General features: G+C 71.2%; 154 protein-coding genes and 3 pseudogenes (1 of these 157 only partly in view). 74 read left to right on the top strand and 83 right to left on the bottom strand.

The window, feature by feature from the left end; all coding sequences use genetic code 11:
* The coding region (locus tag ABZ928_RS38215; protein ID WP_361529111.1) for a transposase family protein at positions 1-329 on the bottom strand (329 nt) is incomplete at its 3' end.
* A gap of 141 nt (positions 330-470) precedes the next feature.
* Here ABZ928_RS38215 and ABZ928_RS38210 point away from each other — a divergent pair.
* Entirely contained in the window at positions 471-1664 is a 1194-nt protein-coding gene (locus tag ABZ928_RS38210) for a cytochrome P450 (RefSeq protein WP_361529108.1), read from the top strand.
* Positions 1665-1824: 160 nt separating this feature from the next.
* Positions 1825-2415 carry a class I SAM-dependent methyltransferase gene (locus tag ABZ928_RS38205; protein WP_361529105.1) on the top strand — a complete coding sequence of 197 codons (591 nt, stop codon included), beginning with the start codon at positions 1825-1827 and terminating at the stop codon, positions 2413-2415.
* Between the two features lie 144 nt (positions 2416-2559).
* Here ABZ928_RS38205 and ABZ928_RS38200 read toward each other — a convergent pair whose 3' ends face one another.
* From ABZ928_RS38200 to ABZ928_RS38185, 4 genes are all read right to left on the bottom strand, one after another.
* The gene (locus ABZ928_RS38200; RefSeq protein WP_361529123.1) at positions 2560-3318 is read right to left on the bottom strand and encodes a hypothetical protein; all 759 of its coding nucleotides are present in this window, start codon (positions 3316-3318) and stop codon (positions 2560-2562) included.
* Between the two features lie 269 nt (positions 3319-3587).
* Entirely contained in the window at positions 3588-4163 is a 576-nt protein-coding gene (locus ABZ928_RS38195) for a hypothetical protein (RefSeq protein ID WP_361529102.1), read from the bottom strand.
* Between the two features lie 105 nt (positions 4164-4268).
* Entirely contained in the window at positions 4269-4652 is a 384-nt protein-coding gene (locus ABZ928_RS38190) for a nuclear transport factor 2 family protein (protein WP_361529099.1), read from the bottom strand.
* Between the two features lie 39 nt (positions 4653-4691).
* The gene (locus ABZ928_RS38185) at positions 4692-6830 is read right to left on the bottom strand and encodes a hypothetical protein (RefSeq protein ID WP_361529096.1); all 2139 of its coding nucleotides are present in this window, start codon (positions 6828-6830) and stop codon (positions 4692-4694) included.
* Positions 6831-7053: 223 nt separating this feature from the next.
* Between ABZ928_RS38185 and ABZ928_RS38180 the strand changes: the two genes are divergently transcribed.
* Complete coding sequence (locus ABZ928_RS38180; RefSeq protein WP_361529093.1) at positions 7054-7536, top strand: hypothetical protein; 483 nt, start codon at positions 7054-7056, stop codon at positions 7534-7536.
* Between the two features lie 246 nt (positions 7537-7782).
* On the opposite strand, the gene ABZ928_RS38175 is transcribed toward ABZ928_RS38180, so the two are convergent.
* From ABZ928_RS38175 to ABZ928_RS38160, 4 genes are all read right to left on the bottom strand, one after another.
* On the bottom strand, positions 7783-8400 hold the full coding sequence (locus tag ABZ928_RS38175; protein ID WP_361529090.1) for a signal protein: 618 nt from the start codon (positions 8398-8400) through the stop codon (positions 7783-7785).
* Between the two features lie 248 nt (positions 8401-8648).
* The gene (locus tag ABZ928_RS38170) at positions 8649-9986 is read right to left on the bottom strand and encodes a DUF3500 domain-containing protein (RefSeq protein ID WP_361529087.1); all 1338 of its coding nucleotides are present in this window, start codon (positions 9984-9986) and stop codon (positions 8649-8651) included.
* A gap of 193 nt (positions 9987-10179) precedes the next feature.
* Positions 10180-10899, bottom strand: a complete 720-nt coding sequence (locus tag ABZ928_RS38165) for a response regulator transcription factor (RefSeq protein ID WP_361529084.1) — start codon at positions 10897-10899, stop codon at positions 10180-10182.
* A 283-nt stretch (positions 10900-11182) separates the two neighbouring features.
* Positions 11183-11497, bottom strand: a complete 315-nt coding sequence (locus ABZ928_RS38160) for a hypothetical protein (protein ID WP_361529126.1) — start codon at positions 11495-11497, stop codon at positions 11183-11185.
* Between ABZ928_RS38160 and ABZ928_RS38155 the strand changes: the two are divergent.
* Positions 11397-12288: pseudogene (locus ABZ928_RS38155) on the top strand (DUF3500 domain-containing protein). The gene ABZ928_RS38160 and the pseudogene ABZ928_RS38155 overlap by 101 nt on opposite strands.
* Positions 12288-13664, top strand: a complete 1377-nt coding sequence (locus ABZ928_RS38150) for a HupE/UreJ family protein (protein ID WP_361529081.1) — start codon at positions 12288-12290, stop codon at positions 13662-13664. Before ABZ928_RS38155 ends, ABZ928_RS38150 begins: the two are co-directional and overlap by 1 nt.
* Here the strand turns inward: ABZ928_RS38150 and ABZ928_RS38145 are convergent.
* Positions 13627-14223, bottom strand: coding sequence for an NAD(P)H-dependent oxidoreductase (locus tag ABZ928_RS38145; protein ID WP_361529078.1), 597 nt, complete (start codon positions 14221-14223; stop codon positions 13627-13629). The two genes, ABZ928_RS38150 and ABZ928_RS38145, sit on opposite strands and share 38 nt — an antisense overlap.
* Positions 14224-14336: 113 nt before the next feature.
* Here ABZ928_RS38145 and ABZ928_RS38140 point away from each other — a divergent pair, with 113 nt between their 5' ends.
* Entirely contained in the window at positions 14337-15167 is an 831-nt protein-coding gene (locus tag ABZ928_RS38140) for a helix-turn-helix transcriptional regulator (RefSeq protein WP_361529075.1), read from the top strand.
* Here ABZ928_RS38140 and ABZ928_RS38135 read toward each other — a convergent pair.
* The 3 genes from ABZ928_RS38135 to ABZ928_RS38125 all read right to left on the bottom strand — a co-directional run bounded on the left by ABZ928_RS38135 (position 15125) and on the right by ABZ928_RS38125 (position 19038).
* The gene (locus tag ABZ928_RS38135) at positions 15125-15829 is read right to left on the bottom strand and encodes a CoA transferase subunit B (RefSeq protein ID WP_361529072.1); all 705 of its coding nucleotides are present in this window, start codon (positions 15827-15829) and stop codon (positions 15125-15127) included. The genes ABZ928_RS38140 and ABZ928_RS38135 overlap by 43 nt on opposite strands.
* A 268-nt stretch (positions 15830-16097) precedes the next feature.
* Entirely contained in the window at positions 16098-17363 is a 1266-nt protein-coding gene (locus tag ABZ928_RS38130; protein WP_361529069.1) for an MFS transporter, read from the bottom strand.
* A gap of 304 nt (positions 17364-17667) precedes the next feature.
* Complete coding sequence (locus ABZ928_RS38125) at positions 17668-19038, bottom strand: Gfo/Idh/MocA family oxidoreductase (RefSeq protein WP_361529066.1); 1371 nt, start codon at positions 19036-19038, stop codon at positions 17668-17670.
* 236 nt (positions 19039-19274) lie between these two features.
* Between ABZ928_RS38125 and ABZ928_RS38120 the strand changes: the two genes are divergently transcribed.
* The 11 genes from ABZ928_RS38120 (at position 19275) to ABZ928_RS38070 (ending at position 30018) form a co-directional block, all read left to right on the top strand.
* Entirely contained in the window at positions 19275-21371 is a 2097-nt protein-coding gene (locus ABZ928_RS38120) for a hypothetical protein (RefSeq protein WP_361529063.1), read from the top strand.
* A gap of 113 nt (positions 21372-21484) precedes the next feature.
* Positions 21485-23371 carry an ABC transporter ATP-binding protein gene (locus ABZ928_RS38115; protein WP_361529060.1) on the top strand — a complete coding sequence of 629 codons (1887 nt, stop codon included), beginning with the start codon at positions 21485-21487 and terminating at the stop codon, positions 23369-23371.
* Between the two features lie 163 nt (positions 23372-23534).
* Complete coding sequence (locus ABZ928_RS38110; protein ID WP_361529057.1) at positions 23535-24485, top strand: hypothetical protein; 951 nt, start codon at positions 23535-23537, stop codon at positions 24483-24485.
* 120 nt (positions 24486-24605) lie between these two features.
* Complete coding sequence (locus ABZ928_RS38105) at positions 24606-25082, top strand: hypothetical protein (RefSeq protein ID WP_361529054.1); 477 nt, start codon at positions 24606-24608, stop codon at positions 25080-25082.
* 154 nt (positions 25083-25236) lie between these two features.
* Positions 25237-25611, top strand: a complete 375-nt coding sequence (locus ABZ928_RS38100; protein WP_361529051.1) for a PadR family transcriptional regulator — start codon at positions 25237-25239, stop codon at positions 25609-25611.
* Complete coding sequence (locus ABZ928_RS38095; RefSeq protein WP_361529048.1) at positions 25608-26987, top strand: permease prefix domain 1-containing protein; 1380 nt, start codon at positions 25608-25610, stop codon at positions 26985-26987. Before ABZ928_RS38100 ends, ABZ928_RS38095 begins: the two co-directional genes overlap by 4 nt.
* Positions 26988-27114: 127 nt before the next feature.
* Positions 27115-27930, top strand: coding sequence for an SAM-dependent methyltransferase (locus ABZ928_RS38090; RefSeq protein ID WP_361529045.1), 816 nt, complete (start codon positions 27115-27117; stop codon positions 27928-27930).
* A 319-nt stretch (positions 27931-28249) separates the two neighbouring features.
* Positions 28250-28603 (top strand): hypothetical protein, encoded by a 354-nt coding sequence (locus ABZ928_RS38085; protein ID WP_361529042.1) that lies wholly within the window; start codon positions 28250-28252, stop codon positions 28601-28603.
* A gap of 16 nt (positions 28604-28619) precedes the next feature.
* The gene (locus ABZ928_RS38080; protein ID WP_361529039.1) at positions 28620-28856 is read left to right on the top strand and encodes a hypothetical protein; all 237 of its coding nucleotides are present in this window, start codon (positions 28620-28622) and stop codon (positions 28854-28856) included.
* 360 nt (positions 28857-29216) lie between these two features.
* Positions 29217-29681 (top strand): SRPBCC family protein, encoded by a 465-nt coding sequence (locus ABZ928_RS38075; protein WP_361529036.1) that lies wholly within the window; start codon positions 29217-29219, stop codon positions 29679-29681.
* 7 nt (positions 29682-29688) lie between these two features.
* The gene (locus tag ABZ928_RS38070) at positions 29689-30018 is read left to right on the top strand and encodes a TfoX/Sxy family protein (RefSeq protein WP_361529033.1); all 330 of its coding nucleotides are present in this window, start codon (positions 29689-29691) and stop codon (positions 30016-30018) included.
* 88 nt (positions 30019-30106) lie between these two features.
* On the opposite strand, the gene ABZ928_RS38065 is transcribed toward ABZ928_RS38070, so the two are convergent.
* A complete protein-coding gene (locus tag ABZ928_RS38065; RefSeq protein ID WP_361529030.1) occupies positions 30107-30538 on the bottom strand; it encodes an ankyrin repeat domain-containing protein in 432 nt (143 codons plus the stop codon).
* A gap of 148 nt (positions 30539-30686) precedes the next feature.
* Here ABZ928_RS38065 and ABZ928_RS38060 point away from each other — a divergent pair, with 148 nt between their 5' ends.
* Complete coding sequence (locus ABZ928_RS38060) at positions 30687-31265, top strand: dihydrofolate reductase family protein (RefSeq protein WP_361529027.1); 579 nt, start codon at positions 30687-30689, stop codon at positions 31263-31265.
* Between the two features lie 20 nt (positions 31266-31285).
* On the opposite strand, the gene ABZ928_RS38055 is transcribed toward ABZ928_RS38060, so the two are convergent.
* Positions 31286-32086 (bottom strand): AraC family transcriptional regulator, encoded by an 801-nt coding sequence (locus ABZ928_RS38055; RefSeq protein ID WP_361529024.1) that lies wholly within the window; start codon positions 32084-32086, stop codon positions 31286-31288.
* Between the two features lie 70 nt (positions 32087-32156).
* Between ABZ928_RS38055 and ABZ928_RS38050 the strand changes: the two genes are divergently transcribed.
* Positions 32157-32975 carry a phytanoyl-CoA dioxygenase family protein gene (locus ABZ928_RS38050; RefSeq protein WP_361529021.1) on the top strand — a complete coding sequence of 273 codons (819 nt, stop codon included), beginning with the start codon at positions 32157-32159 and terminating at the stop codon, positions 32973-32975.
* Positions 32972-33280: a hypothetical protein gene (locus ABZ928_RS38045; RefSeq protein ID WP_361529018.1), complete on the top strand. Its 309-nt coding sequence runs from the start codon at positions 32972-32974 to the stop codon at positions 33278-33280. Before ABZ928_RS38050 ends, ABZ928_RS38045 begins: the two co-directional genes overlap by 4 nt.
* 15 nt (positions 33281-33295) lie before the next feature.
* Here the strand turns inward: ABZ928_RS38045 and ABZ928_RS38040 are convergent, their stop codons facing one another.
* On the bottom strand, positions 33296-36106 hold the full coding sequence (locus ABZ928_RS38040; protein ID WP_361529015.1) for an AAA family ATPase: 2811 nt from the start codon (positions 36104-36106) through the stop codon (positions 33296-33298).
* 143 nt (positions 36107-36249) lie between these two features.
* Between ABZ928_RS38040 and ABZ928_RS38035 the strand changes: the two genes are divergently transcribed.
* From ABZ928_RS38035 to ABZ928_RS38020, 4 genes are all read left to right on the top strand, one after another.
* A complete protein-coding gene (locus tag ABZ928_RS38035) occupies positions 36250-37239 on the top strand; it encodes a helix-turn-helix domain-containing protein (protein ID WP_361529012.1) in 990 nt (329 codons plus the stop codon).
* Entirely contained in the window at positions 37236-38183 is a 948-nt protein-coding gene (locus ABZ928_RS38030; RefSeq protein WP_361529009.1) for a helix-turn-helix domain-containing protein, read from the top strand. The genes ABZ928_RS38035 and ABZ928_RS38030 overlap by 4 nt, the downstream gene beginning before the upstream one ends.
* A 167-nt stretch (positions 38184-38350) precedes the next feature.
* Positions 38351-39319 (top strand): alpha/beta hydrolase, encoded by a 969-nt coding sequence (locus ABZ928_RS38025; protein WP_361529006.1) that lies wholly within the window; start codon positions 38351-38353, stop codon positions 39317-39319.
* A 20-nt stretch (positions 39320-39339) separates the two neighbouring features.
* A complete protein-coding gene (locus ABZ928_RS38020; RefSeq protein ID WP_361529003.1) occupies positions 39340-40056 on the top strand; it encodes an alpha/beta hydrolase in 717 nt (238 codons plus the stop codon).
* A gap of 103 nt (positions 40057-40159) precedes the next feature.
* On the opposite strand, the gene ABZ928_RS38015 is transcribed toward ABZ928_RS38020, so the two are convergent.
* Positions 40160-40720, bottom strand: coding sequence for a dihydrofolate reductase family protein (locus tag ABZ928_RS38015; protein WP_361529000.1), 561 nt, complete (start codon positions 40718-40720; stop codon positions 40160-40162).
* Positions 40721-40829: 109 nt separating this feature from the next.
* Positions 40830-41876: an LLM class flavin-dependent oxidoreductase gene (locus ABZ928_RS38010; protein WP_361528997.1), complete on the bottom strand. Its 1047-nt coding sequence runs from the start codon at positions 41874-41876 to the stop codon at positions 40830-40832.
* A gap of 241 nt (positions 41877-42117) precedes the next feature.
* On the opposite strand from ABZ928_RS38010, the gene ABZ928_RS38005 reads away from it, so the two are divergent.
* The 7 genes from ABZ928_RS38005 to ABZ928_RS37975 all read left to right on the top strand — a co-directional run bounded on the left by ABZ928_RS38005 (position 42118) and on the right by ABZ928_RS37975 (position 61676).
* Positions 42118-42801, top strand: coding sequence for a HemK2/MTQ2 family protein methyltransferase (locus ABZ928_RS38005; protein WP_361528994.1), 684 nt, complete (start codon positions 42118-42120; stop codon positions 42799-42801).
* Positions 42785-43048 (top strand): CDGSH iron-sulfur domain-containing protein, encoded by a 264-nt coding sequence (locus ABZ928_RS38000; RefSeq protein WP_361528991.1) that lies wholly within the window; start codon positions 42785-42787, stop codon positions 43046-43048. Before ABZ928_RS38005 ends, ABZ928_RS38000 begins: the two co-directional genes overlap by 17 nt.
* Positions 43045-44058 (top strand): iron-containing redox enzyme family protein, encoded by a 1014-nt coding sequence (locus tag ABZ928_RS37995; RefSeq protein ID WP_361528988.1) that lies wholly within the window; start codon positions 43045-43047, stop codon positions 44056-44058. The genes ABZ928_RS38000 and ABZ928_RS37995 overlap by 4 nt, the downstream gene beginning before the upstream one ends.
* A gap of 39 nt (positions 44059-44097) precedes the next feature.
* Positions 44098-45624, top strand: a complete 1527-nt coding sequence (locus ABZ928_RS37990) for an FAD-dependent oxidoreductase (RefSeq protein ID WP_361528985.1) — start codon at positions 44098-44100, stop codon at positions 45622-45624.
* Positions 45625-45806: 182 nt separating this feature from the next.
* Positions 45807-46199: a VOC family protein gene (locus ABZ928_RS37985; protein WP_361528982.1), complete on the top strand. Its 393-nt coding sequence runs from the start codon at positions 45807-45809 to the stop codon at positions 46197-46199.
* A 403-nt stretch (positions 46200-46602) separates the two neighbouring features.
* Complete coding sequence (locus tag ABZ928_RS37980; RefSeq protein ID WP_361528979.1) at positions 46603-60465, top strand: amino acid adenylation domain-containing protein; 13863 nt, start codon at positions 46603-46605, stop codon at positions 60463-60465.
* An 11-nt stretch (positions 60466-60476) separates the two neighbouring features.
* On the top strand, positions 60477-61676 hold the full coding sequence (locus ABZ928_RS37975; RefSeq protein ID WP_361528976.1) for a cytochrome P450: 1200 nt from the start codon (positions 60477-60479) through the stop codon (positions 61674-61676).
* Between the two features lie 23 nt (positions 61677-61699).
* Here ABZ928_RS37975 and ABZ928_RS37970 read toward each other — a convergent pair whose 3' ends face one another.
* From ABZ928_RS37970 to ABZ928_RS37955, 4 genes are all read right to left on the bottom strand, one after another.
* Positions 61700-64477 (bottom strand): choice-of-anchor Q domain-containing protein, encoded by a 2778-nt coding sequence (locus tag ABZ928_RS37970; protein WP_361528973.1) that lies wholly within the window; start codon positions 64475-64477, stop codon positions 61700-61702.
* A 157-nt stretch (positions 64478-64634) separates the two neighbouring features.
* A complete protein-coding gene (locus ABZ928_RS37965; protein ID WP_037622929.1) occupies positions 64635-64838 on the bottom strand; it encodes a cold-shock protein in 204 nt (67 codons plus the stop codon).
* A 208-nt stretch (positions 64839-65046) separates the two neighbouring features.
* Positions 65047-66051, bottom strand: coding sequence for a D-erythronate dehydrogenase (gene denD / locus ABZ928_RS37960; RefSeq protein ID WP_361528970.1), 1005 nt, complete (start codon positions 66049-66051; stop codon positions 65047-65049).
* 4 nt (positions 66052-66055) lie between these two features.
* Complete coding sequence (locus tag ABZ928_RS37955) at positions 66056-66544, bottom strand: hypothetical protein (protein ID WP_361528967.1); 489 nt, start codon at positions 66542-66544, stop codon at positions 66056-66058.
* A gap of 64 nt (positions 66545-66608) precedes the next feature.
* On the opposite strand from ABZ928_RS37955, the gene ABZ928_RS37950 reads away from it, so the two are divergent.
* Entirely contained in the window at positions 66609-67991 is a 1383-nt protein-coding gene (locus ABZ928_RS37950; RefSeq protein ID WP_361528964.1) for a diacylglycerol kinase family protein, read from the top strand.
* A 51-nt stretch (positions 67992-68042) separates the two neighbouring features.
* On the opposite strand, the gene ABZ928_RS37945 is transcribed toward ABZ928_RS37950, so the two are convergent.
* Positions 68043-69554 carry an FG-GAP and VCBS repeat-containing protein gene (locus tag ABZ928_RS37945; protein ID WP_361528961.1) on the bottom strand — a complete coding sequence of 504 codons (1512 nt, stop codon included), beginning with the start codon at positions 69552-69554 and terminating at the stop codon, positions 68043-68045.
* 234 nt (positions 69555-69788) lie between these two features.
* Here ABZ928_RS37945 and ABZ928_RS37940 point away from each other — a divergent pair, with 234 nt between their 5' ends.
* Both ABZ928_RS37940 and ABZ928_RS37935 read left to right on the top strand, forming a co-directional pair.
* Positions 69789-70145 carry a hypothetical protein gene (locus ABZ928_RS37940; protein ID WP_361528958.1) on the top strand — a complete coding sequence of 119 codons (357 nt, stop codon included), beginning with the start codon at positions 69789-69791 and terminating at the stop codon, positions 70143-70145.
* A gap of 194 nt (positions 70146-70339) precedes the next feature.
* On the top strand, positions 70340-72076 hold the full coding sequence (locus tag ABZ928_RS37935; protein WP_361528955.1) for a hypothetical protein: 1737 nt from the start codon (positions 70340-70342) through the stop codon (positions 72074-72076).
* An 81-nt stretch (positions 72077-72157) separates the two neighbouring features.
* Here ABZ928_RS37935 and ABZ928_RS37930 read toward each other — a convergent pair whose 3' ends face one another.
* The 7 genes from ABZ928_RS37930 to ABZ928_RS37900 form a co-directional block, all read right to left on the bottom strand.
* Positions 72158-72799, bottom strand: a complete 642-nt coding sequence (locus ABZ928_RS37930; RefSeq protein ID WP_361528952.1) for a cutinase family protein — start codon at positions 72797-72799, stop codon at positions 72158-72160.
* 150 nt (positions 72800-72949) lie between these two features.
* A complete protein-coding gene (locus tag ABZ928_RS37925; RefSeq protein ID WP_361528949.1) occupies positions 72950-74185 on the bottom strand; it encodes a helix-turn-helix domain-containing protein in 1236 nt (411 codons plus the stop codon).
* Between the two features lie 122 nt (positions 74186-74307).
* Positions 74308-75384, bottom strand: coding sequence for an alpha/beta hydrolase family protein (locus ABZ928_RS37920; protein ID WP_361528946.1), 1077 nt, complete (start codon positions 75382-75384; stop codon positions 74308-74310).
* A gap of 22 nt (positions 75385-75406) precedes the next feature.
* Positions 75407-79516: a beta-ketoacyl synthase N-terminal-like domain-containing protein gene (locus ABZ928_RS37915; RefSeq protein WP_361528943.1), complete on the bottom strand. Its 4110-nt coding sequence runs from the start codon at positions 79514-79516 to the stop codon at positions 75407-75409.
* Entirely contained in the window at positions 79513-81297 is a 1785-nt protein-coding gene (locus ABZ928_RS37910; RefSeq protein WP_361528940.1) for a fatty acyl-AMP ligase, read from the bottom strand. The genes ABZ928_RS37915 and ABZ928_RS37910 overlap by 4 nt, the downstream gene beginning before the upstream one ends.
* A gap of 47 nt (positions 81298-81344) precedes the next feature.
* Positions 81345-82823, bottom strand: coding sequence for an acyl-CoA carboxylase subunit beta (locus ABZ928_RS37905; RefSeq protein ID WP_361529120.1), 1479 nt, complete (start codon positions 82821-82823; stop codon positions 81345-81347).
* A 305-nt stretch (positions 82824-83128) separates the two neighbouring features.
* Positions 83129-83857, bottom strand: coding sequence for a flavodoxin family protein (locus tag ABZ928_RS37900; RefSeq protein WP_361528937.1), 729 nt, complete (start codon positions 83855-83857; stop codon positions 83129-83131).
* Between the two features lie 124 nt (positions 83858-83981).
* On the opposite strand from ABZ928_RS37900, the gene ABZ928_RS37895 reads away from it, so the two are divergent.
* The gene (locus ABZ928_RS37895) at positions 83982-84983 is read left to right on the top strand and encodes an NAD-dependent epimerase/dehydratase family protein (protein ID WP_361528934.1); all 1002 of its coding nucleotides are present in this window, start codon (positions 83982-83984) and stop codon (positions 84981-84983) included.
* A gap of 39 nt (positions 84984-85022) precedes the next feature.
* On the opposite strand, the gene ABZ928_RS37890 is transcribed toward ABZ928_RS37895, so the two are convergent.
* Together ABZ928_RS37890 and ABZ928_RS37885 are read right to left on the bottom strand one after the other, a co-directional pair.
* On the bottom strand, positions 85023-86135 hold the full coding sequence (locus tag ABZ928_RS37890) for a HAMP domain-containing sensor histidine kinase (RefSeq protein WP_361528931.1): 1113 nt from the start codon (positions 86133-86135) through the stop codon (positions 85023-85025).
* A 6-nt stretch (positions 86136-86141) separates the two neighbouring features.
* Complete coding sequence (locus ABZ928_RS37885) at positions 86142-86852, bottom strand: response regulator transcription factor (protein WP_361528928.1); 711 nt, start codon at positions 86850-86852, stop codon at positions 86142-86144.
* 103 nt (positions 86853-86955) lie between these two features.
* Here ABZ928_RS37885 and ABZ928_RS37880 point away from each other — a divergent pair, with 103 nt between their 5' ends.
* The 3 genes from ABZ928_RS37880 (at position 86956) to ABZ928_RS37870 (ending at position 89094) form a co-directional block, all read left to right on the top strand.
* On the top strand, positions 86956-87642 hold the full coding sequence (locus ABZ928_RS37880; protein WP_361528925.1) for a glycosyltransferase family 2 protein: 687 nt from the start codon (positions 86956-86958) through the stop codon (positions 87640-87642).
* Positions 87639-88259 carry a DUF2064 domain-containing protein gene (locus ABZ928_RS37875; RefSeq protein ID WP_361528922.1) on the top strand — a complete coding sequence of 207 codons (621 nt, stop codon included), beginning with the start codon at positions 87639-87641 and terminating at the stop codon, positions 88257-88259. The genes ABZ928_RS37880 and ABZ928_RS37875 overlap by 4 nt, the downstream gene beginning before the upstream one ends.
* A 94-nt stretch (positions 88260-88353) precedes the next feature.
* Positions 88354-89094, top strand: coding sequence for a class I SAM-dependent methyltransferase (locus ABZ928_RS37870; RefSeq protein ID WP_361528919.1), 741 nt, complete (start codon positions 88354-88356; stop codon positions 89092-89094).
* Positions 89095-89439: 345 nt separating this feature from the next.
* Here the strand turns inward: ABZ928_RS37870 and ABZ928_RS37865 are convergent, their stop codons facing one another.
* Complete coding sequence (locus tag ABZ928_RS37865; RefSeq protein ID WP_361528916.1) at positions 89440-90684, bottom strand: molybdopterin-dependent oxidoreductase; 1245 nt, start codon at positions 90682-90684, stop codon at positions 89440-89442.
* A gap of 113 nt (positions 90685-90797) precedes the next feature.
* Here ABZ928_RS37865 and ABZ928_RS37860 point away from each other — a divergent pair, with 113 nt between their 5' ends.
* Positions 90798-92114, top strand: a complete 1317-nt coding sequence (locus ABZ928_RS37860) for a hypothetical protein (RefSeq protein ID WP_361528913.1) — start codon at positions 90798-90800, stop codon at positions 92112-92114.
* Here ABZ928_RS37860 and ABZ928_RS37855 read toward each other — a convergent pair.
* Positions 92086-93366 carry an MFS transporter gene (locus ABZ928_RS37855; protein ID WP_361528910.1) on the bottom strand — a complete coding sequence of 427 codons (1281 nt, stop codon included), beginning with the start codon at positions 93364-93366 and terminating at the stop codon, positions 92086-92088. The two genes, ABZ928_RS37860 and ABZ928_RS37855, sit on opposite strands and share 29 nt — an antisense overlap.
* A 128-nt stretch (positions 93367-93494) precedes the next feature.
* On the bottom strand, positions 93495-94292 hold the full coding sequence (locus tag ABZ928_RS37850; protein WP_361528908.1) for an alpha/beta hydrolase: 798 nt from the start codon (positions 94290-94292) through the stop codon (positions 93495-93497).
* 249 nt (positions 94293-94541) lie between these two features.
* On the opposite strand from ABZ928_RS37850, the gene ABZ928_RS37845 reads away from it, so the two are divergent.
* Positions 94542-95630 carry a twin-arginine translocation signal domain-containing protein gene (locus ABZ928_RS37845; protein WP_361528906.1) on the top strand — a complete coding sequence of 363 codons (1089 nt, stop codon included), beginning with the start codon at positions 94542-94544 and terminating at the stop codon, positions 95628-95630.
* A 3-nt stretch (positions 95631-95633) separates the two neighbouring features.
* On the opposite strand, the gene ABZ928_RS37840 is transcribed toward ABZ928_RS37845, so the two are convergent.
* The 3 genes from ABZ928_RS37840 to ABZ928_RS37830 are packed head-to-tail and all read right to left on the bottom strand — an operon-like array spanning position 95634 to position 101480.
* Positions 95634-96989, bottom strand: coding sequence for an MFS transporter (locus ABZ928_RS37840; protein ID WP_361528904.1), 1356 nt, complete (start codon positions 96987-96989; stop codon positions 95634-95636).
* A 49-nt stretch (positions 96990-97038) separates the two neighbouring features.
* Positions 97039-98298 carry a PLP-dependent aminotransferase family protein gene (locus ABZ928_RS37835; RefSeq protein ID WP_361528902.1) on the bottom strand — a complete coding sequence of 420 codons (1260 nt, stop codon included), beginning with the start codon at positions 98296-98298 and terminating at the stop codon, positions 97039-97041.
* The gene (locus ABZ928_RS37830; RefSeq protein WP_361528900.1) at positions 98295-101480 is read right to left on the bottom strand and encodes a BTAD domain-containing putative transcriptional regulator; all 3186 of its coding nucleotides are present in this window, start codon (positions 101478-101480) and stop codon (positions 98295-98297) included. The genes ABZ928_RS37835 and ABZ928_RS37830 overlap by 4 nt, the downstream gene beginning before the upstream one ends.
* Before the next feature lie 311 nt (positions 101481-101791).
* On the opposite strand from ABZ928_RS37830, the gene ABZ928_RS37825 reads away from it, so the two are divergent.
* From ABZ928_RS37825 to ABZ928_RS37810, 4 genes are all read left to right on the top strand, one after another.
* Positions 101792-102511: an alpha/beta hydrolase gene (locus ABZ928_RS37825; protein WP_361528898.1), complete on the top strand. Its 720-nt coding sequence runs from the start codon at positions 101792-101794 to the stop codon at positions 102509-102511.
* A complete protein-coding gene (locus ABZ928_RS37820; protein ID WP_361528896.1) occupies positions 102511-102720 on the top strand; it encodes a 2TM domain-containing protein in 210 nt (69 codons plus the stop codon). The genes ABZ928_RS37825 and ABZ928_RS37820 overlap by 1 nt, the downstream gene beginning before the upstream one ends.
* Positions 102721-102734: 14 nt before the next feature.
* Complete coding sequence (locus ABZ928_RS37815; protein ID WP_361528894.1) at positions 102735-103226, top strand: DUF4188 domain-containing protein; 492 nt, start codon at positions 102735-102737, stop codon at positions 103224-103226.
* A 141-nt stretch (positions 103227-103367) separates the two neighbouring features.
* Complete coding sequence (locus ABZ928_RS37810) at positions 103368-103757, top strand: hypothetical protein (RefSeq protein ID WP_361528892.1); 390 nt, start codon at positions 103368-103370, stop codon at positions 103755-103757.
* Between the two features lie 53 nt (positions 103758-103810).
* On the opposite strand, the gene ABZ928_RS37805 is transcribed toward ABZ928_RS37810, so the two are convergent.
* Positions 103811-104689, bottom strand: a complete 879-nt coding sequence (locus tag ABZ928_RS37805; RefSeq protein ID WP_361528890.1) for an alpha/beta hydrolase — start codon at positions 104687-104689, stop codon at positions 103811-103813.
* A gap of 243 nt (positions 104690-104932) precedes the next feature.
* Between ABZ928_RS37805 and ABZ928_RS37800 the strand changes: the two genes are divergently transcribed.
* From ABZ928_RS37800 to ABZ928_RS37785, 4 genes and pseudogenes are all read left to right on the top strand, one after another.
* On the top strand, positions 104933-106435 hold the full coding sequence (locus ABZ928_RS37800) for an MFS transporter (protein WP_361528888.1): 1503 nt from the start codon (positions 104933-104935) through the stop codon (positions 106433-106435).
* Between the two features lie 183 nt (positions 106436-106618).
* On the top strand, positions 106619-107188 hold the full coding sequence (locus ABZ928_RS37795) for a TetR/AcrR family transcriptional regulator (RefSeq protein ID WP_361528886.1): 570 nt from the start codon (positions 106619-106621) through the stop codon (positions 107186-107188).
* A gap of 145 nt (positions 107189-107333) precedes the next feature.
* Entirely contained in the window at positions 107334-108464 is a 1131-nt protein-coding gene (locus ABZ928_RS37790) for a 4Fe-4S binding protein (RefSeq protein WP_361528884.1), read from the top strand.
* A gap of 81 nt (positions 108465-108545) precedes the next feature.
* Positions 108546-109045 (top strand): annotated as a pseudogene (locus ABZ928_RS37785) (TetR/AcrR family transcriptional regulator); the annotation flags it as partial.
* A gap of 386 nt (positions 109046-109431) precedes the next feature.
* Here the strand turns inward: ABZ928_RS37785 and ABZ928_RS37780 are convergent.
* Positions 109432-110133 (bottom strand): SDR family oxidoreductase, encoded by a 702-nt coding sequence (locus ABZ928_RS37780; RefSeq protein ID WP_361528882.1) that lies wholly within the window; start codon positions 110131-110133, stop codon positions 109432-109434.
* Between the two features lie 83 nt (positions 110134-110216).
* On the bottom strand, positions 110217-111068 hold the full coding sequence (locus tag ABZ928_RS37775; protein ID WP_361528880.1) for a class I SAM-dependent methyltransferase: 852 nt from the start codon (positions 111066-111068) through the stop codon (positions 110217-110219).
* Between the two features lie 95 nt (positions 111069-111163).
* On the opposite strand from ABZ928_RS37775, the gene ABZ928_RS37770 reads away from it, so the two are divergent.
* Positions 111164-111736, top strand: a complete 573-nt coding sequence (locus tag ABZ928_RS37770; protein WP_361528878.1) for a GNAT family N-acetyltransferase — start codon at positions 111164-111166, stop codon at positions 111734-111736.
* Positions 111737-111907: 171 nt separating this feature from the next.
* Positions 111908-115297 (top strand): S8 family serine peptidase, encoded by a 3390-nt coding sequence (locus ABZ928_RS37765; RefSeq protein ID WP_361528876.1) that lies wholly within the window; start codon positions 111908-111910, stop codon positions 115295-115297.
* Here the strand turns inward: ABZ928_RS37765 and ABZ928_RS37760 are convergent.
* Complete coding sequence (locus tag ABZ928_RS37760) at positions 115284-115862, bottom strand: hypothetical protein (RefSeq protein WP_361528874.1); 579 nt, start codon at positions 115860-115862, stop codon at positions 115284-115286. The genes ABZ928_RS37765 and ABZ928_RS37760 overlap by 14 nt on opposite strands.
* A 105-nt stretch (positions 115863-115967) precedes the next feature.
* Complete coding sequence (locus ABZ928_RS37755) at positions 115968-118235, bottom strand: M4 family metallopeptidase (protein WP_361528872.1); 2268 nt, start codon at positions 118233-118235, stop codon at positions 115968-115970.
* Between the two features lie 501 nt (positions 118236-118736).
* Between ABZ928_RS37755 and ABZ928_RS37750 the strand changes: the two genes are divergently transcribed.
* Both ABZ928_RS37750 and ABZ928_RS37745 read left to right on the top strand, forming a co-directional pair.
* On the top strand, positions 118737-119543 hold the full coding sequence (locus ABZ928_RS37750) for an SDR family NAD(P)-dependent oxidoreductase (protein ID WP_361528870.1): 807 nt from the start codon (positions 118737-118739) through the stop codon (positions 119541-119543).
* 33 nt (positions 119544-119576) lie between these two features.
* Entirely contained in the window at positions 119577-120326 is a 750-nt protein-coding gene (locus ABZ928_RS37745) for a glucose 1-dehydrogenase (protein WP_361528868.1), read from the top strand.
* A 16-nt stretch (positions 120327-120342) separates the two neighbouring features.
* On the opposite strand, the gene ABZ928_RS37740 is transcribed toward ABZ928_RS37745, so the two are convergent.
* The 17 genes from ABZ928_RS37740 to ABZ928_RS37660 all read right to left on the bottom strand — a co-directional run bounded on the left by ABZ928_RS37740 (position 120343) and on the right by ABZ928_RS37660 (position 135088).
* The gene (locus ABZ928_RS37740) at positions 120343-121395 is read right to left on the bottom strand and encodes an MBL fold metallo-hydrolase (RefSeq protein WP_361528866.1); all 1053 of its coding nucleotides are present in this window, start codon (positions 121393-121395) and stop codon (positions 120343-120345) included.
* Positions 121392-122966, bottom strand: coding sequence for a class I adenylate-forming enzyme family protein (locus tag ABZ928_RS37735; RefSeq protein WP_361528864.1), 1575 nt, complete (start codon positions 122964-122966; stop codon positions 121392-121394). The genes ABZ928_RS37740 and ABZ928_RS37735 overlap by 4 nt, the downstream gene beginning before the upstream one ends.
* A gap of 46 nt (positions 122967-123012) precedes the next feature.
* Positions 123013-123333, bottom strand: coding sequence for an EthD family reductase (locus ABZ928_RS37730; RefSeq protein WP_361528862.1), 321 nt, complete (start codon positions 123331-123333; stop codon positions 123013-123015).
* Between the two features lie 30 nt (positions 123334-123363).
* Complete coding sequence (locus tag ABZ928_RS37725; RefSeq protein WP_361528860.1) at positions 123364-123744, bottom strand: hypothetical protein; 381 nt, start codon at positions 123742-123744, stop codon at positions 123364-123366.
* Positions 123741-124091, bottom strand: coding sequence for a nuclear transport factor 2 family protein (locus ABZ928_RS37720; RefSeq protein ID WP_361528858.1), 351 nt, complete (start codon positions 124089-124091; stop codon positions 123741-123743). The genes ABZ928_RS37725 and ABZ928_RS37720 overlap by 4 nt, the downstream gene beginning before the upstream one ends.
* A 102-nt stretch (positions 124092-124193) precedes the next feature.
* Positions 124194-124820: a TetR/AcrR family transcriptional regulator gene (locus tag ABZ928_RS37715; RefSeq protein WP_361528856.1), complete on the bottom strand. Its 627-nt coding sequence runs from the start codon at positions 124818-124820 to the stop codon at positions 124194-124196.
* A 147-nt stretch (positions 124821-124967) separates the two neighbouring features.
* Positions 124968-125801, bottom strand: a complete 834-nt coding sequence (locus ABZ928_RS37710; RefSeq protein WP_361528854.1) for an enoyl-CoA hydratase-related protein — start codon at positions 125799-125801, stop codon at positions 124968-124970.
* Positions 125798-126568: an SDR family oxidoreductase gene (locus tag ABZ928_RS37705; RefSeq protein WP_361528852.1), complete on the bottom strand. Its 771-nt coding sequence runs from the start codon at positions 126566-126568 to the stop codon at positions 125798-125800. The genes ABZ928_RS37710 and ABZ928_RS37705 overlap by 4 nt, the downstream gene beginning before the upstream one ends.
* Positions 126565-127341, bottom strand: coding sequence for an SDR family oxidoreductase (locus tag ABZ928_RS37700; protein WP_361528850.1), 777 nt, complete (start codon positions 127339-127341; stop codon positions 126565-126567). The genes ABZ928_RS37705 and ABZ928_RS37700 overlap by 4 nt, the downstream gene beginning before the upstream one ends.
* A complete protein-coding gene (locus tag ABZ928_RS37695) occupies positions 127338-128552 on the bottom strand; it encodes an acyl-CoA dehydrogenase family protein (protein ID WP_361528848.1) in 1215 nt (404 codons plus the stop codon). The genes ABZ928_RS37700 and ABZ928_RS37695 overlap by 4 nt, the downstream gene beginning before the upstream one ends.
* A 12-nt stretch (positions 128553-128564) precedes the next feature.
* Positions 128565-129524 carry a phosphotransferase family protein gene (locus tag ABZ928_RS37690; RefSeq protein WP_361528846.1) on the bottom strand — a complete coding sequence of 320 codons (960 nt, stop codon included), beginning with the start codon at positions 129522-129524 and terminating at the stop codon, positions 128565-128567.
* Positions 129521-130732 (bottom strand): acyl-CoA dehydrogenase family protein, encoded by a 1212-nt coding sequence (locus ABZ928_RS37685; protein WP_361528844.1) that lies wholly within the window; start codon positions 130730-130732, stop codon positions 129521-129523. Before ABZ928_RS37685 ends, ABZ928_RS37690 begins: the two co-directional genes overlap by 4 nt.
* A gap of 10 nt (positions 130733-130742) precedes the next feature.
* Entirely contained in the window at positions 130743-131891 is a 1149-nt protein-coding gene (locus ABZ928_RS37680) for a thiolase family protein (protein WP_361528842.1), read from the bottom strand.
* On the bottom strand, positions 131888-132259 hold the full coding sequence (locus ABZ928_RS37675) for an OB-fold domain-containing protein (protein ID WP_361528840.1): 372 nt from the start codon (positions 132257-132259) through the stop codon (positions 131888-131890). Before ABZ928_RS37675 ends, ABZ928_RS37680 begins: the two co-directional genes overlap by 4 nt.
* The gene (locus tag ABZ928_RS37670) at positions 132244-133032 is read right to left on the bottom strand and encodes an enoyl-CoA hydratase/isomerase family protein (protein WP_361528838.1); all 789 of its coding nucleotides are present in this window, start codon (positions 133030-133032) and stop codon (positions 132244-132246) included. Before ABZ928_RS37670 ends, ABZ928_RS37675 begins: the two co-directional genes overlap by 16 nt.
* 103 nt (positions 133033-133135) lie before the next feature.
* Positions 133136-134269 carry an acyl-CoA dehydrogenase family protein gene (locus ABZ928_RS37665; protein ID WP_361528836.1) on the bottom strand — a complete coding sequence of 378 codons (1134 nt, stop codon included), beginning with the start codon at positions 134267-134269 and terminating at the stop codon, positions 133136-133138.
* Positions 134270-134293: 24 nt separating this feature from the next.
* Positions 134294-135088 carry an SDR family NAD(P)-dependent oxidoreductase gene (locus tag ABZ928_RS37660; protein WP_361528834.1) on the bottom strand — a complete coding sequence of 265 codons (795 nt, stop codon included), beginning with the start codon at positions 135086-135088 and terminating at the stop codon, positions 134294-134296.
* Between the two features lie 62 nt (positions 135089-135150).
* On the opposite strand from ABZ928_RS37660, the gene ABZ928_RS37655 reads away from it, so the two are divergent.
* From ABZ928_RS37655 to ABZ928_RS37630, 6 genes are all read left to right on the top strand, one after another.
* Positions 135151-136221, top strand: a complete 1071-nt coding sequence (locus ABZ928_RS37655; protein ID WP_361528832.1) for an NAD(P)-dependent alcohol dehydrogenase — start codon at positions 135151-135153, stop codon at positions 136219-136221.
* A 134-nt stretch (positions 136222-136355) separates the two neighbouring features.
* Complete coding sequence (locus ABZ928_RS37650; RefSeq protein WP_361528830.1) at positions 136356-137714, top strand: FAD-dependent oxidoreductase; 1359 nt, start codon at positions 136356-136358, stop codon at positions 137712-137714.
* A gap of 219 nt (positions 137715-137933) precedes the next feature.
* On the top strand, positions 137934-138803 hold the full coding sequence (locus tag ABZ928_RS37645; RefSeq protein ID WP_361528828.1) for a branched-chain amino acid ABC transporter permease: 870 nt from the start codon (positions 137934-137936) through the stop codon (positions 138801-138803).
* A 12-nt stretch (positions 138804-138815) separates the two neighbouring features.
* A complete protein-coding gene (locus ABZ928_RS37640) occupies positions 138816-141341 on the top strand; it encodes an ATP-binding cassette domain-containing protein (RefSeq protein ID WP_361528826.1) in 2526 nt (841 codons plus the stop codon).
* A 38-nt stretch (positions 141342-141379) separates the two neighbouring features.
* A complete protein-coding gene (locus tag ABZ928_RS37635; protein ID WP_361528824.1) occupies positions 141380-142576 on the top strand; it encodes an ABC transporter substrate-binding protein in 1197 nt (398 codons plus the stop codon).
* Positions 142577-142755: 179 nt separating this feature from the next.
* Positions 142756-143250 (top strand): carboxymuconolactone decarboxylase family protein, encoded by a 495-nt coding sequence (locus ABZ928_RS37630; RefSeq protein WP_361528822.1) that lies wholly within the window; start codon positions 142756-142758, stop codon positions 143248-143250.
* Between the two features lie 22 nt (positions 143251-143272).
* Here the strand turns inward: ABZ928_RS37630 and ABZ928_RS37625 are convergent, their stop codons facing one another.
* Complete coding sequence (locus ABZ928_RS37625; RefSeq protein WP_361528820.1) at positions 143273-143641, bottom strand: VOC family protein; 369 nt, start codon at positions 143639-143641, stop codon at positions 143273-143275.
* Between the two features lie 63 nt (positions 143642-143704).
* Between ABZ928_RS37625 and ABZ928_RS37620 the strand changes: the two genes are divergently transcribed.
* From ABZ928_RS37620 to ABZ928_RS37610, 3 genes are all read left to right on the top strand, one after another.
* The gene (locus tag ABZ928_RS37620; protein ID WP_361528818.1) at positions 143705-144172 is read left to right on the top strand and encodes a MarR family transcriptional regulator; all 468 of its coding nucleotides are present in this window, start codon (positions 143705-143707) and stop codon (positions 144170-144172) included.
* A 289-nt stretch (positions 144173-144461) separates the two neighbouring features.
* Positions 144462-145568 (top strand): LLM class flavin-dependent oxidoreductase, encoded by a 1107-nt coding sequence (locus tag ABZ928_RS37615; protein ID WP_361528816.1) that lies wholly within the window; start codon positions 144462-144464, stop codon positions 145566-145568.
* Positions 145565-146965: an NtaA/DmoA family FMN-dependent monooxygenase gene (locus tag ABZ928_RS37610; RefSeq protein WP_361528814.1), complete on the top strand. Its 1401-nt coding sequence runs from the start codon at positions 145565-145567 to the stop codon at positions 146963-146965. The genes ABZ928_RS37615 and ABZ928_RS37610 overlap by 4 nt, the downstream gene beginning before the upstream one ends.
* 31 nt (positions 146966-146996) lie before the next feature.
* On the opposite strand, the gene ABZ928_RS37605 is transcribed toward ABZ928_RS37610, so the two are convergent.
* Together ABZ928_RS37605 and ABZ928_RS37600 are read right to left on the bottom strand one after the other, a co-directional pair.
* Positions 146997-148211 carry an NlpC/P60 family protein gene (locus ABZ928_RS37605; protein ID WP_361528812.1) on the bottom strand — a complete coding sequence of 405 codons (1215 nt, stop codon included), beginning with the start codon at positions 148209-148211 and terminating at the stop codon, positions 146997-146999.
* A 193-nt stretch (positions 148212-148404) separates the two neighbouring features.
* Positions 148405-149652 carry a serine hydrolase domain-containing protein gene (locus ABZ928_RS37600; protein ID WP_361528810.1) on the bottom strand — a complete coding sequence of 416 codons (1248 nt, stop codon included), beginning with the start codon at positions 149650-149652 and terminating at the stop codon, positions 148405-148407.
* Positions 149653-149956: 304 nt separating this feature from the next.
* On the opposite strand from ABZ928_RS37600, the gene ABZ928_RS37595 reads away from it, so the two are divergent.
* The 3 genes from ABZ928_RS37595 to ABZ928_RS37585 all read left to right on the top strand — a co-directional run bounded on the left by ABZ928_RS37595 (position 149957) and on the right by ABZ928_RS37585 (position 152339).
* Positions 149957-150943 carry a winged helix-turn-helix domain-containing protein gene (locus tag ABZ928_RS37595; RefSeq protein ID WP_361528808.1) on the top strand — a complete coding sequence of 329 codons (987 nt, stop codon included), beginning with the start codon at positions 149957-149959 and terminating at the stop codon, positions 150941-150943.
* A 106-nt stretch (positions 150944-151049) separates the two neighbouring features.
* A complete protein-coding gene (locus ABZ928_RS37590) occupies positions 151050-151178 on the top strand; it encodes a hypothetical protein (RefSeq protein WP_361528806.1) in 129 nt (42 codons plus the stop codon).
* A gap of 3 nt (positions 151179-151181) precedes the next feature.
* A complete protein-coding gene (locus tag ABZ928_RS37585; RefSeq protein WP_361528804.1) occupies positions 151182-152339 on the top strand; it encodes a hypothetical protein in 1158 nt (385 codons plus the stop codon).
* 27 nt (positions 152340-152366) lie between these two features.
* Here ABZ928_RS37585 and ABZ928_RS37580 read toward each other — a convergent pair whose 3' ends face one another.
* The 7 genes from ABZ928_RS37580 to ABZ928_RS37550 all read right to left on the bottom strand — a co-directional run bounded on the left by ABZ928_RS37580 (position 152367) and on the right by ABZ928_RS37550 (position 158652).
* Positions 152367-153917 (bottom strand): serine/threonine-protein kinase, encoded by a 1551-nt coding sequence (locus ABZ928_RS37580; RefSeq protein ID WP_361528802.1) that lies wholly within the window; start codon positions 153915-153917, stop codon positions 152367-152369.
* A complete protein-coding gene (locus ABZ928_RS37575) occupies positions 153914-154708 on the bottom strand; it encodes a serine/threonine protein kinase (protein WP_361528800.1) in 795 nt (264 codons plus the stop codon). The genes ABZ928_RS37580 and ABZ928_RS37575 overlap by 4 nt, the downstream gene beginning before the upstream one ends.
* 355 nt (positions 154709-155063) lie before the next feature.
* The gene (locus ABZ928_RS37570) at positions 155064-155333 is read right to left on the bottom strand and encodes a DUF6355 family natural product biosynthesis protein (RefSeq protein ID WP_361528798.1); all 270 of its coding nucleotides are present in this window, start codon (positions 155331-155333) and stop codon (positions 155064-155066) included.
* 214 nt (positions 155334-155547) lie between these two features.
* Complete coding sequence (infA, locus tag ABZ928_RS37565; protein ID WP_361528796.1) at positions 155548-155772, bottom strand: translation initiation factor IF-1; 225 nt, start codon at positions 155770-155772, stop codon at positions 155548-155550.
* The gene (locus tag ABZ928_RS37560) at positions 155769-156560 is read right to left on the bottom strand and encodes a GNAT family N-acetyltransferase (RefSeq protein WP_361528794.1); all 792 of its coding nucleotides are present in this window, start codon (positions 156558-156560) and stop codon (positions 155769-155771) included. The genes infA and ABZ928_RS37560 overlap by 4 nt, the downstream gene beginning before the upstream one ends.
* A gap of 252 nt (positions 156561-156812) precedes the next feature.
* Entirely contained in the window at positions 156813-157484 is a 672-nt protein-coding gene (locus tag ABZ928_RS37555) for a response regulator transcription factor (RefSeq protein ID WP_361528792.1), read from the bottom strand.
* The gene (locus tag ABZ928_RS37550) at positions 157459-158652 is read right to left on the bottom strand and encodes a sensor histidine kinase (protein ID WP_361528790.1); all 1194 of its coding nucleotides are present in this window, start codon (positions 158650-158652) and stop codon (positions 157459-157461) included. The genes ABZ928_RS37555 and ABZ928_RS37550 overlap by 26 nt, the downstream gene beginning before the upstream one ends.
* A gap of 363 nt (positions 158653-159015) precedes the next feature.
* Here ABZ928_RS37550 and ABZ928_RS37545 point away from each other — a divergent pair, with 363 nt between their 5' ends.
* The gene (locus ABZ928_RS37545; protein ID WP_361529117.1) at positions 159016-161106 is read left to right on the top strand and encodes an MMPL family transporter; all 2091 of its coding nucleotides are present in this window, start codon (positions 159016-159018) and stop codon (positions 161104-161106) included.
* A gap of 16 nt (positions 161107-161122) precedes the next feature.
* On the opposite strand, the gene ABZ928_RS37540 is transcribed toward ABZ928_RS37545, so the two are convergent.
* A complete protein-coding gene (locus ABZ928_RS37540; protein ID WP_361528788.1) occupies positions 161123-161449 on the bottom strand; it encodes a hypothetical protein in 327 nt (108 codons plus the stop codon).
* 367 nt (positions 161450-161816) lie between these two features.
* Between ABZ928_RS37540 and ABZ928_RS37535 the strand changes: the two genes are divergently transcribed.
* Positions 161817-162590 (top strand): polysaccharide deacetylase family protein, encoded by a 774-nt coding sequence (locus tag ABZ928_RS37535; RefSeq protein WP_361528786.1) that lies wholly within the window; start codon positions 161817-161819, stop codon positions 162588-162590.
* An 83-nt stretch (positions 162591-162673) separates the two neighbouring features.
* Here the strand turns inward: ABZ928_RS37535 and ABZ928_RS37530 are convergent, their stop codons facing one another.
* Positions 162674-163828, bottom strand: a complete 1155-nt coding sequence (locus tag ABZ928_RS37530; RefSeq protein ID WP_361529114.1) for a pentapeptide repeat-containing protein — start codon at positions 163826-163828, stop codon at positions 162674-162676.
* Between the two features lie 337 nt (positions 163829-164165).
* On the opposite strand from ABZ928_RS37530, the gene ABZ928_RS37525 reads away from it, so the two are divergent.
* The gene (locus ABZ928_RS37525) at positions 164166-165377 is read left to right on the top strand and encodes a hypothetical protein (protein ID WP_361528784.1); all 1212 of its coding nucleotides are present in this window, start codon (positions 164166-164168) and stop codon (positions 165375-165377) included.
* Positions 165378-165593: 216 nt separating this feature from the next.
* Entirely contained in the window at positions 165594-166286 is a 693-nt protein-coding gene (locus ABZ928_RS37520) for a haloacid dehalogenase type II (protein WP_361528782.1), read from the top strand.
* A gap of 46 nt (positions 166287-166332) precedes the next feature.
* Here the strand turns inward: ABZ928_RS37520 and ABZ928_RS37515 are convergent, their stop codons facing one another.
* The 3 genes from ABZ928_RS37515 to ABZ928_RS37505 form a co-directional block, all read right to left on the bottom strand.
* Complete coding sequence (locus ABZ928_RS37515; protein WP_361528780.1) at positions 166333-167586, bottom strand: sulfite oxidase; 1254 nt, start codon at positions 167584-167586, stop codon at positions 166333-166335.
* 313 nt (positions 167587-167899) lie between these two features.
* Entirely contained in the window at positions 167900-169045 is a 1146-nt protein-coding gene (locus tag ABZ928_RS37510) for a DUF6596 domain-containing protein (RefSeq protein ID WP_361528778.1), read from the bottom strand.
* Positions 169038-169463 carry a YciI family protein gene (locus ABZ928_RS37505; protein WP_361528776.1) on the bottom strand — a complete coding sequence of 142 codons (426 nt, stop codon included), beginning with the start codon at positions 169461-169463 and terminating at the stop codon, positions 169038-169040. The genes ABZ928_RS37510 and ABZ928_RS37505 overlap by 8 nt, the downstream gene beginning before the upstream one ends.
* 256 nt (positions 169464-169719) lie before the next feature.
* Here ABZ928_RS37505 and ABZ928_RS37500 point away from each other — a divergent pair, with 256 nt between their 5' ends.
* On the top strand, positions 169720-170949 hold the full coding sequence (locus ABZ928_RS37500; protein ID WP_361528774.1) for a SpoIIE family protein phosphatase: 1230 nt from the start codon (positions 169720-169722) through the stop codon (positions 170947-170949).
* A gap of 34 nt (positions 170950-170983) precedes the next feature.
* Here ABZ928_RS37500 and ABZ928_RS37495 read toward each other — a convergent pair whose 3' ends face one another.
* Positions 170984-171673, bottom strand: a complete 690-nt coding sequence (locus ABZ928_RS37495; RefSeq protein WP_361528772.1) for an alpha/beta hydrolase family protein — start codon at positions 171671-171673, stop codon at positions 170984-170986.
* Between the two features lie 241 nt (positions 171674-171914).
* Here ABZ928_RS37495 and ABZ928_RS37490 point away from each other — a divergent pair, with 241 nt between their 5' ends.
* On the top strand, positions 171915-172583 hold the full coding sequence (locus ABZ928_RS37490) for a helix-turn-helix transcriptional regulator (protein WP_361528770.1): 669 nt from the start codon (positions 171915-171917) through the stop codon (positions 172581-172583).
* A gap of 44 nt (positions 172584-172627) precedes the next feature.
* On the opposite strand, the gene ABZ928_RS37485 is transcribed toward ABZ928_RS37490, so the two are convergent.
* From ABZ928_RS37485 to ABZ928_RS37475, 3 genes are all read right to left on the bottom strand, one after another.
* Positions 172628-173494, bottom strand: coding sequence for a GNAT family N-acetyltransferase (locus ABZ928_RS37485; protein ID WP_361528768.1), 867 nt, complete (start codon positions 173492-173494; stop codon positions 172628-172630).
* Between the two features lie 85 nt (positions 173495-173579).
* Complete coding sequence (locus tag ABZ928_RS37480) at positions 173580-174008, bottom strand: OsmC family protein (protein WP_361528766.1); 429 nt, start codon at positions 174006-174008, stop codon at positions 173580-173582.
* A 77-nt stretch (positions 174009-174085) separates the two neighbouring features.
* A complete protein-coding gene (locus ABZ928_RS37475) occupies positions 174086-176236 on the bottom strand; it encodes a hypothetical protein (RefSeq protein WP_361528764.1) in 2151 nt (716 codons plus the stop codon).
* Between the two features lie 137 nt (positions 176237-176373).
* Here ABZ928_RS37475 and ABZ928_RS37470 point away from each other — a divergent pair, with 137 nt between their 5' ends.
* Positions 176374-180417 (top strand): TIR domain-containing protein, encoded by a 4044-nt coding sequence (locus ABZ928_RS37470; RefSeq protein ID WP_361528762.1) that lies wholly within the window; start codon positions 176374-176376, stop codon positions 180415-180417.
* A 9-nt stretch (positions 180418-180426) separates the two neighbouring features.
* Here the strand turns inward: ABZ928_RS37470 and ABZ928_RS37465 are convergent, their stop codons facing one another.
* The 3 genes from ABZ928_RS37465 to ABZ928_RS37455 all read right to left on the bottom strand — a co-directional run bounded on the left by ABZ928_RS37465 (position 180427) and on the right by ABZ928_RS37455 (position 183363).
* Positions 180427-181701: an MFS transporter gene (locus ABZ928_RS37465; RefSeq protein ID WP_361528760.1), complete on the bottom strand. Its 1275-nt coding sequence runs from the start codon at positions 181699-181701 to the stop codon at positions 180427-180429.
* Positions 181702-181764: 63 nt separating this feature from the next.
* Positions 181765-182628 carry an LLM class flavin-dependent oxidoreductase gene (locus ABZ928_RS37460; RefSeq protein WP_361528758.1) on the bottom strand — a complete coding sequence of 288 codons (864 nt, stop codon included), beginning with the start codon at positions 182626-182628 and terminating at the stop codon, positions 181765-181767.
* Positions 182629-182685: 57 nt separating this feature from the next.
* Positions 182686-183363 (bottom strand): HAD-IA family hydrolase, encoded by a 678-nt coding sequence (locus ABZ928_RS37455; protein WP_361528756.1) that lies wholly within the window; start codon positions 183361-183363, stop codon positions 182686-182688.
* A gap of 71 nt (positions 183364-183434) precedes the next feature.
* On the opposite strand from ABZ928_RS37455, the gene ABZ928_RS37450 reads away from it, so the two are divergent.
* Together ABZ928_RS37450 and ABZ928_RS37445 are read left to right on the top strand one after the other, a co-directional pair.
* A complete protein-coding gene (locus ABZ928_RS37450; RefSeq protein WP_361528754.1) occupies positions 183435-184175 on the top strand; it encodes an SDR family oxidoreductase in 741 nt (246 codons plus the stop codon).
* 85 nt (positions 184176-184260) lie between these two features.
* A pseudogene (locus ABZ928_RS37445) lies at positions 184261-184416 on the top strand (VOC family protein); the annotation flags it as partial.
* A gap of 52 nt (positions 184417-184468) precedes the next feature.
* Here ABZ928_RS37445 and ABZ928_RS37440 read toward each other — a convergent pair.
* Positions 184469-184672, bottom strand: a complete 204-nt coding sequence (locus tag ABZ928_RS37440) for a hypothetical protein (protein ID WP_361528752.1) — start codon at positions 184670-184672, stop codon at positions 184469-184471.
* A 261-nt stretch (positions 184673-184933) separates the two neighbouring features.
* Between ABZ928_RS37440 and ABZ928_RS37435 the strand changes: the two genes are divergently transcribed.
* Positions 184934-189778, top strand: the 5' portion of a protein-coding gene (locus ABZ928_RS37435; protein ID WP_361528750.1) for a family 43 glycosylhydrolase. It continues 351 nt past the right edge of the window; 4845 of the gene's 5196 nt are visible here — the first part of the coding sequence; the start codon lies at positions 184934-184936; the stop codon falls past the right edge of the window.

The following is a 189778-nucleotide window of genomic DNA, read 5'->3' as shown; positions in this document are numbered from 1 at the left end:
AGCGCCGGGGTTCTGCGCTGGTAGCGCTCGGTCAGTCCGGCGACCTGCTCGACGAAGGTGGTCTTCGCGCAGTCGGATTTCTCGCAGTACAGGCGTCGCACCGACACGTCGATCACCACGGGCTTCCCGCCGATCGCCTCGTCGGCGACGTGCCGGACGTAGCGGCTGTGGACCCAGTTCGAGGGCTGCCCGCAGCCGGGGCAGTCCATCGGCCTTGAGTCCGGGGTCCGCACCGTGATCCTGACCAAGGAGCGGCCCAACTCCACCGTCTCCACCAGCACCGACGACAAGTGCGGCAGCAGTTCCGTCAGTTCGACCTCACACGTCACAAGCCTGCCGGACCACAACGCGCGACCGGGCCGAAACCGAGCAGCCGATCAACACCTACGAAAATCTTGGAAGACCCCATGCCTGCACATGCCCGCCAGGGACTCCTCCCGGATTCCGAGGCCAGCCGGAGGCAACAGTCGATGGACCGAGCCGATCACGACGACGTACGGAAGATCCGCAGGGATCCCAGCGGTCCCCGCTGCCCGATCGACCACGGCCACGACGGCACGTGGCAGGTGCGCGGCTATCAGGCGGCACGCGCCGTGCTGCGCAGCACCGACACCGTTCAGGCAGGCCTGGGCATCGAGACCGTGGAGAAGCTGCCCACCCGCGTCCGGCGGCCCGTGCTGTACCGCGACGGCCTCGAACACCGGGAACACCGCCGTCAGACCGCCCGCTACTTCACGCCTCGCCGCGTGGACGAGCACTACCGGGAACTCACCGAACGTGTCACGCACCGACATCTGAGCACCCTGCGGACCGAGGGTGAGGCCTGGCTGGAGGACCTCACCTTCGGCGTCGCGATCGACGTGGCGTGCGCGGTGATCGGCCTGACCCACAGCAGGAGCGGCATCCAGCGCCGGCTGGAGCGCTTCTTTCCCGAGAAGTTCGGCAGGCCCGGATTCACCAGTTGGCACGGGCTCTACTGGCTGTTCCGCCAGAACACCAACTGGCTGCGGATCTACGTCGCCGACGTCCGCCCGGCCGTCCGCGCGCACCGCCAACACCCCGCCGACAACCTGATCTCCCACCTGATCGCCGAAGGCTGCTCGACCCCCGAGATCCTCGGCGAATGCCTCACCTACGCCGCCGCCGGAATGGTCACCACCCGCGAGTTCATGTGCGTCGCCGCATGGCATCTGTTCACCGACGCGGAGCTACGCGAGCGCTACGAGCGCGGAGACGAGACGGAACGCCTGGCGGTGATCCACGAGATCCTGCGCCTGGAACCCGCGGTCGCACGTCTGCGGCGCAGGACCACCGGCGCACTGGAGGTCGCGGGTTCCGACGGGTCCGTCACCATACCCACCGACGCGCTCGTCGACATCTTCGTGGACGAGGCCAACACCGACCCGGAGGCCGTGGGAGCAGCCCCCGCAACCATCCAGCCCGGCCGGCCGGCCACCGGCCGATACGCGGCGGCCCTGTCCTTCGGCGACGGACCACACCGCTGCCCCGGCGCCGACCTCGCGCTGATGGAGACCAACGTCTTCCTCGGCCGCCTCTTCGCCCTTGAGAACATCCGCATGCTCACATCCCCCCGCGTCACCTTCCAGGACGAGATAGGCGGCTATGTGATCCGCGGATTCCGCGTAGCCGCCGACCGGCACTGACGCCGCCCTTCGGAGTGGCGTTGGCCAGTAACGTGTTCAGCAGGGTCCGTGCGTACGCGGAATGAGCTGACCTGGGAGAAGAGGAACCGCGGCGGAGGAGAAGGACCTCGGTGAGGACCAGCGCGCGCACTGGCAGAACACGTATGCCGCTCATCCGGGGATGTACGGCGGCCATCCTTCCGCACCCGCCGTCCACGCCGCCCGCCAGTTCCACGACGCCGGGGCGAACGACGTACTGGAACTCGGTGCCGGCCACGGCCGCGACGCCCTCTTCCTCGCCCACGAGGGCTTCATAGTGCAGGCCACCGACTTCAGCACCACCGGTCTTGAGCAGTTGCGAGCCGCTGCCCGCGACCGAGGCGTCGCCGAGCAGGTGACGACCCTCGTGCACGATGTCCGCGACCCGCTGCCCCTGCCGACCGCCTCGGTGGACGCGGTCTTCGCGCACATGCTCCTCTGCATGGCGCTGTCCACCTCGCAGATCCACGCCCTGGTCGGCGAGGTGCGCCGCGTCCTTCGACCGGGCGGGATGTTCCTCTACACGGTGCGGCACACCGGCGACGCCCACTACGGCGCAGGCACCGCCCACGGCGACGACATCTGGGAGCACGGAGGCTTCGCCGTGCACTTCTTCCCCCGCGCCCTGGTCGACGCGCTCGCCGAGGGCTGGGTCCTGGAAGACGTCTTCGCCTTCGAGGAGGGAGACCTTCCCCGCCGTCTGTGGCGCATCACCCAGACACTCCCCCGATGAGCCCGGCCCGTAGCCCAGGTGTTCGACGCACCAGTTGCTCAGTCCCAGGTCCGGGATTCCCAGGTCCGGGATGGTGGACAGGAGCGGCCGTAGCCGGATCGGTGCCCTCAGGCCACAAGGCACGGCGGGGCTCGCTGGACTGCCTCAGGGGGTGTCGTTGTCGGCTGGTTGCGGTCGCATGAGGTCGAGGTCGTCGCCCCATGCGTCCAGCACCTCACCGTGTCCGGCCTCTCGGGCCGCCTTCTCGACAAGGGTGAACAGGTGCCGCTGGAGGGGTACATCGCCCGTCGCCGAGATGCTGTCCACGGATCGCAGCAGCACGTCGGTGTCCCAGCCCGGCAGCGGGTACCGGGCGAGCTCCCACTCCAGGTACTTGTTGTAGGGGCGGGGGCGACGGTTGAGCGTGAAGAGCAACTCGAGCAAGTACCGCATGCTGTCGGCCGCGTCGAGGCGGGCGGCAAGGGAATGGCCGTCCCGATGGTTTTTGACCGAGCGGTAGAGGGAGTTGGCGTAGGCGTCGAGCCATCCGCCGCAGTCCCGCAACGCCTCGTCGGCGTCCCGCCGGGCCCGGTCGGCGAGGATACGGGCGATGCCTCCGTCGAGCCGGTCGAGCACGATCCGGGCACGCGCAAAGGCATAGCGTTCCCAGGCGGACATCCCGGCCCCGCGGAACTCGGCGAGAGTGACGACAACGAGGTCGAGCTCGGGGCTTCGGTGACCTGCGAGGCCGGTCAGGTCGGTCCTGGCGTCATCGGCGACGACCACATACAAGTCGTGGTCGGAGTACGCGGTGATCATGCCGTCGTGGGCCTGCGAGCCCTTGAGGACGAGGCCGACCACGGCTGGATCAGCGGCAGCGCGCTCGACGAACGCGTCGTAGGTCAGGGGCTGCTGAGCAGTCATGGTGTGGATCTCCGGTGGGGTCATGACGGGCATACGTACTGAGGCGCCCCATGAGGGGGCGCCCCGCACCGTCTGCGGCCGCACGTGGCTGCCGCCCGGAAGATCAACGCACGTCTGGACCCTATCGCCCGGCCGGGGCATGGGGTAAGGCGTTGAACGACATCAAGATGCCGGCGATCGCGGCCGTCGCCGTCAAGCGTGAACGGCCCTGGTATCGGTGTCGGTATCGCAGGCTCTTCGCGTGCGGGCCTTCGCCCGGCCCCCTGGCATCAGCAGGGCCTCACGTACCAGACAGGGGTCCAGTCATAGCTCGGGTTGCCGTAGGGAGCACCCGGCGTGATGTCGATGACGGTGCGGTTCCTGTCCTTCATCAAGGCCTGGGTGCCGCGGGTCTGGAGGTTGTAGTAGGAGCCGTCGCCGGTCCAGTCCTGGAGGGCGTAGTCCTGGCAGTAGTACAGGGCGAGTCGGTCACCGTAGCCCAGCACGTCGCGGTACATGCAGAAGTACTCCTGCTGGCACTCCCACTGTGCGGCGGCTCGGCTTGTGGTCGACGTGTTCAGGTCGCGCACACGCTTCTCGCCGGGGACCGTGACGGTCAGCGTGGCGCCGTCGCCGAGGTCGATCTCGTTCGCCGCGATCTGGCGTCCGTCGTGGTGGGTGAGGTAGCGGTCCACCTTCGTCTGGAGAGCTGCGGTGTCGGCTCGGCTGAGGCCTGCGGCGCGGGCCTGTTGGGCGAAGGACGCTGGTGTGTGCGTCGTGGCCGCGGACGCCGGTCCCGCTACGCCCACCGACAACACAGCCACGACTGCGGCTGCGAGGGATGCGCAGCGTTTCGTTATGGACATGACATTCCTTTCCCGATGAGCCCCGGAGGCAACGAGGAACTGGGCCGTACTCCGGCATTGAGGCGAACGTACTCGGCCTGTCCTGCCCTGCCTTCCTGACATCTGTCAGGGGCTCAAATGCTCGTGCAGCATCCTCCAGTCGCCGTCGCGTCGCACGATGAGGTTGGTGCCCCGCCCCTGGCCGGAGCGGGGTTCACCGTCGACGACGCCGGTCCAGGCAAACCGATAACGGCACACGGCGATGTCGGCGGTGAGCACGGGCCACTCCAGCTCCCGGACCTCGTACACCTCGTCGAGGATCTTCGCGAACGTCTTCTCGATCGCGGACCGGATCTCCTCGACGCCCTGATACGAGCCGTCCGAGAACCAGTACGTGGCGTCCTCGGCGATGAACGGGATGACCCGCTCGATGTCATGACTGTTGTTGGCCCGCTCGTACTCGCCCATGAACAACGCGAGTTCGGACTCCAGGGCTGCTTGATTCGTCACGACGGCCATCATGCCGACGGGCATGCGCGGCCGTCACGATCAGTAGCGTCGTAGCGCCGCCCGGCGTCGTCGTCGGATCCGCCAGCCCGCGGTGCCGGTCATTGCCGCCAGGCCTGCGGCCAGCACGCTGAAGAAGAGGGTCGTGGTGCTGATGGTGCCGAGGCCGCCGCCCTGGGTTGTGGTCGTGGTGGGCGACGAGAGGAGGTCCTGGCCGAACGCCGATGCCTCGGAAGTGCTGCCGCCCAGCCAGGTGGTGCCGGTGTCACGGTAATGCGTCACCTGCGCGCGGGAGTTGGCGGCGGTGTTCGGCAGTCCCGGCTCCTCCTTCGCGAACCGGTCCCCGCCGATGTCCTGTTGCGGCGTCTTGGAGAAGTCGACGCCGCCGACGGAGTACGTGTAGATCCAATTGCCGGACCGGCGCTCGAACGTGTAGTCGCCCTCCTTGAAGGACGTCAGGTAGCGCTGGTAGGTGTCCTGCTCCGACCAGTCCTTGTCCTGGCGCAGCGGCCACCGGGAGACGTCGTCGCTGCCGATGATGGCGTGATACGGGCCCGGCTTCGTCGCGTCCTGCCGCGCGACCCACTCCGCGGCGACCCGGCTGGCGTAGACGCGGCGCAGATCGGCGTACTCCGGGGCGGTGTTGACCCGCTTCTCGACGACCGGGCGGATCATCTCGTCCACGAGTCGCTGGTCGTGCTCGCGCTGCTCGGACGTCTTGCGGCACTGGTCGCCGGGGATGGTGCCCTCGTACGGGACCGAGTTGACCTTCAGCGGGGCGTCGAGGATGTAGATGCCGCCGTCCTGCTCACGGACCTTGGCGGTGTCCGGCACGATCCAGTTCCGGATGACCGGCATGCAGGGCTGGCCGCCGACGAGACTGAGGGCGTTCCAGAAACGGGCGCCCAGCCGGGTCTTGGGGTTCACCGTCTTCGCAAAGTCGTGCTTCATGGTGAGGTCCGCTTCGAGCAGCACGCGCCCCGCGTCGGTCTTCGCGAACGTGCTGTCCATGATCCGGTCGGGTTCGGTGGGGTTGAGGTTGACCCAGAACTTGTCCGGCGTGAGCGCCAGCCAGGTGAAGAACGCGTCCGAGGCGAGGTGCGCCTTGGCCATGCCGCCCCAGGAGGGGTTGGTGTCCTCGTCCGGGTTCCGGGCGGCCTTGAAGGAGTAGTCCAGGCCCTTGCCGTCCTTGGACGCGCCCACGTAGCTGAGCTGGAGGGTGGAGAAGTCCACACCGCCCGGATTGCCCGACTCGCCTTCCGCGCCCTGGAGTTGCCGCTGGTTCGCGCGGGCCTCGGCCTCGGTGTCGGCGGAGCCGCGGATCGCGTTGACGCCGTCCCCGGTGGAGGGGGCGGTCTTCGCGTCGGGGGTGAAGAGTTCGAGGTCCTTCGGGGCGGTGTTCTCGTTCGGCGTGAACTCCGGTATCGCGGCGGACGCGTGCACATGGACCTTGATTCCGGCCGCCTTCAGCTTGGCAACCGCCTTCTCGTCGGGGGCCTCACCGAAGACGTACCGCACGTCCCAGCCCTGCTCGATCAGCTTCTTGTCCTCTTTCAGCTGGTCGTTCTTGATCTCGCCGGTCGACTTGACCTCGATCAGGATCCGCCGCTGTTCATTGACGAAGTCGCCCCTGCGTTTGGCGCCGGGGATGTTCTGCTCGCACTGCCACTCCGAGCCGCCGATGCCGAAGTCCTCCGCGACCTTCTTGTGGAAGGCGTCCCCGCGCTTGCCGATGACTTCGAGGCCGATGTACTGCTCGATCAGCCAGGTCCGGAAGCTGCCGGTCCAGACCCTGGTGCCGACGGTCTGGTTGCGGTTCCACGCGGCGTAGGCCCGCTCCGGGGAGTCCACCGGGTAGCGCCTGGTGTCGATGCCGTACTTCTCCAGCAGCTCTTGCCCATTCATGCCTGGCGGCAGGTCGATGCCCGAGACGGTGCGCTTGGGGTTCGGGTAGGTGTACCTGCGGGTCTCGTCGGGTGGCGAGCCGTTGGGGTACTTGTCCGACCCCGGGAGGTCGTCGAGGTCCGGGTTCTTGTCCGGCGTACCGAAAATCTCCGAACACGGCCCCGACTTGGGGCTGGCCAGCGCCGCCTGCTGAATTAAGGGCAGCCCTCCGGCGAGCAGCCCCGCACCGATCGCGAGCGCGGCCACGCGTGTCGCGATCCACTTCCTCGTCCTCATTGCGTGTCCCCCCAGGGGCCTGATCGACCCTTCACGCAGCGGTGCGGCCCCCGTGACATGACACCGCCAAGCAACACTCTAGGGGGTCCAGCGGGCTGCCGAGCGTGTCAGTGTGGTGAAGGTGGGCCCTCAATTCCATTGTGCGGATCGGAATTTGAGGGACTTGAGAGACTTGAGGGTCGTGCGGCGCGGTCCGCCGCGCGTGCCGCCTACAGTGGCGCCCATGAGTGAGACGCACCCGGAACTGGCAGCATGGCTCGCCCGCCAGGAAGCGGACTTCCCGGCCTGGGCGGAGGCGACCGGCACAGCGGAGACGTGGGATTTCTCCCCGGCCTCGCTCGACACTCTGGAACTACTCGTCCGCGACCGGTACGCCGACATGCACGCCGTCAACACCGACCGGCACAGCACGTTCGTCCAGGTCGCCCAGTGGTACATCGGCGAGGTCGCCCGGCGCGTCAACGACGGGGCCGACTGGTACGCCTTCCCCCCGGATCCAGCGGCTCCCCCCGGGGCGCCCGGATCGCCGCAGAGCGTCTGGACCGGCACCCCGCGCGTCGCGCTGGGCCCCGCGGTCGAGACACCCCGGGTACTCCCCCTCAACGCGCTGCGCGCCCTCCTCGTCGAACCGGACGAGGACGATGACGAGGAGACCGCCGCCGAGTTGGGCGGACCGCTGCGCGATGCGGTGACCCTCAAGGCGTAGTGCGCTCGGCAGGGGGCTGGACCAAGCCCCCTGCCGATCGCTCAAGACAGTGACGACCCTGCGGGGTGAGGTATGCCCCTGCCGCCCGGTTGACGATCCCGCGCCTCGCAGCGATTCCGCCGGTCATCGGCAGGTGCCGGATGGCCGGATCCGTGATGCCGGTGATCAGCGCGGCCTACGAGGTGGCGGCCACCGTGAGTGTGTAGTCCACCCCGGTCGAGAAGTCCTGGGCCCGGCCGCGGATCTTCAGCGTGTGCCGTCCGAGGTCCAGCGGGGGCAGCTGGACCCAGACGCCGCACCCGACCCCTTCGATGGTCCCGCCCGTACCGGTGACGGCGTCCCGTCGGCGCCCTCCACCGCGACCGGCTCGTTCGGGTAGGTCTCCGCCTTGACCTTCTTGCCGTCCAGGACCGCCGTTCCCTCGGCCCCGGCCATGAAGGACGCGCAGTCGGCGGACTCGCCGATCCGGTTCACCAGGGGGAAGGCGAGGGGCACGCCTTCGGGAACCGTGCAGGTCCGCTCGGCCTGCGTACCGAAGGTGCCGGCCAGGAACCACACGTCCTCCGGCTGGTTCCGCGCACAGTCGCTGCCGTCCTCGTCGGCGACGGGGCTGGTCTCCTCCGGCTCCAGCGCGGCCCAGCTCCACCAGAGGCTCTGGAGCACGTCGGGAGCGAGCCGGCCCTGCGCCGAGGCGGACTCGGATGCGGACGCGGTCCCTGAAGCGGAGGCGGACGCGGAGGCAGAAGCGGACGCCGCGGTCGCCTGCTTCGACACCCCGCCGGCACCGTCGGCCTCTTCGTCTCCCCCACCGCCGCCGCAACCCACCAACACGGCCAGCCCCGCACCGGCGAGGCCCGCTCTCACACCCCTGATCCTCATCACTCCGTGTCCCTCCCCGCTCACAACGACGAAGGCCCCGGAACGCTCCGGGGTCTTCGCCTTGGACGCCTTGGATACCCTCGCCGGAATTCGAACCCGCGCCCCCTGATCCGCAGGATCGGGCAGGATCTTGCCAGGGACGCCTACGACTGCCAACTCGGATTGAGCCCCGCGGAGTCATGGCTGTCCGGATGGCGGGAGGACAGCCCCTCACCAGTCCCTCACCAGTCCCCTCACTGGTGGTGAGGCGAGGTCAGGTAGTGCTGCCTGAGGAGTTCCTTTCCGTAGTCGTTGCCGTTCGGGGTGCGGATGATGGAGTGGACGTGCATCTGGGTGGGGGTGCCCTCGGTGCCGCCGTAGGCGCCGCGCAGCGGGCCGGGGGCCTGGCAGTCCACCTCGATCCACACCACCGGGCTCTGCACCCGGACGTAGAAGGCGTCCTCGTCGCCGGTGCCGCCCGCCCAGGTGACATAGGTGTCGGAGAGGTGCTTGCGGATCTCCGCCAGTGTCACCTTCGCCACGTCGGCCTTGGCGCGGCCGACGAACGCCGCCGCGATGCCGAGGAGCTTGGTCTTCTGGGCGCCCGTGAGCGCGTTGCCGCGGATGCCGGTGTAGGCCTGGACCGTGTTGTCGGAGAACGCCCCCGCCTTCATGGACTCGTTCGACTTGGTGGCGGACTCGATGGCGACGTCCTGCTGGGCGCTGGTCAGGGAGTTGATGAAGGCGAGGCTGGCGACGACCTCCTCGTGGCAGACGGTGACCGTCTCGCCGTCGATCTCCATCGAGGTGGGCTCCGAACCCCAGAAGCAGGGGCTCATGACGACCTGGTCGCCGAGGACGAAGTAGTTGATGACGAGGTGGTGGCCGTCGAACTGGAAGCCCCAGGGCTCGGTCGCGGACGGGGTGCCCATCACGGTCCAGTAGTAGGCGTCCTCGTTGAAGGAGTTCGTGTTGCCGATCGCCTCGCCGGCCGCCTGGTTGATCTTGCGGATCTTCTCCGTGGTCTCCAGGCCGTCCGCGCTCAGCGCCGCCTTCAGCAGGGCGGTGCCGAGGGCCTTCTGGTCGTCGCTGAGGTCGGCGAGGGAGACGCCCTGGCGCTCGTAGGAGTCGATGTTGCTCCAGAGCCGCCACTCGGTGGAGTGGACCGTGAACTGTGTCGACGTCTTCTGGTCGTCGGTGAGTCCGGCGAGGAAGGCGTTCGCGGCGGTGATCACCGGGGCGGTCTGCACGCCGGTGGAGTGGATCGTGAACAGGTCGTCGATCCGCTTGCCGTCGGTGGTGAGGCCGAAGAAGTCCTCGGTGATCGTCTGGTTGCCGGGACCGCCGGTGCCACCGCCCGGGCCGCCGCTCGGGGCATCGCTCGGCGCGGCGCTCGCCGTGGCGTCGGCGGTGCCGGTCGTGTCGTCGGCCATCGCGGCCCAGGCACCGGCGCCGCCCATCGTGACGACGGCCGTCGCACCGCTCGCGAAGAAGACCTTCCGCATGAAGTTACGGCGACTGGCGTGGGCCCCGCCGCTGTTGCCGGATTCCGGCTGCCGGTCCTTCGACTGCGCTGCGTCGAGCTCGGTCATCGTCGCTGGCTCCCTTCGTCATGGCGCGTCCTTGATGAACGTCCGTGGAGCTACGACTCTGGGGCGGCTGCCTTAGCCCTACCTGAAACGCAAGAGCCGTACAACGCCCCGAAAGGGACACGCCATGGGCTCTGACCTGCATATCTGTGGAGAGAGTGAGAGTTCGAGAAGTCCATGCGCCCCGGCGCGCTTGTCAGCTCTCCGCGGCCCTGATCGCGTAGCCGACTCCGCGTACCGTGTGGATCATCCGCGTCCGCCCCTTGTCGATCTTCGAGCGCAGACTGTGGACGTAGACCTCGACGAGGTTGCCCTCACCGTCGAACGCGGCGTTCCACACATGGTCGAGGATCTGGGCCTTGCTGAGCACCTGGTGCGGATGGCTCATCAGAAACCACAGCAGGTCGAACTCCTTGGCGGTGAGCGTGATCGGCTCTCCCCGGCGTTGTACCTCGCGCGTCTTGTCGGTCGCGACGAGGTCGCCGACCACACGTACCGGCCCGTCGTCCCAGGGCTCTTCCGACCCGGCCCTGCGCAGCAGTCCGCGCAGCCGCAGCATGACCTCGTCCAGCGAGAACGGCTTGGTCACGTAGTCGTCCGCGCCCGCCGTCAGACCGTCGAGGCGGTGCTCCAGCGCGTCCCGGGCGGTGAGCATCAGTACGGGCAGCCTCGCGTTCATGCCGCGCAGTCCGCGCAGGACGTCGACGCCGTCCAGGTCGGGGAGCATCCCGTCGAGCACGACGACATGCGGGGCGCACGCGCGCGTGATCCGCAAGGCGCCCCGGCCGTCTCCCACGGCATAGGGCCGCCAACCGACCTCGGCCACCGCGGCGGACAACAACTCGGTCAGCTCGGGCTCGTCGTCGACGATGAGCACCCGAACTCCGCCCTCCAGGGGCACAGTACGTCCGGACATGCCGCGACGATTCCACGGCGAGCTGTGAGAACGCTGTGCCACACCACGCCTGCTCGCGTGATGTGGCCAACTGACCTGCAGCTTCAGGTAGTTGACAGTCAGTCATATCGCAGACAGAGAACTTATTTATGCGCGGCACAGCACGGAGCGATGTGATCCCCACATCAATCCAGTGCCGCAGGAATTCCCAGAACTCCTTCAGTTCAATTCCTTGGGAAATCTCTGCCGAATTTCTCCCGGAAGGGAGTCTCGAATTGCAGGCCAAAAACGCGCACCGCAGGAATCAGGGCAAGCGGAGGAAGATGATCGTGGCGACGGCCGCGGCATCCGCCGCGCTTCTGGGCGCGGTGTACGCCACGGCGAACGCCGCGTCTGTCCAGGACCGCCCCAAGGCCCAGGCCTCGACGACCGCGACCTCGACCTCGACCGCCGCCGCGACCACGGCGGACTCCAGTGTCTCGGACGTCGTCGAAGCCGCCGAGGCGTTCGTCGCCACGCTGGACTCCGACCAGCAGGCCGAGGTGCTGCTGGACTTCACCGAGGCCAACGCCACCGCGTGGTCCAACCTCCCGTGCGGTTCCAGCTGTCGGGTCGGCATCGAGCTGGGCACGCTCGGCGACACCCAGCTGACCGCGGCCAAGGCGGTGCTGGAGGCGGCGGCGGGGACCGGAACCGACTCCGGCTACGACCAGATCACCCAGATCCTGGCGGCCGACGACTACCTCGGTGAGACCGCCGGCGGCTACGGCAGCGGCAACTACTACCTGGCGTTCCTGGGCACCCCGAGCACGTCCGGCAGCTGGCAGGTGCACTTCGGCGGCCACCACCTCGCGTTCAACATGACGTACAAGGACGGCGAGGTCGAGGGCTCGACCCCGTACTTCGTGGGCGTGGAGCCGACCAGCTGGACCGAGGACGGCACGTCGTACGCCCCCTTGTCGGGGATGTACGACGGGATGAAGGCGATGGTCGACAGTCTCAGCACCACCGAGCTGGCGTCGGCGAAGCTCCGAGTCGTTCAGCGACGTACTGCTCGGCCCGGACGAGGACGGCCAGTTCCCGACCACCAAGGAAGGCCTCAAGGTCAGCGAACTGACCGACGCTCAGCAGCAGTTGGTGCTCGCCGCCATCAAGTCCTGGGTCGACGTGGCGGACGACACCACCGCGGCCTCCGTGCTGAGCACCTACGAGTCGGAGCTCGACGACACCTACATCGCCTACTCCGGCAGCACCGATCTGAGCGCCCAGGGCGACTACGTCCGCATCGACGGTCCGGGCGTGTGGATCGAGTTCGTCTGCCAGAACGGCGTGGTCTTCTCCAGTCAGATCCACTACCACACCGTGTACCGCGACCACACCACCGACTACGGGGGAGAGTTCTCCTTCTGATGAACCGCCTGCCGATCTCACTGTCATCCGCACTGCGTGCGATGGCCGGGATCGCGGCGGTGGTGACGGCGGCGCTGCTCCTGGCAGCGCCGCCGGCTGCCGCGCATCCCATGCCGCACTCCGTGGTCCTGCTCGATGTCCACGAGTCGTCGGTGACCGCCGAACTCGACCTCCCGTCAGGCGACTTCACCACCGCCAGCGGCATCGAACCGACCGCCGCCACAGTGGCCGGGCAGAGCGCGGCCGTCCGCCGCTATCTGGCGGCCCACCTGCGCCCCACCACCCTCCAGGGCGAGGCGTGGACGGTCACCTTCGGCGCCGTCGCCCTCGGCCAGGCGGAACAGACCTCCACCGGCCCGTACCGCGAACTCACCGTCCAGGCCACCCTCACGCCACCGCCCGGCGGCGACACCCGCCACTTCGACCTCGGCTACGACGTCGTCGTCCACCAGGTCGTCACCCACACCGCGCTCGTCTCGGTCCGCCAGGACTGGGTCACCGGCAAGGTGAGCGAGGGCGACGACGCCACCCAGGTGGGCGTGATCCGCACCGACACCCGGACCATGAAGGTCCCGGGCCTCACCGTCGACCTGGAGAGCGGCAGCGCGTGGAGCGGGACGTACGCCATGTTCCGGCTCGGCGCCCACCACATCCTCGAGGGCACCGACCACCTGCTCTTCCTGCTGATCCTGCTGCTGCCGGCGCCGCTCCTCGCGGCAGGGAACCGCTGGCGCGGCACGGTCGGCGCGGGGACCGCCGTCGGCCGTATCGGCCGCACCACCCTCGCCTTCACCGTCGGGCACTCCCTCGCGCTCGCCGCCGGGGCCTTCGGCCGCCTGGACATCCCGGCCCAGCCGGTCGAGGTGTTCATCGCCCTGAGCATCCTCGTCGGCGCGGTCCACGCCGTCCGTCCGCTCTTCCCCGGTCACGAGGCCGTCGTCGCCGGGGTCTTCGGACTCGGGCACGGCCTGGCGTTCTCCCTCATCCTGGCCGAGATGAACCTCTCCACCTCCCAACTGGCCCTCAGCCTCGCGGGGTTCAACCTCGGCATCGAGGCGGTACAGCTCGTGCTCGTCCTCCTCGCACTGCCGGGCCTGCTCGTGCTGTCCCGGCTGCCGCGGCACTCCGTCCTGCGCCGTACGTGCGCGGCGTTCACCGCCGTTGCCGCCCTGGGCTGGCTGCTCGACCGGCTCGGCGTACCCAACCGGGTCGCCCGCGCCGCGGACAGCGCCGGTGCGCATACCTCTCAGCTGCTGCTGGTCCTCGTGGGCATCGCGTTGCTCTCGGCGCTCTGGGCGGGCGTTCAGGGAGAACGGTTACGGCCGCACTCGAAGCGTTTCACCAGGCGTAAGGGGTGGCCTCGCGTGCCGACTTGAGTGCTCCGGCCCACCAACCCAGCTGGTCGAGCACCGTCTTGGCGTACCCGGCGGTCGCAGGGTCGAGCGGGCGGCCGTCCTGCCAGCCGGTCGGGTAGTTGGGGAAGGAGAGGCCGTCACGGATCGTCACCGCGTGTACTTCGGTCAGTACGTTCTCCAGGTGCAGAACGGCATGGCGGCCACCCGCCGCGCCGCCGTAGCTGACGAAGGCCACCGGCTTGGCCGCCCACTGGGTGAAGTGCCAGTCGATGGCGGCTTTCAGGGAGGCCGGGTAGCTGTGGTTGTACTCGGGGGTGACCAGCACGAACGCGTCCGCGCTCGCAAGAGCGGTGGTCAGCGGCCGCATCCCGGCCGGACGCGGGTAGTCGTCACCGGCGTGCTTCGGCGATACCGCGGGCAGCGGCAACGGGATCTCGATGCCGGCCAGGTCGACGACTTCGACGTCGAAACCGCCGTGCCGTGCGGCCTGTTCGGCGAACCAGGAGGTCACCACCGGTCCGAACCGCCCTTCTCTGACGCTCGCACCGATGACGACCAGCTTGTACGGGTTGTTGTCCATACCCACGACGGTCGGGCCGGATCCCTGCCACAGCCAGGCCGCGTTCAGGCTGGCCCTCGCAGGGCCAGCCTCACGGCACCGTGTCCGGCGCGGCCCGCCCTATCCTCGAGGCCATGGGCACGCCGTTGGGGGATTTCATCCGCAGCAAGCGCGACAGCATCCAGCCGGAGACACTCGGCCTGCCGACCACCGGCCGCCGTCGCTCACCAGGCCTGCGCCGCACGGACCTCGCGGCACGCGCGGGCATCAGCGTCGAGTACCTCACCCGCATCGAACAGGGCCGGGACCGCAACCCTTCGATAGCGGTGCTCAACGGACTCGCCGACGCCCTCAGCCTCTCCCCCACGGAACGCGCCCACCTGCGCCACCTCACGAAGATCACGGGCGGAGAGTGCACCGCGCACACCCGGCCCGCACCCGAGCCCCAGCATGTACGACCCGGCGTTCTGCAAACCCTCCGCCTCCTCGAACCGGGCATCGCCGTCCTCACCAACCGGCTGGGCGACATCCTCGCCCACACCCCTGCCTACGCGGCGGTCACCCAGGGCAGCGGACTGCTCGACACCCAACCCCTGAACCTCACCCGGTACGTCTTCAGCGACCCCCGCGCCCGCACCTTCTTCGCCGACTGGGACGACGTGGCCGACGAACAGGCATACGACCTGTGGTTCGCCAACTCGCCTTCGAACTCAGCGCAGTTCACTGCCGAGCCCGAACTGACCCGGCGTCTGCAACGCCACATCGTCCCGCGACGCGGGGTCCTGCGGATCAACCACCCCTACGGCCATGAGCTACGACTTGAGCGGGAAATCTTCGAACTCGACTCGGACGCATTGCAGTTGACGGTGCACCTCCCCGCCGACGACCGGACAGCCCAAGCCGTCGAACAACTGGGCCTTGGTCAAAGGGGGTGCGCGCAGCAACTTGGAAGGCTGTCGGCGTGAAACGGAAGGTGGGTGTGCAAGGGTGCGTCGGTTCGTTCGGTGATGTCGGCGATGGTGATGCCGGGTGCGGTCTCGACGAGGGCGAGGCCGTGTTCGGTGATGTCGAGGACGCCGAGGTCGGTGATGACGCGATGGACGCAGCGCTCGCCGGTCAGCGGAAGGGTGCACTCGGTGAGGATTTTCGGGGTGCCGTCCTTGGCGGTGTGGTCCATGAGGACGATGACGCGGCGGGCGCCGTGGACGAGGTCCATGGCGCCGCCCATGCCCTTGACCATTTTCCCGGGGATCATCCAGTTGGCGAGGTCACCGCGCTGTGAGACCTGCATGGCGCCGAGGACGGCGGTGTCGATGTGGCCGCCGCGGATCATGCCGAAGGACAGGGCGGAGTCGAAGAAGCTCGCGCCGGGCAGGACGGTGACGGTCTCCTTGCCCGCGTTGATCAGGTCGGGGTCGACCTCGTCGTCGTACGGGTAGGGGCCGGTGCCGAGGATGCCGTTCTCGGAGTGCAGGACGACGTGCACGCCCGGTGGGAGGTGGCCGGGGATCAGGGTGGGCAGGCCGATGCCGAGGTTGACGTAGGAGCCGTCGGTGAGTTCGGCGGCGGCGCGGGCGGCCATCTGCTCGCGGGTCCAGCCGGGCCTGGTGCGGACGGGGGTGTTCATGTGCGGACGGTCCTCTTCTCGATCTGCTGGCGATGTGGTGGCATCCGGTGCACGCCCAGGACGCGGCGCACATCTGGTTGCGGCAGAAGGCCGCGGATGTGGGAGCACAGCTGACGGGCGCGTAAGGGCCCATGGCGGGCGGGGCCGCAGCGATCTGCGGGGCCGCATCGATCCGTGATGCCGTATCGATCCGTGATGCCGCAGCGTGCGACCGGCCGCGGCAGCACCGCGGCCGGTCGACCGCGCATCACGGCACTGACCTGGCACGTCAGGCCAACTGCTCCGGCAGTGGCCGCGGATCAACCGCCCCAACCCACCGTCGTACGGCCACCAGCCCCGCGGCGACAACAGCCGAGACCACTCCCAGGACCCCCACCGCCCCCGCGAGACTCCCCACCGCCGACTCACCGGCGAGCAGCACCAGCGGGCAGACGAACTCCCCGCCGAAGAACGCCGCCGTCCACAATCCGGTGCCACGGCCGCGGTCCTCGAACGCCAGACGGGACATTGCGCTGGTGAGGAGGGCGGGCAGCAGCATGCCCGTGCCCGCACAGTTGATCACCGCACCGACGACCAGCACCGGAGCGTTTCCCGCGAGAGACATCACGACGAAGCCGACCGCGCAGAGCGTGAGCACGGCGGGCAGCATCGGGTCCGGCGAACGCTTGAGCCGTGCGAAGGTGATCGCGCCGCCTACGGTGGCCGCACTGGCGCTCGCGGTGGCCACGCCGATGACGCCCGAGTCCTTCACGCCGAGGTCGTCCAGCAGGTACGACATCTCCACCGGGACGGCGTAGAAGACCATCGCCCCGAAGAAGGTGAGGGCACAGATGCCCGCCAACTGCCGCCAGGGGAAGGCCCGGTGGGGCTCCGCCTCGGCAACCGCGCCCTCGTCGGCGCTCGCGTGGGCCGTCGGGCTGGGCAGAGCGGTGGCCATCAGCGGGGCGAGCACCAGGCTCACGGCATAGGCCCAGAACGGCACCCGCCAGCCGGCCGACCCCGCCGCGCCGCCGAGCACGAAGAAGACGGTGGCCGAGGCGGAGGCGCACATGGTCTGGAGGGCGAGGTACTTCACCCGTCGCTGTCCGGAGTAGTAGTCGCCGATCAGGGTGGTGCAGCAGGTCATGATCGCGGCCTCGGCGACGCCCACCAGGGCGCGGCTGACGATGATCGCGCCCAGCGAGTCCAGATACAGCGGGGCCGTGCCGAACACGGCATACAGCAGCGTCGTCACGATCAGCAGCCGTCTGCGGCCGAGCCGGTCCACGATCACCCCGGCGAACGGGGCCAGCAGAGCCAGGGCGAGTGCCGGAACGGTCAGCGCGAGAGGAACCAGCGCCTTGGCGCCCGGGGTCGACTCGAAGTGGTCCTGCATCTTCGGCAGCACCGGGGCGATCAACACCGCCCCGAGGATCGGCAGACAGCTGCCCGCCATCAGCAGGGTCACACGCAACAGGTGAGCCGGGCCCGTGAGGGAGACAGGCGACGACACGACATCGTCGGCCGTGGCGGTTGGCGGGGCGGAACCAGGCATGGCGACTCCAGGGGACGGTGCACGGAAGCCGGCATGCCTGTCACGGGCGCCGACGGCGCGGGCATGCCGAGGATGGCCGCACAGGGGCCGCCGGGCCGGACAGCGGTGTGCGGTAGCGACGACTATGGGGCGGCCCCGCGCCCTGCTGCCATCCCGTGAGCGATCCGAATCACGTATCCGGCTCATCCACGCGATGGATGAGCCTTCCGGATTCACTTCCCCTTCCACGGCTGCCGACTGGTCCTTGCCCTGTCCCTGGCGAAGCTCGGCCGCACGCCCGTCGGCTGTCCGAAGGGTCCCCTGGTCAGGGCTGAGGCGTCGCGGTGATCAGCGATGCCGCGGGTCCGAGGTCCAGCCGGTGGAGGGGGACGGCGTTGCCGGTCGTCAGGGAGCGGTTGCCGGCCAGGCCCACCACGACGGACCGTACGCCGTCCTGCCAGGACGCGGCGTGGCCGAGGGGGTCCTCGTCCGCGCCGACGAAGACATCGCGGAGCAGAACGGCGTCGCCACCGCCATGACCGCCCTGGCCTTGCGGGATCGGGACCTCGCGGGCCTGCTCGAAGTGCCGCTGCACCACGAGCCGCTCGCCGACAGGGCGCTCGCTGTCGTGGACGACCAGTTCGGGGTGGGCGCTCGGGTCGGTGATCACGTGGCCGTCGGCGTCCGTGGTCACCGATCCGCGCTCGACGACGGTGAGTTCGGCACGGCCCTCGGTGCCGTTCACGCCGATGACGTATCCCTCCCACGGTGAGTGGGCGTTGAGCGCGTACGTCATGGAGGCGCCCGAGGCGTAGTCGACCACCAGGGAGAGGTTGTCCTCGATGGTGATGCCCGGGTCGAAGACGTCCTGGTCGCGGCGGTAGCCGTCGTGGTGCTCGTTTTCCAGGTAGAGGGCCTTGTACCAGGGGTCGCGGCGCAGGTCGAGGCTGAAGGCGTCGCGCAGCGGCGAGTCGGTGGTGCCGCGCTCCGGGCGTGGTCCGAGCCCTCGGCGGGCGGCGGCCGCAGCGCCGTAGAACCGCAGGCCGCCACTGGCGAAGACACGCGTGGGGACGCTGTCCAGCCACCAGTTGACGAGGTCGAAGTGGTGGGAGGACTTGTGGATGAGCAGTCCGCCGGAGTTCTCCTTGTAGCGGTGCCAGCGGCGGAAGTAGTCCGCGCCGTGCGCGGTGTCCAGCAGCCACTCGTAGTGCACCGAGGTGACCCGGCCGATCGCGCCCGAGGCGATGACCTGCTTCAGGGCCGTATTGCGCGGCGAATAGCGGTAGTTGAAGGTGACAGTGACCCGCCGTCCGGTGCGCTCCACGGCCTCGGCGATACGACGGACGCCGTCCTCGGTGGTGGTCAGCGGTTTCTCGACGAGGGCGTCGGCTCCGGCTTCCAGGGCGGCCACGACGACGTCGGCGTGCGTGACGTCGGGCGTGGTCACGATGACCCGGTCGATCCGGTGCTCGCGCACCGCCTCGGTGACCTCGTCGGGGGCGAAGCGCACGGGCGGCACCGCGCCGGCCTCGCGCAGGCGCCGCTCGTGGACGTCGAGGCGTCCGGAGTTGGTGTCGCTCCAGGCGACGAACTCGCAGACCGGGGCGTGGATGCCGGTCATCGCGTCGATGTACATCTGGGCACGTGACCCGGTACCCACGAGGGCGTAGCGCGGCGGGGTGGGGGAAGTGGGCACCTTGGTTCCTTCGATGGGTCCGTGGGTGGGTCTGTCGGTGGGTCTGTCGGTGGGTCTGTCGGTGGGGCGTAGATCACTGGGTTACCGGTCGTCGGGGTGCCGGGCAATGGCGTCATGGACCGAAAAATTTCGAGGTGGCCGACTCACCGGAAAAGGGGACCTGAGGGGTTGGCGCGGCCGCGATCGCCCTGTTCAATGGCGCCGTTTGTGATCGAGCCGGAGAAGGGTCGAGTCCAGTGCAGCACCTTGGCGCCACCGTCCCGGGCATCCTCGCCTTCGCTTCCGGGCACGCGGTGCTCGACCAACTCACCGGTGCTCCCGTTCAGTTCGTCGACGAGGAGGCCCCGGCCCGCCGGTTCCTGCTGGACAACGTTGGCACCCCGTGGCACTCGCTGGAGCACCAGTGGGGGTCGGGGCACCTCATCACCGACCGGGGCGGGGCCCGCTGGCACACGCCCGCCGACCTGCGGGTGGCCGACGACGGGGCCGTCGAGGCGGTGCACGCACCGCTGCCGGGGGTTCGGGTCGAGGTGCGCCGGTATGAGCACGGGGGCCTGCTGTGCGAGCGGTACACCGTCATCAACTCGGCCGAGGAACCCCTCACCATCACCGGCCTCGGCGTTCAGACACCCTTCGCCGACCTGTACGACGGGGCCGAGGCGTCCCTGGAACGGGCCGTGCACGCCCATCTGTTCACCGGCGGGACCTGGGCGTGGGCGCTCGCGCAGCCGATGTCCGGGGAAGGCCGGTGTTTGGGCCTGATCGTGAGAGAGGGAGCCGTCCGCGCCTACTCGGTGGAGTCGCGCAACCAGTACTCGCAGTCCAATGTCCGCGGTCACCTGGTCCTGCTCGTCACCGACCAGGCCCGTAATCCGGAGGCGTTCGGCGGGCAGCCGGTGCTCCGGCTCGGCCCCGGCGAGTCGACGACGGTGGCGTGGGAGCTGGGCTGGTACGCGTCGGTCGAGGATTTCGTCGTCGCGACCCGCCCGCCGGCTGTCCTGTCCGCGTACGCCGCCGAGCTCCGGGAAGGCGTGGAGCCCGGGGAGTTCGGGGAGTTCGGGGAGCCGATCGTGGTCGAGGCGGCCTCCGTGAGCAGCCCGGATCCGGACGTGACGGTGGAGCGCGCGGCGGAGGGCCGCTACCGCGTGCGGGCCTCACGGCACGGCTGCTTCCGGCTGGACATCGGGGACGGGGCCCGCACCGAGGTGCTGTTCCATCTGCCGCTGGAGGAGGTCGTACGGCGCCGGGTCGCCTACATCACGCGGTATCAACTGGCCCGGGAGCGGCCCGGGTTGCTCGCGCACGCCTTCGTGCCGGTGGACACCCGCACCGGGCTGACCCAGGCGACCAACGGCTGGGCGGACTGGACGGACGGCTCCGAGCGGATCGCCATGCCGCTGCTGCTCCAGGCCGCCGTCGCCCGTGGCCTGGTGGACGCGGCGGAGGTCGATCCCTTGCTGGAGGGCTGGGCCGGCTTCGCCCGCCGCCATCTCCTCGACGACACCGCCGCCCCGCGCCGCGGCTCCCAGACCTGGCACACCGGGCCCCGCCTCTACGACACCCCGTGGCTGGCCCGCTTCTTCCACGACCGGCATCGCGCCCACGGTCGGCCGGACGACCTCGACCTCGCCGCCCGGATCCTTGAGCGCAGCTTCGAACTCGGAGGCGCCGCCCATCTGTCCATCGGCCTCTCCCCCACGACGCCGGCGGTGTGCGCCGCTCTCGACGCGGACGGGCAGCCCGACCGCGCCGAGAAGCTGCGGGACCAACTCATCGGCAGCGCCCGGGCGTTCGTGGCGGCGGGCCGACAACTGCCCGCCCACGAGGTCGCCTACGAGCAGTCCATCGTGGCCCCACTGCTCGATCTCCTCACCGATGCCCACACCCTGACCGGCGACCCGGTCTTCCTCGACGCGGTCGGCGAACGGCTGCCCTGGCTCCTGTCCTTCGGCGGCCCCCAGCCCCACGCCCGCCTCCACGGCGTCGCCATCCGGCACTGGGACGGCTACTGGTTCGGCGCCAACCGGCTCTGGGGCGACGTCTTCCCGCACTACTGGAGCACGCTGACGGCCGTGACCCTGCTGCGTCTGCCAGCCTCCTTGCGCACCCACGAAACCGACCGCCTCGCCGACGCGATCCTGCGCGCCAACATGGCGAACTACTCCGAGGACGGCTCCGCCACCTGCGCCTTCGTCATGCCCTCGACCATCGACGGCAGACCCGCCCACACCGCCGACCCGCTCGCCAACGACCAGGACTGGCACCTGCTGCTGTGGCTGGAGACGCGGGAACAGGCCGAAGCGCCTGGGGCGACGGCACCGAGGATCGGCTAGCCGGGTCCTCCGACAAGTGCCGAGTGTCCGATTATCACCGCTCCGCCGTAAATGCATGGACTGAGAACCTTGTTCGACGGGACACTGCCCGCTTCCTCACCCCCGGGAGCGTGATGGGCACCTCTGAAACCTACGGCTCCGCGCCGGGCAGGAGTGCGGTCCTGCTGGCTCTGCGCCACTACAACCTCGAACTTCTCCGGCTGCGGTGGCTGGCGCTGCCCGCACTGCTGCTGCCGGCCCTGGGCAACATCGGCACCCGCTACATCGCCCCGCTGCTGATCGCCAAGCTGGCGGGCCAGGCCGCCGCCGACGGCGGCCTCAGCCTCGGCTCCGCGTCGCCGTACGTGCTGGGCTTCGGGGTGACACTGCTGCTCGCCGAGGCCGTGTGGCGGGTCGGCCAGCACTGTCTGAACCGGGTGGCCGCGCTCGGCATGGAGCACCTCTACGTCGACGGCATGGACGAACTCCTGGCCAAGGACGCCGCGTTCTTCCACGACAACTTCGCGGGCTCGCTCACCAAGCGGGTGCTGAGTTACGGCAAGCGGTTCGAGGACTTCATCGACACGATGACGTACCGGATCGTGGGAAGTCTGGTGCCGTTGCTGTTCGGTGCCGCGGTGCTGTGGACCTACTCGCCGATGCTGGTCGCCGGTCTGCTAGTGATGATGGCGCTGACCCTGGTGGCCGCGATGCCGCTGATCCGGCGTCGGCAGCGGCTGGTCAACGCGCGGGAGGCGGCGATCGCGCGGGTCTCCGGCCATGTCGCCGACAGCCTCATGAACATGGAGACCATCCGGGCGTTCGCGGCCGAGCGAAGGGAAGGTGCCGAGCACCGCAGCCGTGTCGCGGAGTCCCGGCGGCTGACGCTGAGGTCGTGGGATTACGGCAATCTGCGCGTCGACACCGTGATCGCGCCGATGTCCGTCGCCACCAATGTGCTGGGGCTGGTGGTGGCGATCGCCTTCGGCGGTCCGGGGCTGGGGGTGGAGGGGGTGGTCGTGGCCTTCACCTACTACTCCCAGGCGACCGAGATCATGTTCGAGTTCAACCAGATCTACCGGCGCCTCGAGAGCTCCATGACCGAGGCGGCGCAGTTCACGGAGCTGCTGCTCGATCCGCCCACCGTGCTCGACCCGTCCAAGCCGGAGCCTCTCGCCCCGCGCGATTCCGGGGTCCGCTTCGACAACGTCACGTTCACGCACCCGGGTGCGAGGCCGATCTTCGAGGGGCTCGACCTGGACGTGCCGGCGGGTGCCCGGATCGGGCTGGTCGGCCGGTCCGGTGGCGGCAAGACCACCCTCACCCGCCTCCTGCTGCGGATGTCGGACGTGGACAGCGGACGCATCCTGATCGGCGGCCAGGACATCAGGCGGCTGCGGCAGAGCGACCTGCGTTCGCTCATCGCCTACGTCCCCCAGGAACCCGCCATGTTCCACCGCCCGCTGCGGGACAACATCGCCTTCGCCCGGCCCGGCGCGACGGACGAGGAGATCCTCGCGGCGGCCGAGGCGGCACATGTCACGGAGTTCGCCGAGAAACTCCCCGACGGCTTCGCGACCCTGGTGGGCGAACGAGGGGTGAAGCTCTCCGGCGGCCAGCGTCAGCGCGTCGCCCTGGCCCGCGCCATCCTGCGCGACGCACCGGTCCTGCTCCTCGACGAGGCGACCAGCGCGCTGGACTCCGAGAGCGAGATCCTCATCCAGGACGCGCTGTGGCGGCTGATGAAGGGGCGCACCGCGCTCGTGGTCGCCCACCGGCTGAGCACCGTAGCGGGCATGGACCGTCTCGTCGTACTGGACCACGGGAGCGTCGTCGAGCAGGGCACCCACGAGGAGTTGCTCTCGGGGCAGGGCACGTACGCCAGGTTGTGGAGGCATCAGTCGGGCGGCTTCCTCGGCGACAGCGCCCGGCAGGACTCCGCCCCTCCGGTTCCGGCGGCCGCTTCGGCGCCGGACGGTGGCCCGGCGCTGCCGTCGCCTGCCGGCACGCAGTCCGTGTGACCACTCGGGCGGCCGCCTCGATCGGGCCGCAGGCTGCGGGCGTCCGGCGGTCCTGACAGATGTCAGGACCGCGGGCGGCCCGGTGCCGCGTACGTTCCTCTCGGTCCGCGGGTCGTCAGCCGCGGACAGGGACTACGCGCCGCATCGGGGGAAGTGGTTGTTGATGAAGCGCATGTGCGCTGCCGCACTCGTCGTGACGGCGGTTCTGGGCGTCGTCACGACGGGATGCGGCCCGCGGCACCAGGACGAGGAGCGGCCCGGGACGCAGCGGGGAGCCTCAGCCGACGGCAAGCCACCGCGCGAGCTGACCGACGCCGAGCAGCTCCGTGTCGCGGATGCCCAGCAGCGCTTGATCAAACGCTGTATGGCGGGCAAGGGCTTCGACTACTGGGAGGCGGAGCGGCTGAGCCTGGAGGAGAGCCGCACGCTCGGCTGGGTCACCGACGACGTCGCCTGGGCGGACAAGCACGGCTACGGCAGCCGCATCGAGGCCAAGCACGAACGCGCCCGGCGGAACAACAGGAACGTCGCCTACCGCGAAGGCCTCTCCGCCGAGCGGCGCGCGGCGTACGACAAGGCCCTGGACGAAGGCATCGACGCCCCGGTGATCACGGCCGAGGTGCCGACCGGCGGCACCGTCCGCAAGCGGGTGGGCGGCTGCGTGGCGCAGGCGGAGAAGCAGCTGTACGGCGACCGGGTGGCCTGGTTCCGTGCGGAGAAGACGGTCATGGGTCTGCAACCCCTCTACGTCCCCCGGCTGATGGCCGACAAGCGGTTCGCCGCGGCGCTGGCGTCCTGGTCGGGGTGCATGGCACGTTCCGGCTACACGTACCGCGATCCGCAGGAAGCCCGTCAGGCGGCCGTCGAGCAGGGCCTGAAGGCAGACCAGGCCGACCAGACAGACCCCGGCAAGGCGTTCGAGGCGGAGCGGAAACTCGCCGTCGCCGATGCGACATGCGCGAAGAACACCTCGCTCCGCGCCATCGGCAACGAGCGCGAGACCCATTACGTCAACCAGCTTCGCGGCCGGTACGGCAACGACCTCGACACCTACGCGCGCCTCCAGCTCCGCGCGTTCGCCCGGGCCACGGAGATCGTCGAACCCCGCACATGAGACCTCCCGTTCGAGCTCTCCCCCGCTGACGGCGCACGGGTCCCCCACCACGTCCATGGTCACCGCCGTGGATCAGCACGCCTCCGACGAGGCGGACAACAGCAGACAACAGGAGTACACATGCGCAAGTTGACCACAGCGGTCGCGGCCACCGGCCTCATGGCCCTCGGTCTCGCCGTCCCGGCCTCCGCCCACGCGGCGGAGCAGGGCATGTACTGCGATGCGGAGTGGAGCAGCCACGGCCGCGACGGCAACGTCCGCGCCTGGAACGGCTTCGACTGCACGGGCACGCTTCTCGGGGTCACCCCCGGCAACGACCCCGACTGGAGCGACAACTCGGGGCCGTTCCAGGGCAACGACTGGAATCAGCCGAAGTCCGTCGCGAACAACGGCACGATCGGGGGCAACGACGTCGTCGCCTTCTACCTGGCGCTCAACTACGCCTACGAGCACGGGTACGTCTGCCTGTCCCCGTACGAGCTGTACGCGGACGACGTGACCGACAACCAGTACACCAGCGGCAGCGTGCCCACCCACATCGGCTCCCACCGGTGGGTGCAGAGCTCCGGCTGCGCCGCGAACAGCTGGCTCACCTGACCGAACGCGCCGCTCACTCCCTCGACGGGCGGGCCGTCGAGGGAGTGAGGGCGCACCGGCAACCGGCGCTGTCGGTCGAATCGGCCCCGCAGCCCTGCCCGGGTGTGATACCTAGAACTAGAATGCATCGCAGTTCTAGGTATGAGGGCGATCGATGAAGGTCACCAAGGATCTCGTCGCCGCGTCGGCGACACCGATGGTGCTGGGCATCCTGGCCGAGGGCGAGAGCTACGGCTACGCCATCCTCAGGCGGATCAACCAGCTGTCCGGCGGAGAGCTGGACTGGACCGAAGGCCTGCTCTACCCGTTGCTGCACCGGCTGGAGCGGCTCGGGCACGTGGAGTCGAGCTGGCAGTCGGTGACCGGCGAGCGGCGGCGCAAGTACTACCGCGTCACCGACAGCGGCCTGGCCGAACTCGCCGAGCAGCGCCGCCAGTGGGACACCGTCGTGGACGCCCTCAGAAAGGTCTGGCTCGGTCCGGGCGATCCGCGGACGTGGGCACCCGATCCGCTGGGGGGTCCGGCATGACGACGGCAGACGACCGGCACGGGCTGGAGACCCAGTTCGCGCAGTGGCGTTCCTATGTACAGCACCGACCGGAGCTACGGCAGTCCGACGCCGAGGAGTTGGAGGACCATCTCCGGGACTCGGTCGACGAACTCCTCGCGGTAGGCCTGCGCGCCGACGAGGCGTTCCTGGTCGCCGTCAAACGCATGGGCGGACTGGACGAGCTCTCGCGCGAGTTCGCCCGCGAACACTCCGAACGGCTGTGGAAGCAGCTGGTGTTGAGCGCCGACACCGACGGACCGGCGACGGACGCCACCCGAGGCCGGCGGCGCGACCTTCTGCCCGTCGTCCTCTGCGCCGCGGGCGCGGCGGCGACGGTCAAGGTGCCGGCACTGTTCGGACTGGACCTCGAGCACGATGCCGTCTTCTACGCACGCAACGTCGCCCTGTTCACGCTGCCCTGGCTGGCCGCCTTCCTGGCCTGGCGCCGCCGGGCCGCACCGGCCCTGGTCGGCGCGCTGGTGGCGTTGTTCGCGCTCGGTGCCGTGGCGGCCAACGCGTACCCGCTGGCGGAGGATTCCCAGTCGATCGTCCTGACCGGCATCCATCTGCCCATCGCCCTCTGGTTCGTGGTCGGTCTGGCGTATGTGGCCGACGACGTGCGGGCCGGCCGGCGCCGTATGGACTTCGTCCGTTTCACCGGCGAGTGGGTCGTCTACATGTCCCTCATCGGAACCGGTGGCAGCCTCCTGATCCCGTTCGTGTTCGGGATCTTCAAGGCCATCGGGATCGTCCCGGAGGCCTTCGTCGTGCACTGGCTGATGCCCTGCGGCGGGGTGGCCGCGGTCGTGGTGGCGGGGTGGCTCGTCGAGGCGAAGCAGAGCGTCGTCGAGAACATGGCACCGGTGCTGGCAAGGCTGTTCACCCCGCTCATCGCCGCCGTGCTGCTGGCCTTCCTCGTCACCGTCGGCTGGACCAGCGCGGGCATCGACCTCGAACGCGAAGCGCTCATCCTCTTCGACGTCCTCCTGGCCGTGGTCCTGGGACTGCTGCTCTACTCGATCTCCGCCCGCGACCCGCTCGCCCCGCCGGGCATCTTCGACAGACTCCAACTCACCCTGGTCCTCTGCGCTCTCGCGATCGACGTGCTGGTGCTGATCGAGATCACCGGACGCATCAGCGAGTACGGCACCACGCCCAACAAGGCGGCGGCGCTGGGCGAGAACGTCATCCTGCTGGCCAACCTCGTCTGGTCGGCCCGGCTGTTGCTGGACTTCGTCCGCCGCCGCACACCGTTCGCGCGGCTGGAGCGCTGGCAGACGGGCTATCTGCCGGTGTACGCCGTCTGGGCCTGGGCGGTGGCCCTGGTGTTCCCCCCGCTGTTCGACTACCTCTGACACCTCTGACACCTCTGAGCTCGTCCGTCATGGTCCGAGTGCGCGAACATCCGGGCGCGGAGCGGGTGTTCGGACATAGGTTGTGCCATGAACGATCCACACCTCGGCCGAGAGACTGACGCGACTCATGACTGACTCTGCGACAACGCCCGACCCAGCTCAGCACGACAAGATCGACACGTCCGTGCCGCACTCCGCCCGCATCTGGAACTACTGGCTCGGCGGCAAGGACAACTACCCCGTCGACGAGGCGGCCGGCGACGCGTACACCGCCGTCTTCCCCGGCATCGTCACCATCGCCCGCAGCAGCCGCGCCTTCCTGCGCCGCAACATCACCCACCTCGTCGCAGAGGCGGGGATCCGCCAGTTCCTCGACGTCGGCACCGGCCTTCCGACCGCCCAGAACACCCATGAGGTCGCCCAGCGGATCGCCCCCGAGACCCGGATCGTCTACGTCGACAACGACCCCATGGTCCTGGCCCACGCCCGCGCCCTGCTCTACTCCACCCACGAAGGCGCGACCGCGTACATCGACGCCGACGTCACGGACCCGGACCGCATCCTCGCCGTCGCCGCGCAGACGCTGGACTTCGACCAGCCCACCGCGCTCATCCTCAGCAACATCCTCGGCCACGTCGCCGGCCACGAGGAGGCCCTCTCCATCGTCACCCGGCTCATGGCGGCCCTCCCCTCGGGCAGTTACCTCTCCGTCAACGACGGATCACTCGGCATCGACCCGGTCTTCGAGCAGGCCCAGGACGCCTACAACAACAGCGGCGCGGTGCCGTACAACCTGCGCACCGTCGACGAGATCACCGGGTACTTCGACGGCCTGGACCTCGTCGAACCGGGCGTCGTCTCGGTCACGCAGTGGCGTCCGGAGCCTGGTTCGGGCACGCCGGAGGTCGTCGCCGAGCATGGGGGGCTCGCGCGCAAGCCGTAAACCGGCGGCCGGTACCGGGTACCGGGTACGTGAAACCCGGTACCGGCAAGAGCGCAAGTTCGGTTCTCGTCACCCGCTCCCTCTCGAACCCCCAGGCCATTGGCTTGGGGGTTGTTTGTTGGACGCACCTGACGTGCTCGGAATATTTGACCAGGTGCCCCAATAGGCGACCCTATTTCAGGGCATTGCGGACGGAGTGTGACGCGACCGGGGCGGTCATACGCTGAAGAAATAAGAAAAGGAAGCAACGCCCTCGCCTTCAGATTCGGAGTGCGCGGCGATTGCGCCGACACGACACCTCGCCAGATCGGAATTCCTCATGAGCAACACCGACCCGGTTTCCGGATACCGGACCTACGATCACGCCCCGACGCCGGAGCGCTCCACGCGCCCCCGGGCCACCGGCCGACGTGCGGCTCTGACGGTCTGCACGATCGCCGACACCGCAGCCGGCGTGCTGGGCCTGTGGATCCTGCTGTTCCTGCTCGACGCGAACCAGGGGAATGCATTCGTCAGGTTCGTGCGGGGAACCGCCGACTGGCTGGCCTGGTGGTCGCAGGACATTTTCACCATGGACACAGAGGGTCTACGAGTAATCCTTGATTATGGACTTCCGGCGGTCATGTATTTGCTGATCGGTCACGGAATCGCCGCCCGGCTCAACCGGGCCTGATGTACCAGGACTGACTGTGACAAGCACCCCCTCTGAGAATTTCCTGCCGATCTACGAAAACCTCGTTCGCGAGCGCGGCGACGCCATCACGGAGGCACATCTGGCGGCAGAGCACATGCACCATCAGGCGGTGGAACTGCTGGGCGCACAGCATGGGCAACCGCCGGTCCTGCCTGCGGACACGTGGGCCGATTCCGAGGCCGGCGAACAGCGTGCGTGGCGCGGGTCGCCGCCGACGGAGTACAGCGGCTGAGGCCTCGTCCGGATGACGGCAGTGTGAGCCAGCGGTGTACAGCGCGCTGTGTCCGGTGAACCGGTCAACGGTCCCGTAGTGCCCGCTCGTTCCCCCGCCGGGCGGATGCACCCCGGGGCGGGCAGACGCAATCCCCCCGTCGTCTGCCCGCCCCACGCAAGGGGCTGGGCCCGCCGCGCCTGGGGCCCTCAAGTTCCCTTCGCGGTGCGGTTCGTTGATGGACCGGCCATGGACGACGCACGGCGGGCCGCCGTCGAGCTCGCCCAGAACACAGTGCCGCAGGCGTCCGGGCGGCCGGGTACCTCCAGGACGCGAGCCGCCGGGTGGTGACCGCTCGCCGGAAGGCGGAAGCTCGATGACATGACGATCGACGTGACGGCCGACCGGGTTGTCCCGCTGCCGCCGGACCGCGTAGCCGCGTACGCCATGGACTGGCGCCACGATGCCGACTGGACGCAGGGAATCCGCGCGGCCGAGCTCACCAAGGAGGCTCCCGGAGGCGGCTTCGGTACCGGCGCCGAGGTGACCCGTACGGCCTACTTCCTGAGCCGCCGCATCGACTACGTGCTTCGGGTCGCCGCGTACGACCCGCCACTGCTGCTGGACATGGTCTCGGTGGCGGGCCCCATGCCGATGCACGTCACGTACTCCTTCGAACCCCACCCGGACGGCACCCTCGCCCGTATCCGCGTCCGGGGCGGCGAGGGAGGTTTCTACCGGCTGGCGGCACCGCTGCCGGCCCGGCAGGTCCGCGGCAATCTGGTCAAGGACCTGCGGGATCTCGAAGCGAGACTTCTGGATCAGGGGCCCGCGGAACAGGGGTGAGGCGACGATGGCGTACGACGAAGGGCTGGCGGAGCGGATCCGGCAGCGGCTCGGCGCGGACCCGGCCGTCACCGAGAAGCGGATGTTCGGCGGGGTGGCGTTCCTGTACGAGGGCAACATGGCCGTCGGTGTCACCGGCGACGACCTCATGGTCAGGGTCGGCCCAGACGCCACCGACGCGGCGCTCGCCCGGCCGGGGGCGCGCGTGTTCGACATGACCGGGCGTCCGATGCGCGGCTGGGTCGTGGTCGACGGGGCCGCGGTCGCGGAGGACGACACACTCGCCGCCTGGCTCGACGAGGGCCGCGCCTTCGCCGCGAGCCTGCCGCCCAAGTAGGGCGCTCCGGTCCACCTGCGCCTCGTCGAATCCGGGCACGCCCGTAGAGGCCGGTTCGCTCAGCGGCTGAGTGGCTCTGTGGTGCTGGTCAGGGACGGTGCAGCCGGTTTGCTCCGGCCGTGATGAGGAGTTCGGCGGTCTCGGGGTGGGGGCCGTTCTCCGCCCACTGCAAGGGCGACCACCCGGTTCCCTGATCCTCACGGAGATTCGGGTCGGCTCCGTGAGCCAGCAGTGCACGCACGGTCTCGGTGTGTCCCCAGCACGCGGCCGCGCACAACGGCGTGCCTTCCGCACCGACTCCCCTGCTCTCCACGTCAGGGGAGGCACCGGCCTCCAGCAGGAGTCGGGCGATTTCGGCCTGTCCCTGCACCGACGCGAGGTAGAGCGGGGTGGTGCCGTCGCGGTCCCGGCGCTCCGGATGCGCCCCCGCTCGTAGCAGCGCCTTCGCTCGTGCGGGGTCGGCGTTGAGAGTCGCCAGCGCAAGGCCACGGGAGAGTTGCTTCTGCCGCCGCTGTTTCATGAGGGACGAGGCTAGTGAGCGGCCGGTCGGCCCGGCCAGTCAATATCTCCCCTGACCAGCCAATATCCGCCGGCGCGATGAGTATCGGGGTGATCGCCGGTCTGCATCTGTGAGACGAACCATGGCGAGTGGATCGAGGAGATATCTCATGACCGTCACCTACACCTACGACGTGTTCTCCAGCCTCGACGGCTTCGGTGCCGCCCGCGGGAACTGGACGGGCTACTGGGGCAAGCAGGGTCCCGAGCTCCTCGACCATCGCCTCGCCCAATACTCCGAGGAACAGCGGATGGTCTTCGGAGCCAACACGTATCGGGCGTTCGCGCGGATGCTGGCCGAGAGCACCGAGGAGTCCGACGTGCGTGACCCATGGGTGACGCGGATGACGCGTCTGCCGGCGACGGTCGTGTCGACCACGCTGAAGGCTCCGCTCGACTGGGCGGACGCCGACGTCGTCAGCGGGGACGCCGTCGATGTCGTGGCGCGGCTCAAGGAGGAGTCGAAAGTGCCGTTGCGCTCACACGGCAGCCTGTCGATGAACCGGGCGCTGATGGCCGCCGGGCTGGTCGACCGTGTCCAGGTGACCCTCTTCCCCGTGATCACCGGTCAGACCGGGCTGGATCCGATCTTCCGCGGCGCGGCCGACTTCGACCTGGAACTGATCGAGCACCGCACCCTCGACGGCCGCATCCAGGAACTCGTCTACCGCCCCACCCTGCACCGCTGAGCCCGTCCGCCCTCTCCCCCTCAGCCCCGCCCCCTCAACCCCCCCGCCGCCTCCCTCACCGCCCGCGGCGACGCGCCCAGTTCCCTGCGGCACGCCTTGTTGAACGCCTGGAGGTCGGGGACGCCGACCGCGGCCGCGATCGCCGGGATGGCGAGGGTCGAGGCGTTGAGGAGGTGCCGGGCGCGTTCCATACGGCGGTGTCTGATGTAACCGACGACCGTGGACCCGGTGTCCTCGCGGAACAGGCGGGTCAGATGGGTGTGCGAGACGCCTGCCGCGCGGGCGACGGCCGGGATGGTCAAGGGGCCCGCCAGGTGTTCCTCGATATGGGCCATGGCCGCGTGCAGCGCGGGGTGGCGCGGGCTCGGGCTGTCGCCCGTCGAACCGGTCAGGGTGGTCGTGCGCCACAGCACCGTCCACAGCTCCGCCGAGGCCCGGAGCGGGGACTGTGTGCTCGCCGCGACGGTCTGACGCAGCAGCCCGCTCAGCGCGGTCGCGTCCGCCCCCGTGTCCTGCATCGCCGGGAGCCGCCGCCGCTCTCCGTCGCCGGGCAGCCGGAAGTGGGCGTACAGGTGCTCGCAGCGCGGGGTGTCGTAGTGGAAGTGCACCTCCGTGTCGGGCGGCACCAGGCTCAGGTGCCCCGGGCGGATCGGGTGCGACACCCCGCCGAACTCCAACGTGCCGGAGTAGCTGTACAGATGCAGCTGCCACAGCCGCGGCAGCCGGAACACCTCGTGCGGCCCGGCCGCCCCGTGTACGCCCACACCGGCGTTCGCCACCTGGGGCGGCAGATCGAGGGCCAGCTCCACCATTTGCCGCATGGTGGAAAATTACCAGTAGTTGTCTATTAGAGCCCATTACAGAGGCAGTGATCGATTCTACGCTCGCCGTATGTCAACCACACCTCAGCTGCTCAGCAGCGTCCAGGTGGCGCGGTTCGTGGCGCACGGTTTCCTGCGTCTCGACGGTGCCGTGCCCGCGGAGATGAACGAGGAGGCGCTCGGCGTCTTCAGCGCCGGGCTGCCCGCCGTGCCGTACGGCACGCCCGTCCCGAAGGCGTTCCCCGAGGGCTCCTTCGCCCGCAGGCTCGTCGAACTGCCCGCCGTGGCCGGGGCGTTGGAGAGCCTGGTCGGCCCGGACCCGACCGTCGACCACCACTTCGTGCACACGCGGGAGCCGCACGAGGGCAGCGCCCAGCCGCTGCACGCCGACGCCCTCATCGATGTACGGCCGGACGCGTTCGACGTGCAGCTCATGTACTACCCGCAGGACGTCACCGCGGACATGGGCGGCACCCTCGTCGTGCCGGGCAGCCATCTGCGCCGCACCAACGAGTCCGACACCGGCCGCTACCAGAACCTGCTCGGCCAGACCCGGCTGACCTGTTCCGCCGGCACGGTCATGCTGCTGCACCACGGCATCTGGCACGGCGGGCGGCGCAACGACAGCGACACCGTCCGCCACATGTACAAGATCCGCTTCAACCCGACCGTCCCCCAGACGCGGCTGTGGGATGTGTCGGATCTCGACTCCCCCGCCGTGTCCGAGGAGTTGGGGCGCACCTTCCCCTGGTACGAACCGGCCACCGGCCGACTGGAGATCCACAACCGGATCCACCTGTGGCGCGCCCTGAGCGGCGACACCGACTTCGACATCGAGTACTGGGCCACCCGTATCGCCAACCGGCCCGCCCTGAGGAGCCAGGCATGACCACACACCAGGCGGCGATCCCAATGCCCGCGAGCGCTCCACGCCAACAGGTCCTCGTCCTGTACCTGTCCACCTCCGCCCTCGACGCGAACGTGGTCGGCTGGGCCCGCTACGACGGCACCGGTACCACCCGTCCCACCACCGGCGACAGCGACGAACCGCCGTACGCCACCGGCGTCGCCGCCCTCCAGGACGGCTGGCGGCTCTTCCAGGCCGCCCAGCTCATCCCGCCCTACCCGGGCGCGGAGCACGAAACGTCCTTCCTCAAGCACGAGTTCTTCTTCGAGAAGCTCGTCAGCGTATGAGCCGCTGAGGAGTTGTCAGTCCGAGTCCGGCAACCGGCCCAGGGCGTCGCGCAGTTGCGCGCGGCCGGTGATGCCGAGCTTGGGGAAGATCTTGTGCAGGTGGAAGCCGATGGTGCGCGGGGAGAGGTAGAGCCGGGCGCCGATGTCGCGGTTGGTCAGGCCCTGGGCGGCGAGTTGGGCGATCTCCAGCTCCTGCGCCGTCAGGTCGGCCGGCGCGTCGGAGAGGGCGGCGGGCGTCACCGCCACGCCCGCCGCGCGGAGTTCCGCGGTGGCTCGCTCGGTCCAAGGGCGCGCGTCCAGTCGTACGAAGGTGTCGAGGGCGGCGGTCAGTTGGGGGCGGGCCTCGGCGGCGCGGCGGCGACGGCGCAGCCATTCCGCGAAGTCGAGGCGGGCCAGGGCGTGTTCGAAGGGCCAGCGGGCGGCTGCCGGGTCCTCGGTGGCCGCGCGGAAGTGGGGTTCGGCGTCCTCGGGTTCGCTCAGCAGGGCCGAGGCGCGGTGCACGATCGCGGACAGGCGGGCGGAACGCGGCTGTTCGAGGGTGCGTTGTACGGCCGCGAGCACGGCGCGGGCGTCGTCGGTGCGTCCGGCGCGGACGGCCGCGGCGGCGAGGTCGGCCAGGTAGTAGAGGGACGCGTGGTAGTGGACGGGGGCCGGGCGGTCCTCGTCGGTGAAGGTGCGGCGGAGGTGGTCGTACGCCGTCTCGTGGTCGCCTGCCGCCTGGGCCGCCAGGGCGAGCGCGTGACGGTGACGCACGTACAGGCTGCGGGAGGTGCGCAGGTCCCGGCCACGGACGGCGTCCGCCGCCTGGGCACGTGCCCCGGTATGGTCGCCGCGGGCGGCGCGCAGGGTGGCCTGAAGGAGCGGTGAGCCGACACCGACGTTGTCCGCGCCCGCCTCCGTGGCCAGCCAGAACGCCTCCTCGGCGGTGGTCCGGGCCTCGTCCCAGGCTCCGCTCTCGAAGTGTGCCAGGGCCAGGGCCTGCGCGACGGTGCAGTTGGCGCCGGCGGTGGCGGCCCGGCGCAGATGGTCCCTGGCCCGGCCGAGCAGGCGTACGGCCTCGTCGGTCTCGTCGAGGATCCAGGCCGCGCCGCCGAGGGTGACGAGGGCGGGCAGGGTGCGGTCCGTGTCGGGCGGCAGGGTGTCGACGGCGTGGGCCAGGTTCTTCAGGGTGCGCTGCCGGTCGGTGAACGGGTGGGTGGCCGCACGTGTCCAGACGCGGTCGGTGTCGTCCGGCTGGGGGGCGATGAGGCCGTCGATCCGCTGGATCTCGTGCCGGTGCCGGGGGTCGCCCGAGTTGTACGCCGGGGTCGCCGCCGTGCCCAGTGCGCTGAGGGCGAGGGCCGGTGCGGGTGTGGCCATGGATTCGGCGACGGGGAGCAGGAAGGCCAGGGAGTCGTCGTGGCGCAGGGTCACGGCGAGGGACCAGCCGGCGCGCAGGGAGGCCTCGGCGAGGAGTTGGGGGTCGTCGGTCAGCGCGGTGACGCGGCCCGCGATCTCGCCGACCCACTGCGGGTGCCCGGCGTACATGGCCGATTCGGCCGCCGAGAGCAGGCGGCGGGCGCGGGCGTGCGGGTCGGGGGTGAGTTCGGCGGCGCGTTCGAGGGCGGTGGCAGCGGCCGCGTGTCCGCCCCGGTGCTGGAAGCGGCGCGCGCTCTCGGCCAGGGCGTCGGCGATCTCCTCGTCGGGGCCGAGCGACGCCGCCGCGAGGTGCCAGGCGCGCCGGTCGGGTTCGTGAGCGAGCGCGGCGGCGAAGGTGAGGTGGGCCTCGCGGCGTTCGGCGAAGGTGGCCGCCTGCTGGACGGCCGAGCGCACCAGCGGGTGACGCAGCCGCACCTGACCGCCGTATACGCGTACCAGTCCCGCCTGCTCGGCCGGTGCCCAGACCTCTGGCCCGCCCACCTCCGGGACGTCCGAGAGCTGGGCGGTGCCCGCTGCCGCCACCAGGAGCAGGGCGCGCCGCGTCGCGGGCGGCAGCGCGGGTAGGTCGGCGGCGAACAGCTCTTCCAGACGGGCGGTCAGGGGCAGGGAACCGGTCGCGGCGAGGTCGCGGCCGCCCGGATCGCGGGCGAAGGCGCGTGTGAGCTCGATGAGGGCGAGGGGATTGCCGACGGCCTCATCAAGGATCCGCGAGCGGATCCGGCCCCGCGGCGGTCGATGCTGCCCGTCGAGCAGTCGTCCGGCCGCGGCCCGGTCCAGCGGGCCGACGGCCAGATGCGGGAAGTCGCGGTCGAAGCGCACCGGAACCGCCGTCTCGCGGGCGGCGAGCAGCAGTGACGCGGGTTCCCCGTCGAGGCGCCGGGCGACAAAGGCGAGAACGTCCAGCGAGCCGACGTCCAGCCACTGGGCGTCGTCCACGGCGATCAGCAGGGGACGCTCCGCCGCCGAGTCCGCGAGCAGGGTCAGCACCGCGGTCCGGATCGTCAGTGGGTCGGGCGCGGACGCTCCCTCGGTCCGGTCCATGCCGAGCGCGCGGCGCAGCCCGTTTCGCTGGTGCGCGGCCAGCCGCTCCACGCCACCGAGGACGGGACGCAGCAGCTGATGCACCCCGGCGAAGCCGAGGTCCTGCTCGCCCTCGCATCCCCGCACCCGCAGCACCCGCCGCCCCCGCTCCACGGCCAGCACGCAGGCCCGGTCGACCAGGGCGCTCTTGCCCGCGCCCGGCTCACCGGTCAGCACGAGCACGCGGGGCCCGGCGCCCTCCGCCGCGTCGATCAGCCGGGCTATCCGCGCCAGTTCGCCTTCCCTGCCGAGAAGTACGGAGCCGTCCCCCTGCCCGGCCCCGAAGCCACCGCTGCCACGGTCGTCACCGAAGCCACCGAAGTCCATCAAATTCCGTTCCCACCTACCCCCGCTCACACCTCATCCTGCCAGGTCGGCCGCACACGACCGGTCACATGACAGAAGCGCGGACCGCCACCTCACTGCCAGCATCGAGGACCAAGCAGGGCACAGAGATCGGGAGCGCGGCGGTGACTGGGGAAGCGGACATCGAGGAGCGACGCGGCCAGGTGTTCTGCACCAGCTCGGTGCCGGCCCGCGAGAGTCTGGAGTTCTGGCACGACGCCGTACTGGCCACGCTGGTGGGGATGGACATCCGCGCGGAGGGCGGGACGTACGACGCCACCATGCGCACGGACCGGCTCGGCGAGCTGCGGATCACCACGGTCGACTGCGATCCGGGAGAGGTCCACCGCGGCTCCGGTTACGTCGCCCGCGGGGACGGCACCGAGGTGTTCGTCGCCGTGCAGGCCAGCGGCACGGCCCAGGTCGAGCAGGACGGGCGGTACACGGAACTGCGGCCCGGCGACATCGCGTTCTTCGAGACCGTCCGCCCGTACCGCACGCGGTTCCCGGAGCGGTTCCAGCTGAAGATCTTCGCCGTGCCGCGCGGCCTCCTCGGCCAGCCGGAGTCGGCCCTCGGCCGGATCACGGCACGCGCCATCCGTCCGGTGGGCGGTCTCGCCGCGCTGCTGTCACCGTTCATGGCGCGTCTGGCGGACACCTCCGAGAGCTACTCGGGGCCGGTGGCCGATCGGCTCGCCGACAGCGCGGTCGGCCTGCTGGCCGCGGCCGCCGCACAGCAACTGGACACGGAGCCAGCCGAACTGCCCGGCGCCGAGCGGGTGTTGCTGCTGCGCGTCCAGCGGTTCATCCGCTGGCATCTGGCCGACGCGGACCTCACGCCCGCGGCCATCGCCCGGGCCCACGGCATCTCCGTGCGCTATCTGCACCGGCTGTTCGAGCAGGAGGGCACGACGGTCGTCCACTGGATCCGCCGACTCCGGCTCCAGGAGTGCCGCAGGGAACTGCCGGACGCGACGAGCATGGGCAGCGTGGCCCGCCGCTGGGGCTTCAGCGGCGCCCCGCACTTCGGCCGGGCATTCCGCCGGGAGTACGGCACCTCCCCCACCGACTGGCTGCTGGGCGAACGCGCCCGTCTCTCCCCGGAGGCGTCATGAGGGGTCCGGCGAGCGGGGAGCGGTCCTTCTCGACGGCATACGGCGATGTCGAGCTGGTCGTCCGCGCGGACCCGGAGTCCTGGCGGGGCTCCCTGCGCCTGCTCCACCTCGGCACGCTCCAGGTCGCGGCCGAGGAGTGCGACGCGGTGGAGGTCGTACGGACCGCGCGGCACACGACGACGGACGGCCGCACCCACCTCTATGCCCGCCTCCAACGGGAAGGCACCGCCCTGGTGTTCCAGGACGGCCACCGCGCACGTCTGCGCCCGGGAGACCTCGCCTTCTACGACGCGGGCCGCCCGTTCAGCTTGGCGCTGCCGGAACGTCAGCAGGCTCACGTCCTCATGTTTCCACGGCAGTTGCTTCGGCTGGGCGAGGCGGAGATCCGCCGGGTCACCGCGAAGGTCGTCGAGGCGGCGCCGCCCGAGGGCACGGCCGCGCTGTTGCTACCGCTTCTGCGCGGGCTGGTGGACGAGATCGACACGGTCGTACCCGCCGCCGAAGAGGAACTCGCGCGCGCTGTCACGGACTTGCTCGCTGCTCTGGCCGCCGATCAACTGACGGGGCGCGGGCGCGGGCAGCGTCAGCCTCCGGTCGCCGGCACGGGGGAAGCCGCGATCTTCGAACGCGTCACGGCCACCATCGAGACGCGCCTCGGTGAACCCGAGCTCTCCCCCAAGGTTCTCGCCGAGGCGCACGGCATCTCCCTGCGCTATCTGCACAAGCTCTTCCAGGAACGCAGCACGACGGTCGGCGCATGGATCCGTCGGCGCCGGCTGGAAGCCTGCCGGGCCGAACTCGCCCGCCCGGCGGCGGCCGACCGCTCCATCGCCTGCGTGGCCGCCCGGTGGGGCTTCGTCAGCCCCGCCCACTTCAGCCACACCTTCCGCAAGGCGTACGGGGTGTCGCCCGCGCAGTACCGCGGGCAGGTGCACGGCGGCTGAGGCGGAGGAGGCCGGGCGGGCGTCCGTGGGCCCCCGGTCGCCCATTCCTCCCTGTGCGCTGCCGGACCGGCAGCTGTGCACTGTCGCGCAATCCGCCCTGGTCGCACCGATCTAGCGTCGTCACCGAGGCGCCCGCACAGCGCATCCGAAGCACTGAGGAGAACCACATGTCCAACGCCGTCGAGCCGGTCCAGCCGGTGCTGGAGCCGGCCGCAGCCGCTTTCGCCGAGGCGACCGCCAACCCGCCGTACCTCTTCGATCTGCCGCCGGCCGAGGGCCGCAAGGCGGTCGACGAGGTGCAGTCCGGGGACATCGCCAAGCCGGCGGTCGACGAGGAGTGGGTCACCGTTTCCGGCGGCCCCACCGGGAGTGTCCGGGCCCGTGTCGTGAAGCCCGAGGGCGCGACCGGCAGCCTCCCGGTGATCCTGTACATCCACGGCGCGGGCTGGGTGTTCGGCAACGCCCACACCCATGACCGTCTGGTGCGCGAACTCGCCGTCGGCGCGAACGCCGCCGTGGTCTTCCCCGAGTACGACCTCTCCCCCGAGGCGCGCTACCCGGTGGCCATCGAACAGAACTACACGGTGGCCCGGTGGGTCGTCGAGCAGGGCGCGTCGAAGGGCCTGGACGCCTCGCGGCTGGCCGTGGCGGGTGACTCGGTGGGCGGCAACATGACCGCCGCGCTGACGCTGATGGCCAAGCAGCGCGGTGACGTCCCGCTGGTCCAGCAGGTGCTGTTCTACCCGGTCACCGACGCCAACTTCGACACGCCCTCGTACCACCAGTTCGCCACCGGCTACTTCCTGCGCCGGGACGGCATGCAGTGGTTCTGGGACCAGTACACGACCGACGAGGCCGAGCGCGCCCAGATCACCGCGTCCCCGCTGCGGGCCACCACCGAGCAGCTCACCGGGCTGCCCCCGGCCCTGGTCATCACCGGCGAGGCGGACGTCCTGCGCGACGAGGGCGAGGCCTACGCCAACAAGCTGCGTGAGGCCGGTGTTCCGGTCACCGCGGTGCGTTTCCAGGGCATCATCCACGACTTCGTGATGCTCAACGCCCTGCGCGAGACGCACGCCGCCGAGGCCGCGATCACGCTGGCCGTCTCCACCCTGCGCACCGCCCTGCACGGCTGACCCGAGAAGGAGAAACCCACATGTCCACCACTCCCACCGTCCTCCTCGTGCACGGCGCCTTCGCGGACGCCGCCAGCTGGTCCGGAGTGATCGAGGAACTCCAGAAGCACGGCGTCCCCGTCCTCGCGCCGCCCAACCCGCTGCGCGGCCTCGCCTCGGACGCCGCCTACGTCGCCTCCGTGGCGGCCCAGATCGACGGCCCGGTCGTCCTCGTCGGCCACTCCTACGGCGGCGCGCTCATCACCGTGGCCGGGGTCACGGAGAACGTGGTCGGCCTGGTCTATGTGGCGGCCTACGTCCTCGAAGAGGGCGAGAGCCTCGGCGAGTTGCAGGGCCGCTTCCCGCTCTCCCCGCTCGTCAGCAACCTCAAGCAGTGGACGTATCCGATCGCGGGCGGCGAGCCCGGCGTCGAGGTCACCATCGCCGAGGACGCCTTCCCGTCGGTGTTCGCCGCCGACGTGCCCGCGGAGGTCACCAAGATCCTCGCGGCCGCCCAACGCCCGCTGGCCGCCTCGGCGTTCGAGGAGACCGCGCCGGTCGCCGCGTGGCAGAGCAAGCCGTCCTGGGCGCTGGTCGCCGGCGCCGACGAGGCGATCAACCCCGAGGTCGAGCGCTTCGGCGCCAAGCGTGCCGGTGCCACGATCGTCGAGCTGGAAGGCGCCTCGCACGCCGTGGCGGTCTCCCGCCCCAAGGAGGTCGCCGACCTCATCCGTGACGCGGTCCGCGCGACGAGCTGACGCGGAGCAGTAGAGCGGGAGTAGTAGAGCGGGCGCGGCGCGGCCGGACATCCGTACGGGTCCGGTCGCGCCGTCGCGCGTACCCCGGTGAACCCACTGCCCGCTAACGCTTCACTCGGTAGCGCAGATAGACGATGCCCGAAGGGAAGGTGCGCGTCTCGACGTGTTCGAGGTCCGCCCGGCGCTCCTCCCGGGGAAAGTACGGAGTGCCGCCGCCGACCAGCACCGGGTGGACCACGACCTGGTACTCGTCGATCAGGCCCGCCGCGGCGGCCTCGGCGGCGAGTGTCGCGCCGCCGATCGCGATGTCGCCGTCGCCCGGCTCGGCCCGCAGCCGCTCGATCTCCTCCGCGACACTGCCGGTGGCCAGCCGGGCATGGCCCTGCACCGACGTCAGCGTGGTGGAGAACACCACCTTGGGGAGCGGATTCCAGAGCGCGACCCACTCGAGTTCCGCGTCGTCGAGCGAGTCCCGGTCGGCCGTCTCCCAGTACAGCATCGTCTCGTACAGCCGACGTCCCAGCAGGTGGACGCCGACCTGCCGGATCTCGTCGATCCAGAAGCGGAAGACGTCCTTGTCGGGGGCCGACCAGTCGAACCCGCCGTCCGGCCCGACGATGTAGCCGTCGAGTGAGCAGCCCATGGAATAGGTCACGCTGCGCATCAGAAGTCCTCCTCGGTGCCCGGGTCGACTATGAGACCCCCGGACGGCCCGGAAATCATCGCGACGCGCGCGAATTTCTCGACCGCACGGTGCGCCGCGCAGTGCGGTGTCAGGGCAGCAGCCGCGCGAGCTCGGCCATTTCCGCCTCGGGGTCCACCACGGGCTGGATCACCAGCTCGTCGACCCCCGCCTTCTCCAGCGCGTCGATCCGCTGCCGGATCTCGTCCCTGGTGCCGATGAGGCCGAACCTGTCGACCAGGGACGGCACGACGAGATCGCGGTCCTCGGGGGTCAGCCGGCCGAGATAGTTGCGGTAGAGCGTGTGGTGGCGGTCGGGGGCGGTGGCGGTGGTGCCGCGCAGGTGGAGCAGGCGGTCGACGGCCGCGGACTCCTCCGGAGGCAGGGCCGCGCGGAAGGCCGGGTTCTCCACCGCGAGGAGCAGGGCGCTCACCGCGATGTGCCCCATGGCGTCCTTGACGGCGTCGCCGTACCGGTACTCGCCGTCGGCGAGCAGGTACAGGGAAGAGATGAGATACGTGTGCGTCCTCTCGCTGTTGCCCGCGGCCTGTGCCGCCGCCCGGCGGGCCTGGCCGAGCGCGGACCAGGCCTCGGGGGCGTGCAGCGCGAAGGAGATCAGCCCGGTACCCAGGCGTCCGGCGACGGCGGCGACCCTCGGGCCGAACGCGGCCAGGGCGAACTCCACCGGGTCCTCGGTGTTGACGTAGCCGTCGACGTGCAGGAAGCGCACCCTGCTGGACCGGGTGCCCTCGCGGTAGTCCGTCTCGCGGTCGGCGGTGAGGTTCTGCAAGGCCGCCGTGAACGACTCCAGTTCCGCCGTCTTCGTGGGCCGCATGCCCAGCGTGCGGCGTGCGGTGTTGCCGGTGCCGACCCCGCAGACGATCCGGCCGGGTGCGAGGGCGTTGAGACTGCCGAGCGCCGCCGCCGTGGCGGGCGCGGAGCGCAGCGCGGGTGAGGTGACGCCGATGCCGAGTTTGATCCGGCTGGTGGCCTTGGCGCAGAGCGCGAGGGCGACGAACGGGTCGCCGTGGACCATCGGCGAGTCGTACACCCAGAAACTGCTGAAGCCGAGTTCCTCCGCGCGGGCGGCTAAGTCCTCCACACCCGGTCGTGCCGTCATGACGATGCCGGTCCGCATACTGATCCCCCTCGCCGTCGGTTTTCCGTCGACCGTACGGCTTCTCCGGTCCCGCTCGTGCGCTCGCGGGTGTGGATCACCGGCGGCTGGGCACCCAGGGGGACGACACATTGGCATACACCCGCCCCAGCCTGAACAAATCGCCGTACGCGGGCTTGACGCCCGGTGATGCGGGCCCATGAGCGGCGGAGTGTGGAACGCGGTGCCCTCGCGCGGGTGCCCCGCCGAACGGAGATCTGCGATGACGGCGGACAGCTGGGCACCCGCCCCACCGGCTCTGCCCCTGGTCCTGCCAGGGGTGTACGCCCCGCAGTGGGACACCGGTCTGCTGGCCCAGGCCCTGGAACGGGAGGGGGTCGGCGCCACGACCGACGTGCTGGATCTCGGCACGGGCAGTGGCGCGCTCGCCGTGCAGGCCGCCCGGCTGGGCGCGCGGGTGACGGCCGTCGACATCTCCCGGCTGGCCGTGCTCGCCGCACGGGTCAACGCGCTGCTGGCCGGGCAGCGGGTCCGGGTGCGCCGCGGCGATCTCGCCGACGCGGTGCCGGGACGCTCGTACGACCTGGTGGTCAGCAATCCGCCCTATGTGCCCTCGCCCCGCTCCGGGCTGCCGCGCCGCGGGCGGGCCCGGGCCTGGGAGGCGGGGCGGGACGGGCGGGCGTTCGTGGACCGGATCTGCGCGGCGGCGCCCACGGTGCTGCGGCCGGGCGGCGTGCTGCTGATCGTGCATTCGGGGCTGTGCGGCAGCCGGATCACCTTGCAGCGCCTCGCGCACGCCGGACTGCGCGCCTCGATCACCGACCGTGCGGTGGTGCCGTACGGCCCGGTGCTGCGTTCCCGGCGGCCCTGGCTGGTCCGGGAAGGCCTGGTGGAGCGTGCCGAGAACCGGGAGGAACTGGTGGTGATCCGTGCCGAACAGGTCTGAGCGGCCGCGCCGCGTGACGATCGAGCCCGGTGGGCCGCTCCTCGTGGAGGGCCCGGTCGAGGTGGAGCTCCCCGACGGCGGCACCGCCACCTCGCGGCGCTTCCAGGTAGCGCTGTGCACCTGCCGCCGCAGCCGCACCTACCCCTGGTGCGACACCAGCCACCGCCGCCGCCCTCGCCCGAAGCCGGACCAGGAGCAGGAGCAGGAGGGGGAACGGGAGGGGGAACGGGAGGGGGAGCAGGCATGACAGGGCCCCGGCTCCCCCACGCACGCGGCGCACTGTCCTCCGCCGTGCTCGGCGCGCTGTCCGGCGGCCCGGTTCGCACCCCGCCCCTCGACGGCCACCCGCCCTACGGCGAGGATCTCCAGCTCGCCCTCTACCTCCTCTACGAACTCCACTACCAGGGCTTCGACGGCGTACCCGACGACCTCGAATGGGACCCCGGTCTGCTGGCCCTGCGCCGCCCCCTGGAGCAGCGGTTCCTCGACGCCCTGCGCGCCGACGTCCCCGCGTGCTCCGACGCCGCGGGGACGCTGGACGCCCTGCTGGTGGAACCGGCCGGTCATGACGGCACGAGCGTCAGCCACCATCTGGAACGGGACGGTGAGCTGTGGCAGTTCCGGGAGTACGCCGCCCTACGCTCCCTCTACCACCTCAAGGAAGCCGACCCGCACGCCTGGGTCCTGCCCCGGCTGCGCGGGCGGGCCAAGGCGGGCATGGCCGCGATCGAGTTCGACGAGTTCGGCGCCGGACGCGAGGACGAGATACATGCCCGGCTGTTCGCCGATCTGATGCGTGACCTGGGCCTGGAGACGGCCTACGGGCACTATCTGGAGGCCGCCCCCGCCGAAGCGCTCGCCGTCGTGAACCTGATGTCCCTGTTCGGGCTGCACAGGGCCCTGCGCGGCGCGCTGGTCGGTCACTTCGCGACGGTGGAGGTGACCTCGTCGCCCGGCTCGCGCCGGCTGGCGGCGGCGCTGCGGCGCCTGGGCGCCGGTGCGGCCGCGCAGCGGTTCTACGACGAACATGTGGAGGCGGACGCCGTGCACGAGCAGGTCGTACGGCATGAGGTGGTCGGCGGGCTCCTCGCCGACGAACCCGGCCTCGAAGCCGACGTCGCGTTCGGTGTGCGGGCCACCGGTTTCCTGGAGGACCGGCTGGCCGCCCGGCTGCTCGACGCCTGGCGGCGGCAGCGCAGTGCGCTGCGGGTTCCGCTGGATCACTCCAGGGCGCCGGGCCGCGTTCCGGCGCCCTGAGCTCCGCATCGGTGGCCGCGACGGGGGAACTCGGCGCCCATGAACACCTTCGCTGCCGAGCAGCTGTCCTACTGGATCGCGACGGCGCCGCAAGGAGAGCCCCGTCCGGCGCTGGAGCGGGACATCACCGTCGACGTGGCCGTGATCGGCGGGGGGATCGCGGGGCTCAGCACGGCCTGGGAACTGGCTCGGAGCGGGCGTGGGGTGGCGGTGCTGGAGGCCGGGCGGGTGGCCGCCGGGGTCACCGGCCACACGACGGCGAAACTGAGTGTGCTGCACACGCTGGTCTATGAGCGGCTGCGCCGTACGCGCGGCCCGGAGGCGGCACGGCTCTACGCCCGCTCCCAGAGCCAGGCGCTGCGGCACGCCGCCGCGATCGTGGACGAGCTGGGTATCGACTGCGACTGGGAGGAGGCGGACGCCTTCACCTACGTCCAGGACGCCGCGCGCACCGGCGAGCTCAGGGCGGAGGCGGAGGCCGCCCGGGAAGCGGGGCTGCCCGCCGACTATGTGACGGAGACGGATCTGCCGTACGAGGTCGCGGGCGCGGTCCGGGTCACCGGGCAGGCGCAGTTCCATCCGCGGAAGTACCTGCTGGCGGTCGCCGACGAGCTGCTGCGGCAGGGCGCGGAGATCTACGAGCACACGCGGGTCACCGGCCTCAAGGAGGGTGAGCCGTGCCGGCTGACGACCGAGGCGGGTGTCACGGTCACCGCCCGGCACGTCGTGGTCGCCACCCACTACCCGATCTTCGACCGCGCCCTGCTGTTCACGCGGCTCTCCGCGCGCCGCGAACTCGTCTGGGCGGCCCCAGTCCCGGCCGACCAGGCCCCGCACGGCATGTTCATCACGCCCGAGAAGGGCACGCGGTCGGTGCGCACCGCCCCGTACGAGGACGGGCAGCGGCTGCTCATCGTCACCGGCGAGCACTTCACCCCGGGGGCGGGGGATGTGGAGGCGCGGTTCGAGCGCCTCGCCGACTGGGCCGTGGAGCATTTCGGGAAGCTCGACTTCACGCACCGCTGGGCGACGCAGGACAACGACTCCACCGACTCCGTACCCCTCGTCGGACCGCTCCCCACGGCCGGCCGGCACACCTACGTGGCGACCGGATTCGGCGGCTGGGGCCTGAGCACCGGCATCATGGCCGGACGGCTGCTGACCGAACTCATCAACGGGCGCGAGCCCGAGTGGAGCGGCCTGTACGACCCCCGTCGGCTGGGCACCGTCGTACGCGAGGCGCCCGCCTTCCTCAAGCACCAGGCCAACGTCGCCCGGCACTTCGTCGGCGACCGTCTGCCGAACGTCTCGGGCGGCTCCACGGACGACATCGCACCCGGCGACGGCGCGGTCGTCCTGACCGGCGGCCACCACAGCGCGGTCCACCGCGACGACGAGGGTCAGCTCCACGCCGTCTCCGCCCGTTGCACCCACCTGGGGTGCCTGGTCGCCTTCAACCGGCCCGAACGCGCCTGGGAGTGCCCCTGCCACGGCTCCCGCTTCGACACCGAGGGGAACGTCGTCCAGGGACCGGCGACACGGCCGCTGGAGCGGCGCGACATCTGACCGCCCATGGGGGCAAGGGCGGCCGACGTGATCCGCTGGGCGCACGCTCCGCGGAGTTGGATCCGAGCGTGTGAAGAACGCACGTCCAACCGGACGCCATCGGCGTGGCAGTCGCCGCTCCCCGGGTTCGCGCGGTGTGCCCTGAGGGCTCAGGACCGTTCACGGTGAAGGAGACACCCCGCATGTTCGGACAATCGCAGGCGTTCAGCGGCTTCTCGGTCGACGATCTCGGTGAGGCCCGCCGCTTCTACGGCGAGACGCTCGGCCTCCAGGTGGAGGAGTCGGGTCAGGACGACATGCGCATCCTGACCATCACGCTCGGCAGCGGCGCCCGGGTGTTCGTCTACCCCAAGGAGAACCACACGTCGGCGTCCTTCACGATCCTCAACTTCCCCGTCGACGACATCGACGCGGCCGTCGCCGCGCTCGAACAGCGTGGCGTGGCCCTTGAGCGCTACGCCGAGTTCGACCACGACGAGAAGGGCGTCTTCCGGCCCGGCGGCTCCGGCCCGGCGGCGATCGCGTGGTTCACGGACCCCGCGGGGAACGTTCTCTCCGTGATCCAGGAGCGCTGACAGTAGGTCCACCGCGGCCCGCACGGAGCAATCCGGCGGGCCGCGGTCGCGTCGGTTCACGAAAGTCCGAAAACGGCTTCACCGGGCGGAAGAAATGCGCCGGTGAATGTGTCCGAAAACGGCTTTCCGAAAAGCCGTCCGATGCCCCGGGCGCCGGGTGAATTATGAGCGGACCAGGTGGGGTGTCAACCGTGTCCTGGCGACAGGACACGGTGTGGCCTCGCAGGATCGTCCCGGGTGAGCAGATGCGTTCTTTCGCCACTTCGGCTGGCTAGCATCACGACTGCGCTTGTCCGCAATTCCCTTTCATTCATTGGTGAGTTGCCCGCCGAGTCGGCCTGACAAGGAAAAGAGCCGCCGGAACGTCACTTTCCACTAAATGACCGCTTGAGGAGCAGCGTCGATGATCCCGTTGTCCTTCGCCCAGCGCCGGATGTGGTTCCTCCACCGCCTGGAGGGGCCGTCCGCGACGTACAACATCCCGTTCGCCCTGCGGCTGGACGGGCCGCTGCACACGGCGGCTCTGGCCGCGGCGGTCACGGATGTCGTCGGCCGGCACGAGAGCCTGCGCACCCTGCTCGTCGAGAACGCGGACGGCATCCCGGAGCAGCGCATCCTGTCGCCGCGGGAGGCCGAGCCCTCGTTCCGGGTGGTGGACGTGGCCGAGGACGCGGTGGACGACGCGATGCGCGAGGTGGTGGGCGCGGGCTTCGAGCTGGATACGGATCTGCCGCTGCGGACCACACTGTTCCGTATCTCGCCGCAGGCGCATGTGGTGGTGTTCGTGTTCCATCACGTCGCCGCGGACGGGGCGTCGATGGGGCCGTTCATGCGGGACCTGCTGACCGCCTACACGGCCCGGCAGCAGGGTGGCACCCCCGAGTGGGAGCCGCTGCCGGTGCAGTACAAGGACTACACGGTCTGGCAGCAGCAGATGCTGGGCGACGCGGACGAGCCGGAGAGCATCGCCGGAGAGCAACTGGACTACTGGCACTCGGAGTTGTCTGGCGTGCCGCAGCCGGTGCAGCTGCCGCTCGACCGGCCGCGGCCGACATCGGCCAGCCACCGCGGCGGTGTCGTCCCGTTCGAGCTGGAGCCCGACCTGCTCACCGGCGTACGGAAGTTGGCCACGGACCACGGTGCCACCGCACCGATGGTCGCCCAGGCGGCCCTGTCCGTGCTCCTGCACCACCTCGGCGCCGGCAACGACCTCACCATCGGCAGCCCCATCGAGGGCCGCCCCGACGAGCAACTCGAAGACCTCATCGGCTACTTCGCCAACACCTGGGTGCTGCGCGTCGACCTGGCCGGGAACCCGACCTTCGACGACCTCCTCGACCAGGTCCGCGACCGTGCTCTCGGCGCGTACGACAACCAGGACATCCCCTTCGAGCGGCTGGTGGAGCTGCTCAGCCCGGAGCGCTCCACCTCCTACTCCCCGCTGTTCCAGACGATGCTGGCCTGGCAGTTCTTCACCTGGTCGGAGATCGACATGCCGGGGCTGCGGGTCACTCCCCTCCCGGCGACCACCGACACCGCGAAGTTCGACCTGTTCTTCAACCTCGTCCCCGGTCCGTCCGGGGGTGCGCACGGGTGGCTGGAGTACGCGACCGACCTGTTCGACCACGCCACGGCCGAAGCGCTCGTCGACCGGTTCGTGCGGGTGCTGCGGCAGGTCGTCGCCGAGCCGTCGACGCGCCTGGGCAGCGTGGACGTACTCACGGCCACCGAGCGGGACCGGCTGACCCGGCTCAACGGGCCGACGCTGCCGCTCGACGCGGCGACGGTGCCGGAGCTGGTCGCCGTCCAGGCGGCGCGGACGCCGGAGGCGACAGCGGTCGTCTGCGGGCAGACGGCGTTGTCGTACGGGGAGTTGGAGGTCCGCGCCGGCCGGCTGGCGGCCGTTCTGCGGGAACGCGGGGTCGGGCCGGAGGTGCTGGTGGCGGTGGCTCTGCCGCGTACGGCGGATCTGGCGGTCGCCCTGCTGGGCATCCTCAAAGCCGGTGGCGCCTATCTGCCGGTCGATCCCGACTACCCGTCCGCGCGCGTGGACTTGCTGCTCAGCACGGCCGGTCCGGCGCTGGTACTGACCGAGACGGGGACGGCGGCGGCCCTGCCGGAGTGCGAGGTGCCGGTCCTGCGCCTCGACGAGCTGGACCTCGACGGTCCCGCGGTCGAGGTTCCGGGGGTTCGAGAGGTCCGGGTCGGGCCGGACAACCTGGCCTATGTGATGTTCACTTCCGGATCCACCGGGATTCCCAAGGGAGTTGGCATCACCCACGCGAGTGTCGTGAACGGGGTGCGGGATCTGGGCCGGATCACGCGGATCGGGTCCGGCTCCCGGATGCTCGCCGCGACCTCGGTCAACTTCGACGTCTCCGTGTTCGAGATCTTCACCGCGCTCAGCGGCGGGGCCTGCGTCGAGATCGTCCGGGACGTGCTGGAGATCGGGGAGCTCGGCGGCTGGTCGGGGACGACCGTCAGCGCGGTGCCGTCGGTGTTCTCCGCGCTGCTGGACGAGATCGTGAAGAACGCCTCGGACGGCCTCGAACTCGACGTGGAGACCGTGGTGTTCGCCGGTGAGGCGCTCTCCGCCGATCTGGTCGACAGGGTGCACGACGCCCTGCCGGGCACCCGTGTCGTCAACGCCTATGGGCAGACCGAGAGTTTCTACGCCTCCACGTTCACGGTCCCGCAGGAGTCGGCCGCGATCGGCGCCGTGCCGGTCGGTGCCCCGCTGGCCCATATGCGGACCTACGTTCTGGGTCCGGAACTGGCCCCGGTGGCGCCGGGGGTCATCGGCGAGCTGTATGTGGCGGGACCGGTCGCCCGGGGGTACCACCACAACGGCGGCGCGACCGCGGAGCGCTTCGTGCCCGACCCCTTCGGACCCGCGGGTGCGCGGATGTATCGCACCGGTGACCTGGCCCAGTGGGACGGCGACGGCCGGCTGAAGTACGCGGGACGCGCCGACAACCAGGTCAAGGTCAACGGCATCCGGGTCGAGCCGACGGAGATCGAGACCGTGCTCGCCGGACACCCGGCGGTCAGCCAGGCCGCGGTGACGGTCTGCCTCGACCACACCGGCGGCAAACGGCTCGCGGGCTATGTGGTGCCGGTGGAGGTCGGCGTCGGGGACGGCGACTTCGCCCTGGACGCCGGGGTGTCGGTGGCCGATCTGCGGCGGTACGCGGCCAAGCGGCTGCCCGACTACATGGTCCCCGCCCAGCTGGTGATCCTGGACCGGCTGCCGCTCACCGCCAGCGGCAAGCTGGACCGGGCCGCGCTGCCCGAGCCGGAGTTCACCGGCGGTGAGTACCGGGCGCCGCGCACCGAGGCCGAGCGCGTCCTGGCCGAGGTGTACACCGATGTCCTCGGCGCCGCGCAGGTGGGCATCGACGACGACTTCTTCGCCTGCGGAGGCGACAGCATCCGCTCCATCCAGGTCGTGGCCCGTGCCAAGGCCCGTGGGGTGCTCGTCAGCACCCGGGAGATCTTCGAGCAGCGTACGGTCGCGCGGCTCGCCGAACTCGTCGACGCACGGGGCGAGGAGGAGCGGGAGGTGCTGGCCGAGCTGCCCGGCGGGGGCATCGGCCGGGCACCGCTGCCGCCCACCGCCGCACATGTCCTCGCCCTCGGCGGCGGGCTCGGCCGGTTCTGCATGTCCGCGCTGCTGACCCTGCCCCGCGGCATCGACCGGGCCGGACTGACCGCCACGCTGCAAGCGGTGCTGGACCGCCACGACGTACTGCGCTCCCGGCTCGACCGGGCCGAACCGGGCCTGGTCATGGGGCCCGTGGGCAGCGTGGATGCCGATGCGCTGGTGCGGCAGGTGCCGGCCGGTGCGGATGTGCGGGCCGAGCTGGACGCGGCCGCCGACCGTCTCGACCCGGACACCGGGGTGATGGCGCAGTTCGTGTGGTTCACCGCCACCAACGGCACTGACGCGAACCGGCTGTTGATCGTGCTGCACCACCTCGTCGTCGACGGCGTGTCCTGGCGGATCCTGCTGCCCGACCTCGTAGCCGCTTGGCAGCACGTCCAGGGCGCCCTCGACCGGCGACCGGCTCAGACCGGTACCTCGATGCGGCGGTGGGTGCACGCCCTCGCCGAGGAGGCGACCGCCGCACACCGAGTGGCGGAACTGCCGGTGTGGCAGGAGATCCTGACCGGGGACGAGCCACCGCTCGGTTCCCGCGCGCTGGACCCGAGCCTCGACATCACGGCCACCGTCGACACGGTCCGCGTCCAGGTGCCCGCCGACGTCACCGACACCCTCCTGAACACGGTGCCGTCCGTGTTCCGTGGCGGCGTCGACGACGGACTCCTCGCCGGACTCGCCCTGGCCCTGGCCCGCTGGCGCGAGACCCGGGGCGCCTCCGCGTCCTCGGCCCTGATCCGTCTCGAAGGCCACGGACGCGAGGAGCACCTGATACCCGGTGCCGATCTGTCGGGCACGATCGGCTGGTTCACCGCGATGTACCCGGTCCGCCTGGACGTGGCCGGTCTCGACCTCAGCGACGCCTTCGCCTCCGGCCCGGCCGCAGGGAAGGCCGTCAAGGCGGTGAAGGAGCAGCTCCGGCAGGTGCCGGACCACGGCATCGGCTACGGCCTGCTGCGCCACCTCAACCCCGACACCGCCCCCGCCCTGGCCGGACAGCGCCAGCCCCAGATCGGCTTCAACTACCTCGGCAAAGCCTCCCGCAGCGACCTCCCCGAAGAACTGCGGGGCCTGGGCTGGGCTCCGGACACCACCCACCAGGACCTGATCGCCGCGCCCGACGCGGACATGCCGGTGCTCTCCGCCCTGGAGATCAACGCGGTGGCCGCCGACGACGGACTCACCGCCTACTTCGGCTTCCCCACCGGCCTGCTGTCCCGCGAGGAGGTCACCGAACTGGCCGCCCTGTGGGTCGAGGCGCTGACCGCCCTCGCCCGCCACACCGCCACCTCTGAGGCGGGCGGCCTCACCCCCGGCGACGCCCCTCTGGTCACCGTCGGCCAGGACGAGATCGACACCTGGGAAGCCCGTTTCGGCAAGCTCGCCAAGGTCTGGCCGGCGACCCCGGCGCAGTCCGGACTGATCTTCCAGTCGATGCTCGCCGGATCCTCCTTCGACGCCTACCACATGCAGTTGGTCTTCCATCTGTCCGGCCGGGTCGACCCCGAGCGGATGCGGCGCGCCGGGCAGGCGCTGCTGGACCGCTACCCCGCTCTGCGCGCGGCGTTCGTCGACCGCGCGGACGGCGACGTCGTCCAGGTGATACCGGAATCGGTGCCCCTGCCCGGGCAGCACCTCGACCTGACCACCGTCGACGAACCGGAACGCACCGAGACGTTCGAGCAGTTCCTCACCCAGGACCGGGCCGCCCACTTCGAGATGAGCAGCCCCCCGCTGATCCGCCTGGCGCTCGCCGTCCTGGAGCCCGACCGGGCCGAACTCGTGCTGACCGCCCACCACGTGCTGTTCGACGGCTGGTCCACGCCCTTGCTGATGCGGGACCTGCTGCTGCTCTACGCCTCCGACGGCGACGCGACCGGTCTGCCCCGCGCCCGTGACTACGACGACTTCCTCACCTGGCACGCCCGCCAGGACCACCAGGAATCCGCGCGGGCCTGGGCGGCCGCACTCGACGGCGTGCAGGACCCCACCCTCCTCGTGCCGCACACCGGCACAGGGGACGCTTCCGCGGGCATCGGGAACCTGGAGGTGGCGTTCGACGACAAGCACGGTCTTTCCCGCCTGGCCACCCAGCTAGGGGTCACCCTCAACACCCTTCTGCAGGGCGCCTGGGCGCTGCTCCTCGCCAACCTCACCGGCCGCTCCGACATCGTGTTCGGCGCCACCGTGTCCGGGCGCCCGCCCGCGGTTCACGGCGTCGACGACATGGTCGGACTGTTCATCAACACCATCCCCGTGCGGGTCGGGTGCCGACCGCAGGACACCTTCGCCGACCTGCTCACCTCGTTGCAGGACCGGCAGGCCGCCTTGCTCGACCATCACCAGCACAGCCTCGCGGAGATCCAGCGGGCCACCGGACTGAGCACCCTGTTCGACACGATGGTGGTGTTCGAGTCCTTCCCCATCGACCGCGAGGCCATCGGCGAGGCCAACTCCTCAGCCGGCGTCGCCATCACCGGGGTGCGGCCGTTCGCCGGCTCGCACTATCCGGTGATGCTGGCCGCAACGGCCGATCCGCAGCTCCAGATGGCCTTGCAGTACCAGCGGGACCTGCTGGACCAGGACACGGCGGCCGACCTCGTCGACCGGTTCGTGCGGGTGCTGGGGCAGCTGGTCGCCGCTCCGGAGACGCCCGTCGGTGCGATCGACGTGCTGGGCGAGGACGAACGGGACTGGCTGGTACGGCGGATCAACGACACCGCGCATCCGCTGACGGAGGGCACGCTGCCGGGTGCCTTCGAGGCGCAGGTGGCACGGACGCCGGACGCGGTCGCGGTGATCGCCGAGCACGAGACCCTGACGTACATGGAGTTCAACCGGCGCGCGAATCAGCTGGCGCACTGGCTGATCCAGCGGGGCGCCGGGCCGGAGAGCCTGGTCGCGGTGCGGATTCCGCGGTCGGTGGATCTGCTGGTGGCGGTGTACGGCGTGGTCAAGGCCGGTGCCGCGTATGTGCCGTTGGACACCGAACTGCCGGCGGAGCGGGTACGGCACATCCTCGACGGGGCGCAGCCGCTGCTGGTCCTCGACGGCGCTCTGCCGGATGTGACGGCGTACCCGTCGACGAACCCGGAGCGCGAGCTGTCGCCGGACAACGCCGCGTACGTCATCTTCACCTCCGGCTCCACCGGTGGCCCCAAGGGTGTGCCCGTCCAGCACCGGTCGATCATGAACCGGCTGGCGTGGGGACTCGAGCACTTCGACGTCACCGTCGAGGACCGGATGCTGGTGAGCACCTCGGCCAGCTTCGACGCCTCGGTGCCGGAGATGTTCTCCCACCTCCAGATGGGCGCCTCCGTCGTGGTCGCCGGTGCGGAGGGCCGCCGCGATCCTGCCTACCTGGCCGAGCTGATCCAGCGTGAGCGCGTCACCGGGGCGTTCTTCGTGCCGTCCCTGCTGACGGCCTTCGTCGCGGAACCGGCCGCGGCCCGGTGCTCCAGTCTGCGCTGGATCGAGGTGGCCGCCGAGGCCTTCCCGCCCGCGCTGGCCGACAGGTTCACCAACCTGCTGCCGCACTGCTCCGCCCACAACCTCTACGGGCCGACCGAGGCCACCGTCGAGGTCACCGGATGCCGGCACGTGCCCGGCGCGGACCGGCTGCCGATCGGCACCCCGATCTGGAACAACCAGGTCTACGTCCTGGACTCCGCGCTGCGTCCCGTAGCCCCCGGCGTCGCCGGTGAGCTCTACCTCGCCGGCGTCTGCCTGGCCCGCGGCTACCTCGGACAGACCGCCCTGACCTCAGAGCGGTTCGTCGCCTGCCCCTTCGGTGAGCCCGGCACCCGGATGTACCGCTCGGGCGACCTGGTGAAGTGGAACAAGGACGGGCAGGTCGAATACCTCGGCCGCACCGACTCCCAGATCAAGCTCCGCGGCTTCCGCATCGAACTCGGCGAGATCGAGCACGCGTTGACGGGCCACCCGGGTGTGGCCCAGGCGGCCGTCGTCGTCCGCGAGGACCAGAAGGGCGACCCGCGCCTCGTCGCCTTCATCGCGCCCGACCCGAGCGCGGCGTCGGCCGACGCCGAAGCGCAGGTGGACGAGTGGCGCGACGTCTACGACGACAACTACGCCGATCCCGGCGCCGAGACGCTGGGGGAGGACTTCCAGGGCTGGAACTCCACCTACACGGGCGAGCCCATCCCCCTCGATGAGATGCGGGAGTGGCAGGACGCGGCGGTGGCCCAGATCCTGCGCTTCGGGCCGCGCAGGGTGCTGGAGCTGGGCGTGGGCTCCGGCCTGCTTCTCGCGAAGATCACCGCCGAGGTGGAGGAGTACTGGGGCACCGACATCTCCCCCACCGTCATCAACCGCCTCCGCGCCCAGGCCGAACAGGCTGGCCACGGCGACCGTGTACGGCTCAGCGCCCAGGCCGCCCACGACGTCTCCGGGCTGCCGCAGGGCAGCTTCGACACCGTCGTCCTCAACTCGGTGGTGCAGTACTTCCCCAGCGCCGACTACCTGGACCAGGTGCTACGCCAGGCCATGCAACTCCTCGCCCCCGGCGGCCGGTTGATCGTCGGCGACGTCCGCAACGCCACCACCCACGGTCTCCTCACCACTGCCGTACAGCGCGCGGCACATCCCCGTGCGTCCCAGGACGAGTTGCGCACACTGGTGGAGCAGGCGCTGCTCGCCGAACGGGAGTTGCTGATCGCCCCGGACTGGTTCACCGACTGGGCCCGCGAGCACGCCGACGGCGTGGACATCCGGCTGAAGCCGGGACAGGCCCACAACGAACTGACCCGGCACCGCTACGAGGTCATCCTGCACAAACAACCGGCCGATGTCCTCGACGTCACCGACGTACCCACCGTGCGGTGGGGTCGCGAGATCTCCGACCTGGGCTGCCTTGCGGAACGCACGGACGGCCCGATCCGGGTGACCGGGATACCCAACGCACGGCTGGCGCAGGAAGCCGCCGGTGTCCCCGGTTCCCCCGCTCCCTCCGGCGAGCCGGTCGATCCGCAGGACGTGGCCGCATGGGCACGGCGGCGAGGTCTGGAGGCGGTTCTGACCTGGTCGGGCGAGGCTGTCGAGACCTTCGAGGCGATTCTCCTGCCCGGACACCGGACCGGGGAGCAGGCTGGTGAGCGGGCCGTGACCGTCACCGGAGCGTTCGCCGTCCACGCGACACCCGGACGGACCCGTACGAACACCCCGGCCCTCGCCAAGTCCATCGGCCCCCTGCTGACCGCGCTCCCCGACTACCTGCGCGAGCGCCTCCCGGACTACATGGTCCCCACCGCGCTGGTCCCCCTCTCGGCCCTCCCCCTCAACCCGGCGGGCAAGATCGACCGCCGGGCACTGCCGTCGCAGCACACCGCCACCGTCAGCGACCGAGGCCCCCGCAACGCCCGCGAAGAGCAACTCTGCGCCCTCTTCAGCGAACTCCTCGGCCTGGACCGGGTCGGTATCGACGACGACTTCTTCACCCTCGGCGGGCACTCCCTCCTCGCCACCCGGCTGATCAACCGGGCCCGCGCCGAGATGGGGCTGGAGATACCCATCCGGCGGCTCTTCGAGCTGCCGACGGTGGCCCTGCTCGCGGAGTGGCTGGAGGAGTCGGTCTCTCCCGGCCGCCCCCGTCTCACCCGGCGGGATCGCGAACAGCTCAACGGGCCGATTCCCCTCTCCTTCGCGCAACGCCGTATGTGGCTCACCCACCAACTCGAGGGCGGGGCGGAGACCTACAACATCTCTCCCGCGTTCCGGCTCACCGGGCAACTGGACCAGGACGCCCTCGTCGCGGCCATCGGCGACGTCGTCGCCCGGCACGAGACCCTGCGCACCACCTACGTGACGGACGAAGCGGGCGAGCCCTGCCAGCGCATCCTCCCGGCGGCGCAGGCACTGGTGGACCTGCCCGTGATCGAGGTGGCAGCCGACGCCGTGTCCAACGCGGTCGACGAGTTCATCAGGCACCGGTTCGACCTCGCGGCCGAAATCCCCTTCCGGGCCCGCCTGTTCCGCATCTCACCCCAGGAACATGTCCTGGCCCTGCTCATCCACCACATCGCCACCGACGGCAGCTCGGGCGCGCCGATGGCACGCGACCTGACCGCCGCCTACACCGCCCGCCTGGAAGGCCGGGCGCCGGAGTGGGAGCCGCTGCCCGTCCAGTACACGGACTACACACTGTGGCAGCGCGAGCTGCTCGGCGACGTGGCGGACCCGGACAGCCTGGCGGCGGCCCAGGTCGCGTACTGGCGCGGCGAACTGGCCGGAGTGCCGCAGCCGTTGAACCTGCCGCTCGACCGTCCACGCCCCGTCGTCAGGAGCACCGAGGGAGAAGTGATCGGCCTCGCGGTGGACGCGAAGGTGACGGCCGGGCTGCGGAAGCTGGCCGAAGAGCGCGGGATGACCCTGTCGATGGTCCTGCAAGCCGCGCTGGGGCTGCTCCTCGGCAAGCTGGGCGGCGGCAACGATGTGACGATCGGCGGCCCGATCGCCGGGCGGACCGACGAGGCGCTGGCCGATCTGGTCGGCTTCTTCGTCAACACCCAGGTGCTGCGGGTGGATCTGTCCGCCGATCCGTCCTTCGCCGATCTGCTCGCCCGCGTACGGGGCAAGGCGCTGGCTGCCTACGAGCACCAGGATCTGCCGTTCGAGACGCTGGTCGAGGCCCTCAACCCCGAGCGCACCAGGGCGTACCAGCCGTTGTTCCAGGTGATGTTCGCCTGGCAGAGCTTCGACAGGACGGGCCTCGAACTGCCGGGCCTGAAAGTCGAGTTCGAGCAGTACCTCACCAACACTTCCCTGTCCGACCTGTTCTTCAGCCTGGCCGAGGACGGTACGGGGTCGCTGCGCGGTGACCTCATGTACGCGACCCAGCTGTTCGACCGGGACACCGCCGAGGCCATCGCTGCCCGGTTCGTACGGGTGCTGGAGCAGCTGGTCGCCGCTCCGGAGACACCGGTCGGCGTGATCGACGTGCTGGCCGAGGACGAACGGGACTGGCTGCTCAGGCGGGTCAACGACACCGCGCATCCGGTGGCCGAGGACACCCTGCCGGGCGCCTTCGAGGCGCAGGCGGCACGGACCCCGGACGCCGTCGCGGTCATCGCCGAGCACGAGACCCTGACGTACGCCGAACTCAACCGGCGCGCCAACCAACTGGCGCACTGGCTGATCCGGCAGGGCGCCGGGCCGGACGAGCTGGTCGCGGTGCGCGTCCCGCGCTCGGTGGATCTCCTGGTGGCGGTCTACGCCGTGGTCAAGGCCGGTGCCGCGTATATGCCGTTGGACACCGAGCTGCCCGAGGAACGGGTACGGCACATGCTCGACGGGGCGAAGCCGCTGCTGGTGCTGGAGGACGCCCTGCCGGACGTGACGGCATACCCGTCGACGGACCCGGAGCGGGCGCTGTCGCCGGACAACGCCGCGTACGTCATCTTCACCTCGGGCTCCACCGGTGGCCCCAAGGGTGTGCAGGTGACGCACCGGGCCATCATGAACCGGCTCAAGTGGGGTCTGGAGCACTTCGACGTCACGCCCGAGGACCGGATGCTGGTCAGCACGACGGCGAGCTTCGATGTGTCGGTGCCGGAGCTGTTCGCGCTGCTCCAGGTCGGCGCGTCCGTGGTGGTCGCGCGCCCGGACGGGCGCCGGGATCCGGCGTACCTGGCGGAGCTGATCCGGCGGGAGCGGGTGACCAGCGCGTGCTTCGTGCCCTCGCTGCTGGAGGCGTTCGTCGCCGAGCCGGCCGCCGGGCGGTGCGACGGTCTGCGCTGGATCGAGGTCGGCGGTGAGACGTTCCCGCCCGCGTTGGCCGACAGGTTCAGCGGCCTGCTGCCCGGCTGTGCCGTGCACAACCTGTACGGCCCCACCGAGGCGGCGGTGGAGGTCACGGGGTTCCGGCACGTCCCGGGCTCGGACCGGCTGCCGATCGGCGCACCGGTCTGGAACACCCGGCTGTACGTCCTGGACGCGGCCCTGCGCCCGGTCGCCCCCGGCGTCGCCGGTGAGCTGTATCTGGCCGGTGACCAGCTGGCGCGCGGCTATCTCGGGCAGACCGCCCTGACCTCGCACCGCTTCGTCGCCTGCCCCTTCGGCGCGCCGGGAACCCGGATGTACCGCACCGGCGATGTCGTGCGCTGGGACAAGGAGGGCCAGGTCGAGTACCTTGGCCGCACCGATTCCCAGGTCAAGGTCCGTGGCTTCCGCATCGAACTCGGTGAGATCGAACAGGCGTTGACCGCGCACCCCGGGGTGGCCCAGGCGGCGGTCGTGGTCGGCGAGGACCAGAAGGGTGATCAGCGGCTGCTCGCCTACGTGGCCCCCGATCCGGACATCGTGACCGGGGACGCCGACCGACAGCTGGACGAGTGGCGCCAGGTCTTCGAAGAGGCCTACGCCGACGCCGCCGACGAGCCGTGGGACTCCAACTTCCGGGGCTGGACCTCCAGTTACACCGGCGAGCCGATCCCTCTCGATGAGCTGCGGGAGTGGCAGGACGCGGCGGTGGAACAGGTGCTGCGGTTCGCACCGCGCAGGGTCCTGGAGATCGGAGTGGACTCGGGGCTGCTGCTCGCGAGGATCGTCGGCGAGGTCGACGAGTACTGGGGCACCGGCCTGTCCCCCACAGTGATCGACCGGCTTCGAGTCCAGGCCGATGAGGCCGGGCACGGCGACCACGTCCACCTCCGCGACCAGCCGGCCCACGACATCTCGGGACTGCCTCTCGGCGGGTTCGACACCGTCGTCCTCAACTCGGCGGTGCAGTACTTCCCCAACGCCGACTACCTCGACCGGGTCCTGCGCCAGGCGATGCAACTCCTCGCCCCCGGCGGCCGGTTGATCGTCGGTGACGTCCGCAACGCCACCACCCACCGCCTGCTGACCGCCGGCATCCAGCGTTCGACACACCCCCAGGCCGCACCCGACGAGATCCGCACGCTGGTGGAGCAAGCCCTCCTCTCCGAACGGGAGTTGGTGATCTCCCCGGACTGGTTCGCCGAGTGGGCGCGTCATCATGCCGACGGCGTGGACATCCGGCTCAAGCCCGGCCGGGCCCACAACGAGCTGACCCGGCACCGCTACGAGGTCGTCCTGCACAAACAACCCACCGACATCCTCGATCTGACCGACGTACCCACCGTGCGATGGGGTCATGAGATCTCCGACCTGAGCGGACGTATGGAACGGGCAGGCGGCCCGGTCCGGGTGACCGGCATACCCAACGCCCGGCTCGCGGAAGAAGCCGCCGGGGCGGAGAACGACGGTGCGCGAGGCTCCGGCAGCGGTCCCGTCGATCCGGAGGACGTGTCCGTATGGGCCCGGCGGCAGGGTCTGGACGCGGTCCTCACCTGGTCGGGCGAGGCCGTCGAGACCTTCGACGCGATCCTCCTGCCCGAACAGCCAACCGTCACCGGGGCGTTCATCCCCGGCACGGCGTCCGGCCGACGGACCCGCGCCAACAACCCCGCCCTGGCCAAGGCCGTCGGCCCCCTGCTCGCCGCACTCCCCGGCCATCTGCGCGGCCGCCTTCCCGACTACATGGTCCCGACCACGCTGGTACCCCTCTCCCAGCTCCCCCTCAACCCGGCAGGCAAGATCGACCGCCGGGCACTGCCGACGAAACACACCACCGCCGTCAGCGACCGCGGCCCCCGCACCGCCCATGAAGAGCAACTCTGCGCGCTTTTCTGCGAGTTGCTCGGCCTGGAGTCGGTCGGCATCGTCGACGACTTCTTCGCACTCGGCGGCCACTCCCTCCTCGCCACCCGGCTCAGCGCCCGTATCCGCACGGACTTCGGCGTCGACCTGCCCCTCAGGACGATCTTCGACTACCCCACGGTGGCCGAACTGAGCGCGCTGGTGATCGTCGGTGGCACTCCCGGCGACCAGGCCAACTCGTACGACGTCGTGCTGCCGTTGAACAGGGATCCCGGTACGGGCAAGGAGCCGGTGTGGTTCTTCCACGGCGGTGGCGGGCTCGGCTGGGCGTTCTTCACCTTCGCGCCGTATCTCCAGGACCGGGCCGCCTACGCCCTCCAGTCGCGCGGCTCGGACGGTGAGGAGCAACTGGCGGGCTCGGTGGAGGAGATGGTCGAGGACTACCTCGCCCAGATCCTCGCCATCCAGCCGGAGGGCCCCTACTACCTGATCGGCTGGTCGTTCGGCGGCCCCGTCGTGCACGCCGCCGCGGTGGAGCTGGAGCGGCGCGGCCACCAGGTCGGCCTGGTCGCCGTACTGGACGCACCGCCGGCGAGCCCCGATCCGCAGAGCCCGTTCAGGCAGGTGGGCGGCAGGTCGGCGGCAATGTACCGGGCGGACGTCGAGGAGGTCTTCGGCCAGTACATGAACACCGACAACCTGGCCGGCTTCCTGGAGACCATGTCGAGGGTGGGTGCCAACAACATCCGCGCCATGAGCACGTTCGAGTCTCCGGTGTACGGCGGCGACCTGCTCTATTTCAACGCGACGGCGGACAAGTCCGACGGCGCCTCGTGGGGGCCCGACTGGCGGCCGTACGTCCTCGGCTCCCTGGAGGAGTACGAGGTGGACGCCACGCACCACGACCTGCACATGCCCGAACCCGCGGGCCGGATCATGACCGTCATCATCGGCAAGCTGCCATGAGAGGAACGACTATGACCACCCTCGCCACCAAGTGGGGACTGGACGAGAGCCGCTTCTGGCTGCACGGCAACACCCCTGACGAGATCGTCTGGCTGGACGAGGCGTCCGGGCTGTGGAACGTCCACGGTCACCCCGAGACGCTCGCGATCCTGGAGGATCCGGCGACCTACTCGTCGAACACCGCGCGGTTGTACGCCGCGGAGGCGGACGTGGACTTCGGCGACGCGTTCGACGGGAATCCCGTCCAGATGGACCCGCCGTTCCACAGCAAGCTGCGCAGGCTCGTCAACCGTGCCTTCACACCGAAGACGGTCGCCGACCTGGAGCCGCGGATCGCCGCCCTCGCCCATGAACTCCTCGACGCCGTGGCGGGCGACGACAGGATCGAACTCGTGTCGGCTCTCGCCTACCAACTGCCGGTGATCGTCATCGCCGAGCTCCTCGGGGTGCCCGCCAGTGAACGGGACATGTTCAAGGGCTGGGTGGAGAAGATCTACGACGGTGACGGCGAGGTGTCCCTCAACCCCACCGAGGAGCAGCGGCGCGAGATCGAGGAAGGCCTGGCACTCGCGGCGAAGTTGCGGGACTACCTGCGCGGCCACGCGGAGGAACGCCGGCACACGCCCCGCGAAGATCTGCTGACCCAGCTGGTCGAGGCCGAGGTCGACGGGCAGCGCCTGACCACCACCGAGGTGGCGACCTTCGCCAACGTGCTGCTCCTCGCCGGGCACATCACCACCACGATGCTGCTCGGCAACACGCTCCTGTGCCTGGACGCGGAGCCGGGTGTCGACGCCCGCCTGCGCGCGGACCGCTCGCTCCTGCCGGCCGTCATCGAGGAGTCGCTGCGGTATCTGACCCCGATCTCGACCCTGTACCGGGCGACCATGGGCGATGTGGAGATCGCGGGGCAGCGGATTCCGAAGGACCGGCTGATCGCGGTGCGCATTGGTGCCGCCAACCGCGACGAGCGGGTCTTCGAGCGGCCGGACATGTTCGACCCCGACCGCAGCCCCAATCCGCACCTCGGGTTCGGGCGCGGCATCCACTTCTGCATCGGCGCCCCGCTGGCCCGTCTGGAGGGGCGGATCGCGCTCGACATCCTGCTCGAGCGCTTCCCCGTCCTGCGCGTGGACGAGGACAACCCGCCCACGTTCCTGCCCACGGCGGACATGACGGGAGTGAAGACCCTGACCCTCCTCACCCGCTGAGCCGCGGACGCCGATCGCGGGAACTAGGGCATCTCGACGGCGCCGATGTCGCAGGCCGGTCCCTGCGGTCTGGGGGTGCCGCGCTGGTCGGGGCCGGTGCAGGCCGGGGCGGTGGACCCGGCGTCGCGGGCGGGGCTGCCGGCGAGCAGGTCGTGGGTGGCGGTCGGCCCGCCGGCTGCCGTGAGCGGGCCCAGGAGCGGGTCCTGGCCGCTGAGGTCGCCCGGCCCGGTGAGGCCGCAGGTGACACCGCGGTCGAGATTGTGGCCCGTCGAGGTCAGGGCTCCGGCGCAGTTGGCCGCAGCTCCGTCGAGCACGGTGTCGCCGACGGTGGCCGTGCCGCCGCCGTTGGCGATGCTGTTGCCCGTGGCGGCCGTGTTCGCGTGCAGGGTCGTGGCGGTCACCGTCAGGGTCCCGCTGACGACGCGGAGGCCGCCGCCGGACAGGTTGCCGGTGTTCGCGCTGATCGTGCTGGTCCGCAGGCTCAGGGAGCCCGACCCGGTGTTGATCGCGCCACCGCCGGACGCGAGAGCGTCGTTGCCGGTGAACGTGCTGCCGGTCACCCGCATGACGCCCAGATTGAACACGCCACCGCCGACCCCGGCGGTGTTCGACTCCACCGTGCTCGCCGTGACGTCGGTCGTGGCGTCGAGGCCGGCGGCCAGTCCGCCGCCCCAGCGCCCCGCGGTGTTCCGGGTGAGGGTCGACTCGGCGAGGCGCAGGGTGCCGGTGTGCCAGATGCCCCCGCCGTCATCGGCGGCCCGGTTGCCGGCGATCCGCGTGCGGAGCAGGTCGGCGTACGCGTCGACGCCCAGCCAGACGCCGCCGCCCACGTCGGTGGCCGTGCCGGCGGCGACAGTGACGTCGGTCAGGGTCGTGGTCGAGGCCAGGCCGCCGGACAGGCCGCCGCCGGAACTCGCTCGTCCACCGCGTACGGTCGCGTCGGTGATCTCCAGGTCGCCGTTGTTGGCGATGTCGCCGCCGTGCGAGAGCCCGCCGAGCGTGCCGTCGCGCACCTCGACGTCGTGCAGGACCGCACGCGGCGGCGCCGGTTCGAGGGAGTCGCCAATCATGAGGTTCCCGCCGTCGCCGGTGGCGGGGTTGCCGTTCTCGACCGTCAGGCCCTCGAACATCACGCTGACGCCGGGGCGGCCGCTGCCGAGGACGTGCCAGACCCGGTCGCGCAGCCGTCGGCCGACTCCGCCGACCACGGTCGCGGCGTGCCCGCGACCGATGACGGTCAGGTCGTCCGTGACGTCCAGATCGCCGGTGGCGGCCGCGTCCTCCCCGGCCCCCGGGATGGTCAACGGGATCCGGGCCGGCTCGATGCGGATCCGGTCCGGGCCGCGAAGGGCGTTGGTCTCCATGACGGCGGCCCGCAGCGTGCACTGTGCGGGGACGGCGGTCTCGCAGATGCCGTCCCCGGGTGCGGCGTCGACGTCGTCGACGGGACTGTTGACCACGAACGTGTCCGCCTGGCGTTCGTAGGCCCCGATGTCGCAACCGCTGCCCTGGGGTCGCGAAACGCCCCGCTGGTCGGCGGCGGGACAGCGGGCCGGGTCTCCGGCGTCGACGGCGGCACTGGTCGCCGCGACGGCGTGGGTGCGGGTCGGCCCGATCGAGTACGCCAGCGGGGCGAGGCCCGCGTTGGCGTGCTGAAGATCGCCGGTGGCGGTGAAGCCGCAGCTCGCGCTGTCCTCCAGGTTGTGGCCCTGGGACATGATCGGCCCGTAGCAGTTCACGCCGGGCACGAACGGGCTGTCCGCGACGATGGTGTTGACGGCCCGTACGCTTCCGCCGGCGGCGGGGAGGTTGAAGATGCCGCCGGTGTTGTGCGCGATGGTGACGTTGGTCAGAGTGGTCGGACCGCCGACGAGCAGGCCGCCCGGATCACCGGTGTTGCCGCTGACGGTGACGTTCTCCAGGACGCTGTTGCCGCTGGTCAGCATCGCTCCGGCGGGCAGTCCGCCACCGCTGCCCGAGGCCCGGTTGCCGCTGATGGTCGTGCTGGACAGGCGCGCGATGCCGCCGGTGAAGATGCCGCCGGAGTCGCCCGCCGCGCGGTTGGCGGCCACGACCGTGCGGCTGGTCAGCAGCGTGCCGCGATTGGAGATGCCGCCGCCGTTGCGCTGCGTCTCGTTGTCCTGGACCGTCACCGTGGTGAGCTCGGCACGCGCCGTCGGCGACTCGACGGCGAGGCCGCCGCCGTTGCCGACGGCCGAGTTGCCGACCAGCGTGCCGGCGTCGAGCCGGAGATCCCCTCGGGTGCGGACGCCACCGCCCGCGCCGTTCACGGTGCCGCCGGTCACGGTGAGGCCGGACAGCCTGACCACGATGCCGGCGCCGGCCGGATCGACGTCGAAGACCCGGTCCCCGACGGCGGCTCCGCCACCGTTGACGATCGTCCGGCGGGCGCCGTTCCCGACGACGGTCAGATCGTCGGTGATGTCCAGGTCCCCGGTGTACCCCTGGTCCTCGCCGGCCCCGGTCCGGGTCAGCCGCAGCTTCTCGCCCTTGTGCACGAGCGACAGCGGCGGGAAGGTCACCCGGTCGTGCCCGGGGTTGGCGTTCGCTTCCTCGACGGCCGCCCGCAGGGTGCAACCGCCGCTGACCGCCTGGCACATGCCGTCGCCCGGATTGGTGTCGGGCTCGTCGGCCGTGCGGTCCACCACGAGGGTGAGCGGCGCCGCCGCGGACGCGGCCGTAGGCCACGCCACCGACGCGGCGGCGAGCAGCACGGCGGCGGCCACGACCCTGGCTCGTAAGCCGGCGCGGCGCCGCGACGGGGTGCCTTGGGTGGTCACTTCAACGTCTTCACCGGTGGGCGTCGGCTGCGGGCCATTCTTCAGTGTCTATGGGCGCTGTGGCGTTCGGTCAAGCTGCGCGGCGCCCCGGCGTCATCAACGCCGGGGCGCCGCGCGGGAGTTCGTGAGGGCCCTCAGGGCGAGGACCGGCCCCGGATCAGGCGGGGGTGATGTTCTCCGCCTGCGGGCCCTTCTGGCCCTGGGTGATGTCGAAGGTCACCGCCTGGCCTTCCTGGAGCTCACGGAAGCCGGTGGCGTTGATGTTGGAGTAGTGCGCGAAGACGTCGGGGCCGCCGCCGTCCTGGGCGATGAAGCCGAAGCCCTTTTCCGCGTTGAACCACTTGACGGTTCCGCTGGCCATGCTGGTACCTCTCAGTCGATGTCAGAACCGCACCGCGCGGTCCTGGAGGTGATCGCCCTGGTCCGGTACTGCACAGCAAAACGCCCGCACCGGAGCGCGGGCAGGTACTGCGAACCACGACAGCTGGCAGAGACGCTACACGGCGGAGGGGATCATCACCAGAGAGCGACGACAACAACTGCGAACCGGGCGAGGCCAGTTGGTGGACTCAAGGCGGACACGTAGCTCGTCCGGCGACATAGTCCTCCACCACCGACTCGAAGCTCGTGTCGGGCAACAACCCCAGCCCCGCGGCGCGGCGGTTGTCGAAGACCGCGGGCCAGGAGCCCACGACGGCTTCCACCGCCGGGTCAGGGACGACGGTCACGAGGTCGGCGACGGCAGGGCCCGCCACTCTCCGCAGCGTGGCGAGCATGTCGGCCACCGAGACGGTCAGCGCGGGCACGTTGACCGGCGCCGCGCCCTCCACTCGTCCCGGTCCGCTGCCGCCCTCGGCTTCCGCGATCCGCAGCAGCGCTTGGATCGTGGTGCGCGGTGAGGCCAGCGCCACCTTCAGCTCGGGGGTGACCGGGCAGACGGCCGGCTGCCCCGCGAGCGGCTCGCGGATGATCCCGGAGACGAAACCGGACGCGGCCGCGTTCGGCCTGCCCGGCCGGACCGCGACGGTCATCAGCCGGGCCACGCGCCCGTCGACGAGGCCGCGGCGGGTCATGTCCGCGATGAGGTGCTCGCACATCAACTTCTGTGTGCCGTAGCTCGATCGCGGTGCCGGCAGCGTCGCTTCGCTGACCGCTTCCCGGTACTCCCCCGTGGGTGGTCGGCCGTAGACGGCGAGGCTGCTGCTGAACACCACCCGCGCCACCGGCCCGCCGCTCGCCGACTGCGCCCGCGCCGCCTCCAGCAGCGCACGAGTGGCGTCCACGTTGACACGCATGCCGAGGTCGAAGTCGGCCTCGCACTCGGCGGAGACGGCGGCCGCGAGATGGAACACCACGCCCACCGGTTCCGCGAACACCTCGGCGAGACGGTCGGTCAGATCGCCGTCCACCGTCCGCACAAGCGGATCCGCGACCGTCGGGCCATCGGGGCAGGCGACACGGTCCACCAGCACCAGCCTGGTGATCGGTGCCGCGGCGAAGCGCCTCGTCCGCAGGAGTTCCCTCACCAACAGGCGTCCGATGAACCCGGACGCCCCCGTCACGACAACTCGCATCCCATCACTCCCGGGGGCGCAGGACCACTCGATAGTTCTCTCCGCCGTAGAGGGACTCGTAGCGGATCTCCAGGCGCAGACGCCGGGTTATCAGATCGATGAACTCGGCGTGCGCCTGGGGATCGTACGTCTCCACGCTCAGCAGGAACTCCTCGTAGGTGGTGGCGATCGTCTGTGTCTCGGTGAAGGTCATCGCGTAGGGCCATACGGCGAGCCCCTCGCGGGCCCGGTCCGCGCCGGCCTTGTTCCACGCACCGACGACCGTGCCGTCGACCGTCAAGGTACTGCCGACGACGACGGCCGGGCCGAGACCGGCGTTGATGAGCCTGATGCCCGCCTTGTGCCCCTCGGACATGGTCCGCTGCAACTGAAGGATGGGGCGCACCGAGTGGCGGTTGTGCTGCCGTGTCGCGCGCACCTCGTACACCGAGACGGCGAGCGAGGCCACGGCGATCACCACGGCACTCGCCGCGACGACGACCTCCGAGTCCATCCCGGCTGCCCCCTCCGGATCGAAGTCGTGCGGAATCTGCCAGAGTTCGGCCCTACAGGATCGTATGAGACCTACAGGATCTTATGAATCACATGAGAGGAGACAGAGGGCCGTGGATGTGAGCGGGCGGGCCTATCGAGGGCAGGCGTGGGCGGCCAGGGTGGCGCTGGCCGCGGCGGTCCTGGCTGTCCTGGTGCCCCTCGGTTACGGCGGCCTGGACGGTGTGCTGCTTCTGGTGGGCGGCGCCGTCGGTCTGGGGCTCGCCGCGGCGGCGGTGTGGTGGACGCTGACGCTGCGGGGGCCGTTGCGGTGGGCGGCGGGTGTGCTGGCCGTGGCCGTTCCCGCCGGGCTCATCGCGCTGTTCGCCGCCACGCTCTTCTGGGCTCTGCCGGTGTCGTTGGCGCTGTGGGGTCTGGCGGTGTGGAGCGGGCGGTACGCGCTGCGCGGGACCGCCGGCCATCGGGTTCGGGCGAAGGAGCGGCGTACGCCTCCGCCGCGGCGGCCGTTCCTGATCATGAATCCGCGCTCGGGCGGCGGCAAGGTGGACCGGTTCGGGCTCAAGGAGAAGGCCGAGCGGCTCGGCGCGCGGGTCGTGCTGCTCGATCCGGACAACCGGCAGGACGTCACGGCGCTGGCCCGGGAGGCTGTCGCGGAAGGCGCTGATCTGCTCGGTGCCGCGGGCGGCGACGGGACGCAGGCGCTGGTCGCGGCCGTCGCCGCCGAGCACGGCCTGCCGTTTCTCGTGATCAGCGCCGGCACCCGCAACCACTTCGCCCTGGACCTCGGACTCGACCGCGAGGATCCCGCCGCCTGCCTCGACGCGCTCAGCGACGGCGTCGAACTCCGCGTCGACCTCGGCTTCGCCGGTGACCGCCCCTTCGTCAACAACGCCTCCTTCGGCGCGTACGCGGCGATCGTGCAGAGCCCCTCCTACCGCGACGACAAGATCGGCACCAGCCTGGAGCTACTGCCCGACCTCCTCACCGGCCAGCAAGGTGCGCGGCTCGTCGCGCGCGTGGGAGACACCGCCCTCGACTCACCCCAGGCGGTCCTGATCAGCAACAACCCCTACCGGACCGGCGACCCCTTCGAGTTCGGGCGTCGCGACCGGCTCGACACCGGAGCTCTCGGCGTCCTCGGCGTGCGCGTGGACAGCGCCGCCGACGCCGCCGCGCTCCTGTTCGACCCGGACCCCGCCGCGCTCACCGTCCTGACCGCCCGCGAAGTCGTCGTCGAAGCCGACGGTACGGAGGTGGAGGTGGGCCTGGACGGCGAGGCCCTCGTCCTTCCCTCACCGGTGCACTGCCGCATCGCCCCCGGCGCGCTCACCGTCCGCGTCCCTCGCAAGCGGCCGGGGACGGCACGACGCCAACCCCGTCTGGACTGGCGCCGGTTGCGAAAACTGGCGGCGACGGTGGGGCGTACGGCCGCCTCCCGCCACGGCTAGTACGCATATGTGCGGCGCGGCCCCCGTACGTCGGCGACGCTCCACCCGTCTCTATTCGTCGATCACCGACCCGAAGTGGGCGCCGCCGGCGGTGCCGCCGAGCGCGGCGGCCCCGTAGGACCGGGAGCCGTCGGCGAGGAGTCCGTTCCCGCTCGCGGGCAGGATCCAGACGGCGCCGTCGCCGGTGTTCTCGTCGGGTGCGGCGGCCACGAGCTCGGAGCGGCTGTCGCCGTCCGTGTCCACCAGCCGGACCTGGGCGCCCCACCCGTCGCCGGCCTCGGCGGCGCCGGGGATGCCGGGGGTGTTCTGGTCGAAGTACTGGGCGCCGGTGCCGGTCAGCCCCGTCTGCGTGCCGCGCAGCAGCCACACCCCGCCCGCGCCGGGCTCGCCGTCCGCGTCCTCGCCGGGCGCGCCGACGGCCACGTCGGCGAAGCCGTCGCCGTCGACGTCGGCCACCGAGAGGTCGTTGCCCCAGGAGTCGTGGAGCTCTCCCGCGCCGGGGACGTCCGGGGAGTTCTGCGACCACCACTCCGGGGCGACGCTGCCGGGGCCCTCGGCGCCGGAAGGCCCGTCCTCGCCGCCGTAGTAGACACCGATCAGGCCGCCGGGCGCCTCCGCCTCGCCCGTCGTCTCGTCCACGCCGCTGCGCTGGCCGACGACGAGGTCGTCGTAGCCGTCGCCGTTGATGTCGCCGGAGGCGGTGCCCAGGCCGCCGTGCAGGTCGCGGCTGTACGTCAGGCTCTCGGTGCCGCCGGTGTAGAGGGCGGACCAGCCCTTGGTGTAGTCGTCGTCGGGGCTGTATCCGGAGACGACGAGGTCGGCGAAGCCGTCGCTGTCGTAGTCGCCGGTGGTCAGGTAGGCGCCCTGGAGGGTGTGGCCGGTGGAGTGCGGGGTGCCGACCTGGCGCAGGACGCCGGCGTGGTAGGTGAAGACGTTCAGGCCCTGCTGGTCGAGCACGGTGAGCTGGTCGCCGTCGATGTCGCCGGAGAACCTCGCGGCGGCCACCGACAGGCCGAAGCGTGCGTCGGCGGTCGGCTTCGCGGCGGTGACGCCGGCCGTGCGCCCGGTGTCCAGGCCCTGCGCGGATCCGTACAGGACGCTCACCCGGCCCGCGTCCTCGACGGTGCCCTCGTCCTCGCCGGGCGCGCCGACGACCAGGTCGTCGTAGCCGTCGCCGTCGAGGTCGCCGGTGGCGATCGCCTGTCCGAAGCGGTCGCCGAACTCGGAGGTTCCGGGTACGCCCTTGGTGGACTGGCTGACGATCTGGACGCGGCCCTTGGGCACGGTGGTGTTGGTGCCGATGCCGTTCGGGGCGCCGTACTGCACGGTGACGTATCCGGCGCCTTCCTTGCCGTCGACGGTGCCGTCCGGGGCGCCGGTGACGAGGTCGGTGTAGCCGTCGCCGTTGAAGTCGCTGTTGCGGTCGACGGCGGAGCTGCCGCCGGGGACGCCCGCGAACGCGGTGGGCGCGGCCAGGATGCCGGCTCCCGTCAGCAGCAGGAAGGAGGCGGCGGCGACGGCCGACTTCGTGGTGCGGCGGGTGGTGCGCTCGGTGGAGCTCATGTCTGTTTCCCCCGTGGAAGGTTGATGGTCCGTCAGTCGGCTGGTCCGGTCCGACGCGGAGTTCGACACGGGTGGCCCGGCCCGAGTTGTGGGGCCGCGGAGGGCTGTGACACACCGGTGACAACTGTTGCGGAGCGTCGACACGTTGCCGGCCGGTGCCGCTGGGGTTCTCGACTGACCGCTATAGGCGAGGGTCGGCGGCACAAGGGCAGGCGAGTGCTGGAGACTGTGCGGATGCGTTACGACCCCGGCGGACTCCTGTTCGCGGCCCTCGGCCTGGTCCTGGTCGCCGTCGGCTGTGTCTGGCGTGGGCGGGTCCTGCGTCCGCTGTCGGTGAAGCGGGCCGAGGAGGCCGCGGTCCGGGACCGTTCCCGGAACCTGCGCCGTGCCGCGGACATGGCGATCGCCGAGGCGCGCCGCCGGGCCACCCGGGGCGAACCGGCCATCGTCACGGTCGCGGACGTGACCAGGGTGGCGTGCCGGCACTACGGGTACGCCGCTGTGGGGCGGGAGGAGGCAACCGCGGCCCTGCGCCGGCGCTTTGAGGACGCCGACTGCTGGAGGGACTGCATGACCGACGCCTTCGGCTGACCGCGCACTCGACCGGTCAGGCAACCCACCAGGCAACCCAACAGGCACCTGATCATGCGGCCGATCGGGCGCTCGGCTCTCCGACTCGGGGCACCGCAGGAGCAGTTGGTGCCTCGTGACAAAGATGCTGACCGGAGCTGCGTTGTTGTGAGCATGGGGCGGTCGGGGCGGTTGCGCGGTCCTACCGTCCCCTCATGGACACGAGCCGCACCAGAGGAAAGGCCCTTCGGGCGCGGAGTGTCGCGCTGGCGGTGCTGCTGACCGCGGGGGCGTTCACCGGGGCCGCCCCGGACGCCCGGGGCGAGAACGCGCGGACCGAGACGGTCGTGGCGTCGACCAGTCCCGTCACCGGGGTGACCGAGACGCTGGTGCGGGTGCGGGCGCCGCTGCCGGCGTCCTTCGGGGCGCGTCCGGCGGCATGCGACTGGCTGTCGTATCTGCGCTACCGGGCCGCCGACGGACCGGCGGACTCGGCCGGCGCCGACCGGATCCTCGTGGCCCAGCCGGGGATCCTGGAAGGTGCCGGAGCCTTCGACAGCGTCGCCCGCAACACGGTCGCCCGTGCGGCCGAGTCGGGGCGGCACATCGAGTTCTGGGCTCTGGACCGGCGTTCCAACTGTCTGGAGGACCGCACCGGTGTGGCCTCGGGCGACCAGCACACGGCGGTCGACTACTACTACCGGAACAAGGCGGTCGAGGGCCGTACCTTCGACGGGTTCGTCGGCAACGGCGACCTGGGGTGGATGGCGAGGCTCGGTATCGAGCGGACCGTACGCGACGAGTACGAGCTGCTCGCCGCCGAGTTGCCCGACCAGCGCGTGCGCGAGGAGAAGGTGCTGTGCGGCGGGCACTCCCTGGGCGGGGTGATCACCGGGTACTTCGCGACCGCCGACTTCGACGGCGACCCGGCCACCACGGCGGACGCCGGACACCACCAGTGCGCCGGCTACTTCGCGCTCGACACCACCGTCTCCACCTCGCTCGCCGATCTGAGCGGCAGCTTCCCGCAGGACACCAACCTCCCGGACGTGGGCCTCGGTTACGGCGTCGTCCAGGCCGGACTCGACAGCGGGGTGCTGTCGCGCGCCCTGTCCGCGCCGGTGCTCCTGAACCCCGAGACGATGACCCTGCTGGCCATCGCCGGCCTGGGCGCCTTGCGGGACCCGGGCGGTGAGGCGGACCTGCCGCGCTATCTGCCGGCCGACACCGACATCGACGTCACCAACCGCTTCCTGTTCTCCGAGGACACCGCCACCTTCCTCAGCGGCTCCCCCTCGGTGAAGGACTTCCGGCTCACCAACGAGGCGGTCCTCGGCGCGCTGATGGACGACCAGTCCGTACCGCTGGCGTTCCTCCAGAGCAGTGTCGGCTTCTTCGACGGCGGGCCGGTCGTCGACAAGAACTTCCCCGTCGCCAACGGCGGCGCGGGGCAGCCGGCGCTGTTCGGCAGCGAGTACAAGGCCATCCCCGACCAGCCGGACGGTCCGCTCTACACCTGGCGGAACTACGACCGCGTCGGCGCCCCGGACGACCCCGGGTACCGGTCGGCCGACGGGACGCCGTTCACCGACGCGGGCAAGGAGGTCACCGACATCCAGGAGCTGGCCCGCAGCATGGGCGAGCAGCCGCTGGACTTCACCGAGCAGTACTTCCCGACCAAGCTGGTCACCGACCTCGAACTCGCCGGTTCGCCCCAGGTGAAGCGTCTCGTCGTCCACCCGGACGGGCTGACCGCCCACCCGACGCTCACCGTCCTCGCGGGCGACGGACTGCTCGAGGGCCGTGTTCCGGCGGACCTCGACCCCGTGATCGCCGACGGCTACCAGCACCTGGACGTACTCACCGCCGCGGCCGCCCAGAACAACGGCCGCCCCGAGCCCGTCTCCACGAGCCTCACGCAGTTCGCGCGCGACCTCAGTCACCCCAACTAGCCATTCCCCCCACGGAAGAAGGGTCCGGGAGGATGTTCCCTCCCGGACCCTTCGCCGTCGTGGCGGTGGTTCGGTGGTGGCTCAGACCTTGGTCGCGGCGAAGGCCGCCGCCGCGTCGGCGTTCGCGGTGTAGCCGAGGTGGGCGCCCACATCGCCGCCGCCGCTCTGGCAGATCGGGTCACCGGTCGCGCAGAAGTCGATGGTGCGGCTCTGGTAGGTGCCGGTGACGCTCTTGCCGAGGGCGCGGATCGGGTTGCCGAACAGCAGCACCGCGGCGACCTTGGGTTCGAGCGCGGCGGGGATGGTGGCCACGATCGGGCTGCCGACCACCGCGCCCGCGCTGCTGATGCCGATGGAGTTGTCGACGACGTTCGCGCCCTGCGAATAGCCGACGAGAATGAAACGCTGGTTCGGACAGGAAGCGGCCTGGCTGTTCACGTGGTTCACCAGGTTCGTGTTGCCCTGTGCGGCGGAGGTGGGGGAAAGGTCCGCTGGGTAGTCCACCCGATAGCTGGACAGTGATTTGCCGGTGATTTTCCTCTGGAGCGCGGAATACACGGGGTCGCCGACGATGAAGCCGAGTGTGCCCGGCTCGAAGGTGCCGCGTGCCGCGACGACGTCGATGTCCGTGCAGGCCGCGGCCGTGGCCGAGGGGACCGAGACGGTGGCCAGTCCGGCCCCGCCGACCAGAGAGAGTGCGGCGAGAGACAAGCGGATACGCATGGGGATCCTTTGAGGGTGGGGCGCACAAAGCGCCTGCGGAAAGGACATCCCGAACGTATTCGCGTTGTCGTGCCGGGTGTGATGGACGGGAATTCAGGAAACCCCCGTATTTTTGTGCGAAGGTGAGTCGGATTCCCTGGGCCGGATTGCCTATGCGGTGAACGGGTCCTCGTCGTCCCGCAATTCCTCAGCGCGCAGGGCGAGGATGAGGTCCAAACGGGTGCCCGGGTCGTGCAGGGCGGCACCGAAGAGCTTCTCCAGCTGGCGCAGCCGGTAGCGGACCGTCTGCGGGTGGACGTGGAGGCGGGCGGCGACGTCGGGCACGTTGCTGCCGCTCAGCAGCCACGCCAGCAGGGTCTCCGCGAGCCGGCCGCGCGCCCCCTCCGCGACCGTGTCCAGCGGGGCCAGCACCCGTGACCTGAGCTGGGCGAGCATCGGTTCGTCGCCGTGCAGCAGCAGCGTCGACAGATGCTCGGCGCAGCGCACCACGCCCTGCCGGGGCAGAATGCCACGCCCCATCAGGCCGAGCGCCCGGGTCGCCCAGTGCAGCGACCGGGCGGCCTCGGCGAGCGGGACCGTCGGACCGATCGCGGCGGGCCGCCCGCGCAGCGCGAGCGTGAACGCCCGGCCGCCGAAACGGCCGGAACCGTCCGGGTCGGGCACCAGCATCCGCGGCGGCCGCGACTCCATGTCCACCAGCGCCCCCGCCACCGCCAGCGGCCGGTCCGCGTCCCGCAGGTCCGCGCTCGCCGCCAGCGCGACCACCGCGACCTGCCCGGGCACCGACCACCGGGCCCCGTGCGCGAGGTCCTGCACCGCCTCCGCCGCCACCGGCCCCTCCCCGAGCAGCAGATCGAGCAGCCGTCTGCGCCGCCGCTCCAGCTCGTCCCCGCGGCGCAGCTGCGCCTCGGCGTATCCGGCGGCGGCCGCCTCGGCGACCTCGTGGACCGTCCGGAAGGCGAGCTCGCCCAGCGCGGACACCACCGCGGAGTCCAGGCCGAGCTGCTCCGCCGTACGCCCCATCAACCGCCAGGCGTGCAGCCCCCCGACCCGTAACGCGGACTGCAACGCCTCCAGGGCCCGCCCCTCCAAGGCCACCCCGCGACCGAGTTCGTAGTACGTGGCGGTGATCGCGGCGCTCTGGCCGCGCGGATCGGCGATGTGGTCGACGAACAGGGTCAGCGCCTGCACGACCCCGGCTCTCAGATGCATGCGGTACGGCCCGTCGGCGGGCCCGGCGTACTCCGGGACCTGACGGCGTACCTCCTCCTCCACCTCGTCGGCGACGGCCTCCAGCTGGTCGCGCAACAGCTTGGCCAGTTCGGGGGGTACGGGGGTGGCGCGGCGCCCGTCCGGTACGTCGGGCGGCGGGGTGGGGGCGGCCACGGCAGGCCCTCCTTTCACCCGGAAGCGGCTCACCCGCGAGCTGGTGCCCGTGGGGCGAGGGACAAGTCCTGGGTTGGACGGACGTCCCCTGCGCTCCGTTCCGTGCCCCGACGGCACCGGCCTCACTCCGGCACCCCCAGCGCACCGGCGAGCATCGGCCACGACACACCGAACTCCCGCTTCCAGTAGGCCCAGCTGTGCCCTCCGCCCGCGTAGTAGTGGGTCGTCACCGGGACACGCAGCAGGGCGAGCGTGTCGGTGAACGCGTGCGCCGACGGCCACAGCGCGCTCTCCAGCGCCTCCGGCAGCCAGTCACCGGACCCGCCCACCACCCCGCTGCCACTGGACACGTACAGCGCGGTGCCGCGCAGCCCCGCCGCCCGGTCCCGCGGGTTGAAGTCCCGCCAAGTGAGCAGGTTCAGGACCGGGTTGCCCCACAGCGACAGCGGCGCCAGGTTCTCGCGGGCCACGATGGCGTTCATCAGGGCGGGCACGCCGGGTGCCCTGGTGTCGAGGATGCCGCTGTACGAGGCCGCCGCCGCGAACATCCCCGGGTGCCGTGCCGCGTGCGCCATCGCCCCGTAGCCGCCGGTGGAGACCCCGGCGACGACCCGCACCCCGGACGCCCGGTAGTCCCGGCCGAGCAGCGCCGGGACCTCGGTGAGCTGGAACGTCTCGTAGTCCGGCCCGTCCCGCCACGCGGTGGGTATCCCGGTCGGCCCCGCGTCCGGCATCGCCACGATCAGCTCGCGGCCCTCCGTGAACGCCTCGATGTCCGTCTCCCGGGTCCATGACGTGTAGTCGTCGTGGGCACCATGGAGGAGATACAGCACGGGGTACGTCCGACTCGGCTCCGTGGCGAAGGAGGCGGGGAGGATCACGCGCACCGGGCCGGTGCGGCCGAGGGCGGTGGAGGGGAGGGAGACGTCGAGGGTACGGGGGCCGAGTTGGGTGACGCTGGGGGCGGCGGTCGCTGTTTGGCTGGTGGTGGTCCGGCGCCTGGACGTCGAGTGGGTGGCCGCCTCGGCCGTGGCTGTCCCGGTGGCTGTGGCTGCGGCTGCGGCTGTGGCTGCGGCACTGAAGAGAGCGGCCAGGCCGGTGACGGCGGCCGCTCTGGTGACTGCGCGTCGGGTTGGTCCGGTGGTGTCGGGGGACGGCCCATCGGCGCTTGGGGTCATCCCGGTGCTGCGATCGAGCATGGCGGCTCTCCTCGGATCGGGTTCAGCGGTGGTGCTTCGCGAGCACCCGCCGCAGATGGGCGGCGATCTCATCGACATGCGGCGGGTCGAGCAGCGACAGATGGTGTCCCGCGACCCGGACGACGGAGAGGTCCGGGCACACCTCGTCCCACCCGAGCGACGCGTCGTCCCGTTCGTAGGCGGGGTCGCGCACGGTGTGCGGGGCGGGGTCGGTGGCCCGATACAGGAGCACCGGCCCGTCATGGCGGCCCGGCCGGTGGGCCTCGCCGATCCGCAGGTCCAGATAGGAGGACCGCTGGTGTTCGAGAGCGGCCCGCGGCACGTCGGCCGCCTCGCGCAGGGCCCGCAGTACGGTGTCGATGCGCTCGGCGTCGTCTTCCGAGGCGACCAACTCGTCGTACGGCAGCTTCAGTTGGACTCCGTACGTCTCGGCGACGTGACGGGCAAAGCCGGTGAAGTGAGCGCGGATCCGGTCGGCCGGTGTATCCGTGATGTGGGCCAGCGGCCGTACGGAGTCCATGAGCACCACCAGCTCCACATCCCGCCCCGCCGCGGCGAGTTGCCGCGCCGCCTCCTGCGCGACGAACCCGCCGAATGACCAACCGCCCAGCAGACAAGGCCCGTCGGGGTGGGCGGCGGCCACCACTTCCGCGTACCGGCGCGCTTTCTCGCCGACCGTGCGCGCCTCTTCGAGCCGTTCCAGCCCGTACACCGGCCGGTCCCCGCCGAGGCGTTCGACGAGGGGCCGGTAGACGTCGGTCGTGCCGCCGGCGGCGTGGACCAGGAAGAGCGGAGGGTGAGGGCCGGTGGGGTGCAGCGGGTGAAGGGGAGTTCGGGGGCCGGCGGTGAGGGGGGATGAGAGCGGGGAGCTCAGGCCGGCCGGTGGCGTCCGGACGCCTTCGGCCGCCGGCGCACTCCCCTGCAACGCCTGCTCGATGCGGAGGGCCGTGTCCTCCACATTCGTGGCGCCCAGCAGGTCGCGCAGGGGCAGTTCGATGCCGAACTCCCCTTCCAGGGCGGCGCGGATACGCAGAGCCATCAGGGAGTCCAGGCCCAACTCGGCGTAGGCCGTGGCCGGGGTGATGCGAGTCGGCGGGTGCCCGGTGACGGCGGCGATGTGATGGCAGAGGCGGGCGGAGACCGAGGTGTCCGGCGCCGCGAGGTCTCCCGTTGCGGCGTGACCCCCTCCCGGCGCAAGCGCTCCCCCTGCCCGCCCCACCCCCAGCCCCCGCGCCTGAGCCCGCCCATCGGTCCACCAATGCCGCACATGCCGCCACCGCGGCCTGGGCAGATCGGCGACGCGGCCGGGCGGCAACGGCAGGCGTACCCCGGCGGTGTGGAGCGTGCCGAGCCGGGTCAGGAAGTCGGCGGAGCTGTCGGCATCGCGGTGGAGGGTGCCGAGGGCGAGGGAGCCGGGGGCGGTGTCCGTGATGGCCCTGGCGAGGACCGGGTGCGGGGAGATTTCGACGAAGGCGGTGTGGCCGTCGGCGGCGGCAGCGGCGACGGCCCGGTCCAGGCGTACGGGCCACCGCAGGTTGGCGACCCAGTGCGCGGCGTCGAAGACGCAGTCGCCTCGCGGGTCGTCCAGCACGGTGGAGTAGACGGGGATACGGGGCCGCCCGCCCCGGATGCCCGCCAGGGAGTCGGCCAACTCGGCCAGCAGCGGCTCCACTTGAGGGGAGTGCCCGGCCCCGACCACCCGCATCGCGCGCGCGACCCGCCCCTCCCCCTCCAGCCGGTGCACGAGCCGGGACACAGCGGCATCCTCCCCGGTGACCACCTTCTGGCCGGGCGAGGAGTGCACGGCGACATGGACACCGGGGAAGTCCCGTGCCAGCGCGCCGAGTTCACTGTCGTCGAGGTCGACCACCGCCATCGACCCGCCCCGCAGTCCGCTGAGCAGCCGGGCCCGTACGGCGACCACGCGGGCCGCGTCCGACACGTCCAGCCCGCCCGCGCACACCGCGGCGGCGACCTCGCCCAGGGAGTGGCCGATGACGGCGACGGGCTCGACACCGTACGCCCGCCACAGCTCGGCCAACGCCAACTGAAGTCCGAAGAGCACAGGTTGGGCGACTTCAAGACGGTCGAGGTCGCCGCCAGTGGCCAGGTGCTCGGCGAGGGAGAACCCCCACTCGGGGGCCAGTTGCCCGTCGAGTTTCTCCACGGCCGCGGCGAAGGCCGGTTCCTCGACCAGCAGCCGCCGTCCCATGCCGGCCCACTGGCTGCCGTACCCGGAGAAGACCCACACCGGGCCGCGCCCGACGAGATCCCGTTCCCCGGTGCTGACGCGCGGATGCGGTCGTCCCGCCGCCACCGCACGTAATCCATCTGCCAGTTCGGCGCGGTCACCGGCGACGATCGCGGCTCGTGCCGGCCCCCGCCCCGTCCGTCCGGCGAGCGTGCGGGCCGTGTCGGCGGGGTGCGTGGCACTTCCCTCGGGCGTGCCGAGCCAGTCCGCCAGCCGGCCCGCGGTGTCACGGATCCGGGCGGTGTCTGCGTCGGAGAGGAGGTGGAGGCGGGCGGGGGGTTCCTCGGCCGGGGGCGGGAGGAAGGCGCCGGGGCGCCATTCCTCCAGTACGGCATGGGCGTTGGTGCCGCCGAACCCGAATCCGGAGACGCCGGCGGTGGCCGTACCGCCGTAGCGGGGCCAGGGTTCGGCCTCCGTCACGACCCGCAGCCGTGTGTCGTCGTCCAGGGCGCTGCCTTCGGCGCAGTGCAGCGAGGGCGGGATGCGGTCGTGGTGGAGGGCGAGCACCGTCTTCACCAGACCGGCGATGCCCGCGGCGGACTCCAGGTGGCCGAGGTTGCCCTTGACCGAGCCCAGGAGCAGCGGCTGGTCGGGGTCGCGGCCGGTGCCGAGCACGGCGCCGAGCGCGCCCGCCTCGATCGGGTCGCCGAGCGGGGTGCCGGTGCCGTGGGCCTCGACGTGGTCGATGTGCGCGGGGGTGAGTCCGGCGCGCACGTAGGCCGTCGCCAACAGGGCTTGCTGGGCGGCCGGGTTGGGGGCCAGGAGGCCGTTGGAGCGTCCGTCGGAGTTGACGGCGGTGGCGCGGATGACGGCGAGGACGCGGTCGCCGTCCCGCTCGGCGTCGGACAGCCGCTTCAGCAGTACGGCCGCGCAGCCTTCGCCGCGGCCGATGCCGTCGGCCGCCGCCGAGAACGGCTTGCACCGCCCGTCGGGCGCGAGGGCCCCCGCCCGCCGGAACGCGACCGTCACCGTGGGTGAGAGCAGCACATTCACCCCGGCGGCGATCGCCAGGTCGCTCTCGCCCGTGCGCAGGCTGACACACGCGTGGTGCACCGCGACCAGCGACGACGAACACGCGGTGTCGACGGCCATGCTCGGCCCACGCGTGTCCAGGACGTACGCCACCCGTCCCGCCGCCACGCTCAACGCCCCGCCCGCCGGAGCCCACGGGTCGACGGCCTCGGGCTCGGCACCCGTGAGCTGGCCGTACTCGGGAGCCGAGACCCCCACGAAGACTCCGGTAGAGGTTCCGGCGAGGGACGCGGCCGGGACAGCGGCGTGATCGAGGGTCTCCTGAACCACCTCCAGGAGCATCCGCTGCTGCGGGTCCATCACCACGGCCTCGCGCGGAGTGATGCGGAAGAAGTCCGCGTCGAACCCGGCGATGTCGTCCAGATAGCCGCCGTACGGGAGCGCGTCGGCGGGCGGATACGGCGTGAAGTCCCGCCACCGGTCCTCCGGGACCCGCCGAATCGCGTCGACGCCGTCGAGCAGCAACCGCCAATAGTCCGCCGGGCCGTGCACGCCCCCGGGGAGCCGGCAGCCGACCCCGACGACCGCGATCGGATCGGCGGACTCGGGTACGGGGGCCGTTGGCGCAGGGGCCGCATCGGCCTCCGGAGCGGCGTCCGCCGCCGCACCGCACACCCGCGCCACCAGCGCATCCCCCGTGGCCGCCTCCCACAGCAGCGTCGCCGGCAGGTCGAGCCCTGTGGCCCGGGCCAACTCCCCCGCCAGCGCGACCGCGTCCCGCGAGGACATCCCGAGATCCGCGAGCGGCAGGTCCATCGGCACCTCCCCGACCGCGATCCCGCTCCAGCCGGCCACTCTCTCGGCGATCAGCCGCCGCAGCTCACCTTCTCCCACGCCCGCGACCCTCATCCCACGGCCCCGGCCGCATAGGCGCCCGCGAGGTAGCGCTCCCGGGTCAGCGCCCGGGACACCTTTCCGCTGGAGGTACGCGGCACCGTGCCCGGCGCGACGAGCACCACGTCGGAGAGCCGCAGCCCGTGCCGGGCGGAGACGGCCGCACGCACGGTCCGTACGAGGGCCGGTACGTCGATGTCGGCGAGGGGCACGTTCCGTACGTGCTCCGCGACGACGACCACCCGTTCCCCGGAGCCGCCCTGGACGCCGAACGCGGCGAGCCGGTCGCGTCGTACGGCCGGATGCGCGTCCTGGGCGGTGGCCTCGACGTCCTGCGGGTAGTGGTTGCGTCCGTCGACGACGATGAGGTCCTTCAGCCGCCCGGTGACGACCAACTGCCCGTCCAGGACGGTCCCCAGGTCGCCGGTGCGCAGCCATGTCCCGCCGCGCCCGGTCGCGGCACCCGCACCCGCATCGGCATCGGCATCGGCATCGGCGAATACGGCTCCGAAGACGCCCTGGGTCTCGCGCTCCTGATTCCGGTAGCCCCGCCCCACGTTGGGACCCTGGACCCAGATCTCGCCGACCTCCCCCTCCTCCAGCGCGACCCGCGTCACCGGATCGACGATCCGCACCCGCTGACCCGCCGGTGTGCCGCAGCCGACCAGCAGCACGGCTCTCGGATCGTCGGGCCGCGCGGGCAGCGCCTTTCCGGCGGCCAGGGCGTCACGGTCGAGCGCGAAGCGGCCGAACGGCTTCCCGGGTCGTGCGGCACTGACGAAGACGGTCGCCTCGGCCAGCCCGTACGACGGACAGTGCGTCTCCGGGACGACTCCCTGCGCGGCGAACGCACCGTGAAAACGGTCCGCCGTACCCGCACGGACCGGCTCGCTGCCGTTGATCAGGGCGAACACGCCGTCCAGCCGCAGGTCGGCCTTCTGTGCCTCGGTGACCGTCGAAGCGCAGTAGTCATACGCGAAGTTGGGCGCCGCACTGAGCGCGCGCTGGTGCGTGGCGAGCAGCCGCAGCCAGCGCACCGGCTCGTGCAGAAACGCCACCGGATCCATGAGCACCGACAGCAGCCCCCGCACCACCGGCGCCGCGACACTCAGCACGAGCCCCATGTCGTGGTACAGCGGCAGCCAGCCGACGCAGGTCACCGGGTGGGTGTCGGCACCGTAAGCGGCCAGTGCCTGGCGGGCGTTGGCGACGACGTTGGCGTGGGTGATCTCCACCCCGGCGGGTGTACGGGTCGAGCCGGAGGTGTACTGGAGATACGCGACCGCCTCGGCGTCGGGCGGCACGGATGCCCGCCAGCCGTCGGCGGCGGCATCGGGCACCTGGTCCACGGCGATGACCTTCGTCTGTGCATTCGCGCATAACTCGCTTACCTCAGCAAGGTGATGACTGGTCGTCACCACGACAGACGGGCTCGCGTCGGTCAGGACCGCCGAGAGCCGGTCGCCCTGCCCCGGCAGTCCCGGCGGATACAGCGGTACGGCCACCAGCCCGGCGGCGAGCGCCCCGAGGAAGGCGGTGACATAGTCCGTCCCCTGCGGACACAGGAGCGCGACCCGCGACCCGGGCTCCGTCTCGGCGGCGAGCCGGGCGGCCACGGCCCGTATCCGCAGGTCCAGTCGGCGCCAGGTCAACGTGCGGTGGACGCCACGGGAGTTCGGCGCGGGATGGTCGACGAAGGTGAGTGCTCTGCGGTCGGGGGTGGTCTCGGCCCAGTGCCGTACGTACTCCGGGAGGGTCCGGAACGCGGGCGCGAGTGCGGGGCGGCGGTTGTCCATGGGGGGTGGGTTCCTCACGGCGCGGGGGTGGTTGGCGGTCGGACCGGTCAGAGCGGGATGTTGCCGTGGCGGCGTTCCGGCGTCGGGGCGCGCTTGCCGCGCAGTGCGCGCAGGGCTCGGCAGATGTGGGCGCGGGTGTCGCGCGGGGCGATGACGGCGTCGATGTAGCCGCGCTCGGCGGCGAGGTACGGGGTGCCGTACGTGCTCTCGTACGCGGTGACGAGACGGGACCGCAGCGCCTCGGGGTCGGTGGCGGCGGCGAGTTCGCGGCGGTGCAGGACGCCGACCGCGCCCTCGGCGCCCATGACGGCGATGCGGGCGGTGGGCCAGGCGAGGTTGATGTCGGCGCCGAGGTGTTTGGAGCCCATCACGGCGTACCCGCCGCCGTACGCCTTGCGCACCACGACGGTGACCTTGGGGACGGTCGCCTCGGCGTACGCGTACAGGAGTTTGGCGCCGCGCCGGATGATGCCGGCCTGTTCCTGGCGGACGCCGGAGAGATAGCCGGGGACGTCGGCGAAGGTCAGCAGGGGGATGCCGAACGCGTCGCAGAACCGTACGAACCGTGCGGCCTTCTCGGAGGCGTCGATGTCGAGGACTCCGGCGGCGTGCAGCGGCTGGTTGGCGACGACCCCGACGGCGGCTCCCTCGACGAGGGCCAGCGCGCAGATGATGTTGGGGGCGAAGAGTTCCTGCACCTCCAGGAGATCGCCGTCGTCGACGACCGCGCGCAGGACGTCCCGCATGTCGTAGGCCTGGCCGAGCCGGTCCGGTACCACCGTGTCGAGACAGAGCCCGGCGGGCGCGGCTCCCGGTGCGTACTGCGGGGGCCGGTCCAGGTTGTTGGCGGGCAGGTAGGACAGCAGGTCGCGTACGGTGTCGAGGGCGTTGACCTCGTCGGCGGCGAGGAAGTGGGCGTTGCCGTTGACGGTGTTGCTGGTGCGGGCGCCGCCCAGTTCCTCGGCGCTGGTGTGTTCGCCGGTGACCGTCCGGATGACGTCGGGCCCGGTGACGAACATGTGCGAGGCACCGTCCACCATCACGGTGAAGTCGGTGATGGCCGGCGAGTACGCGGCCCCGCCGGCGCAGGGGCCCAGGACGACCGAGATCTGCGGGATCACCCCGGACGCCCGCACGTTGCGGCGCACCAGCTCCGCGTAGAGGGCGAGCGAGGTGACGCCTTCCTGGATGCGGGCGCCGCCGCCGTCGTTGAGGCCGATCACCGGGCAGCCGGTCTTCAGGGCGAGGTCCATCAGCGCGATGGTCTTCTCCCCGAAGGCCTCGCCCATGCTGCCGCCGAACACCGTGGAGTCCTGGGCGAAGACGCAGACGGGCCGGCCGTCGATCGTGCCGTACCCGGTGACCACCCCGTCGCCGTACGGTCTGCCGGCACCGTCTCCGGTGGACCGGGCCCGCACGAACAGGCCCGTCTCGGTGAACGAGCCCGCGTCCAGCAGCAGATCGATCCGCTCGCGCGCGCCGTACTCCCCGCGCCTCCTGGGCCCGTTGGGGACGGCCGCCCGCATCCGGCGGCTCTCCAGTGCGGTGATGCGGTCAGCGGTTCGGTCGGCCGTTCGGTTGGCGGTTCGGTCGGCCGTTCGGTCGGCAACGGGCTCCGGCACCGGACCGGCCGTCCCCTCCCCCGTCTCCCCCCTCGGCCTCGCCCTGGTTGTCTCCACCTCTAGTGTCATGGCCACCTCCGAAGTGGCTTCCGAATATGGCAGCGCCGGAGGGGTGCGCCGGGTCAATCACCTTTCTGTGTGCGGGAGATGAGTCCTGCGGGGCCGGTGTTCGTCCGGGGGTGACAAGGGACTCATGGCCGAAGCGGGCCTCACCGGTAGTCGGGGTTGGGCGCGTCGAAGCGGCAGCCGGCGTCCCACTCGGAACGCTGGTTCCCGTGGGCCGGGATGCCGCCCGAGCGCTTGAGCAGGGCCGCGAGGTGCAGCAGGTTCCAGGTCATGAAGGCGGTGTTGCGGTTGGTGAAGTCGTTCTCCGGGCCGCCCGATCCGGGGTCGAGGTACGACGGTCCGGGGCCTGCCGGACCGATCCAGCCCGCGTCGGCCTGCGGCGGGATCGTGTAGCCGAGGTGTTGGAGGCTGTAGAGGACGTTCATCGCGCAGTGCTTCACGCCGTCCTCGTTCCCGGTGATCAGACAGCCGCCGACGCGCCCGTAATAGGCGTACTGGCCCTGGGAGTTGAGGAGCGAGGAGCAGGCGTAGAGCCGCTCGATGACCTTCTTGGTGACGGAGCTGTTGTCGCCGAGCCAGATCGGTCCGGCCACGACCAGGATGTCGGCCGCCATCACCTGCTCGTACAGCGCGGGCCACTCGTCGACCGCGAAGCCGTGCTCGGTCATGTCCGGATACACACCCGGGGCGATGTCATGGTCGACGGCCCGGATCTCGGAGGTGGTGACCCCACGGTCCATCATGATCGCCGCGCTCTTGTCGATCAGCCCCTGGGTGTGGCTGAGCTGCGGGGACGGCTTGAGGGTGCAGTTGATGAACAGGGCGGTGAGGTCGTCGAAGCGGTAGGAAGCAGGCGAAGGGGTCGTTTCCATGACGGACAGGGTCTCGCGCCCTTCCCGCTTTGTCCCGGTGCGGCGCGTCGGGAACGTCTTACGGAGTGATGACGTGCCCGCCGCGTCGCGGCGCCCGGCACGGTCGCCGACCTAGCGTGGCCGTATGCGAGTACTGGTCACCGGCGGTGCCGGTTTCATCGGGTCCCATGTCGTCGAGGCGCTGACGGACCACGGCCACGAACCCGTCGTGTTCGACGTCCGCGAGGACCCGGCCGCCGATGTGCGCGATCCCGCGGCCGTCGCCCGCGCCCTGGCCGGCGTCGACGCGGTCTGCCATCAGGCGGCGATGGTCGGGCTCGGCAACGGCGTCGCCGACGCGGCGGAGTACGCCTCCCACAACGACGTCGGCACGGCCGTCCTGCTCGCCGCGATGGCCGAGGCCGACGTACGGCGTCTCGTGCTGGCCGGGTCGATGGTCGTGTACGGCGAGGGCCGCTACGAGTGCCCGCGCCACGGTGTGGTGCGGCCGGGGCCGCGCGCCGTCGCCGATCTGGACGCGGGCCGGTTCGAGCCCCGGTGCCCGGTGTGCGGGGCGGAGCTCTCCCCAGGCCTGGTCGGCGAGGACGCTCCCGTCGACCCGCGCAATGTGTACGCCACCACCAAGCTCGCGCAGGAGCACCTCGCGGCGGCCTGGGCCAGGGTGACGGGAGGTCAGGCCGTCTCGCTCCGGTACCACAACGTGTACGGGCCCCGGATGCCCCGCGACACCCCGTATGCCGGGGTCGCCTCCTTCTTCCGTTCCGCGCTGGCCCGTGGCGAGGCGCCGCGTGTCTTCGAGGACGGGTGTCAGCGGCGGGACTTCGTGCATGTGCGGGACGTGGCCGCCGCGAACGTGGCCGCGCTGGAGGCCGGGGCGCGTGGCGGGGCGCTGACGGCGTTCAACACCGGCAGCGGTGAGCCGCACACCGTGGGCGAGATGGCCCGCGCCCTCGCCGCCGCGCACGGTGGCCCCTCCCCCGTCGTCACCGGCGAGTACCGGCTGGGCGACGTCCGCCACATCACCGCGGACTCGTCCCGGCTGCGGGCCGAGCTGGGGTGGAAGCCGCAGGTCGGGTTCGAGGAGGGGATGACGGAGTTCGCGCGGGCCGGGATGCGGGGGACCTGAGAACCACTGGGCGTCCGGGACCGGTGGTGCTGCTCGCGTTCACGAAGCGGCGGCGGGCAGCACCACCTCGAAACGGCAGCCGCCCGGGATGTTGCGCACGGTGGCCCTCCCGTCGTGCGCCTCGACGATCCCCCGCACGATCGCGAGGCCCAGGCCCGCCCCGGCCGGCGGGGTGCGCGCGTCCGTGCCGCGCCAGCCGGTGTCGAAGACGCGCGGCAGGTCCGCCTCCGGGATGCCCCCGCAGCCGTCGGTCACCGACACCACCACACCGTCCGGGGAACGCTCGGCGGCGATGGCCACCGTGCCGTCGGCGGGAGTGCGGCGAATGGCGTTGATCAGCAGGTTTCCGAGGACCCGGCTCATCTCCTTGCCGTCGACCTCGACCGGGATCGCGGCCACCTGGTCGCCGACCAGGCGCACACCGTGCTCCCGGGCGAGCGGGGCCGCGCCCGCCACGGCGTCGCCGACCAGGTCGTAGAGCGACATCCGGGCCAGTGACAGGGGCAGGGCGCCCGCGTGGATGCGGGAGAGTTCGAAGAGGTCGCCGACCATGCCGTTCAGGCGCTCGACCTCGGTGCGGATCTGCTTCAGATAGCGGTCCGGGTCGGCAGCGACACCGTCCTCCAGCGCCTCGGACATGGCGCGCAGTCCGGCGAGCGGGGTGCGCAGGTCGTGCGAGATCCAGGCGACCAGTTCCCGGCGGGAGGTCTCCAACGCGCGTTCCCGGTCCCGGGATTCGGCCAGCTTGGCGCTGGTGGCCGCCAACTCGCGGCTGAGGTCCTCCAGTTCGGCGGTGGCCGGACCGTCCGGAGCGGAGAAGTCGCCGCCGTCGCCGAACGAGCGGGCGGCGACGGCCAGTTCACGGCTGCGGGCGACGACCCAGCGGCCCAGTATCAGCGCGGTGGCCAGGGAGACCACGGCGGCCATCGCGACGACGGTCGTCACGACGCTCAGGTCGTGTCGGGACAGGAACATCGCCTGCGCCACCGCCAGCGTCCCGGCGAGCATCGCGGTCACGGCGACCGCGGCCACCACGGTCAGCGACACGGTGAAGGAGCGACGGCGCAGCAGCCACAGCACCCCGGCCCCGAGGAGCCCGGCCGCGGCGGCGCCCAGGAAGGCGAACAGGGCGATGAGGAGGGTGTCACGCATGTTTGCTCACTCCCCCTCCGGCTCGAAGCGGTAGCCCACGCCCCACACCGTCTGGATCAGCCGCGGCCGGGCCGGATCGTCCTCGACCTTCCCGCGCAGCCGGCGGACATGGACGGTGACCGTGGACAGATCACCGAAGTCCCAGCCCCACACCTGGTGCATCAGGTCCTCCCGGGCATACGCCCGTCCCGGGTTCCGCAGGAAGAAGGCGAGCAGGTCGAACTCCCGCAGGGTGAGGGCGAGTTCGATGCCGTTCTTGGTGGCGCGGCGGGCGGCGGGATCGACAGTCAGGCCAGCCGCGCTCAGCAGCCGGGTGCCGGTGTCGGGCCGGGTGCGGCGCAGTACGGACTCCACGCGCAGGACGAGTTCACGCGGACTGAACGGCTTGGTGACGTAGTCGTCGGCGCCGACCTCCAGGCCGAGGATGCGGTCGTCCTCGTCGCCGCGCGCGGTGAGCATGATCACCGGGACGGGCCCGTGGTCACGCATCCGGCGGCACACCTCCAGACCGTCCATGCCCGGGAGCATCAGGTCGAGGACCACCAGGTCCGGCCGGTGCGCGGCGGCCCGGATCAGCGCGGTCGGGCCGTCGTCGGCCCGGTCCACGGTGTATCCGGCCCGGTCCAGATATCCGGCGACGACCTCGGCGACCGTGGGGTCGTCATCGACGACAAGCACCCGCCCGGCCTGCCCTGTGACCTCGTACGACTGTTGCATGCGTCCAGCGTCGCACCGCGCCGCCCCCGATGGCCCCCACGGCTCTCGACGTCCCTGTTTCGTAAGGAGCCGGAGCCCGATATGTCCGCCTCACGTTCGTAGGGTGAAAGCCGTGACCATCGACACGAACACCGTGGATGTCGTGCTCCCCTGTCTCGACGAGGCCGAAGCCCTCCCCTGGGTCCTGGCCCGCGTCCCCGCGGGCTGGCGCGCCCTTGTCGTCGACAACGGATCCACCGACGGCTCCCCGGACATCGCCCGCGCCCTCGGCGCCACCGTCGTGCACGAGCCCCGCCGGGGCTTCGGCGCCGCCTGCCACGCCGGGCTCACCGCGGCCACCGCCGACATCGTCTGCTTCTGCGACTGCGACGCCTCCCTCGACCCGGGCCTGCTGGAGCCGTTCGTCCAGGAGATCCGCGCCGGCGCCGCCGACCTCGTCCTCGGCCGCCGCCGCCCGCACGGCCGCGGCACCTGGCCCGCCCACGCCCGCGCCGGAAACCTCGCCCTCGCCCGCCTCCTGCGCCGCCGCACCGGCCTGCGCCTGCACGACCTCGGCCCCCTGCGCGCCGCCCGCCGCGAGCCCCTGCTCGCCCTCGGCCTCACCGACCGCCGCAGCGGCTACCCGCTCCAGATGGTGGTACGCGCCGCCGACGCGGGCTGGCGGATCACCGAGCACGACGTCCCGTACCTGCCCCGCACCGGCGCCTCCAAGGTGACGGGCACCTGGCGCGGCACCTGGCAGGCGGTACGGGACATGAGCCGGGTCCTGAACGAAGGGACGGCCCGGTGACCACTCTCCTCGTCATCGCCAAGGAGCCCCTGCCCGGCCGGGTCAAGACCCGCCTCACCCCGCCGTTCACCCCGCAGGAGGCGGCGGCCCTGGCGCAGGCGGCCCTCACCGACACCCTGCGGGCGGTCGCGGCCACCCCCGCGACCCGCCGTGTCCTCGTCCTGGACGGCACGCCCGGCCCCTGGCTGCCGCCCGGCTTCGACGTCGTACGGCAGTGCGCGGGCGGTCTCGACGAACGGCTCGCGGACGCCTTCGCGGGCGCCACCGGGCCCGCCCTGCTGATCGGCATGGACACCCCACAGGTGACGCCGGAGCTGCTCACCGTGGACTTCGCCGACTGCGACGCGTACTTCGGCCCGGCCGAGGACGGCGGCTTCTGGGCCCTCGGACTGGCCGAGCCCGATCCCGCCCTGCTGCGGGGCGTGCCCATGTCGACGCCGGTGACGGGGGCCCTGCAACGCGAGCGGCTGGTGAGCGCGGGACTGCGGGTGCGGGACCTGCCGCGGCTGCGGGACGTCGACACGGCGGAGGACGCGGAAGCGGTGGCGGCTCTGGTCCCGAGGGGTGGCTTCGCGAGGCGGCTGGCCCGGTGCGCGATGGAAAGCGGGACCAGGTGAGCCACCTCAGGGGCGCGGGGCCGTGTCGAATCTGCGGCTGCCGCCGCGCGGGCGCGACCAGCCACAACAAACCCGCAGGCGGAGGACACCCCCGATGACCACTTCCGCCTGGGACACCGCCACCCCCTACGCGACAGCCCTCCGCACCGGCCGCGGCCCCCTCTTCCTGCGCCGCACCGACGGCTGGCTCCTGCCCCTGGAGGTGGAACGCTGGTGCGCCCGCGCCGACCCGGTCGACCTCGACGTCCTCGACCACTGCGAGGGCGCCGTCCTGGACGTCGGCTGCGGACCGGGCCGGCTGGTCGCGGAACTCGCCGCCCGGGGCCGCACCGCCCTCGGCATCGACGTCAGCGAGACCGCCGTCGAGCACACCGTGCGCCTCGGCGGCCAGGCACTGCGCCGCTCGGTCTTCGAGCCGCTGCCCGGCGAGGGCCGCTGGGACACCGTCCTGCTGATGGACGGCAACGTCGGCATCGGCGGCGATCCGCGCGCCCTGCTGGACCGGACGGCCCGACTCCTCGCCCCCGGCGGCCTGTTGATCGCCGAGACCGCACCCATGGACGTCGACGAGCGCACCGAGGTGCAGGTCGTCGACATCACCCTCACTCCCGGGGGCGCGTTCCCCTGGGCGCGGCTCGGCACCCCCGCCCTCCTCCGGTACGCGGACCGGGCCCGGTGGAGTGCCGTACGTCAATGGACGGCCGGCGGCCGCCGCTTCGTCGCCCTGCGCACCCGGACCGCCAGCAGCAGCGCCGAGACACCGAACAGCACGGCGGTGATCAGCAGCCAGCGGGCGAGGAGGCCGTCCGGGGACAGTGCGGTGGCCGAGCGGTAGCGCCGGTCGACCATCCCGCTGATCAGCGGGAACCACACCAGAAGGAGGAGGCCGGAGAGGGCGGCCGGGACGCGGACGTACAGGGCCCACTCCCTTCTGCCCGCCGCGCCGAGCCCTCGTACGACCGCCCGGTCCGCGAGGGCGTACAGCGGCAGCAGGACGAGGTCGTGCAGCAGCGCGGCACCCACGACCCAGAGCGCCACACCGAACCAGTCGTCGGCGAGGAGACGTACGCCCGCGTAGCCGGCGAGCGCGAACGAGGCGGTGAGCAGCAGGAGTTGGAAGGGGCTGCCGACCGGGATCCGGGGAAGCATCAGAGGTCTCCGCACGTCATCGGGACAGGCATCACAGGTCTCCGAACGTCATCCGGGCCACCCACTTGGTGTTGAGCACGCCGGGCGCGGCGGGCACGATCACACGGGCCGGGTGGCCGTGATCGGGGGACAGTTCCTCGCCGTTGACGAACAGGGCGAGCAGGGAGCGCGGGTCGGCGACCTGGTTGGCGCGCAGGGCGGCGCGGCGGAAGGCGCCGTGGCGCTGGAGGGACTCCACGAACACGTCCGGCGGATCGCCGTCGTCGTAGCCGACGAGTGCGGCGAGGTCCCGCAGCCGTACGCCCCGCCACCACTGGTCGGACGTCGACCATCCCTCGACGCAGGCGATGGGCAACGCCGCGCTGTGCAGCGGGAGTTGGAGGAGCTCGGCGCGGCTGAGACGGACCGTGCCCGCGCGCCCGACGACGACCAGCCGCCAGGCCTCCGTACTCGTCTCAGCCGCGTCGATCCCGGCGTACGCGGCCGTCTTGTTGATCTGGAAGCCGTTCGGGCCGCTGCCGGGCTCGGCCCAGCCGTGCGGGGCGAGAAGTGCGGTGCGCCGCAGCGGACCGTCGAAGCTCTGGCCGACCGTCGTGGCGAACAGCAGCAGTGAGCCGCCTCCGACGAACCACAGGGCGCCGCGCCGGGAGACGGTGGGTTCGGCCGGGTCCTGGGACACCAGGTCGTTCCGCTCCTCCTGCGAGTGCCGCAGGTGCCGCAGGTGCCGCAGGTTGCGCCACGCCATGGGCGTCTTCAGGACCGCGTGAGCGACGAACGCGGTGAAGAACACCCACGCCCCGTAGAAGTGCAGCGGATAGAAGGAGCCGGGAAAGACGTACTCCAGCTGGACGTTGAACACCCCGGTCACGAACTCGAACAACCCGCCCCCGACCAGCAGGAGCAGCGAGATCCGCTCCAGGGCGTGCGCGAGGGAGCGGGCCGGCGGCAGGGTGAAGAGCCTCGGGACGACCGACCAGAGCTTGGCGAGCAGCACCGGGATCAGGGTGATGCCCAGGGTCACGTGGATGCCCTGGGTGAGCCGGTACAGCCAGTGCGGGTTCGTGGGCCAGGAGAAGAGATAGAAGCCGAGGAGCCCCTTGTCCGGGGTCTTGTCGTTCACCGGCGAGAGGTCCGGGTTGTAGGCGGCGTACGAGACCAGGCCGGTCAGGAACAGCACGGTGATCCCGACGAGCAGCACGAGGCCGAGCACCGAGGTGAACCGGGGGCCGCGCAGCGGGCTGCGCCAGAAGCCGGGTGAGAAGGGCGACCGTGTCATGGCTCGACCGTAGGTCCGGATCAGCCCATGAAAGGGTCCGCGACCCATGACGAAACGCTGACGTCCGGCCCTGGTGACCGCCCGGGTGCGGCCACCCGGCCTAGCGTGCCGTTGTGACCCGTGACCAGCTCCGCGATCTGTACGCCGCCGTGGCCGCCGCCCTCCTCGTCGTCGTGGCCGCACTGGTCGGCCGCCCCCTCCAGGACAGGCTCCGCGTCGGCTGGCCCCCGGTCCTCGCCACCTGGGACCCGCACCTCGGCCCCGGCACTCCCCTGGCCGTCCTCGTGGCGGTGGCGACCGTGGCGTACGGCCCCGCACTCGCGGCCCGCCTCCGGTGGCGGGCCCTGCTGGCGACCGCCTGGGCAACGGCCACGGCCTGGATCCTCTCCCTCGCCCTGATCGACGGCTGGCGCCGGGGCATCGCCGAGCAGCTGACCACCCGCAGCGAATACCTCCGGGTCATCGACCGCTTCCACGACATCCCGGCGACCCTGCGCGACTTCACCCAGCACATCCTCATCGACACCCCCGACAACTGGCCCGCCCATGTCGCCGGGCACCCTCCGGCCGCCACCCTCACCTTCGTCCTCCTCGACCGGCTCGGCCTGCGGGGCGGCGGCTGGGCCGGGATGTGGTGCGTCGTCGTCGGCGCGACGGCGTGCGTGGCGGTGCTGGTGGCGGTGCGGGCACTGGCCGGGGAGGAACTCGCGCGGCGGGCGGCGCCGTTCCTGGTCCTGGCCCCGGCGGCGGTGTGGATGGGGACATCGGCGGACGCGTACTTCGCGGCGGTGGCGGCCTGGGCGGTGGCACTGCTGGCCCTGGCGGTCACGGGACGATCGGTCTGGTGGGCGCTCGGCTCGGGCCTGCTGTCCGGACTGACCTGCTACCTCTCCTACGGCCTCACACTCTTCGCCCTCATCGGCGCGGCGGTGCTGTGGCTGGGCCGACGCCGCGTCCGGGAACGGCCGGTCGCCCTTCTCCTGCTCTTCCTGGCCGGGCTGTCCGTCGTCCCGACGGCGTTCACGCGCGCCGGGTTCGACTGGTGGGAGGCGTACCGGCTGCTGGTCACGCGGTACTACCAGGGCGCGGGCGGGGTGCGCCCGTACGGCTACTGGGTGTGGGCGAATCTGGCGTGCACGGTACTGATCGCGGGACTGGCGGGTGCCGCGGGCCTGCGCCGCACGACGGCGGCCCTGCTCCGCAGACCCGGCATCGACCTCCGCCTCCCCCTCCTCGTGACCGCCGCCCTCCTCGCCCTCCTCGCCGCCGACCTCTCCGGCATGAGCAAGGCCGAGACGGAACGCATCTGGCTGCCCTTCGTCATGTGGCTGCTCCCCTCCTGTGCCCTGCTCCCCCGCCCGCGTGCGTGGCTCGCCGCCCAGGCGGTGCTCGCGCTGCTCGTCAATCACCTGCTGCGGACCGGGTGGTGACACCGGGCCTGCCGTTGCTCATCGGTACGGGCGCCGGCTTCACCCGGGCGACCGTCGTGACGTACAGGAGCAGACCGGCGGTGGTGAGGACGAAGCCGGCCCACACGGTCGACAGGGTGCCCCAGCCGGCGTCGAGGGCGATCGCGCCGCCGATCGCGCCGAGGCAGTTGGCCAGGTTGAGGGCGGCGAGGTTGAGCGTTCCCATCAGGGTCGGGGCGTCCGGTGCGAAGCTCGTCAACCGGACCTGGATGGTGGGGATGGCGAACATCATGGTCGCGCCGACGGCGAACAGACAGGGCAGCAGAACCACCAGGTGGGCGCCCGCCACGCCGATCAGCACCAGGAACCCCAGCGCGCCGCCGTAGCCCAGGATCAGTCCCCGGCTCTCGTACCGGTCGGCGACCCGTCCGCCGACGTGGTTGCCGACCGCCATGCCGAGGCCGAAGACGGCGAGCGCGATCGGGATGAGCGAGGCGTCCCGCCGCGCCGCGTCGGTGACGAACGGGCCGATGAACGTGTAGACGGCGAAGATGCTGGAGATGCCGAGCGCCGCGACGGCGACCATCAGCCACACGCCCCGCCGCCGGAGGGCGCCCAGTTCGCCCGTGAGGGAGCTGCCGCGCAGGTCGTCGGTGCGCGGCAGCCAGGCCAGCAGGGCGGCCCCGGCGAGCAGGCCGACGACGACCACGGTCCCGTACATGGCGCGCCAGCCGGCGTGCTGGCCGATGAAGGTGCCGAGCGGCGACCCGGCGATGGTGGCGACGGTGAGCCCTCCCATCACGGTGGCGAACGCCTTGCCGCCCTTGCCCGGCCCGTACACGTACGCGGCGACGACGGCCCCGGCGCCGAAGAACGCGCCCTGCACGCTGCCCGCGACGAACCGGAAGACGACGAACAGCGTGATGTCCGACGCCAGGGCGGAGAGCCCGTTCCCGACCACGAACAGCCCGATCAGGCCGAGCAGCAGCGTGCGCCGGTTGACCCGGGCGGCGAGCAGGGTGATCGCCGGTGAACCGATCATCACCCCGACGGCATACGCGGTGATCGCGTAGGTCGCGACCGGAACGGACACCCCCAGATCGTCCGCGAACAACTGGATGATCCCGTTGCTGCCGAACTCGCCTGCGCCGATCGCGAAGGTGCCCAACGCGAGGGCGAACAAGGTCAGTTTCGGGTTCCTGATGGGTGACTTCGCGGTGGTGTGCCGCTTCTCCTCGGCCACGCACTGGCTGTCGTATGCGCGCTGATGCATCGTCTACATCCTTGGCAGAAGGGTCGGTTGGACGGGGAGCAGGGCGGGCAGCACGGTCGGTGCCGCCATCGCCCGCTCCCGGCTCTCGAACGCCATCCCCTCGTCTCGGCGTTGCCGGCTCGGTGGTGTCAGCGTGCTGCGCGCTTGATGAGGGCGGCCGTCGCCGCGGGCCGCGCGATCATCGCGACGTGGGAGGCGTCGGCCTCGAAGGTGTGGGCGCCGGCCCGGGCCGCCATGAACCGCTGCGCCGCCGGCGGCAGCACCTGGTCGTCGCGGCCCACGAGGTACCAGGACGGAATGGTCTTCCAGGCCGGGGCGCCGGACGGCTCCCCGAGGGTGCGCACGTCCGCCGGCCGCTGGCCGGCCCACATCAGGTCGGTGGTTGCCTTCGGCAGGTCCCCGGCGAACACGTCGTGGAAGAACTCCTTCTTGATGTAGCCGTCGACGAGGCCCTCTCCGTAGGGGCGGAAGTCGAGCGCCGCCTCGCTGAGCCTGCTTCCCGGGTACTTCGTCTGGAGACCCAGCAACGTCTCGCCCTGATCGGGTACGAACGCGGCCACGTACACCAGCGCCTTCACGTTCGGGTTGCCGGTCGCGGCGTTGGTGACGACGATCCCGCCGTAGGAGTGCGCGACGAGGACGAGCGGGCCGCTGAGCGTGGCGAGGATCCCGGCCAGATAGGCGGAGTCGGAGGCCACGCTACGCAAGGGGTTGGGCGGGGCGATGACCGGATAGCCGTCGCGGATGAGCCGGGAGGCGACCCCGTTCCAGCCGGAGGCGTCGGCGAACGCCCCGTGCACGAGTACCACGGTGGGCTTCTGGCCGCCGCCGCTTCCGGTGTGTGCCTGCGCGGCGGGCGCGTCGAGTGCGGCGCCCACCACGACCGCGGCTGATCCGGCCAACAGTCCCCGGCGAGTTGTCGTCATCGCTGTGTCCCCTTCGATATCCGCTGTTCTCAGTGGCGATCGCGGGTCAGCGTAAAACCGGCATCTTGACGAACACTGAACACATATCCGGGCGGCAATTCCGTCGTTGTCAAGCACGCTTTTGGGCAGGCCGGGCACACACCGGGCGCTGCCCGCGCACCTCTCACGAGTTCAGCCTTTTCACTCCTCTCACAGCGATCTGACTGCTAGTTTGATCAAATTCTGTCAGGCGACCTGGAGGGTGATGATGTGAGCGACATAACCCACGACAGCGGCAGACACGACACGAACCGGCGCGCATTCCTTCGTGGCAGCGCGGCGTTGACCGTCGCCGCCGCAACCGGAGGACTCTCCCTGTCCGCGGCGGGAACAGCCGATGCCGTGGTGGATCCGACCCTGCATTTCAAACTCGACGGGAGCGGCGGTAATCCCGTCTGGCGGCAGACGCTTCACCAGCCCTACTGGGCGATGCAGTCGTTCGCCTACGATCACGTCTACGGGCACATCTACTTCGTGCAGACCAAAGTGGGCAGTACCACCGGCGATCTGTGGGTGACGAGAACCGACCTCTCGGGCAATGTGCTCGGGGCCATGGCAATTCACTCGTTCGACCACGGCTCGTCCATCGGGGTCGAGCCCGACACCGACGGGTCTCCCTACATCTGGGTGGCAGGCGACTGGGAGAGCTCGAATCCCCATGCCACGCCGCCCGAGCCGTCGAACAGTCACGTGATCACCCGCTTCAAGTACAGGGACGGCGGCGACCTCGACTACTTCAATCGCGGCGGGCAGTATCTCGGGGTGTTCCGGATGGACGTCGCGACCTTCCTCGACTGTCCTCGTCCGGCGATCGATCCCTACAACAACCGGCTTCTCATTCGGTACATGGGAACGACGACCCCTTGGCGTCTGGCGCTGTTCGACCTGTCCGAGGTGCTGTCCTCGGGTGTCCTTTCCAAGCGCCTGCTGGAGCGGGCCATTCCTACCAACGCCCAACTCGGGCTGAACGAAAGCGACCAGTTCCAGGGCATCACCGCATACGGGCAATTCGCCTACCTGCTCTTCGGCGGACCACCCACCAGCAGTGACCCCAGCCCGCCCTCGTACATCGTATGCATCGACATGAACGACCCTGGAAGTGCGTACCGCTGGAAATTCCCGACCACGGCCGGCGCCTCCTTGCCCGGACGCGAGCCCCAGGGCATAGCCGTTTGGCGGTCCTCCAGTGGGCCGCGACTCGCCTTCGGTTTCTCCGCCAAGATCACCACCACCAGCCCCGTCCAGTTCGAGGCCAGCGTGTTCTTCAAGGACCAAGTGACCTCACAGTGGCCCCCCTGACCGTCACCCCACTGCCTTTTCCGCGGCGACGGCACTCGGCGCCGCGGTGTGGGCGCCCTTGTCCAAGGTGTAGCGGCGTTGCAGCAGGATGGCGATCGTCATGAGCGCGGCCGGTACCAGGGTGAAGCCGTAGCGTACGGCCGCCAGCGCGCCGGAGGACTGCGTGGCGTGCTCGCCCGCCTTGCTGGCCACGAACCCGCCGACGGCCAGGCAGGCCGAGTAGACGTACGGCCCCAACGCGCCGCCGGTGGCCTCGGCGGCGGTCCACACCCCGGTGTAGCTGCCCGCGCTGGCGGCTCCGGCCGGCCCGGCTGCGGCGATGACGTCGGGCATCATCGACAGCGGCATCAGCTGCATCGCGGCGAACGCGACGCCCAGCACGGCCACGGCGGCGATCAGCAGGGGCAGCCCGGCCGCGGCGCCCAGGGCCAGCACCAACGAGCCGGCCACGAACGCGGTCTGGGCGACGAGCAGGCTGCGCTGTTTGCCGAGACGCCGGGCCACCAGGACCCACAGCGGTGTCGTCAGGACGGCCGGCGCCATGAACGCCGCGATGAGCACGGTCGTGAGCGAGGCGCGGCCCAGCTCGTACTCGGCGAAGTACGGCATGGCGGCCAGGACCAGGTTCATCGTGATCGCGACGGTCAGATAGGACGCGGTCAGCGCGCGGAAGTGCCGGTCGCGCAGCGCCACGAGCAGTCCGCCCCGGTGTCCCGGGTCGGCCGGGGTGCCCGGTGCCGCCCGGTTGAGGCGGGCGACGCCCGTGATGCCGACCAGCATCGCCGCGAGCATGACCGCGCCGAGCAGCAGGGCCATTCTCGTGTAGTCGCCGACGCCCGGATCGTCGCCGGCGACTACCGGCGCGGCCACTCCGGCGAGCAGGACGCTCACGGTGATCACGACATTGCGGTAGCCCATGAGGCGGGTCCGCTCGTGGTAGCCGATGCCGAGGTCGGACGGTGTGGCGAGGTAGGACACCTGGTAGAGCGAGTAGAGCAGGTTGCCGGCGACGAGTGCCACCGCGACCCATATCGCGGCGGTCGTGCCGTGCAGGTCCGGCGGCACGGCGAACAGTGCCACGAAGGCGAGCACCACCACACACCCGGCCAGCATCAGCCGACGGCGGTGGCCGGACCGGGCCAGACCGGCATCGGAGATCCGGCCCACCCAGGGGTGCGTCACGATGTCGGCGACGTTCGGCACCAGCAGCGCCAGACCCGCCACGGACGGCGGCACGGCCAGGACGTCGGTCAGGAAGTACAGCAGGAAGATGCCCGGCACGGTGACCCAGATGCCCATGCCGACCGAACCGGCGGCGAACGGGACGAGTGCGCGCAGGGGAAGTCGAACGTCGGTCATGAGCTGCCTCCAGGGAGTGTTCACCACAGGTCGTTGCTCGTGTGCGTCCTCAGAAGGCCAGCGCCAACCGGCGTACGGCCTCCCGCAGTTCCTCCGGAGTGCGGTCGCTGTAGGACAAGCGCAGGTGCCGGGCCGAGGACCGCTGCCGGGGGTCCGTCGCGTCCGCGGCGAAGTACTCGCCCGGCTGGTAGATCACGCCGTGGGCGGCCGCACGCCGGAACAGCGCCGCGGGGTCCACACCGTCGTCGGTGAGCCGCGGCCAGAGAAACAACCCGCCTTCCGGGGCTACGACGTCCAGGGCGCCCGGGAGTTGTTCCCGCAGGGCGTCGATCAGGGCGCCCGCGCGCTCCTGGTACAGGGCGGTGGCGCCGCGCACGATCCGGTCGAAAAGATGGGCGTCATCAGTCAGCAGCCGTTCGATGATCGCCTGGGTCACCGAGGACGTATGGACGTCGAGGCGGTTGCGCAGTCGCGTCACCGGGTCCACGAGGTGGTCCGGCAGCACCAGCCAGCCCACGCGCCAGCCGGGCCCGAGGGTCTTGGTGAAGGTGTTGACGTGGATCGCCCGATCCGACGCGTGGAAGACCTCGACGCCCTGGTCCTGACCGCCGAAGCGCAGTTCGCGGTACGGATCGTCGACGATCACGTAGAAGCCGTACCGCTCGGCGAGCTCCATCAGTGCCCGCCGCTTCGGCGCCGAGAGACTGACCTGGGCGGGGTTGTGGAAGTCGGGCACGGTGTAGGCGGCGGCGATCCGGGCGCCGGTGGTGAGCCGCCGGGCGAGGTGTTCGACGTCGAAGCCGTCGGCCACGACCGGCACCGGCAGGATCCGCGTCGTCGACACCTCCAGGGCCCACAGGAAACCCGGGAACACCGGGTCGTCCACCGCGACGGTGGCCCCGCGCTCGACCACGGTCAGCACCGCCAGTGCGAGGCCGTGCATGCCCCCGTTCGTCACCACGATCCGGCTCGGGTCGACGCCCTCCCGTTTCGCGATCCAGTCGCACAGCGCGCCCGATCCGCGCGCGGGAGCGTATTGCAGGCTCGCGATCGCGGCGTCGGCGTCCTGCCACAGCCACGCCGATGCCTGGCCGATCGCCTCGACCGGGAGAGCGGCGGGCGCGGGGATGCCGCCCAGCAGACGAATCGTCCCGGCGGCGGGGGCGGCCAGGCTTGCGTCGACGAAGCCCTTCGGCGCCGAGAGTCCGCGGGCCAGGGCTGTCAGCCCGCTCTGTTCCTCAGGGTCTGGGGTCCCGTTCTGTTCCTCAGGGTCTGGGGTCCCGTTCTGTTCCTCGGGGTCTGGGGTCATGCAGTGCCTCCGGGACCTGAGAGGAGTTGTTCGGCGCGACGGGCGAACAGGTGCGCCTCGCACGCGGTGGATTGCGTGTAGGCGCGTTCGGCGGCGGCCCGGACGGCGGTGAGGGGTGCGCCGCGGGCCTGGAGCAGGCGCGCCTTCAGCAGCAGGAGCAGCCCTTCGGCGTACCGCTGGCCGTAGTCCCACAGGGCCTGGTCGGCGCGGTCGAGAGCGGCGTCGGCCCGATCGGGCGATCCGGCGGCCAGCCACATCTCGGCGATCAGTGCGTAGTGATAGGCAATGCCCCATTGCGGCGGATCGAGCAGGTGGGCGGCCAGGAGTTCCTCGGCCTCGGCCGCGGCGCCGGCCGGATCCTCGCCGGTGAGGGCGCGGGCCCAGCACCAGCTCTGCCGGATGTAGTGGTCGATCTGGGCGCCGAGGCGCGCAAGGCCCGCGTCGACCCACCGCTCGCCCGCTCGCCGTGCCGTCTCGGCGTCCCCGGCCATGGAAGCGATCATGGTCGTGTAATAGACCCAGACCGAGGCCGCGTACGGGTCCCCCGGGGTGTCCCAGGTGTCGACGAAGGCCAGCGCCGTGTCGACATCACCGTGCAGCGCGGTCATGACGGCCCGCCAGCCGGGTCCTTCCCCGGGGATGCTGCCGTCCCGCCGCAGCGGCGTCTCTTCGTCCGGGGCGAGGGTGCCCTCGGCGGGCGCGACATCCTCCTTGCTGAAGGCCCGGTACGCCTCACCGATGTTGCCGATGTCCCACTGATGCAGACCCCAGGCCTGCCGGCCGTAGCGTCGCACTGCCGGAGCGGAGGACGCCTGACCGAGTTCGTGCATGCGGCGCGCCAACTGCCCGCGGCCGTTCTCAATGGAGGTGTAGGCGCCCATCAGACGGATGAAGAGGAAGTCGGCGGCCTCCGCCTCCCGGCCGAGGGTGCGGGCCAGGTATTCGGCCCGCTCCAGCAGATCGAAGGTCGAGGCGTCGTACCCCGACTGCCGTCGGATGACGATGGCGAGCAGCGTGAGGGCGGAGAACTCCAGCTCCATCAGTCCGGATGCCCGGGTGACCTGTACGGCGGAGCGCAGCTGCCGGTCGGCGGACTCGAAGGCGAGTTTGGCGGCCGCGCGCCGACCGGCGCGGATCAGCGCCTCGGCGGTGCGCGCGGGCTCGGCGAGGGGGCCGGCGGCCCACAGGTGGTACGCGAGGCGTTCGGCGACGTCCTCGTCGTCGGCGTGGATCTGTTCGAGCGCGTCCGCGACGCGCAGATGCAACTGGATGACCTGCTGTTTCGACGCGGTCTCGGAGACCGACTCGCGCACCAGGTCGTGCGCGAAGCGGAGCGCGGACGGGTCCTGCGGCCCGGGTTCGAGCAGCCCGAGCGTGTGCAGTGGCTCCAGGCGTTGGAGGCAGTCGGCGACCTCCACACCGGTGGCGCGGGACAGCAGCCTGAGGTCGACGTCGCGGCCGATGACCGCGGCCACCCGCAGCAGGTCGCGGGCGCGGTCGTCGAGCCCGGCCATCCGGTCGCGGACGACGTCATGGACGGTGGACGGAACCCCGGCCGCCGCGGAGGTGTCGCCGTCGCCGATCGCGCCAACTCCGCTGAGCAGCCGGGACAGTTCACGGACGAAGAACGGATTGCCGGAGGTGCGGGCGTGGATGGCGCGGACGACGGCGTCGCCGGGATCCTGACCGGCCTCGTGGCGGATGAGTGCGGCCACGTCGGCCGGACCGAGCGGGCCGACCCGGAATCTGCGATGACCGGGCCGCCGGCTGGCGGCGGCCAGCACCCGGGAAAGGTCCGCGCTGAGCGTGGGAGCGCGGTCGCGTAACGCGCCGACGATCGCGGTGCCTTGGGGCAGTCGCCCCGCCAGATGCCGCAACAGCTGGAGGGAGGTGGCGTCGGCCCATTGGAGGTCGTCGAGGATCAGGAGTGTCGGCCGCCGCGCCGAGGCCTGGGCGACGAGGGCGACGACCTGTTCGAACAGCCGGAACTGGGCGTTGCCGTCGGGGAGTTCACGGGCCGAGTCGTCCGGCGCCGCGAGGAGGCTGCCCAAGCCGCCGGTGAGCCACTGTTCGCTCACCGAAGCGGGCAGACTGCGAACGACCTGGCTCAGCGCCTGCTCCCACGGCCACATCGCCGGTGTCCCGTCGCCCTCCAGGCAGGAGCCCCAGACGGTGAGTGCGCCCAGCCTGCCCGCCTCGGCGGCGGCCTCCTCCAGAAGCCGGGTCTTGCCCGCGCCCGGTTCGCCTTCGACGACGCCGATCGCGGTGTCCCCGGCGAGTGCGCGCTCCACGATGCGCCGCAGCGTGGCGAGTTCCTCGGTCCGGCCGACCAACGTGGCCGCCGTGGTCCGTCCGACCTCCTCGCCCGCGTCGCCCGGCTCGCCCGTCTCTCGCGCCGACGGCGACGCCTGCGACTGCGTGAGAATCCGCCGCTGTGCGTCCTCCAGCGCCGGCCCCGGGTCGATGCCGAGTTCGTCGGCGAGCCGGTCGCGGACCTGCCGAAACACCGCCAGTGCCTCCGCCTGGCGTCCCATGGCGCCGAGCACACCGACGAGCGCGGCCAGCACGGGTTCGTTGAACGGCGCCATCGACGCGGCCAGTTGCAGCGCCGCGAGCACCCGCTCCGGCCGGCCCGTCGACACGGCGAGCTCCGCCGCCGCCGTGCACGCGTCGTAGAACTCGTTGTCCAGCGCGGCGAAGACCGTCGCGGCGCTCGTCCCGTCGGCGATGCCGTCGCCCGCCGAACCGTGCCAGAGCCCGAGCGCCTCGACGTAGTGGTCGAGGGCCGCCTCGTGATCGTGCCGGGTCAGCGCGGCCCTGGCGGCATCGACGAGATCTCGGTGGCCGACGAGGTCCAGCGTGGCGGTGCCCACGGTGAAGAGGTAGGAATTGCCGCGCCGCTGGAGGAACGATCCGGCTTCGCGGGCGGGCAGCAGGGGTTCGAGCAGCCGTCGCAACGCACCGACGTACTTCTGGAGAATGTTCACCGCCGACGCGGGGACGTCCTCGGCCCAGATCAGGTCGACCAACTCGCTCGTGCTGATCGGCCTGCCCGCGCGGGCGAGCAGGATCGCGAGCAGATACGACTGCTGCCGAGGTCCGGTGTCCAGTTCGACGCCGTCCCGCCAGATCCGCAACGGACCGAGAATCTGCAGACGCAGATGTCCGCCGGAGGAAGCCATTCCCACCCCTACCCCCCACTCACGGCCCGACCACGCTCGGCTGCGGCGTAGCCACTTTACGGTTGCTTTGCGGCATGGGTCCATCCGCCAAGGCGACCGCTGAGCGGGGCTGTTGCGGCGGAACGAGGTTCCCACTCAGATTGCCCGGACCGGCTTGACGTCGACTGAATGACCACTGAAGACCACCCGCAACCGGCTCAGGACCTCATTCATTGCCCGTCCAGTGCGGCGCCCTAGTTTTGCGTCGAGCGTGAGGGTCCGCAGAAAAGTGACCGTCATCCGAAACCGTCATCCGAGGGAGAGGAAGGTCCATGGTGAGCGGGAAACCGACGATCGTGCTCGTACACGGAGCCTTTGCCGACAGCAGCGGCTTCAACGCCGTCACCAAACGGCTTGTCGCCGACGGCTATTCAGTGGTCGCCGCACCGAATCCCCTTCGGGGGCTCGCCTTTGACGCGGCCAACGTCAAGGCACTCCTGGAGAGCATCGAGGGACCGATCGTGCTGGTCGGGCACTCCTACGGTGGTGCGGTCATCTCCACCGCAGCCGAGGGAAACACGAACGTGAAGGCTCTGGTCTACCTGGCGGCATTCGTGCCGGAGACCGGCGAGAGCGCGCAGGCACTGGTCGAGAAGTTCCCCGGCAGCACCGTGGGCGAGTCCCTCAAGCCGGTGCCCCTGCCCGACGGACAGGTGGACCTCTACATCAACCCCACCGTCTTCCACCCCCACTTCGCCGCCGACGTATCGCCGGCGGAAGCCGCCCTCTACTCGATCACACAACGCCCGGCCACCGGCGCCGCCCTGGGCGAGCCCGCCACCGGTCCGCAGGCCTGGCACACCATCCCCGCCTACAACCTCATCAGCGGCGCCGACCGCATCATCCCGCCGGCGACACAGGAGTTCATGGCCCAGCGCTCCGGCGCGAAGACCCAAGTGGTCGAGGGCGCCTCGCACATGGTGTTCGTCTCCCGGCCGGGCGCGACGGTGGCCCTCATCGAGACAGCGGCGCAGGGCGCGGAGGAGGGCTGATGCACAAAAGCGAAAAGGCCATGAGGTGGGGCCTGCGGATACACCTGCTCTGGTACGTCATCGCCAATGTGGCCCAGGTGGTGCTGTGGGCAATTCTCACACCCGACCACCTCTTCTGGCCCTTGTGGTCGATTGTGGGCTGGGGAATCGGGCTGGCGGTCCACTTCTGGGTAATTCGCGCGAAATCCCGACCGCTCGTCCGACCGTGACATAGAGGAGACCCATGTCCGAGAAAGTAGTGCCGGGTCGTCAGACCTCCGCCGCCGAAGGCGGCGTCGTCGTCTTCCACATCGGGCTGCGCATCAACCGATTCCTGGCATTCTCCAGTTGGCTGCCGGCCTTCAGGTCGATGCCACGCATGCTGCGCGAACTGTCCCAGGAGAAGAGCAGCGGCCTGCTCGGCTACAAGGTGCTCTACGGAGGACTCCGAGAGTTCTACGTCGTCCAGTACTGGACCGACAAGGAACGACTCCTCGCCTACGCCCACCAGCAGGACAAGGAACACCGGCCCGCATGGACGGAGTTCAACCGACGAGCACGCGCCGGCAAGGGGCACGTGGGCATCTGGCACGAGACGTTCATCGTCCCGGCGGGCTCCTACGAATCGGTGTACGACGACATGCCCGCCTACGGCCTCGCTGCCGCGACAGGTGTGGTTCCGGTCGGCCGACGCGGCGACACGGCGGCGCAGCGGCTGCGGGCGGCAGAGAAGTAGCCGTCCGCTCACTGTTCTTGAGCTTGCAGTAAGAGGTACGACCCGTGAAGGGTGTCCACGTCGTTTGCCACAAATCGATCTTGGGCACCCTCGTTCTCGTCGCGGCAGGCGCTCCTCGGACCACACCGCCAGGAGGAATCAGTGTCACACCCGCGACTGCTCACCCCCGAGGAGAAGCTCGCCGAAGCGAAGAAGCTGTTGAGCCTCCCGCGTATCGTCGCGATCTGCGGCTCCACCCGCTTCATGACCGAGATGAACGAGGCCGATCTGCGGGAGACCGAAGCCGGAAGGATCGTCGTCAAGCCGGGCTGTGACATGAAGTCACCGCACGCACTCTGGTCCGATCCTGTCGAGGCCGAGGCCCTGAAGGGTCGACTCGACGCTCTGCACCGGGCGAAGATCCGGCTCGCCGATGAGGTGCTCGTGGTCGGCGACTACATCGGAGACAGCACCCGAGCCGAAGTCGCCTACGCCCGGTCGCTCGGCAAGCCCGTGCGGTTCACGCACCCCGACGTCGACCCTGACGCCTGACCCTGACGCCCGGCCCTCTCGCGGGACCCAGCGGCGGGGCACGCCAGCGGTGGTCAGGCCACCGCGTTCAGCAGGTCGGCCAGCACGTCGGGCCGTTCCAGGGCGATGAAGTGGCCCGCCTCGGGGACCTGGGTGAAGTCGGCGGCCGGGAGCAGTTGCCTGTTGGCCTCCCGGTCCGAGACGCGGGACCAGTCCTTCTCGCCGTAGACGAGGTGGACGGGCGCCTTGACCTCGGGATAGCGCGGGCGGGCCGCGATGAGGCTGGGCAGGGCCTGGTACACGGCCCGGGCGACGGCCGGGTAGCCGGGGCGGGCACCCGACCGGAGGAGTTCGTCCACGTAGTCCTCGCGCAGTGCGCTCTTGTCGCCGAGGCCGCCCTGGAGGATCTTGCTGAGGGCGGGCTTGGGCTCCACCCCGGCGATCACCGGACCCACGCCAGGGGCGAGAACACCGCTGACCACCACGCGGGCGAGGAGGCTGGACCGGGCGATGCCGCCGCGGAAGTCGTAGGTGTTGACCGCGACAACACGCCGTACGCGCTCCGGGAGGTCGGCCGCGGTCGTCAGGGCGAGCACCGCGCCCATGGACTCCCCCACCAACGTCACGTCGTGGAGGTCGAGTTCGGTCAGGAGCCGCTCGACGCCCGCACGCATCGCGGGCTCGTCGTACGACGCCCCGGGCACGATCTCGGAGTGACCCATCCCCGGCAGGTCGAGGGCGTACACGGTGTAGCGGTCCGCGATCAGTGGGATGAGGTGGCGGAAGTGCTCGGCCTGGGTGCGCACGGTGTGCAGCAGGACGACGGGGGCTCCGGTGCCCGCCTTGAGGTAGCGCAGCGTTCCCTCGCGGCCGCCGGATCCCGCGCGCGGGGCGATGGTGTGGCTGGTGGTCCCCGGGATGTGAATCGTGGGACGTGACTCTTGGCTTGGCATCTCGCCGACTCCTTGGGCGTGAGGGGTTCACCAAACGGTCATGACTCTCACCGGAGAATGGAAAACCGATCGGTTTCCACCAGCCTAAACCGATCGGTTTCCCGGCGCAAGCCCGACACCGTGGCCGCACCGCAACGCCGAGCAGCACCCACTTGCACCGAGGAAACCGATCTGTTTTCCTAAGTGGAAACCGATCGGTTTCCGACTGTCGGTCGGTCCATGCCCCAGCGACTGAGGAGAAAAGTGAGTACCACCTTCGACCGCGGAGCGCCCGTCTCCGGGAAAACAGACTCGGGCCGTCGCGGCTCGCATGCCGTGCGCTGGTGGGTGCTTGTCGTGCTGGGCGTGGCGCAGCTCATGGTCACGCTCGATGCGACGGTCGTGAACATCGCGCTGCCCGAGGCGCAGCATGATCTCGGTTTCAGTGACGGCAGCCGGCAGTGGGTCATCACGGGGTACGCCCTGGCGTTCGGCAGCCTGCTGCTGCTCGGGGGCCGCCTCGGCGACCTTGTCGGCCGGCGTACGACCTTCGTGACCGGCCTGATCGGTTTCGCGGCCGCGTCCGTCGTCGGCGGCGCGGCCGGCAGCTTCGAGATCCTCGTCGCGGCCCGCGTGGCCCAGGGCCTGTTCGCCGCGCTGCTCGCGCCCGCGGCGCTCTCCCTGCTCAGCGTGACCTTCACCGACCCGGCCGAGAGGCCGAAGGCGTTCGGCATCTTCAGCGCGTTGTCCGGTGCGGGTGCCGCGGTCGGCCTGTTGCTCGGCGGCATGCTGACCGAGTGGGCGTCGTGGCGTTGGGTGATGTACGTGAACGTCGTTTTCGCGGGCGTCGCGCTGGTCGGTGCGCTGCTGTTGCTGGCCAAGCCCGTGGTCACGGAGCGACCCAAGATCGACATTCCTGGCACCGTCGTGGTGAGCGCCGCACTGTTCGGCATCGTCTACGGGTTCGCACACGTCGAATCCACCAGCTGGACCGACCCGGTCGCCCTCGGCTCCATGATCAGCGGCGTGGTGCTGCTCGCGGTGTTCGCCTGGCTGGAGCGCAGGGTCGCGCATCCGCTGCTGCCGCTGCGCGTCGTGCTGCACAGGACCCGCGGGGGTTCGTTCCTGGCCGTGTTCGTCCTGGGCATGGGGATGTTCTCGATCTTCCTGTTCCTGACGTACTACCTGGAGGCCAGCATCGGATACTCGCCGATCGAGGCCGGGCTGTCCTTCCTGCCGATGGTCGGGGGCATCGTCGCCTCGTCTACCACGGTGCCCTCGCTGCTGCTGCCCAGGGTCGGCCCGAAGGTCGTGGTGGTCGCCGGCTTCCTGGTCTCCGCGTCCGGCATGGCCCTGCTGACCCGGCTCACGCTGGACAGCGCCTACGTCGCCGACATCATGCCGGGCATGATCCTGCTGGGCCTCGGTATCGGTGCGGTGATGACCACCTCGTTCCAGGGCGCGACCGCCGGCGTGCACCACGAGGACGCGGGCGTCGCCTCGGCCCTGATCAACACCAGCCAGCAGGTGGGCGGTTCGATCAGTACGGCGCTGCTGACCACCGTCGCCTCGTCGGCCGCGACCGACTATCTCTCCTCGCACAAGCCCAGCGCGCTGACCGTGACCCAGGCCGGGGTCGAGAGCTACACGGCCACCCTGGCGTGGGGCGCCGGGATCTTCGTGGTCGGTGCGGTGCTCATGGCGTTCCTGATGCCGAATGCGGCCCTGGCGCCGTCGGAGGGCGAGCCTGTGATCGCCGCCCACTGAGCCTGAATCCATCACTGTGCGAATGGTCCTGCGCTGATCAGTGCCCGGAGGGCACCAGTCAGCGCAGGACAGAGGCGATGACGGCGCCGCACCGACGCGGCCCCCGGCCACGCCACAGCTCACCCCGACCAACCCGTAAACCGATCGGTTTCCAATGGGTCGAAATCGAGTTAACCTCGCAATATGACCACCGAAACACTACAAAGCTCCCGAGAGCGCCTACTGGAGGCGGCGGCCACACTCACCTACCGGGACGGCGTCGGCATCGGCGTCGACGCGCTGTGCAAAGCGGCGGGGGTGTCCAAGCGCTCCATGTACCAGCTGTTCGAGAGCAAGGACGAACTCCTGGCGGCGAGCCTGGAGGAACAGGCCGCCGACTATGTGACGGCACTGCTTCCCGCGGCGGACGACGACCGTCCGCCCCGTCGGCGGATCCTGCACGTCTTCGCACAGGCCGAGACACAGGCGAGTGCACCCGACTTCCAGGGCTGCCGGTACCTCGTCGCACAGATCGAGCTCAAGGACCCGTGCCACCCCGCGAGCCAGGTGGCCCGTCGGGTCAAGGAGAACCTGACAGCCTTCTTCCGCACCGAGGCCGAAGCGGGCGGGGCGAGCGACCCGGACCTGCTGGCCCGGCAGCTGATCCTGGTCTTCGACGGCGCCAGCGCCCGCGCGGGCATCAAAGCCGACACGCGGGCCGGACTCATCGCCCCCACCGTCGCCGCCTTGCTCGATGCGGCGGACATGCGCTGACAGCCGGAAGCAGAGGCTTGTCGTTTGGGCTTGCGCACAAAAACCGATCGATTTACGGTGGTGAAACCGATCGGTTTCTCGTCGATTTCCCGTCGGTTTCTCGTCCGTGGTGGCGAGCCTCGTACCCGCATCCCTAGGAGCACGGATGACTGCCGCGCGCGACGCCGAGGAGCAACCCGGCCCTCCCCCGCTCCCGGCGAAGCTGGCGGCCCACCCGTCGGTGCAGGCCGTACTCGCCCGGCGCGGGTCCGGTGCCGGTGCTTCGGACCGCCCGCCCGCAGTGATCGACGCGGCGTGGCTGCGCGAGCTGTGTCTGGCGGCCGGTGCGGACGACGTCGCCGCGGTCAGCCTGGACCACCCGGACCTGGCGGGCGAGCGCGAGCACGCCCTGTCCGCGCTGCCCGGCACCCGCACCCTGATCGCGATGGCGGTCCGGATGAACCGCGACAACTGCCGCTCCCCCGCCCGCAGTGTGGCCAACCAGGAGTTCCACCAGACCGACGAACAGGCCAACCACACCTCCCGCAGCGTCACCCAGGCACTCCAGGACGCCGGCTACCGCGCACTCAACCCCTCCGTCGGCTTCCCCCAGGAGATGGACCGCTTCCCGCGCGAGCGGATCTGGGTGGTGGCGCACAAGACGGTCGCGGTGGCCGCCGGGCTCGGTGTGATGGGCCTGCACCGCAATGTCATCCACCCGAAGTTCGGCAGCTTCGTGCTGCTGGTCACCGTCCTGGTCGACGCGGAGGTGAGCGAGTACGGGCAGGCGCTGGACTACAACCCCTGCATCGACTGCAAGTTGTGCGTCGCCGCCTGCCCGGTCGGCGCCATCGCCAAGGACGGCGCCTTCGACGCACTGGCCTGCACCACGCACAACTACCGCGAGTTCATGAGCGGGTTCACCGACTGGGCGCAGACCGTGGCCGACAGCGAGGACGCCGCCGACTACCGCTCCCGGGTCAGCGATTCCGAGAGCGCCTCCATGTGGCAGAGCCTGAGCTCTCCACCCGGCTACAAGTCCGGCTACTGCCTCGCCGTCTGCCCCGCCGGCGAGGACATCCTGGGCCCGTACCTGGACGACCGCAAGACGTTCATGGACACCGTGCTGCGACCGCTCCAGAACAAAAAGGAAACCCTGTACGTCCTTCCGGGCTCCCACGCCCAGGAGTACGCCCAACGCCGCTTCCCCCACAAGCCGGTCAAGGAAGTCACCGGCGGCTGGCACCCCCCGGCGAAACGCGCCGCGTCCACCGACCGGGAGACACGTACGTCGTGAGCGCCACCGTACCGACCTGACAGCAGGTCACCCAAGACGGGCCATTACTCGGAGTGGCCCCGGTGTGCGTCGCCTGACGGGGACGGCGTGAGCATCGGCCTCGCGGCCCTGTGCAAGGCGGCGGGCGTGTCGAAGCGCTCCATGTACCAGCTGTTCGAGAGCAAAGACGACCTCCTGGCGGCGAGCCTGAAGGAGCGCGCCTCCGCCTACGCGGCGACTCTCCTGCCCGCGACGGACGACGGCCGGTCACCCCGCGAGCGGATCCTGCACGTTTTCGAGCAGATGGAATCGCAGGCAGCGGCGCCCGAGTTCCGGGGCTGCCGGTATCTGGCCGTGCAGGTCGAGCTCAAGGACCAGGTCACCCGGCGAGCCGCGTGGCCCACCAGGTCAAGGCGAACCTGACGACCTTCTTCCGCACCGAGGCCGAGCAGGGCGGGGCAGGCGATCCCGACCTGCCGGCCCGGCAGCTCAGCCTGGTCTTCGATGGCGCCAGCGCCCGCGCGGGAATCCAGGCCGACAACCTGACCGGGCTCGTCGCACCCACCGTGACCACCCTGCTCGACACGGCTGGCGTGCGCTGACGCTCAGCGCCGAGCGACAGGTGCACGGTTTCCCAGATACGCATTCAGTCGGCCCGGACGACCTCACCGATCAGGTCGATCAGGCCGCCATCCTGCGCCTCGACGGCCGCCACAGTGGCGTATCCCTGCATGTGCATCAGGAGCCTCTCGGGGCGCGTCGAGACCGGGTGCGCTCAGGCGTCCGCCATCACCCGCCGGGCCCTCTCACCTTCCTCCGCACGCCAGCTTGCTGACGGGGCCTCGTGCCTGGTCGAGCTAAGGCTTGAGCACCGCCATCACATCGTCGAGCGAGACATCGGCGGGGTCGCTCATGTCGGCGCCGTCGAACGTCTGCCAGATGTAGGACGCCGTCCCGCTCTCCCGCAGCGGATGCAGGTCTGCCCTCTCTAGTGAGCGAGCTGGGGGTACAGCCCCGCCAAGTCGCCGGCCAGGCCCGCCTTGACCTGCCGGGAGATGTCGTCGGCGAGCACCTCGTACGCGCCGGCCTCGACACCGTCGAGGGCGAGGGAGGCGATGTCACGCGGGTCGGACTTGGGTGCGTCGATGCCGGTCGTGAGGTCGGTGTCGACGTAGCCGACGTGCAGTCCGGTGACGGCGATGCCGCGCGGCTGGAGTTCGAGGCGCAGGGAGTTGGTCTGCGACCACAGGGCCGCCTTGGAGGCGCTGTAGGAGCCGCCGAGGGCGACCCAGGAGAGCACGGAGTGGACATTGAGGAGGTGGCCGCCGCCGTTGCGCTCGATGATCGGCGCGAAGGCCCGGGCGACCAGGAGGGGGCCGTAGAAGTTGGTCTCGAACTCCCGGCGTATGTCGTCGACCGGGGAGTCCAGGAAGGATGCGCCGACCGAGGCACCGGCATTGTTGATCAGCACGGTCACGTCCTGCGCCTGCGCGGCGGCGGCCGCGACGGAGGCCGGGTCGGTGACCTCCAGCGCCACCGGGACCGCGTCGGGGTGCGTCACGCTGCGCGGGTCGCGGGCCGTGGCGTAGACCTTGCCGGCGCCGCGCGTGTACAGCTCTTCCACCAGGGCCTTGCCGATGCCGCGGCTGCCGCCGGTGACGAAGACGTTCGCGCCCTTCAAAACGGTCATGACTCTCTCCCGGAGAATGAGAAACCGATCGGTTTCCAGAAGCGTAAACCGATCGGTTTCAGGGTGCAAGCTTCGACCGTGTCCTAGCGGCGGACCGCCGAGATCAGTCCGCCGGGCCGCTCCTCGCGCTGCGGCGGGGTGCTGATCGGGCGGCCGTAGGCGGCGGCGCGTTCGCGGAGGGTGTGGGCGTCGGCGTCCCAGCCGTGCCCGGCCAGCCAGCCCACCGGGTCGTCGGGCATCTCCGAGACCCACATCGACGCCGCCGATCCCGGTGCCGCGTCCGCGCCGAAGCGTTCGATCACGCCGGGCGAGCCCAGCGTCAGCCCCAGCCGACTGCCCACCGCAGACTGCGCGCCGATCCGGGACAGCAGCAGCTCCACCGCGTCCCCGGGCAGATAGATCAGCAGCCCCTCGGCGATCCACACGGTCGGCACGGCCGGGTCGTGCCCGGCGGCGGCCAGCGCGCCCGGCCAGTCCTCGCGCAGATCCACGGCGACGGGGATCCGCTCGCAGCGCGCGACGGCCTGCTCCTGGCGCAGTACCGAAGCCTTGAAGTCGAGCGGCGCGGCGGTGTCGACCTCGAACAGCCGGGTTCCATCGGGCCAGTTGATGCGGAAGGCCCGGCTGTCCATGCCGGCGCCGAGCAGCACGACCTGCCGGATCCCGGACGCGGAGGCCCGCTCCAGCAGGTCGTCGAGGAACTTCGTCCTGATGACGATGGAGAAGGACACGGCCAGTCGGCGGCGGCGCGCGCCCTCGTCATCGGGCAAGGGTGCCGAGGAGGGCCAAAGGCCGCCGGCGGCGGCGAAAGCGTGGGCCAGCGGGTCGCGGAACAGGGCGTTCTCGCGCTCCGTCTCCAGCGCCCGCACCCTGGCCACACCCACCGCCGTGGCCCACACTCCCGACGGCCGCACCCGCTCCTGCCCATCAGTCATCACGCCAGACTAGATGCGGATGACAAGACCCCGGACGCGAGGAGCCGCCGTAAAGCCGTTGAACTGCCCGACCCGCGGTGGGCATGATCAACACCGTGGTTATCTACCTGAAGACCAAGCGCCTGACCCTGCGCCGTTTCACGGCCGACGACGCGGATCTGCTGATCGAGTTGGACAGCGACGCCGCGGTGATGCGCTATCTGAGCGGGGGTGCTGCTCCGACCGCCCCGGAGATCATCCGCGAACGCCATCTGCCCAAGATCCTCGCGGGCTACGACAAGTGGGACGGCGACCTCGGGCTGTTCGCCGCGTACGAGAAGGACGGCGGCGCGTTCATCGGCTGGTTCTGTCTGCGTCCCGAGTGGGACGGTCCGCTGGACGAGGCCGAACTCGGTTACCGGCTGCGGCAGTCGGCCTGGGGCAAGGGGTATGCCACCGAAGTCTCGCGCGCTCTGCTGCACAAGGGGTTCACCGAGCTCGGTCTGCGCGTGGTCTGGGCCGTGACGATGGCCGTGAACAACGCTTCGCGCAATGTCATGGAGAAGCTCGGCATGACGCTCACCGGCGCCATTCCCACTCCCCCGGACATGGCGACCGTCGAGGGCGCCGAGCACGGGGGTGTGCGATACGAGATCACCAAGGAGCGCTGGGAGCAGCAGGAGCAGTAGCAGTGCTCATTGCGCGAACGGCCCTTCCGCGTACCCGCCGCGCCATCCCCAACACCCCCCGCCCAACCCACCGTTGCCGTTCCGTTATCGGGCGGTCCAGGCGCGGTCACAAGCCGGTTGCAGCCTCGTCGGGCGTGATCATTTCCGATCCGCCGAGACGAGAGACAGGCAATGGGCATACCCACACCCCCCATCAGACCTTTACGTACGGCGACCCCGCTCGCGGTGATCGCCCTGGCCGTCGTCCTGGCCGCGACCGGGGTTCCCGGCGCGGGCCCGGCCGTCGCGGACTCCCCCGGTACCGCGGCGGGCGGGACGGGCATCCGGACGGTGACGCTGATCACCGGTGACAAGGTGTCGGTCGGCAAGGACGGTTCGGTCACCGGGATCGAGCGGGCCGAGGGACGCGAGGGCGCTTCGTTCTCGGTCCGCAAGCTCGACGGGCACACCTACGTCACCCCGGGCGACGCGGCACTGCCGGTGGTCCAGGGCAAGCTGGACCAGCGGCTGTTCGACATCACTCAGCTGCTCGCGTACGGCTATGACGACGCGCGCCGGTCCGATCTGCCGCTGATCGTCACCTACGGCGGGGACACAACTCCCGCGGCGAGCGCCTTCCGTGCCGCGCGGGCGAAGGTGAGCCAGCGGCTGGACACCGTCAACGGCGTGGCGCTGCGGGCCGACAAGCGCGGGGGTGCCGCGTTCTGGAACACCTTCACCGACGGTGCCGACGGGGGCGAGGGCACCGCCCGGCTGACCGGGTCACCGGCGGTGAAGAAGGTCGAGAAGGTCTGGCTGGACGGCAAGCGCCAGGCCGACCTGGACCGCAGCGTGCCGCAGATCGGCGCGCCGGCGGCGTGGGACGCCGGGTTCGACGGCACGGGCGTCAAGGTCGCCGTGCTGGACACCGGCGTCGACGAGACCCACCCCGACCTGGCGGACCAGGAGATCGCCGAGCGGAACTTCTCCGATTCGCCGGACAGTGTCGACCGCAACGGCCACGGCACGCACGTGGCGTCCACCATCGCGGGTACGGGCGCCAAGTCGGAGGGGAAGTACAAGGGTGTCGCGCCGGGGGCGCGCATCCTCGCCGGCAAGGTCCTGGACGACGCGGGCCGGGGCTGGGACTCCGACATCATCGCGGGCATGGAGTGGGCGGTCGCCGAGGGCGCCGATGTCGTCAACATGAGCATGGGCGGCACCGACACCATGGGCATCGACCCGCTGGAGGAGACGGTCAACCGGCTCTCCGCCACGTCGGACACGCTGTTCGTCATCGCCGCGGGCAACGAGGGCTACGCCGGTGAGAGCACCGTCGGATCGCCGGGCAGCGCCGCGTCCGCGCTGACGGTCGGCGCGGTGGACAACGACGACAAGCTCGCCGACTTCTCCAGCCGCGGCCCCCGTGTCGGGGACGGCGGCCTCAAGCCGGACCTGACCGCGCCGGGCGTCGACATCGTGGCCGCCGCCTCCACCGCGAGCAACATGGAGGAGTGGTACCCCGACCCCGCGGGGACGGCCGGTTACGCCGAACTCAGCGGGACCTCGATGGCCACCCCGCATGTCGCGGGCGCCGCCGCCCTGTTGGCGCAGCAGCACCCCGAGTGGACCGGTGAGCGGATCAAGGCGGCGCTGACCGGCTCCGCGAAGCCAGGCCCGTACAGCGCCTACCAGCAGGGCACCGGCCGTACCGATGTGGCCCGCGCGATCACGCAGACCGTGGTGGCCGAGAACGGCCCGATCAGCTTCGGCCGCCCCGCCTGGCCGCACACCGACGACGAGCCGGTGGCCAAGGAGATCACCTACCGCAACCTCGGCGGCGAGCCGGTCACCCTGGACCTGTCCTTCGAGGCGCTCGGGGTGGACGGCAAGCCCGCCCCCGAGGGCCTGTTCGGCATCTCCTCGCGGCAGGTCACCGTCCCGGCGGGCGGTACGGCGAGCACCACGGTGACCGCCGACACCCGCGTCGGCGGCGAGACGTACGGCTCCTGGGGCGGCTCGGTGACCGCGGCCTCGGCCGACGGCAAGGTGTCGGTGCGGACCGCGTTCGGCGTGGAGCGTGAGGCCGAGTCGTACAACCTGACCGTCAAGCAGCTCGACGGTGAGGGCAAGCCGACCGGCAACGGTCTGACGAGGATCGACGGCCGGGACCGTGCCTACACCGCTGACCTGGCCGACGCGGACGGCGAACTCACCGTGCGTCTGCCCAAGGGCAGTTACGCGCTCACCGGCATCCTCGGCGAGGGGACCGAGTCGGCCGCGGGCACGTACTTCCTGGCCCCGGACGTGGAGTTGGACAAGGACACCACGATCGTCATGGACGCCCGCGAGGCCGAGTCCGTGAAGGTCACCCTGCCCGACGCCGAGGCGCGCAACGACCACGCCCAGCTCATCCCCGGCTACACCCGCACCGACGGACAGCCCCTTCAGGACTGGGCGGTGTACGCCTTCCCCGACTTCCGGAGCTTCAAGGTCGCGCACATCGGCCCCGAGGTCTCGAAGGACACGGCGTACGCACAGTACAGCGGCTTCTGGAGGAGTGCGGAGGCCGACGGACGCGCCGTGAACTACCGCATGGCCTGGAACCGTACGGGCGCGCTCGGCGCCTTCACCGCCGATGTCCGGCGCGAGGACCTCGCCAAGATCGACCTCACGTTCGGCGCGCCCGCCCCGGACACCGGGCTGCTCTTCGCCATGCCGTTCTCACCCGACGGCCGTATCGCGGCCGACTTCAGCACCCCCGTCTGGCGTGAGCTCCCGATGCGGACCACCGAATACGTCCTCGGCAACGGCGTGAAGTGGGGATACGCCTCGGAACAGTGGAACGCGCTGTCCTCGCTGCTGGGGCAGTCCCGCTCGTACGAGGCGGGCAAGAGTTACACGAGGACGCTCAACGTCGGCGTCTTCGGCCCGTCCCTGCCCCGGTCCGAGGGTGAACCGGTGGACCTGCGTCCCGGTCTCGCGCGGCAGGGCAACACGATCAAGGCGGTCCTGCCGCTCTTCGGCGACGGCGCCGGAAACGTGGGCTCCAGCGCCTACACCCTGGAGGCCTCCCTCCGCGCCGACGGCGAGGAGATCCCGGTGGACGGCGACCCGTTGTACCGGGCGACCTACACCGTCCCCTCACAGAACCACCGCTACGAACTGAGCCTCGACGCGACCCGCGATCCCGAGATGTACCCGGTCAGCACCCGGGTGCGGGCACAGTGGACGTTCCGCTCCACGGAGACGTCCGCCGACAGCTGGACCCGACTCCCGCTGTCGGTGGTCCGCTTCTCCCCCGAGTTGTCGCCCACCAGCACCGCGAAGGCGGGCGTACGGCTCGACGTGCCCTTCACCATCGAGGGCGCGGCCGACAAACGGACCGTCAAGAAGCTGAAGTTCAAGGTGTCGTACGACGACGGCAAGACCTGGACCCCGACACCCGTCGTGGGCGGCAACCACCTCTCCCTCCACCACCCGCCCGAGCCCGGCACCGTCTCCCTCCGTGCCGAACTGACCGACCGTCACGGCAACACCCTGGTCCAGACAGTGGACCGGGCCTACCTCACGGTCCAGTAGGAGAAGGGCCGTTGGGCGTGTCGGGAACCCGTCTTCCGCACACACCCAACGGCCCGACCGTAGAGCGCGAGGCCAACGCGTGTGCGGCGACCCGCAGTTGCGCTTCCCACTCCGCGTCACCGAACCCCAGCGTGTACTCGACACAGCACGCGCAGGACGAAAGCAGCGCCAGGAACGCGCGCTCCTCCTCCGTCTCGCCCTCCAGCTCCGACCACTCGTCCGACCCCAACTCGGCGAGAGCCACCTCCCCGGCGACGAACCTCGTGGCCAGCCTGCGCAGCGCATGACGTCGAGCGAGCGGGAGATCGGGCAACGCGATCTCCAGTTCTTCGACAGCCTGCTCAAACGCGTCGCGGATGTCCCGGGGATCCGCATGGCGCGACAGACCGGCGAGCTCGCGAAGAGCGGGAGAGTCCACTCCCGCGGCGAGCGCCTCGGCAGCGGTCATCGGCAGGTGTTCCACACGCACCTGGTCCAACTGATAGACCCACGCGGCCTCCTCCAGGGGCGCATGGAGGCCGTGCAGAGGGGCCGGGGATCCGGGTGTGTCACCTGTCGCTGCCATGATCCCTACGATGTCAGCTCGTCCCGGCGTCGGGTGAGGGGTTTTCCTCATGGCGCCGCCCGGATCCCCAGGACCCGGGCGGCGGGCATGCGGTCAGTGTGGGGGTCAGGGAGTCAGCTGCCAGCGGGCGATGTAGCCGACGTCGATGGCTTCGCGGTCCTGCACGCGCAGCGTCCACGTGCCGTTGAGCGGTTGTGCGGAGGCGTCGACCGTGAAGGTCTGGTCGACGTTGTCGGCGGAGCCGCCGCTGCGGTTGAGGAGGGAGTAGACGGTGCCGTTGGGGCCGACGAGGTCGACGGTGAGGTCGCCGCGGTAGGTGTGGACGATGTTGACGTAGACCGAAGTGGTCGCGGAGGCGTTGCCTTCACGGCCGGTGATGGTCAGCGGTGACTCCACGGCGGCCCCGTTGTCGGGGATGTCGACCCGGGTGGCGTTGGCGTAGATGTAGCCGATCTTCCAGCTGAAGGTGTCCGAGGCGGTCGCACCGGTGCTGTCGGTCACGGTGAGCGTGACGTCGCTGGTGCCGAGGGCCGTCGGGGTGCCGCTGATCAGACCGGTCGGGCTGATGCCGAGGCCGTCGGGGAGTCCGGTGGCCTCGTAGGTCAGGGCGGCGCCGGTGTTGGTGGTGTAGGCGTCCAGTTGGAGGCTGACGCTCTGGTTGATGCCGCTGATCTGGTCGGCGGTCGGGGCGAGGTTGACGCCGAGAGCGATGCGGTTGCCGACGTTGATCGCGGCCCAGGCGTCGGCGACGGCGAGGTAGGTCGGACTGTAGGCGCCGAACAGGTCTGTGGCGGCCGACAGGGTGGCGGCGCGGGCGCCGGCGTAGTTGGTCGTGGAGGTCATGTACGTCGTCAGCGCGCGGTACCAGATCGCGGCGGCGTTCTGGATGCCGATACCGGTGACAGGCTGCCCGTCGGACGTCGGGCTGTCGTAGGCCACGCCGTTGACGGTCTTGGCGCCGCTGCCCTCGGAGAGCAGGTAGAAGAAGTGGTTCGCGGGGCCCGAGGAGTAGTGGACGTCGATGCTACCGAGGGTGGAGCTCCAACTGTCGCGGGAGGCACCGTCCTTGGAGGGCTTGTCCATGTAACGCAGCGGTGTGCCGTTGCCGTTGATGTCGATCTTCTCGCCGACGAGGTAGTCGGCGGGGTCGGCCGGTAGGTTCTCGTAGAACTCGACGGCGGCGGCGAAGATGTCGGAGGTCGCCTCGTTGAGCCCGCCGGACTCCCCGGAGTAGTTCAGTCCCGCGGTGGCGGCCGTGACGCCGTGGCTCATCTCGTGGGCGGCCACGTCGAGCGCGGTCAGCGGATGGGTGTTGCCCGAGCCGTCGCCGTACGTCATGCAGAAGCAGGAGTCCTGCCAGAAGGCGTTGACGTAGTTGCTGCCGTAGTGGGCGCGGCTGTAGGCGGCGACCCCGTCGTTGCGGATGCCGTTGCGGCCGTAGGTCTCCTTGTAGTAGTCCCAGGTGGCCGCCGCGCCGAACGCCACGTCGACACCGGCGGTCTGGCGGTTGGACGGCAGTCCGTTGCCCCAGACATCGTTGTCGTCCGTGAACAGGGTGCCGGTGCCCGAGGTGCCCTGGTTGAGGTCGTACGTCCGCTGCCCGGCCCGGTCGGGGTCGACGAGCTGGTACGTCGATCCGGACAGGGTGGTGCCGAGCGGGACCTCGCCGGCGTACTGGCCGGTGCCTGAGCCGGTGTGGACGTGCTCCGCGGCGAGGAGTTCCTTGCCGGTGGCGGCGTCGGTGACGACCTGGAGTTCGCTGGGGGTGCCGTCCTTCTGGACGCCTTCGACGTGGGTCTCCCAGGCCAGCACGGGCTTGCCGGTCCCGGCCCAGACCACCAGGCGCGGCGCCTGCTCGGTCTCGGCCCCCTTGACCTCGGCCTTCTTCGAGGCGCCGAGGGCCTTGGTGGCGGCACCCGCGGCGGTCAGCTTCGGGCTGAGCGAGGGGACCTGGAGACGGGCGGGGCTCGCCCTGGTGACGGTCGTACGGCCGCTCTTGTCGTGGACGACCAGGTCACCGCCGAGGACGGGCAACCCCGCGTAGGTGCGCTCGTAGCGGGTGTGCGTGGTGCCGTCGGCGTCCTTGATGACGTCCTTGACGACGAGCTTCTCCTGGGCGCCGAGGCCGATCCGCTGGGCCGTGCGGGGCGCCGCTGTCCGGGCACTCTTGATCAGGGCGGTGCGGCGGGCGGGCGTCAGGGACGGCTGGGCGGCGCCGACCCTGGGGGTGGCGGTGATCTTCGTGGGGCCCGGGTCCGCCGGGGCCGCGGTGGCGAGACCGGGGGCGGCGAGGGCGAGCAGGGAGCCTACGGCTGTGAAGGCGAGGGCGGTGGTGCTTCTGCGCCCGGTGAGAGCGCGGCGTCGCAGGGGCAACGGGTTCTCCTTCGATACAACGGACGGCCCGTGATGGGGGGTCGTGGAGGTGACGGAGCGGCGGGGTGCGCCGGTCCGGAGCGCTGCACGGCATGCGGGTGGAAGGAGGTGGGGGGTGGGGGGCTGAGCGGTTGCTCCGCGTGGAGATTCCGTCAAGGAATCGTGAACGTCCGCAGAAGAGTGGCACCGCGCACACAGTTTTGTCATGGGAATGCCAAAGCAACGGCTGGATTTGACCATGCCGGTCGGGCATATCGGCATAGGCGACGGCAGTTTTCGGCCGCGCGAGCGGGCGGCCGTCCTGTTGTCGGACATCGGGCGGTGACGGCGCGTCAATCGCCGCCGGGGCCCCAACTGACCTCAATACAGTCCCGCCACCACGAGGCTGCGACCCCAGTTTCCTCGCTCCGATGTCTTGTTGTGTCTCGCCCGGCGAACTTAAACTCCAGGTAAATGAATCGAGTTCAATTCATGTCTCCTAGAGAAGTCAGGAGCGGGCTCATGCTGGGTTCCCTGGACGGCAAGACCGGGCTCGTCACCGGTGCGGGGCAGGGCATCGGGCGGGCGATCGCCGTGGAGATGGCGCGGCAGGGTGCGGTGGCGGTGGCGGTCGCCGACCGGAACAAGGAGACCGCCGCCGAGACCGCGGAGCTGGTCCGCGCGGCCGGGGCGCGGGCCGAGGCGATCGTCTGCGATCTGCGGGTCGGGGACAGCATCGCCGGGATGGTGGAGGACACCGTGGAGCGCCTCGGCGGCCTTGACGTGCTCGTCAACAACGCCGGGGTGATCGAGACCGCGTTCACGGCCGAACCGGCGCGCGGTGTCGACTCGTTGCCGGAGGAGATCTGGGACGCGGTCTACGAGGTCAACCTCAAGGCGGTGTGGCTGACGACCAAGTACGCCGCGCCGCATCTGCGCCGCTCGACGCGCGGACCCGCCATCGTCAACACCGCCTCCGTCTCCGGCCTCACCGGCTTCCCCAACGCCCCCGCCTACGGCGTCACCAAGGCCGGTGTCATCCATCTGACGAAGGTGACCGCCGTCGACCTGGCCCCGGTGCGCTGCAACTGCTTCTGTCCCGGCGTCATCGAGACACCGCTGGCCCGGGACTACATGGCCGCCGCCCCGGACCCTGATGCCATGGAACACGAGCTGACCGCGCCGCAGTTGGTGGAGCGGCTCGGGCGACCGGAGGAGGTCGCCAAGCTGGCCTGCTTCCTGGCCTCCGACGATGCCGCGTTCATCACGGGTTCGTCGTACGTGATCGACGGCGGCGCCCTTACCTGGCTCGGCGTACGGGACCGATGACCACGGGCGAAGCGGCGAGGTGAGGAGAAACCGATGGAGTCGAGGCTGGCCGGGAAGGCCGTGTTGGTGACCGGTGCCACGGGAGGCATCGGTGACGCCGTGGTGCGGCGGCTCGCGGCCGAGGGCGCGGCGGTCGTGGTGACCGACCTGGACGCCGATCGCTGCGAGAAGCTCGCCGGGGAGGTCGGGGGCGGTGCCCTGGGGCTGGCCCTTGACGTCTCGGACGAGTCGGCGTGGCGCGAGGTCGTGGCGGCGGCGACCGCGACGCTGGGCGAGCTGTCCGTGCTGGTCAACAACGCCGGTATCGCCACCATGCACACGGTCGAGACCGAGACCATGGACTCCTGGGAGCGGGTCCTCGGCGTGACCCAGACCGGTGTGTGGCTCGGTATGAAGCACGCCGGCCCGTCCATCGAGCGTGCCGGTGGCGGTTCGATCGTCAACGTCGCGTCGATCTTCGGCACGGTCGGCGGGTTCGGCGCCCAGTTCTCGTACCACGCCGCCAAGGGCGCCGTACGGCTGATGACCAAGAATGCCGCGTTGCACTGGGCGACGCGCGGGGTGCGGGTGAACTCCCTGCATCCCGGTTTCATCGAGACGCCTCGGTCGCGCGAACTGTGGCGCGACACACCCCGGTTGACGTCGATGGTCGAGGGAACGCCGCTCGGCCGGCTCGGTACGCCCGAGGAGGTGGCGGCCGCCGTGGCCTTCCTCGCCTCCGACGACGCGAGCTTCATGACCGGGTCCGAGCTCTACGTCGACGGAGGCTGGACGGCCCGCTGAGTCCCAGCCGCGGTGGCTAACCTGCCTGGGCCGTGTACCGGTTGACCCCGTCGGCCTCCGTGCGGCCGGCCCGTCCGCGGGCCACCAGGACATCCAGGTGCGCCGCCGTCTCATTGACGGCGAGCATCCGGTCGAAGGCCCCGAGGTCCGCGAAGGGCACCTTGCGCCGGGTCCACCCCAGCTCCCCCGCGACCTCGTACGCGGTGCGGGTGCGTCCTCCCAGGGCGGCCAGTGTCTCCGCGAGGCGGTCGTCGTGGTGGGTCAGCAGCTCCCCGACCCGGGCGTGGACACTGTCGCCGACGGGGCCGTGCGCGGGCAGCAGGCGTGCGTCGGCAAGCGTGGTCATCAGGTGGAGCGAGTCGAGGTAGTCGCCCAATGGCAGGGCGGGGCCGCCGAGTTCGAAGCCGATGGACGGGGTGATGTGCGGGAGGACGTGGTCCCCGGAGAAGAGCAGTCCCCGCGCCTGGTCGAGGTAGACGACATGCCCCTGGGTGTGGCCGGGGGTCGGGACGACCGTCAACCGCGCGTCCCCGAAGCGGAGTTCCTCCGCGCGCAGCCAGCGGTCCGGCGCCTCCCAGACCGTGGGGTCGAAGTCGCCGTCGTACATCGCGGCGACGCGCTCGGCGAGTTCGTGGGCCCCGGCCCGGCGCAGGGTCGCCAGCGAGCCGACCGGCTCGTCGGTGCGCAGTTCGCCCAGCAGTTCCAGACCGCGCCGCTCCCCCGCGCCGAGGTAGACGCGGGAGCCCAGCAGCCTGCGCAGTTCGACAGCCTGGGTGTAGTGGTCGCGGTGGATGTGGGTCACCAGGACATGGCTGATCTCGCCGAGGTCGTGGCCGAGTTCGGCCAGAGCGTCCTCAAGTGCCTTGCGGGACTCGGGGATCGACCAGCCGCCGTCGATCAGGACCAGCCCCTCCGTCAGCCCCTCCAGGGCGTAGACGTTGACGGCCCGCAGCCCGTCGTCCGGCAGCGGGAGCGGAATGCGGTGGACCCCGGGCCGTACGGTCTCGGGTCCGCCCTGCGCCCAGCGGCCACGGTCGAATCGGGTGGTGCGGGACGTGGGGGCGGTCATGCGTCTCCTTGCCGGTGCTGTTCGGGGTGTCGCCCGCGCTGTTCCGGCTGCTGCCGGTGTGGTTCGGGGGGTGCGATGAGCTCCGCGTGCAGGTCGTGGGCGAGCCTGCGGGCGCCCGACCGGTCGAGCTTGCCGACGGTGGTCTGAGGCAACTCGCCCACGGTGAAGGCGAATTCGGGCCACTTGGCCTTGGACAGGCCGGTGTCGGCGAGATGCGCGGTGATCTCGTCGAGGCCGAGTGCGCCGCTGCCGTCCTCGACCACGACGAGCACGGCGGCGCGTTCGCCGAGCAGCGGATCCGGGACGGGGGCCACGCAGGCGCGGGCGACGGACGGATGGGCGGCGACGGCGCGTTCGATCTCGGTGATGTCCAGGTTGCGGCCGCCGCGGATGATGACGTCCTTCTCCCGGCCCATGACGGTGACCGTGCCGTCCTCGCCGGTCACCAGCAGGTCGCCGGTGGGGAAGTAGCCGTCCGGGGTGAGGACCGGCGGCTCGACCTTGCCGTCGCGGGCGTAGCCGAGGAAGAGGGAGGGGCCGCGGACCTGGGCACGGCCGGTCACCCCGGGGCCCAGGACGGTGCCGTCAGGGGCGACGGCCCTGAGATCGGTGCCGGGGAAGGGCCGTCCGTCGCGGCCGAGGCGGATCTCCTCGGGGTCGTCGGGCCGGGGCGAGGTGTGCCCGAGGCACTCCGACATGCCGAAGACCCGCAGGATCCTCGTCCCGAGCGAGCGTTCGGCACGGGCGAGCGCTCCCCGGTCCATCGGGCCGCCGCCGACGGTGATCGAGCGGACCCCGTGGAGGGCCTTGGAGCCGGCGGCGGCGGAGCCCATCTGGAGCGCCATGGTCGGCACGCACATGGTCCACCGGACGTCATGGGCGGCCATCCGCGCGAGCGCCTCCTCCCGGTCCCAGCGGCCGGACAGGACGAGCGGTCCGCCCAGCATGAGCGAGAGGCAGACGCCGAAGCAGTAGGCGGCGGTGGAGGAGAGCGGGACCACGGCGGCCACCGCGTCCCCGGCGCGCAGCCCGTTCACGTCGATCGTGCGGGAGCACGCGTACCGCAGGGCACTCTCGGACTGGACGACCCCCTTGGGCCGGCCCGTGGAGCCGGAGGTGAGACCGATGAGGGTGCCGCCGGACCAGCGGGAGACATCGCGCGGACCGCGGCCCGCGCGGATCGTCCAGCCATCGAGGGCCTCGGACTCCAGCGCGTCCGGGAGGGCCTGCCCGCCGCCCCACTCCTCGATCGCCGAGGGTTCCGCGATCAGGACGTCCGGCCGGATGTCCTCGATGGCGGCGGTGAACTCGGCGCGTGTCGTGTGCCGGTTGACCAGGGCCAGCACCCCTCCGGTCAGCCCCACCGCGAGGGTCGCCGCGAGCGTGCGCCACGAGTTGTCGGCCTGGAGGAGCACGGTGCCACCCGGCATGCCGCCCGGGGTCATGACGTCGGCCAGCTCGGTCGCCCGCCGCAGGAGATCACGTGCGCCGTGGTGTCCGTGGTCGTCGACGACGGCTGTGAAGTCGGCCTGTTCGGACCGGTCGCAGAACTCCCGCACTGTCTGTCGCATCCACTCCCTCTCCTCTTCGCCAGAGGGGCTCCACGCCCCGGTGCGCTCAGTCCGCGTACATCTCCATCTCGCCGCCCATGACGGCGATCCGGCGGCCGCGCATGTCGCCGACCTGGGCGACGGCCGCCGCCCACTCGGGGCTGGCCAGTGCCTTGCGCAGGTCGTCGGCGGTGTCGAAGCTCAGGACGGACACGCCGTCCCAGCCCTCCGAGCGCGGTTCGAGGGCCGCGTCGATGTCGGTGTGCCGCCAGGAACGGAGCCCGGGCAGGTGCCGGGTGAGTTCGGCGTGCTCGCCGCGCCACCAGTCGATGAACCGTTCATGGGTCCACTCGGGCGGCCGGGCGGCCAGCAGGACGAGGTTGTACATCGCGCCTCCTCGGGCGGACGGGTCCGCCGCTCAGGTGAACAGGACCGCGGGCGAACGCCCGATCAGCAGCCGCCGTACCCGCCCGTCGTCGTCGAGTCGGGCCGAGGCCACGAACGTCGCCTCCGGCAGGCCCGACCTGCGCACCTCGCCGAGATACAGCTCGTCCCGGCCGACGGCGGACGCGGTGAGCGGGTGGTGGGTGCGCACGCCCACCTCGCGCTGGGCGAGGTAGCCCTCCAGTTCGGGCCGGCCGCCGTGGAAGTCGGTGCCGGCGTCGCCGCCGGTGGAGAACAGGATGGAGAAGGAGAAGTCGTCGCTGATCAGGTCGAGGATCCGGTGGGCGTCGTCGCCGTCCAGGATGCCGAACCAGGTGGTCAGGAACGGGGCGGCGGACGTGGCGGGCGCGCTCACGGCCGGTCCACGAGGTCGAAGTCGGGCGTGAAGAACGACTGGTAGCGGGCCATCAGTCCGCGCGGCGAGACCTGCACGGCGGACAGGAACGCCCCCGTGGTCACCCCCTTCTCGACGACGAAGCCGTACGCCGTCTCGACGTCGCCGTCGACCGCGTACCGCTGGATCTCGTGGGTACGGTCCACCGCCTGGCGTCCGGCTATGTACGCGGCGAACTCCGCACGCGAGGTCCCGGCGCGCTGTCCGCCGGGCAGCGCGATGAGGAAACGGAAATCGGGCTCCACCAGGTCCAGGGCCTTCTCCGGGTCCTGGCCGTCCATCCGGGCCATGTAGTCGCGAAGCACCATCGCTGATCGCTCTCCTTGCGGTCGACCCGACTATCAAGCTGAGTTCAGTTCAGTTTGACTGTAAGACGGCCGCCCCGCCCCCGACAAGGGGCGGGGCGCAGGCTATTCCGCGACCATCCGCACCACGGACCCCTCGATCAGCTCGCTGATCTCGTCCAGCGGAATCGCCCCGGTCGGGCGGTACCAGCGCCAGACACTGACGATCATGCCGAGCACGGCGAGACCCAGGGTGTGCGCGTCACGGACCGGGAAGGCGCCCTTCGACATGCCCCGCATCAGCAGGTTCGTCCAGTCCCGCTCGACCATCTGGACCAGCTGGCGGGCCGCGACGCGTTCGGTCTCCTCGCGCTTGGACTTCCGCGGGGTGGCGAGCAGCGACATGTTGGCCTGAAGGATGCGCATCTGGCGGATCTCCTGCTCGGTGACCGCGAAGGCGGACCGGACGGCCGCGCGCAGTTCCTCCACCGGTTCCGTCTCGTCGGCCGTGGCCTCGACGAACTGGTCGTGGGAGCGCTGGAGTTCCAGTCGCATGATGGTGAGCAGACAGTGGGCCTTCGACTCGAAGTAGTGGTACAGCGCGGTCTGCCCGATACCGACCCGGTCGGCCACCTCCGACCACTTGGTGTTCTCGTAGCCGTCCTCCCCGAACCGCTCCACCGCGGCCACGAGGATCGCGCCCCGCTTCGACCTGGGCCCCTCCTCCGGATCCACGATCCGCGCCCTCGCCATCGTCTCTCCCTCTCCTCCACGGGCGGTACCGATCACCGCCCGGCCGTCCGAGAGTAGACCCAAGTTCAAGTCGGGTACGAATCGAGGACCGGACGGATCGGTCGCGTGCGGTCCGGTCGCGGGGCGCCGGGACCGTGAGCGCGCGGGTCACGAGGAACCGGGCGGTACGGCCTCGGGACCCGCGCCCCCGTGACCCGCGGACCGCGACCTCACGAAGTCGGGCCGGCGCCCCACGAGAAACGCCGCCACGCCCTCCCTTCCCTCCCCCGACACCGCGGCGGCGGCCAGGTGCCGGGCCTCCGCGTCGAGGTGCTCGTCCAGACCGGCGCACAGCGCCTGCCCGACCAGCCGCCGTGTCACGCCGTACGCCCCCGTGGCTCCGCGCGCCAGCGCGCCCGCCACCCGTACGGCCTCCTCGTTCAGCCGCTCCGGGGCGACCACCCGGCTCACCAGACCCATCCCCAGTGCCTCGGCGGCCGGGACGCGCCGATTGGTCAGCAGCAGGTCGACCGCCCGCCGCGGCCCGACGAGCCGGGGCAGCGACCAGCTCACCCCCGCGTCCGGCGTGTACCCGATCGCGGTGTACGCGGCCGTGAACCCGGCGTCACTCGCCGCGACACTCACGTCGGCCGCCGCCACCAGCCCCAGCCCCGCCCCCGCGACGGCCCCCTGCACGGCGACGACCAGCGGGGCGTCCAGCCCGTTCAGGATCCGCAGCGCCCCGTGGAGCGCGTCGGTGACATCGGTGAGATGCCCGGACAGGCCCTGCCCCCGCAGTGCGGAGAACTCCTTGAGATCGCCGCCGACGCAGAAGGACCGCCCCCGCCCGGTGAGCAGCACCGCCCGTGCCCGTGCCTTCTCGCACTCCCGCGCCGCGTCCAGCAGCGCCCGGGCCATCGCCAGGTCGATCGCGTTGCCGGCTCCCCGGCACATCTCGACCCGCGCCAGGCCGTCGCCGTCGACCTCCACCGTGACCCTCATCGCGCCGTCCACCCGCCGTCCACGGTGAGCACCTGACCGGTGCAGTACGAGGACGCGTCCGAGGCCAGATAGAGCAGCGCCCCGTCGAGTTCCCCCTGCTCGCCCCCGCGTCCCAGCATGGTGCCGCGCTCGACCCAGCGCCGGGAGCGCTCGTCGGAGAACAACCCGTCGGTCATCTCCGAGCGGAACCATCCGGGCGCGAGCGCGTTGACCCGTACCCCGCTCCTCCCCCACTGCCCGGCCAGTTCCCGGGTCAGCCCGATGAGCCCGGCCTTGGACGCGGCGTAGGCCGCGCCGCCCAGCGGGGCCGTGGAGACCAGCCCCAGGACGGACGAGACGTTGACGACCGACCGCGGGGGACCGGCCTCGGCCGCCGGTGCCTCGGCGAGCAGTCGTGCGAGGTGGAAGGGGGCCACGAGGTTCACGGCCAGTACGTCCGCGAAGTCGTCGGCGCTCTCGTCCTCGGCCCTTACGGCGCCGGGCGCACCGGCGTTGTTGACGAGGACGTCGATCCGCCCGGTCTCGTCGAGCGCCGTCTCCATCAGCCGCACCCGGTCCTCCTCGCGCGAGACATCGCAGCCGACGGGATGGATGAGCGGATCCTCGTGGGCGAGTTCCTTGAGCCTGTCCAGCCGTCGGGCGGCGGCGAGGACATGGGCGCCGGCTGCCGCCAGGACCGTGGTGAACCTGGCGCCGAGCCCGGACGAGGCGCCGGTGACCACGGCGGTCCGCCCGCGCAGCGAGAACAGCTCCGCCGCCGGGGTCATCCCTCCACCCCGATCGGCAGCACGGTCGCCCCGCCGTCCAGGACCAGGGTCTGGCCCGTCATCCAGGAGGACGCCCCGGACGCCAGGAAGACTGCCGCGTGCGCCACGTCCTGCACGGTCCCGAGTCTGCGCAGGGGCAGCTTCGCGGTGAGGATCGGTTCCCTCGGCTCCCATACGGCGCGGGCGAGCTCGGTCTTGATCAGCCCGGGGGCGATGGCGTTCACCCGTGCCCGGGGGCCGAGTTCGTAGGCGAGCTGCCGGGTCAGGTGGAGCATGGCGGCCTTGGTGGCGTTGTACCAGCCGATGTGGGGGTCGACGATCAGTCCGCCGACGGAGGCGATGTTGACGACCGCTCCCCCGTGCTCGCCCATCCCCGCCCGCCAGGCACACCGGGTCCAGGCGACCATGCCGTACTGGTTGACCCGTACGGTCTTCTCCGCGCGCGGCAGGTCGAGGTCGAGGAGGTCGCCCATGTAGGGGTTGGTGGCCGCGTTGTTGACCAGGATGTCGAGGCGGCCGAAGCGGTCGACGGTCTCCGTGACGCAGCGCTCGGCGTCCTCGGGTTCCCCGGCGTTGGCGACGACCTCGTGGACCTCACCGTCGCCCTTGACGCGGAGCAACTCGGCGCGTGCCGCGGCCAGTCCGTCGGGTTTCCGGGCGGCGATCACCACATGAGCGCCGGCTTCGCGATAGGCCTTGGCGATCCCCAGGCCGATGCCCCGCGAGCCGCCGGTGATCACGGCGACCCGTCCCTCCAGTTCATGTCCGTTCACTCCGACTCCTCGGGATACTTGGCCAGTTCACGCCGGGCGACCGTCCGCAGATGCACCTCGTCGGGGCCGTCCGCGATCCGCAGCGCCCGGGTGATGGCGTACAGCCGCGCCAGTACGGTGTCGTCGCTGACCCCCGCCGCCCCGTGCGCCTGGACCGCCCGGTCGACGACCCGGTGGGCGACCTCCAACGCGGCCACCTTGATCGCTGCCACCTCGGTACGGGCGGCCGCGTTGCCCGAGGTGTCCATGAGCCAGGCCGACTTGAGGACGAGCAGGCGCAGTTGCTCGATCTCGATGCGGCTGCGGGCGATCCACTCCCGCACGACGCCCTGTTCGGCGAGCCGGCCTCCGAAAGCGGTCCGGGTCAGGGTCCGGCGGCACATCAACTCCAGTGCCCGTTCGGCGAATCCGACCGCGCGCATCGCGTAGTGCATCCGTCCAGGACCCAATCGCCCCTGCGCCAGGGCGAATCCCTCCCCCTCGCCGCCCAGCAGCGCGGACACCGGTACCCGTACGGCCTCGAAGAGCACGTCTCCGTGGCCGCAGCGGTCGGTGTAGCCGAACATCGGCAGATCGCGCAGCACGGTGACGCCGGGGGTGTCGCGCGGGATGAGCAGCATGCTCTGCTGCCGGTAGGACTGCGCGTCCGGGTCGGTGACCCCCATCAGGATGATCAGCCGGCAGTCGGGGTCGAGGATCCCGGACGTGTACCACTTGTGGCCGTTGACGACGTAGTCGTCGCCGTCGCGGGTGATCCGGGTGCGGATGTTGCGGGCGTCGGAGCTGGCCACCTCGGGCTCGGTCATGGCGAAGCAGGACCGGATCTCGGCGGCCAGCAGGGGACGCAGCCAGCGGTCCTGCTGTTCGGGGGTGCCGAAGAGGGCGAGGAGTTCCATGTTGCCGGTGTCGGGGGCGGAGCAGTTGAAGACCTCCGGTCCGATCACCGACCGGCCGGCCAGCTCGGCGAGGGGCGCGTACTCCAGGTTGGTGAGGCCCGCGCCCCAGTCGCCGTGGGCGAGGAAGAGGTTCCAGAGCCCTTCGGCGCGCGCCTTCTCCTTCAACTCGCGCATCACCGGCGGGAGTTCGTGAGGGTCGTCGCCCTCGGCGAGTTGCCGGTCGTGGACGGGCTCGGCGGGCAGGACGTACTCGTCCATGAACGCGGCCATGCGCGAGCGGAGTTCATCGGCCTTCGGGGAGAGTGCGAAGTCCATGGGGGCGCTCCTTCAGGACCGTCGGTCGAGGATGTCGCGGGCCGTGCGGATCATCGCCGCGATGGTCGGCGGCAGCCGCTCCTGGTCGGGGTCGTGGTGTCTGCCCTCGCGGTGCCGTCGCAGGTTGTGGCCCATGATCGCGGCCATCTTGGTGCGGGCGAGGGCCCGGAACCAGCTGAAGTCCGGGGGCCCGGGACGGCCGTCGAGATAGGCCGTGAGCAGCTCTTCCTCACCGGGCAGGCCGGGCACGACACGGCCCACCCGGGGGAAGTTCCGGTGGTCGGCGAAGAGGAGGAACCAGGCGAGATCGATGCGGGGGTCGCCGACGGCCCAGATCTCCCAGTCCACGACGGCGGCCGGCCGGTCGCCCCGGCACAGGACGTTGCCGAGACGGAAGTCGCCGTGGGTCAGCACGGGTTGGACGCCTCCCGGCACCTGGGAAGCCAGAAGGCCGAGCAACTCATCGGAGCCCGGGCGCAGTTCGCCGGGCACCGCTCGCATGGTGCGGGACCAGCGTTCCAGCTCGCCCGCGGGATCTACGGACGGCTCGGACGTCTCCGCCCCCAGGTCGTGCAGATCCCGCAGTACGTCGGCCAGCGCCAGCATCCGCGTGCGGCACAGTCCCGGTGCGAGCCGGTGGTCGTCCAGGACCGGCTCGATGGCCTCACCGTCGACGAACTCCATGGCGAACCAGGCCGGTTCGCTCTCGTCGACGGCCACGACACCGGGCACGGGAACCGGGGATCCGGCGAGCAGCCGCAGTATCCGGGCCTGGCGCAGCACGTCGTTGCGGCCGACGGGGCGCTGTCCCGGCGGCACCGCCTTCACGACGTACGACACCGGCCCGGCGGAGACCGAGTAGGTGAGCCCGGAGTGCCCTCCGGGCAGGGTGCGCAGGTCGCCGAGGCGGAGTTCGGCCAATTGCTCACGTACCCGTCGCGCGAGGTCGTCCACGGCGGTCGTCGTACTCAACTCCCCGCTCCTTTCGGCTCTTTGGGCAGCCCCAGCACCCGCTCGGCGAGGATGGTGCGCTGGATCTCGTCGCTGCCGCCGGCGATGCGGTAGCCGGGGGCGCCGAGGAGGTGCTCGGTCCAGGCGAACGTGCCCCAGTCCCCCGTGTCGGCGGCGAGGCGCGGTCCGAGGAGTTGCTGGACGAGGTCAGTGGTGGCGCGCATGGTCGCGGTGGCGTGGAGTTTGCCGACCGAAGCCTCGGCGCCGGGTTCGCGGCCTGCCGCCAGGGCCGAGGTGACCCGCAGTGCGGTGAGCCGCTGGACGAGGGCGCGGGTGAACAGGTCGGCCGCCTGCTGCCGTTCGCCGTCCGTGAGGGGGCGGGGCAGGTGCCGGGCGAGGTCGAGGGCGCGGTCGGCGTTGTCCAGGCCGAGGCCGCCGGAGTCGAGGCGCTCCGCGGCGAGCACGGTCAGGGTGACCCGCCAGCCCTCGCCGACGGGGCCGAGCCGGTCGGTGTCCGGGACGAACACGTCGTCCAGATAGACCTCGTTGAAGCTGGAGCCGCCGGTCATCTGCCGGATGGGCCGTACGGTGACGCCCGGCGCGTCCATCCGGACCAGGAAGACCGTGATGCCCGCGTGCTTCGGCACCTCCGGGTCCGTGCGGCACACGGCGACGCCCCAGGTGGCGACCCGGGCGCCGGACGTCCAGATCTTGTGGCCGCGCAGCGTCCAGCCATCGCCCTCCCGTACGGCCCGGGTGCGGACGGCGGCGAGATCCGAACCCGCTTCCGTCTCCGAGAACAGCTGGCAGGCGAGTTCGTCGGTGCGGAGCAGGGGGCGCAGCAGGCGCCGCCTCTGCTCCTCGGTCCCCCAGATGCGCAGGGCGGGGGCGACGAGTTGCTGGGTGACCGGGAAGATCTCGGTGCGCCGTGGCACGTCGAAGGCGGATTCCTCGGAGCGGTACAACTGCTCGTAGTAAGGGGGCAGTTCACGTCCCCCGTACTCGGGCGGCCAGGCGAGGGCGCCCCAGCCGTGGTCGTAGCGGAGGCGCTCCCAGTCCCTGGTCCGATCGGTGTGCGTGTGCTCCTCGGTCTCCGTCCAGTTCTCGAAGACGGCCACCGAGTCGTCGCCGCTGCCCCACTCCTGATGGGCGGGACGGGCCGTGGCCACGCTCTTCAGCCAGCGTCGGGCCTCGGCGCGGAACTCGTCCGGGTCGGGTATGCCGTCCATGCTCCTCCTCTCAGCGGGTCAGCACGGTGCAGGCGCTGACGCCCGGTGCCCCGTAGACGTGGGTGAAGCCGGTGGACGGACCGTCCGGCACCTGCCGTTCGCCCGCCCTGCCGCGCAACTGCTGGACGACCTCATGGACCTGTCGCAGGCCGGAGGCGCCGATGGGTTCGCCGTTGGCGATGCACCCGCCGTCGGTGTTGACCGGCAGCGAGCCGTCGATCCGGGTCGCCCCGAAGGGGATGAGGGACTCCTGCTCGCCGTGTTCGCAGAACCCGCACTCGGCCAGGTGCATCACCTCGGCGCCACTCTCGGTGTCCTGCAACTGGCACACGTCGATGTCCCCCGGCCCCAACCCGGCCTCCTCGAAGGCATATTGGGCGGCGTCGGCGCTCACGCTGGTCGGCGTCCCGGGCGGTGCCCAGGGGCTGAACACCTCGAAGGAGCCGAACCGCCGGGTCCGTACGACGGCGGCCCGCAGGGTGACCGGCGTTCCGCCGAGCGAACGGGCCACCGCGCGGTTGCACAGGATCAGGGCGACCGCGCCCTGGCCGGGTGAGCAGAACATGTACCTGGTCAGGGGGTCGTTGACCATGCCGGACGCCAGGATCTCGTCCGCGTCGAGCGGTTTGCGGCGCCAGGCGTGCGGGGTGAGCACGCCGTTGGCGTACGCCTTCTCGGCTACCAGGGCGAGGGTGCGGGGGCTGATGCCGTGGTCGTGCATATAGCGCTGGATCTTCAGGGCGAAGAACTGGGTGGTCACCATCAGCCCTTCGCGGCCGTACGCCTCGTCGAGCCCCCAGTCGGCGGGCCGCGGATCGAAGGCGCCGCGCGGGTGCTTGTCGAACCCGACGGCGAGGGCCACGTCCGCCGCGCCGGACCGGATGGCGTTGACCGCCGACACCAGCGCGCTGCCGCCGGTCGCGCAGCCGTTGCGGACGTTGGTGAACGGCACACCGGTCAGGCCGAGTTCGGCGACCAGCGTGTCGGCGTTCCCGGCCGCATCGCTGCCTCCGTAGGCGGCCCGCACCCGGGACCAGGGCAGTCCGGCATCGGCGAGCGCGGACCGCACGGCCTGCACCGCCAGCTGCCGGCCGCTCACCTCCGTACGGGCGAAAGAGGTGATCCCGGCGCCGCAGACCAGCACGTCCTCGCCGCTCATACGGCGGCTCCCGTGGCCCTCGGCACGCCGTCCCCCGCCGTGATCGTGAGCGGCATGCCGATCTCCGCGTCCTCGGGCCGGACGTCGAGGACGGCCAACACCCGTACACCCTCGGCGAGTTCGACGTATCCGACGGTGAACGGTGCGAATCCGGTGGCGGGCGGGACGTAGGGCGGTGACTTGGGCGCGTACCGCTGCACGGTCCAGGTCCACAGGGTGCCGGTGCCGGAGAGCACGACCGGCTCGGCCGGTCCCCCGCAGCGCGGGCAGGCCGGGTCGGCGGGGTAGACGGCCACCGCGCAGTCGGCGCACCGGGAGCCGCGCAGCCGGCCCCCGGTCTCCGGCACCGTGCTCAGCGGCCCTTCCACTGCGGCTCCCGCTTCTCCAGGAACGCCGCCACGCCTTCCGCCGCGTCCTCGGAGTTGAGCATCACGCCGACCGCGAGGTGCTCCATGACCATCAGGGACTGGATGTCGGCGTCCAGGCTCCGGTCGATGGTCATCTTGGTGATCCACATGGTGAACGGGCTCTTGTCGGTGAGCTGGTCGGCGAACTCCTCGACCGTGGCGTCGAGTTTGTCCGCGGGCGCCGAGGAATTGATGAGGCCGAACTCGGCGGCCTCGACCCCGGTGAGCAGCTTGCCGGTGAGCATCAGCTCCTTGGTCTTGCGGACGCCGATCATGCGCGGCACCCGGTAGATGGGTCCGGCGCCGCCGAACAGGGCGCGGCGGATGTGGAAGTCGCCGATCAGGGCGTCGTCCGCGGCGATCGCGAAGTCGCAGGAGATCATCAACTCGAAGCCGCCCGCGGTGACATGGCCTTCGAGGACGGCGATGGACGGCGTCTTCATCGAGTAGAGCCGGTCGCAGACCTTCGCCGAGAGCACGGCGACGTCGATCGCGTTGGACCTGCCGACGAAGTCGGCCTTGAGGCTGTCCAGGTCGAACCCGGAGCAGAAGGTGTTGCCGCGCCCGCGCAGCACCAGCACGCGCAGCTCGGGGTCCGCGTCGACCTCGGTGATGATCTCGTCCAGCCGGTTGAGGATCGGCACGGTCACGCAGTTCTTCTTGTGCGGGCGGTTGAGCCAGACCCGCGCCACATTCCCGTCCCGCTCGAACTGGATCTCGTCCTCGACTGCCATGAGCTCCTCCAAACTGAACTGAATTGAGTTCGATTCTGTGGGCGGTCGGATGCCCGTGTCAATGGAAAGCGAAGGGTGGCCGCTTCTCGTCCGCGGCGCGTGATCAGCCGGTACGACCGCTGAGGCCGAGCAGGCCGGCCAGCCGGAGGCGGTGGTCGTCGCCGGTACCGAACAGTGCCTCGTCGGCCCGTGCGCGGCGCAGATAGAGATGGGCGGGGTGCTCCCAGGTGAAGCCGATTCCGCCGTGCAGTTGCACGTACTCGGTGGTGGCGAGGCGGTAGGCGCCGGTGCACACGACCGCCGCCACGCTCGCGGCCACGGGCAGTTCCGGCGCGCCTCCGGCAAGGCAGGCGCTCGCGTACGCCGAGGCGGACCGTGCGCCCTCGACCACGACGAGCAGATCGGCCAACCGGTGCTTCACCGCCTGGAAGGAGCCGATGGCGCGCCCGAACTGGGTTCGCCGCGACACGTGGTCGAGGACGGCGTCCAGGGCGTGCGCGGCGCCGCCCACATGCTCGGCGGCCAGAGCCACCCGCCCCGCGTCGAGAACTTCATCGGCGATCTCCGGGGCCTGCCCGGCCTCGCCGACCGGTTCGGCCTGCGCCGCCCGGAAGCGGATGCGCGCCTGGCGGCGCGTGGGGTCGAGGACCCGACGGGCGGTACGGTCACAGGTCGCCGGGTCGGGCTCGCAGGCGAACACCCGCTGCCCGTCCGGCGCCCGGGCCATGACCAGGAGCAGATCGGACCCCTCTCCATCGGGCACGAAGTCGGCTTCCCCCCGCAGCAGCCAGCCGCTGGGGCCACGCTCGGCCCTCACGTCCGCCGGATGCAGACACCCGGCGACGGTCGCCGTGCGCGCACCTCCTGCGATGTCCGGGAGCCAACGTGCGCAGGCCTCTTGGTCACCGCTGCCCGCCAGGGCGTGCCCGGTGAGTACGACCGTACTCAGCAAGGGCGCGGGACACAGCACCCGCCCGGTCTCCTCCAGCGCCACGGCGAGTTCGGCGAAGGTGTACCCGGCGCCGCCGTACTCCTCAGGAACGGCCAGCCCATGCACCCCGATCTCACGGGCGAGCCGGTTCCAGAGCACCGGGTCGTGTCCGCGAGGGCTCTCGGCTTGCTCGCGAACCGCTTCGCTCCCGCACGACTCGGCGAGCAACTCCCTCAGGACAGCGCGTAGTTGCCGCCGCTCATCCGTCTCCGCCGGCAGTACGGGATCGGCCTCAAGCCGGAACATCGGATCCTCCCTCGACATCGGGTCTCACACCGTGAACCGCCCACCGTTCGCCAGCAGCACGGCCCCCACGAGATTCACCGCCTCGTCACTCGCCAGGAACAGCGCCACGTCGGCGATCTCCTCCGCCGTCGCATAGGGACGAACCCGAGGATCGGCGAAGCCCTGGCGAAGCGCCGCGGGCGTCCGCGCCGCCATCCCCGTCTCCGTGGGCCCCGGCGCCACCGTGTTCACACGGATCCCGAACGCGATCGCCTCCTTGGCCACGGACTGGCTCAGCGCATGCACCCCGGCCTTGGAGGCCGCGTAGTGCGGATAGCCCGCCTGGGCGTCGAAGGCCGACGAGGACCCCACGGTGACCACGACTCCGGACCGACGAGGCGCCATGACCCGCAACGCCGCACGCAGCACATGAAACGTCCCGTCCAGGTTGACCCGCATGACCCGCCGCCACGCGTCGTCCCCGAGCCGCCCCGTCACCACCGGGGGCCGGTCCGCGACCAGGGCTTCCGCGATCCACTCCTTGGCCGTGGGGTCGTCGACACCGGCCGCGTGCACCACGACATCGAGCCGTCCGTGCCGCCGTACGACCTCATCGACAGCCTCGTCGACCTGGGCAGGTTCGGCCACGTCGACGGTCAGCGGGTGCGCTCCGCGCAGTTCCTTCGCGACCGTCTCCGCCGCTGGACCGTCGAGGTCCGCGGCGAAGACCTCCGCACCCTGCGCGACGAGCCCCCGGGCGACCGCCGCACCGATGCCGGATCCGGCGCCGGTGACGAGCGCGATCCGCCCGTCGAAGCGTCCCGTGTGCTCACCGCCCATGCACGCTCACCGCCTCACATCCAGCTTCCTGAACTGACTTCATTTTTGTTAATGTCGCTCATATGTCAACAGGCACGACAAGAGCACTGCGACTGACCGGCTGGGGCAGCCCACCGGTCCTCACCGAGACAGCCCGGCCCTCCCCCACGGGGGAAGAGGTCCTGATCGAGGTGGAAGCGGCCAGCCTCTGCCGCTCGGACCTCCATGTCATCGACGCACCACCGGGCGCCCTCCCCTACCGGATCCCCTTCACCCTCGGGCACGAGGTCGCGGGCCGGGTGCTGGAGCACGGCCCGCTCGCCACGGGCCCCGCGATCGGTGCGCGCGTGGTCGTCTACGGCCCCTGGGGCTGCGGGAGTTGCGCGCGCTGCGCGGCCGGGGCGGAGAACTACTGCGACCGGCGCGCCGCCCTCGACGCGGACCGCGTCGGCACGGGCGCGGGACTCGGGCGCGACGGCGGGATGGCCGATCTGATGCTCGTACCGTCCGGGCGCCTGCTGGTCCCGGTGGGCGACTTGGCCGCCGCCCAGGCGGCGCCCCTGTCGGACGCGGGGCTCACCGCCTGCCACGCCGTGTCGACGGTCCGGCGCGTCCTGGACGGAGAGGGTGCGAGCGTGGTCGTCCTAGGCATCGGCGGACTCGGTCATCTGGCCGTCCAGATCCTGCGCGCCACGACCACCGCCCAGGTACTGGCCGTGGATGTGCGGGAGGAGGCGCTCGCCCTCGCCGACGAGTGCGGCGCGCACTTCAGTACGCTCCTGCGCGCCGACACCCCGGCGGTCCTGCGGGACCGGATGGGCGGTGTCGGGGCGGCGGCCGTGCTGGACTTCGTCGGCGCCTCTTCCACGCTGGAGGCGGCGGTGGACGTGCTCCGGCCGGCTGGCGAACTGGCCGTGGTGGGCAGCGGCGGCGGGGAGCTCCTGGTCCGCAAGCCCGGCGTCCTGCCGCCCGGGGCGCGGATCTCGCTGCCCTTCTGGGGGACCTTGCCCGAGCTGAAGTCCGTCGTCGCCCTGGCCCTCGAAGGCTCCCTCAGGGTGCGTGTCGAAGAGTTCCCGCTCTCCGGCGCGACGGAGGCGATCGCCGGACTCCGCTCCGGCGGGGTGCGGGGGCGGGCGGTGCTGATCCCTGACTGATCCGGCCGAAACCCGTGCGGCCCCGGTCCACGCCCGCCACCGCCCACCACCGCCCGCCCCACCCTCTCGACTACAGAAGTGAGTTCAATTAGCGTCTTGTCCCACTCGGCGACACGAAGGCGGTGGGACCCGCTATGGGTGCGGAGACTGTGGATCTGCTGGTGATAGGCGGCGGTATGGCCGGACTCTCGGCCGCCGCCCGGGTGGCCGCCGAAGGCGGCACGGTGGTTCTGGTGGAGAAGGCGGAGCGCACCGGCGGTTCCGCCCGCTTCGCCGGTTTCGTATGGACGGCACCGACCCTGGAGGAGCTGCGCCGGGTCAATCCGGACGGGGATCCGGAGCTGGCCGGGGCCCTGGTGGACGGGTTCGCCGACGGCGTCACCTGGATACGGTCGCTCGGGGTGGACTGCCGTCCGCCGGTGCCCGTGCTGGGCTTCGGCCGGGGGCACCAGGTCGACACCAACCACTACCTCGACACCTGCGAGCGGCTGATCCGCGACCGGGGCCAGGAAATGCTGACCGCCACCCGGACCCGCTCCCTCGTGACGGAGAACGGCGGGGTCAAAGGCGCCGACTGCCTCCTGCCCGACGGCTCCACGCGCCGGATCGAGGCCACCTGGACCCTGCTCGCGACCGGCGGCTTCCAGGGCGATCCGACCCTGCGCGCCGAGCACATCCACCCGCAGGCCACGGACATCGGCCTGCGCGCCAACCCGCACAGTCGGGGCGCCGGCCTCACGCTGGGACGCGCCGTGGGTGCGGCCTTCGGCGAGAAGGACGCGGGGTTCTACGGGCATCTGATGCCTGCCGGTGTCTCGCTCGCGGATCCCGCGCGCTTCGTCGACCTGGCGCTCTACTACAGCGAGCACGCGCTGCTGTTCGACACGACGGGCGAGCGCTTCGTGGACGAGACCGTCGGGGACCATCTCACCACCATGGCGCTGCTCGAACGGCCGGAAGCCCGTGGGCTGTTGGTCGCCGACGCGCGGGTGCACCGCGAGTGGATCAGCGCCTCGTACGTGGAGGGGATCCCGGGCGTGGACAAGTTCCAGCTGTGCCATCGCGCCGGCGCCCGCTGCGCGGTGGCGGACAGCCTGGAGGACTTCGCGTCGATGCCCGAGGAGTGGGGCTATCCCGGCGCCGGGATCCGCGACCGTATCGAGGAGTTCAACGCCACCACGGCCGCGGGTGGCACCACGAGGCCGGGCCGGCTCCTGGACCACAGGCCGCTCGACGAACCGCCGTACTACGTCATCGAGGCCGCCCCGGCGATCACGTTCACCTTCGGCGGACTGCTGATCGACGCCGGTACGCACGCGCTGTCCGCGGGCTCGGGCGGACGAGCTCCGGTGCCGGGGCTGCTGGCGGCGGGCGCGGATGCGGGCGGGCTGTACCGGCGCGCGTACGCGGGCGGTCTCGCCCCCGCGCTGGTCTTCGGGTTGGCGGCGGCGCGGACCGCGCTCACCGAGACGCCGGCGGCCGTCGGGCACTGAGCCCGGTCGGCCGAGTCCCTCTCGGCCAGCCCCCAATCGGCCTCCGGTCGGTCGGCCCCCGGTCGGCCCGCGCGGCACAAATCCCGTGCACGAGGCTTGCCCGTCCGGCACCGGAATGCCTAGCGTACTGAATTGAGTTCACTTTGACTCTGCGGTCGGTGAGGTGATCATGCCACTCGCACGCATGGCGCGAACGCGCCCTTCCTCTAGGGAGGGACTGTGAGTCAGTTCCTGCTTGTCCTGGTCAGCGGTGTGGCCAGCGGAGCCGTGTACGGCCTCATGGGCCTCGGGCTGGTCATCATCTACCGGGCCACGGACGTCGTGAACTTCGCGATGGCGTCGCTCGCGACCCTCGGCCTGTACGTCGCGCTCTCGCTCCACGACCGCGGTGTGGCGACGGTGCTCGGCGTCCTCGCCGCCGTCGCGATCACCGTGGCGGCGGGCCTGTTGGTCCGGGAGACGGTGATACGGCCCCTGGGACAGGGGCAGTTGTTCTCCGCCCTCGTCGTGACGATGGGCGTGTCCCTGATCGCCGAGAGCGCGGCAGGTTCGATCTGGGGCGACGAACCCAGGGCCTTCCCCAGCCTGGTCGACGGGACGGTGCGCTGGTCGGGCGCGGCCGTGCCGGTCCAGAGCCTGCTGACGATCGCGGTCGCCGCCGTGGCGATGGCGCTGGTGGGCTATCTGTTCGCCCGCACCACACTCGGCTCGGCCATGCGCGCCGCCGCCGAGTCCGCGGACACCGCCCGCATCGTCGGGCTGAGTTCGCAGCGCCTGGCCAGGATCTCCTGGGCGCTGGGCCTCGGTCTCGCCGCGCTCGCCGCCTGTCTGTACGCACCGCGCTCAGGGCTGGTCCCCACCGCGCTCGTCGCACCGCTGTTCCGCGCCTTCGCCGGGATCTTCCTGGGCGGCCTGACCAGCATGTACGGCGCCGTCCTCGGCGGTCTGACCATCGGCGTCCTGGACAACCTGGCGGCGAACTACGTCTCCGCCAGCTTCCGGGACACGTTCGTGTTCTCGTTCACCGTGCTGGTGCTGCTGATCCGCCCCCAGGGCGTGTTCGGCGCCCGCACCTTCCAACGGGTCTGAGGGGTCGCATCCATGGTCTTCAACCGTTCCCTCCTGGCGCGGGCCGCCCTGGGCCCGGCGACCGGCGCGGTGCTCATGGCCTTCATGGCCGCCGGTGCGATCCCCGCGTACCAGATGTACTCGGTGGGGCTGGCGGCCGTGTACACGATCGTCGTGCTCTCGGTCGGCCTGCTCGCCGGCTGGTCCGGCATCTGGTCGGTGGGCCACCCCGCGTTCTTCGCCATCGGCGCCTACTTCGCCGCGTACGGCAGCGGGCACGACTGGCCGCTGGAGGCGGTCCTCCTCGCCGCCGTCGCCTCCGGTGCCGCGCTGGGAGGCTTTCTGGGATACGCGGGCGCCCGGTTCTCGGCGCTCTACATCGCCCTGCTGACCCTCGCGTTCACCACGGTGACCCTGGAACTGGTCAACCGCTGGAGCGGCGTGACCGGCGGCGACCAGGGCGTGCCGGTCGTCCAGCTGCGCAGCGCCCTCGGCCTGGGCACGCTCCTGGGCGGCGGCACCGAGGCCCAATACCTCGCGGTCGGCGCCGCCGCCGTCGTCCTCGCTTTGGCCGTACCGGCCGCCGCCTCGGGGCTGCGGATGCGGCTGGTGGCGGCCAAGTCGCACCCCCTGGCGGCCCGTACGATCGGTATCGCGCCGGAGGCGCAGTCGTCGCTGTCGTTCGCGGTGAGCGGCGCGTGCACGTGTTTCGCCGGGGTGCTGCTGGGCCTGCTCACCGGGTTCGTCAGCCCTGATCCGTTCTCGCTGACGTTCGGCATCTCGCTGATCGCCGCGTGTGTGCTCGGCGGGGTCGGCACGATCCTCGGCGCGGCGGCGGGCGGGATCTATCTGACCTGGAACCCTTCGCTCTCCTCCGCCGTCGGGATGCCCCAACCGGTCGTGCAGGGCCTCGTGTTGATCGCGGTGCTGCTGTTCCTGCCGGGCGGGGTCGTGCCGTTCCTGGCCAAGCCCGCTCGCAGCCTCCTGCGGCGGATGCGGACGCGGCCGGAGCAGGACGTACCGCCGCCCGCCGACGAACCGGCGGAACTCGCACCGCGCGAGCCTTCAGGCGACGGCCCCATCCTGCTGCACCTGGAGCACGTGTCGGTGTCGTACGGCGGGATCAAGGCCCTGGAGGACGCCTCCCTCACTCTGCGCCAGGACGAGATCCTGGCGGTCATCGGGCCCAACGGGGCCGGAAAGACGACCCTGTTGAACGCGCTGTCGGGACTGACCGGCAACGGCCGGGTGACCGGGACGGCGGACTTCGCCGGCCGGCCCCTGCTCGCGGCCAGGGCGACCGCACGGCGGCGGCTCGGCATCGGCCGCACCTTCCAGCACGCGGAGGTGTTCCCCGAACTCACCGTCGAGGAGAACGTGTTGTGCACCCGCCGCCGGATCACCGCACGGGACCGGGCCGAGGTCGCGCGGCTGCTGCGCTCCGTCGGGCTCGCGGACGTGTCCCGACGGCGCCCGGGAGAGCTGCCGTTCGGTCTGCAGAAGCGGCTCGACCTGGCCCGTGCGCTGGCCGAGAATCCCCGGCTGCTCATCCTGGACGAGCCGTTCGGCGGCCTCGACGCGAGTGAACGGGCTCTGCTGGCACGGCACATCAGGCGCATGCACGCCCGGGGAACCGCCGTGGTCGTCATCGACCACGTCCTCGACGACCTCTTCTCCGTCGCCCACCGGGTGCTCGCCTTCGACTTCGGCCGCACCATCGGCGAGGGCACCCCGGACATCGTGCTGGAGGATCCGAAGGTACGGTCGTCGTACCTGGGCAGCGTCGCCGGCCGGACCCGGCCGCCCGAGCACGTCGGCGACCGCAGCATGGTCCGCCTGCACGGCGTCGGCCACGTATACGGCGGTGTGGTCGCCCTGCGCGACATCGACCTCGACGTCCGCCAAGGGGTCGTGCTGGGCATCGCCGGCGCCAACGGAGCGGGCAAGAGCACGCTGGCCGGGATCCTGCACGGCTCGCTCGAACCCACCCGTGGCGACCGGGAATCGGACGGAACCGTCCGCACCAGCCTCGCCCCCGAAGGGCGGGCCCTGTTCAGGACGCTGTCCCTGCGCGAGAACCTCGAAGTGGCCGCGTACGCGGCGGGCATCACCGGTGCGCCGCTGCGCGAGCGGCTGGAGGAGACCGTCCAGTGGCTGCCGGCGCGGCTGCGCGACCGGATGTCCGACTCAGCGGGCGGGCTGTCCGGCGGAGAGCAGCAGATGCTCGCCATCGCCCGGGCCCTGATCGTCGCGCCGGACGTCCTGATCGTCGACGAGCCGGCCCTCGGGCTGGCCCCGGCCCTGGTCGACGAGGTGTACGACCGGCTGACCGCGCTGGCCCGCGAGGGCCTGACCGTCGTCCTGCTGGAACAGCTCCTCAGCCGGGCCATGTCCGTCTGCCACGAGGTGGCCGTGCTCCACGAGGGTGTCGTCGCGGCCCGAGGCCGGCCCGGTGACCCGGAGTTCGCGGCGCTGGCGGAGGCGGCCTACTTCAGTGGCGCACCGGACGCGCCCACCCCTGTCGTGGCGGTCGACGCCCGCACTTCTCCAGTGAACTGACAATCCCGTTGTGAACGAGGTGGACCGTGTTCCGCACCATGAGAAAGTTCCGCCGCGCCGCGGGCGCGACCGCCGTACTCGCCGTGGTGGCCCTGACCGCCAACGCCTGTGCCGGTGACGACTCCACGGCCGCCGGTGGCAGCTCCTCCGAGATCCACATCGGCGCGTGGCTGCCCCTCACGGGCGCCACCGCCACCTACGGTGTGGCCGAGAAGGCGGGCGCCGACGCCTACTTCAAGATGCTCAACGCCCAGGGCGGCATCAACGGCCGCAAGGTCAGGTGGACGGTCAAGGACAACGCGGCCGACCCGCAGCAGACCGTGCAGATCGCCCGTGAACTGGTCGGCCAGGACAAGGTCGTGGCCATCGTCAACGCCAACGGCACCTCGCAGGCGGAGGCGGCCTTCCCGTTCGTCCTCAACCAGTCCAAGGTCCCGGTCCTCAACGAGGTGGGCGGCACCGAGTCCTGGTACAACCCGCCGCGCCCCGGCCTGTTCGGCACCCAGACCCTCTACGAGGACCAGGCCGCCGCGGTCGCCGCCTGGGCGGTCCAGGACGGCGCGAAGAAGATCCTCGTCGTGCACAGCGACCCGGCGGCGTTCGTGAACGTGGCCGAGCAGGTGGAGCCCGTCGCGAAGAAGGTGGACCCCTCGGTGGAGGTCGACCGGCTGGCGGTGAAGTACCAGACCACCGACTACACGCCGGTGATCAGCAAGGTGAAGGCCGCCTCGCCCCAGGCGGTGGTGCTGATCCTGACCTCCCCCGAGGCCGCCGCCTTCCTCAAGGAGGCCAAGCTCCAAGGCCTGTCCTTGCCCACCTACGCCTACGCGCCCGTGGCCGCCGAGTCCACGGTCTCGCTGGCCAAGGACGCCGCCGAGGGCCTCAAGGCCGTCCAGTTGGTGAAGGCGCCCTCGGACCCGGACCCCGCGGTGAAGGAGTTCCGTACCGCGATGGCCAAGTACGAGCCCGGTCAGGACGCCGGTTTCCTCGCCCTGTGGGGCTGGAGCAACGCGAAGGTGTTCGCCGAGATCGCGAAGACCGTCAAGGGGCCCGTCACGTCCCAGTCCCTCACGGCGGCCTACCAGAAGGCGTCCCGGGTGGACCCGGGGGTGTCACCGGTGATGAAGTTCGGCGCGAGCGACCACCTCGGTACGCGCAGTGTGCAGCGGGTCGTCGTGAAGGACGGCGTCTGGACGTCCGTCGGCGACTTCTACACCCCGCCGGCCCGCGACTGAACACCCGGCGCACGGGCGAGGGCCACGACGGAGACATCGATCCTCCTCCGTCGTGGCCCCACCCGACACCGATCGCGGGCGCACGGCTATGGGAAGTTCAGGGGCGCGCCGTTACCCTCCGCCCATGATTCCCACAGCGGTGACGAGGCCGGAGGCGGCGGACCGGGAATGAGGTGATCATGCGCATCGACATCCCCCCGGGAACCGACCCCCTCCTGTACGTCTGGGGCGACCTGGTGCCCGGGATCGGTCCGGCGGCCGGCGCGTTCTCCCTGGCCGTCTACGAGTACGCGACCCTCGGCCTGCGCGAGTTCGAGGCCGCGCGCCTGCGCATCGCGCAGATCAACGGATGCCTGTTCTGCCTGGACTGGCGTACCGAACGCGACGGGCAGAAGGTCGAGGAGGGCTTCCTGGACGCGGTCGCGCACTGGCGGACCACGGACGCCTTCGACGAACGGACCCGTCTCGCCGCGGAGTACGCCGAGCGTTACGCCCTCGACCATCACGGCCTGGACGAGGACTTCTGGGCCCGGTTCACGGCGCACTACAGCCAGGCGGAGATCGTGGAACTGAGCATGTGCGTCGGCTCATGGCTGGCCTTCGGCCGCCTCAATCACGTGCTGGGCCTCGACACCGCGTGCACGCTACCGGGCCCGGGGCACGGCCGCCGCTGACCGTCCGGCGGCGTCGGTCCGGTCAGGCGCGGTCGTGGAGCGTGACCTGGTAGCCGTCGGGGTCGGCGAAGGTGAAGGTCCGGCCGAAGGGGCCGTCGATCGGTGCGGAGACGATGGTGTGGCCGTCGGCGGCGAGCGCGTCGTGGATGGCCTGGACGTCGGTGGCGTGGAACCAGATCGCGGCACCGATACCCGGCTGGGCGACGGATGCCAGGTCGGTGCCGGGAACGATGTCCCGGACCGCGAACGCGATCGGCTTCGTCTCGAAGACGACGGCGTGCGGAGGTCCGGCCGGTGAGCGGACGAGGCCCAGGTACCGCTCGTAGAACGCCTGCGAGGCGTCGAGGTCGCGTACCTGGAACGAGATGAAGTCGGGGCCGGTGGCGGGCATGGTGACGCTCCTTCTTTGCATGTCAGTTTTCTGACATGCGGCAAGGTATGTCAGAATACTGACATGGGTCAAGAAAGTGCGGGCATCGATCTGGAGACGTCACTGGGCTACCTGCTCAAAGAGACGTCGAGCGCGCTGCGCGCCGCCATGGAGGAAGTGCTGCGCCCGCTCGGGATGAGCGTGACCCACTACTCCTGCCTCGAACTCCTGGCGCAACGACCGGGCCTGTCCAACTCCGAACTCGCGCGGGGCGCGTTCGTGACCCGGCAGACGATGAACGTGCTGCTCCAGGCCCTGGAACGGGACGGCTACGTGACCAGGCCCGCTGAGGCGCCCGTCGGCAAGGCCCTTCCCGCGCGCCTCACGCCCAGCGGCCGGCGAAGCCTGGAGACGGCGAGCGCGGCCGTCCGGTCCGTCGAGGCCAGAATGCTGTCCGGCCTGACCGAGACCGAGCGGTCGGACGCGTTCCGGATCCTCCAGAGCATGATCCGTTCCCTGCACGGCGACGACGAGGGCGCACAGCAGGCGTGATCTCGCCGTCGGTGCGCACACCCCAAGTGGTCTTGACAGTCGCCGGGGCTCCCGACGTACGTTGAACTCGCGTTTTCTGACGGGTGGAGGCCTCATGCACGCAACCGGCGCGGCACCGCGGGGTGTGCGCACGGGTGCGTGGCTGATCACCCGGCGCCATGTCGACTACTGCCGTACGTCCTCCGCCGTCTGTCCTTCCGTACACGTCTGATCCCGGCCGGCCCGCCGCGCCGGCCGTCTCGTCGTGGCCCTGTGGCCGCGAGCGTTCGTGTTCCTCGGAAGGAAATCCATGTCCGGCCCCGCCCTGCACCTCGCCCTGGAGATCGACGGCGACGGTGCCCACCCCGCGGCCTGGCGCCGCGCCGCCCACTCGCCCGACCAGTTGCTCACCCCGCGCCGCGTGGCGGGGGTCGCCGCCGTGGCCGAGAACGCCGGGTTCACCCTGATCACGCTGGACGACGGCGTACTGCCGCCCGGCGCCGCGCCCGACCCCGTGGGCCGCATCGGCGCGGTGGAGCGCGCGGCGTTCGTCGCGGCGTCCACGAGCACCGTGGGGATCGCACCCGTACTCCCCCTCACGTATGCCGAACCCTTCCATGTCTCCAGCCAGTTGGCGTCCCTGGACCACATCTCCGCCGGCCACGCCGGGTGGGTGGTGACGGAGGAGGAGCGTCCGGAGGCGGCCCGCGCCTGGGGACGCCCGCCGGTCGCCGACGGCGCCGCGCGGGCCCGGGAGTCCCGCGACGGGGTCGAGGTGGCCCGGGCGCTGTGGGACTCGTGGGAGGACGACGCGGTCATCCGTTCCGTGGCCACGAGCCGCTATCTCGACCGCGAACGGCTCCACTACATCGACTTCACCGGTGACACCTACGCCGTGAAGGGCCCGGCGATCGTGCCGCGCCCGCCCCAGGGGCAGCTCGTCGTCCTGGGGGACCCGGGCCAGGTGCCTTCGGAGCAGCTCGACGTCGCGCTGGTGACGGGACGGGACCTCCCCGCGATCGCGACGGCCGCCGCTGCCGCGGGCACGCCCCGCGCCTTCGCCGAGGTCGAGGTGGCGCTGGACACTCCGGAGGCCACCGCCGCCGAGCGCGTCGCCGACCTGGAACGGCACGCCCCGTGGACCGACCGCGGACGGCTGCGGCACATCGGCTCCGCGGACGGACTGACCGCCCTGCTCGGCGAGTTGAGCCGGTACGTCGACGGCGTACGGCTGCGTCCGCTGGTGCTGGACGAGGAGCTGCCCGTCCTCTCCCGCCTCGTCCTGCCCGCGCTGTCCGGGCGGCGCCTCGTCGCCCGCCCCCTGCCCGGTACGTCCCTGCGCTCGACCCTGGGTCTGGAGCGACCCGCCAACCGCTTCGCGGCCCCGGCCGTGGCCGTCCAGGAGGAAGCCCGATGACCCGCACCGACCCCCTCGACGTCCCCCGGCCGGACGCCCGCTTCCACTTCGGGGTGTTCTTCCAGGGCGTCAACCACTGGACCATCTGGTCCGCCCCCGACAGCGGCTCCCAGATCGACCCCGCGTCCTTCCGCAAGGTCGCCCAGACCGCCGAACGGGGCCTGTTCGACGCGTTCTTCCTCGGCGAGGGGCTGCGGCTGCGCGAGGTCGACGGCAGGATCCACGACCTCGACGTGGCCGGACGCCCCGACGCCATCACCCAACTCGCCGCGCTGGCCGCGGTCACCCGGCGGATCGGACTGGTCTCCACCTCCAACTCCACCTTCAACGAGCCCGCCGATCTCGCCCGCCGCCTCTCCGGCCTCGACCTGCTCTCCGAAGGCCGTGCGGGCTGGAACGTGGTGACCACGGACAACGCCTGGACCGGCGCCAACTTCCGCCGCGGCGGCTACCTCGACCACGCCGACCGTTACCGGCGCGCCGAGGAGTTCCTCACCGTGGCCCGCGCGCTCTGGGACGGCTGGGAGGACGGAGCGGCCGCCGCCTCCACCGGCGCGCGGGAGTGGTCGACGCCCGGCGCGGTCCGCCAAGTACGCCACCGGGGACCGCAGTTCGACGTCGACCTCGCCCCCACCCTGCCGCGCAGCGCCCAGGGGCACCCGGTCATCTTCCAGGCCGGTGACTCCGGCGAGGGACGCGACTTCGCCGCCCGCAACGCCGATGTCATCTTCTCCGCGCACGGCAACGACTTCGACGACGCCCTGGCCTTCGCCGAGGACATCCGCACCCGCCTGCGGGCCGTCGGCCGCCCCGACGACGACCTGCGGATCCTGCCCGGCACCGAGATCATCCTCGGCGCCACCGAGGAGGAGGCCCAGGAGAAGAAGCGCTGGATCCGGCTGCAACAGGTCACCCCTGCAACAGCGTTGGGGATCGCCGGGCTGCTGTGGGGCATCGACCTGTCCGGCCGGGACGCCGACGGCCCTCTGCCCAAGGAGGATCCGGTCGTCGCCGAGAACGACGGCTCCTTCGGCGCCCGCCGCATCGCTGATCCGCGCGAGGTGGTGGCCGAGTGGCGGGCGAAGGCGGAGGCGCACGGCTGGTCGCTGCGGGAGACCGTCATCGCGCTCGGTCCGCAGCGCGGCCACGTCGGCACTCCGTCCGCCCTGGCCGACAAGTTCACCCACTTCGTGCGGCACGGCGCGATCGACGGCTTCAACGTCACGCCGTACCTCATCCCGAACGGTCTCGACGACATCGTCGATCTCCTCATCCCGGAACTCCAGGAACGCGGCGTCTACCGCACCGAGTACACCGGCACCACCCTGCGCGAACATCTCGGTCTGCGCGAACCCCTCACCCACCGGTCCGCGCCCGCCCGACGCCAGGCGGGCTGACCGCCGGAAGAGGTCCACCCGACGGTGCGGATCAGGCCGGGCGGACCGCGCCCTTGATCGCGAACTGGCCCGCGAAGAACACCGATTCCTCGCGGATGGCCGCCCCCGGGCCCGGGGCATGGATCATCATGCCGTCGCCACTCCAGATGCCCACGTGGCTGAGGTCGTCGTGGAAGAAGACCAGGTCTCCGACCCGTACGTCGGCGAGGGAGACCTGCACCCCGACTCCCGCCTGGGCCTGGGCGGTTCGGGGCAGCGTGACACCGGCGGCCTTCCACGCGGCCTGCGTCAGACCGGCGGCGTCGTACGACTCGGGCCCGACCGCGCCCCAGACACAGGGCCGGCCGATCTGTGCCCGGGCGAAGGCGATCACCCGCTCGGCCTGGGGGGTGTGGCTCACGGCGGCCGGTGGCCAGGATTCGCTGTAAGTGGCGGGCGGGGCGGCGGCCATGGTGGGCGGGGCGGCGGGCGCGGCCGGTTCGGCGATCGGTGCGGTGAACGCGAGCGGATCGGCGACCGGTGCGGCGGGCGCGGCCGTCAAGGCGACCGCGGCGACGCTCTCCAGACCGGCGCCGTAGGTCGCGGTGATCGAGCCGGCCGGCGGAGTGTCGGTGTAGAAAGCGGCCGGTTCTGCCGACAGGTACGGGTCGGCCGGCAGGTACGGGTCGTACAGGGCGGCCGAGCCGGTCTCCGGGCCGGCACCGTACGTGTCCACTCCGCCCGCCGGCACATCCGACAGGTAAGCGACTGCCGTGGGTTCCGGGATGGTTGGCACGATCTCGGTGGGCTCCGGCACGAACTCCATGGTCGGAGCCTGAGCGGGTCCGCTGGTCAGCTCCAGGGCACCGCCGGTGGACGCACGGGCCGCCTTGGGCGCTTCGAGGGCGAGGGGTTCCGCGGGACGTTCCATCGCGGGTGCGGGTCGCGCTGCCCGGGACTCGCGCTCGGGGCGTTCGGGACGGTCGGGGCGGTCACCGCGGTCGGGCGTTCTTCTCTCCGGCTGCGACACCGGCACGGTCGGGCCCAGCTTGGCCCGGGCGGTGTCGAACCACTGGCGGGCCAGGGCCCCGACGTCGGGTGCCATGGGCGCCTGGGACCGGGCGCGGTCGGCCGTGCCGCGCTGGCGCGGTATCGCTGCCGCGCGCGTCGCGTTGAACGTGCCCGTGTCGCTCTCCGCCCGGTCGTAGAGACGGTCGATCCTGCGCCGGACCTCGTCGCGGCTCGGCTCCTCGGCCCCATCCACCACCGTGGCGCTCCTTCCGTACGAGGCAGTTGTGCAAGTGGCAACTAACTTAGCCAACTTGAGAAGTTTCCGTGAAGATCGAAGCACCAAATGCCCGATACGCTTCTGTGACCTTCGTCCCTCCCTCCCCTTGACCGTGGCCCTCGACCCCCGCACCAGGGGGTCGAGGGCCACGGTCATCGTTCCCGGTGGGGCCTCAGCGGTGTTCGGGCAGATCCGACTCCGCCGGGAGCACCGACGACCTGAACTGCGTGGGCGACGACGCCTTGGCGGCGGGCTTCTTGCCGCAGAACGCGGCCTCCAGCGTGCCGCCGAGCGCCGTGTTGGCGGACCCCTTGTTCGAGGTGTTCGCCATGGCGGAGAGGCTGCGCCGGCCGTCGCGGGTCGCGAACGCGTACGTGTAGAAGCCCTGCACGGTGCCGGTGTGGCCGTAGACCTGTGTGCCGCAGGACAGGTCGTAGCGGCGCAGACCGAGGCCGTAGAAGCGGGTGTTGGTGGTGTCGGTCGGGGTGACGGTGGTCATCGCCTCCAGCATCTTCGGCGACAGCAGCCGGCCCCGCATGAGCGCGGTGACGAAGGTGTTCAGGTCCCCCGGGCTGGAGATGATCGCCCCGGCCGACTGGGCCCAGGAGACCGTCTGCTCGGTGGAGTCGACCAGCGGGGCGCCGGCCTCGTCGGGGTGGAGGTACCCGTGCACGTGCAGCCCGGCGATGTGCACGTCGGGGTGGACGTACGAGGTGTTGCGCAGCCCCAGCGGCTTGATGACGCGGCGCTGGTACTCCTGGGCGACCGGGTTCCCGGTGAGCTTCTCGATGAGCATGCCGACGACCACGAAGTTGGTGTTGGAATACTTGTAGGAGACCCCGGGCTCGGTGGTGCGGGGCTCGCTCAGCGACAGGTCCACCAGCTCCTGGTAGCTGAAGACCCGGTTGCGTACGGCCTCGAAGCCGGGCACGGTCTGCTCGAACATCGCGTCGGTGTAGTCCGCGAGCCCGCTGCGGTGGGTCAGCAGGTGGCGCACCGTGATCCGGTCGTCGGGCAGCAGCCCGGGCAGGTACTGGTTCACCGGCGTGTCGAGCGCCAGTCTCCCCTCCTGGACGAGCTGGAGCAGGACCACGCTGGAGAAGGTCTTGCTGACACTGCCGATGCGGAAGCGCGCGCGGATGTCCATGGCGGCGCCCGACTCGCGGTCGCGCACGCCCACCGTGCGGGCCTGGACGCCCTCGGGTCCGGTGAACCGGGCCATCGCGCCCGGCGCGCCCTGGGCCATGGCGGCGTTCAGCGCAGCGACCACACCGTCCATGTCGGGGGCGGGCGTGGTGACCCGTGCGGCGCCGGGAACGGCGGGCGCGGCCTGTGCGGTGGTGGCGGGGACGACACCGGCGGCGAGCGCGGCGATCAGGGTGGCACCGGCGGCCAGGCGTCGGCGGTTGTTCGACGTCACATCAGATCCTCATGTCGAAAGGGCAAAAGGTCGAAGGGCGCAGGCCCAAGGAGTGGGAGCCCTGGTCGATGCCGAGTTCATGTGGTTCCCCCTCTTCATGCGGGGGCGCGGCGATATGTGCGGTTGGTCGGCCGCCACCGTCCCCCGTGGTCGGACACAGTCTGTTCACAGCCGCGGGCGGGGCCCAGCATTTCGAGCCACTTCAAAACGTGTCCCGGTCGGCGTCTTTGCCCAGGCTGTTCGAAACCTTTGCGGAAACCCGCGCGTCCCAAGAGGTGTTCGGTACGTCGACGGGGGAGTGTTCATGGCCCGGTTCTCCGAGTTGTGTCTGGGGCCACTGGAATCAGTGCCGGTGTCGGTCGTGGCGCAGCCCGGCGTCACCCTGATGTCGCTCGTCGCGGACGCGCTGGGCGGACGTTCCCAGGGCCTGCACCCCACCTGGCGGCGCGCGCTGCGCTCGGCGGTGCCCGAGGGCGCGGAGGCGGTGCTGCGGCCGCTGTTCACCCGTGAGTACTCGATGGTCCCCGACTGCCTCACCCCGACGGCGCCGCTGTGGGAGACCGATCTCTCCGTCCAGCTCGACCGGCTGGCGGAGGTCCCGCCCGGGCTGCTGCTCCAGGAGCTGGAGTCGGACTTCGACGGGACGCTCCCCCGGCAGTGGCAGTCGGTCGTCGACCGGCCCAAGGCCTTCATCCAGGCGTACGCGGCCATTCTCGGGGCCGTGTGGGAGGCCTTCGGGCCGGTCTGGGCGCGGGCCGGCTCCCTGCTGGCCCGGGAGACCGAACGCGTGGGGGTGGCGGTCGTCAGCAACGCCCTGCCGCTCGTCCTGGCAGGACTCGGGCCCAAGATCCGCTTCGAAGGGCAGACGCTGTACGTGCCCGACCCGCACCCCGAGACGTTCGAGCGCGGCGCCCGCCGCGTGGTGCTGGTGCCCATCGTGTCCGGCAACGGTGCCTCGGTCTTCAGCTTCGACCGGTCCGACGCCGTGTGGTTCGGCTATCCCGTGCCCGGCCTGAACTCACTGTGGACCGCTCAGGAGACCGCCCCCGCCGAACGCGACCCGCTCAGGCTCGTGATGGGCGCCCTCCGGGCCGGGATCCTGCGCGAACTGGCGCGCCCGTGCACCATGGGCGCCCTCGCCTCCGAGCTCAACTGCACCCCGGCGACCGTGACCTACCACTGCGGCCAGCTGGAGGCGGCCGGCCTCCTGAGCCGGGAGCGCCGAGGACAGCACGTGGTGGCCCGGCGCACGGCGACGGGCGGGGCGCTGGTCAACCTGCTGTCCCCCTGACATCCGTCAGGACCGCGGGCCCGCTCCCCTCTCTAGGGTTCGAGTCGTCTTCCAGGCCCCGGCCGCAGGGCGGGGCACCCTCCACACACAGGAAGAGACGGCTCTCATGCGCCTGTTCCGCTCCACCCTCACCACCACCGCCGCCTTGTGCGCGGTCGCCACCGGCATCGTCGTCGCCCAGTCCGCCGAGCTCGGCCTCGACAGCGTCCGCATCACCCGGGCGCAGGGCGTCTAGCCCATGCGCAGACACCTTCTCGCTGCCTCCGCCGCGCTGCTGCTGACAGCCGGAGCGGCAACCTCCGCGACCGCCGACTCCCCCGCCGGACAGTCCGCGCGTCCCGCCGCCGCGTCCGTCGAGGTGCCCGCCGGTGTCAGCGCCGGGGTCGCCGTCTTCGACCGGCAGACCGGCACCTTCACCGAGCAGCTCAACTCCGGCACCCGCTTCCGCTCCGCCTCGGTCGTCAAGGTGCTGCTCGCGCTGGACTACCTGTGGAACCGCGGCCCCGACTACACCGTGCCCCCGGCCGACCGTGCCTGGCTGGAGCCGATGCTGCGCAGCAGCGACGACGACGCGGCCGACGCCTACTGGTCGGACCACGGCGGTACGGCGATCATCACCCGCATGGTGAGCCGCCTCGCCCTGAAGGACACCGCGGTGCCGCCCACCGGATACGAGGGCTTCTGGGGCTACACCGCGCTCTCCGCCCGCGACACGGTGACGATCTACCGCTATCTCCTGGACTCGGCGCCCGCCCCCGTGCGCGACTTGGTGATGGGCAACCTGCGTCAGTCCACCCGCTGCGCCTCGGACCGCTTCGACCAGCACTTCGGCGTCGCGGGGGCGTTCGAGAAGCCGTGGGCGGTGAAGCAGGGCTGGGCGGGATCGTCGTACGAGAAAGGCACCTGCGGCCCGCCGCGCACGGCTACCGCGACCACGACCGATACGACGGGCCCGGCTCCGGCCGCCGTCGCGGACGTGGACCTGACCCGGCCCGCGCTGCACAGCACGGGGACGGTGGGCGCCGGTGACCGGTCCATCGTGGCCGTGTTCACGCTGCATCCCGTCGGTACGTCGTACGGGAAGGCGTACACCGACATCGGCCGGCTGACCCGCTCCCTGAACGTGCCCGGGGCCACCCGGCCCGCCGGGTGGTGGTACGGCACGTGGAGCGACCATGTGAATGTCCGCCCGGACCCCGGCACCGGCAACGCACCGATCTCTCAACTCCCCGCAGGGGTGGAGGTGTTGGTGGGCTGCCAGGCCAGGGGCGAGGAGGTCAGCGTGCCGCCTTACACCAACGAGTGGTGGGCGTACCTGCCCCAGTACAAGGGCTGGATCTCCAACATCTACATCAACTCGCCCGACAACAAGATGCCGGACGTCAAGGACTGCTGAACGGCCTTGCGCGACCGCTCCGTTGCCTCACCGCTCGTAGTCGGCGAGGTAGCGGAGCACTTTGTCGACGTGGGGCTGCACCCGGTTGGGGACGCCGCCCTCCGTGATGACTGTGCGGTCGCTCGTGCGGTAGCCGGCCGCCATCAGCGCGGGAAGGTCCTTGGCGGGCATGTTCTCCTTCTTGAACTGCTGGTCGAGCCAGCACACGTACAGCGACATCGTGGAGATCGCGTCCGGTGCCGACATGTAGTCCTTGTCCCCGTCGCCGTCGCCGTCGACCGCCCAGGCCCGGAACACCGAGGGCGTCCACATGGCGATGCCGAACTCCTCGCTCTCCGGCCGGGACGCGTTGACGTCGAAGCCGCTCTCCGCCTTCAGCATGGCGGCGAGGAACGCGGGCGTGACCTCGGCGTCGGTGCAGCGGTGGGCGGCCTTCACGATGACCGGTCGCAGGGCCGCGGGTACGTCGGAATCCTCCGGGATCTCCCCCGCTGCCGGGCTGTGCGCGCCGGTGACGACGGCCGGCGCGCCGCGCCCCTGGTCGTCCTCGTCCTCTGCCCCGCCCCCGCCGCCTCCGCCGAGCAGCGCGGTCCCGGCGATGGCGGCGGCCGACACCGCGGCGAGCGCGACGGCGGCGACCGGCAGCAGCCGGCGTCGGCGGCGCGGGCCCGCCAGTTGCTCGATCCGGGTGGAGAGGCTCGCGGCGGTGTGGCGCCGGCGGCCCGCGTGGTCGGGGAGCAGACAGTCCGCGATGAGCCGGCGCCAGTTCTCGTCGAGTCCGGCGTCGAGGCGCAGGGGTGTGGTGCCGCGGGCGTAGGCCTGCGCGGCGAGCGAGCGGGCCCGGGCGGTGGCGCCGGGGAACGGGTGGAGGCCGCCGGTGAGCACCTGATGGGCGAGGACGCCGAAGGCCCAGATGTCGGCGGTCGGCCGGACCACCGTGCCGCCGGCTCCGGTGCGCTGTGACCACCACTCGGGCGGTACATGGTCGAGCGTGCCGAGCGGCGGCACATAGGCGTGAGTGCCCTCGAGTTCGGTGGCCAGGCCGAAGTCGGCGAGCCAGACCTCGCCGTCGGCTCCCAGCAGTACGTTGGCGGGCTTGAGGTCGCCGTGCACCCACCCGGCGCCGTGCATATGGGCGAGCCCGGCCGCGACACCGCGCAGAACCCGTACGGCGTCCGGGATCGGCCCGCCCGTCCCGGCGGCGTCCAACTCCTGCCGCAGACTGGCCTCGGCGCGGTCCATGACGAGCGCGATCGCCCCGTCCAGCGCGGGCAGGTCCGGCGCGTCCACGGTGCACACGGCATGCGTCCGTACGAGGTGGGGGTGGTCCGCCTCGGCGCTGAACCGCACCTCGCGCGCGACCAGTTCACCGAGCGCGGCCCGCTGACCGGGTGCCAGGGCGCCGGTCGGCAGCACCTTCACCGCCGCGACCTTGCCGTCGGCGACCGCGCGGGCCTCGTACACGGTCCCCCAGCCGCCCGATCCGACGACGGCGCCCAACTCCCAGCCGTCGATACGGAATCCGGCCGGCAGCCGCGGCGGTTCGAGGGCGCCCTCTTCGGCGCCTGACGTGCTCACGCTTCGCTCTCCTGCGGGACGGGCCGTCTGCGGGACGGCAACAGGGCCAGATGTTCCTCGCGCACCAGGCCGAAGCGCAGGGCGAGGGAGGCGAGTCGGGCGCGCTTGGCGCCGGTGCGGCCGTTGCCGTCGGCGCCGGGTTCCTCGCCGACGTCCAGGCGCAGCTTGGCGAACGCCAGGTAGTCGATGTGGTAGTTCACCGCGGAGCGGGTCAGACCACGGCAGCTCTCCAGCGGGCGCAGCCGTTCCGCGATGTCCCCGGCGCCGGGCAGCGCACCGTCCGAAGGGTCGCGCAGCCGTGGCTCGCACAGGGCCACCAGCACGAGGAAGTACTTCGCCGTCGGGTCGAGCGCGTAGGGATGCACGGTCAACTCCCCGGCGCCGGGCGAGGATTGCTCGTCCAGGTAGGCGTGCTGCGGGGCGAACACCTTGAACTCGACGGTCCCGCTCAGCGCGGGCAGGACGACCCGGGAGAACTCGAAGGGCACCGGTGCGCCGAGCCGGCCGGGCGCGACGGTGATGTATTCGCCGGCGCCCTCAAGGTTCTCCACCGCGTACGCCGTGTCACGGCTGAAGTTCGACAGCCGCCAGTAGTCCTCGGCCGCCTCCAGCCGCCCCGCCCGCCGGGAGATCCCGGGATCGCGCAGCACGATGGCGACCTCCCGGCCGCCGGGCAGCCCGCGCCCGAAGTCGGCGACATCGCCCGGCCCCATCCGCAGCAACTCGGGCCCGCCCACGTCGACTTCACCCGGCCCCGACGGACCGGGCTGCTGCACAATGATCGTTTCCATGTCGGCTCTCCCCCGAGGTGGCCGCCAGGATCGCCGGCGGCGGTTCGGTCACGGTCACTGCTTCGCCGCCCCGTTCACCCCGGTCGTGAAGACGCCCATGGACCGCCCGCCACGACATGCCGGCTTCTGGTCAAAAGCCGCACAGGTGACATCGTTGTCCATGCCCGGCACCGCAAGCGGGCCGATTCCAGGGGTGAGAGCGCGAGGCACGCCCCCTAGGACGATCGGCCGATCATCTCGGTTCCCGGCGCCGGGTCCTGTTCGTCTCCGTTACAACGGCGGGAAGCCGGCGCCTCGACGCCGGCTTCCCTCATCAGCCACGGAAGGTGGAACTGCCCCGTGCCGACTGCTCAGTTCAACAGGTGCGGCCCGTGTACCACGCGCCGTCGATTCCGGAGGCGGCGCCGAGCCAGGTCACGCCGGGGCCGACACACATCTCGCTGTTCGGCCCCCAGTCGTCGATCTCGATGACGATGTGTGAGCCGTCCGAGGTGCAGTGGTTGTAGTAGGCGTCGGAGGCGGTCTCGTAGAAGCCGCAGGGATCCGCCGCGGCCGGACCGGCGCTCGCGGTGACCGCGCCGAAGGAGGTGAGGACGAGGGCGGCGGAACCAAGGGCGCTGGTCATGAAACGACGTACACGCAAGGTGAACTCCAGAACGGTAGGGGGGATGGGAGTCGGCACCGTCCGGTGCCGACTCCCATCCCTTGTCGATGACCCCAGAATCACCGCTCTGAGCAGCGGTTTCGATCACCGCTCGCCCCGTTCACCCGGCGAATCGATTCATTGCTGCGCCGATCAGTTGATCTTCACCGGTTCCCCTGCGGGGTGCCGGGCGGCGCTAGTTCCGGTACCGGAACACGATCCGGCCTCGCGTCAGGTCGTACGGCGGGAGTTCCACCAGCACCCGGTCCTCCAGCATGATCCTGATGTAGTGCTTGCGGATCTTTCCGCTGATATGGGCGAGCACCTGGTGGCCGTTCTCCAGCTCCACGGTGAACATGGCGCTGCGCAGGCACTCGACGACCTTGCCCTCGACTTCGATGACGTTCTTGTTCTTGGTCATCGCACCAGCTCCAGGTTGCCGCTCATCCGCCGGGCGCCGATGCCCTCGAACAGCGCGGAGGCCGCACGGTTGGTCTCCTGGACCTCGGTCCAGGCCTCGGCGAACCCGGAGCGGTGCAGCGTGCCCAGTGCGTGGGCGAGCAGCGCCCGCGCGATGCCGCGACGCTGCTCGCCGGCCCGGACCGCGAGCAGCCCGATGCGCGGCCGGATCACCGTCACCACCCGGATCAGGCCCAGGTAGCGGTCCGGTGCCGCGGCCACCGCGTACTTCGACGGGTCGACGACGGTGTCGCCCTCGCGGCGGGGAATCACCTCCGCGGGCATCGACTGCCACCCGACGGTCGCCTCGACTTCGGCACGGATCGCACGGTCCACCGCCCGCAGCAGGCTCTCGTCCGCCTGTCCGGCGGGGACGATCGTCAACCCCGGCGGCGGCAGGACGGCTTCGAGCCCGGTGATCCGCGGATCGGTCGGTACGGCGTACTCCCCCTCGCGGCGGCGGATCGTGAACCCGGCCCGCCGCCAGCCGGCCGTCAGCTCGGCGTCGGCCTCGTCGACCACCGTGTGCAGCGGCCCCGGGAGTTGCGCCAGCATCGCCTCGGCGAGCCGGTCGAAGGTGGCGGAGTGCCAGGCGTCGATGCTGACGAACAGGCGTCCGTCCGCCCGGTGTTGGGCATGCCCGCGGCCGACCACCAGGTCGTCCTCCAGCGCATGCCATTGCCTGTCCGCGACGCGCGTGATCGTCACCGCGTTCTCGCCCGGGCCGGAGGTGAAAGGCTTCGTATCCATCGGAGTCTCCCTTCCAGGAGTGCCTCGATCTCAGGCGCTCCTGGCGACACCGAATGTCAGCCGCCGGACCGTGACGGGTTGAGGGAGCACCCACGGGTAACTGTGTTCACGGGGCTCACCTCCATACGACGACTTCACGGTCCACCGCGAACGTAGCAGCGGGGCGCCGCCTGTCTCAAAGCCTTTTCCGTGGGCGCCGTGGACACCGGGGGCGTCGGGGGCGGGGCTCGTCACGCGATCCCGATGCGGGGTTCAGTCCGTGGCCCGGCCCGGGCTGACCATGCGGTACTCGTAGGCCATGACCACCACTTGGGACCGGTCCCGGGCGCCGAGTTTGGCCATGATGCGGCTGACGTGGGTCTTCGCGGTCAGCGGGGAGACCACCAGTCGTGCGGCGATCTCGTCGTTGGTGCGGCCGGCGGCGATCAGCCGCATGACCTCACGTTCGCGGGCGGTCAGCGCGTCGAGGCGCGGGTCGGGTGCGCGGGTGGGGTCGGGGCGGCTGGCGAATTCGGCGATGAGCCGACGGGTGACGGAAGGGCTGATGAGCGCGTCGCCGCGCACCACGACACGTACCGCGTGCAGGAGTTCCGCCGGTTCGGTGTCCTTGACGAGGAAGCCCGAGGCGCCGGCGCGCAGGGCCCCGTACACGTACTCGTCGAGGTCGAAGGTCGTCAGCATGACGACCTTCACCGCCGCCAGTGTCTCGTCGGCGGCGATGCGGCGCGCGGCTTCGAGCCCGTCCATGCCGGGCATGCGGATGTCCATCAGCACGACGTCGGGCCGCAGTTCGCGGCAGGCGGCGAGGGCGGCGTGTCCGTCGGCGGCCTCGGCGACCACCTGGAGGTCGTCCTCGTCGTCGAGGATGCCGCCGATCCCCGCGCGGACGAGGCGCTGGTCATCCGCCAGCAGGATCCTGATCATCAGCTGCTCCGCCGATCGGCTCGTGGTGGTCTGAGAACGGTAGCCGGGCCCTGACGAGGAACCCGCCCGCGCCGCCGGGCCCGGCGTCCAGCGTCCCGCCCAGCGCCCGCGCCCGTTCCGTCATCCCGGCGATCCCACTGCCGCCCGCGATCCTGCCGCCGCCCGCGTGCCCGGCGCGAGCCGGGCCCCGCCCGTCGTCCTGGACGTCGAGCGTCACTTCCCGCTCGCCGTGATGGATCCGCACGACGACGTGCCGCGCGCCGCTGTGCCTGACGGCGTTGGTCAGTGACTCCTGCACGATGCGGTAGGCAGCGAGGTCCACCGCGGCGGGCGGCGCGGACAGGGACCCGCTTCGCTCGACGCGTACGTCGACGCCCGCGCGCGCGGCTGATGTGACCAGGTCGTCGATGCCGGACAGGCCCGGCGAGGGGGTGGTGGGGGCCGCTTCGTCGACCTGGCGCAGTACGCCGAGGGTGGCCCGCAGTTCTCGCAGGCCCTCCTTGCTGCCCTGTTTGATGGCGGTCAGCGCTTCCTCGGCCAGGCCGGGATCCTTCGGCAGCCGGTGCAGCGCGGAGGACGCCTGCACATGGATCATCGACATGTTGTGGCCGATCACGTCGTGCAGTTCGCGGGCGATGCGCAGCCGCTCCTGCGTGGCGCGCAGTCTGGCCTGCTCCTCGGCGTAGGCGAGCCGGCCGTGGCGCATCGCGCCCAGAGCCACCACCGCCACCAGCCAGCCGGTCAGCATGAACACCGCCGTGCCGTTGACATCACCGGTCCCGGCCAGGGCCCCCGCGCCCACCCCGACGACCATCACCGCCGCCATGGCGACCGTGTCTCGGATCCGGCCCTGGGCCGCCAACGCGTACAGCGCGGCGACGGGGATCACCACGAGCGGACCGTCGACCGTGCTCAGCAGGTGGTAGACGCCCGTGCCAAGTACCGTGAACCAGCCCACCGCCACCGGGTGACGGCGGCGCAGCGGAAACGCCGCGCACACCGCCGTCGCGAGGAACCAGGAGAGGAACACGGACGCGCCGGCGTTCCCGTCCGGGCCCAGCCGCTGCCCCTCGGCCACTCCTGACAGCACCAGGACGACCGCGGCGAGCGCCATGTCGGCGCGCGGCCCACTGGGCAGGGCGAGGCGGGTGAGATCGAGATGCTGCACTGCTTCATTCTGCCTGCGGCACTTCGGGAAGCCGAGCCTTATGTCCGCATATGCACCGAGAGTGGGTGCTGAGGAAGTACGCGGCGGTCGGCACGTACATCCGCTGGTGTACGGCGCGGCCGGCGCCTGCCGCCGCTGGTGCAGGCCGGTTGTCAGCCGTGGGCCGACGCCCGGGCCCGGGGTGCGCGGACACGATCGCTTCATGTCGTCGTACATCGAGTCGTGTCGTCGTGCGACGACTCCAGGCAGCTCTCGCTCGAATTCGAGGTAGGCATCGTGTCTTCCCCTCGCGGCTCCGCCGCGTCCCTCGCCCCGCCCCCGCCGCAGGGCGGGGCACCCGCACCCGTCGGACGGTTCGGCGCCCTGGCCGGCTGGGCGCAGCGTCATCGCTGGGCCGCCCTCCTGCTCTGGGTGGCCGTCGTGGCCGCCATCACGCTGGGCTCCACCACGGTCGGCGCCGCGTACAAGAACGACTTCTCGCTGCCGGGCACCGATTCCCAGGCGGCCACAGACCTGTTCAGGAAGCACGGCAGTGATCAGGCGGGCGACAGCGTCGAGATCGTCTTCAAGGACACCGCCGGTGTCGAGAGCGCCAGGGCGAGCATCGAGCCGATGCTCGCCGGGGTGAGGGAGATGGCGGGGGTCGCCGATGTGCGCAGCCCCTTCGCCGATGCCGCCGCGGTGTCCGAGGACGGCACGATCGCCTACGCGTCCGTCACACTGGACGGCAAGACGGAGGATGTCCCCAAGGAGGACGTCGCCGCGATCATCGACACCGCGCGGGACATCGCCACCGAGCACCTCCAGGTCGAGGTGGGCGGCGAGGCCGCGCGCAACGCGGAGGACAAGGAGGCACCGACCGCCGAACTCGCCGGGGTCGTGGCTGCGTTGGTCATCCTGGTGCTGCTGTTCGGCTCGCTGCTGGCGGCCTCGCTGCCGCTGATCACCGCGCTGTTCGCGGTCGGCGGCGCCATCGGCCTGATCGCACTGGCCTCGCACGTCTTCACGGTCGCCGACTTCACCCCGCCCATCCTGATGCTCGTCGGTCTCGGGGTCGGCGTCGACTACGCCCTCCTGATCTTCTACCGCTACCGCCATGAACTCCTGGCCGGTGTCCGGCCCTCGGAGGCCGGCCGGAAGGCCCTCGACTCGGCCGGCCGCACGGTCTTCTTCGCCGGCTGCACGGTCATCGTCGCCCTGCTGGGCCTGGTCGCCCTGGGCCTCGGCTCCCTGCAAGGGATCGCCCTCGCGGTGGCCGTCACCGTCCTGATCACCATGGCCGCCTCCCTGGTACTGCTGCCCGCGCTGCTGGCGCTGTTCGGCCGGCGCATCCATCGCCATGTGCTCAACCGGCAGGCCATGGCCACCGCGAGCGGCAAGGCGGAGGGCGACCGCTGGCGCGCCATGGCACGCGCCGTGCAGCGACGCCCGATCCCGACCCTGCTGGTCGGCGTGATCGCGCTGCTGGCTCTGTCGGCACCGGCCCTGGGCATGCGTCTGGGCTTCGCCGACTCCGGCAACGACCCCGAGGAGACCACGTCCCGGTATGCGTACGACCTGCTCGCGGAGGGCTTCGGACCGGGCTTCAACGGTCCGCTCGTCGTCTTGGTGAAGGGCGATCAGGCAGCGGGGAGGGCCGTCCAGGCGACGCTCGCCACGACCGACGGGGTCGCCGAGGCCAGCCCGGCGCTGCCCTCCGAAGACGGCGCGCTGTCCACCGTATTCGTCTACCCGACGACCTCCCCGCAGGACGAGGGGACCGTGGACCTGGTCCACCGCCTGCGGGACGACGTGGCCCCACCCCTGGAACACGCCACCGGCGCCGAGGTGTTGGTCGGCGGCGCCACGGCCGCCTCCCAGGACGTCTCCGAGACCCTCGCCGACCGATTGCCCCTGTTCGTAGCGGTCGTGGTCGGCGTCTCCTCGGTCCTCCTCCTGCTGGTCTTCCGTTCCGTCTGGATCCCCGTCAAAGCGGCCATCCTCAATCTGCTGTCGATCTCGGCCGCGCTCGGTGTTGTCACCCTGGTGTTCCAGCACGGCTGGTTCGGAGCACAGCCGGGCCCCGTCGAAGCCTTCATCCCGGCACTGATCTTCGCGATCGTCTTCGGTCTCTCCATGGACTACGAGGTCTTCCTCGTCTCCCGCATCCACGAGGAATGGACCCGCACCCAAGACCACTCACGGTCCGTACGCGAAGGGCTGGCCTCCACCGGCAAGGTCATCACCGCCGCCGCGGCCATCATGATGTTCGTCTTCGGCGCCTTCGTCCTCAGCTCCGACCGCATGCTCCAGCAGTTCGGCCTCGGCCTGGCGGTCGCCATCCTGCTGGACGCCGTGGTCATCCGCTGCCTCATCGTGCCCGCCGTGATGCAGATGCTCGGCGCGAGGGCCTGGTGGCTCCCGGCGCCGCTGGCCCGCAAGCTGCCCAAGGTGTCCATCGAACGCCCTGGGTGACGGGTTCCGTGAGGGCTCAGCAGACGATCCGGCCGAATTTCGCCACCAACTCGTCGATGTGCTCCTGGGTGCGCGGCGGGTGGTTCTGACAGATCACTTCGGTGCCGTCCGCCGCCACCCAGCTGCCGGCGACTCCCCCGTGATGACTGCACGCGCCCCGCGCCCCGACCGACGTGGAGACCCAGCCGTCGGCGCACACCGCGCCCTGGTACGTCCATTGGACCGGCGTCACTGAGGTGGGCTCTTCCCGCACGGGAGGGGCCTGCACCGGCTGTTCCGTCTCCTTGGGGTCATCCCAGACGATCCCGACGACCATCAACCCCACGAACACGGGCACGAACATGACGGCACAGAACAACTGGAATGCACGCGCGACCGCGGCGCAGACCCTTCTCCCCCGACTCCACGCCGAACGCACCTTCGCCTCCCCCACCGTGTCCCCACACGGTATCGCGGCATCCTAGTGCACATGCCTGGCTTCGAACCCCGCCACGCACCCACGCCGCCACCCGCCCTCCGCAGGTCGGAGGGGGTGTCGGCGAGGCAGGCAAGGTCGAAGCCCGGTCCGACGGCGCCCAGTTGTCCGCGAACGCTCCCGGAATTGTCCGTGATCCGTAACAGGCGCATCCCTTCGCCGCCGTCTCTCGTCCTGCCAGGTGGTCGGAAGATGACCAAGGACCGGCGGGGAACTTCCAGAGAGCGGAGCGGACATGGCGCGGCACGGTGGCGGACGGGGCTGGTACGGGAAGGTCCTCGGGGCGGCTGTCGGCGTGACAGTGCTGGCCGCCGGTGCCGGGGCGTGGACCGCGCAGGCCGGTGCCACGAGCGGCTCGCCCTCCCGCGCGGAGAGTTCCGCGACGCCGAGCGCCGCTGTCGAGCGCGTGGCGGCGACCATCGTGCACGCCTCGGACAGGGGGGCGCACGGCGTCAACATCACCATCGACGACGGCCCCGACCCCGTGTGGACCCCGCAAGTCCTCGACGTCCTGCGCGAGTACGGGGTGAAGGCCACGTTCTGCATGGTCGGCACGCAGGCGGAGGCCCACCCGGACCTGGTCAAGCAGGTGGTCGCCGCCGGGCACCGGCTGTGCGACCACTCGGTGTCGCACGACACCACCATGGACACCAAGTCCCAGGCCTATCAGTCGCAGCAGATCCTCGACGCCGAACGCATGATCACCAAGGCGTCCGGAGGCGTACGCCCGATGTACTACCGCGCCCCCGGCGGCGCCTTCACCCCCTACAGCCGCGAACTCGCCGCCTCCCGTGGCATGCGCCCGCTGGGCTGGAACGTGGACACCAAGGACTTCGAACGGCCGGGCACCGACGCCATCATCGCCACCGTCGAACGCGAACTCCCCAACGGCCCCACCCTCCTCTTCCACGACGCCGGCGGCGACCGCTCCCAGACCGTCGAGGCCCTGCGCCACCTGCTTCCTGAACTCGCCGCACAGGGCTACACGTTCGGCTTCCCCGTCCGCTGACAGCCTTGGGCGCGATGCCGACTCCCGGGTCCTGGCCGCCTGTGCGATCAGGACGTCACCGAGAAGACCTGACGCGATGCAGGTCAGGGAGTCGACCGCAGCGGCGGTGCCTGCCGCGTCATCGCCGGTGGCTGGAGCAGAGGTGAGGGTTCGGGGCCGGGGTCATCGGAGTCGACGACCCCGGCCGCCCTGTGGTCGAAGCCGGCGGGCCAGCGGGTGTGCTCGCTGGCCAGGGCGCCGGTCAGGCGGGCTTCGGCGAGGTCGGCGGTGCTCAGGTCGGCGCCCCGCAAGTCGGTCATCCGGAGGTCGGCGCGATGGAAGACCGCTCCGCGGGCGTCGGCCTTGCGCAGATTCGCCTCGCGCAGATCGGTCTCGGTGAAGTCGGCGTCGCACAGGTCGGTTTCGACGAGCTTCGCGGCCCGGAGGTCGGCCAGCACGCAGCGGGCCCGGCGGAGTATCGCCGTCGTGAGGTCGGCGTGCCGCAGGTTGACCGAGACCAGGGACGCCTGGGTCAGGTTGGCGTGGTACAGGCCCGCCACCTCCATGCAGGCGCGGTCGAAGTTGACCTCTGGCAACCACAATCCGTCACAGTCGGCCCGGCGCAGGTCGGTGATGCTGAGGTTGACCCAGGACTGTTCCCGATGTCGGCACAGCACGCCGAGCGCGGTCAGCGCCACCTGGGCGTCCGCGGCTCGGGTCTCCAGGGGGTCGACGTCGTTGACGGCCGCGTCCGCCGCCGGTGATTCCGGCCCGGTGGGCGGCCAGGGCAGATGTGTGCGCAGATACGCGGCCTGGATGGAGATGACGGCCTCCCGGTCGCGAGCGGACTGCTCCGCGATCCGCCACAGCGCGTGCAACCCGCCGATGCGCACATCCAGCTTGTCGCTGCCGAGTTGGTCGACGGCCCGGCTGAATCGGTCGGTGACATAGCCCTCCTGGGTGGCGCGCAAACCGTCCTGGCTCACCCGCAGTTGCCGCCACGTGGCGTACGCACCGAACAGCACGACCAGGCCGCCGACCATCTGCAGCAGCGTCGTACGGACATCGTTCACCGCCTTCAGCCGATCCTGCGCGGCGACGCTCGCCCCGGCGAGGTCGTGATCGACCACCACACCCGGCAGCACGACGAACACCGCGCCCAGAACGGCCAGCCCCGCCACCCCGGCCAGCCCCGCGGCCACACGACGCCGGACCAGCCTGTCCCGCCCTGTCCGACGTCCGCGGTCCGGTTCCCCCATCTCCATGAGCACGAGAGCCTAGGCGCCGCGCAGAAAACGATCAAGACGGAGAAGGCCGTGGGCCGCCGAGTGATTATCGGTCCAGAGAAAGGCAGTTGGGCTCCGTCGCGTCCAGGCGCCGTCTCCCTCGGCGGCCACCGACCATGCGTCTGGGATGGACATGACCAGTGGGCGCGGGGATGAGTTTTTCCGTACATTCCATTGCCGTGTGATTGCGCGGATCGGCAGGACGGTAGCAACGACAAGATCACGGGTGAGGGACGACGGACGGCACGCACCGGACGGTGGCCTCTTCGCCCGTTTTCCATGTCCGCGCCTTCCGACCGCTGGGGGAACCATGAGACACAGACGATTAGCCGCCCGCGCGACCGCCGCAGTCGCCACCCTCGCCCTGCTCCTCCTCGGCTCCGGCCAGGCCTCGGCGCACGATGAGCCATCGCCGCCGACTCCGCGGTACACCGCCATCGACCTGGGCACCCTCGGCGGTGGCAGCAGTTCGGGCATCGCGCTCGACCGCGACACGGTGATCGGCGGTTCCAGCACCGCCGGCGACGCCGAGTGGCACGCCTACGCGTACGACCGCTCCACCCGCGTGATGACCGACCTCGGTACGCTCGGCGGCAGTTCGAGCGACGCGGTCGCCGTCCAGGGGCGTTACGTCATCGGCAACTCCACGCTGGCCGACGGAAACCGACGCGGGTTCGTGTACGACCTGCGCACCCATGACATGCGGGCCCTGGGCACCCTGGGCGGCACCGACAGCCAGGTCCGGGCCATCAGCGGCCACCTCGTGGTGGGCAACTCCACGACGACCGGCGACCAGAGCCGGCACGCCTTCGTGTACGACATCCGCACCGGCGCCATGACGGACCTCGGCACACCGGCCGGCCCGGCGGGGACCAGCGACCCGGTCGGCATCTCGCAGGGCCGCTACGTCGCCGGGACCTGGAACGTCCCCGGAGCGATGTACGACGGTGGCTTCCCCTTCGTCTACGACCTGCGCACCGGCGTCATGACCGACGTCGGCGCCCACGACAGCGAGTACAGCAAGGCCACCTCGATCAACGGTCATACGGTCGTCGGCATCCTCCAACCGAAACCTGCTATGTCCGGGGGCGACCTGCCGCCCACCCACGGCTTCGCCTACGACATCCGCACCGGAGCCTGGAGCGACCTCGGCACGGGGATGTCGTACCAGCCGCGCGTCACGGGACACACCGTCGTCGCCAGCAACCGTCCCGCCGCGTACGCCCTGGACCTCCGCACCGGGACGACCACACCCTTCGGCACCGGACCCAGCCGCACCGCCATCGACGGTGTCAGCGGCAAGTACGTCGCCGGCGACACCTTCCCCGGCCCCTTCGCCTACGTCTACCGCATCGACACCCGCCAGTTCACCCAGCTGCCCGCCCTGGGCGGCGTCCACGGCACGGCGGCGGCCGTCGACCGGTACGGCGCCGCCACCGGGACCAGCGCGACCGCCCCGACCGACCCGTCCAGTCCCGACGGCCCCTACCGCGCCACGCTCTGGGTCCCCGCCACGACCTGACGTCCGGGACGCGGGCTGACCGATCAGCGACATGACCGCGTCTTCGCTCAACCTGGATGCGGGAGAGGGCCGTTGACCGACCTCAGCGGCCCTCACATCGTCCGGCGCGCATCCACTCGTCGAGCCGAGCGCTCGCGATCACGGAATCAGGGTGCGCTCCCCCGGTGTTGGACCCGGAGTCCTGTCCCCTCCCGCTTCGTCCAGGAGACCTCTCCCATGGCCCAGCCGGACATCGACGCCGTCGTCTTCGACGTGCTCGGCACCCTCGTCGACGAACCCGCCGGTATCCGTGCCGGTATTCGCGCCCTCGACCCCTCGCTGAACGATCCGAGGGTCGAGGAGCTGCTGTCTCTGTGGCAGCGGCACGTCGAGGGTGCGCAGCGCCTCGTCCTCGAAGGCGGGCGGCCCTATCTCACCAGCGATGTCCTCGACCTGGAGGCAGCCCGTCTCGTCGCGGACGCCGTGGGAGTCGGCGACGAGACGGCGGTGGCGGCTCTGGCCCGCGCCGCGCGCCGGCTTCCCCCGTGGCCCGACACCGTCGCGGGGCTCGCCCGGTTCGCCGAACGCCTGCCGGTGCTGGGGCTGTCCAACGCGAGCCGGACCGCGCTTCTGGAGATCGACGCGCACGCCGGACTGCGCTGGCACCAGGCCCTGTCCGCCGAGGACGTCCGCACCTACAAGCCGGACCCGGCCGTCTACCAACTGGCCGTCACCGTCTCCGGACGCCCACCGGAGAGGCTGCTCATGGTCGCCGCCCACGCCTGGGACCTGCGCGGCGCCCAGGCCGCCGGCTTCCGCACCGCCTACGTCGCCCGTCCCGTCGGCGATCCGCCCACGACCGCGGACCACTTCGACCTGTACGCCACGGACTTGACCGACCTGGCCGACCAACTCGACAAGAGTGCCTGATGAGGCGGGCAGGCGGGCGAGGGGCTGACGCCCACCAGCCCCGTCCTCAGACCACCGTCACCGGATGCCGTACCACCGCGTCGAACAGATACCCCTGCGTGTTCAGCACCGTCGTGTCCGGCTGGGTGCGGCCGGCGCTGTCCGTGGCGCGGGCGAGCAGGCTGTACGGGCCCGGGGCGGGCGGGCGCCAGTCGGTGGACCAGCGGACCCAGCCCCCTCGGTGCGCGGGATCGTGCAGCCGGGCCCGGTGCCAGCGCGTACCGCCGTCCGTGCTGACGTCCACGCGGACGATGCCGCCGGCCCCGGACCAGGAGCGGCCGGTCAGGCGATGGGTGTGGCCCGCGTCCAGGCTGGCGTCCCAGGCGAGTTCCCAGGCGCTCTTCACCGTCTGCCGGGTCAGCGGTTCGCTGCCGCCGGGCGGGTAGGCGGCCCCGAACAGACGGTAGAAGTCGGTGTTCCAGGGCGAGTACAGCGGCTGGGCCGACACCTCTATGTCACCGACCCACTTGATCGACGCGATGCCGACCCAGGAGGGGACGAGGACGCGTACGGGGTGGCCGTGGTCGTACGGCAGTGGCTCGCCGTTCATCTCGTACGCGAGCAGTACGTCGTCCAGCGCCTTGGAGACCGGCAGGGGGCGGCGGACCCGGCCGAGGTTGGTCCCGTCGGCGGTCACGTAGTCGGGGTCCAGGCCGCGGGGCATCACGTCGACGGCACTGCGGCTGAGCCCGGCGCGCCTGAGGACGTCGGAGAGCCGCGCGCCGCGCCAGCGGGCGGTGCCGATCGCTCCCAGGGTCCAGGCGGTGCCGGTGACGGTCTGGCCCTGCTGGGAGGTGAAGTGACTGCGCCCGTTGCCCGCGCACTCCACGAACGCCGAACGCGTCACCGCGGGAAGGCTCTTGAGGTCGTCCAGGGTGAACTCCACGCTGCCGCCGTGGACCAGGCCGTCCCCGTGCACGGTGAGGGTCCAGTCGGCGGCGTCCAGAACGGGAGTCGAGGTGTGGTTGCGGACGAAGAAGTGGTCCACGGGGGTGTGGTAGCCGGTGTCCGCGAGCGAGGCGAACCGGGTCTCGGCGTTGGTGCCGCGCACCGTGAACCAGTCGTCCGGCAGCGGTTTGACGATCCCCGGCGAAGTGGCCGCCGCTGCCGCGGAGTTGAGGCCCGCAGGTACGGCGAGGGCGCCACCCGCCGCGGCGAGCAGCCGGATCATGTCCCGTCGTGAGACGCCGTCGGCGCGGGCCTCACCGGCCAGCCACTGCCGGAGTCTGCGGCGGTCGTACGTGGATTCTGGAGTGTGCATGGAGCTCTGCCCTTCAGGAAGGTGGCGAGGACCGAGGGGGGTGGCATTCCGGATTCGGGGTGCGCGGAAGGAGCGCGGAAAGAGCGCGGCAGCAGGAGGCCCCCTGAGGCGCGGGGAAGTACGAACGGGCCTTTCCGGCCGCGGTGTTACGCGGGGAGGATCAACAACAGCCGAGCGGGGCGAGCACGCGGGACCGCAGGAGGGCGGGGCGGCGTCGGCTGAGGATCATGCGGCCCATCGTACGAGCAAATGCCAGGCGTCCGACAGGGGCGACTGCGTGACGGTCCGTCAACTCCTGTTCGTGCGCGCCCCGTCAGTGGCTGTCGCGGGCGTTGAGCCGGGCGGCCTGGCGGGTCAGGTGGTCGCGTTCGGCGAGGTTGGACGCCTTGCGGGCGGCCTCGGCGTACAGGCGGGCCGCCGTCGCCAGGTCGCCGTCGCGTTCGTGGAGGTAGGCGGCCGCGGCGGTGTGGCGGGGCAGGGAGGCGTCGAGCGCCTGGAGTGCGGCCAGTCCGGCGCGGGGTCCGTCGGCCTCGCCCACGGCGACCGCGCGGTTGAGCCGGACGACCGGGCTGTCCGTCAGGCGCGCGAGTTCGTCGTACCACTCGACGATCTGCACCCAGTCGGTCTCCTCGGCAGTCCGGGCGTCGGCGTGGAGGGCGGCGACGGCGGCCTGGGCCTGGAACTCGCCCAGCCGGTCGCGGGCGAGGGCGGTCTGGAGGATCCGCACGCCCTCGGCGATCGCCGCGGTGTCCCAGCGGGTGCGGTCCTGTTCGGCGAGCGGCACCAGGCTGCCGTCGGGGGCGGTGCGGGAGTCCCGGCGGGCGTGGTGGAGCAGCATCAGGGCGAGCAGGCCCGCGACCTCGGGGTGGTCGATGGCGGCGGCGAGCTGCCGGGTGAGGCGGATGGCCTCGGCGGCGAGGTCGATGTCGCCGGAGTAGCCCTCGTTGAAGACCAGGTAGAGCACGCGCAGCACGGTGGCGACATCGCCGGGCCGGTCGAAGCGGACGTCGGAGACGGTGCGCTTGGCGCGGCTGATGCGCTGCGCCATGGTCGCCTCGGGCACGAGGTAGGCCTGGGCGATCTGGCGGGTGGTCAGGCCGCCGACGGCGCGCAGGGTGAGGGCCACGGCGGACGACGCGGTGAGCGACGGGTGGGCGCACAGGAAGTAGAGCTGGAGGGTGTCGTCCACGGCGGGCGCGGGTCCGGGCGCCGGTTCCTCCTCGACGCGGTCCTCACGGCGGCGGCGGGCGGTGTCCGCGCGGGTCTGGTCGAGGAACTTCCGCCAGGCCACCGTGATGAGCCAGCCCTTCGCATCCCGGGGCGGGTCGGCGGGCCAGCCGCGGACCGCCTCCAGCAAGGCGTCCTGGACGGCGTCCTCGGCCGCCGCGAAGTCTGCTCCGCGGCGGACGAGGACGGTCAGTACGCTCGGTGTGAGGCTTCTGAGCAGTGCCTCATCCACCGGCGTGGCACTCGTCCGTGGCGGTGGGCGCCGCGTTCAGGAACGGGCGCAGCTCCAGCCACTCGTGGATCGGCTTGCCGCCGGCGCCGGGGGCGGCCGAGAGCTCACCGGCGAGCTCGACGGCCCGCTCGTAGCTGTCGACGTCGATCACCATCCACCCGGCGATGAGGTCCTTGGTCTCGGCGAACGGCCCGTCGGTGACCGGCGGGCGCCCCTCACCGTCGTACCGCACCCATGTCCCCTCGGGGGCGAGCGCCTGCCCGTCGACGTACTCGCCACTCTTCTCCAGCCGCTCCGCGAAGTCCCGCATGTACTGGATGTGCGCCGAGATCTCCTCCTGCGTCCAGTGGTCCATGGGCACGTCGTTGGCCGGGGCCGGGGCGCCGCGGTAGTGCTTCAGCAGCAGGTACTTGGCCATGGTGGCTCTCCTCGGTACTGGTGCGGCCCATTGTGGTCGCGTTCACCGCCGGGACGGAGCCGGACGCGGGTTCTCGACATCGTCCGCCGAGAATTTCTCGGGGATTTTCGCGGGCGCCCGCACCTCGCTCGACTTTTCGATGGATATCAGTTCGAAGCATGATTTCGTCCCTGTCGGAACATTCCCCGAGCCGTGCCGCCTCTTCACTCCTATCGTGGAACGGCACAGAGACGCTCGGCGCCGAGGCAGGCAGCACATGGCGGAACCGCGGATCGACTATGCGGCGGTGTTCAGGGCCCTGCCCGGCATGGTGGCCCTCCTCACCCCGGAGCTGGTGTACGTCGACGCCAACGACGACTTCCTCCGGCTGGCCGGACGCAGCCGCGAGCAGCTGCTGAACCGCTACATCTTCGACGTCTTCCCCGAGAACCCGAACGACCCGGCGGCGGCCGGCATGCAGGAGACCAAGGAGTCGATGCTGCGCGCGGCGGCCACCGGCGAGCGCGACACGATGGCGCTGCTCCGCTACGACATCGAGGATCCCGAGCACCCCGGGCACTGGGACGAGCACTACTGGAGCCCGGTCAACGCCCCCGTCCACGGCCCCGACGGCAAGGTCTCGCTGATCGTGCACCGGGTGGAGGAGGTCACCGAGCTCATCCGCGCCTTCGGCGGCCCGGACGGCGACCGACGCGCCCGGGTGCTGGAGGCCGAGCTGTACACGCGCGCCCGCGAGCTGAAGGAGGTCAACGAGCGGCTGCGGCAGGCACACGCGCGTGAGCGCGAGGTCGCCCTGGCCCTCCAGGCGGCGATGCTGCCCGACCCGAGGCCCCTGGAGCACCACAAGGCGGCCGTCCGCTACCGGCCGGCCATCGGCGCGCTCAACGTGTGCGGTGACTGGTACGACCTCGTCGAGCTGCCCGGCAAGAGCCTCGCGGTGGCCGTGGGCGATGTCGTCGGTCACGGTCTGGCGGCCGCGTGCGCGATGGGGCAGCTGCGCAGCGCTCTCAGCGCGGCCACGCGGGTCGCCGACGGCCCGGCGCAGGCGCTGGAGGCGCTCGACATGTACGCCAGGTCCGTCGACGGCGCCGAGTCGACCACGGCGGCGACGACGTTCATCGACTGGGAGGACCACAGCATCACCTACAGCTGTGCCGGTCACCCGCCGCCCGCTCTGCTGCACCCCGACGGCAGCGTGGTCTTCCTCGACGGGGCCACCGACCCGCCGCTGGCCGCCCGCCCCCGCTTCGCGCCCCGCCCCCAGGCCCGGACGGAGTTCGCCGAGGGCGCCGTCCTCGTCCTCTACACCGACGGTCTGGTCGAACGCCGTACCGAGGACATCGACGCCGGACTGAGCCGCCTCGCCGCCTCCCTCGCCGCGCACTGCCACGCGGCCCCCGAGGAACTGGCCGACGCCCTGCTGGCCGACCTGCTGCCGCGTCCGGGCAACACGGACGACACCGCCCTGATCGTGCTGCGCCTGTGACCCGGGCGACCCGGCGAAGGCGCGCCGAGCGCGGTCAGGACGGCCGGTCGTGGGTGACGTCGCCGAGCAGGAGCGCGGCGACCGCCTCCGGGGCCTCGTGCAGGGCGTCGTGGCCGGTGGGGAGGTCGTGGACCTGCCACTCGGGATCGGCTCGGAGCCGGGCGCGCAGTCCGGAGAACGGTGTCCGGTCCTCCCATCCCGAGCAGTAGACGAACTCCCGCCGGGGGACCTCGGCCGCCGCGCCCGTGAGCCGGACCGTCTGCAGGAACGAGGCGAGGGGATGGGGCCGGCGGCGCGGATCGCCACCGTCCGGCGGCCGGACGGCGTAGCCGGTGGCCGCGGCGCCCGCAGCGAACGCCTCCCGGAAGCACTCGTTCGTCGACGACCAGCACGACTCGCCGTCCCGCGGCACGCACGCGTCGAGATGCACCAGCCGTGCGACCCGGCCACCCGCGCGATCGGCGGCCGCGGCGATCACCATCCCGCCGTAGCTGTGCCCGACCAGTGTCGCGTCGCCGACGTGGGCGCGATCGAGGACCTTCAGTACGTCGTCGGCGTGGGTGTCCAGGTTGGCGGCCGCGACCGTCGTGGGGTCGTCGTCCGGCCGCAGACCGGTCAGGGTCAGGGCGTGCACGGCGTGCCCCGCACGCTCCAGCAGCGGAACCACCGCCTCGAACGACCAGGATCCGTGCCACCCGCCGGGCACGAGGACGAACGTAGCCATTGCGTTTCTCCTTATCCCGGCCGGACACTCGGCGCGGCCGACGACCATTGCGCTGCAAGCGAGTCTCACCGGGTCCGGGAATGGCGTGCTACCGATAGGCTGCCAACCGATGCCTGTTGCCCGCCAACCTCAGACTCGCCCGGACCCCGGTCCGACGTCACAGGTGTGGCCGTCCGGCGGGCGGCACCTCTGGCCCAGCGGCGGAACGAGCGCGCCGCAGTCGCACGCACGGGGACACCTGGTGTACGCGGCCGGCGGCGTCCTCGCCGTGCACACCGAGCGCGGTACGTCGATCGTGCCCGCGAACCGGGTCGCCTGGACCCCCGCCGGGTGCACCCACCAGCACCGCGCCCACGGTGACACCGACATGCGGATCGTGTTCCTCGCGCCGTCCCTCGCCCGGCTCGTACCGGACCGTCCCGTCGTGTTCCTGGCCTCCGCCCTCGCCCGCGAGGTGCTGCTCGCCCTGACCGGACCCCGCGCCGACGCTGCCGCCCCCGGCTACAGCCCCTCCGCACGCGCCCGTCTCCACCGGGTCCTCGTCGAGGAACTCCGCGAAGCACACGAACAGCCACTGCATCTGCCGGAACCCCAGGACGACCGGCTGCGGGCCATCGCCCGGATCCTGCGCGAGACTCCGGCGGACAACTCCACGCTCGCCGAGTTCGGGAGAACGGTCGGCGCCGGCAGCCGCACCCTCAGCCGGCTCCTCCGCGCCGAACTCGGCATGACCTTCTACGAGTGGCGCACCCAACTGCGCGTCCACCACGCACTCGTCCTCCTCGCCGAGGGCCACGACACCACCCGCACCGCCTACGCCTGCGGCTGGTCCAACCCCAGCGGCTTCATCGCGGCGTTCACCGACATCATCGGCACGACACCGGGCCGCTACCGAGCGGGCGGCGGATGACGCAGGCTGGTGAGGCGGGACAGGGAGAATCGTGCGGCGCCGCCCTATCCCTCCCGGTGCCGGTCCCGGACCCCGGGCCGGCGCTCGAAGCCGGCCGACTCGTACGTGGCGACAGCCGCCGCGTTGGCGCTCGGGGTGCACACGAGGGCGCTCGATGAGCCGAGGGCGCGGAGGGTGGCCGCCGCGGCGAGGGTGATGGCGGTGCCGTGGCCGTGGCCGCGGTGTTCGGGGTGTACGCCCATCGGTTCGAGGAGGCCGGGTCTGCCGGGTCCGGCCGACCAGACCGTCGTCGCGGCCACGGCGTTGCCCTGGTCGTCGTGGGCGACGAGACAGCGGGCGGCCGCGTAGAGCGGACCGGCCGCCATGGCGTGCCAACGCTCGTCCGTGAAGGTCGAGTTGGTGAAGGCCGCCCGCTGGACGGCGGTCCGTACGTGGGCCCGCTCCGGTGCGATGACCTCGATCCGGCGGCCTGGGTCCGTCACCGGCCGTGTGAGGTCGCGGCGCAGCGGGGTCCACGGTTCGCCGGTGTTCCAGCCCTGCTCGGCGAGGAGGTCCTGGATCAACGCGTCGTCCGGTGCCTCGACGTCGGCCTTTCCCGCCGGCAGTACGCCGTGCTCGGGATCGGTCACGTCATCGACCAGCCGCCGCGTCAGCTCCTCGTCCCGCCGGGCATCCGGCGCGATCGTCAGTCGCAGCAGTTCGGGGCCGTCGAGCAGGCCCACGGCGAGGATCCGGCCGTCACGGCTCCAGGTGCGGACCGCGGCGGCCGTCGCCTGCGCGCCGAACCGCCAGTACCAGCCCAGGTCGCCCGGGTGCAGTTGCGGCGGCGCTCCGTCGTACTGCCACTCCCCCAGCACGCGCACGGCCTCGGTCAGCGCGTCGACTCCCGGCTTGCCCAACACGATCGGCATGCCCCGATCCCACACCAGCGGACCGGGCGCCCGCACCTGGTTTCCGGGGCGGGCGGCCCAGGGCGCACCGCGCTTCGGCAGGCCGTCAGGCGTCCGTGACCGTCGCCGTGACAGGGGTGCCGATCTCGACCGTGCGGCTGACCGTGCACAGGCGGTCGTGAGAGGTCTTGACGGCCCGGGGAAGGATCGCCCGCGCGCGGTCCGCGCCTTCGCCGTCGGGGAAGGCGACGGCGAAGGTGACCGCGAGGTCGGTCAGCCGGCTGCCCTGGTCGTCGCTGACCTTGTTGCCCGTCACCGTGACGGTGAAGCCGGTCGGCTCGGCGTGGCGGCTGGTGGCGATGTCCACGTCCACCGCCGTGCACCCGCCGAGTGCGGCCAGCAGCAGCTCGACCGGGGTGAACTCGCTGTCGGAGCCGGTGCCGAAGCTGAGGGTGCCGCCGCGGGTGTTCGTCGCGGTGAAGTGGCCGGTGCTGGTTCGCTCGACGGTGACGGAGCGCAGGGAGTCGTCGGTCATGCCGCCCACCCTAGGACCGTACGTCGCCGGGTGCGGCGGCATTGGGCCGGTCGTGGGACCTGGGCCTCGGTGACGGTCTAGCGGTCCGCGTTGAGCCTGTCCACGGCGCCGCGTACGTCACCGATCGTCGTGTAGTCGACCGCGATGAAGTTCACCGGCCGGCCCCGCTCCCGCTCGCACCGGTGGACCCGGTCCAGCACGAACTGACGGGTGTTGACTGTCCCGGCGTCCAGTCGGCTGCCGCCGTTGACGGTGACGAAGTGGTTGAGCAGGAACAGGCGTTTGCCGGTGTCACCACGGTGGGGTACGCAGCTCATCTCCTCGGGGCTGCGGAAGGCGAACGGTGTCTCCATGCCGTAGCGGTAGAAGTTGCGGTACCACTTCGCCGGGCCGTCCGCCTGCTCGGCGAAGACGACGAGCCGGCGGCCGCTGTCGATCATGTCGCCGAGTGTCGGCCAGGGTTCGTCCGGGTCCGGGTCCGGGGTGTACACGAGGTCGGAGAGGCCGGCCTGCGCGACCGCGTCCTCGGTGTCCTCGCCGGTGATCGCGTCCTGGACGATCAGCGTGAGCACGTCGGTGGGGTGGTCGCGCATCCAGTCGCCGATCTCCCGCAGTTCCGGGACGAGTTCGATCGCGCCCGCACGGCACACGGCATGGCACAGCCACAGTCCGTCGCGGGGCGGGTTGACCTTGTTGACGGCCGCCGCGATGAACGTCCGTTGTTCGGCGGTGAAGTCGGACTCGGCGAGCCGTGCGGTGATCTCGTCGGCCTTCTCCCAGCGGTAGGTGTCGATCTGCAGGGCCCGTACCCCGTCGTCGAGCTGGGTGGTGATGGCGGGGTCCTGGAGCGGGCCGATGAACCGGTCGACGGTGGTCGACATGGCGTTGTGCGAGGTCAGGTAGGCGACCTCGTCGTAGGGCCGGTCGCACAGCTGGGTGCTGCCCTGGCAGCGGCGAGGCGCGGAGGGGCTCGCCACGAGCGGCACGAGGACGAGACCGGCCAGGACGACGGCGCTCGTGCCGACGGCCACCGGACGGAGGTACGGCGTCGCGGTGCGCAGTCGCGGCCGGGTCTGGAGGGCCCATCCGAAGGCGGCGAGCAGTGCTCCGGCGATCAAGGGGACCAGTGCGGTGCTGAGCGCCGTGGTCGTCATGTCGTCGAGGGCCGTGTGCTGGAGGTCGTCGACGAGTGCGGTCAGGCTGGAGGGCCAGCCGGCGGGCGGGTCGAGGAACCGGCCGCCGCTCGCCACGCGCACGAGGACGGCGACCAGCGCGGTGAGCAGACCGCCCGCGGCGAGGGCCCAGCCCAGCAGCATCGGTCGGCGGCCGGGGGCGGACGACCCGGTCGCCCACAGCGTCACCAGGGCGGCGACCAGGAGCACGGAGGCCACGGCCGTCACGATCCCGAGGCCGGTCGCGGTGTAGGCGCGGGCGTCATGGACGGCCGACAGGTCGCCGCGCAGGACCTTGTCGAGGTCCCAGCGGGTGCCGCCCGCCAGCGTTCGCAGCCGGGCGGCCGCGTCGGTGGTCCGCTCGGTCACCGTGGCGGGGGCCACGATGGCGAGCACGGTGCCGATGTCCCCGTCGGCCAGCGCCACTTCGACCTCGGGGCGCAACGTCTCCCGGTCCTCGGCGGGCACGGCGGCGAGGATGCGCTCGGCGGCTTGGTCGGCCTGTGCCTCGGAGAGCGGCAGCGCGGGCAGCGAGCCGGGGACGCGTCCGGCGACCACGTCCCGAAGCGCGTCGGACAGGGCGGCCGAGAACGCCGGGAAATCGGGCTCGGCCCGGTCCTGTACGGAGGCGACCAGATCACCGAAGTAGAGCTGCGCCAGGTCGTTGATGTTGGCCAGCACCGGCTGAAGGTCGACACTCAGGTCAAGGGTGCCGCGGTCACCGTCGAGGTAGCCCACCACGGCGGCGATCTGCTCGTTCGTGAGTTCCCTGACCGTCTCCGGGGGCAGCACCAGCTTGATGTTGGACGTGACCACCGCTTCCGGCACCGGCAGCCCGGCCAGCAGACTGCGGGTCACGGCGCTCGCCTTCGGGTCGACCAGGATCTCGTCGTAGAGCCGGTCGTACGACGACGTCTCGTCCAGGACCGACCGGTAGAACCCGGGGGACACGACCGTGGCACGGGCCGTGGCCGCCACCGTGACGACGAGCGTGCAGAGCACGGCCGCCACGAAGGCGAGGACGCGCAGCCATCTGCGCGAGGTCATGGGATCCATGGGGCACCTGTTCCTCATGGTGGCCCGGAGCCCGGACGTCCGCATCCGCGCCGGCCGACGCCGCAGACACGGCGCCCGGCCGCCCGTACAGTGACCGGGTCGGTCGTGGGCGGGCACGGGCAGCGCGGTGGTGATCGATGGGTGGGACGGCGTCGGACTCCTCCTGGGACTTCTTCGTGTCCTTCACCCAGGCCGACCGGTTCGAGGCGGGCTGGATCGTCCGGGAGCTGAACGCGGCCGGGTACCGCGTCGCCCACCAGCACCTCCAGATCGTGCCCGGCAGCAACTGGCCCTCGTTCATCGTCGACGCCGCGCGCTGGTCCAAGCGGACCATCGGGGTGCTCTCACCGGCGTACGAGGAGAGCGAGATGACCCGCCTGGAGTGGGGCGAGGCCATGCGGCAGGACCCGCTGGGCGCCGAGCGCCGCCTCATTCCGGTGCGCATCAAGGACTTCACGCCGAGGACGCTGCTGGGCCAGTACCAGTACATCGACCTGGTCGGACTGGCCGAGGAGGAGATGCGTGCCTGTCTGCTGGACGGTCTCACGGCGGCCGTCAACGGTGAGTGGGACGTCAAGTCGGTGCCCTTCCGGATCCCGGCGGGACAGGTCACTGGCACACCGGTACAGACCCCCGCGAGCCTGCCGCCGCCCGTACCGGCCCTTCCCCCGCAGTACGTGGAGCGCGCCCCGCTCCTCACCGCCGTACGGGAACTGCTGCTGCCCGCGAGCGGGGCGGTGGTCGGGCTGGTCGGACTGGTGGGGATGGGCGGCTCGGGCAAGTCGACGCTGGCCCGTGCCGTCGCGGCGGACGCCGAGGTCCGCTCGGTCTTCGACGAGGTCCTGTGGGTGGAGACCGGCCCCGACGTGGAGCCGGTGGAGTGCCAGCTGCGGCTGTCCACGGCCCTCGGGGACAGCCGACCGGTGTCCGACGTGGCGTCCGGTCTGGAACGGCTGCGGGGGCTGGCCGCGGATGCGCCGCGTCTGGTCGTGGTCGACGACGTCTGGCGCCGGGAACAGCTGGACGCCCTCGACCTCACCGGCACCCCGTGCGTCCTGCTGGTCACCACGCGCGACCATGACGTACTCGCCCGGCGCGGACCGGTGTGCCCCGTCGAGCCGCTCGACCCCGGAGCGGGGCTGAGGATGCTCACGGCGTGGGCCGGTCGTCCTGCCGATGAGCTGCCATCGGAGGCCGTCGAGATCGTCGAGGCCTGCGGCGGTCTCGCGCTGGCGCTGGCCTCCGCGGGCGGGCTGGTCGCGGACGGCTGGAGCTGGGAGAGCGTACTGGCGCAGCTGCGGCAGGTGGATCTCGTACGGCTGCGGGCGGACTTCCCGGACTACCCGCAGCCGCATCTGATGGCGGCGCTCGACCTCAGCGTGTCAGCGCTCGGGGACGACCTGCGGCAGCGGTACCTGCGGCTGGCGGTCTTCGAGGGGCGGGCGCCGGTGCCCGTGGAGGTGGCGGGTCTGCTCTGGAGCTCCGAAGGATTCGCCGGGGGTGCCGGGGAGATCGAGGAGTCGTTCATCGCGCTCGCGCGGCGCTCGCTGCTCCAGTACGACTCCGCCACCCGTCATTTCACCCTGCACGACCTCCAGTTCGCCCATCTTCGGCATGCCGTCGAGGAGAGCGGCGGGGTACGTCGGCTGCACCACTGGCTGGCGGTGGCGTTGCTGGAGCGGTGGGGCGGTCTGGAACTGGGGCTGCCGGCCGCGGCGAGCGTCGACTTCGGTACCGATCCCGTCGACCGGTACGGTCTGGCGCATCTCGTGGGCCATCTGGCGAGCGCGGGCGACCACGACGACGTACACGCTCTGCTGGCCCTGGAGGGGCATCTGTTCACGGCCGTGGGCAGGTCACTGACGCCCAGCAACCTCTGGTTCGGAGTGCAGGAGCGGGTCGGTGAAACGGCGTCCTGGTTACGGGACTTGGCTGTGGCGCGCGGGCTCGCGGAGGAGGCGACGGACGGTCGGGCCGAGGGCGGCGCGGAGTCGATCGGTCTTGAGGTGCGGTACGCGCTGATGCGGGGTTCCGTGACGAGTGTGGCCGCCGACATTCCGTCGGACCTGCTGCCGGCTCTGGTGGAGCACGGGGTGTGGACGATCGACCAGGCGCTCGCGTACGCACGCGTCACGGCATCGCACTTCGACCGCACAGACGCGCTGATGGGTCTGCTGCCGATGCTGCCCGACGCCCGACGCGCCCGGCTCGCCCGGGAGATCGCCGCCGCGGCCGTGGAGCAGCCCGATGGCTTCCAGATGGGCGCGCTGAGCCGGTTGTCGGGCGAACTCACCGAAGAGCAGCACCGCGAGTTCGTCGCTCAGGCGCTGCGGCGGGTGCGCGCGAACGTCATCCGGTTCGACGACATGACACGGCAGACGGTGCTCTCCTCCCTCGCGAGACTGGTTCCGAGCGAACAGCGGGAGGAGGTGCTCGGCGAGGCGCTGGCAGCCGCCCGGCGCACGAACGCGTTCGGCGACCACGACGTGATCAACGAATCCGAGATTCTGACGGCCCTGGCCGAACACGCCACCGGGTCCCGCCGCAAGCAGCTGATCAGCGAGGCCCTCACCGCCACCCGGGCGATGGGCACCGGCGGACTGGTCTGCCACCGGCTGATCGAGATCGCCGCCCTGCAACAGGGAATCGCGCGCCACCGCACCCTGAGCCGGGCGTTGCGAGCGGCCCACAAGGAGGAATCCCTCGGCTGGCGCATCGACGCACTGGTGTCCCTGGCCGCGGAACTACCGGAGCCGCGACGCGATCGCCTGCTCTCGTCGGTGTTCGCCATGGCGCGCGACGACACGGAACGCACGGGTATGCAGCCTTGGTCCTCCCTGGTGCCGAAGCTGCCCGAGCATCTGCTTCCCGAGGCGCTGGAGGCCGTACGGGCGCTCGCCGCCCCAAATGACCGGTGCAGGGGCCTGCTGAGCCTGGAAAAGCGTGTGCCTCCGGCCGAACGTCCGACCGTCCTGGCCGAGGCGCTCGCCGCGGCCCGGGCGGTCCCACCGGTCCGGGGGCGGCGGGCCCTGTCCCTGTCCTACGTCGCCCCACGCCTCCCCCATGACCAGCGGCTGTCCGTCATCACCGAGGCGTTGAACTCGGCCCGCGCCATCGACGACCAGGCGGAACTCAGCCGCGCCTACGCCGCTCTGGCACACCATCTGCCGGCGCTCTCCGGCGACGAAGTGGCCGACCGGGCAGTCGCACTGGTCCACACACTCCCGCCGGACCAGCGGCTGCACAGCTTGCGCCGGCTCCTCCCCCATGTCGCCTCGCCCCGGTCTGTCAGGGTGGCCGAGGAGGTACTCACTCTCATCGCTACCGACACCTGGCCCGCCTTGGAGCTCGGTCATACCGCCGCCGACCTGCCGGAAGCGGTGGCCGACCGCGCGGTGCGCCTGGCACTGGACGTCGACGTCTCGGGCAACGAACACTCCCCGCATTACCGCGCCATGGCCCTGGCCCATCTCTGCGAACACCTTCCGGCCCACTCCATCCTTCCGGTCAGCCTTCAACTGCTGGGTCTGCACGGTGACTTGATGGTCCCGGCGCTACGGAAGCTGGCGTCACGCATGTCCGGGGAAGAACTCCATCAGACGATGGAGGCCGCCGAGACGCTGTACAACGACTACGGCCAGGCCAAAGTACTCCTCGCTCTCGCCCCTCAGTTGCCTGAGCCGGTGAGGCGAGAAGTGTTCCAGGACCTTCACCACTTCGCCCAGGACATCGACGACCCCCTGCTGCGCTGCCAGTTGACGATCCTCATCGCGTCCTGCCTGCCGGAGGCCGAGGCCCTGCCCGTCCTCGCCGACGCGCACGCCCAGGCACGCCTCGTCGCCGACGTGCAGGCACGCACAAAGGTGTTGACGGACATCGCCGAAGCGCTGCCCCCAGAGCGCCGGGCCGAGGTCTGCTACGAGGCACTGGCCGCGGCGAGTGCCGGTCACGCCGACGACATCCACCTCATGGGCCGGATCGCACGCGCCGCATCCCCCTCGGTCACTCCCGTCTGGCAGGACTTCTGGCGCCCGGCGCTGCATCGCGCGGCCGGTGTCAGCCGGGTCGAGGTCGCCCGTCAAGTTGCGGACGCCGCACGGGACATCGCCCGTCTGGGCACCGAGGCGACCCCGGCGTCCGTCGTGACGGCTCTGGACGATGTCGTCCGCTGGTGGCCGTGAGTACGGGCTTCACTCGGCGTTCCGGTTGATCTCGATCCTCCGCAGCGAGGGCACCAGCAGCGGCAGCAGCATCGCCAGCGCGGCCAGCCCGCCACCGGTGACGGCGACCGTCGCCGTTCCGAAGGCCGCGGCGAGGAAGGGCGTGGACAACTGGCCGACAGGGATGGGCACGAAGGACCAGAACTCGTCGTGGGCGCCGACCCGGGAGAGCAATCGCTCGGGGATGTGGGTGTTGTTGACGGTCTCCCATACGACGGTGAAGAACTCGGCGACCACCCCCGCCGCGAAGGACGCCGCCGCCAGCCAGAGGGTGTTCGCGCCGGCGCCGAGCAGGATCAGCGGGACGGCGCCCAACGCCATCGAGGCCAGCGCGGGTCCCATCGGCCGCCGTACCGTCAGCTTCACCATCACCACGCTCGCCAGCAGCGCCCCGGCGCCACGGGCGCTCAGCACCACGCCCCAGCCCGCGGCGCCGATCGTGTCGTAGGCGATCACCGGGCCCAGGATCTGCCAGACAGCCATATTGAGGGCGTTGTAGGCGGCGAAGGCGGTCGTGACGGACCAGATCCATGCGTGGGAACTGAAGTAGCCCCAGCCCTCCCGGAGTTCGCCGAGCATCGTCGGTGCGTCCTCGGCGCGTGGCGGGAGGTCGGGCAGGGACATCCGGGCGAAGCACGCCGCCGCCAGGAGGAAGGACGTGGCGTCCGCGGCGATCGCCCAGCCGCCGCCCACGGATGCGGTGAGCAGGCCGGCCGCCGTCGGGCCGAGGATCTTCGTGGTGTTCCTGACGGACGCCAGCAGGGAGCTGGCCCGCTGGATGCCGCGCCCTGTCGCGAGGTTGGCGACGATGCCGCGCAGTGCGGGCTTGGTCAGTCCCTGGAAGACGCCGCCCAGGGCGGCCGGAGCCAGCAGGAACGCCGGGTGCTGGTGGGTGAGGAGCAGGAGCGCGACGGCGGCCTGGGCGAGGCCGGCGCCCAGGCTGGTCAGGCGCAGGACGCTGTCGCGGCGGTGGCGGTCGGCGAGGGCGCCGCCGAGCAGGAGCGTGGCGACCGTCGGGACCAGGGCGGCCGTGGTGACCGCGGAGAGCCAGGCCGCGCTGCCGGTGACCTCCAGGACGCCGAAGGCGAGGGCGACGGGGGCCATGGCGCTGCCCGCCAGGGAGATCGACTGGCCGGCGAGGAACCACCGGAAGGGGGCGGATCGGAGCGGCTGCCGCTCGTGCGCCGTGCCGCCGTCTTCCGGTGGTTCACGGTCTCGGCTCTGCGGGGCGTCGGTTGCGGGCACAAGGGGTCACCGTGCCAGCGGTCTCGGGGCGCCTCAAGTGGTTTTCGCCGAGCGAACCGCCGCTCAGAGCGTCGGCGGGCCCGCCTCGACGCGGCGCAGTACCGGGGTCAGACGGTCCAGGTCGGGGCCGGTCTGGATCTGGCGTTCGTCCCACCAGGTGGCGCCGGCGTCGTGCAGCGGGCCGATCACGTCCTTGGCCTTGGCCGGGTCCAGGGGTGTGGCGCCGCCGAGCACGAACTCGTAGGGGTGGGCGGCATCGGCCGTACGGTGTTTGCTCACGTACGCCACCAGCTCCCGTACGTCCGCCGCGTCCGGGACGACCCCGTGCCGGGCTGTCTCGAACAGTGGCACGGCGCCGTCCCACTGTGCCGCTCGGCGCATGGGCCGGCGGCGGGGCCAGAAGCCGCCGATCCACACGGGTGGGCGGGGCCGCTGCACGGTGGCGGGCAGCAGGGTGACGTCCCGGACCTCGTAGTGGCCGCCGTGGTGGTTGACCGGCTCGCCGGACCAGTACCGGCCCAGCAGGTCGAGTCCCTCGTCCAGTCGCTCGGCGAGGACGTGCGGCTCGGCGGTGTCGCCGAAGCTGAGGTACTCGTCCTCGATCGGCCCGCCCAGGCCCGCCGCGAAGACGGCCCGGCCGCCGCTCATGTGGTCCAAGGTCGCCACCTGCCGGGCGAGTTGCTGCGGACGGTACCGGGGTACCGGTGTCAGCAGGGTGCCGAGCCGGATCCGTGTCGTCGCCAGCGCGGCCGCGGTGAGCAGCATCCACGGGTCGGCGAAGGGGCGCCCTTGGTGCCTTCTGTGCAGGACGTGGTCCCAGACGAACAGGCCGTCCCAGCCCACCTGTTCGGCGGCCACGGCCACCTTCGTGACGTTGCGGACGTCGGCGAAGTCACCGAAGTTGGGGATGTTGACGGAGAAACGCATCCCAGCAGGATGCGCAGCCGACTCCGGCAGGGCAACCGAATTCGGACCCACGCGGCTTCACACCGCCTCGGGGTCCGCTCCCTCCAGCTCCAGGCCCGCGAAGGCGAGGATGCCGGGGACCGCCGCGCGCAGGTCGGCGAAGTGGCGGTGCACACCGGTCACGGCCGTCGGGGTGTTGACGCCCCACACCGTCATACCGGCCCGCAGACCGGCCTGCACCCCGGACGGCGCGTCCTCGATGACCAGACAGTCCTCGGGCCGGGCCCCGAGCAGTTCGGCCGCCCGCAGATAGGGCACGGGGGACGGCTTCCCCTCCGTGACCGCGGCGGCGTCCACGACGAGGGGCGGTACCGGGAGTCCGGTACGGGCGAAGCGACCCCGTACGCGGTGTTCGTAGTTGGAGGTCACCAGCGCCCATGCTGTCGGGGGCAGGGAGTTCAGGAGGTCCGCGGCGCCGTCGAAGGCCGAGTAGGTGCCGGTGCGGACGTCGTCGTCCTCCAGTTCGTGCAGGGCGGCCAGGCAGTCGTGCGGGTCCTGCTCCGGGGCGACCTGGGCGAAGGTCTCGACCGGGCGGGTGCGGAGGGCCACCTGGTAGACCTCCACCGGGTCCAGTCCGTGGCGGAGCGCCCATGTCTCCCAGACCCGGCGCTGGTTGGCCACGGCGTCGATCAGTGTGCCGTCGACGTCGAAGAGGACGTACTTGGTGGGGTGGGGGCGCGTGTAGTGGCTGGTCACGTCGTGATCATGCCAGACGGAGTCGTGCAGGTCATGGCAAGATCCGCAGGCATGAGCATGGAAGTACAGGCATGAGCAGGGAAGCAGCGGATCGGCCCGTCGCGCTGGTCACGGGGTCGACGTCGGGCATCGGGGAGGCCGTCGCGCGTCGGCTGGCGGCGGACGGGATGCGGGTCGTCGTGCACTCGCGGCGGAGCGCGGAGGCCGGTGAGGCGCTGGCGGCGGAGCTCGGCGGGGGGTACGTGCGGGCCGATCTGGGGGTGGAGGAGGAGGCCCGCGGGTTGGTGGAGGCGGTGCTCGGGCGGTACGGGCGGCTGGACGTGCTGGTCAACAACGCGGGGATCAGCTGGCCGATCCCGCACGTCGATCTGGCCGCGGCGACTCCGGCGGACTGGCGGCAGGTGCTGGAGGTGAACCTGATCGCCCCGTGGGTGCTGTGCACGGCGGCGCTTCCGGCGCTGCGCGCGGCCCCCGCGGGCGGCAGCGTCGTCAATATCACCAGCCATGCCGGGGTGCGGCCCAAGGGCTCGTCGGTGCCGTATGCCGCGAGCAAGGCGGCGCTCAACCATGTGACCCGGCTGCTCGCGGCCGCGCTCGCCCCCGACGTCCGGGTCAACGCGATCGCCCCCGGTCTGGTCGACACGCCCATGACCAAGGACTGGACCCAGGCGCACGAACTGTGGCGGGACCGCGCACCCATGGGCCGCCCCGCGCAGCCCTCCGATGTCGCGGACCTCGTCGCGTCGGTCATCGGCTCCACCTATCTGACCGGCGAGGTCATCCTCCTCGACGGCGGGCTCAATCTGACCTGAGGACCCGCTTCTCCGAGCCGTCGGGCGGCAGGCTCCCGTCGTCGTTGCCGCCGCGTTTCGCCCTCCGCGGCGGCACAGTGGAGGTATGACTGCGGACGACAGGAACATGCTGGCCAGGGGGCGCGTGGCGACCAGGCTTCCCGCCCAGGACCTGGACCGGGCCCGGCGTTTCCAGGCCGAGCGGCTGGGTCCGGAGCCCGTCGACGAGCGGCCCGGCGGGCTGCTGTACCGGTCCGGCGGCTTCACGCAGATGGGGTGGGAGGTCGAGGACGTCCGCTGAGCGGACCGGGGTGCTAGTTGCCGTCGCCGCCGCTGTCGCTCTGATCGCCGCCGCCGCTGCTCCGCCGCTTTCCCGAGCTGCTCACCACCTGGCCGAGCCCGATCGTCACGGCCGCCACGACGCGAACCCAGCGCGGGCCGCCGCGCTCCGCCCATACGACGCAGACGCATCCGCCGATGGCGAGCAGCACGACGCCGATCAGCACCACGGTCACCATGTTCGCTCCACCCCTGTGTTCCTACAGCTCGGGTGATCATCTCAGATCAAGTGGGCCGGGCAAACCATCCGTTCGACCTGTCGGACATTGTTCGAAACCTCTTGACGGTGTGCCGCACCCCGTTTGACACTCTCGCAACACGACGTCACACAGCCGAAACGGCGGGGTGTCCACGGCCGCGGTCCCCCGTCAACGGCCTTCTCCGCCATGCCTTTTCCCTCTCCCTCCCCCGTCAGCCATGCCTCAGCAGGGAAACCCCACATGACGTATTTCGCACGTCCGCGCACCCGCGCGAGACGCGGGGCGGGCCGTCTCACCGGCCTGACCGTCGCGTCGCTGTTCCTGGGACTCGCCGCGCCCCTCGTCCCCGCGCAGGCGGCGGACTCCGCGGACCTCACCGACGGACTGGCCCTCTGGTACAGACTCGACGGCTCCTCCGGCACCACCGTCACCGACGCCTCCGGCAACGGCCGTGACGGCACGGTGGTCGGGACCGCCGGCTGGACGGGCGACGGCCAGGGCCTCGCGTTCAACGGTTCGGACACCTATGTGAAGGTGCCGAACGACGTCATGAAGGGCATGGACTCGATCAGCGTCTCCCTGGACGTGCTGATGGACGAGTCGCAGACCACCCCGTACTTCCTCTACGGCTTCGGCAACACCAGCAGTGGCACGGGCAACGGCTACCTCTTCACCACCGGCAACTCACTGCGCACCGCGGTCGCTTCCGGCAACTGGTCGACCGAGCAGAACACCCGGCCCGCCGACTCGCACAACCTGACCCGCTCGGTGTGGAAGCAGCTCACCTACACCCAGACCGGCACCACAGGGGTGTTGTACGAGGACGGCATGGAGGTCGGCCGCAACACCTCGGTCACCATCACTCCGGGGTCGATCGGTTCGGGCACCACGACCGCCAACTACATAGGCAAGTCCGTCTACACCAGCGACAAGCTCTTCAAGGGCAAGATCCGCGACTTCCGGGTCTACGACCGCGCCCTCGCCGCCTCCGAGGTCGAGCAGCTCTCGCTCCCCGTGGCCGAGCAGGGCGTCGCCGACGACAAGGCGGCCCTCACCCTGGGCGACACCAGCGCGGTGACCGCCGATCTGACCCTGCCGAAGACCGGCACCGCCGGCGGCTCCGCCATCAGCTGGAAGAGCGACAACACCGACGTGGTCTCCGACTCCGGCGCGGTGACCCGCCCCGCGGCCGGCGAACCGGACGGCCACGCCACGCTGACGGCGACCCTGAAGAAGGGCTCGGTCACCGACACCAAGACCTTCGACATCACGGTCCTGCCCGCCTTCGACGACCAGACCGCCGCCGAACGCGCCGCCGAGGCCCTCACCGTCCACAACCTGGACGACGTACGCGGCAACCTCACCCTCCCGGCCGACGGCGACTACGGCACCGAGGTCGCCTGGTCCTCCGCCGACGCCGACGTCGTCTCCGCCGAGGGCGTGGTCCACCGTCCCGCGCACGGCGACGGCGCCACCACCGTCGAACTCACCGCCACCGTCACCAAGGGCGACGCGAAGGCGACCCGCGTCTTCACCGCGAAGGTCCCCGAACTGCCCGCGAAGGAAGCCCTCAAGGGCTACATGTTCAGCTACTTCACCGGCGAGGGCACCTCGGACGGCGAGCAGCTGTACGCCGCGCTCAGCAAGGGCAACGACCCGTTGAAGTGGCGGGAGTTGAACGACGGCAAGCCGGTCCTGACGTCCACGCTCGGCGAGAAGGGCCTGCGCGACCCGTTCATCATCCGCTCCCCCGAGGGCGACAAGTTCTACCAGATCGCCACCGACCTGAGGATCTACGGCAACGGCGACTGGGACGCCGCCCAGCGCTCCGGCAGCAAGTCCATCATGGTGTGGGAGTCCACCGACCTGGTGCACTGGACGAACCAGCGGCTGGTGAAGGTCTCCCCCGACAGCGCGGGCAACACCTGGGCGCCGGAGGCGTACTACGACTCCGGGCTCGGTGAGTACGTGGTCTTCTGGGCGTCGAAGCTGTACGACAACGAGGCGCACTCCGGCGACACCTACAACCGCATGATGTACTCGACCACCCGCGACTTCTACACCTTCAGCGAGCCCAAGGTCTGGATCGACCGCGGCTACTCGGTCATCGACTCCACGATGATCCAGCACGACGGCACCTACTACCGGCTGTCGAAGGACGAGCGGAACAACACCTCCTCCACGCCCAACAGCAAGTTCATCTTCGAGGAGAAGAGCGACTCGATCCTCAACCCGTCCTGGACCGCGGTCGCGGAGGGCATCGGCAAGGGCGCGATGAGCGCCGCCGAGGGGCCGTTGGTGTTCAAGTCGAACACCGAGGAGAAGTGGTACGCGTTCCTCGACGAGTTCGGCGGCCGCGGCTACCTCCCCTTCGAGACGACCGACCTCGGCTCCGGTGTCTGGACCCCGTCCACCTCCTACGACCTGCCGGCCCGGCCCCGCCACGGCACCGTGCTGCCGGTCACCCAGGCCGAGTACGACCGGCTGCTGCGCGCCTACCAGCCCGACCAGCTGGTGGAGAGCGTCGAGGACGTGACGGTGAAGACCAAGACCGGTCAGGCACCGGTGCTTCCCGCCACCGTGATCGCCACGTACGCCGACGGCGTCAAGCGCCCCGTCGCCGTCACCTGGGACGACGTGGCGGAGTCGCAGTACGCCCAGCCCGGCACCTTCACCGTGACCGGCGGTCTGCCGGACGGCACCGCGATCCCGGTCCGGGCCGAGATCACCGTCTCGGAGGAGGGCCCGGACGTCCCGGCGGATCTGCTCCTGCACTACGACTTCGACGAGACCGGCGGCAACATCGCCCGTGACTCCAGCGGCCACGGCAACCACGGCACCTACGTCCGTACGCCCGACTTCGGCACCGGCGTCGAGGGCGGCTCGTTCAAGATGTCCGGCGACTCCTCGACGTCCCCGTACGTCAAGATCCCGAACGGCGTCCTGAAGAACACCGACAGCGTGACCGTGTCGATGTACGCCAAGTGGCAGGGCGGCAGCAGCTTCCAGTGGCTGTTCGGGCTCGGCCCGGACAGCAACAAGTACCTGTTCGCCACGCCGTCCAACGGCGGCAGCAGCCTCTACTCGGCGATCACGAAGGCGAGTTGGTCGGCGGAGTCGAAGCTGACGGCGGGCTCGCAGCTCACGCCCGGCGAGTGGCGGCATGTCACCGTCACCCTCGACGGCTCGACCGGGACCATGGTCCTCTACGTCGACGGCGTCGAGGCGGCCCGCACGACGACCGGCATCAAGCCGTCCGAACTGTACGACGCCGCCAAGGACTACAGCGGCTACATCGGCCGCTCCCTGTACTCGGCCGACCCCTACTTCGGCGGCGAGGTCGACGACTTCCGCATCTACGGCCGGGCCCTGTCGGCAGCGGAGGTCATGGAGCTCAGCGGCAACACGGCGGGCATCGCCAAGGCGACCGAGTCCAGGCTGAAGGTCGACGCCATCGTCGACAACGCGGACAGCAAGATCACCCTGCCGATGAAGGAAGGCACCGATCTCACCGCGCTGGCACCGGAGTTCACCCTCGCCCACGGCGCGGCGATCAGCCCGGCCTCGGGCAGCGTCCAGGACTTCAGCAAGCCCGTGACGTACGAAGTGACGGGATCCGACGGCAAGAAGCGCACCTGGACCGTCTCCGCGCTCGTCATGAAGAGCCCGGTGCTGCCGGGGCTCAACGCCGACCCGAACATCGTGCGCTTCGGCGACACCTTCTACCTCTACCCGACCACCGACGGCTTCGAGGGCTGGAGCGGCACGCAGTTCAAGGCGTACTCCTCCACCGACCTGGTCCACTGGAAGGACCACGGCGTCATCCTCGACCTCGGCCCCGACGTGTCCTGGGCGGACAGCAGGGCCTGGGCGCCGACGATCGCCGAGAAGGACGGCAAGTACTACTTCTACTTCTGCGCCGACGCCAACATCGGGGTCGCGGTCTCGGACTCCCCGACGGGTCCGTTCAAGGACGCCCTCGGTCAACCGCTGCTCAAGGCGGGCCAGTTGAGCGGCCAGATGATCGACCCGGCGGTCTTCACGGACGACGACGGGCAGTCGTATCTCTACTGGGGCAACGGGCACGCGTACGTGGCCCCGTTGAACGACGACATGACGTCCCTGGACGCCACGAAGATCAAGGACATCACCCCCAGCGGCTACAACGAGGGCTCCTTCGTCGTGAAGCGCAAGGGGACCTACTACTTCATGTGGTCGGAGAACGACACCCGCGACGAGAACTACCGCGTCGCGTACGCCACCGGCTCCTCCCCCACCGGCCCGTGGACCAAGCGGGGCGTGATCCTGGAGAAGGACCTCTCCCTCGGCATCAAGGGTCCCGGCCACCACTCCGTCGTGCACGTGCCGGGCACCGACGACTGGTACATCGCCTACCACCGGTTCGCGATCCCCGGTGGCGACGGCACCCATCGTGAAACGACCATCGACAAGCTGGAGTTCGACGCGGACGGCCTGATCAAGAAGGTCGTGCCGACGCTGACCAGCATCGACCCGGTGACCATCGTGCACGCCGGCCCCGACACCAAGGGCACCGAGGGCGCGGCGATCCGGCTGGAGGGCACGCTCTCCGGGGCGGGCCCCGCGCAGTGGACGGCCGAAGAGGGCGCGCCCTGCGCCTTCGCCGACGCCTCCGCCGCGAGCACGACGCTCACCTGCACCGACGACGGCACCTACGAGGTGACCCTCACCGGCGGCCGCAGCAGCGACACGGCGACCGTAGAGATCGCCAACGCGGCGCCGGTATTGGGCTCCGTCACGGGGCCGAAGTCGCCGGTGTCGGTCGGCCAGCGGGCGGTCGTCACCGCCGGGTTCAGCGACCCGGGCACGAGTGACAGCCACACCTGTGCGGTCGACTGGAAGGACGGCACCGCGCCCTCGGCGGGGACCGTCACCGCGACCGGCTGCCGGGCCGAACACACCTACCGCAAGGCGGGCATCCGGCACCCGGTGATCACCGTCACCGACGACGAGGGCGCCTCGGACAGCGAGACGCTCCCCGAGCTGATCGTCTACGACCGCTCCGCCGGACCCGCGCTCGGCACCGGTGTCCTCACCTCCCCGGCC

It is taken from the genome of Streptomyces sp. NPDC046909 (genome assembly GCF_040644695.1).
GTDB lineage: Bacteria > Actinomycetota > Actinomycetes > Streptomycetales > Streptomycetaceae > Streptomyces.
Note: the sequence above shows the minus strand (reverse complement) of the source record. Positions and strands in the feature narration are given on the sequence as shown.

Excerpts from the sequence above, each read along its gene's own strand:
- ABZ928_RS38210 (WP_361529108.1), top strand. The coding sequence starts at position 471 with ATGGACCGAGCCGATCACGACGACGTACGGAAGATCCGCAGGGATCCC.
- ABZ928_RS38205 (WP_361529105.1), top strand. The coding sequence starts at position 1,825 with ATGTACGGCGGCCATCCTTCCGCACCCGCCGTCCACGCCGCCCGCCAG.
- ABZ928_RS38200 (WP_361529123.1), bottom strand. The coding sequence starts at position 3,318 with ATGACTGCTCAGCAGCCCCTGACCTACGACGCGTTCGTCGAGCGCGCT.
- ABZ928_RS38195 (WP_361529102.1), bottom strand. The coding sequence starts at position 4,163 with ATGTCCATAACGAAACGCTGCGCATCCCTCGCAGCCGCAGTCGTGGCT.
- ABZ928_RS38185 (WP_361529096.1), bottom strand. The coding sequence starts at position 6,830 with ATGAGGACGAGGAAGTGGATCGCGACACGCGTGGCCGCGCTCGCGATC.
- ABZ928_RS38180 (WP_361529093.1), top strand. The coding sequence starts at position 7,054 with ATGAGTGAGACGCACCCGGAACTGGCAGCATGGCTCGCCCGCCAGGAA.
- ABZ928_RS38170 (WP_361529087.1), bottom strand. The coding sequence starts at position 9,986 with ATGACCGAGCTCGACGCAGCGCAGTCGAAGGACCGGCAGCCGGAATCC.
- ABZ928_RS38165 (WP_361529084.1), bottom strand. The coding sequence starts at position 10,899 with ATGTCCGGACGTACTGTGCCCCTGGAGGGCGGAGTTCGGGTGCTCATC.
- ABZ928_RS38160 (WP_361529126.1), bottom strand. The coding sequence starts at position 11,497 with ATGCCGACCCGACAGCTGGAACCGCACGGGAGGTTGGACCACGCGGTG.
- ABZ928_RS38150 (WP_361529081.1), top strand. The coding sequence starts at position 12,288 with ATGAACCGCCTGCCGATCTCACTGTCATCCGCACTGCGTGCGATGGCC.
- ABZ928_RS38145 (WP_361529078.1), bottom strand. The coding sequence starts at position 14,223 with ATGGACAACAACCCGTACAAGCTGGTCGTCATCGGTGCGAGCGTCAGA.
- ABZ928_RS38140 (WP_361529075.1), top strand. The coding sequence starts at position 14,337 with ATGGGCACGCCGTTGGGGGATTTCATCCGCAGCAAGCGCGACAGCATC.
- ABZ928_RS38135 (WP_361529072.1), bottom strand. The coding sequence starts at position 15,829 with ATGAACACCCCCGTCCGCACCAGGCCCGGCTGGACCCGCGAGCAGATG.
- ABZ928_RS38130 (WP_361529069.1), bottom strand. The coding sequence starts at position 17,363 with ATGCCTGGTTCCGCCCCGCCAACCGCCACGGCCGACGATGTCGTGTCG.
- ABZ928_RS38115 (WP_361529060.1), top strand. The coding sequence starts at position 21,485 with ATGGGCACCTCTGAAACCTACGGCTCCGCGCCGGGCAGGAGTGCGGTC.
- ABZ928_RS38110 (WP_361529057.1), top strand. The coding sequence starts at position 23,535 with ATGAAGCGCATGTGCGCTGCCGCACTCGTCGTGACGGCGGTTCTGGGC.
- ABZ928_RS38105 (WP_361529054.1), top strand. The coding sequence starts at position 24,606 with ATGCGCAAGTTGACCACAGCGGTCGCGGCCACCGGCCTCATGGCCCTC.
- ABZ928_RS38100 (WP_361529051.1), top strand. The coding sequence starts at position 25,237 with ATGAAGGTCACCAAGGATCTCGTCGCCGCGTCGGCGACACCGATGGTG.
- ABZ928_RS38095 (WP_361529048.1), top strand. The coding sequence starts at position 25,608 with ATGACGACGGCAGACGACCGGCACGGGCTGGAGACCCAGTTCGCGCAG.
- ABZ928_RS38090 (WP_361529045.1), top strand. The coding sequence starts at position 27,115 with ATGACTGACTCTGCGACAACGCCCGACCCAGCTCAGCACGACAAGATC.
- ABZ928_RS38085 (WP_361529042.1), top strand. The coding sequence starts at position 28,250 with ATGAGCAACACCGACCCGGTTTCCGGATACCGGACCTACGATCACGCC.
- ABZ928_RS38075 (WP_361529036.1), top strand. The coding sequence starts at position 29,217 with ATGACGATCGACGTGACGGCCGACCGGGTTGTCCCGCTGCCGCCGGAC.
- ABZ928_RS38070 (WP_361529033.1), top strand. The coding sequence starts at position 29,689 with ATGGCGTACGACGAAGGGCTGGCGGAGCGGATCCGGCAGCGGCTCGGC.
- ABZ928_RS38065 (WP_361529030.1), bottom strand. The coding sequence starts at position 30,538 with ATGAAACAGCGGCGGCAGAAGCAACTCTCCCGTGGCCTTGCGCTGGCG.
- ABZ928_RS38060 (WP_361529027.1), top strand. The coding sequence starts at position 30,687 with ATGACCGTCACCTACACCTACGACGTGTTCTCCAGCCTCGACGGCTTC.
- ABZ928_RS38055 (WP_361529024.1), bottom strand. The coding sequence starts at position 32,086 with ATGCGGCAAATGGTGGAGCTGGCCCTCGATCTGCCGCCCCAGGTGGCG.
- ABZ928_RS38050 (WP_361529021.1), top strand. The coding sequence starts at position 32,157 with ATGTCAACCACACCTCAGCTGCTCAGCAGCGTCCAGGTGGCGCGGTTC.
- ABZ928_RS38045 (WP_361529018.1), top strand. The coding sequence starts at position 32,972 with ATGACCACACACCAGGCGGCGATCCCAATGCCCGCGAGCGCTCCACGC.
- ABZ928_RS38040 (WP_361529015.1), bottom strand. The coding sequence starts at position 36,106 with ATGGACTTCGGTGGCTTCGGTGACGACCGTGGCAGCGGTGGCTTCGGG.
- ABZ928_RS38030 (WP_361529009.1), top strand. The coding sequence starts at position 37,236 with ATGAGGGGTCCGGCGAGCGGGGAGCGGTCCTTCTCGACGGCATACGGC.
- ABZ928_RS38025 (WP_361529006.1), top strand. The coding sequence starts at position 38,351 with ATGTCCAACGCCGTCGAGCCGGTCCAGCCGGTGCTGGAGCCGGCCGCA.
- ABZ928_RS38020 (WP_361529003.1), top strand. The coding sequence starts at position 39,340 with ATGTCCACCACTCCCACCGTCCTCCTCGTGCACGGCGCCTTCGCGGAC.
- ABZ928_RS38015 (WP_361529000.1), bottom strand. The coding sequence starts at position 40,720 with ATGCGCAGCGTGACCTATTCCATGGGCTGCTCACTCGACGGCTACATC.
- ABZ928_RS38010 (WP_361528997.1), bottom strand. The coding sequence starts at position 41,876 with ATGCGGACCGGCATCGTCATGACGGCACGACCGGGTGTGGAGGACTTA.
- ABZ928_RS38005 (WP_361528994.1), top strand. The coding sequence starts at position 42,118 with ATGACGGCGGACAGCTGGGCACCCGCCCCACCGGCTCTGCCCCTGGTC.
- ABZ928_RS37995 (WP_361528988.1), top strand. The coding sequence starts at position 43,045 with ATGACAGGGCCCCGGCTCCCCCACGCACGCGGCGCACTGTCCTCCGCC.
- ABZ928_RS37990 (WP_361528985.1), top strand. The coding sequence starts at position 44,098 with ATGAACACCTTCGCTGCCGAGCAGCTGTCCTACTGGATCGCGACGGCG.
- ABZ928_RS37985 (WP_361528982.1), top strand. The coding sequence starts at position 45,807 with ATGTTCGGACAATCGCAGGCGTTCAGCGGCTTCTCGGTCGACGATCTC.
- ABZ928_RS37980 (WP_361528979.1), top strand. The coding sequence starts at position 46,603 with ATGATCCCGTTGTCCTTCGCCCAGCGCCGGATGTGGTTCCTCCACCGC.
- ABZ928_RS37975 (WP_361528976.1), top strand. The coding sequence starts at position 60,477 with ATGACCACCCTCGCCACCAAGTGGGGACTGGACGAGAGCCGCTTCTGG.
- ABZ928_RS37965 (WP_037622929.1), bottom strand. The coding sequence starts at position 64,838 with ATGGCCAGCGGAACCGTCAAGTGGTTCAACGCGGAAAAGGGCTTCGGC.
- denD (WP_361528970.1), bottom strand. The coding sequence starts at position 66,051 with ATGCGAGTTGTCGTGACGGGGGCGTCCGGGTTCATCGGACGCCTGTTG.
- ABZ928_RS37955 (WP_361528967.1), bottom strand. The coding sequence starts at position 66,544 with ATGGACTCGGAGGTCGTCGTCGCGGCGAGTGCCGTGGTGATCGCCGTG.
- ABZ928_RS37950 (WP_361528964.1), top strand. The coding sequence starts at position 66,609 with ATGAGACCTACAGGATCTTATGAATCACATGAGAGGAGACAGAGGGCC.
- ABZ928_RS37945 (WP_361528961.1), bottom strand. The coding sequence starts at position 69,554 with ATGAGCTCCACCGAGCGCACCACCCGCCGCACCACGAAGTCGGCCGTC.
- ABZ928_RS37940 (WP_361528958.1), top strand. The coding sequence starts at position 69,789 with ATGCGTTACGACCCCGGCGGACTCCTGTTCGCGGCCCTCGGCCTGGTC.
- ABZ928_RS37935 (WP_361528955.1), top strand. The coding sequence starts at position 70,340 with ATGGACACGAGCCGCACCAGAGGAAAGGCCCTTCGGGCGCGGAGTGTC.
- ABZ928_RS37930 (WP_361528952.1), bottom strand. The coding sequence starts at position 72,799 with ATGCGTATCCGCTTGTCTCTCGCCGCACTCTCTCTGGTCGGCGGGGCC.
- ABZ928_RS37920 (WP_361528946.1), bottom strand. The coding sequence starts at position 75,384 with ATGCTCGATCGCAGCACCGGGATGACCCCAAGCGCCGATGGGCCGTCC.
- ABZ928_RS37915 (WP_361528943.1), bottom strand. The coding sequence starts at position 79,516 with ATGAGGGTCGCGGGCGTGGGAGAAGGTGAGCTGCGGCGGCTGATCGCC.
- ABZ928_RS37910 (WP_361528940.1), bottom strand. The coding sequence starts at position 81,297 with ATGGACAACCGCCGCCCCGCACTCGCGCCCGCGTTCCGGACCCTCCCG.
- ABZ928_RS37905 (WP_361529120.1), bottom strand. The coding sequence starts at position 82,823 with ATGCGGGCGGCCGTCCCCAACGGGCCCAGGAGGCGCGGGGAGTACGGC.
- ABZ928_RS37900 (WP_361528937.1), bottom strand. The coding sequence starts at position 83,857 with ATGGAAACGACCCCTTCGCCTGCTTCCTACCGCTTCGACGACCTCACC.
- ABZ928_RS37895 (WP_361528934.1), top strand. The coding sequence starts at position 83,982 with ATGCGAGTACTGGTCACCGGCGGTGCCGGTTTCATCGGGTCCCATGTC.
- ABZ928_RS37890 (WP_361528931.1), bottom strand. The coding sequence starts at position 86,135 with ATGCGTGACACCCTCCTCATCGCCCTGTTCGCCTTCCTGGGCGCCGCC.
- ABZ928_RS37885 (WP_361528928.1), bottom strand. The coding sequence starts at position 86,852 with ATGCAACAGTCGTACGAGGTCACAGGGCAGGCCGGGCGGGTGCTTGTC.
- ABZ928_RS37870 (WP_361528919.1), top strand. The coding sequence starts at position 88,354 with ATGACCACTTCCGCCTGGGACACCGCCACCCCCTACGCGACAGCCCTC.
- ABZ928_RS37865 (WP_361528916.1), bottom strand. The coding sequence starts at position 90,684 with ATGACACGGTCGCCCTTCTCACCCGGCTTCTGGCGCAGCCCGCTGCGC.
- ABZ928_RS37855 (WP_361528910.1), bottom strand. The coding sequence starts at position 93,366 with ATGCATCAGCGCGCATACGACAGCCAGTGCGTGGCCGAGGAGAAGCGG.
- ABZ928_RS37850 (WP_361528908.1), bottom strand. The coding sequence starts at position 94,292 with ATGACGACAACTCGCCGGGGACTGTTGGCCGGATCAGCCGCGGTCGTG.
- ABZ928_RS37840 (WP_361528904.1), bottom strand. The coding sequence starts at position 96,989 with ATGACCGACGTTCGACTTCCCCTGCGCGCACTCGTCCCGTTCGCCGCC.
- ABZ928_RS37835 (WP_361528902.1), bottom strand. The coding sequence starts at position 98,298 with ATGACCCCAGACCCCGAGGAACAGAACGGGACCCCAGACCCTGAGGAA.
- ABZ928_RS37830 (WP_361528900.1), bottom strand. The coding sequence starts at position 101,480 with ATGGCTTCCTCCGGCGGACATCTGCGTCTGCAGATTCTCGGTCCGTTG.
- ABZ928_RS37825 (WP_361528898.1), top strand. The coding sequence starts at position 101,792 with ATGGTGAGCGGGAAACCGACGATCGTGCTCGTACACGGAGCCTTTGCC.
- ABZ928_RS37820 (WP_361528896.1), top strand. The coding sequence starts at position 102,511 with ATGCACAAAAGCGAAAAGGCCATGAGGTGGGGCCTGCGGATACACCTG.
- ABZ928_RS37815 (WP_361528894.1), top strand. The coding sequence starts at position 102,735 with ATGTCCGAGAAAGTAGTGCCGGGTCGTCAGACCTCCGCCGCCGAAGGC.
- ABZ928_RS37805 (WP_361528890.1), bottom strand. The coding sequence starts at position 104,689 with ATGCCAAGCCAAGAGTCACGTCCCACGATTCACATCCCGGGGACCACC.
- ABZ928_RS37795 (WP_361528886.1), top strand. The coding sequence starts at position 106,619 with ATGACCACCGAAACACTACAAAGCTCCCGAGAGCGCCTACTGGAGGCG.
- ABZ928_RS37790 (WP_361528884.1), top strand. The coding sequence starts at position 107,334 with ATGACTGCCGCGCGCGACGCCGAGGAGCAACCCGGCCCTCCCCCGCTC.
- ABZ928_RS37780 (WP_361528882.1), bottom strand. The coding sequence starts at position 110,133 with ATGACCGTTTTGAAGGGCGCGAACGTCTTCGTCACCGGCGGCAGCCGC.
- ABZ928_RS37775 (WP_361528880.1), bottom strand. The coding sequence starts at position 111,068 with ATGACTGATGGGCAGGAGCGGGTGCGGCCGTCGGGAGTGTGGGCCACG.
- ABZ928_RS37765 (WP_361528876.1), top strand. The coding sequence starts at position 111,908 with ATGGGCATACCCACACCCCCCATCAGACCTTTACGTACGGCGACCCCG.
- ABZ928_RS37760 (WP_361528874.1), bottom strand. The coding sequence starts at position 115,862 with ATGGCAGCGACAGGTGACACACCCGGATCCCCGGCCCCTCTGCACGGC.
- ABZ928_RS37750 (WP_361528870.1), top strand. The coding sequence starts at position 118,737 with ATGCTGGGTTCCCTGGACGGCAAGACCGGGCTCGTCACCGGTGCGGGG.
- ABZ928_RS37745 (WP_361528868.1), top strand. The coding sequence starts at position 119,577 with ATGGAGTCGAGGCTGGCCGGGAAGGCCGTGTTGGTGACCGGTGCCACG.
- ABZ928_RS37740 (WP_361528866.1), bottom strand. The coding sequence starts at position 121,395 with ATGACCGCCCCCACGTCCCGCACCACCCGATTCGACCGTGGCCGCTGG.
- ABZ928_RS37735 (WP_361528864.1), bottom strand. The coding sequence starts at position 122,966 with ATGCGACAGACAGTGCGGGAGTTCTGCGACCGGTCCGAACAGGCCGAC.
- ABZ928_RS37730 (WP_361528862.1), bottom strand. The coding sequence starts at position 123,333 with ATGTACAACCTCGTCCTGCTGGCCGCCCGGCCGCCCGAGTGGACCCAT.
- ABZ928_RS37720 (WP_361528858.1), bottom strand. The coding sequence starts at position 124,091 with ATGGTGCTTCGCGACTACATGGCCCGGATGGACGGCCAGGACCCGGAG.
- ABZ928_RS37715 (WP_361528856.1), bottom strand. The coding sequence starts at position 124,820 with ATGGCGAGGGCGCGGATCGTGGATCCGGAGGAGGGGCCCAGGTCGAAG.
- ABZ928_RS37710 (WP_361528854.1), bottom strand. The coding sequence starts at position 125,801 with ATGAGGGTCACGGTGGAGGTCGACGGCGACGGCCTGGCGCGGGTCGAG.
- ABZ928_RS37705 (WP_361528852.1), bottom strand. The coding sequence starts at position 126,568 with ATGACCCCGGCGGCGGAGCTGTTCTCGCTGCGCGGGCGGACCGCCGTG.
- ABZ928_RS37695 (WP_361528848.1), bottom strand. The coding sequence starts at position 128,552 with ATGGACTTCGCACTCTCCCCGAAGGCCGATGAACTCCGCTCGCGCATG.
- ABZ928_RS37685 (WP_361528844.1), bottom strand. The coding sequence starts at position 130,732 with ATGGACGGCATACCCGACCCGGACGAGTTCCGCGCCGAGGCCCGACGC.
- ABZ928_RS37680 (WP_361528842.1), bottom strand. The coding sequence starts at position 131,891 with ATGAGCGGCGAGGACGTGCTGGTCTGCGGCGCCGGGATCACCTCTTTC.
- ABZ928_RS37670 (WP_361528838.1), bottom strand. The coding sequence starts at position 133,032 with ATGGCAGTCGAGGACGAGATCCAGTTCGAGCGGGACGGGAATGTGGCG.
- ABZ928_RS37665 (WP_361528836.1), bottom strand. The coding sequence starts at position 134,269 with ATGTTCCGGCTTGAGGCCGATCCCGTACTGCCGGCGGAGACGGATGAG.
- ABZ928_RS37660 (WP_361528834.1), bottom strand. The coding sequence starts at position 135,088 with ATGGGCGGTGAGCACACGGGACGCTTCGACGGGCGGATCGCGCTCGTC.
- ABZ928_RS37655 (WP_361528832.1), top strand. The coding sequence starts at position 135,151 with ATGTCAACAGGCACGACAAGAGCACTGCGACTGACCGGCTGGGGCAGC.
- ABZ928_RS37650 (WP_361528830.1), top strand. The coding sequence starts at position 136,356 with ATGGGTGCGGAGACTGTGGATCTGCTGGTGATAGGCGGCGGTATGGCC.
- ABZ928_RS37640 (WP_361528826.1), top strand. The coding sequence starts at position 138,816 with ATGGTCTTCAACCGTTCCCTCCTGGCGCGGGCCGCCCTGGGCCCGGCG.
- ABZ928_RS37635 (WP_361528824.1), top strand. The coding sequence starts at position 141,380 with ATGAGAAAGTTCCGCCGCGCCGCGGGCGCGACCGCCGTACTCGCCGTG.
- ABZ928_RS37630 (WP_361528822.1), top strand. The coding sequence starts at position 142,756 with ATGCGCATCGACATCCCCCCGGGAACCGACCCCCTCCTGTACGTCTGG.
- ABZ928_RS37625 (WP_361528820.1), bottom strand. The coding sequence starts at position 143,641 with ATGCCCGCCACCGGCCCCGACTTCATCTCGTTCCAGGTACGCGACCTC.
- ABZ928_RS37620 (WP_361528818.1), top strand. The coding sequence starts at position 143,705 with ATGGGTCAAGAAAGTGCGGGCATCGATCTGGAGACGTCACTGGGCTAC.
- ABZ928_RS37615 (WP_361528816.1), top strand. The coding sequence starts at position 144,462 with ATGTCCGGCCCCGCCCTGCACCTCGCCCTGGAGATCGACGGCGACGGT.
- ABZ928_RS37610 (WP_361528814.1), top strand. The coding sequence starts at position 145,565 with ATGACCCGCACCGACCCCCTCGACGTCCCCCGGCCGGACGCCCGCTTC.
- ABZ928_RS37595 (WP_361528808.1), top strand. The coding sequence starts at position 149,957 with ATGGCCCGGTTCTCCGAGTTGTGTCTGGGGCCACTGGAATCAGTGCCG.
- ABZ928_RS37590 (WP_361528806.1), top strand. The coding sequence starts at position 151,050 with ATGCGCCTGTTCCGCTCCACCCTCACCACCACCGCCGCCTTGTGCGCG.
- ABZ928_RS37585 (WP_361528804.1), top strand. The coding sequence starts at position 151,182 with ATGCGCAGACACCTTCTCGCTGCCTCCGCCGCGCTGCTGCTGACAGCC.
- ABZ928_RS37575 (WP_361528800.1), bottom strand. The coding sequence starts at position 154,708 with ATGGAAACGATCATTGTGCAGCAGCCCGGTCCGTCGGGGCCGGGTGAA.
- ABZ928_RS37570 (WP_361528798.1), bottom strand. The coding sequence starts at position 155,333 with ATGACCAGCGCCCTTGGTTCCGCCGCCCTCGTCCTCACCTCCTTCGGC.
- infA (WP_361528796.1), bottom strand. The coding sequence starts at position 155,772 with ATGACCAAGAACAAGAACGTCATCGAAGTCGAGGGCAAGGTCGTCGAG.
- ABZ928_RS37560 (WP_361528794.1), bottom strand. The coding sequence starts at position 156,560 with ATGGATACGAAGCCTTTCACCTCCGGCCCGGGCGAGAACGCGGTGACG.
- ABZ928_RS37555 (WP_361528792.1), bottom strand. The coding sequence starts at position 157,484 with ATGATCAGGATCCTGCTGGCGGATGACCAGCGCCTCGTCCGCGCGGGG.
- ABZ928_RS37540 (WP_361528788.1), bottom strand. The coding sequence starts at position 161,449 with ATGTTCGTGCCCGTGTTCGTGGGGTTGATGGTCGTCGGGATCGTCTGG.
- ABZ928_RS37535 (WP_361528786.1), top strand. The coding sequence starts at position 161,817 with ATGGCGCGGCACGGTGGCGGACGGGGCTGGTACGGGAAGGTCCTCGGG.
- ABZ928_RS37530 (WP_361529114.1), bottom strand. The coding sequence starts at position 163,828 with ATGGGGGAACCGGACCGCGGACGTCGGACAGGGCGGGACAGGCTGGTC.
- ABZ928_RS37525 (WP_361528784.1), top strand. The coding sequence starts at position 164,166 with ATGAGACACAGACGATTAGCCGCCCGCGCGACCGCCGCAGTCGCCACC.
- ABZ928_RS37520 (WP_361528782.1), top strand. The coding sequence starts at position 165,594 with ATGGCCCAGCCGGACATCGACGCCGTCGTCTTCGACGTGCTCGGCACC.
- ABZ928_RS37515 (WP_361528780.1), bottom strand. The coding sequence starts at position 167,586 with ATGCACACTCCAGAATCCACGTACGACCGCCGCAGACTCCGGCAGTGG.
- ABZ928_RS37505 (WP_361528776.1), bottom strand. The coding sequence starts at position 169,463 with ATGGCCAAGTACCTGCTGCTGAAGCACTACCGCGGCGCCCCGGCCCCG.
- ABZ928_RS37500 (WP_361528774.1), top strand. The coding sequence starts at position 169,720 with ATGGCGGAACCGCGGATCGACTATGCGGCGGTGTTCAGGGCCCTGCCC.
- ABZ928_RS37495 (WP_361528772.1), bottom strand. The coding sequence starts at position 171,673 with ATGGCTACGTTCGTCCTCGTGCCCGGCGGGTGGCACGGATCCTGGTCG.
- ABZ928_RS37485 (WP_361528768.1), bottom strand. The coding sequence starts at position 173,494 with ATGCCGATCGTGTTGGGCAAGCCGGGAGTCGACGCGCTGACCGAGGCC.
- ABZ928_RS37480 (WP_361528766.1), bottom strand. The coding sequence starts at position 174,008 with ATGACCGACGACTCCCTGCGCTCCGTCACCGTCGAGCGAACCAGCACC.
- ABZ928_RS37475 (WP_361528764.1), bottom strand. The coding sequence starts at position 176,236 with ATGGATCCCATGACCTCGCGCAGATGGCTGCGCGTCCTCGCCTTCGTG.
- ABZ928_RS37470 (WP_361528762.1), top strand. The coding sequence starts at position 176,374 with ATGGGTGGGACGGCGTCGGACTCCTCCTGGGACTTCTTCGTGTCCTTC.
- ABZ928_RS37460 (WP_361528758.1), bottom strand. The coding sequence starts at position 182,628 with ATGCGTTTCTCCGTCAACATCCCCAACTTCGGTGACTTCGCCGACGTC.
- ABZ928_RS37450 (WP_361528754.1), top strand. The coding sequence starts at position 183,435 with ATGAGCAGGGAAGCAGCGGATCGGCCCGTCGCGCTGGTCACGGGGTCG.
- ABZ928_RS37440 (WP_361528752.1), bottom strand. The coding sequence starts at position 184,672 with ATGGTGACCGTGGTGCTGATCGGCGTCGTGCTGCTCGCCATCGGCGGA.